General features: G+C 37.3%; 210 protein-coding genes, 6 tRNA genes, 1 pseudogene and 1 riboswitch (1 of these 218 cut by a window edge). Of the genes and pseudogenes, 115 read left to right on the top strand and 102 right to left on the bottom strand.

Annotated elements, in window-relative coordinates; all coding sequences use genetic code 11:
* The 6 genes from aroC to AOB46_RS07100 all read left to right on the top strand — a co-directional run.
* On the top strand, positions 1-846 hold the 3' portion of the coding sequence (gene aroC / locus AOB46_RS07125) for a chorismate synthase (RefSeq protein WP_062697730.1). It extends 225 nt beyond the left edge of the window; 846 of the gene's 1071 nt are visible here — the last part of the coding sequence; its start codon lies beyond the left edge, outside the window; it ends in the stop codon at positions 844-846.
* Between the two features lie 16 nt (positions 847-862).
* Complete coding sequence (locus tag AOB46_RS07120) at positions 863-1426, top strand: thioredoxin family protein (RefSeq protein ID WP_062697728.1); 564 nt, start codon at positions 863-865, stop codon at positions 1424-1426.
* 38 nt (positions 1427-1464) lie between these two features.
* Positions 1465-2004 (top strand): TlpA family protein disulfide reductase, encoded by a 540-nt coding sequence (locus AOB46_RS07115; protein WP_062697725.1) that lies wholly within the window; start codon positions 1465-1467, stop codon positions 2002-2004.
* An 83-nt stretch (positions 2005-2087) separates the two neighbouring features.
* Positions 2088-2429, top strand: a complete 342-nt coding sequence (locus AOB46_RS07110) for a YkvA family protein (RefSeq protein ID WP_062697924.1) — start codon at positions 2088-2090, stop codon at positions 2427-2429.
* Positions 2430-2554: 125 nt separating this feature from the next.
* Complete coding sequence (pyrF, locus tag AOB46_RS07105; protein WP_062697723.1) at positions 2555-3934, top strand: orotidine-5'-phosphate decarboxylase; 1380 nt, start codon at positions 2555-2557, stop codon at positions 3932-3934.
* Between the two features lie 54 nt (positions 3935-3988).
* Positions 3989-6811 carry an aminopeptidase gene (locus AOB46_RS07100; RefSeq protein WP_241489175.1) on the top strand — a complete coding sequence of 941 codons (2823 nt, stop codon included), beginning with the start codon at positions 3989-3991 and terminating at the stop codon, positions 6809-6811.
* Between the two features lie 176 nt (positions 6812-6987).
* Here AOB46_RS07100 and AOB46_RS07095 read toward each other — a convergent pair whose 3' ends face one another.
* Together AOB46_RS07095 and AOB46_RS07090 are read right to left on the bottom strand one after the other, a co-directional pair.
* Positions 6988-7938: a T9SS type A sorting domain-containing protein gene (locus tag AOB46_RS07095; RefSeq protein WP_062697719.1), complete on the bottom strand. Its 951-nt coding sequence runs from the start codon at positions 7936-7938 to the stop codon at positions 6988-6990.
* Between the two features lie 87 nt (positions 7939-8025).
* Positions 8026-8814, bottom strand: a complete 789-nt coding sequence (locus AOB46_RS07090) for a T9SS type A sorting domain-containing protein (protein WP_157845044.1) — start codon at positions 8812-8814, stop codon at positions 8026-8028.
* Between the two features lie 150 nt (positions 8815-8964).
* Here AOB46_RS07090 and AOB46_RS07085 point away from each other — a divergent pair, with 150 nt between their 5' ends.
* Entirely contained in the window at positions 8965-12192 is a 3228-nt protein-coding gene (locus AOB46_RS07085) for a hypothetical protein (RefSeq protein WP_185113848.1), read from the top strand.
* Between the two features lie 80 nt (positions 12193-12272).
* Here AOB46_RS07085 and AOB46_RS07080 read toward each other — a convergent pair whose 3' ends face one another.
* The gene (locus AOB46_RS07080; RefSeq protein ID WP_082377034.1) at positions 12273-14048 is read right to left on the bottom strand and encodes a T9SS type A sorting domain-containing protein; all 1776 of its coding nucleotides are present in this window, start codon (positions 14046-14048) and stop codon (positions 12273-12275) included.
* Between the two features lie 200 nt (positions 14049-14248).
* On the opposite strand from AOB46_RS07080, the gene dusB reads away from it, so the two are divergent.
* Entirely contained in the window at positions 14249-15244 is a 996-nt protein-coding gene (gene dusB, locus AOB46_RS07075; protein WP_062697712.1) for a tRNA dihydrouridine synthase DusB, read from the top strand.
* A 53-nt stretch (positions 15245-15297) separates the two neighbouring features.
* Here dusB and deoC read toward each other — a convergent pair whose 3' ends face one another.
* The 5 genes from deoC to AOB46_RS07050 all read right to left on the bottom strand — a co-directional run bounded on the left by deoC (position 15298) and on the right by AOB46_RS07050 (position 19782).
* Positions 15298-16041, bottom strand: a complete 744-nt coding sequence (deoC, locus tag AOB46_RS07070; protein WP_062697711.1) for a deoxyribose-phosphate aldolase — start codon at positions 16039-16041, stop codon at positions 15298-15300.
* A gap of 4 nt (positions 16042-16045) precedes the next feature.
* A complete protein-coding gene (locus AOB46_RS07065) occupies positions 16046-16516 on the bottom strand; it encodes an Lrp/AsnC ligand binding domain-containing protein (RefSeq protein WP_062697709.1) in 471 nt (156 codons plus the stop codon).
* 30 nt (positions 16517-16546) lie between these two features.
* The gene (locus tag AOB46_RS07060; RefSeq protein WP_062697707.1) at positions 16547-17476 is read right to left on the bottom strand and encodes an endonuclease/exonuclease/phosphatase family protein; all 930 of its coding nucleotides are present in this window, start codon (positions 17474-17476) and stop codon (positions 16547-16549) included.
* Positions 17477-17851: 375 nt separating this feature from the next.
* A complete protein-coding gene (gene trmD / locus AOB46_RS07055) occupies positions 17852-18523 on the bottom strand; it encodes a tRNA (guanosine(37)-N1)-methyltransferase TrmD (protein ID WP_062697706.1) in 672 nt (223 codons plus the stop codon).
* Complete coding sequence (locus tag AOB46_RS07050; protein WP_062697704.1) at positions 18520-19782, bottom strand: NAD(P)/FAD-dependent oxidoreductase; 1263 nt, start codon at positions 19780-19782, stop codon at positions 18520-18522. Before AOB46_RS07050 ends, trmD begins: the two co-directional genes overlap by 4 nt.
* A gap of 65 nt (positions 19783-19847) precedes the next feature.
* On the opposite strand from AOB46_RS07050, the gene AOB46_RS07045 reads away from it, so the two are divergent.
* A complete protein-coding gene (locus tag AOB46_RS07045; protein ID WP_062697702.1) occupies positions 19848-20711 on the top strand; it encodes a glycoside hydrolase family 25 protein in 864 nt (287 codons plus the stop codon).
* 129 nt (positions 20712-20840) lie between these two features.
* On the opposite strand, the gene AOB46_RS07040 is transcribed toward AOB46_RS07045, so the two are convergent.
* Positions 20841-22496: an alpha/beta fold hydrolase gene (locus AOB46_RS07040; RefSeq protein ID WP_062697700.1), complete on the bottom strand. Its 1656-nt coding sequence runs from the start codon at positions 22494-22496 to the stop codon at positions 20841-20843.
* A gap of 377 nt (positions 22497-22873) precedes the next feature.
* Between AOB46_RS07040 and AOB46_RS07035 the strand changes: the two genes are divergently transcribed.
* Positions 22874-24760, top strand: a complete 1887-nt coding sequence (locus AOB46_RS07035) for an ABC-F family ATP-binding cassette domain-containing protein (protein ID WP_062697698.1) — start codon at positions 22874-22876, stop codon at positions 24758-24760.
* 120 nt (positions 24761-24880) lie between these two features.
* On the opposite strand, the gene AOB46_RS07030 is transcribed toward AOB46_RS07035, so the two are convergent.
* Entirely contained in the window at positions 24881-25936 is a 1056-nt protein-coding gene (locus AOB46_RS07030) for a Gfo/Idh/MocA family oxidoreductase (RefSeq protein ID WP_062697696.1), read from the bottom strand.
* A gap of 173 nt (positions 25937-26109) precedes the next feature.
* Between AOB46_RS07030 and AOB46_RS07025 the strand changes: the two genes are divergently transcribed.
* The 3 genes from AOB46_RS07025 to AOB46_RS07015 all read left to right on the top strand — a co-directional run bounded on the left by AOB46_RS07025 (position 26110) and on the right by AOB46_RS07015 (position 29773).
* Positions 26110-28419, top strand: a complete 2310-nt coding sequence (locus tag AOB46_RS07025) for a TonB-dependent siderophore receptor (protein WP_062697695.1) — start codon at positions 26110-26112, stop codon at positions 28417-28419.
* A gap of 90 nt (positions 28420-28509) precedes the next feature.
* Positions 28510-29025, top strand: coding sequence for a hypothetical protein (locus AOB46_RS07020; RefSeq protein WP_062697693.1), 516 nt, complete (start codon positions 28510-28512; stop codon positions 29023-29025).
* A gap of 160 nt (positions 29026-29185) precedes the next feature.
* Entirely contained in the window at positions 29186-29773 is a 588-nt protein-coding gene (locus AOB46_RS07015) for a hypothetical protein (protein ID WP_062697691.1), read from the top strand.
* 98 nt (positions 29774-29871) lie between these two features.
* Here the strand turns inward: AOB46_RS07015 and AOB46_RS07010 are convergent, their stop codons facing one another.
* On the bottom strand, positions 29872-30507 hold the full coding sequence (locus AOB46_RS07010; protein WP_062697689.1) for a peroxiredoxin: 636 nt from the start codon (positions 30505-30507) through the stop codon (positions 29872-29874).
* Positions 30508-30605: 98 nt separating this feature from the next.
* Between AOB46_RS07010 and AOB46_RS07005 the strand changes: the two genes are divergently transcribed.
* The gene (locus tag AOB46_RS07005) at positions 30606-31490 is read left to right on the top strand and encodes a mechanosensitive ion channel family protein (protein WP_062697687.1); all 885 of its coding nucleotides are present in this window, start codon (positions 30606-30608) and stop codon (positions 31488-31490) included.
* A 95-nt stretch (positions 31491-31585) separates the two neighbouring features.
* On the opposite strand, the gene sucC is transcribed toward AOB46_RS07005, so the two are convergent.
* The 6 genes from sucC to AOB46_RS06980 form a co-directional block, all read right to left on the bottom strand.
* A complete protein-coding gene (sucC, locus tag AOB46_RS07000; RefSeq protein WP_062697685.1) occupies positions 31586-32776 on the bottom strand; it encodes an ADP-forming succinate--CoA ligase subunit beta in 1191 nt (396 codons plus the stop codon).
* Positions 32777-32906: 130 nt separating this feature from the next.
* On the bottom strand, positions 32907-34184 hold the full coding sequence (locus tag AOB46_RS06995; protein ID WP_062697683.1) for a chloride channel protein: 1278 nt from the start codon (positions 34182-34184) through the stop codon (positions 32907-32909).
* Between the two features lie 2 nt (positions 34185-34186).
* On the bottom strand, positions 34187-34573 hold the full coding sequence (locus AOB46_RS06990) for a DUF423 domain-containing protein (RefSeq protein ID WP_062697681.1): 387 nt from the start codon (positions 34571-34573) through the stop codon (positions 34187-34189).
* A 1-nt stretch (position 34574) separates the two neighbouring features.
* Complete coding sequence (locus AOB46_RS06985; protein WP_062697680.1) at positions 34575-35648, bottom strand: hypothetical protein; 1074 nt, start codon at positions 35646-35648, stop codon at positions 34575-34577.
* Positions 35648-35815 carry a hypothetical protein gene (locus tag AOB46_RS23330; RefSeq protein WP_157845043.1) on the bottom strand — a complete coding sequence of 56 codons (168 nt, stop codon included), beginning with the start codon at positions 35813-35815 and terminating at the stop codon, positions 35648-35650. Before AOB46_RS23330 ends, AOB46_RS06985 begins: the two co-directional genes overlap by 1 nt.
* A complete protein-coding gene (locus AOB46_RS06980; RefSeq protein WP_062697678.1) occupies positions 35815-37143 on the bottom strand; it encodes a hydroxymethylglutaryl-CoA reductase, degradative in 1329 nt (442 codons plus the stop codon). Before AOB46_RS06980 ends, AOB46_RS23330 begins: the two co-directional genes overlap by 1 nt.
* Positions 37144-37286: 143 nt before the next feature.
* On the opposite strand from AOB46_RS06980, the gene AOB46_RS06975 reads away from it, so the two are divergent.
* On the top strand, positions 37287-38546 hold the full coding sequence (locus AOB46_RS06975; RefSeq protein ID WP_062697676.1) for a putative DNA modification/repair radical SAM protein: 1260 nt from the start codon (positions 37287-37289) through the stop codon (positions 38544-38546).
* Positions 38547-38617: 71 nt separating this feature from the next.
* Positions 38618-39376, top strand: a complete 759-nt coding sequence (locus AOB46_RS06970; RefSeq protein WP_062697674.1) for a TIGR03915 family putative DNA repair protein — start codon at positions 38618-38620, stop codon at positions 39374-39376.
* A 422-nt stretch (positions 39377-39798) separates the two neighbouring features.
* On the opposite strand, the gene AOB46_RS06965 is transcribed toward AOB46_RS06970, so the two are convergent.
* Positions 39799-40608, bottom strand: a complete 810-nt coding sequence (locus AOB46_RS06965) for a DNA alkylation repair protein (protein ID WP_062697672.1) — start codon at positions 40606-40608, stop codon at positions 39799-39801.
* On the bottom strand, positions 40605-41243 hold the full coding sequence (locus AOB46_RS06960; protein WP_062697920.1) for a peroxiredoxin-like family protein: 639 nt from the start codon (positions 41241-41243) through the stop codon (positions 40605-40607). The genes AOB46_RS06965 and AOB46_RS06960 overlap by 4 nt, the downstream gene beginning before the upstream one ends.
* A 95-nt stretch (positions 41244-41338) precedes the next feature.
* Between AOB46_RS06960 and AOB46_RS06955 the strand changes: the two genes are divergently transcribed.
* Both AOB46_RS06955 and AOB46_RS06950 read left to right on the top strand, forming a co-directional pair.
* Positions 41339-41698 carry a winged helix-turn-helix transcriptional regulator gene (locus AOB46_RS06955; RefSeq protein ID WP_062697670.1) on the top strand — a complete coding sequence of 120 codons (360 nt, stop codon included), beginning with the start codon at positions 41339-41341 and terminating at the stop codon, positions 41696-41698.
* Positions 41699-41894: 196 nt separating this feature from the next.
* Positions 41895-42869: a deoxyhypusine synthase family protein gene (locus tag AOB46_RS06950; RefSeq protein ID WP_062697667.1), complete on the top strand. Its 975-nt coding sequence runs from the start codon at positions 41895-41897 to the stop codon at positions 42867-42869.
* A gap of 196 nt (positions 42870-43065) precedes the next feature.
* Here AOB46_RS06950 and AOB46_RS23620 read toward each other — a convergent pair whose 3' ends face one another.
* On the bottom strand, positions 43066-43212 hold the full coding sequence (locus AOB46_RS23620; protein ID WP_185113847.1) for a hypothetical protein: 147 nt from the start codon (positions 43210-43212) through the stop codon (positions 43066-43068).
* Positions 43213-43319: 107 nt separating this feature from the next.
* Here AOB46_RS23620 and AOB46_RS06945 point away from each other — a divergent pair, with 107 nt between their 5' ends.
* Complete coding sequence (locus tag AOB46_RS06945; RefSeq protein WP_062697666.1) at positions 43320-43616, top strand: MGMT family protein; 297 nt, start codon at positions 43320-43322, stop codon at positions 43614-43616.
* A gap of 123 nt (positions 43617-43739) precedes the next feature.
* Here AOB46_RS06945 and AOB46_RS06940 read toward each other — a convergent pair whose 3' ends face one another.
* Both AOB46_RS06940 and htpG read right to left on the bottom strand, forming a co-directional pair.
* Complete coding sequence (locus tag AOB46_RS06940) at positions 43740-44135, bottom strand: helix-turn-helix transcriptional regulator (RefSeq protein WP_062697918.1); 396 nt, start codon at positions 44133-44135, stop codon at positions 43740-43742.
* Between the two features lie 260 nt (positions 44136-44395).
* A complete protein-coding gene (gene htpG, locus AOB46_RS06935) occupies positions 44396-46288 on the bottom strand; it encodes a molecular chaperone HtpG (RefSeq protein WP_062697916.1) in 1893 nt (630 codons plus the stop codon).
* A 154-nt stretch (positions 46289-46442) separates the two neighbouring features.
* On the opposite strand from htpG, the gene AOB46_RS06930 reads away from it, so the two are divergent.
* Positions 46443-49337: a prolyl oligopeptidase family serine peptidase gene (locus tag AOB46_RS06930; protein ID WP_062697664.1), complete on the top strand. Its 2895-nt coding sequence runs from the start codon at positions 46443-46445 to the stop codon at positions 49335-49337.
* A gap of 60 nt (positions 49338-49397) precedes the next feature.
* Here AOB46_RS06930 and recA read toward each other — a convergent pair whose 3' ends face one another.
* The 4 genes from recA to AOB46_RS06910 form a co-directional block, all read right to left on the bottom strand.
* On the bottom strand, positions 49398-50402 hold the full coding sequence (recA, locus tag AOB46_RS06925; RefSeq protein WP_062697662.1) for a recombinase RecA: 1005 nt from the start codon (positions 50400-50402) through the stop codon (positions 49398-49400).
* 189 nt (positions 50403-50591) lie between these two features.
* Positions 50592-51788 (bottom strand): oxygenase MpaB family protein, encoded by a 1197-nt coding sequence (locus tag AOB46_RS06920; RefSeq protein WP_241489174.1) that lies wholly within the window; start codon positions 51786-51788, stop codon positions 50592-50594.
* Between the two features lie 79 nt (positions 51789-51867).
* A complete protein-coding gene (locus AOB46_RS24035; RefSeq protein ID WP_062697658.1) occupies positions 51868-52638 on the bottom strand; it encodes a LuxR C-terminal-related transcriptional regulator in 771 nt (256 codons plus the stop codon).
* 386 nt (positions 52639-53024) lie between these two features.
* Positions 53025-53819 (bottom strand): LuxR C-terminal-related transcriptional regulator, encoded by a 795-nt coding sequence (locus AOB46_RS06910; protein WP_062697914.1) that lies wholly within the window; start codon positions 53817-53819, stop codon positions 53025-53027.
* 260 nt (positions 53820-54079) lie between these two features.
* Between AOB46_RS06910 and AOB46_RS06905 the strand changes: the two genes are divergently transcribed.
* The 4 genes from AOB46_RS06905 (at position 54080) to AOB46_RS06890 (ending at position 58130) form a co-directional block, all read left to right on the top strand.
* Complete coding sequence (locus tag AOB46_RS06905; protein ID WP_062697656.1) at positions 54080-54619, top strand: hypothetical protein; 540 nt, start codon at positions 54080-54082, stop codon at positions 54617-54619.
* Between the two features lie 98 nt (positions 54620-54717).
* Positions 54718-55962: a tetratricopeptide repeat protein gene (locus tag AOB46_RS06900; protein ID WP_062697654.1), complete on the top strand. Its 1245-nt coding sequence runs from the start codon at positions 54718-54720 to the stop codon at positions 55960-55962.
* A 118-nt stretch (positions 55963-56080) separates the two neighbouring features.
* Complete coding sequence (locus AOB46_RS06895; protein WP_062697653.1) at positions 56081-57073, top strand: toxin-antitoxin system YwqK family antitoxin; 993 nt, start codon at positions 56081-56083, stop codon at positions 57071-57073.
* Positions 57074-57302: 229 nt separating this feature from the next.
* The gene (locus AOB46_RS06890) at positions 57303-58130 is read left to right on the top strand and encodes a hypothetical protein (RefSeq protein ID WP_131724331.1); all 828 of its coding nucleotides are present in this window, start codon (positions 57303-57305) and stop codon (positions 58128-58130) included.
* Positions 58131-58209: 79 nt separating this feature from the next.
* Here AOB46_RS06890 and gap read toward each other — a convergent pair whose 3' ends face one another.
* The 7 genes from gap to AOB46_RS06855 form a co-directional block, all read right to left on the bottom strand.
* On the bottom strand, positions 58210-59214 hold the full coding sequence (gene gap / locus AOB46_RS06885; RefSeq protein ID WP_062697648.1) for a type I glyceraldehyde-3-phosphate dehydrogenase: 1005 nt from the start codon (positions 59212-59214) through the stop codon (positions 58210-58212).
* A gap of 33 nt (positions 59215-59247) precedes the next feature.
* Positions 59248-60234 (bottom strand): 6-phosphofructokinase, encoded by a 987-nt coding sequence (pfkA, locus tag AOB46_RS06880; protein WP_062697646.1) that lies wholly within the window; start codon positions 60232-60234, stop codon positions 59248-59250.
* Positions 60235-60317: 83 nt separating this feature from the next.
* Positions 60318-61196 (bottom strand): DUF4846 domain-containing protein, encoded by an 879-nt coding sequence (locus AOB46_RS06875; protein ID WP_062697644.1) that lies wholly within the window; start codon positions 61194-61196, stop codon positions 60318-60320.
* A gap of 146 nt (positions 61197-61342) precedes the next feature.
* Positions 61343-61723, bottom strand: coding sequence for a GreA/GreB family elongation factor (locus tag AOB46_RS06870; protein ID WP_062697642.1), 381 nt, complete (start codon positions 61721-61723; stop codon positions 61343-61345).
* A gap of 302 nt (positions 61724-62025) precedes the next feature.
* Positions 62026-62670 carry a hypothetical protein gene (locus AOB46_RS06865; RefSeq protein WP_062697640.1) on the bottom strand — a complete coding sequence of 215 codons (645 nt, stop codon included), beginning with the start codon at positions 62668-62670 and terminating at the stop codon, positions 62026-62028.
* 46 nt (positions 62671-62716) lie between these two features.
* Entirely contained in the window at positions 62717-63109 is a 393-nt protein-coding gene (arfB, locus tag AOB46_RS06860) for an alternative ribosome rescue aminoacyl-tRNA hydrolase ArfB (RefSeq protein ID WP_062697638.1), read from the bottom strand.
* Positions 63110-63146: 37 nt separating this feature from the next.
* Positions 63147-64169 (bottom strand): AMP-binding protein, encoded by a 1023-nt coding sequence (locus AOB46_RS06855; RefSeq protein WP_062697636.1) that lies wholly within the window; start codon positions 64167-64169, stop codon positions 63147-63149.
* A 100-nt stretch (positions 64170-64269) separates the two neighbouring features.
* Between AOB46_RS06855 and AOB46_RS06850 the strand changes: the two genes are divergently transcribed.
* A tRNA-Gln gene (locus AOB46_RS06850) sits at positions 64270-64340 on the top strand.
* Between the two features lie 90 nt (positions 64341-64430).
* On the opposite strand, the gene AOB46_RS06845 is transcribed toward AOB46_RS06850, so the two are convergent.
* The 6 genes from AOB46_RS06845 to AOB46_RS06820 all read right to left on the bottom strand — a co-directional run bounded on the left by AOB46_RS06845 (position 64431) and on the right by AOB46_RS06820 (position 70018).
* A complete protein-coding gene (locus tag AOB46_RS06845; RefSeq protein WP_062697633.1) occupies positions 64431-65660 on the bottom strand; it encodes a MutS-related protein in 1230 nt (409 codons plus the stop codon).
* 19 nt (positions 65661-65679) lie between these two features.
* Entirely contained in the window at positions 65680-66123 is a 444-nt protein-coding gene (locus tag AOB46_RS06840) for a hypothetical protein (RefSeq protein WP_062697631.1), read from the bottom strand.
* A 176-nt stretch (positions 66124-66299) separates the two neighbouring features.
* Entirely contained in the window at positions 66300-66938 is a 639-nt protein-coding gene (locus tag AOB46_RS06835; RefSeq protein WP_062697912.1) for an HdeD family acid-resistance protein, read from the bottom strand.
* A gap of 241 nt (positions 66939-67179) precedes the next feature.
* On the bottom strand, positions 67180-67980 hold the full coding sequence (locus AOB46_RS06830) for a GLPGLI family protein (protein ID WP_131724330.1): 801 nt from the start codon (positions 67978-67980) through the stop codon (positions 67180-67182).
* Between the two features lie 201 nt (positions 67981-68181).
* Positions 68182-69606 carry an amino acid permease gene (locus AOB46_RS06825; protein WP_062697626.1) on the bottom strand — a complete coding sequence of 475 codons (1425 nt, stop codon included), beginning with the start codon at positions 69604-69606 and terminating at the stop codon, positions 68182-68184.
* A 118-nt stretch (positions 69607-69724) separates the two neighbouring features.
* The gene (locus AOB46_RS06820) at positions 69725-70018 is read right to left on the bottom strand and encodes a helix-turn-helix domain-containing protein (RefSeq protein WP_062697624.1); all 294 of its coding nucleotides are present in this window, start codon (positions 70016-70018) and stop codon (positions 69725-69727) included.
* A 186-nt stretch (positions 70019-70204) separates the two neighbouring features.
* Here AOB46_RS06820 and ccoN point away from each other — a divergent pair, with 186 nt between their 5' ends.
* From ccoN to AOB46_RS06795, 5 genes are all read left to right on the top strand, one after another.
* Entirely contained in the window at positions 70205-72484 is a 2280-nt protein-coding gene (ccoN, locus tag AOB46_RS06815; RefSeq protein WP_062697622.1) for a cytochrome-c oxidase, cbb3-type subunit I, read from the top strand.
* A gap of 18 nt (positions 72485-72502) precedes the next feature.
* Complete coding sequence (locus AOB46_RS06810; RefSeq protein ID WP_062697620.1) at positions 72503-73390, top strand: cbb3-type cytochrome c oxidase N-terminal domain-containing protein; 888 nt, start codon at positions 72503-72505, stop codon at positions 73388-73390.
* Positions 73391-73681: 291 nt separating this feature from the next.
* Positions 73682-78709, top strand: a complete 5028-nt coding sequence (locus AOB46_RS06805) for a translocation/assembly module TamB (RefSeq protein ID WP_082377032.1) — start codon at positions 73682-73684, stop codon at positions 78707-78709.
* On the top strand, positions 78709-81036 hold the full coding sequence (locus AOB46_RS06800) for a BamA/TamA family outer membrane protein (RefSeq protein WP_062697617.1): 2328 nt from the start codon (positions 78709-78711) through the stop codon (positions 81034-81036). The genes AOB46_RS06805 and AOB46_RS06800 overlap by 1 nt, the downstream gene beginning before the upstream one ends.
* Position 81037: 1 nt before the next feature.
* Positions 81038-81973, top strand: a complete 936-nt coding sequence (locus AOB46_RS06795) for a YihY/virulence factor BrkB family protein (protein WP_062697615.1) — start codon at positions 81038-81040, stop codon at positions 81971-81973.
* Positions 81974-82065: 92 nt separating this feature from the next.
* Here the strand turns inward: AOB46_RS06795 and argS are convergent, their stop codons facing one another.
* The 6 genes from argS to AOB46_RS06765 all read right to left on the bottom strand — a co-directional run bounded on the left by argS (position 82066) and on the right by AOB46_RS06765 (position 94435).
* Positions 82066-84180: an arginine--tRNA ligase gene (gene argS / locus AOB46_RS23805; RefSeq protein ID WP_062697613.1), complete on the bottom strand. Its 2115-nt coding sequence runs from the start codon at positions 84178-84180 to the stop codon at positions 82066-82068.
* Positions 84181-84423: 243 nt separating this feature from the next.
* Positions 84424-84879, bottom strand: a complete 456-nt coding sequence (locus AOB46_RS06785) for a lipocalin family protein (RefSeq protein WP_062697612.1) — start codon at positions 84877-84879, stop codon at positions 84424-84426.
* 74 nt (positions 84880-84953) lie between these two features.
* On the bottom strand, positions 84954-86414 hold the full coding sequence (locus AOB46_RS06780; RefSeq protein ID WP_062697610.1) for a SusD/RagB family nutrient-binding outer membrane lipoprotein: 1461 nt from the start codon (positions 86412-86414) through the stop codon (positions 84954-84956).
* A 3-nt stretch (positions 86415-86417) separates the two neighbouring features.
* Complete coding sequence (locus tag AOB46_RS06775) at positions 86418-89366, bottom strand: SusC/RagA family TonB-linked outer membrane protein (protein WP_062697608.1); 2949 nt, start codon at positions 89364-89366, stop codon at positions 86418-86420.
* Between the two features lie 416 nt (positions 89367-89782).
* Positions 89783-91414 (bottom strand): SusD/RagB family nutrient-binding outer membrane lipoprotein, encoded by a 1632-nt coding sequence (locus AOB46_RS06770; RefSeq protein WP_062697606.1) that lies wholly within the window; start codon positions 91412-91414, stop codon positions 89783-89785.
* Between the two features lie 12 nt (positions 91415-91426).
* A complete protein-coding gene (locus AOB46_RS06765) occupies positions 91427-94435 on the bottom strand; it encodes a SusC/RagA family TonB-linked outer membrane protein (protein ID WP_062697604.1) in 3009 nt (1002 codons plus the stop codon).
* Between the two features lie 301 nt (positions 94436-94736).
* On the opposite strand from AOB46_RS06765, the gene AOB46_RS06760 reads away from it, so the two are divergent.
* Entirely contained in the window at positions 94737-95321 is a 585-nt protein-coding gene (locus tag AOB46_RS06760; protein ID WP_062697602.1) for a ribonuclease HII, read from the top strand.
* Between the two features lie 83 nt (positions 95322-95404).
* On the opposite strand, the gene yidC is transcribed toward AOB46_RS06760, so the two are convergent.
* Together yidC and AOB46_RS06750 are read right to left on the bottom strand one after the other, a co-directional pair.
* Positions 95405-97204: a membrane protein insertase YidC gene (gene yidC, locus AOB46_RS06755; RefSeq protein WP_062697600.1), complete on the bottom strand. Its 1800-nt coding sequence runs from the start codon at positions 97202-97204 to the stop codon at positions 95405-95407.
* Positions 97205-97390: 186 nt separating this feature from the next.
* The gene (locus AOB46_RS06750; RefSeq protein WP_062697598.1) at positions 97391-98998 is read right to left on the bottom strand and encodes a CTP synthase; all 1608 of its coding nucleotides are present in this window, start codon (positions 98996-98998) and stop codon (positions 97391-97393) included.
* Between the two features lie 152 nt (positions 98999-99150).
* On the opposite strand from AOB46_RS06750, the gene AOB46_RS06745 reads away from it, so the two are divergent.
* The 6 genes from AOB46_RS06745 to AOB46_RS06720 all read left to right on the top strand — a co-directional run bounded on the left by AOB46_RS06745 (position 99151) and on the right by AOB46_RS06720 (position 105512).
* A complete protein-coding gene (locus AOB46_RS06745; RefSeq protein WP_062697596.1) occupies positions 99151-99753 on the top strand; it encodes a CDP-alcohol phosphatidyltransferase family protein in 603 nt (200 codons plus the stop codon).
* Complete coding sequence (locus tag AOB46_RS06740; RefSeq protein WP_062697594.1) at positions 99743-100546, top strand: phosphatidate cytidylyltransferase; 804 nt, start codon at positions 99743-99745, stop codon at positions 100544-100546. The genes AOB46_RS06745 and AOB46_RS06740 overlap by 11 nt, the downstream gene beginning before the upstream one ends.
* Before the next feature lie 3 nt (positions 100547-100549).
* Positions 100550-101587, top strand: coding sequence for a patatin-like phospholipase family protein (locus tag AOB46_RS06735; protein WP_062697592.1), 1038 nt, complete (start codon positions 100550-100552; stop codon positions 101585-101587).
* Between the two features lie 190 nt (positions 101588-101777).
* The gene (locus tag AOB46_RS06730) at positions 101778-102533 is read left to right on the top strand and encodes an SDR family NAD(P)-dependent oxidoreductase (protein WP_062697590.1); all 756 of its coding nucleotides are present in this window, start codon (positions 101778-101780) and stop codon (positions 102531-102533) included.
* Positions 102530-103837 carry a phosphatase PAP2 family protein gene (locus tag AOB46_RS06725; protein WP_157845042.1) on the top strand — a complete coding sequence of 436 codons (1308 nt, stop codon included), beginning with the start codon at positions 102530-102532 and terminating at the stop codon, positions 103835-103837. Before AOB46_RS06730 ends, AOB46_RS06725 begins: the two co-directional genes overlap by 4 nt.
* Positions 103818-105512 carry a bifunctional alpha/beta hydrolase/class I SAM-dependent methyltransferase gene (locus AOB46_RS06720; RefSeq protein ID WP_062697586.1) on the top strand — a complete coding sequence of 565 codons (1695 nt, stop codon included), beginning with the start codon at positions 103818-103820 and terminating at the stop codon, positions 105510-105512. Before AOB46_RS06725 ends, AOB46_RS06720 begins: the two co-directional genes overlap by 20 nt.
* A 154-nt stretch (positions 105513-105666) precedes the next feature.
* On the opposite strand, the gene AOB46_RS06715 is transcribed toward AOB46_RS06720, so the two are convergent.
* Positions 105667-106233, bottom strand: a complete 567-nt coding sequence (locus AOB46_RS06715) for a YceI family protein (RefSeq protein WP_062697584.1) — start codon at positions 106231-106233, stop codon at positions 105667-105669.
* 72 nt (positions 106234-106305) lie between these two features.
* Complete coding sequence (locus tag AOB46_RS06710) at positions 106306-106716, bottom strand: hypothetical protein (protein WP_062697582.1); 411 nt, start codon at positions 106714-106716, stop codon at positions 106306-106308.
* A gap of 56 nt (positions 106717-106772) precedes the next feature.
* On the opposite strand from AOB46_RS06710, the gene radA reads away from it, so the two are divergent.
* The 4 genes from radA (at position 106773) to AOB46_RS06690 (ending at position 110176) form a co-directional block, all read left to right on the top strand.
* A complete protein-coding gene (radA, locus tag AOB46_RS06705) occupies positions 106773-108122 on the top strand; it encodes a DNA repair protein RadA (RefSeq protein ID WP_062697580.1) in 1350 nt (449 codons plus the stop codon).
* Between the two features lie 88 nt (positions 108123-108210).
* Positions 108211-108879: a class I SAM-dependent methyltransferase gene (locus AOB46_RS06700; protein WP_241489173.1), complete on the top strand. Its 669-nt coding sequence runs from the start codon at positions 108211-108213 to the stop codon at positions 108877-108879.
* Complete coding sequence (locus AOB46_RS06695) at positions 108876-109583, top strand: VanW family protein (protein ID WP_062697578.1); 708 nt, start codon at positions 108876-108878, stop codon at positions 109581-109583. The genes AOB46_RS06700 and AOB46_RS06695 overlap by 4 nt, the downstream gene beginning before the upstream one ends.
* Positions 109580-110176: an ACP phosphodiesterase gene (locus tag AOB46_RS06690; RefSeq protein WP_062697576.1), complete on the top strand. Its 597-nt coding sequence runs from the start codon at positions 109580-109582 to the stop codon at positions 110174-110176. Before AOB46_RS06695 ends, AOB46_RS06690 begins: the two co-directional genes overlap by 4 nt.
* Positions 110177-110793: 617 nt before the next feature.
* Here the strand turns inward: AOB46_RS06690 and AOB46_RS06685 are convergent.
* Positions 110794-111294, bottom strand: coding sequence for a DUF6702 family protein (locus tag AOB46_RS06685; RefSeq protein ID WP_062697906.1), 501 nt, complete (start codon positions 111292-111294; stop codon positions 110794-110796).
* Between the two features lie 70 nt (positions 111295-111364).
* Here AOB46_RS06685 and AOB46_RS06680 point away from each other — a divergent pair, with 70 nt between their 5' ends.
* From AOB46_RS06680 to AOB46_RS06640, 10 genes are all read left to right on the top strand, one after another.
* A complete protein-coding gene (locus AOB46_RS06680; RefSeq protein WP_062697904.1) occupies positions 111365-111943 on the top strand; it encodes a HupE/UreJ family protein in 579 nt (192 codons plus the stop codon).
* A gap of 58 nt (positions 111944-112001) precedes the next feature.
* Positions 112002-114386, top strand: coding sequence for a M1 family metallopeptidase (locus tag AOB46_RS06675; RefSeq protein ID WP_062697574.1), 2385 nt, complete (start codon positions 112002-112004; stop codon positions 114384-114386).
* A gap of 20 nt (positions 114387-114406) precedes the next feature.
* Complete coding sequence (locus AOB46_RS06670; protein WP_062697572.1) at positions 114407-115294, top strand: hypothetical protein; 888 nt, start codon at positions 114407-114409, stop codon at positions 115292-115294.
* Between the two features lie 212 nt (positions 115295-115506).
* The gene (locus AOB46_RS06665; protein WP_062697570.1) at positions 115507-116226 is read left to right on the top strand and encodes a hypothetical protein; all 720 of its coding nucleotides are present in this window, start codon (positions 115507-115509) and stop codon (positions 116224-116226) included.
* A 165-nt stretch (positions 116227-116391) separates the two neighbouring features.
* Positions 116392-116523, top strand: coding sequence for a hypothetical protein (locus AOB46_RS23965; RefSeq protein WP_262486714.1), 132 nt, complete (start codon positions 116392-116394; stop codon positions 116521-116523).
* A 169-nt stretch (positions 116524-116692) separates the two neighbouring features.
* On the top strand, positions 116693-116971 hold the full coding sequence (gene groES / locus AOB46_RS06660) for a co-chaperone GroES (protein ID WP_062697568.1): 279 nt from the start codon (positions 116693-116695) through the stop codon (positions 116969-116971).
* 53 nt (positions 116972-117024) lie between these two features.
* Positions 117025-117381 carry a four helix bundle protein gene (locus AOB46_RS06655; protein WP_062697566.1) on the top strand — a complete coding sequence of 119 codons (357 nt, stop codon included), beginning with the start codon at positions 117025-117027 and terminating at the stop codon, positions 117379-117381.
* A 68-nt stretch (positions 117382-117449) separates the two neighbouring features.
* On the top strand, positions 117450-119075 hold the full coding sequence (groL, locus tag AOB46_RS06650; protein ID WP_062697564.1) for a chaperonin GroEL: 1626 nt from the start codon (positions 117450-117452) through the stop codon (positions 119073-119075).
* A gap of 152 nt (positions 119076-119227) precedes the next feature.
* The gene (locus AOB46_RS06645) at positions 119228-120559 is read left to right on the top strand and encodes a PdaC/SigV domain-containing protein (RefSeq protein WP_185113846.1); all 1332 of its coding nucleotides are present in this window, start codon (positions 119228-119230) and stop codon (positions 120557-120559) included.
* A gap of 319 nt (positions 120560-120878) precedes the next feature.
* Positions 120879-123347: a toll/interleukin-1 receptor domain-containing protein gene (locus AOB46_RS06640; RefSeq protein ID WP_062697560.1), complete on the top strand. Its 2469-nt coding sequence runs from the start codon at positions 120879-120881 to the stop codon at positions 123345-123347.
* A 109-nt stretch (positions 123348-123456) separates the two neighbouring features.
* Here AOB46_RS06640 and AOB46_RS06635 read toward each other — a convergent pair whose 3' ends face one another.
* On the bottom strand, positions 123457-123714 hold the full coding sequence (locus AOB46_RS06635) for a hypothetical protein (protein WP_062697558.1): 258 nt from the start codon (positions 123712-123714) through the stop codon (positions 123457-123459).
* 511 nt (positions 123715-124225) lie between these two features.
* On the opposite strand from AOB46_RS06635, the gene AOB46_RS06630 reads away from it, so the two are divergent.
* From AOB46_RS06630 to AOB46_RS06615, 4 genes are all read left to right on the top strand, one after another.
* Positions 124226-124759, top strand: a complete 534-nt coding sequence (locus AOB46_RS06630) for a hypothetical protein (protein ID WP_062697556.1) — start codon at positions 124226-124228, stop codon at positions 124757-124759.
* A 152-nt stretch (positions 124760-124911) separates the two neighbouring features.
* Positions 124912-126006 carry a hypothetical protein gene (locus AOB46_RS06625; RefSeq protein ID WP_062697554.1) on the top strand — a complete coding sequence of 365 codons (1095 nt, stop codon included), beginning with the start codon at positions 124912-124914 and terminating at the stop codon, positions 126004-126006.
* 149 nt (positions 126007-126155) lie between these two features.
* A complete protein-coding gene (locus tag AOB46_RS06620; protein WP_062697552.1) occupies positions 126156-126563 on the top strand; it encodes a hypothetical protein in 408 nt (135 codons plus the stop codon).
* Between the two features lie 49 nt (positions 126564-126612).
* Complete coding sequence (locus AOB46_RS06615) at positions 126613-127146, top strand: hypothetical protein (RefSeq protein WP_062697550.1); 534 nt, start codon at positions 126613-126615, stop codon at positions 127144-127146.
* 51 nt (positions 127147-127197) lie between these two features.
* On the opposite strand, the gene AOB46_RS23325 is transcribed toward AOB46_RS06615, so the two are convergent.
* On the bottom strand, positions 127198-127365 hold the full coding sequence (locus AOB46_RS23325) for a hypothetical protein (RefSeq protein WP_157845041.1): 168 nt from the start codon (positions 127363-127365) through the stop codon (positions 127198-127200).
* A gap of 80 nt (positions 127366-127445) precedes the next feature.
* Between AOB46_RS23325 and AOB46_RS06610 the strand changes: the two genes are divergently transcribed.
* The 49 genes from AOB46_RS06610 to AOB46_RS06370 all read left to right on the top strand — a co-directional run bounded on the left by AOB46_RS06610 (position 127446) and on the right by AOB46_RS06370 (position 164104).
* Positions 127446-128003, top strand: a complete 558-nt coding sequence (locus tag AOB46_RS06610; protein WP_062697548.1) for an SMI1/KNR4 family protein — start codon at positions 127446-127448, stop codon at positions 128001-128003.
* Between the two features lie 4 nt (positions 128004-128007).
* Positions 128008-128943 (top strand): Kelch repeat-containing protein, encoded by a 936-nt coding sequence (locus tag AOB46_RS06605; protein WP_062697546.1) that lies wholly within the window; start codon positions 128008-128010, stop codon positions 128941-128943.
* A 140-nt stretch (positions 128944-129083) separates the two neighbouring features.
* Positions 129084-130040 (top strand): HTH domain-containing protein, encoded by a 957-nt coding sequence (locus tag AOB46_RS06600; protein WP_062697544.1) that lies wholly within the window; start codon positions 129084-129086, stop codon positions 130038-130040.
* Positions 130041-130139: 99 nt separating this feature from the next.
* Positions 130140-130874, top strand: a complete 735-nt coding sequence (locus tag AOB46_RS06595) for a hypothetical protein (protein WP_131724329.1) — start codon at positions 130140-130142, stop codon at positions 130872-130874.
* Positions 130875-130891: 17 nt separating this feature from the next.
* Positions 130892-131368, top strand: coding sequence for a hypothetical protein (locus AOB46_RS06590; RefSeq protein ID WP_131724328.1), 477 nt, complete (start codon positions 130892-130894; stop codon positions 131366-131368).
* Positions 131369-131441: 73 nt separating this feature from the next.
* Positions 131442-132002, top strand: coding sequence for a hypothetical protein (locus tag AOB46_RS06585; RefSeq protein ID WP_062697538.1), 561 nt, complete (start codon positions 131442-131444; stop codon positions 132000-132002).
* Positions 132003-132221: 219 nt separating this feature from the next.
* The gene (locus tag AOB46_RS06580) at positions 132222-133154 is read left to right on the top strand and encodes an alkaline phosphatase D family protein (protein WP_062697536.1); all 933 of its coding nucleotides are present in this window, start codon (positions 132222-132224) and stop codon (positions 133152-133154) included.
* A gap of 187 nt (positions 133155-133341) precedes the next feature.
* Positions 133342-134130: a hypothetical protein gene (locus tag AOB46_RS06575; protein ID WP_062697534.1), complete on the top strand. Its 789-nt coding sequence runs from the start codon at positions 133342-133344 to the stop codon at positions 134128-134130.
* A gap of 113 nt (positions 134131-134243) precedes the next feature.
* Complete coding sequence (locus AOB46_RS06570; protein ID WP_062697532.1) at positions 134244-134849, top strand: hypothetical protein; 606 nt, start codon at positions 134244-134246, stop codon at positions 134847-134849.
* Positions 134850-135058: 209 nt separating this feature from the next.
* The gene (locus tag AOB46_RS06565; protein WP_062697531.1) at positions 135059-135856 is read left to right on the top strand and encodes a tetratricopeptide repeat protein; all 798 of its coding nucleotides are present in this window, start codon (positions 135059-135061) and stop codon (positions 135854-135856) included.
* A complete protein-coding gene (locus AOB46_RS06560) occupies positions 135837-136208 on the top strand; it encodes a hypothetical protein (RefSeq protein ID WP_062697529.1) in 372 nt (123 codons plus the stop codon). Before AOB46_RS06565 ends, AOB46_RS06560 begins: the two co-directional genes overlap by 20 nt.
* On the top strand, positions 136180-136896 hold the full coding sequence (locus AOB46_RS06555; protein ID WP_062697527.1) for a hypothetical protein: 717 nt from the start codon (positions 136180-136182) through the stop codon (positions 136894-136896). Before AOB46_RS06560 ends, AOB46_RS06555 begins: the two co-directional genes overlap by 29 nt.
* Positions 136897-137546: 650 nt before the next feature.
* Positions 137547-138113, top strand: a complete 567-nt coding sequence (locus AOB46_RS06545) for a hypothetical protein (RefSeq protein ID WP_062697523.1) — start codon at positions 137547-137549, stop codon at positions 138111-138113.
* 4 nt (positions 138114-138117) lie between these two features.
* The gene (locus AOB46_RS06540; protein ID WP_062697521.1) at positions 138118-138348 is read left to right on the top strand and encodes a hypothetical protein; all 231 of its coding nucleotides are present in this window, start codon (positions 138118-138120) and stop codon (positions 138346-138348) included.
* A 45-nt stretch (positions 138349-138393) separates the two neighbouring features.
* Entirely contained in the window at positions 138394-138903 is a 510-nt protein-coding gene (locus AOB46_RS06535; RefSeq protein WP_062697518.1) for a hypothetical protein, read from the top strand.
* Between the two features lie 30 nt (positions 138904-138933).
* Positions 138934-139704 carry a hypothetical protein gene (locus AOB46_RS06530; protein ID WP_062697516.1) on the top strand — a complete coding sequence of 257 codons (771 nt, stop codon included), beginning with the start codon at positions 138934-138936 and terminating at the stop codon, positions 139702-139704.
* Between the two features lie 11 nt (positions 139705-139715).
* Positions 139716-140630, top strand: a complete 915-nt coding sequence (locus AOB46_RS06525; RefSeq protein ID WP_062697514.1) for a DUF4274 domain-containing protein — start codon at positions 139716-139718, stop codon at positions 140628-140630.
* Positions 140631-140871: 241 nt separating this feature from the next.
* The gene (locus AOB46_RS23320; RefSeq protein WP_157845040.1) at positions 140872-141045 is read left to right on the top strand and encodes a hypothetical protein; all 174 of its coding nucleotides are present in this window, start codon (positions 140872-140874) and stop codon (positions 141043-141045) included.
* A gap of 17 nt (positions 141046-141062) precedes the next feature.
* A complete protein-coding gene (locus AOB46_RS06520) occupies positions 141063-141614 on the top strand; it encodes an HD domain-containing protein (protein ID WP_062697512.1) in 552 nt (183 codons plus the stop codon).
* A gap of 7 nt (positions 141615-141621) precedes the next feature.
* Positions 141622-142650, top strand: coding sequence for an RNA ligase family protein (locus AOB46_RS06515; RefSeq protein WP_241489172.1), 1029 nt, complete (start codon positions 141622-141624; stop codon positions 142648-142650).
* A gap of 256 nt (positions 142651-142906) precedes the next feature.
* Positions 142907-144250 carry a tetratricopeptide repeat protein gene (locus AOB46_RS06510; RefSeq protein WP_062697507.1) on the top strand — a complete coding sequence of 448 codons (1344 nt, stop codon included), beginning with the start codon at positions 142907-142909 and terminating at the stop codon, positions 144248-144250.
* Positions 144251-144317: 67 nt separating this feature from the next.
* Positions 144318-144839 carry a murein L,D-transpeptidase family protein gene (locus tag AOB46_RS06505; RefSeq protein WP_062697505.1) on the top strand — a complete coding sequence of 174 codons (522 nt, stop codon included), beginning with the start codon at positions 144318-144320 and terminating at the stop codon, positions 144837-144839.
* A gap of 61 nt (positions 144840-144900) precedes the next feature.
* Positions 144901-145488: a hypothetical protein gene (locus tag AOB46_RS06500; RefSeq protein ID WP_062697503.1), complete on the top strand. Its 588-nt coding sequence runs from the start codon at positions 144901-144903 to the stop codon at positions 145486-145488.
* A 27-nt stretch (positions 145489-145515) separates the two neighbouring features.
* Positions 145516-145941 carry a DUF1801 domain-containing protein gene (locus AOB46_RS06495; protein WP_062697501.1) on the top strand — a complete coding sequence of 142 codons (426 nt, stop codon included), beginning with the start codon at positions 145516-145518 and terminating at the stop codon, positions 145939-145941.
* Between the two features lie 172 nt (positions 145942-146113).
* Complete coding sequence (gene blaCHM / locus AOB46_RS06490) at positions 146114-146872, top strand: CHM family subclass B1 metallo-beta-lactamase (protein ID WP_062697499.1); 759 nt, start codon at positions 146114-146116, stop codon at positions 146870-146872.
* Between the two features lie 92 nt (positions 146873-146964).
* Positions 146965-147375: a hypothetical protein gene (locus tag AOB46_RS06485; RefSeq protein WP_062697497.1), complete on the top strand. Its 411-nt coding sequence runs from the start codon at positions 146965-146967 to the stop codon at positions 147373-147375.
* A gap of 114 nt (positions 147376-147489) precedes the next feature.
* Positions 147490-148002: a hypothetical protein gene (locus AOB46_RS06480; RefSeq protein WP_062697495.1), complete on the top strand. Its 513-nt coding sequence runs from the start codon at positions 147490-147492 to the stop codon at positions 148000-148002.
* Between the two features lie 13 nt (positions 148003-148015).
* On the top strand, positions 148016-148474 hold the full coding sequence (locus tag AOB46_RS06475; RefSeq protein ID WP_062697493.1) for a hypothetical protein: 459 nt from the start codon (positions 148016-148018) through the stop codon (positions 148472-148474).
* 130 nt (positions 148475-148604) lie between these two features.
* Positions 148605-149492, top strand: a complete 888-nt coding sequence (locus AOB46_RS06470) for a hypothetical protein (RefSeq protein WP_062697491.1) — start codon at positions 148605-148607, stop codon at positions 149490-149492.
* Positions 149489-149941, top strand: a complete 453-nt coding sequence (locus AOB46_RS06465; RefSeq protein WP_062697489.1) for a hypothetical protein — start codon at positions 149489-149491, stop codon at positions 149939-149941. The genes AOB46_RS06470 and AOB46_RS06465 overlap by 4 nt, the downstream gene beginning before the upstream one ends.
* Before the next feature lie 126 nt (positions 149942-150067).
* Complete coding sequence (locus AOB46_RS06460) at positions 150068-150760, top strand: XAC2610-related protein (RefSeq protein ID WP_062697487.1); 693 nt, start codon at positions 150068-150070, stop codon at positions 150758-150760.
* A 70-nt stretch (positions 150761-150830) separates the two neighbouring features.
* A complete protein-coding gene (locus tag AOB46_RS06455) occupies positions 150831-151154 on the top strand; it encodes a hypothetical protein (protein WP_062697484.1) in 324 nt (107 codons plus the stop codon).
* Between the two features lie 194 nt (positions 151155-151348).
* The gene (locus AOB46_RS06450; protein ID WP_062697483.1) at positions 151349-151990 is read left to right on the top strand and encodes a DUF4272 domain-containing protein; all 642 of its coding nucleotides are present in this window, start codon (positions 151349-151351) and stop codon (positions 151988-151990) included.
* A gap of 43 nt (positions 151991-152033) precedes the next feature.
* The gene (locus AOB46_RS06445) at positions 152034-152531 is read left to right on the top strand and encodes a hypothetical protein (protein ID WP_062697481.1); all 498 of its coding nucleotides are present in this window, start codon (positions 152034-152036) and stop codon (positions 152529-152531) included.
* Positions 152446-152805: a hypothetical protein gene (locus AOB46_RS06440; RefSeq protein WP_062697479.1), complete on the top strand. Its 360-nt coding sequence runs from the start codon at positions 152446-152448 to the stop codon at positions 152803-152805. The genes AOB46_RS06445 and AOB46_RS06440 overlap by 86 nt, the downstream gene beginning before the upstream one ends.
* A 33-nt stretch (positions 152806-152838) precedes the next feature.
* Positions 152839-153561 (top strand): phosphodiester glycosidase family protein, encoded by a 723-nt coding sequence (locus tag AOB46_RS06435; protein ID WP_062697477.1) that lies wholly within the window; start codon positions 152839-152841, stop codon positions 153559-153561.
* A 104-nt stretch (positions 153562-153665) separates the two neighbouring features.
* Positions 153666-154049, top strand: coding sequence for a 5-carboxymethyl-2-hydroxymuconate Delta-isomerase (locus AOB46_RS06430; protein ID WP_062697475.1), 384 nt, complete (start codon positions 153666-153668; stop codon positions 154047-154049).
* Positions 154050-154084: 35 nt separating this feature from the next.
* Positions 154085-154588, top strand: coding sequence for a DinB family protein (locus tag AOB46_RS06425; RefSeq protein ID WP_062697473.1), 504 nt, complete (start codon positions 154085-154087; stop codon positions 154586-154588).
* 13 nt (positions 154589-154601) lie between these two features.
* The gene (gene arr / locus AOB46_RS06420; protein WP_062697472.1) at positions 154602-155018 is read left to right on the top strand and encodes an NAD(+)--rifampin ADP-ribosyltransferase; all 417 of its coding nucleotides are present in this window, start codon (positions 154602-154604) and stop codon (positions 155016-155018) included.
* 24 nt (positions 155019-155042) lie between these two features.
* Positions 155043-155612, top strand: coding sequence for a CbrC family protein (locus AOB46_RS06415; protein WP_062697470.1), 570 nt, complete (start codon positions 155043-155045; stop codon positions 155610-155612).
* A gap of 79 nt (positions 155613-155691) precedes the next feature.
* On the top strand, positions 155692-156693 hold the full coding sequence (locus tag AOB46_RS06410; protein ID WP_062697468.1) for a DUF2268 domain-containing putative Zn-dependent protease: 1002 nt from the start codon (positions 155692-155694) through the stop codon (positions 156691-156693).
* Positions 156694-156859: 166 nt separating this feature from the next.
* Positions 156860-157591: a hypothetical protein gene (locus AOB46_RS06405; RefSeq protein ID WP_131724327.1), complete on the top strand. Its 732-nt coding sequence runs from the start codon at positions 156860-156862 to the stop codon at positions 157589-157591.
* 48 nt (positions 157592-157639) lie between these two features.
* Entirely contained in the window at positions 157640-158884 is a 1245-nt protein-coding gene (locus AOB46_RS06400; RefSeq protein ID WP_062697464.1) for a hypothetical protein, read from the top strand.
* 301 nt (positions 158885-159185) lie between these two features.
* Positions 159186-159965 carry an alpha/beta fold hydrolase gene (locus tag AOB46_RS06395; RefSeq protein WP_062697462.1) on the top strand — a complete coding sequence of 260 codons (780 nt, stop codon included), beginning with the start codon at positions 159186-159188 and terminating at the stop codon, positions 159963-159965.
* A gap of 12 nt (positions 159966-159977) precedes the next feature.
* Positions 159978-160331, top strand: coding sequence for a DUF2200 domain-containing protein (locus AOB46_RS06390; protein WP_062697460.1), 354 nt, complete (start codon positions 159978-159980; stop codon positions 160329-160331).
* A gap of 17 nt (positions 160332-160348) precedes the next feature.
* On the top strand, positions 160349-161107 hold the full coding sequence (locus tag AOB46_RS06385) for an ATP-grasp domain-containing protein (RefSeq protein ID WP_062697458.1): 759 nt from the start codon (positions 160349-160351) through the stop codon (positions 161105-161107).
* Between the two features lie 9 nt (positions 161108-161116).
* Positions 161117-161854 (top strand): phytanoyl-CoA dioxygenase family protein, encoded by a 738-nt coding sequence (locus tag AOB46_RS06380; protein ID WP_062697456.1) that lies wholly within the window; start codon positions 161117-161119, stop codon positions 161852-161854.
* Positions 161855-162117: 263 nt separating this feature from the next.
* Positions 162118-162243, top strand: a riboswitch (FMN riboswitch).
* A gap of 90 nt (positions 162244-162333) precedes the next feature.
* Positions 162334-162978: a 3,4-dihydroxy-2-butanone-4-phosphate synthase gene (gene ribB / locus AOB46_RS06375; protein ID WP_062697454.1), complete on the top strand. Its 645-nt coding sequence runs from the start codon at positions 162334-162336 to the stop codon at positions 162976-162978.
* Between the two features lie 145 nt (positions 162979-163123).
* Positions 163124-164104 carry a T9SS type A sorting domain-containing protein gene (locus AOB46_RS06370; protein WP_062697901.1) on the top strand — a complete coding sequence of 327 codons (981 nt, stop codon included), beginning with the start codon at positions 163124-163126 and terminating at the stop codon, positions 164102-164104.
* A gap of 271 nt (positions 164105-164375) precedes the next feature.
* Here the strand turns inward: AOB46_RS06370 and AOB46_RS06365 are convergent, their stop codons facing one another.
* On the bottom strand, positions 164376-166460 hold the full coding sequence (locus AOB46_RS06365) for a TonB-dependent receptor plug domain-containing protein (protein ID WP_062697452.1): 2085 nt from the start codon (positions 166458-166460) through the stop codon (positions 164376-164378).
* Positions 166461-166731: 271 nt separating this feature from the next.
* On the opposite strand from AOB46_RS06365, the gene AOB46_RS06360 reads away from it, so the two are divergent.
* Complete coding sequence (locus AOB46_RS06360; RefSeq protein WP_062697449.1) at positions 166732-167484, top strand: hypothetical protein; 753 nt, start codon at positions 166732-166734, stop codon at positions 167482-167484.
* Between the two features lie 417 nt (positions 167485-167901).
* Here AOB46_RS06360 and AOB46_RS06355 read toward each other — a convergent pair whose 3' ends face one another.
* A complete protein-coding gene (locus tag AOB46_RS06355; protein ID WP_062697447.1) occupies positions 167902-168117 on the bottom strand; it encodes a hypothetical protein in 216 nt (71 codons plus the stop codon).
* Positions 168118-168686: 569 nt separating this feature from the next.
* Between AOB46_RS06355 and AOB46_RS06345 the strand changes: the two genes are divergently transcribed.
* A complete protein-coding gene (locus AOB46_RS06345; protein ID WP_062697442.1) occupies positions 168687-170471 on the top strand; it encodes a GEVED domain-containing protein in 1785 nt (594 codons plus the stop codon).
* A gap of 68 nt (positions 170472-170539) precedes the next feature.
* On the opposite strand, the gene AOB46_RS06340 is transcribed toward AOB46_RS06345, so the two are convergent.
* The 3 genes from AOB46_RS06340 to truA all read right to left on the bottom strand — a co-directional run bounded on the left by AOB46_RS06340 (position 170540) and on the right by truA (position 173546).
* The gene (locus AOB46_RS06340) at positions 170540-172300 is read right to left on the bottom strand and encodes an ABC transporter ATP-binding protein (protein ID WP_062697440.1); all 1761 of its coding nucleotides are present in this window, start codon (positions 172298-172300) and stop codon (positions 170540-170542) included.
* 206 nt (positions 172301-172506) lie between these two features.
* On the bottom strand, positions 172507-172803 hold the full coding sequence (locus AOB46_RS06335; RefSeq protein ID WP_062697437.1) for a hypothetical protein: 297 nt from the start codon (positions 172801-172803) through the stop codon (positions 172507-172509).
* Positions 172804-172814: 11 nt separating this feature from the next.
* Positions 172815-173546, bottom strand: a complete 732-nt coding sequence (truA, locus tag AOB46_RS06330; protein WP_062697435.1) for a tRNA pseudouridine(38-40) synthase TruA — start codon at positions 173544-173546, stop codon at positions 172815-172817.
* A gap of 109 nt (positions 173547-173655) precedes the next feature.
* On the opposite strand from truA, the gene lpxK reads away from it, so the two are divergent.
* From lpxK to AOB46_RS06300, 6 genes are all read left to right on the top strand, one after another.
* The gene (lpxK, locus tag AOB46_RS06325; protein WP_062697433.1) at positions 173656-174681 is read left to right on the top strand and encodes a tetraacyldisaccharide 4'-kinase; all 1026 of its coding nucleotides are present in this window, start codon (positions 173656-173658) and stop codon (positions 174679-174681) included.
* Positions 174665-175480 carry a purine-nucleoside phosphorylase gene (locus AOB46_RS06320; RefSeq protein WP_062697431.1) on the top strand — a complete coding sequence of 272 codons (816 nt, stop codon included), beginning with the start codon at positions 174665-174667 and terminating at the stop codon, positions 175478-175480. Before lpxK ends, AOB46_RS06320 begins: the two co-directional genes overlap by 17 nt.
* Before the next feature lie 349 nt (positions 175481-175829).
* Entirely contained in the window at positions 175830-176345 is a 516-nt protein-coding gene (locus AOB46_RS06315) for a TlpA family protein disulfide reductase (protein ID WP_062697429.1), read from the top strand.
* Positions 176346-176362: 17 nt separating this feature from the next.
* Positions 176363-176818: a GNAT family N-acetyltransferase gene (locus tag AOB46_RS06310; protein WP_062697427.1), complete on the top strand. Its 456-nt coding sequence runs from the start codon at positions 176363-176365 to the stop codon at positions 176816-176818.
* 66 nt (positions 176819-176884) lie between these two features.
* Positions 176885-177976, top strand: coding sequence for a DNA polymerase IV (gene dinB / locus AOB46_RS06305; RefSeq protein WP_062697425.1), 1092 nt, complete (start codon positions 176885-176887; stop codon positions 177974-177976).
* 43 nt (positions 177977-178019) lie between these two features.
* A complete protein-coding gene (locus AOB46_RS06300; protein WP_062697423.1) occupies positions 178020-179492 on the top strand; it encodes an alpha-amylase in 1473 nt (490 codons plus the stop codon).
* Between the two features lie 83 nt (positions 179493-179575).
* Here the strand turns inward: AOB46_RS06300 and AOB46_RS23315 are convergent, their stop codons facing one another.
* The 3 genes from AOB46_RS23315 to AOB46_RS06290 all read right to left on the bottom strand — a co-directional run bounded on the left by AOB46_RS23315 (position 179576) and on the right by AOB46_RS06290 (position 182216).
* Positions 179576-179743, bottom strand: coding sequence for a hypothetical protein (locus tag AOB46_RS23315; protein ID WP_157845039.1), 168 nt, complete (start codon positions 179741-179743; stop codon positions 179576-179578).
* Positions 179744-179874: 131 nt separating this feature from the next.
* Positions 179875-181215, bottom strand: a complete 1341-nt coding sequence (locus tag AOB46_RS06295; protein ID WP_062697421.1) for a carboxylesterase family protein — start codon at positions 181213-181215, stop codon at positions 179875-179877.
* Between the two features lie 98 nt (positions 181216-181313).
* Positions 181314-182216, bottom strand: coding sequence for a helix-turn-helix domain-containing protein (locus AOB46_RS06290; protein WP_062697419.1), 903 nt, complete (start codon positions 182214-182216; stop codon positions 181314-181316).
* Positions 182217-182338: 122 nt separating this feature from the next.
* Between AOB46_RS06290 and AOB46_RS06285 the strand changes: the two genes are divergently transcribed.
* Together AOB46_RS06285 and AOB46_RS06280 are read left to right on the top strand one after the other, a co-directional pair.
* Positions 182339-182611, top strand: a complete 273-nt coding sequence (locus AOB46_RS06285; RefSeq protein WP_062697417.1) for a hypothetical protein — start codon at positions 182339-182341, stop codon at positions 182609-182611.
* Positions 182612-182642: 31 nt separating this feature from the next.
* On the top strand, positions 182643-183698 hold the full coding sequence (locus tag AOB46_RS06280; protein WP_062697415.1) for an NAD(P)-dependent alcohol dehydrogenase: 1056 nt from the start codon (positions 182643-182645) through the stop codon (positions 183696-183698).
* A 145-nt stretch (positions 183699-183843) separates the two neighbouring features.
* Here the strand turns inward: AOB46_RS06280 and AOB46_RS06275 are convergent, their stop codons facing one another.
* From AOB46_RS06275 to rpsU, 42 genes are all read right to left on the bottom strand, one after another.
* Positions 183844-185127, bottom strand: a complete 1284-nt coding sequence (locus AOB46_RS06275; protein WP_062697413.1) for an ectonucleotide pyrophosphatase/phosphodiesterase — start codon at positions 185125-185127, stop codon at positions 183844-183846.
* A gap of 80 nt (positions 185128-185207) precedes the next feature.
* A complete protein-coding gene (locus tag AOB46_RS06270; RefSeq protein WP_062697411.1) occupies positions 185208-186053 on the bottom strand; it encodes a GNAT family N-acetyltransferase in 846 nt (281 codons plus the stop codon).
* 154 nt (positions 186054-186207) lie between these two features.
* Positions 186208-186960, bottom strand: coding sequence for a T9SS type A sorting domain-containing protein (locus tag AOB46_RS06265; protein WP_062697408.1), 753 nt, complete (start codon positions 186958-186960; stop codon positions 186208-186210).
* Between the two features lies 1 nt (position 186961).
* Positions 186962-187468 carry an ankyrin repeat domain-containing protein gene (locus tag AOB46_RS06260; RefSeq protein WP_241489171.1) on the bottom strand — a complete coding sequence of 169 codons (507 nt, stop codon included), beginning with the start codon at positions 187466-187468 and terminating at the stop codon, positions 186962-186964.
* Between the two features lie 14 nt (positions 187469-187482).
* Positions 187483-188028 carry a YceI family protein gene (locus tag AOB46_RS06255; RefSeq protein WP_062697899.1) on the bottom strand — a complete coding sequence of 182 codons (546 nt, stop codon included), beginning with the start codon at positions 188026-188028 and terminating at the stop codon, positions 187483-187485.
* Positions 188029-188039: 11 nt separating this feature from the next.
* Positions 188040-188381 carry a hypothetical protein gene (locus AOB46_RS06250; protein WP_241489170.1) on the bottom strand — a complete coding sequence of 114 codons (342 nt, stop codon included), beginning with the start codon at positions 188379-188381 and terminating at the stop codon, positions 188040-188042.
* A gap of 1 nt (position 188382) precedes the next feature.
* Positions 188383-189225, bottom strand: a complete 843-nt coding sequence (locus AOB46_RS06245) for a DUF5777 family beta-barrel protein (protein WP_062697402.1) — start codon at positions 189223-189225, stop codon at positions 188383-188385.
* 129 nt (positions 189226-189354) lie between these two features.
* Positions 189355-190005, bottom strand: a complete 651-nt coding sequence (locus tag AOB46_RS06240; RefSeq protein WP_062697400.1) for a Crp/Fnr family transcriptional regulator — start codon at positions 190003-190005, stop codon at positions 189355-189357.
* A 249-nt stretch (positions 190006-190254) separates the two neighbouring features.
* Positions 190255-190560: a DUF3467 domain-containing protein gene (locus AOB46_RS06235; RefSeq protein WP_002976436.1), complete on the bottom strand. Its 306-nt coding sequence runs from the start codon at positions 190558-190560 to the stop codon at positions 190255-190257.
* A gap of 88 nt (positions 190561-190648) precedes the next feature.
* Positions 190649-194914 (bottom strand): DNA-directed RNA polymerase subunit beta', encoded by a 4266-nt coding sequence (rpoC, locus tag AOB46_RS06230; RefSeq protein ID WP_062697398.1) that lies wholly within the window; start codon positions 194912-194914, stop codon positions 190649-190651.
* A gap of 122 nt (positions 194915-195036) precedes the next feature.
* Entirely contained in the window at positions 195037-198858 is a 3822-nt protein-coding gene (rpoB, locus tag AOB46_RS06225; RefSeq protein WP_062697396.1) for a DNA-directed RNA polymerase subunit beta, read from the bottom strand.
* A gap of 555 nt (positions 198859-199413) precedes the next feature.
* Entirely contained in the window at positions 199414-202011 is a 2598-nt protein-coding gene (locus tag AOB46_RS06220; protein ID WP_062697393.1) for a T9SS type A sorting domain-containing protein, read from the bottom strand.
* A gap of 36 nt (positions 202012-202047) precedes the next feature.
* Complete coding sequence (locus AOB46_RS06215) at positions 202048-203211, bottom strand: hypothetical protein (protein ID WP_062697391.1); 1164 nt, start codon at positions 203209-203211, stop codon at positions 202048-202050.
* 131 nt (positions 203212-203342) lie between these two features.
* Positions 203343-203867 (bottom strand): hypothetical protein, encoded by a 525-nt coding sequence (locus tag AOB46_RS06210; RefSeq protein ID WP_062697389.1) that lies wholly within the window; start codon positions 203865-203867, stop codon positions 203343-203345.
* A 270-nt stretch (positions 203868-204137) separates the two neighbouring features.
* Positions 204138-204506 (bottom strand): 50S ribosomal protein L7/L12, encoded by a 369-nt coding sequence (gene rplL, locus AOB46_RS06205; RefSeq protein WP_062697387.1) that lies wholly within the window; start codon positions 204504-204506, stop codon positions 204138-204140.
* A 46-nt stretch (positions 204507-204552) separates the two neighbouring features.
* A complete protein-coding gene (rplJ, locus tag AOB46_RS06200; RefSeq protein ID WP_062697384.1) occupies positions 204553-205146 on the bottom strand; it encodes a 50S ribosomal protein L10 in 594 nt (197 codons plus the stop codon).
* Positions 205147-205162: 16 nt separating this feature from the next.
* Positions 205163-205855: a 50S ribosomal protein L1 gene (gene rplA, locus AOB46_RS06195; protein ID WP_062697382.1), complete on the bottom strand. Its 693-nt coding sequence runs from the start codon at positions 205853-205855 to the stop codon at positions 205163-205165.
* An 11-nt stretch (positions 205856-205866) separates the two neighbouring features.
* Positions 205867-206310: a 50S ribosomal protein L11 gene (gene rplK / locus AOB46_RS06190; protein ID WP_048511988.1), complete on the bottom strand. Its 444-nt coding sequence runs from the start codon at positions 206308-206310 to the stop codon at positions 205867-205869.
* A gap of 235 nt (positions 206311-206545) precedes the next feature.
* The gene (locus AOB46_RS06185) at positions 206546-208162 is read right to left on the bottom strand and encodes a zinc-dependent metalloprotease (RefSeq protein ID WP_062697380.1); all 1617 of its coding nucleotides are present in this window, start codon (positions 208160-208162) and stop codon (positions 206546-206548) included.
* Entirely contained in the window at positions 208159-208911 is a 753-nt protein-coding gene (locus AOB46_RS06180; RefSeq protein ID WP_131724326.1) for a hypothetical protein, read from the bottom strand. Before AOB46_RS06180 ends, AOB46_RS06185 begins: the two co-directional genes overlap by 4 nt.
* A 171-nt stretch (positions 208912-209082) precedes the next feature.
* Entirely contained in the window at positions 209083-210711 is a 1629-nt protein-coding gene (locus tag AOB46_RS06175; protein ID WP_062697375.1) for a T9SS type A sorting domain-containing protein, read from the bottom strand.
* Between the two features lie 143 nt (positions 210712-210854).
* The gene (locus AOB46_RS06170; protein WP_062697373.1) at positions 210855-212411 is read right to left on the bottom strand and encodes a tetratricopeptide repeat protein; all 1557 of its coding nucleotides are present in this window, start codon (positions 212409-212411) and stop codon (positions 210855-210857) included.
* A gap of 171 nt (positions 212412-212582) precedes the next feature.
* Positions 212583-213809 (bottom strand): hypothetical protein, encoded by a 1227-nt coding sequence (locus AOB46_RS06165; RefSeq protein WP_062697371.1) that lies wholly within the window; start codon positions 213807-213809, stop codon positions 212583-212585.
* 175 nt (positions 213810-213984) lie between these two features.
* Positions 213985-214653, bottom strand: a complete 669-nt coding sequence (locus AOB46_RS06160) for a hypothetical protein (protein ID WP_062697369.1) — start codon at positions 214651-214653, stop codon at positions 213985-213987.
* A 6-nt stretch (positions 214654-214659) separates the two neighbouring features.
* Positions 214660-215307, bottom strand: coding sequence for a hypothetical protein (locus AOB46_RS06155; RefSeq protein ID WP_062697366.1), 648 nt, complete (start codon positions 215305-215307; stop codon positions 214660-214662).
* Between the two features lie 9 nt (positions 215308-215316).
* Positions 215317-215931 (bottom strand): hypothetical protein, encoded by a 615-nt coding sequence (locus AOB46_RS06150; RefSeq protein ID WP_062697365.1) that lies wholly within the window; start codon positions 215929-215931, stop codon positions 215317-215319.
* A 551-nt stretch (positions 215932-216482) separates the two neighbouring features.
* Positions 216483-217025 (bottom strand): transcription termination/antitermination protein NusG, encoded by a 543-nt coding sequence (gene nusG, locus AOB46_RS06145; protein ID WP_002976412.1) that lies wholly within the window; start codon positions 217023-217025, stop codon positions 216483-216485.
* Positions 217026-217045: 20 nt separating this feature from the next.
* On the bottom strand, positions 217046-217252 hold the full coding sequence (gene secE, locus AOB46_RS06140) for a preprotein translocase subunit SecE (RefSeq protein ID WP_034702507.1): 207 nt from the start codon (positions 217250-217252) through the stop codon (positions 217046-217048).
* 16 nt (positions 217253-217268) lie between these two features.
* Positions 217269-217339: transfer RNA gene (locus tag AOB46_RS06135), tRNA-Trp, on the bottom strand.
* Positions 217340-217399: 60 nt separating this feature from the next.
* Entirely contained in the window at positions 217400-218587 is a 1188-nt protein-coding gene (gene tuf, locus AOB46_RS06130) for an elongation factor Tu (RefSeq protein ID WP_062697363.1), read from the bottom strand.
* Positions 218588-218844: 257 nt separating this feature from the next.
* Positions 218845-221943: an efflux RND transporter permease subunit gene (locus AOB46_RS06125; protein WP_062697361.1), complete on the bottom strand. Its 3099-nt coding sequence runs from the start codon at positions 221941-221943 to the stop codon at positions 218845-218847.
* A 62-nt stretch (positions 221944-222005) separates the two neighbouring features.
* Positions 222006-223088, bottom strand: coding sequence for an efflux RND transporter periplasmic adaptor subunit (locus tag AOB46_RS06120; RefSeq protein WP_062697358.1), 1083 nt, complete (start codon positions 223086-223088; stop codon positions 222006-222008).
* A 2-nt stretch (positions 223089-223090) separates the two neighbouring features.
* Entirely contained in the window at positions 223091-224335 is a 1245-nt protein-coding gene (locus tag AOB46_RS06115) for a TolC family protein (protein WP_082377031.1), read from the bottom strand.
* Positions 224336-224572: 237 nt separating this feature from the next.
* The gene (locus tag AOB46_RS06110) at positions 224573-225937 is read right to left on the bottom strand and encodes an ATP-binding protein (RefSeq protein WP_062697356.1); all 1365 of its coding nucleotides are present in this window, start codon (positions 225935-225937) and stop codon (positions 224573-224575) included.
* Positions 225938-225940: 3 nt separating this feature from the next.
* Entirely contained in the window at positions 225941-226621 is a 681-nt protein-coding gene (locus tag AOB46_RS06105; protein WP_062697354.1) for a response regulator transcription factor, read from the bottom strand.
* A gap of 324 nt (positions 226622-226945) precedes the next feature.
* Positions 226946-227017, bottom strand: a tRNA-Thr gene (locus AOB46_RS06100).
* A gap of 42 nt (positions 227018-227059) precedes the next feature.
* A tRNA-Gly gene (locus AOB46_RS06095) sits at positions 227060-227132 on the bottom strand.
* Between the two features lie 86 nt (positions 227133-227218).
* Positions 227219-227299 (bottom strand) — tRNA-Tyr (locus AOB46_RS06090).
* 18 nt (positions 227300-227317) lie between these two features.
* Positions 227318-227391: transfer RNA gene (locus AOB46_RS06085), tRNA-Thr, on the bottom strand.
* Positions 227392-227498: 107 nt separating this feature from the next.
* The gene (locus AOB46_RS06080; protein WP_062697352.1) at positions 227499-227789 is read right to left on the bottom strand and encodes an HPF/RaiA family ribosome-associated protein; all 291 of its coding nucleotides are present in this window, start codon (positions 227787-227789) and stop codon (positions 227499-227501) included.
* Positions 227786-228673, bottom strand: coding sequence for a tyrosine-type recombinase/integrase (locus tag AOB46_RS06075; protein ID WP_062697350.1), 888 nt, complete (start codon positions 228671-228673; stop codon positions 227786-227788). Before AOB46_RS06075 ends, AOB46_RS06080 begins: the two co-directional genes overlap by 4 nt.
* Before the next feature lie 83 nt (positions 228674-228756).
* Entirely contained in the window at positions 228757-228954 is a 198-nt protein-coding gene (rpsU, locus tag AOB46_RS06070) for a 30S ribosomal protein S21 (protein ID WP_062697349.1), read from the bottom strand.
* A 372-nt stretch (positions 228955-229326) separates the two neighbouring features.
* On the opposite strand from rpsU, the pseudogene AOB46_RS06065 reads away from it, so the two are divergent.
* Positions 229327-230686, top strand: a pseudogene (locus AOB46_RS06065) (hypothetical protein); the annotation flags it as partial.

Here is a 230686-nt window from a genome sequence, read left to right as displayed (position 1 = left end):
ACAGGAACTCCTATCGGCTTTATCATCGAAAACGAAAATCAGAAATCAAAGGATTATGATCATATCGCCAATGCATACCGTCCAAGTCATGCAGATTTCACGTATGATCAGAAATTCGGAATAAGAGATTATCGCGGAGGAGGAAAATCTTCAGCCAGGGAAACAATCAACTGGGTAGTTGCCGGAGCACTTGCCAAACAGCTTTTATCCGGCATTGAAATCAATGCTTATGTTTCTTCGGTAGGCGATATTTTCTGCGAAAAACCATATCAGGCTTTAGATTTTTCGAAAACGGAAAGCAATGAAGTACGCTGCCCGGATTCTGAAACGGCTGAAAAAATGATCGAAAAAATCAAAGAAATAAAAAAGGAAGGCAACACCATTGGCGGGACAATTACCTGTGTGATCAAAAATGTTCCTGTAGGAATTGGCGAACCTGTATTTTCCAAACTCCAGGCAGAGCTTGCCAAAGCCATGCTTAATATCAATGCCTGCAAAGGATTTGAATATGGAAGCGGTTTCTGTGGTGCTAAAATGACCGGAAAAGAGCATAATGATGCTTTCAATACAGATTTCACCACCAAATCTAATCTTTCAGGAGGAATCCAAGGAGGAATTTCCAATGGAATGGATATTTATTTCCGTGTTGCATTCAAGCCTGTAGCTACCATCTTAAGGCCTCAGGAAAGTGTGGATAAAGACGGAAATCCAGTCATTGTAGAAGGGAAAGGCCGTCATGATCCGTGTGTTCTTCCAAGAGCAGTTCCTGTTGTGGAAAGCTTGGCAGCATTTGTGCTGGCAGATCTGTTTCTGATCAACAAAACAAGAAATATCAATCATTTTTAATATAAAATACGGAGTAATGAAAAATTACTGGGATAACGGAATCTCTTTTGAAGAATATATCCGTATCGGAAAAGAAAGGCTGGAAAATCCTGCTAACAAACAGGAAGCTGAATATAAACAATATTATGAACTGGGACTTCAGAGAATGGATAGAACTTTAAAAAAGTATGTTCCGGATGAAGATCAGCTGAAAGAGCTTGCTTCCAAAAATTTTGATGGTAAGATTCTGATTATTTCCGAAGCCTGGTGCGGTGATGCCAGTGCCACGGTTCCCGCTCTTGTTAAATTCTTTGAAGGACATAATGAAGTGAGGATTTTCTTAAGAGACAGCGATAAAAGCCTGATCAGCCAGTTTCTGACCAACGGAACCGAATCTATTCCTAAAGTGATCATTCTGGACAAAGATTTTAATGTAAAGAATTCCTGGGGACCTCGCCCAAAATACGGACATGAGCTCCTGATGAAATATAAAGCTGATCCTGAAGGCTATCCAAAGGATAATTTCTATAATGACCTGCAGCTGTATTATGCTAAGAACAGAGGTAAAGATGCCGTTCAGGAAATTTTAGAATTATTGTAATTGTATTTATTCAAAAAGATAACGGTAAAAATCAGCCTATGAAAAAGAATATTATTTACCTTATACTCATCGTCATTATTGGTGTTATTGTTTTGATACCGGGAGTAAGAAACTACCTGAAGGACCAGTTTTTCCCGGTGGCTACCATTGAAAATGCAGTGCATGTAAGTGAAGAAGATTATGATGTTGAGCTGAAAGGAATCAATGTTCCGGATACCAACCTCAAAAATTTCAGAAACAAAGCTGTCTTTCTTAACTTTTGGGGAACATGGTGCCCGCCATGCAGAAAAGAATGGCCTTCTATTCAAAAACTGTACGATTCCCGAAAAGAAAATGTAGATTTTGTGCTCATCGCAATGAATGATAAAGAGGAAGCCGTAAAAAAATTCCTCGCAGAAAACAATTACAATGTTCCTGTATATATTGCACAAAGCCCGATCTCTGAAAAGATTCTTCCCAAAGCTTTCCCTACTACGTTCCTTTTGGATAAAACAGGAAGAATCATCATTAAAGAAGATGCCTACAGAGACTGGAATACGGAAACAGTGCATCAATTCATAGATAATATCATCAAGTAATTTTTAACTAAATTTTATAATTAGTTGGTATAAAATTTGTGAAATTTACAACGTTGAAAAATTTATTTAAAACTAAACACAAAATGAAATATTCAAAATTGAATCTTGCAAAAGAAGCCATCAGCCATAAAGGTTTCGTAAAAAAAATCCCTGATATTTTCAGAATGGTAAAAATGTGGAGAAAAGGAATCTATCCCATGAAATCCCTTGATATCATCCTGCCTTTACTGGGACTTTTATATGTAATCTCCCCTATTGATCTTCTTCCAGAGTTTGCCATTCCGGTACTGGGTGTTATGGACGATATTGCCGTTTTATCGCTCACCATTCCAAAACTGATCAAAGAAGTGGATAAATTCCTGCTTTGGGAAGCAGAACAAAGACTGAAAGGTACAAAAGTTATTGATGCAGAAATTGTAAAATAATATCATTAACAAAGAAAATATGAACCATTCCTGGAAACTCAGGAATGGTTTTTTGTTGACAAATTGGTGATAAATTTTTAAGCCTTATTTCAAATCCTTAAATTTGCACTATCTAATAAAAAAGAATGGAAAGTAAAAAAGAATTCTTCCTGGAGTGCTACAAGCTGGGCATCATTAAATTCGGGAGGTTTACCCTGAAAAGCGGCATAGAAAGTCCGTTTTATGTGGATCTCAGACCTTTGGCTTCAGACCCTAAAATTTTAAAAAATCTTGCTAATTATTTATTGGAAATGCTTCCTCTGGATAATTTTGACCTGATCTGCGGAGTTCCTTATGCTGCTCTTCCAATGGCTACTGCCATGTCACTGGAAAGCTATATTCCATTAATCATTAAAAGAAAAGAAGCCAAGAGCTACGGAACTAAAAAACTGATTGAAGGAATTTACCAGAAAGGACAGAACTGCCTTTTGGTGGAAGATGTGATCACTTCCGGAAAATCACTGGTAGAAACGATTGCCGAAGTGGAACAGGAAGATCTTAAGGTAGCTGATATTGTTGTAGTTCTAGACAGAGAGCAGGGAGGAAAACAACTACTGGAAAGCAAAGGTTACAGAGTACATACGCTTTTCAACATTTCAGAAGTATGCAGTATTCTTCAGGAAAATGGTGAGCTATCTGACGAAGAAGTGGCGAGGATCCAGGATTTTCTTCAGGGAAACCACATTCAGTTTGAAGAAAAAACCAGACCTTCTTATGAACAGAAATTACAGCTGACCCAACATTCAGTTTCGAAAAAGCTATTAGAAACTGCTTTGGCTAAACAATCAAACCTGATTGCTTCTGCAGATGTCACTACCACCCGAGAGCTTTTGGAACTGGCCGAAAAAGTGGGGCCGCATATCATTGCTTTAAAAACTCATATTGATATTATTTCGGATTTTGATTACGAAAAAACCATACTTCCTCTAAAAGAGCTTGCTTCAAAACATCAGTTCCTTCTGATGGAAGACCGCAAGTTTGCTGATATTGGAAATACTCAGGAACTTCAGTTTACAAGCGGAGTTTTTAAAATTACAGACTGGGCAGATTTTGTGACCTCCCAGGTAATCGGAGGTTTTGAATCCTTAGACTGTTTCAAAAATGTAGGAGTAGTAGCCATTGTAGGCATGTCTTCCAAAGGTACCCTGACTACTGCAGCATACCGTGAAGAGGCACTTAAAGTAGCATTATCGCACCCTAATGTCATTGGCGGGGTATCACAAAACCAGATTCCGGAAGACCTTTTATTGTTCACACCAGGGGTAAATCTGGCCGATTCAGGAGACGGAAAAGGTCAGCAGTACAATACACCTGAGCATGTTTTCAAAATGCTTCACAGTGATTTTATTATTGTAGGAAGAGGTATTTATAAGTCTGATGATCCGGAAGCAGCTGCAGTTACGTATAAAAACGAAGGCTGGAATGCTTATATCAATTCTTTACAAAAAAAAGAGGTTCAGGGCTAAAATCCTATAAAATATATTCAAAATAAGTTTATATTTGGGCTTTATCAAAGGATATTGAAAAAGATCAGCATTTGCCTTATTTTGTTTTGTGGAATTGTGCAGGTTTCTGCACAGAAAGACAGTATTTATATTGAGGCCAGACTTTCTGCCGACAGAAAAACACTGGAAGTAAACCAGGAAGTTGTTTATTATAATCATTCAGGAAAAGATCTTCATACAGTAAAACTTCTGAACTGGGTTTCTGCTTATAACAAAAGAAGATCTGCATTAGTCTACAGAAAACTGGAAGACCGGAACAGTGATCTTCATTTTGCTAAAAATGAAGAATTAGGCAGATTATTAGATCTCAATATCACAACTTCGGAAAAGCAGCCGTTTTCAGTAAACACCATTTCAGATGAAAGTATTTTTCTTCCTCTGAAAGAAGCATTAAAGGCCGGCGAAAGCATTACATTCCAGCTGCATTACCGGATTCAGCTTCCGGACAAGAAATTTACGGGATACGGCACAGACGGTAAAAATACAGCATTAAAATATTTCTTTATTGTTCCGGATCATTTTGATCCGGACAATATTTCCAAAAGGGGATACAACGATATTGAGGAATCTGTAAACTTCAATACTTTCTGGACCGTCAATTTTGATCTTCCACCGAATAGTTTCGTTGAAGGAAACCTACCCCAGCCTCAAATGAATTCCTTTAAAGGTTATCTGGAATCCGATCCGGAATTTATTGTTTCAGAGAATAGCCTTCCCTCGATGAGGATTAATGTAGATGGAGCAGATACCGAGATTAAATTCGGCTATCCTTTAAAGCCTGAAGAAAAACAGAATCTTGAATTTTACCTGCCGCTTCATTTAAAATTCATTAAAGAAAAAATAGGCATCCTGCCCCAAAATCTTTTTATTTCTGAAAAATTCAGATCTAAGGAAGATTTTTTCGGAAATAATGATATCACCTTCTGGAACTTCAGGTTTCAGCTGTTTACCGATGCTGAGAAAACAGATCTTGATTATTTCGGAATCATTGCAAAAAAAATACTTGATGAGAAAATCATCACCGATAAAGAAAAAGATCACTGGTTCAAGAGTGGTTTAAAATCGTATCTTGAGATTCAGTACCTGCAGAAATTTTATCAGGATACAAAACTTCTGGGGAATCTTCCGGAGACTAAAATTTTCGGAGTTAAACCTTTAAAACTTTTTCATGCATCCAATGTGAAGCTTTTGGATCGATATGGATTAGCCTATCAATACATCATGTCCCAGAATCTGGATCAGAAGATCGACGAAAGATTCTCGTCACTGAGTAATTTCAACGATATGGCAGTCAGCAGTTTTGAAACCGGAAGTCTATTCAGCTATACGGCAGACAAAATGGGTTATGATCAGTTCAATGCCCTATTAAGGGATTATATTTCACAAAATACCGGAAATAAAGCTGTTCCTGAAAGTTTTCTGAAAAAACTTGCTGAGAAAGATCAGTCAGCGGGCTACCTTACCGGATTTTTAAAACAGAAAAACAGAGTTGACTTCCGACTTAAAAATATAAAAAAAGAAGGTGATCTTTTCAATATCAGAATTGGAAAAAATACAGATCTTCCGATTCCCGTAAAACTGGAAACCCAGACAACCGAGGGAGAAAAGCAGGCCTACTGGATTGAGACAGACGAAAACGAAAGGATCAAAAATATAACGCTTCCTGCTTCGGATGACATTCATAAAGTGACACTGAACAGCGGTTATATCTTCCCGGAATCTAAATACCGGGATAATTTCCTGTATGCAAAAGGACTGTTTTCCAATACTAAAAAAATAAAGCTTAAACTTATCAAGGATATTCCGAATCCTGAGTACAATGAAATATATGTCAGTCCGAGGGTACGGTTCAACAATACTTATGATAAGTTTCTGTTTGGGATTAACCTGAAAAACCAGTCTTTTTTTGACCAGAAATTTTTATATTCATTCACACCGATGTACAGTTCGGGTACAGGAAAGCTTACAGGTTCAGGAGCAGTCTCCTACTCTTTCCTTCCGGCTGAAAGTATTATCAGAAGCCTGACTTTCGGAGTTTCCGGAGCTTATTTCCATTATGATTACGGACTGGCCTACAGAAAAGGGTCTTTATTTTCCAGCATCAGCTTCAGGAAAGACCCGAGAAGTACAGTAAGCAGAAGCATAGGAATTTCATACAATTATTTTGAAAGAGATCTAAGTCCCAAAATGATTGCTAATCAGGATTATGGCAAATATAACCTGTGGAGTTTCGGATATGGCTACAGCGACAGCCAGATGATTCATGAGAAAAGTTTAAGTGTAAGTGCTCAGGGCATGGAGGATTTCAACAAAATAACCGCTGAAGGCTTTTACAGATGGGAATTTGCTCCGAAGCAGAAACTCAGCCTACGATTGTTTGCCGGATATTTTTTAAGAAATGATACCCGTAATAATATGTTCAATTACGGTATTTCAAGAGTTTCCAATTATTCCTTTTCCTATAATCTTTTGGGTGAAAGTGCTAACAGCGGGATCCTCTCACAGCAGTTTATCCTGGCCGACGGAGGGTTTAAATCTTTCATTCCGGGATCGGTTAACCAATGGATCACGTCTTTCAATGTAGATTCCAGTGTTTGGAAAATATTCCATGTGTATGCAGATGCAGGAATGTATAAAAACAAAAACCGTCCTACACAGTTTATCTGGGACAGTGGCATCAAAGTACGGGTGATTCCTGATTTCCTGGAGGTTTATTTCCCGATCCAGTCTTCATTGGGATTTGAGCCTTCTTTTAAAGATTACGGAAAACGGATCAGATATACGCTGGTTCTAAATCTGGGGTCAATTATTAATGCAGCAAGAAGAGGCTGGTATTAATATAGGCTTGAAGTTGGGAGATAGAAGATGGAAGCTATAGAAGTCGTATAATAAAAATCGTTTCATATTTTCAACTTACTTTCTTAAAAAAATTCTGAATTGTAAATAGCGATAAAAAAATTCCGGCCGTTTCTTCGAAACGGCCGGAACTATATGGTCAAAAAAACTATTTTAAATTAGTCTTTTAAGATTTTTTGAGATACTGGTTCGTTGTTTACAGTTCCTGTTACAATGTAGTTTCCTTTTGCTAATTCAGCAACGTTTAACACTTCATTGTTTTTAACAGAAGCAGTTTTAACTACCTGCCCGAACATGTTGTAAACTTTTACGTCTTTTACGTCAGCTCCGAAAGTGATTTCGTCACTCTTAACGAAAGTGTTTTTTACAAAGTTTCCTGCTTTTACGTTTTTAACGTCTGAAACAGCTAAAGAAGAAGTGCTATAAACTCTTGCTGATAAATTAGAAATTGAAACAGCTCCTGTACCGGAAGAAGCATTTCCTGCCTGTCTGATTGCTATTCCGGCAATTGTTGAAGGTGCAGTACCAGTTCCTGCACTACTTGTAATCAACGGTTGAGAATTAATTTGCAGAGTTGCAATATTTGTTGCCGGACTTACAGAATTGTTAATCGTATATGTTAAGGTTATATTAGCAGGCGTTCCATAAGGAATTTCAGTACCATAAGATACTGTTGGACTACCAGCTGCGTTATTTAATACTCCTAAAGTATATCCTGTAGTCGAACCTTTAGCATAAACTCTTCCATTAAAAATAGTTCCAGGATTAGCACCAGCTGTTGTAGTAAGCATTAAAAAATAGTCCCCCCCAGTACTTAGACCTGTCTGGCTAGCAACATTAATTGTAGCTGAATAATCAACTTTACTAACTCCTGTAGCACTAACATTATACACAGAAGAGAAAGCTTTATTCACATCTTCTGAATTTCCAGCCACCAAAGTTACAGAACTTCCATTTGCTGTTAATTGTCCAGCTGTTCCACTGTGAGTAATCCATCCATTTGCATTAAGTGCTCCTGTATAACCAAAGTTTTCAGTCAATACCGTTGTCTGTGCATTTATAAAACCAATAGCACTTGCTAATCCTAAAATAGTAAAGATTTTTTTCATTATATAAAGTTTTAATATTTGATGTAAAAGTACAAAAAAACCATCACTTTATAAAAATGATGGTATATATTTAACATTTAATTAAAGTTACTTTTTAATAATTTTCTCAGAAACGGCTTTACCATTAATATTTCCTGTTACTAAATAAATCCCGCTCTGTAGATTATCTACATTTAAAGATCCATTTTCAGCAACAGAGGCAGTCTTAACTAATTGACCGTTTATGTTGAAAATTTTCACCTCTGCTTTTTCTCCGAAATAAATTTCCTGATCTACTGAAGTATTCTTCACAAATCTATTATTAGCTTTCTCAGCGTCTATTGTTGCTAAAGATCCACTTGTCCCTGTTAGCTTAACATCATCTATTCTCCATTCAGTACCGTTGGTTCCTGTAAATCTGATTCTCAAATTAGATGTTGCCGGGATTGTTCCTGTAGGATTAATGTATGCCCAATTGGCTGTATTATTTCCCGTAGCTCTGGTGTAAGAAAGAAGGGTCCAGCTGCTTCCGTCTGCGCTTACTTCTATTTTCAGTTCATTGTTCGCAGCCGTAGCACCTTTTCTCTGGCCCAGATAAAGCTGAATATTCTGATAACCTGAAGTATTAATTCCTGAAATCAAAAAGGTTTCATTATTGGCATTAATCATTACATTGGCGCCTCCTGATGCCTGTGCATAAGCACTTGTAGCGGAAGGATTAGTGGATCTTACATCTCCTGTGCCTTCATAAGTTACAGGACTTCCGTTCTGAAAAGTGGTTGCTGAAATATCAGATGTACCCGTACCCGATCCCATGTTTTCAGAATAAATCGTAGTTTGAGCAAATACAGTTGCTGATAATAATCCTGTAGCAACTAACGAATAAAATTTTTTCATGATTGTAAAATTTAACATTTAATAATTTACACTGTAAAATTAGACCCATTTTTATGGATACAGCAATAATTACATTAAATTTCTGTTAATAATACTAAACTCATTCCCGTTAACATTTTTTAATTATTTTTACGAATTATTTTGAAGGATTTGCGGAATTTTTTTCTTCTATTCGTTTTGTTTTTCCTGGGCATATTTTCGGGTAATGCACAGGTATTCTCATGGAAAAATCCCAACATTCCACAGGATTCTATAAAAAAAGACAGTATTCTTGCTGCCAGGTTTGAGCAGGACATTTTTGTGAAGGATACTTTAGATTTTATAAAGACCAATAACAAAATAATTGTAGACGAAGCAGTCCTTGCTAAAAACGACAAAAAAAGATTTTTAGGAGAGCTTAATTCTAAAGGTTCTATTATCAGGGGGATCACGTTTGGTAACAACCAGGGGCAGTCTGTACAGAGCTCCATGGACCTTCAGATTTCAGGAAGACTTTCAAAGGATGTTACTATTTTAGCCAGTATTTCAGATCATAACCTTCCCATCCAGGCTGACGGGTATACCCAGACTTTGGAAGAGTTCGACAAGATCTATATGCAGCTTAATATCAAGGAAAAATCCATCATGAGAGCCGGACACTTAGATCTTGTGGAAGCCAAAAATTATTTTGCAAAATACCAGAGGCGAAGTATGGGGCTTCAATTCCAGACCGAGATGGGAAAAGAAAATAAAACGCTTGTGGATGTTTCTATGGGAGTCGCACGAAGTGAATTTCACAGAGTTCGTTTTCAGGGGGTTGAAGGAAACCAGGGCCCGTACCGTCTTACCGGAAAAAACGGGGAGCAGTTCATCACCCTTATTTCTGGCTCTGAACAGGTTTTCATTGATGGTATCCTAATGAAACGTGGTGAAAACCAGGATTACATAATTAATTACAATACGGGAGAGGTAACGTTTACCAGTTTCAGACCTATTTTCCAGCAGAACTTCATTACGATTTCCTATAATTACACCAACAGGAACTACTCCAGATATTTATTCACCGGAAAGCTTGAACACCAGAGAGAAAAATTCAAAGTAGGCCTGAACTGGTTTATGGAAAATGATAATAAAAATGCACCGCTTTCTTTAAACCTGTCTAAAGAGGATGAACAGATTCTTGCTGATGCAGGAAATGATCCTAATTTAATGTATGCCCCTTCAGGAGTAGTTACAGAATATGATGTCAACAAAATACTATACCGGTTAAATCCTGCCGGAAACTTTTACGAATTTTCAACCAATCAGAACGAAACACTTTATCAGGTTTCTTTTACTTATTTCGGAGCTAATTTAGGGGACTATAAAATTACACAAACCACCAACAACGGCCGTGTATTTGAGTATGTGGGTCCCAATATGGGGGATTATAAAGCGGTAAGAAAGCTGCCTTCTCCTCAGAAGTCCCAGGTATTTTCACTTAACTCGGAATATCTTTTAAATGAAGGAAAAATAGGGGTTGACTTTTCACTCAGCAATTATGACGTCAACTTGTTTTCCTCTAAAGATTCTGATCAGAATATTGGATATGCGTACCGCGTCTTCGGAAATAAAAGCTTTACCAAAAACGGATGGAAAGGAACTCCAAGTTTCGAGTATCAGTATATTGACAAACAGTTCCATATTTTAGATCGAATCAATGATGTGGAATTCTCAAGAGATTTTAACCTTACGCAGGAATTCAGCCAGAGAACACAGAACAGATTCATCTTCAGCTTTTTAAATAAATGGAATAATAAGTCTACTTTAAATTACCGTATCAACTATCTGGATGAACAGGATTCTTATAAAGGGATTAAAAATGACCTGGATTTCGGATGGATCAAAAATAAGTTCTTCACCAAAGGAAATTTATCTTACCTTACTACTAATGCTACCCTTCAGGATACCAAATTTATAAGAGGAGGTGTTTCAACGGAATATACGGGCAAAAAAGGAAGCTGGACTGTTGGAGGAAGCATGGAACATAATGAGAAAAAGTATAATGATACCCAACTCATGGATGTTACCAGCTTTAGCTGGAAAGAACTTTTCGTGCAAAAGAAAATTGGCGACAGTACAAGAACAAAGCTCCTTGCTAAAGTGTATATGAGAGACAACGACTCTGTACGCAACAACAGGCTGGAAAACATGAACAATATTTTGGGAATTATGGCCGAAAGCCAGGTGATCAAAACAGAAAGAACAACATTAAATGTTTTGGTTCATTACCGAAAGTTTTTCTATCAGAATGACGAGGCCGATATGACGAGAAATAATGATTTCGTGGTGGGAAATATTCTTTACAATCAGCAGCTCTTCAGAAACGGGATGCGTCTTCAGGCTTTTTATGAACTTGGAAACGGACAGGAAGCCCAAAGAGAGTTTCAGTATCTGAAAGTAACAGACGGACAGGGAGTTTATAAATGGACCGATTATAACGGAGACGGTATTCAGCAGCTGGACGAATTTGAAATTGCAGAATATTCTGATCTTGCGCAATACATCAGGGTGTATACCAATTCTGTCCGGTACATTGCTTCGAATAAAAATAAAATTCAGCTGGCATTGTTTGTCAATCCGTCCATTGTCTTCAATTCTGAAAATGCTTTTTTAAAGCGATGGAACTTCAATATTTCGTTAAACTCCCAGAATTCATTCTACAAAAAAGATAAGGTACTGGTACTTAACCCGTTTGAAAAAAACAGTGATCAGATTCTTAAAAACCAGAATATTTTGACCTCGGTTCAGTTTAATCCTACTGAAAAATCCGGGTGGAATGGTAACTATCGCTTTATTACCAACGACAATCTTATCAATGCCAACTTCAGTAACGAAGAAAGGGAACAGACTTCACATTTCCTGAATATCGGTTATTGGTTTAATAAAGAATTCAGGGTAGACTGGGAGAACTCTGTTCATGATATCAGAAATTCTTCACAGCTTTTTTCAACAAGAGATTATCGACTGAACAATTTTGAAACAAAGCCTAAGGCGACCTATAAGTTTACAGATGCCATTCAGGCAGAGCTTTCATCTGCTTTCCGCCAGAAAAAAAGAGTGGATGGTGAAGAACTCCTGAAAGCTTTCGATATTACAGGAACCATTCAATGGGAACGTAAAAAAACGTCTATCAGAGGAAATTTTTCCTTTATCAATAATAATTTCAACGGAAATAATTTCAGTATTGTCGGGAACCAGATGCTGGATGGTCTTAAACCGGGTAAAAACCAGGTATGGAGTATATTTATCCAGCAGGCAATTAATTCCTTCCTTCAGCTTAATGTAAATTACGAAGGAAGAAATTCCGGAGACCGTACCATTCACATTGGAAGTATGCAGGTGAAAGCGAGTTTCTAATTTAAATATGCATCATTAAAAAATATCCCCCTGACTCTTGTGATTCAGGGGGATTATATTAAAGTTCAAAATAATAAAATTTATCTTTTAAGAATTTTGAGGGTTTGGGATTCTTTATCTGAATTCACTTTCAGGATATACATTCCCGGAGATAATTTTCTCATATCAACGGAACCTTTTTCTGCATTTACTGCTTCATTCATTATTCTTTGTCCCGTTGCATTGTAAATTTCAATATTCCTGATTTTAGCCTCATTCGTAATTGTTAAATAATCTATAACCGGATTTGGATAATAGCTGATTTTGCTGCCTTTTGCCGTCTCCTGAGTCGCCAGAATAACTGCTGTAAATTCATATCCTCCTAAATCTGGTGTTGAAACATTTCGTGCATTTCCATCGGCATCTAAAGTTACCCCAGCTACAGGAGTTCCTTTATTATCAAGCGCTGTATTTCCGGTTGTTGATAAATGCAGATCTGTAGCCGAAACAAATACAGGCAAAACATTAATAGAATTGGTATTACTTCCAAATCCTGTCTGGATATCTGCTAAAGCAGCTCTTGCAGAGCCTATATATCCAAGATTGGCTCCCGATGAATGGTAATCATTGTAATTAATATTGGAAAATACGGTATTGGCAGCTCCTGAGTAAATGGCATATTTTTCTCCAGCCTGAGTTTGCTTGTTGATAAATAAATTATTTCTCACATCTACGGCACCTGCGGCGGTTACCCCCGCTCCAACATTAAATGCTGACGGCCTTCCTGAAACATTTTGATTGGTATCCATTACCACAGTATTGTAATAGATTTTATAGCCAGCCCCCTGATTAATGAAAATACCATTCCCATTATCATTCACGCCTCCCCCTGAAGCATAACCATAACCGGCAACATCATTGATAACATTATTATATACCAGCATATTGGCTGCCGCATTGGAAGAATTCAAATAAATACCGACTGCTCCATATCCTGTAGTATTAGGATTCTTAACATCCGATATTCTATTATTAAAAATACTCCCGTTTGTTGATGCTGCACCAATTAAAATACCCTGAGCTGGGTTGGTAGAAGTTGCCGGTAACATAACTCCTTTGATTGTATTTCCGCTTACTTCAAAGTTTTTGGCATTCTGTACGGCAATTCCTCTGTACAGCATTTTATCTGCTGCTACTGTAGAGCCAATAACATTGTTTTTAATGATAAATCCTGTATCTGTATTGGTTGCATTTCCTATGGCAAAAATAGCATTCTGAGCTCTCACAAAAGTATTATTCACCGCAGAGAAATTATTATTAGGTACTTCAGCTGCTGCTAAGGTTGTTCCGGATACAATAATTGCACCTACCGTTCCTGTTGGACTGGATCCGGCAAAATTAATATTCTTTAAAGCAACATTTTCAGCTCCGTCTGTCGCTGTACACGATACCCAAAGGACCACTGGTGTAGTACCTGTAGTAGCAACATACGTATTGCTGATCGTTAAATCTCTTGAAGCTGTACCATTATTACTTCCATCAATCGTTACGTTATCGGCACCGTTTAACTTAATAGTTGCCACAGTATCTGCACTGGTAACAGTAGCCGTAACACCTGTTCCAGGCTTAATCAAAACGGATGTATAGCTTACGGCACCTCCACTGCCATTCAGTACAGCAGTTGCTGTTTCTGTAGTATTCCCGGTGATGCTGATCGTAATAGCTCCCTGATGTGTTCCTGCATTAATAGCATCGAAAGCACCTTTTAATGTGGTATAGCTTCCTGTTGTTGTACCTGCTGTTGCGGCAACGCTTACTTGTGCGTGAAGACCCGCAACGGCAAAACTCGTCATTAAACAAAATAGAATTTTTCTCATAAGTATATTATTTTATTCACATTAAATATATGTAAATTATTTAACGAAACTCCATTTGAAATGAAAACAAACCACAAAAAAGACATCAAAAACACCAAAACACTAATAAAATAAGACTTTTTAACTAAATTGATATATTCGAATAATATCCACTTATAAACTCTATCAGGACATACAATAGAATTTTGTAAATTTGCACCATGATAAAAATTGGCAATATAGAACTGCCGGAATTTCCGCTTTTACTTGCACCGATGGAGGATGTGAGCGATCCACCGTTTAGAAGATTATGTAAAATGCATGGTGCAGATTTGATGTATTCTGAATTTATCTCTTCGGAAGGGTTAATTCGTGATGCTATCAAGAGTAGAAAAAAGCTGGATATTTTTGATTACGAAAGACCTGTAGGGATCCAGATTTTCGGGGGAGACGAAGAAGCTATGGCCATGTCTGCAAGGATTGTGGAAACGGTTAATCCGGATCTGGTAGACATCAATTTCGGATGCCCTGTAAAAAAAGTGGTTTGCAAAGGAGCAGGAGCAGGAGTTCTGAAGGATATCGACCTTATGGTACGTCTTACAAAAGCTGTGGTAAGCTCTACCCACCTTCCTGTAACCGTAAAAACCCGTTTGGGATGGGACAGCACCAGCATCAATATTGATGAAGTGGCGGAACGTCTTCAGGAAACCGGTATCAAAGCTTTAACCATACATGCCAGAACCCGTGCGCAAATGTACAAAGGAGAGGCAGATTGGGAACATATTTCCAGAATCAAACAAAATCCTAATATTGAAATCCCTATCTTCGGTAACGGTGATATTGATTCTCCTGAAAAAGCCTTGGAATATAAACAAAAATATGCCTGTGACGGAATTATGATCGGAAGGGCGGCTATTGGATATCCATGGATATTTAATGAAATCAAGCATTTCTTTAAAACGGGTGAACATCTTCCTGAACCTTCTATTTCAGACAGACTTTTAGCCGTACGCCAGCATGCGGAATGGAGTGCAGAATGGAAAGGGGAAAGACTCGGACTTGTGGAAATGAGACAACATTACAGCAATTATTTCCGTGGAATTCCTCACTTCAAAGAGTTCAGAAAGAAATTCCTTGAAGTATTTACCCTGGAAGAGATGGATGCTTTAATTAAGGAAACCCAACAGTTCTACGAAGAATATCAGCCACAGATATAAAACAATAAACCATCAGGATTTCTGATGGTTTATTGTTTTTTCTAAAAATTCTTTTAATATCCTTCTGATGAAGTTTGATTTTTAATCAGTGCCAGAGCTGAAGAGGTTCCAATTCTTTTCACACCCATGCTGATCATTTTTTCAGCATCTTCGGGAGTTCTTACCCCTCCGGCCGCTTTCACGGGAAGTTTTCCGGCATTGTCAAGCATAATTCTGATACCTTCAAATGTGGCTCCGTTAGGTTTTCCGTCCGCTGTTTCATAAAATCCCGTAGAGGATTTTACAAAGATATGTACAAGGTCATTTTCCTGGAAATTTTCTTCCGCCCAATCAGCAATATGTTTAGTGAGATCAGCGATCTGCTCATCAGTTAAAGCTGCAATTTCTATAATCCATTTTGCAATTTTATCATGAGTCAGGCAAAGCTGAGTACATCTTACAAATTCATCTTTTACGAGATCCAAATCACCTTTCAGATATGCACTGTAATTGATTACAAAATCAAGTTCATCTGCTCCGTCAGCAATAGCTTTAGAAGCTTCAGCAAGTTTTTCGTCAACAGAATATGTTCCTTCATGAAAACCAATAACAGTTCCCACCACAACATTTGCATTCCTTTCCTGAATATACTTTTTAATTTCCGCTACATAATCCGGGCGGATCATGACGGCAAAAATCCCATTATCTATCGCTACTTGCGCAAGATCTTTATTGATAAGTAATGTTTCTTCATTTGATTTACCCGAGTGGGCGGGTGTTTTCAAATAGGTTGAATCCAAATATTGTGCAATGTTCATATCGTTATACTTTCAGTTGTCTGTAAATACCTTGCTCCAAAGATATGAAAGTTTCTGTTCTTGTCACTCCTTTTAGCTTCTGAAGTTTATTAAGTATCTGCATAAGGTGGTCATTATCTTTACAAAGAACTTTTAGGAAGATGGTATAGTTCCCTGTAGTGTAGTGGGCTTCCACTACTTCATTAACATCCTGAAGAGACTTCACGACTTCTGAATAATGACTCGGCTGATCCAGAAACACTCCAATATATGAAATGACCTTGTATCCTATTTTCTTAGGATTCAGAAACGAAATCGAATTTTCGATAACACCCGCGTGTTCAAGTTTTTTGATTCTCTGGTGGACCGCTGTTGTAGAAATTCCTACATTTTTTGAGATGTGTGCTAAAGAGGTCTTAGCATTATCCATCAGCATGTAGATAATTTCTTTGTCGATAGAATCTAAATGATAACTTGTGTTGCTTGAATTTTTCATTTTCTACTTTTTTATTATTTATGTTTTTGCTTAATTTTCAAATGTGACAAAAACCGGAAAGTGATCGCTGTATCCTCCCAAATACCGGGTACCGGCATAGGTTCGGAAAGGGCGTCCTTCAAAGTATCTGGTCCGGCTGCTTATTTTTTCAGAATTGAATACCTGAGCATTCTGAAAAGTCAGAACATTATTATCAAAAAAAGATTTTGATAAAATAATCTGATCGTACAACAGGCCTGATTTATAATGAAAAGTAGAATAATTTCTTGTAGAGAACAACTCCTGAAAAGGGTTTATCAAAACCTTCTCATGCTCGTTGTCATAGAGAATTTTTACTAAATTTTCATCATCCGGGTTTTCGTTAAAATCACCGCACAACACTACATGTTCCTTTTCTTCATGTACCAGTTTCATGATCCGCTGCCGGATCTCGTTCAATATAAAAGCTCTTTTGGGTTTATTAATATCTTTTTCTCTCTTAGAGGGAAGGTGAGAGATAAAAACATTAATAAAAGTTCCTTTATACTTTACTTTTGAAAAAAGTACGTCTCTGGTTGTATCGTAATTCTGTGTGTTTTTTTTTATTATTTCGAAGAAGAAAGTAATAGTTTCTGAATCTATTATTTCTACTTTCTTTTTATCATATAACATGGCTACATCTACCTTTCTTTCATCCATGGAATTGTAATGAACGATTCCATATTCAGAATTAAAGGGTTCCATTTCTACCAGATCTTCCAGAACTTTCCTTCCGGAAACTTCAGATAATCCTATGATAAAAGGCAGAACACCATTTTTCTCCTTCATCAATTGAAAAACGTGTGAAATTTTAAAAAGTTTATTTCTGTATCTTTTCTCATCCCAATTTCTTAATCCAGATCTGGTGGGATCTAGTTTATGAACAGGGGTGGGATCGGGCAAAAATAAATTTTCGACATTATAAAAAGAAAACACCTCCATCTGCACTAATTGCTATCTTTAAAATTGCCACTCACTTTTCAGACGTAAATTTATTATTTTTTTTCAAATTCTATTAATTTATTTATAATATTTTCATATTAATATTATGCTAAAAATATCATAATTAAATTTAAAAAATCAATTAAAATATGATAAACACTTTAATTTATTAATATTTTTCAATTAACATCCAATATTCAGAGAATAAAACAAGATACACAATTCAAAATAATAAGAATAAAATAACAAGTAATAACAAACTATATTAATATTTTTCTACGATTTTCAAATTACATTAATTCTCATTCCGTTCAAGATATAACTTATTAAAAATGTGAAAAAAAAGAACCTAAATGAAGAATTTAGCGGTCATTTTTAAAGCAAATCCGGACGTTTTTCCTGAGTAATTCTTATGGCTTCCTCATGACGCCATTCTTCAATCTGTGCAAAATTTCCGCTTAAAAGAACTTTAGGAACCTCCAGCCCTTTGTAAACTTCCGGTCTTGTATAAATTGGCGGTGACAGGAGATCATCCTGAAAACTGTCGGTTAGAGCACTCTGCTCATCATTTAAAACTCCGGGAAGAAGCCTGATTACGGAGTCTGCCAGCACACAGGCAGCCAACTCTCCTCCTGTCAGCACGTAATCACCGATTGAAATTTCTTTTGTGATATGAAGATCCCGTACTCTCTGGTCAATTCCTTTATAATGACCGCAGAGAAAAATCAGGTTATTTTTTATTGAAAGGGTATTGGCTATTTTCTGGTTCAGAGTTACTCCGTCCGGTGTAAGGTAAATTACCTCATCATAGGTTCTTTGAGATTTAAGTTCGGAAATACATTTATCCAATGGCTCTACCATCATTACCATTCCGGCACCTCCACCGTAAGGCTCATCATCAATCTGCCTGTGCTTATTGATTGCCCAGTCTCTCAGGTGGTGAAAGTGTACTTCTGCCAAACCTTTATCCATTGCCCTTCTTAAAATAGAAGTCTTAAACGGACTTTCCATTAATTCAGGAAGTACGCTTATTATATCAATTCTCATTGTAATGTTCCGTTTTTCTTAGTAGGTATAATAATTAATCTTAAAGAAGAATCTTTGTTGAAATAACTCCACATCCAGTTAAAGAATATGGCCAGTTTATTTCGGACGCTCAAAATTAGCATTAAATGGAGAAACATCCAGAAATACCATGCCAGAAAACCCTGAAATTTTATAAAAGGCAGATCAACAACCGCTCTGTGTTTTCCTATGGTAGCCAGAGATCCTTTGTCATCATACTCGTACTCTTTCCATTCTCCCGGATTTTTCTTTAAAATATTTTTCCCCAGATTTCTTGCCTGATTAATTGCTACGTTAGCAACCTGCGGGTGTCCTTGTGGATATTTAGGGGTTTCCATATAGGCAATATCCCCGATAGCATAAATATTATCGTACCCTTTTATTTTATTGTGCCGGTCTACAATGTACCTGTTACGGACCAGTTTTTCTTCCGGAAAACCCGCAACAACATTTCCTGTTACTCCTGCAGCCCAGATTACATTATTAGAAGGAATGGACTTCCCGCTTTTCAAATGGACTTTATCTCCGTCATAATCCGTTACAATTTCTCCGCTCATGAAGGTTACTCCGAGATCCTTAAGATATTTTTCAGATTTATCCTGGGCTTCGCTGCTCATTACGGCAAGCGGCTTTTCTGTGGAGCTTACCAGGATAATCTTCAGCTGGTCAAAGTTCATATAAGGATAATCTCTTGGAAGGATTTCTTTTTTCATTTCGGCAAAAGCACCGGCCAGTTCCACTCCTGTGGGTCCGCTGCCAACAATCACTATATTCCAGTTTCCGTCATCACTGCGGCTTTTTTCAAGAATTAGCTTTTCAAAGGTCATCAGCACATGGTTTCTGATTCCGATAGCTTCCTGGGTATTTTTCATTCCGAAGGCTTTTCCTTCGAGTTCTTTATTTCCGAAAAAATTGGTTTTACAGCCCGTTGCAATGATCAGCTTATCATAGGTGAATTCTGCTTCATCCGTGATTACTTTGTTGTGTACAGGATCAATTTCTTTCACCTCTGTCATACGGAACTGCGTATTTCTGGACCGCTGAAAAATCTTTCTGAACGGGAAAGAAATATTGGAGGGCTCTATCCTTCCGGAAGCAACCTGATAAAAAAGCGGTTGAAACATATGATGATTCACCCTGTCCAGAACCATTACTTTTTTATTCTTGTTATTCAATGTTTTTGCAAGCTGCAGCCCCGCAAATCCTCCTCCTATAATGATGATTTTTTCGCGTGTTTCCATAATACACAAATTTACTGATTTTATTTAGCATTTAGAGGTGAAAAAAGTTAGTTTTGCAAAACTTTATGACACCGAAGAAGTATACCAAAAAAACTGCCAAAAAGGTACACGGACACAGGCGGAAGAACTATTTTTTCCGCAGAAAAGTAATTTTGGCCATCTTAATCATCGCTTTAATAGGAACAGGGTTTTATCTGAAACAATCCATCAGCTATTATTACGCTTTATACTTTAATAAATTCAGTCATAAGAAGCTTCACAACAGTGAAAGGGAAACACTAAGAATTCAGAAAATTCTGACCGCCAATCTGGATAAAACGTATGGTTTCGATATTTCCCACTACCAGAACAGAGAGGATATAAAATGGGACAGCCTGAGTATCGGGAATAAAACAATTCCGCTGGAATTTGTGGTTATGCGCGCTACTATGGGGAATCGGAATGCTGATAAACATTTTGGAGATTTTTGGGAACAGGCTAAAAAACATAATCTGATCCGGGGTGCCTATCATTTTTACAGGGCGGATGAAGATCCAATCATTCAGGCCAATAATTTTCTTGATAATGTAAAGCTGGAAAGCGGAGACCTTCCTCCTATTTTAGATATAGAGAAGATCCCCAAACGCAAGACCAATAAAAAGCTTATTGAAGATCTTAAAGTATGGTGCAGGATTATAGAAGAAACATATGGCGAAAAGCCTATTATCTACACCTATTATCATTATTATAAAGATTTTCTGAAAGGTGAATTTGATGATTATCCGCTTTGGCTTGCCAATTACAATGATGTGCCGTCTCCTACTCCTGAAGGGAACTGGGATTTCTGGCAGTTCACTGAAAACGGAATCGTTCATGGGATTAACACTAAAGTAGACCTTGATATTTATAACGGAAGTTCATGGTCTTTAAAGATGCTGACGCTGGATTAAAAGGAAGCTACAGAAGTACCTATAACCAATAAAGCCTCTTTCATCAATAGATTAAGGCTATTAATGAAAGAGACTTTCTAAAATTTACAACCCCTTAAAGGTTTGCGGTTTCTATTTTCCTGTCATCATTTACTTCTTACCGAGGAAATTCAGAATATCCGCATTCAGTTCATCCGGTCTTTCATAGGGCACCATATGGGTTGTATCCTTATAAATTTTCATTTCAGCATTCGGAATCTGCTGGCTGATAAACGCTGTATGATCTGCCTTAATCACATCTCTGTCCCCTGCAATAACAAGAACCGGACTTTTTATCCTGTTTAAATCATTTTTTCTGATGTTGGGCTCTGTAAGCATAATTTTTAAAAGCCTGCGCTCATTGAATGTTTCAGCCGGGGCCAATTGATTCAGCTGTGTCATCTGACTGGTGAACCGTTCAATAAGTTTACTTTCAACGCCTTCCGGAAAAGCATTGGCTCCGATGGTTACCAGCTTATTAAGACGATCCGGATATTTCAAGGCAAACTCCAATCCTGTGTTTCCTCCGTCACTCCAGCCAACGATATTAATTTTATCGAGTTTCAGATCATCTGCTAATGCTTTTACATCATCTGCAAACAATTTATAGGTAAAATCTTTTTTGGAAGCATCTTTGCTTTTCCCCTGCCCTCTTGTATCCACTACAATTACTTTATATTGTTTGGACAGAACCGGGATCTGCTGGTAATAATCCTTTATACTCCCGGAGTTTCCATGAAGCAATACCAAAGGTTCACCTTCGCCGTATACCTCATAATAAAGATCTGTATCCTTTAATTTCAGGTATTTTCCTGCCGATTCATTCTTCCCGTATATGGACTGATCTGCTTCCTGTATATTTTTTGAATTATCAGCAAGCCACCCTTGTTCAATACCATCATCTGTATAGCTGCCGTCATCATCTTTTGTATCTTTTCCGCTTTTATCCATTTTTACATCAATATTAATAGCCGGAGCTGCAAGCGTCATTTTTGTCCAGTCGCCATAAAACTTTCTCATAAATCCTGTTCTGAACAAAGCTGCACTTATTTTAAGGCTTCCGTTAAATTCTTTTAAAAACTGAATTCCTATAAAAAACTTTCCCTGCACCCAAATATTATGCTCATTTACATCCACAGTAAAAGTTCCGTCCTTTATCATATCCTCAGTGAGCTGAACCGTAATTTCTTCATCCAGGATATTTTTATCCGGAAAACCGTTTTTCTCACTGTAAATATTATAGCGCATTACCACCGGTTCTGTAGAAATATAACGCGCAATATTCAGGTTAATATTTTTGATCTTTGATCTTTTCTTTGCATTAAATTCCAAAGCGGTCTCTCCAAGAAAATTATCTTTATTCCCTGCCGGATTCACGAAATATAAAACGCTTTTGGTTTTGGTATTGACGCCCCAGTTTTTATCTACCAGTTTTTTAGGTTTAATAACAACGTCTTTGATGGATTTGACTTTTTCGTTCAGAAGAATTTTTTTCGGATTCTGCTTTTTAAAATCCTGTACGGTTTCTATATAAGTTTCATAACCCGGAACTTCTATCCGTATTTTGTGCAGAGGATCCATTCCTGAAAGATCAATGGAAAAGCTACCTTTATTGTCTGATATAGTCCCTATAGTTTCTTTTTCTATCCCGATCTTTACGTATGGAACCGGCTGATTTTCATTTTTAGAAATTACACTGCCGGAAATTACCTGTGCATTGAGGCCATAAGCGGTTAAAAGAAGAAATAAAGCGTTTAATTTTTTCATGTTTAAAAGTTTGGTGCAAAATTCCTTATTTCCGGGATTTGTTAATCATAATACATTATTAAATTTCTTATGAGTTTAGTTAAATTTATTGTAAAAATCCCTTATTTACGGGTACTATTCTAAAAAACAGATAAAAATAAACTGAGTTCTGGTTAAAGAACCAAAGAAAGCGGGAAGCCGGAAGAAAGAAAGCTTGAAGCTATTTCCGGTATATCTATATGAAAACCGTCATAAAATCAAATGATAAAACAAGATTAAAATACAATGGAAGAGCCAAGACAAATACCGATTCACTTTCCCTTACTTAAAAGTTTTCTAGCTACATTTTCGTATTTTTGCGGCTGAATTTAAAATCAAAACCAAACCATTACATTCCAATGAATTACGTTTCTGCAGAAAACCTGACCAAATCTTACGGCATCAAAGTTTTGTTTGAAAACATCTCTTTCCACATCAATGAAGGAGATAAAATAGCTATTGTTGCCAAAAACGGAAGCGGAAAATCTACCCTTCTTAAAATACTGATGGGTAAGGAAATTGCAGACAGCGGAACTGTAGTCATTAATAAAGATATCCAGGTTGTCCTGTTTGATCAGGAAATTGAGTACAACCCTGATCTTACCATTGAGGAATTTATGATGACTTTGGATTCTGAACCTATTCTGGCCTTAAAGAATTATCACCAATCTTTACATTCTACAGACTCTGCTTTTATTGAAAAGGCATTAGCTGATATGGAGGTTCATAAGGCCTGGGATCTGGAAAATGAAATGAAACAGATTCTTTCCCAGCTGAAGATCACAGATCTGGAAGCTAAAATGGGAACTTTATCAGGAGGGCAGATTAAACGTGTTGCCCTGGCTAAGCTTTTAACAGAAACCAGAGCTGAGCACAGACACACCCTGCTGATTATGGATGAACCTACCAACCACCTTGACGTGGAAATGGTTGAATGGCTTGAAAATTATCTCAATAAAGCAAAAATCACCTTATTGCTGGTTACTCACGACCGTTATTTCTTAGACAGCGTCTGCGATATTATCTGGGAAATGGAAGATCAGAATCTTTATCTCCACAATGGCTCTTACGCGGTATATCTGGAAAATAAAATGATCCGTGAGGAAAATCTTAATGCAACCATTGACAAGGCCAACAATCTTTACCGGAAAGAACTGGAATGGATGCGCAGGCAGCCAAAAGCCAGGACTACCAAATCAAAAAGCAGAATTGATTCTTTTTATGAAACCGAAAAAATAGCCAAGACCGATACCAGAAAACAAGGTCTTGAACTGGATTTTGAAATGAAGCGTCTGGGCCAGAAAATTCTTGAGCTTAAGCATATTGATAAAAGTTTTGGTGATAAGCTTCTGCTGAAAGACTTCAGTTACCAGTTTCAACGCGGTGAAAAAATAGGTATCATCGGAAAAAACGGTGCCGGAAAATCTACCCTTCTGAATATTATCCAGGGATATGAAAAGGCCGACAAGGGTGAAGTAGAAACGGGAGAAACAATATCTTTCGGGTATTTTTCACAAAAAGGACTTACCTATAAAGAGGATGAACGGGTTATTGATTTTATTAAAGAAATTGCAGAATTTTACCCTCTGGCCAACGGAAAAAGCCTGTCTGCCTCACAGTTTTTAAGGTTGTTCCTGTTTGATGACCAGACGCAGTACTCTCCTATTTCCAAACTCTCCGGAGGAGAAAAAAGAAGACTGCACCTGATGTATATCCTTTATCAGAATCCTAATTTCCTGATTTTTGACGAACCTACAAATGATCTTGACCTTCCAACGCTTACGGTACTGGAGAACTTCCTGCAACAATTCCAGGGGTCACTGATCATTGTATCTCACGACCGTTATTTTATGGACAGAATTGTAGATCATGTTCTGGCTTTTGAAGGGAATGGAAAAATCAGGGATTTTGTAGGTAATTTTTCAGAATACAGAGAAGCCAGAAGCCGTGAAGAAGCTTTGGAAAAAAATGCAGCATCAAAGCCTGAACCGGTTAAAGAAACAACTCCTGTTGCAGACATTTCCAATCCGAAGAAGAGAAAACTTACTTTTAAGGAACAGAGAGAACTGGAAACGATTGAAAAAGAAATGCCTGAGCTGGAAGACCAGCGCTCTAAAATCCTGGATCTGCTGAATAATGAAACAGATTATGAAAAAGTAGCGAAGCTTTCTGCTGAACTGGAAACTGTTTCTGAAAAACTTGGAGATCATGAAATGAGATGGTTGGAACTTCAGGAGTTATTATAAATTCAGAACCTGTTCAAATCCTATGTAAAACCATAGAATTAACCTCATTTTTTTATTATACACTCTTAAACGTAGGAGGATTTTATAATTATAATCCTCCTGCGTTCAGGTTTTCCAGTTTTACAGCTCAACAATTTTACCTTCCTTTGTGCTTATCAGGGCAGCATCGATAATCTTCATGTTATCTATTACTTCTTTTCCCGGAGAAGGCAATGCATATCCAAATACAATATGCTCATAGATCTGCTGATAGTAATCCATGTAATTTCCGGGCTTACTCAGGGTTAATACTCTTTCAGTTTCGTTGTTTTCATTAAAAAAATTCAGGATACCGTCCTGCTCTTTTAATGCAACAGTCCATTCTTCCCCATATACAGGAATTGCCCCGGCTGCCAGTTCATTTTCCTGATTGTCGGTTCTTTCCTGAAGGAAACTTCCTTTTTCACCATGAATGGCATAAGCGTAGTGAGCCTCTTTAGTAAAAACTGATGATTTCAGCCTTACCCGAAGTTCGTTTTTATAGAACAATATTATTTCAAAATAATCATTGGCAAACTCGGGACCTTTCATGGAAAATACATCGGCAAAAAGTTTTTCCGGATACCCGAAATACAGTACAGCCTGATCTACAAGATGGGCACCCAGATCATGCAGTGAACCGGAACCGCTCTGTTGTGGATTTTCTTTGTGTTGCTTTCCGCTTGGAGTGGTGCGGAAGCGGTCGAAACGGATTTCAGCTTCTTTAATGACACCCAGCCTTCCACTGTTCAGGATGTCTTGTACCTGAAGAAAATCACGGTCGAATCTTCTGTTCTGATAGACGCTTACAAACAGTCCTTTTTCATCTGCCAGTTTCACCAGCTCTTCTGCTTCTGCAACGTTTACTGTAAATGGCTTTTCAACGATGATATTTTTTCCGGCCTCCAGCGCTTTTTTTGCATATTCATAATGGGTCTGAACAGGTGTATTGATAATGACCATTTCTATCTCGGCATTTTGAAGCATTTCTTCCACGGAACGATAGATCGTTGCCTGTGGATATTTTTCTCTAGAATCTTCTTTACTTCGTTCAACAATACCGGAAATAAAAAATCCGGGATGCTCTTTTAAAAAAGGGGCATGAAATACTTTACCGCTCATTCCGAAAGCACAGAGACCTGCTTTTACCAGTTGCATATTTATAATTTTCAGCAAAGATATTCAATATCCTTCAAATTACCAGTCTATCAAAGCAATAGGGTATTTCTCACATTCCCAATAGATGATAAAAATCATGAAATTATTTTTAACTATTCTAAACAAATACTTACATTTGCGCCTTATTTAAATCTGTTCTACATAAAAATAAAATGAAAAGACAACTACTTTCCTTAGGTCTGCTATTTACCGCCGTTTCATTGGGTGCACAGCTAAAAAATGCTGAAGCAGATACCATCAGAACACAGACTATTGAAGACATTAACCTTCATAAAACCGGGAATCCGAACCAGGCAAGGGCTTTATCTACAAAATCCAACCTGACGGTAATGGAGAATCCGCAGCCGATTGCTATTGTAACGCATGAAATTATTGAACAGCAGCAGGCCAAACAGTTAAGTGATGTTCTTCAGAATGTAAACGGAATGTATGTTACTTCTTCAAGAGGAAACTCTCAGGACAGTTTTGGAGGGAGAGGCTATATTCTGGGGAATGATAACATGTTTAAAAACGGTACAAGAATTAACAGTGGGGTCTTCCCTGAGGTAAGCGGTCTGGAAAGAGTGGAAGTTCTGAAGGGAGCAAATGCTATGCTTTACGGAAATACGGCAGCCGGAGGAATAATCAACATGATTACCAAGAAGCCTAAATTTAATTTCGGGGGAAATATTGGGATGAATGCAGGAAGCTGGAATTCTTATAAGCCAACTGTGGATATTTATGGCCCGTTGTCTAAAAATATTGCCTTCAGGATTAATGGTGCTTATGAACATGCTGAAAGCTTCAGAGATGTGGTAGAATCTGAAAAATACTATTTCAACCCATCTTTCTTATTTAACATCAGTCCCAAGTCACAATTAATTGTAGAGGCAGATTATTTAAAAAATAATTTCACTCCGGATTTTGGTCTGGGAACAATTACTAACAGAGACAAAAGCTATTCATTGATTACTCAGCTGCCAAGAAATGCATTCTTAGGAGCAGACTGGCAATATCAGAATGTAGAGCAGGTTTCTACCAATGTTACTTTTAATCATCAGTTCAATGAAAAATGGTCATTAAGCACGGTAGCTTCTTATCAGAATTATACCAAAGACTATTTCTCTACAGAAAGGGTACAGTGGGAGTATGCTTCTGGCAACAGACTGGCTTGGAAAAGACCTCTTAACAGAACTTATAACGAACAGAACTATACTTCATTACAGGCTAATATTAATGGTGAGTTCAACACCGGAAAGATCAGTCACAAGATTCTGATGGGAGCGGATGCCGACTATGGTACAGCAGATGCCTATACATATTATAACCCTTCCAACGGACTTACCTATGGTTCAAATTATATTTACGGGACTAACGGAAACAGTGGAGACCTTCTTTATCTGGACAATCCGGCTACGTGGGCAAGCGGAAGTATTCCGGCAGCTGAAAAATCGGATAAAACCCGTATCAATACAAGAAGGATCGGAGTTTATGTTCAGGATTTCATCAGCCTTACCAAACAATTTAAAGTGATTGCAGGTTTACGCTGGTCTTATATTGAGAATATGCCAACCCTCAATACCAAGTTCAGAACCAGTGTAAAAACTGAAACTCCTAATTCAGCGACTTCAGATCAGGCCATATCTCCAAAAATCGGCTTGGTGTATATGCCGGACGACAATTTATCTGTGTTTGCAACCTATACCAATTCATTTGCTGCCAATGCAGGATATATGTCCAATGAAATTGACAATCTTAATACTAGCGGAACCGCGAATGATGTAGCTAACAGAGTAAGGCTTCTTTCTAAACAAGCCATAAGACCTACTACTATTGATCAATATGAAATCGGAGCTAAGAAAAATTTCTGGAATAATGCCCTTGCTGTTAATTTAACGTTATATCAGATCAACAACAATAACACCTATCAAAACTATTTTTATCTTGATGCTGCCGGAAGCCCGCAGACACCGGACAACAATCTAAAAGAGTTCGCCGGAAAAACCAGAAGCCGCGGGGTTGAACTGGATATTACCGGAAATCCAAATGAGAACCTTTCCATCATCGGAGGTTTCTCATACAACAATACAGTTTATACCAGCACTCCGGAAAAAGGATATGTTGAAAACCAGAGACTCGTAAGAACTCCGGCTACAACAGCCAATGCATCTGTTTTCTATAAATTTACCAATTATGTGAAAGGGTTGAAAATAGGTGCCGGAATTTATTATATCGGAGACAGAATTGCAGGATGGAATGATTCAAAATCAACGAATATAAGCCGGAATAATGTTAGCAGAATGTTTGAACTGAAAGATTATATGACAGTAACTCTATCTGCAGGCTATGAATGGAAAAAATTCTCTATCCAGGGGAAAGTGGGTAACTTATTTGATGTGGTGAACTACAATGTTCATGAAAATTATTCTGTAAACCCCATCGCACCGAGAAACTTCTATTTCACATTGACTTACAAGCTATAGAAATTAAATAATTATAATAATTACCCCATCAAAGTGGAAATTGCATTTTTGCAGTTTCCGCTTTTTGAATTTAAAAACAAATAAGACGATATGGACAAGATCAAAGACACGAGAAGTTTCATGAGAATTACCCACCGGTATCTGGGATATTTCCTTGCCGGAATTATGGCAGTTTATGCGGTGAGTGGTGTACTGCTCGTTTACAGGGATACTGATTTTCTGAAAAAGGAGAAAAAGTATGATAAGACCGTGGCGGTTAACCTTTCAGAAAAGGAGTTGGGAAAAGAATTAAAGATTAAAGGACTGGAAGTGGAAAAAACGGAAGGTACTATCCTTCATTTCAAACAGGGAACGTATGACTCTGCTACCGGAAAGGCAAAATATGCTAAAAAAGAGCTTCCTTTTGTACTTGATAAAATGGTAAAACTTCATAAATCACAGTCTAAGGAACCTTTATCCCCATTGAATACCTTCTTCGGCATCTCTTTATTTTTCTTCGTTATTTCCAGCTTCTGGATGTTTAATCCTAAAACCAAAGCCTTCAAAAGAGGAATTAAATTTACTATTGCAGGACTGGTTATTTCGATTATTCTGCTGTACATATAAATTATAAAATCTTCAAAAATTTAACTAAATAATTCCTATTTTCATTCTCCAAAAATTAACACTTATTCTGACTTTTTATCTAAAATTAAGAATCTTGGCACATTTATTGTTTTTTCTTCAATCTACAAATGATAACATTTAATTATTAAAATAATAAATTATGAAAAAACTAATTTTTGCAGGGATATTAGCAGCAGGGTTAGCCACAACTGCTAACGCTCAGATTCAAAAAGGTAACTGGCTGGTAGGAAGCAGCCTTTTAACAAGTAATTTCGGATTAAATACCGGTGGTGGCTACAGCATCGCTCTTCAGCCAAAAGGTGCTTATTTTATAGAAGATAATGTTGCAGTTGGAGGATATGTTAATTTAGGAATAAGTAAAGTTACCAACGGTAGCCCAACAAGATTTGATTATGCAGTAGGAGGATTAGGACGTTATTATCTGTCTCCGGGTGAAAAAGGAGTAGACAATTTATTGAATCATGGACGTTGGTTCTTTGAAGGAAACGTAGGTATCGGAGGGTCATCTGTTGAAAACGGTAATTCCACAACAGGGCTTGATTTCGGTGTAGGTCCTGGCTATTCATACTTTATCACTCCGAATATCGGATTAGAAGGTCTTGTTAAATATCAGGGACAAACCGGATTTGGCAGCGAAGGTTTAAATTCAAATATTACTTTCAACGTAGGATTCAGTATTTATATCCCTACTTCAAAAGCTAAAGATATCGCAAGAGATGTAAAATAATCATTTTACATTACCGAATAAAAAATTGAAAGCGCCCCGGAAATATTCCCGGGGCGCTTTCGTACAAATTAAAACTAAACTATAAAAAATCAAATAAATCATGTATTCGGCTGGGGTGTATATCTCAGATACGGCTTGATTTCTGTCACACCTTTCGGAAATATTTTTCGAGCATCCTCTGTAGAAATTGCAGGTGGTACAATTACATCATCTCCATTTTTCCAGTTGACTGGAGTTGCTATTTTATGGGAATCAACCAGCTGCAGGGAGTCCAGCACTCTGATGATTTCGTTAAAGTTTCTGCCTGTAGAAGCAGGATAGGTAATAATCAGCCTTACTTTTTTATCCGGATCAATAATGAGCAGGGAGCGCACCGTAGCCGTAGCTGAAGCATTGGGATGAATAAAATCATAGAGTTCAGAAATCTTTCGGTCTTTATCAGCTATAATAGGAAACTGTACTTCCGTATTCTGCGTTTCATTAATGTCTTTGATCCAGTTCTGATGATCTTCTACCCCATCTACACTTAAGGCAATTACTTTTGTTCCTCTTTTCTCAAATTCAGATTGCAGTTTTGAAGTATACCCCAGTTCAGTAGTGCATACCGGCGTATAATCGGCTGGATGGGAAAATAGAATTCCCCAGGAATTTCCTAAGAATTCATGAAAATTAATATCTCCTGATGAGGTCTCTGCCTGAAAGTCCGGTGCTGTATCTCCTAGTTTAATTGACATAATATTCCGTTTTATTAGTCTACAAATTTAGTAGACTTTTAGAAACTGGCAAAATTTTTGTTGAAAATTTATCTATATTTATTAAAAAAAATTCATTCATGGAGAAAACAGGGCTCAGTTATGTAGAGATGGTTTACAAGGTATTGGAAAACTGGTATATAACATTCGCCGAACTTACCCCGAAACTGATTGTCGGAATTCTGGTATTTACTTTTTTTCTTATTACCAGTAAATATTTAAGCCAGATTGCCGTAAAATTATTTCATAAATTTTTTCCTAAAAGCCAAAAGGAAAGTTCCCTGGTAACACTTATCAGTGTATTCAGGTTTCTGATTATGCTGATGGGAACCTTTATTTCCCTTGAAATTATGGGCTTCAGCGGCTTCCTTTGGAAATTTATCGGAAGTTTAGGGGTAGCAGGGGTAATTGCAGGGGTAGCGTTGAAAGATCTTGTATCAAGTATCTTTTCAGGTGCGCTTATCGGTATTGACAAAGCTTTTAAAGTTGGAGATTATATTACTATCGGGGCTCATTCGGGAACGGTTCAGGAGATTGGCTTTTTAACAACAAAAATTCTTACGGATGATGGAAAGAAAGCTTATATTCCCAATCAGGTTGTATTTAATGCCCCATTCTATAATATTACCGCCTCGCCACAGCGCAGAATTATTTTAAATTTTGAGATTCCGGCTGATGAAGATATCAGCAAAGCCCAGAAGGGCCTTCTTGATGTGGTAAAAAATCTGGATAATGTTGATAAGCTGGATACCGCAGAAGTGATTTTTACAGATCTTAAGCAGGGCTCATTCAATCTTCAGGTTAAATTCTGGATAAAAGTAGGAGCCAATCTGGCACAGGTAAGAAGCAAAGCTTATCTGAATATCAAAGAACGTTTTGATGCGGATAAAATTCAGCTGGTAACACCTACAAGCATCAGCATTACCTCCGGAGAAAATAGTCTGCCGGAAAGTCAGGATAAATAATTTTTACTTCCTGAATGTCACACAGATGTTTTAGAACAAAAAAACCGTTCCACAAGTAAGTGAAACGGTTTTCTTATTTATTTAAAAATTTTAGATTATGCTAAAACTTCTTTTACTTTGTTTGCAGCTTCTTCTAAAGTAATTGCAGAGTGAACCGGAAGACCAGACTCATCAATTAGTTTTTTAGCTTCTACAGCATTAGTTCCCTGTAGTCTTACGATTAATGGAACCGGAAGGCTACCCATAGCTTTGTAAGCATCTACAACCCCCTGAGCTACTCTGTCACATCTTACAATACCTCCGAAGATGTTGATCAGAATTGCTTTTACGTTCGGATCTCTTAAGATGATTCCGAAAGCAGTCTGTACTCTCTGAGCATCAGCAGTACCACCTACGTCAAGGAAGTTAGCAGGATTACCTCCTGATAATTTGATGATATCCATGGTAGCCATTGCAAGACCGGCACCGTTTACCATACAGGCAACGTTACCATCCAGTTTTACGAAGTTAAGACCAGCTTCACCAGCTTCAACATCCATTGGATCTTCTTCTCTTGTATCTCTTAATTCAGCTAAATCTTTGTGACGGAATAATGAGTTGTCATCTAAAGTTACTTTAGCGTCTACAGCGATAATCTTGTTATCAGAAGTTTTTAATACAGGGTTGATCTCAAAAAGAGAAGCATCAATTCCGGTATAAGCATTGTAAAGAGAACCGATGAATTTTACAAATTCTTTGAAAGCATTTCCTTCAAGCCCAAGGTTGAAAGCAATTTTTCTAGCCTGGAATCCCTGAAGACCTAAAGCAGGATCAATGATTTCTTTGTGGATTAAGTGAGGCGTTACTTCAGCAACATGCTCAATATCCATTCCTCCTTCTGTAGAATATACGATTGTATTTTTTCCTTCAGCTCTGTCTAAAAGAATAGAAACATAAAATTCTTTAGTTTCTGTCTCACCTGGATAATATACATCCTCTGCAATCAAAACAGAATTTACTTTTTTACCTTCAGCAGAAGTCTGAGGAGTAATAAGCTGCATTCCGATGATGTTCTGAGCGTTTTCTTTCAACTTGTCCATGTTTGGAGAGAACTTTACACCACCACCTTTACCACGACCACCTGCGTGAATCTGTGCTTTTACAACCCAGCCCTGAGCTCCGGTTTCAGCAGTTAGTTTTTCTGCAGCAGCTACAGCTTCATCTACATTGTTTGCAACGAAACCACGTTGGATAGCTACTCCGTACTTTGATAAAATCTCTTTTGATTGATACTCGTGAAGATTCATATTATTTTTATTATTTTATTTTAAAATTTAAAGGTTGACAAATTTACTAAAAAGAGACGGAAGTTCAAGATTCTTCATTCAAAAATTAAAGTACATCCGACTTGATTTTTAACATATCCTCTAAAAAACATTATTCTTCCGATAGTTTTTCTGATTGTGATCCGATAAACGGAATTTTCGGAGCCAGGAAATATCCCGTAAGGCTTGCGAAAAGTATGGGTACAAAATAGGTAAATCCGGTCAGGGTTCCCAAAATAATGGTTGTACTCATGGGCGTTCTGGTTACGCATGCGTTAATCGCAGCCATACAGCTTACTATGGCTAAAGTGGTATCTACATTCGGAAACAGGTGGTGAATAATTAATCCTAATGTTGTTCCTACAAAGAACAGCGGAATAATAAAACCGCCTCTCCATCCTGATGTTACAGTAATGGCAATGGCAAGTATTTTAAAAACCAGAATAATGATCAGAAAATTCAGGGCAAAATTTCCGTTGATTAGCTGATTAATCTCATTATGTCCGAAATATCTTGTAAGAGGAAAACAGTAAGCAATAATTCCTAAAATGATTCCTCCTGCCAGGGTCTTAACATATATCGGAAATTTTCTGTATTCGAAAACCTTCTTGAAAAACTTAACCACGAAAATAAAGATCCATCCAAAGGCTGTGGCCACTATTCCAAATAAGGAAGCATACAGAAAATCATATACTCCGGTATAATGGTAAGCCTTCAGATTCCACGCTGCCCCGATTCCCAGATGAATGATGAGAGCAAACATCAGGTAGCTGAAACAGCTGGCTACCAATGCAGGAATAATGGCTTTGTAATATTCTACAGCGTGTTTATGGTGCAAAATTTCAAGGGAAAAAAGACTTCCGCCAAGCGGAGCACCAAACAGGGCTGTAAATCCTGAAGCCATCCCGGCAATACTCAATGAGCGCAGCTCCTCTCCTTTTAATCTGAAAATTTTCCCCAGCCACGTTCCCGTAGAACCGGTAACCTGTACCAAAGGGGCTTCCGGTCCGAGGCTTCCTCCTGATGCAACACAAAAGAGTGAGGAAAGGATCATGGATGGATTATTCTTTGGGTCTAATTTCCCTTTATTGAACCTTATGTTATTAACAATCAGGTGAATTTCTCCGGGATCTCCGATAAAATGAATGACCAGCCCGGCCAGAAGACCGCAGAGCGCCATTGTGGGAATAACAAGCCAGCCCTGGAACCCAGCTAAAAACTCGGTAAAGTGTTCTAAAACAATCCAGTAAAGTCCGGCAATAATACCACCTACCAACCCCGTAAAAGCCCACATAAAGAAAGTACGGCTGAATACAAAAGGATTAAATCTTATAGGCTGATCCAGAAGATTGAATGTTCGTATTAAACGTCTTCTTCTATTGATCTTCATTTTTAGATTTTATTTTTGGCGAAATAAAGAATCAGCATTCCCCAGCTTAAGATCATCAGCAGCCCTCCAAGTGGTGTAATGGGACCTAAAAACTTCAGATTTGCTCCTAAATAATCCTGTAAACTCAGGAAATAGATGCTTACTGAAAATAAAAATGTTCCGGCAATCATCAGAATGGAGGTCCATTTTTCGGAAGAAGTTTCAAATTTCAGGATATATCCGATAATCAGCAGAAAGAACGCGGCATACATCTGGTATCTTACTCCTGTTTCAAAACTTTCCAGTCTTTCCACAGATAATATTTTCTTTAAGGCGTGTGCTCCGAATGCTCCAAGGATCACTGAAAGCATTCCATAGACTGCTCCAAAAACTAAGGTAACTGTTTTCATTTTATAATTCTTCTAATTCTAGGGTTAAATATTTTTTTGTTTTATAATCCTGCCAGGTTCCTGAGATCTCATTTCCTTTTATGTCTGCTTCCACAAAACCTTTCAGCATCCATTGTCTTGTTTCCTCACTATAATAATCATTTTCAGTAAGTGAGATATGGTTGTCTTTCAGCTTTCCGTGCCATTCGATCAGTTTTTTATTTTTATCATACCAATATACTGCTGCAACGGAACTTTCGTTTTTATTACCATAAACCTCTTTAATCAAAACGGTTATTGGGTATTTCCCATCAATTTTTCCTTTATACAGCTTATTTTGCAGACTTGTTTTTTCCACAACGTCGGATCCGTTCAGTAAACTTTTAGCATAAGGGCTCAGATATTTATCCAGATCTTTGTAAGAAAATTCAATAACATGTTCAGCAAGCTCATCCAGTGCCCTCATCGCATGATTGGAGCATCTTTCTGTAATAAATTTTATCTTGTCTGTTTTGAAATAATACCCGATACCAGCCAATGTATAATCTGTATAACATCCTTCATACAGGCCTATCTGACTCAGAATTTCATCGGTCTGCTCAGGCTCGGCTTTTAAGCGGATAATAAAATCATTAATCTCTTTCCTTACTCTTTTCTGAATTAAGCTTTCTATTGTTTTAACAGCATCCGGTCTGAACAGGTCCCGGGCATTAATCAGATTCCCTGTTCGCAGATCAAAATTTTTCCAGAGATAAAAACTTTCCGGGTAGGCCCCTGAAGTCTCTCCTTCCATTGCGATACTCAGAATATTTTTCGGGGTATCCATTTTCTCCCAGTTGTAAAAAAGAACATAGTTCGCATTTTCCCCTCCAGAAACCAGAGCAAAAGGATTTCCTCCCACCCCGGGCACATATTCCAGCTGGTCAACCTGCAAAAGTGTATTGATCTTTTGGGCTACTGCCGGTTTATCCGTATAGGAAACCAAAGGGAAATATCGGTTTTCGGAAGCGGGCTGCAGATTGGATATTTTCACATTCTTCTGTTGTGAAAAACTTAAAACTGAGATCAGTACACATAACAATAAGGTTGCTTTCATTATTCTGCTTTTACGTAGTATAAAAAAATTCCTTTTACCAGGCTGGAAATTCCCAATATGATTAATACATTGGAAACCTTTTTGGGTTCAATCAGGCTTTCCCACGACATTTTTCTCAGAAAAGCTCCGAGTACAATCAACAATATGGGAATAATGAGCTGCCCCATTACTGTGCTCTCATCCGGTTAAACTCATTGATCACTTCGTGGTGGCTTACTGTTTTATCTTTAAAATATGTTACAAAATGTTGTTTTTCTTCTTCAGTAGCTCCCAACTGATTCAATATATTCAGAAGATGCATTTTCATATGTCCTTTCTGAATTCCGGTGGTTACTAATGAGCGAAGCGCTCCGAAATTCTGTGCCAGTCCGGAAACAGCCAGAATGCTCATTAATTCCTGAGCAGAAGGTTTTCCCAGAAGTGCTAAAGAGAATTTTACCAACGGGTGAAGGTTGGTCAATCCGCCCACAACGCCTACAGAAATCGGAAGATCAATCCAGAATCTGAAAATCCCGTTATCAGTTGTACAATGGGTGAGCGATCTGTACTGCCCGTCTCTTGCGGCATAAGCATGAGCACAGGCTTCCGTGGCCCTGAAGTCATTTCCTGTGGCAATCACTACCGCATCCACTCCGTTCATAACCCCTTTGTTATGGGTTGTTGCACGGAAGGGTTCTATTTCTGCAATGGTAACAGCCTGCTTGAATTTTGAAGCAAACTCTTCCGGTGAGATTCCACTGTCATCTTTTAAATCTTCAATTTTGCAGGAGACCTCAGCCCTTACCAGACAGTCCGGGGTGAAATTGGAAAGAATATTCATCACGATCTGAAGAGAGTCCTTTTCTTCTTTGGTGAAGTCTTCGCTTACTGCGACTTCCTGTCTCAGCGTTTTTCCAAATTGCTCCAGACAGGAGTTGATAAAGTTCGCTCCCATGGAATCTACCGTATCAAAACTTGCCTTAAGCTGATAATAATTAGGCATTTCTGCTGTTTTATCCACCAGTTTAATATCTAAAATACCGCCGCCACGTTTTCTCATGTTTGCCGTAATATCTTCCGTAGCTTCAAATAATTTTTTCTTTAAGCTGAAATTAAAAAAATGAAGCAGCTTATGAGGCTCTACATTGAATACAAAATGAGTGTGTCCTAATTTTTCGTTGTTGATAATGGTTGTTTTAAAACCGCCTTTATCAATCCAGAATTTTGCGGCTTTAGAAGCAGCAGCCACCACTGAACTTTCTTCCACAGCCATGGGCAGGGCAAGTAATTTACCATCGATCAAAAAGTTCGGAGCAATTCCATAAGGCATATAAAAATTGGAGATCGTATTTTCAGAAAACTCCTCGTGAAGTTTCTGAAGATCTGCATTATCGTTCCAGTATTGTTTCAGTATAGTTTGATATTCCTCGTTTCCTTCAAGATATTCATTAACGAGCCAGTCGATCTTCCCCTGCTTGCTCAGCTTGGAAAAACCTTCAATTGGTTGATGATTCATAATCTAATTTTAATGAAGCGTAAATATAGTGATTTTGAGACAGTGTTCTGTGGATAACTTCTATGAAAAAAGATTGACAATTATCAATTTTGGAACTAATTTTGAACAAAATTAAGATACAAATTGTAACAACTCTTCAAAATATGAACTTTGAACGCCTGAAAGAAAAACTTGAGATCCTCGCTGATGCAGCAAAATATGATGTTTCCTGCTCATCCAGCGGAGGAACAAGAAAAAATAAAAAGGGTGCTTTAGGCGATAGTTCCGCAAGCGGGATCTGTCATACCTATACCGAAGACGGACGATGTGTATCCCTGCTCAAAATTCTGCTGACAAATCATTGTATCTACGATTGTGCCTACTGTGTCTCCCGGAGTTCCAATGATATTAAAAGAGCTGCTTTCACTGTTGAAGAAGTAGTTGACCTTACGATCAACTTTTATCGCAGAAATTATATTGAAGGGCTGTTCCTGAGCTCCGGAATTTTCAAAAACGCAGATACTACTATGGAACGGCTGGTAAGAGTAGCCAAAAAACTGCGTCTGGAGGAAAACTTTAACGGATATATTCATCTGAAATCCATTCCGGGAGCAAGTGATGAGCTGATGGAGGAAGCCGCCCTGTATGCAGACCGCCTTTCCGTTAATCTTGAAATCCCCACAGAAAGCGGATTAAAATTGCTGGCTCCTGAAAAAAAACGCCAGGATATGATCAGTCCGATGCGTTATATTCAGAAAGGCATTGATCAGTACAAAGACGAAAGGAAAATTTTCAGAAAGGTTCCCAAGTTTGCTCCGGCCGGACAGTCTACCCAGATGATCGTAGGGGCCACCAACGAAAATGACCTGCAAATTATAAAAGTAGCGGACCATTTTTACAGGAACTTTAACCTGAAAAGAGTTTATTATTCCGGTTACGTTCCTGTTCTGGAAGATAAAAGATTACCGTCATTAACGACAGAAGTTCCCATGCTTCGTGAAAACAGATTATACCAGTCGGACTGGCTGATGAGATTCTATGGCTTCAAGGCAGAAGAAATTTTAGATCCCGGGATTCCTTTTCTGGATCTGGAAATAGATCCTAAATTAAGCTGGGCACTCCGGCATCTGGACCAGTTCCCGGTAAATCTTCAAACGGCCGATTATCAGATGATTTTAAGGATTCCGGGAATTGGGGTAAAAACTGCTCAGAAAATTGTAGGGGCAAGACGTTTTCAGGTTTTAACAATGGAACACCTGAAGAAGCTGGGAGCTGCCGTCAACCGGGCTAAATATTTCATTGATTTTAATTCCGGAAATGCTTATCTGAAATATCTTACAGATAAAAATTTCAGAAAGCTGCTTACAGGAGGAAGTTCTTCTAAATTCCACAATCAGTTTTCACAACAGCTGAGTTTGTTTTAAACCGATTATAAACCGGGATAAAAGATATTTTCCTCACAGCTGTTTCATTCCAACTTATATATTATCGTACTATGACTACCCTTCTCTACGACGGAAGTTTCGACGGACTTTTCACTGCTGTATTTGAAGTTTTTGAATACCGTTACAAGGATGCTGAAATCATCAGCAGGGAAAATTTCTGCAAGGAAAATATGTTTGCTGATATTCACGAAGTGATCACGCAAAATGAGAAAGCAGAACGAGTACTGAACAAACTGGAAAAACAAATCGGAAAGCAGGGCATCCGGGAACTGCTGAAAGTGTATCTTTCTGAAGATCCTGAACTGGAAAACCTTATCCTATCAGCTGTCAGGCAATCGGTGCAGCATCCGGAAGAAAATATTCTTCAGAATTATGCGGATCAGGATATGCTGAAAATCTCAAAAATCAGCAGATCTGTAGGAAGGGAAAGCCACAGAATGACTGCATTTGTCCGGTTTGAAAAAATGCAGGATGGTATTTTCTTTGCTAAGATAGATCCTGATTTTAATGTACTTCCACTGATCAGGAAGCATTTCACAGACCGTTATCAGGATCAGAAATGGATGATCTTCGATCTGCGGAGAAACTATGGTATTCTTTACAATCTTGAGGTTTCGGAGTTCTTTTACCCTGAGGGACAATTAAATTTAAATCAGTACCAGCAGCATTTCCATGATGATGAAAAAAATTATCAGGTTCTCTGGCAGCGGTATTTTACCAAAACCAACATTACAGAAAGGAAAAATTTAAAACTTCATATTCAGCATGTGCCGAAAAGGTATTGGAAATATCTGACGGAGAAGTGGTAATTTGAAGGCTTGAAAATGGAATAATTTGAAAATGAGAATCTACACTCAGAGCCCGTTCAAATTAAAAAATTTAGTTTGGGCTAATCCTGTATTTTATCCTGAATTATTTTAAACCATTAAGAAACGTAAGATTTTTATGCTAAAGCTGTTTAAACTTCTTTATTAAACCACAAAAGTGTTACTTTAAATACTTTTGTGATTTTTAAAGGCTCTTATGTGAACTTCTATATCTAAATATCTGTGCAAATAGCTTTTGTTCCTTTTGTGGTTAAGCTTAAAATACGTTTACCAGACTCATGGTTTAAACAAGTTTGCTTATAAAAAATCTTTGCTTTTTTCCTTAGTTCAACTTAAAACTTAATTTGATCTTAATGGTTCAAATAAAATTATCACAGGCTATGAGATATTTTTCATCTGAATCTTTAAATTTTCTTTTTCCCAATCGTCCTCAATGCTTTTTTCACAATATATGCTGTTTCTTTGGAAGGGCTTTCTCTTAGCCATTCATCACAGATTTCCACCACAAATTCCGGCTGGGACTTGCTGGCATCATTCAGCCAGTTTCCTACGCTGTCCTGTACATACCGGGAAGGATCTGCCTTCAGCGGTTCTAAAATCTGAAGCCCCGGAGTTGGGCTCTGTTTCAATGCTTCAATATGAGCACACCATACTCCGCGAGGCCTTGTGGATTCACTGGCAAAACGTCTGATATTCGGATCTTCATGGGTAGTCCAGCCTGCAAGTATAGATAAGCTTTCATCAAGCCCGGCAGCAATGGAAGGTCTTACAGCCATCCAGCAAATTTCCCGGACGCCGAAATGTCTGTCTGCCGCAAACTGCTGTATCCTGTCCAGCTTTTCTTTTAATGGTAAAGCTTCGTTCCTTCCTATCGTGTAGGTTGCCCAGCATCTTACGAGATCAGAGGTATGACCGGAAATAACAGCCAGAAATTCTTTATCATTATTTTTCAGGGTTTCAGTAAAAATCCCTGTTCCTATTGCTTCATTAATGGTATTCACCGTTTGCTTTTTCAAATTATCAATACCTTTCAGAATAGGGTTCAGGTACTCTGTACGCTGATTTTGCATCAATATATTTTTCAGCAATACTTTCTGATTTACCGCCAGCCATTCCGTAAGATTTACCGTTTCGATCTCTCCGCGGTTCAGCTGTTCCAGAATAACAGACGGAATATCTTTTATGGAACGGGCTCCTTTTCTTTTTTCAGTCATAATAGTTTGATAAGCTCTTCAATATTGATTCTGTTCATGTAATTTACATCTAAAAACCGAAAGATGACATATCCGTTTTCATCAATAACAAAAACCGCAGGAACCGGCAGGGTGTTGCTCTTATTTTTATTATAATGTTCCAGTTCAATTCCCAAAGCTTTATAATATGGCAGTACAAACTCCTGCAATTGAAAGGTTATTCCCAGTTTTTCAGCCAATGTATTATGGGTATCGGTAAGAAGTTCAAATTCCAGATCATTTTTTTCAATCATAGTCAGAGAGTGATCAGGGCTTTGGGGAGATATAGCCACCAGAGCTGCATTTTTATTTTTTATCTCTGAAAGATGATCCTGCAGCCCCTTCAGCTCCAGATTACAGTAAGGGCACCAGCTTCCTCTGTAAAAAGCCAGTATCATTTTTCCTTTTGTAAGAATTTCTCTGGAAGAAACCCATTTTCCATGAGCATTGGGAAGTATAAATTCAGGCATTTTATCTCCTGTCTTAAGACTTCTTTCTTCTATTTTTTCTGTTTTTAATTCTTCAATAGATTTTCCGAATGCTTTAAATATTTCTTCAGGAAGCTGAGAGGATAAGGTATGGTTTAATTCTTCAATTTGTTCTGCAAGATTATCCATCGTTTTAAATTTATTATTTTTACAAAGTTCCAAAAGCGGAATGATATCGGCAATACCGCACATTTTCCGCCCATAGGGATAAAAAAGTCAATATTATGAAAACAGAGGAGAGAACGGAGGAAAATAAAATCTGTCCATTGGAAGTTGCTGTCAATACAATCAGTGGGAAATGGAAAATTCCCATTGTCTGGCAGATTAATGAAGGAAAAAAACGGCCAAGTGAATTTCTGCGCGGCATTGCCAAAGTGGATCGGAGGGTTCTGAATCAACAGCTTAATGAAATGATTACTGACGGCATTTTAATAAAAGAATCCTTTAATGAACTTCCTCCCAGAGTGGAATATTCTCTTACAGAGCTGGGCAAAAGACTGGTTGAAATCCTCTGGCAGCTGAATGACTGGGGAAAACTGCTGATCCAGGAGGAAGAAATCGTTCCCCGCAGATCTCCCGGATAACACAGATCTTTACGGATTAGTAGTTACAATGCTGCCAACAATTTAAATCATATCTATTCTATTTTATCCGTGCACTATTGGCTGTATTAAAAACTGTTTTTTAACAAATGATAAAAAAAGGCTGTTCTATAAGACTTTCTTAAGGTGCTTAAGGCCCATTCCATTTTTAAGTTTTATCTTTGCAAAAAATTAAAAAATGAGCAAACCGATAACTGAATTCATAGAAAAGTATTACCTGCACTTCAATGCTGCAGCTTTGGTAGATGCTTCTAAAGGATATGTTGCCCATCTTAAGGATGGCGGAAAAATGATGATTACTTTGGCAGGAGCAATGTCTACTGCTGAATTAGGAAAAATTCTTGCTGAAATGATCCGTCAGGGTAAAGTAGATTTTATTTCTTGTACAGGGGCAAACCTTGAAGAAGATCTAATGAATCTTGTGGCTCACACTCACTACGAAAGAGTTCCTCATTACAGAGATCTGACTGCTCAGGATGAGTGGGATCTTTTGGAAAGAGGCCTGAACAGAGTTACAGATACCTGCATCCCTGAAGAAGAGGCTTTCAGAAGATTACAAAAGCATATCGTTGAAATCTGGAAGGATGCAGAAGCTAAAGGAGAAAGATACTTCCCGCACGAATTTATGTATAAAATGATCCTTTCCGGGGTATTGGAGCAGTACTATGAAATTCCAAGAGAAAATTCATGGATGATTGCAGCTGCAGAAGCAAACCTGCCTATCGTAGTACCAGGATGGGAAGATTCAACAATGGGTAACATCTTCGCTTCTTACTGCATCAAAGGAGAGCTTAAAGCAACTACCATGAAATCAGGGATAGAATACATGACGTATCTTGCAGACTGGTATACTAAAAACTCAGGGGGAAAAGGAGTTGGATTCTTCCAGATTGGCGGAGGTATCGCAGGAGATTTCCCTATCTGTGTAGTGCCTATGCTGTATCAGGATATGGAGATGCATGATATTCCTTTCTGGTCTTATTTCTGCCAGATTTCTGATTCTACAACATCTTACGGTTCTTATTCAGGGGCGGTTCCTAATGAGAAAATCACTTGGGGTAAACTTGATATCACGACACCAAAATTCATCGTTGAAAGTGATGCAACCATCTGTGCACCATTGATGTTCTCTTACATTCTTGAAAATTCTTAAGAAATAGGTTCTTAACGAAATCTACATAATAGCGCTTCAGTTTTGGAGCGCTTTTTTAATGTTTTTAGGTAGAAGCATCGCAGACTTTCAAGGATTAATAATAAATCTTGTGTTATTGTGCTTTTTCCAACAAATCAGCCGAATCTGCCAGCCAATATTTCAATACCGTGCGGCTCTAATCTGTAAAAAAATAAGATCAATCCAGAGAATTCACCAGCACAAAATAACGGTATGCCAGAATTCCTTTTTCTATTTTGGTCAGTTTTTCAGGATCCTTCTTACTCAGCTTCGGAAGAACCTTTTTATTGAAGGCATTCAACAGCCTGAAAAATGATTTTTTCATATCTTTATCTTTGTAATGATACATCATTGGATACAGAAGAGTTCAAAAATGATGCAAAAGCCGTGCAAGCCACAGAGATAATAGATTTCTAAACAGATAAGAACAATATGGACGAAATTTTTAAACAGCAGGTATATGAGGTTTCAAGACTTATTCCTAAAGGAAGAGTTTCCACCTATGGAGCCATCGCAAAAGCGGTAGGTTATCCTAATCATTCGCGCCATGTAGGAAAAGCAATGGGAGGTTGTCCGGAAGATGTGCCTGCCCACCGTGTTATTTCAAGCTCAGGCGTATTATCTGTTCCGGAATTTCAGCCCAAATTGGAAGCAGAAGGAATTACTGTAGAAAACCTTAGGATAAAAAATTTCAAAAAGCTTTTCTGGAATCCGATGGATGAATTATAATCTCATTGTAATTAAGAAGTCCACTAAGTTTTTAGATGAAATTCACGGAATATCAGACCTATAAAAATACCACCCTATACAATGGATAGAGTGGCACAAATATTTTCACAGTCAGCGACCGTATTATTTTTTAAGTCTTGAAGAACTTTGAGAACCCCTCAATTCCTCTTTGAGCCTTTCATTTTCTTCCTTCAGTAACGTGATATAACTTTGCAGGTTTTCAATAATAGCTCCCGGAATGTTATCATAATTATTCTGATTAGTAATTACCCCTGAGGATCTGTCATTAAATACCGGATGATCGTTATTAACAACTATTTTTGCATCTTCTTCTTCATAAATATCCTCTATGGGAACCTCTAAAAAACGGGCAATTTTATCCCATTCGTCAGGAACAATCCTTACATCACCACTTTCTTTCCTGCTGTAGTTGGATACATCCGTTGCAATAAAGTCGGCTACCTGCTGTTGCGTGTAACCTTTCTGCTTTCTGATGAGACGTAATTTTTCTTTTTGCATATCCGACATTTTATACAAAAATGGCAAAAAAGCATAATGTATACAATAGAAAGCGGAAAAAAATTGCTGATCAAAATTTATTATTAAGACAAGGTAAAATCACAAAAGTTAGAGAAGCTTCATCATTAAACGCTTTAGTTCACTTAAGTACATTCACATGGATATTGCATAAAAGCTTGCATCGGAAGAAAATCTTTACTTTTCCAGTTCCCATTCCCGTAATAAAAAAGACTGTCTCAAACGAAACAGTCTTTTGTGTATTATTTTTCAAGCTGCTTATAGCTTCTCTGTATAAAATCTGTCAGGTCTTTTCCTTTCAGTAGGTTTTGTGATAGTTTGGCAAGATCCAGAGCATACTTAATCAGGTTTTCCTTTTCTTCAGCATTTTCCGTCTTTAAGATCTGGCCGGAAAGTTCACTGTTGGAATTCACCACCAGATTGTACATTTCCGGGAATCCTCCCATTCCGAACATACCGCCTCCCCCGGTTGCCTGCATGTCTTTCATTCTTCTCATGAATTCCGGCTGGGTAATGGTAAACGGAGCATCAGTGCTGTCAAGGTCTTCTAGCTGAACCGTGAATTTGGCATCTTTTACAGCTTCTTCAATACTGGTTTTTAAAGTTTCCTTTTCAGTTTCGTTTAATTTTGAAATAACAGGCTCGTCTTTTTTGATCAGGTTATTGATGTGGTCTGCATCCACTCTGGCAAAAGAAATTTTCTCTTTTGAGGTTTCCAGTTTCTGAATCACGTGAGGAACAATTGGAGAATCCAGAAGAAGAACTTCATAGCCTTTATCTTTGGCAGACTGGATGTAGCTGTGCTGCTCGTCTGCATTGGTTGCATAAAGGATAACCAGCTTGTCATCTTTGTCAGTCTGTGAAGGTCTGATCTTTTCAACCAGCTCGTCCCACAGGAAGTATTTTCCGTCTGTAGTAGGGTATAATGTAAATTTATCTGCTTTTTCGGAGAATTTTTCCTCTGTAATGATACCGTACTCTATAACGATTTTGATGTCATTCCATTTTTTCTCATAATCTTCACGGTTTTCATTAATCAGAGAAGACATTTTATCCGCCACCTTTTTGGTGATGTAAGAAGAAATTTTCTTTACGGCACCGTCTGCCTGAAGGTAAGAACGGGAAACGTTCAGCGGAATATCCGGAGAATCAATTACTCCTCTCAGAAGCATTAAGAAATCCGGAACGATACCTTTCACCTCATCTGTTACAAATACCTGGTTCTGGTAAAGCTGAATTTTATCTTTTTCAATATTTAAATTGTTGCTGAGCTTCGGAAAAAACAGAACCCCAGTAAGGTTGAACGGATAGTCTACATTCAGGTGAATATGGAACAAAGGTTCTTCAAACTGCATTGGATACAGCTCATGGTAGAACTTCATATAATCCTCATTAGTTAACTCACTTGGAGCAATGGTCCATGCCGGGGTAGGATTGTTGATGATATTGTCTACTTCTTCTGTTTCTGCCACCGCATCTTCGGGAGCGTCCTCCGGTAATGGCAATGTATGTGTTTTTGTTCCGAATTTAATAGGAACAGGCATGAATTTATTATACTTTAATAACAGTTCACGAATTTTTCCTTCTTCCAGAAACTCTACAGAATCTTCTGCAATATGAAGAATGATCTCCGTTCCTCTGTCTGCCTTATCAGCCGTTTCTTCAAGAGTGAATTCAGGGCTTCCATCGCAAATCCATCTTACAGCAGGCTCATCTTTGTAAGATTTAGTGAGAATTTCCACTTTTTCAGCCACCATAAATGCAGAGTAGAAGCCTAGTCCGAAATGTCCAATGATACCTGAATCTTTCGCAGTATCTTTATATTTTTCCAAAAACTCTTCTGCTCCGGAAAAGGCTACCTGATTGATATATTTTTCAACCTCTTCGCCGGTCATTCCGATTCCCTGATCAATGATTCGTAATGTTTTCTGGTCTTTATCAATCTTTACTTCAATTTTCGGATTTCCGTATTCCACTTTGGCTTCGCCAATACCTGTCAGGTGCTTTAATTTCAGTGTGGCATCCGTTGCATTAGAGATCAGTTCTCTTAAGAATATTTCGTGGTCACTGTAAAGAAATTTTTTGATAAGCGGGAAAATATTTTCCACAGATACATTAATATTTCCTTTAGTCATCATATTTTTTGATTTTTATTTTCTACATCTTTCTCAAAAAAAATACCATGAAGAAGAATGTGACAGAATGACATTCCCGACTTATGCAGCCCCAGTAATGCCTGTAGATTTGTCAAAGAAATAACTTACTTTTACTTCTTAAATTTTTAAAAAAATGAAGTTGAAATGTACAGTTTTTATTCTGTTCATGATGACCTGCTGGGTATATGGACAGAAAAGACCTTTAGACCATTCTGTTTATGACAGCTGGCAGAATATAGGTGCAAGAAAAATCTCAAATGACGGAAAATGGATCGCCTATTCTGTGGATGTTCAGGAAGGAAATTCCAATCTTTTTTTATATTCGGTTAAAAATAAATCTTCAAAGCAGTTTGCAAGGGCATCCAAAGTAGATTTTACCAATGATTCCAGATTTGCTGTTTTTCAGATCCGTCCGTTATATAAAGACATAAAAGCAGTAAAAGATAAAAAGCTTAAAAAAAATAAATTAACAAAAGACAGCCTTGCAATAGTTGATCTTTTAAGTGCTAAAACAGAAAAAATCCCTAATGTAAAAACATTTAAAACTCCTGAAAAAGCAGGTTCTTATGTTGCATATCTTCTGGAAGATATAAATGATAAATCTAATGACGCTTCCGATAAAGAAGAGGAGGACGACAATAAAGAGGAGGATAAAAATGTAAAACCACTGCAACTGGTCGTACGAAATCTTTTGGACGGGAAAAGTACAACCTATGATAACGTCATCCGCTATGAATTCAGTAAAAATGGTAAGCAGCTCGTTTTTGTGACTAAAAAACCGGAAGAGAAAACCAGCACGGATAAAAAAGAGAAAAAGGATTCAGCAGATGAAAAATCCGATGATAAGAAAGATAATGATAAATCAAAGCCAAAAAAATATGAATTTCAAACCGTACAGGTAGTTGATCTTCAAAAAGGAACTGTAACTACAGTTTCAGAGATGGAGGGCGATTTTTCTCAATTGTCTTTTGATGAAGAAGGAAATCAGATGGCGTTTGTAGGAACATCTTCTGCACAGAATGATTTAGTAAAACTCTATCAGCTGTATTACTTCAATTTTAAAGGAAATAAAAAGGAAATGGTAACGAATGACAATGTACATATGAAAAAGAACTGGGTCATTTCTGAAAATCGCCTGCCTGTATTCAGTAAAAACGGGAAACAGCTGTATTTTGGTGTTGCTCCCAAACCTATTGCAAAAGATACTGCCATGATTGCGGACGACCATGCTGTTGTAGATATCTGGAATTACAGAGATGATTATCTGCAAACAGTACAGTTAAAGAAACTGAAAGACGACTTGAAAAAATCTTATGCCGCAGTAATGCAGACAGACAAACCGGCTTTCTTTAGAAATATCGATGGTGTGGACCTGGACACTTTACAATTGGTAAACGAAGGAAATGCCGAATTTACATTGGGAGTTACCAGCCTGAATAACCGTATTGCCTCACAGTGGGAAGGTTCAACAAGGAAGACCTATTTCGTGATCGATAATAAAACAGGAAAAAGAACGGAAATTGTCCGGAATCTGGATGGGGCAGTTGCTGTATCTCCACTTGGAAAGTTTATTGTGATTTTTGACAGTGAAAAAGGGAGCTGGTCCAGTTATAATGTGAAAACCAAACAAACCCTGCCACTCACCACCCAATTGCCGGTTTCTTTCGTGGATGAGGAGTTTGACATGCCGGATTTCCCCACTCCTTACGGAATAGCCTCCTGGATGGATAATGACGAATCTGTGATTATCAGAGACCGTTATGATCTTTGGGAGTTTTTCTTAAATGGTTCAAAAAAGCCAAGAAATATCACCAACGGGTTTGGACGGAAAAATAAAATAACTTTTGATACTTACTCTTTAGATAAAGATATTAAAAGTATAAACCGGAAATCTTCTGTTTATTTATCAGCATTTGATAATACCTCTAAAGCGAACGGGATTTTTAAAACATCTGTCGGGTCAAATGCTGATCCTGTAAAGATTCAAATGGAAGATGTATGGGGATATCGAAGTGTTCAAAAAGCGAAGAATGCAGAAGAATATATAGTAACCAAAGAATCATATACCCATTCTCCGGATATTTTCGCCACCTCGGATTTCTTAAAACAACAAAAACTGAGTACTACCAATCCGCAGCAAAGTCTCTATAATTGGGGAACGGACGAATTGGTACGCTGGACAACCCCAAAAGGAAATACATCCACAGGAATTTTATATAAACCTGAAGATTTCAATCCGGATAAAAAATATCCTATGATTGTCTATTTCTATGAAAAACTTTCGGATAACCTGAACCGCTATGTAGCGCCGGCACCAACACCTTCCCGATTAAATATCTCTTATTTCGTAAGCAACGGATACCTGGTTTTTACCCCTGATATTTCGTACACAAAAGGTTTTCCCGGAGAATCTGCGATGGAATACATTAATTCCGGAGTTGAAATGCTGAAGCAGAATTCGTGGGTGGATAGTACCAAAATCGGAATTCAGGGACAAAGCTGGGGTGGTTATCAGGTAGCCTATCTTATTGCCCATACGAATATGTATGCCGCTGCCTGGAGTGGAGCTCCTGTTGTAAACATGACTTCTGCATATGGAGGAATCCGGTGGACTTCAGGAATGAACAGACAATTTCAGTATGAAAAATCGCAAAGCAGACTAGGGAAAAGCCTATGGGAAGCCCCGGAACTTTATATTAAAAATTCACCGCTTTTTGCCATTGATAAGGTAAAAACTCCGGTAGTTATTATGAGTAACGATAAAGATGGGGCCGTTCCATGGTATCAGGGAATTGAAATGTTTACCGCATTACGCCGCCTCGGAAAACCAGTCTGGCTTCTGAATTATAACGGTGATGATCACAATCTGATGAAACGCCAGAACAGAAAAGATATCCAGATCCGCGAACAGCAGTTTTTTGATTATTATCTTAAAGGCACTAAAGCACCGGTGTGGATGACAAAAGGTATTCCGGCTACCCAGAAAGGAAAAGACTGGGGATTTGAATTAACGGATGATAAGCCTTAATACAAAAGAATCGGCGGAGCCCCAGGGGCTCCGCCGATTCTTTTGTAGTTTATAAAACAACTACTTTTTAGCAGTAATTTCTTCTTTAACTTTATTTTCCAGTTCTTCAGCAAGTTCAGGATTATCTCTTAAAACATCCTTCACCGCATCACGTCCCTGTCCTAATTTAGTTTCTTCATAGCTGAACCATGAACCGCTTTTCTTCACAATTCCCAAATCTACTGCAGTATCAAGAATTTCTCCTGCTTTGGAAACTCCTTCTCCGTACATGATATCAAATTCTGCCTGTTTGAAAGGAGGGGCAACTTTATTTTTTACAATCTTCACTTTCACACGGCTTCCGATAGCTTCATCTCCCTGTTTGATAGGTGCGCTTGCTTTTCTGATATCAATTCTTACAGAAGCATAGAATTTAAGGGCATTACCTCCGGTTGTTGTTTCAGGATTCCCGAACATAACACCGATTTTTTCTCTCAGCTGGTTGATGAAGATCACCGTACATTTTGTTCTTGAAATGGTAGCCGTTAGTTTTCTCAATGCCTGAGACATTAATCTTGCATGAAGACCCATTTTGGAATCTCCCATTTCGCCTTCAATTTCCGCTTTTGGAGTAAGGGCTGCTACAGAGTCAATTACAACGATGTCAATTGCTCCTGAACGGATCAGGTTATCTGCAATTTCTAAAGCCTGTTCTCCGTTGTCCGGCTGGGAAATGATCAGGTTTTCAAGATCAATACCCAGTTTAGCAGCGTATGTTCTGTCAAAGGCGTGCTCAGCATCAATGAATGCGGCAATACCTCCGGCTTTCTGAGCTTCAGCAATAGCGTGAAGGGTTAAAGTGGTTTTACCTGAAGATTCGGGACCGTAAATTTCAATAATTCTTCCTCTCGGATAACCGCCAACACCTAGAGCGATGTCCAGTCCTAAAGATCCCGAAGGAATTACTTCTATGGTGTTGTCTACGGAATCATCTCCAAGAGTCATTACTGTTCCTTTTCCGTATGTTTTATCTAGCTTGTCAAGCACTAACGCAAGTGCTTTTTTCTTATCATCAATGTTACTCATCGTCTTTAAAATAATTTCTCAAAAATACATAATTTAAATATCAAATGCTAATATTATTTAGGTTGAAAAATGGTTTTTAGAGTTAAAAAATAATAAAATTTATAGGTGAACATCATATACTACTAAACGACCGGAGAATATCTTACCGAAATTCAAAAACAAAAATATCCATCTGATTTACAACAGGTTTCAATGAAAATTCGAGTTCTTTGTAATGGCCAGATAATCTTCCAGAACTTTCATCTGGTCTTTATTTCCTTTCTTTATCCGGGTTTCCCGGCTTACTAACCTGTCATATATTTTATTGACTAATATCTTGGACCAGGGAAATAATTTCTTTCCCCAGACTTTGGGGATTTCCAGTCTTTTACAGACTTCATCATCCAGCAGGAACCATGTACAGCAGATATGGAGATATCTCAGATTTTTTCGCTCAAATTTATATTTTAATATAGGGTTTTCCAGCGATTCATTTAATAAAGAATGAGCCAAAAGAACAGAATCTTTATCTGAAGGAGGCTGTACAGAAGTCCAGAGGTAAAAATATTCCGTTGCCTGTTTTTTATCATCCGGGAGAAGGTGTTCCGGAATCCCCAGAAGGTATCCTGTATATTTCCAGAGGTGAAAAATGCCCTTCTCTTCCTGTGCGGAAAATGTATTTCCCAGTTTTTGAAGGCTGTGTAAAAAAACAAGACTGAAACCAATATAAGTTGCCATCATATCCCATGAATTAATAGGTTCACCCCAGTTTTCCGTATCCCAATCTTTATAATGCTTTTTTATGGAAAGCCTGGCATACGAATGAATGAGACGGGTTTTTATAGCAAACTCATAGCCTTTTGCATGAATTTCCAGAGCATTATAGCGTGTAACATTAACCCAAAAGTCCAGTGTTTCGGAGAGACGCTTTATGGCTCCCTTTTTCAGGGCCTCTGTAACGATCAGCGGTTTATTAAGGTATGCATAATCATACCCTCCGATGAGACAGTAATCTCTTAGAGAAATCAGGGAATCCAGGTTGCTTCTCATGCAAAGTTCTGCACCGGCTTTCAAAAGATCATAATCCAGCCATTCAGGAATATGTTGTGTCTGGGTGAACAGTTTTTTTACGCTTTCGGGAATATTGTCTGTTTCAGAAATCCCTTTCCGGATGTACTGTTCAATCTCCCTGGAAGCTTCATGGAATTTTTTGGTGAAATAGATCTCTTTTACGACATTATCCCCCACTTCATCAATATGATAAAAGCTGGGTGAGAATGCATCAAAATCTTTAAAGCTTACTTCAGCTCCGGAGAATTCAACAAGCTGTTTTCCGTTACCGCTTTCCCAGAAATGCTTGAAATGAGGAGCATCTTTAAAACGGGGTTGTATGATCATTTGTTCCATTACCGATTAAAAATACAAGTTTTACACCGAAATTTCCTGGTGAGATTTATCAGCCTAGAATCCTGAATTTCTGAAAAAATCAGATAAGCCCTCTTTCAAAAGCTTTTTTCACCAACTCCTTACAGTTTCTGGAGTCTGTTTTTCTTAAAATATTTTTACGGTGTGTACGTACCGTATGCTCAGACAGCACAAGCATTTTGGCAATCTCCGGTCCGGAGTAGCCTTTTGCAATCAGTGAAAGCACTTCAGTCTCTCTCCGGGTAAGATGTTCTTCAGAAGCAGAGGGCGAAGAATAATCCAGTTTGATCTGATGGAAATCAGTTCTTGCCCCTATACCGGAAATGAGAACAGTATAGGGGTTTTCTTTGGTAATGTGATGGATATTGGTATGAATATTTATAGATTGTACCGGTTGTCCGGATTCATCTTCCATTGTAATAACAGCCTGATGATGGAACAGTTCATAATTTCCTTCTGCTGTTTTCATGCGGAAGCAGTAGCTTGATTTCAGATAAAGCTGATGTTCAAAACCAATTTCTATTATTTTTTCAATAACGGTTTGTTCTGCTTTTAAAACAAAGCCAATATCATCAGGATGGGTAAGGTCAATAACTTCTTTTAAATTTTCCGGAAAAGAGCACAGTCCATGAAGTTTCAGAATATTTTTATGATGATGAGAAAGAGTACTGTTGGTTAAATTAAGAACATAGTAATAAAATTCACCAATGGCAAACATTTCACCTATAATTCGTTCAATTGGCGGTATATTCAGGATCTTTCGATTCCTCCTGACACCCGGATAGGTATTCCAGACCTCAACCAGAGGGTGATTTTTCTCTGAATTTTCCATGAAGCATTTGTTTTTAAGCTAATGTAACTAAAATATGAACAAAATACCACAAAAGGGGGATTTTTTTGTGCTGATAAAATTCCAAACTTTGTATCAGCTAATAATCAGGAAAACTCAAATTTACTCAGTTCGGTTTTTCACGGTTTTTCTTTTATTAGCCTTATCAATTCCATCATCGGATGAAACGCGAATGGCCTACGCCAATCTGCTATTCTTATGTAAGCTATTAATGAATATAAAAACAGTTTACTCTTTTCTTTTTTAGTTGTTTGAAAATGATAAACTAATGGCCTCTCGTTGCTGGGGAGGCCTGTTTTAATTCGTTATACATCAGAAATTTATCTGTATTCCCGATACATTTCATAAACCATGACAGCTCATGTTATTTAAAGATATCCCCATTCAAAGGATTTTTTAATAAGTTCTGAACTGTTTTTACAATCAGCTTTTTTTAAAATATTTTTACGGTGTGTACGTACAGTTTCTTCGGAAATGCACAGGATACCGGACGTTTTTGCTGCAGAGTATCCTTTTGCAATACAGGTAATGACTTCAAGCTCTCTTTTGGTAAATATGACAGAAGGTTCGGATATTTTATTATTTACCCATTGCATCTGATGAAAATCTTTCCGTCCGTTAATCCCTGAAAGTAATACTGTATAGGAATTCTGATGAGTAATATGCTCAATGTTGGTGTGGATATTAACCGTCTGCAGAAGCTTGCCGTTTTCATCTTTATAAGTGTGCAGCGCCTGATGATGGAACAATTCGTAATTGCCATTTGCCGTTCTCATCCGGAAACAGTAACTGGACTTTAATTCCTGCTGGTAATCAAATCCATTAATTTCCATCATTTTTTCTATGCACATTCTTTCCGCTTCCATTACAAACTCAAGATCATCGGGGTGGATAAGGTCTATGACTTCTTTAAGATGTACAGGGTATTTTTTGAGACCATGCATGTTCAGGATATTTTCATGATGGCTGCACAAAGTGCTGTCTGCAAAGTTGATCACGTAATAATAAAACTGGCCCGGAGCAAATACTTCTCCGATAATACGTTCAATAGAAGGAGCCGGCAATATGTTTACGTCACTGTTTTGAAAAAAATCAGGATAACTGTTCCAGACCTGTGCGAGGGGATGCTGCTTTTTGGGATGAGCCAGATGCTTTTTATCCATAGTTAATGTTTTCATAAAAATATAAAAAAAACGAGGTTAAAAAATCACCTTTTTGCGGTATTGTAAAAGAGGGGTCATTTGGGGAATTTTGTAGAAAAATTAAGCTGAAAAATGAAGGCTAAAGCTAAAACGAGAGTTGATATACTGTCTCGTGATAATGTTCAGGAAAATGGTTATTGAAACAGCCATAAAATAAACATTATTGAAGGAAGAAAAGATACATTCCTCCCCTTACTAAGCAAAACAATAAAACTAAGATTATGAAAAAATCACTCATCCTTTTCGCTATATTTCTGGGATTGGGAATTGCGGATGCACAGGCCAAAAAAGCAAAAGATCCGGATGCAGGGTTCGGTAAATGGCTTTTTGTAAAAAGTGACAAACCGGTACAGGTGCGCTATAAACAGATGAAAGTAGAGAATAATACTGGCTACTTTCAATTGCAGTTTCGTATCAATTTTGAAGACGAAGTACATTGTAATAAACCTCAGTGTTTGGGATACTTAATGAATTTCAGCTACCCGCAGGGAGACCTCAGTAAGCAAACTCATAAAAACTATAAACTGATGAACAGCTTTAAAGGAATTTATACCTTACCGGATCTGGTAAGCTTTCCCATGAGTTTTTCAGACGGATCGAAATTCATCTTTCAGGATGGCCAGCTGTTTGCGGTCAACAGCCCCGGAGGATCACCGCAACAGGCTTACGTGACAACAGCCTGCGTAGATAATATTTTATCTAATTATTCACACCATAATTGCCGTGATTTTGATGCAGCATCAGCCATTGAATTAAAATAAGGATCTCGAAATCTCAGATTCATTGTATGTTCTTTAATGAAATCTAAGTTATTTTATTCTGACGGCTGTTTTATACCATTAATTTAAAAGATCACTTTATGAAAACCCTGTTTTCAATTCTCACAATATTTTTCGGATTGGAAATCGTTCATGCACAATCCAATGCAAAAATCTTAAATGAGCCTGTCAATGTTCTTACAAAACCTGGTGGCTGGTATAATATTCATTTTCCAACACCCATTCATTTTGAAGAGCATAATCAGTTTAAGGAAGGAATGAAGATGCTGGGATTTGATAAAAATCTGTGTTATGCCTACAAGGCAATGACTGATAATCATGATGATGACGATGATACGACAAATTATGAATATGAAGCCATAATTTTTAAAGCGGCAGGTATTGTCAATGGAGATCCGGAAAAGGTAATAGGTGAAAAACTTCGCAGCTTTTGGGAAAAGAATGGGGATAAAATTGGCTGCCATGATGGTGTACATACAGTTTCTTTTTATAAATCAGGTTTGCGGAACTTCCGAAATCACTTCTTAGGAGAGGCATTGTATTTTAAACTTCCCCGGTTTAATGATGTCGGTTTTGAAGATGGAGGCCGTACATTACTAGATGCTGTAGCAGATGAATATCAGAAATATGATTATGATAAAGTCAATTTTTATCGAAAGGATTTAGCCTCTCTATATGACCGGTTACGGGCCCAGGGAGCAAAACATAGGTTCGAACTGGAAAAAGAAAAAATCATTCCTACTGATAAAGAATTATATAAACAATTTATTCCGGCATATTATGAAGCCGCTGAAAAAGGAGACGCCTGGGCAATGTTTTATATAGCCCATACTTATATCGTAGGAATGTATGTTCCAAAGGATTTGACTAAAGCAAGAAAATGGTTAGATAAAGCCACTAAAGAAGCTTTAGATAAAAAGGATTATTGGGCATTAGGCTTTTTTGGCGTAACCTATGACGAAAAATTAAATGACCCGAAAACAACTTTTTCTATCTATAAAAAAATGGCTGATGGGGGAGATAATAGCGGAAGAGTCCGGACAGCCAATTTCCTGTTTTCAGGTTATGGTACCGAACGAAATGTAGATGAAGCTTTTAAATATTATATGCTCGCCAAAAATGAATCAACTGCACAGGCCATGATAGGCAGAATATTGGTAGAAAGAGGACAGAAGGAAGAAGGAGCAAAATGGCTAAGATGGACTTCTCAAACAGGAGGTATGCAAATGCCCATTGGTGACGGATATACGGTGACCGAGTTTTGCAAAAAACATAATATCAAAGAAAGTGAACCTCGGATAGAGCCCAAAGATCTGGGATTGTAATTATTTTCATTCCGCTAATATTACAGTATTCAGAAGAGCATTACTTGAAACAGCTGCGAAATAAAATACCTAAGGAAAAAAATAGACAGACCTTATTAAGCAAACAACAGCTAAGATTATGAAAAAATTACTTATCCTTTTCGTTGTATTCCTGGGACTAGGAATTGCGAACGCACAAAATAAAGAATACAAAGAATATTACGATAACGGAAAGCTCAAAAAGGAAGGCTATAAAAATGCAGATGGCGGGAGAGAAGGAGAAAATAAAGAATATTATGATACCGGAGAACTAAAATATCTCATGAGTTATAAAAACGGCCAGCTTGACGGTGAATCCAAAATGTATTATAAATCCGGGAAGCTGATGGGAGTTGAAAATTATAAAAATGGTAAGCCGGCAGATGGTGGAATGAAAAAATATTATGAAAACGGGCAGCTGGCATCTTTTATTAACGTCGTGGATGGAAAACCAAAAGGAGAATATGCTCAGTATTTCGATAACGGACAGGTCGCTGTTAAGGGAAATTTCGTTAACGGGCAGGTTGAAAATGAAGTTAAATATTATTACGAAAGCGGTAAACCCAAAAAGACTGAAAACTATAAAAGCGGAAAACTAAACGGTTTATCAAAAGAGTTCTATGAAAATGGGAATACAGAATCCGAATTTAATTACATCAATGGAGAGAAAGACGGTGAAGGTAAATGGAATTATGAGTCAGGAAAGCCTCGCAAAATTATAAATTATAAGAATAAAGAGCTCAACGGAGAATATAAAGAATATCATGAGAACGGGCAATTAGCTGTAATTAAAAATTTGGTGAATGAAAAAGAGGAAGGTATGGTTAAAGAATATCATTCTAATGGAAAACCTAAAAGAACCTGCAATTATACAGGTGGAAATAGGGATGGTGAGTGTAAAGAATATTATGAAGACGGGCAGCTGAAAATGAAGGCAACTTATAAAAAAGGAAAACTTGAAGATGGATCAGAATACTTTAAGAAAGACGGCTCACCAGATCCGGAATTAAAAAGGCTTGGTGATTTTCTTGATCACAAAACGTATGAAGATAACAAAGCTTCTGAGCAAAGCAGACAAGCGGAAAAGAAATAATACAGTCTGGTAATATCAAATAATTAATACTTAATCTGACAGTGATTACCCAAGTAAATAACATTAAAAACAGACTTCCTTTTGAGCTGCCTGAAAACAATAATTCAATAGCCTCCTCTTACCGGGAGGCTTTTTTCTTTCTTTTATCTCCCATCTAAAATCACCCGAACGGGTACTTTACTCATATTCATGGAATGACAAACTTTGTGTAACACAAAAACCAATAACCATGAAAACTCATTTATTACTATTGTTTCTGCTTTTGATGGGAACAAGAGTATACGGACAGGAAGATATTAAAACCGGGGGTAACTATTATTTTAACTATCCCGTAGCAGAGGGCTTATTGGATTTTAAAAATGAAACAGTTATCAAAGAAGGAAGTTCTTTAGAATCTGTGAGAAATGAAATCGAGGGCTCTGTATTCAACATTCATGTTCAGAATATTAAAAAAGACCGGGTGTATTTCATTTTCGGAAATTTTTTGGGTAATGTATCAGGATTAGAAACGAAAATTAATAGAAACAACGCTGCTTCAGTACCTGATACAAAATCAGATTATAAAACAGTCTATTCTTTACCATTGGCCGATTTTAAGGATAATACCAGACCTTTATACAATATAGTAGACTGGCGGGTCGGAGTTTTTACAGTTCCCTTCAAACTGAGGCTCAGTGAATTTTCATTTGATGCAAACGTAAACCTGGGTGCTAATCTGGGTGCTAAATTCAGAATGAACAGGAAAATAAAAAATGGATTCAGCCTGGAGCCTATTGTCGGGTTCGGCTTAGCAAGTATTAAGCTTGATGAATCCAATAGCAAGGCTTCTGAAAGTACAAATACAAGTGCATTTACAATTAATACAGGCTTATTGATTCACGTTAATAATTCTATAAATGTAGGTTTTACCTATGGCTTTGATCATATCGGGAAAAATGATCAGAATAATTACGACTGGAAATACAACGGAAAAGGTTGGCTTGGCCTGGGTATTAACGTCGCATTTAGCAGTCAGAATGACAATACCGGAAGCTCTGTAAGCAATTCGGGGAAATGATATGCTCTTCGGAAATATTAAATTAAACAAAAAAACCTTCCTGATGGAAGGTTTTATTATATTCATTGCTTATCATCGATTACAAAGAAGCAGCGTGTACAAGCATATCCACTAACTTGTTAGAATACCCCATTTCGTTGTCATACCAGGAAACAAGTTTTACGAAGTTCGGAGAAAGCATGATACCGGCATCTTTATCGAAGATAGAAGTTCTCTTATCTCCTACGAAGTCCTGAGATACTACAGCATCTTCAGTGTATCCTAAGATACCTTTTAACTCACCTTCAGAAGCTTCTTTGATAGCTGCACAGATCTCATCGTAAGAAGTAGCTTTTTCTAGCCTTACGGTAAGGTCAACTACAGAAACGTCTACTGTTGGTACTCTGAAAGACATTCCTGTTAATTTCCCGTTAAGAGAAGGAATTACTTTTCCTACCGCTTTAGCAGCACCTGTAGAAGAAGGAATAATGTTGTTTAGAGCCGCTCTACCCCCTCTCCAGTCTTTCATTGAAGGACCGTCAACAGTTTTCTGAGTAGCTGTTGTAGCGTGTACCGTCGTCATTAAACCTTCAACAATTCCGAATTTATCGTGAATTACTTTAGCTAAAGGAGCTAAACAGTTGGTAGTACAAGAAGCGTTTGATAAGATTTTAATATCATCAGTCAGTTCTTTGTGGTTTACCCCCATTACAAACATTGGCGTATCATCTTTAGAAGGAGCAGAAAGGATTACTTTTTTTGCACCTGCATTGATGTGAGCCTGAGCTGAATCTTTAGATAAGAAAAGACCTGTAGACTCTACGATATAATCAGCACCGATTTCATTCCACTTCAGGTTGTTAGGATCTTTTTCTGCAGTTACTCTGATTTTCTTTCCGTTTACCACAAGATCATTTCCTTCTACAGAAACTTCTCCTGGGAAAATCCCGTGTACAGAGTCATATTTTAACATGTAAGCCATGTATTCTGCATTGATAAGGTCATTGATTCCTACCACTTCAATATTGTCTCTTTCAGTCATTGCTCTGAAAACAAGACGTCCAATTCTACCAAAACCGTTGATACCTACTTTAATTGTTGACATAATAGTTTGTTTTTATTAGATTATAAAAAATAATTAGATTGCTAAAATTTCTGAGATCAACATCAGATCTTTGTTGATTTCGTTATGTTTTTTAATGGCTTCTTCGATAGGAGTATACACCAGATCGTTGGAACGCATTCCGGCCATTACATTTGTTTTTCCGTCCATTAATCCAACTACAGCCCCGTATCCTAGCCTGCTGGCTAAAACTCGGTCTGCACAGCTTGGTGATCCCCCTCTCTGGATGTGTCCTAAAATGGTGACACGAATATCATAATCAGGAAACACCTCCTTGGTCTGGTTGGCAAGATCGTAAATGCTTCCCAGCTTTTCGCCTTCCGCTACCACAACAATACTCGATGCCTTTCCGGTTTTCTCTGCTTTTCTGAAATTGGCAAAAAGATCATCCATGCTGTCTTTTTTCTCAGGAATAAGAATATCCAGAGCCCCTGTCGCCAGCCCGCTGTTCAGTGCAATAAAACCTGCATCACGGCCCATTACCTCAACAAAGAAAACCCGGTTGTGAGAAGTTGCCGTATCACGGATTTTATCGATAGCTTCCATGGCTGTATTCAGAGCAGTATCATATCCGATGGTATTATCTGTTCCGAAAATATCATTGTCTATGGTTCCCGGTACCCCAATTACCCTTACGCCAAATTCTTCACTGAAGATCTTTGCTCCGGTAAAAGTTCCGTCTCCTCCAATGCATACCAGTCCGTCTATTCCAAGCTTTACACAATTGTCATAGGCTTTCTGACGGCCTTCTTTTGTTCTGAACTCTGCAGATCGGGCAGATTTCAGAATCGTTCCGCCCTGGTTGATGATATTTTTTACGGAACGGGGACCCATTTTCAGGAAATCATCATTGATGAGCCCGTTGTATCCCTCTCTTACTCCGTAGCATTCGATATTATAATAATTGGCGGTTCTTACTACCGCTCTTAATGCCGCATTCATACCCGGAGAGTCGCCTCCTGAAGTAAGAACTGCAATTTTTTTTACAGCACTCTCTTTCATCTAGTAAAAAATTTCGAACACAAATTTACAAAAACAAGTTCAGATAATGGCAGTAACTTCATAAGAGTTTTGAATATAAATAATTAAAAGCTCCTGAAATTTGTCGGTTTGAAAAAATACCTCGCTGTTCTCGTTTCCGGTGCATTGATGTTAAGCTCATACCACGGGGTTATATAGGGATTAAAAGGGTTGGAAAGAACATGAACTGATTGTGCCGGAGTAAACCCTTCACTTAGCAGAAATAATCTTTTTCCATCTTTATTTTCACAAACACCGGAAATAAAAACAATATGCCCCGGGCTGCCTGGGGTAATCAGAATATCCCCGGTCTTCAGATCAGAATTTTTCATGACCGGTCTCGTTTCTCTGTTTAATGAGATGGTTCCCGCGTAATTAAATATCAGATCCAGATAATTCCTGAAACTTTGGTAAGAATCATCAACAGCTGCCGTTTTCCGGAAACTGACTGAATTACCATTAACAAAAGCCCTGATGCCATTTTTATAATCATTCCAGGAAAGCAGATCTCCGCTTGTAAAATGAAACTGAATCTCATCAAATCTTTTTGCTTTATAAAGATACTCCGCTCTCATCCGGATAGCAGCATCAGCACACTGCTGAAGATCTTTATTTCCGGTATCCATGTCAAAAACAGCTTCATGAAGATGCTGGGTGGAAATCGGAACCCCGTCATAGCGTAAAATCTCAGTACCGTAAGGTTTCAGCCTGAAATGCTCAATGAAATATCCAAATGAGCCGGCTTTTTCTTCAATCCACTCGTACCCTTCGGGAGGAGAAAACCTTTCCCTGACTGTATTTTTATCTTTATCGATTTTTAAAGCATTTTTTGCAGCCAGCTGCTCATTCTTATCAGGTTCTTCCAGCAGACGGTCTGACAGCTTTTCTTTTGTACAGCCTGTGAGAAGTACAAAGACAATGATTCCTATATTAATTTTTTTCATGCGTTTTTCATTGAACACAAAGATCATTTTTTTTCACCTATCTACCAATAAAGGATCTGAAAATCTGCTCAATCTGCAAAATCAGCGGGAAATGAAAAGTACAGCTCAAAATGAGCTGCACTTTTATTATTGTTCCACTTAAAAAATTATCCGTTCCACGGTTCCACTTTAAGGATTTCTATTTTTCGTTCACCTTCTCTGAAAGGCCAGCTGATACAATCTCCTACTCTATATCCCACTACTGCAAGCGCAATATCCGAAAGTATGGAATGCTTGTTTTTCGCAGGCTTTGCCTTAGCTGAGGAAACAAAAATATATTCATGTTCAAAATCCAGGGTATGGTCTTTTAGAGTTACTTTTCTTTCTACGGTTACAATATCTTCCGGCAAATCTCTTCTGAGGACCTGCTTCGCTTTCCTGAGCTCTTCGGTCAGCCTCTTTTCTTCTTCCTTACTTACTTTTTTTCTTCTCAGGGTATCTTTGATAGCATCGTATATTCCGGTGGTGACTGTAATATGATCAGACATTTTTATTTTTTTAAAATTAAATGATGCGGCTATTCTTTATGATCCAATGCAGGAACACAGATCAAAAGATCTTTCCCGTAGAAAACCGCAAAAAACAATGAGTAATTAAAATGAATTCTGAACTATTTCCCTGTCCTGGATCCTGACAGGGCTTAATTGATAAAGTCCTTGGAACTTTTCAGAAAAGAATCTGTATGTAAATATAATAATGACAGCAGCAATCCTGATTGCCGGCGTATCGCAGATAAAAAGACCGTTGCTGTCATGATATAAGTTATTCTGATTTCTTACAAATATAAGATTTAAAAACGGAATGCCGCCACTGCACTTAAAGAAACTCTTGCCAGTCCTTCTTTCTGATCATTCCCGAAATTAACAGTCTGCCTGTTATAGCTCATTTTACCCAATGTCCCCGCTGTAGCACCAAACTTGGGGCCTATCATCAGGTTTTTGGTAACCGCATACTGATAGCCTGCTCCTACTTCTATTCCAAACGTAGAACCGGTACCTTTTACAGATCCTGTTTTTGTAGTGTAACTGATTACGCCCATTGAAACATCCGCTGCAAACTTGTGCTTTGTAGGCTTAATATGATTGGAAAACATAACAGAAGGACCAAAGAAAGTGATATTATCTTTTGTATTGACTGATACATAAACAGTCTGCCCGTTCATATTATTTCCGCGTAGCAAACCACTGCTTGAAGCGCTGTAATTGGAAAACTTAGCCCCAATCCCAATATGTTTTACATTATAATAAGCCGCCATTTCAAAATTAACGCCGCTTTTCAGACCTTTTATGTAATCCTTCTCTTCTCTTGAAAGCCCGGAAGCAGTTTCAGCAACTCTCCATCCGAATCCCACGGCAGGCATGATGGTTATTTTTTCCTGGGCAAATGAAATTAGAGAGCCTGAAACAGCCCCTAATAGAATGAGTTTTTTGATCATAATTAAAAGTTTTCAACAAAAATAATACTTTCCGGCAAAGAGATCACTACAATTTAAACCTCCTGTTCTCTTTTTTATCGGAAAGCTTTTTCTTATTATCCAGTCTTTTCTGCTTCTGGGCTTTGGAAGGCTTCGTTGCCGTTCTTTTCTTTGGAACAATAAGAGCTTTGTTAACAAGATTGGTTATTTTTTCAATGGCCTTATTTTTATTCATCAGCTGGGTTCTGCTTTCAGAAACCGTCAGAAATAAAAATCCGTCCGCGTTGATCCTGTTTTTCAGTTTTTGCTGAATCAGCTCTTTCTGATCATCATTAAAAAATTCTGTCTCTGCCACTTTCCACAAAACGGTGACAGCTGTCTCCACTTTGTTGACATTCTGGCCTCCTGCACCACTGCTACGGGAGGTTTTGAAACTGAGTTCTTTGGAAAAATCTTTCATTTTTTTGAGATGATGAATTGAAGAGTAAAGATAAAGACTATTGCCGGATCTCCACTATTTTTTGCAGTTCAATCCTGTTAACTTTACCATTCGGCGTCCTTGGAATCTCCGGAATAAAAATAACCTCCTTAGGCTTATGAAAGCTTTTCTCAAATGGCAGTTCTGAAATTTTTAAAACCAGATTTTCTGATTCTTCACCTTCTACAACCAATATCAGTTTCTGGCCGAGACTTTCGTCTCTCACTCCTAAAAAAACAGCTTCATTCGGAATTTCTTTTTTCACTAAGCCTTCCAATGTTTCCGGAAATATTTTTGCTCCCCCTGAATTGATGACATTATCAATCCTTCCTAAAAATTTAAATTGCTTTTTATTTTTAATGTCTACCAGATCATTCGTCTGCAGAACTTCAGAATTCAGCGCCGGAGCGGAAATCTTCAGACAGCCTCTTTCATCTTTTGAAACCGACACGTTTTCAAAGGCTGTAAAATACTCTTCAGAAACGGGAAAAATTGGTTTCAGAGCAATATGGGAAAGGGTTTCAGACATTCCATAGGTTTCAAATATTCTTCCTCCACGGGTATTTTCGCTGATTTTTTTCTTCAAAGATTCTGAAACTGCGGCACCTCCTATAATCAGGTTGTTAACCAGATGGAGTTTATCCAGAGAATTTTCCACCTGGAGCGGCGTCATGGCACAGAAATCTATTTCTTCCTCCAGATCCCTGACCGGGTGTAAGGATGGATCTGCTGTCAATAGTTTCAATTGTCTTTCCACAGAACGGACCAGCATCATTTTTCCTGAAATGTATTCTACAGGAAGGCAGAGCAATGCTGTATCTCCCTTTTTTAATCCCAGAAAATCACATGTCATCCTGGCAGAGCTCAGCATTCTCTTTTTCTCTATTCCGAAAATTTTGGGCTGTCCTGTAGAGCCGGAAGTCTGTACCTTTACGGTTGCTCCTTCCGAAAACCATTCTTCTAAAAATTTTTTAGTTTTTTGCTCAAATTCTGTTTCCGGAGATAAATTATTAATATTGAGATTATTGAAGTCTATCAGCATATTTTCCTTGAATAAATAGAACAGTAAATTTAAAAAAAAGTTTAAAAAGTTCTTGTATCTAAAGAAAAAAGCTGTAAATTTGCACCACTGAAATAAACAAAGACCCATGGTGTAGCGGTAACACTACTGATTTTGGTTCAGTCATCTGGGGTTCGAATCCCTGTGGGTCTACAAACCATCCTTTTTGAGGATGGTTTTTGTTTTTATTCTTTTACCATTGCAATTAATTAAAAATTCTTTCCATTTCAGTGTTTCAGAAGGTTAATTCCGCAGCAAAGCATTCAATCCATATTTATCAAACAGAATTCTTCCTATTTCAATTTTAGACCAGCCTTCTTTTAACCGATAAGTGAACAGCAATTGCTCATCTTTCACAAAAGATTCTAAATTCAATACCAGAATATTTTCATTTTCTGCCAGGTCTTTCTCAATAAGATTCAGATGAGTAGACAGGATAAACATTGAGTTTTTGTATCTGGACAATCCCTCAACAGTTCTTATCGTAATCTGTGCCGCATCATTAATATTGGTTCCTTTAAATATTTCATCAAATACCGCAAAACAGTTCTTTGATTTAAGTTCCAGAAGAACCTCTTTCAGGTTGATGATTTCCCGGGCAAAATAGCTGTAGCCTTTTTCAAGATCATCATTCACGGAGAAAAATAAAAATATACTGTCATAAAACGGAATATTGCAATACGTTGCAGGCACGGCCAGCCCCAGGTGAGCCAATAAAACAACAATGCTGATGGATTTCATCGCTGTAGACTTCCCGGACATATTAGCCCCTGTAAAAATAACGGTATTATTTCCGGTAATGTTCACCGAATTCTTCACGGAATCTGCAAGGTTCAGATGATAAAATCCGTTAATGGTAAAGGTATTTTCAGAATTGAAATGAGGAAATACCAAATCAAATTTCCTGATTCCTTTTGCTATAGCAGAATACATATCAAACCTGTAAAAGAAATCCCAGAAAGAAGTGAAATTTCCACTTTCCTTTTCAGATTCAATCTTTATTAAAATGGACTTTCTCTGTTTAAAATTTAATTCTTTACCATAATGTTCATTTACAGATAATGAATTAATGAACTGAATCGTTTTCCCAATCTCCCCGGCATATTCTGCATTGAAATTCTTAAGGTTTAAATTTCTAAGTAAAAGCCCAAGCCGGTAGAAGAACTCTATAAACAAAGAGATATTAAAATTAATTTCTTTGTAAAACTCACGGTAAGTAAGGCTTGTTAAATGGGTATAATGCCGGCTCTCGGTTTCATCCAGAAATTTATGAACAGAAGAAACCGTCTGATCATTAATTTTATAGTTCTGTATTATTGAAATATTTTCTAAAAACAGTTTTAATGTATCCTGAACTTCAAGTGCCTGTTCTAAACTATGGTTTTTCCGATTAAAAAAAGAGGTCAGATATTGTTTGGACCTTCTGGTCTGGGTATAATCAAAGTGAATTAATACTTCTGAAATATTTTTCATAGTTTATCTCTTCCAAAATCTATTGATTCTTATAATGAAACGGAAGTTTCACAAGGTCAATTACTTTTTCTCCTCGGTTATTTTTACCCGCCGTCCATACCACTTTATCAGTTGCTTTGGCGGCAGCGGCCTTTACTTCATTATTAAAAGTCTCGTTTTTCCCATAGGTAGATACATTCAATACTTTGCCATCATCATTCACCTTTATAATGATCTCTGTATTCAGGCTCTTTCCTAAAGGCTTTACCGCATCCTTATTCAGGAGCTGTTCTACTTTTTTTACAAAAGCTTTGTTGCCTCCGGGAAACTGGGCAGGAAAATTATTCACAGGCGGAGGTGGTACAGAAGGGTCCTGCGGCTGCCTTGATTCATACCGGGCAGCAATTTTAGTATCCCCTTTTGTTTTCTGTGCAAAAGCAACCGTAGATAAGCTCATCAGACCGGCAAGTATAATTTTTTTCATGGGTATTGTATTGAGGTTATATGTTTTATTTAACAGGATTGAAAAGTAAGCATAATTTACATGGATGCACAGAATAATTTGAAATTTAACAAATCATTGGCCATTCCAATACTAGAATAAAGCAATAAAAAAGACTTCCGGAGAAGCCTTTTCATATGGGTTGATAGAATTCTGATCTATTTTCGTTTTTTCAGTTCATCAATTTCTTCCTGAACAGATTTCATCTTATTTCTTAGCTCCTCACTTATCTTTTCAGGGAATTTTTTCAGCTTTCTAAGGTCTAAAGCTAGCATAATAGATGCAATTCCGATAAAAATAAAGGAAACCGCCGTAAGGGTAACCAAAGACATTCCTGTAAATACAGGATTGAATATCAGCAGTAAAGAAAAAATAATTCCTCCGGCACTTGCCAAGGCTACATTTCCCCAGCTCAGTATTTTCTGGCTTTTCAGATCAAAAGCAAATCCCAAAAGCTGAAATGAACGGAATAGCAGGGTAAATCCTACCACAAACGGAAGAACCGACATGGAAATCTGCGGATTAGCCACAAGGTATAAACCTATAGCCGTAGTAAGCAGTCCACTTACCAGAAACCATCCCCATCCCTGCAGGGATTTATTGTTCTGTATGGAAAAAAAGATTTCTGTAATTCCCGAAACCAGGAAAGATACACTGAAAATAACAGAAAGCGTTACATACGTTGCCAACGGCACACTGAAAACATAGAAACCACAGATAAGGAAAATAATTCCGAAGATCAACGGAATATACCAGTGTTTCACTGAATTGGTAAGGGTCTGAAAGAAGTTTGACATAAGCTGTATTTTAGGCTGCCTACTTTGTACCACGGTGTTCGGCTTGTCCGCAGGAATTTCAAACGGATTATATTTTCACATCCGTTTGAAATATAACCTATACTAATTTACGGAAAATCTTTCATTAACACCCGCTCACCTCTTTGCTTGTCGGATTGACTAAGACATTTCCAATAAAAAGTATTGCAGTTTACTGAAGCCAGCTGGTGCCCGATCTGCTATACTATTCTGAAGAAGTTTTTTATTTATATTTGATTTTGTGATTCAGCTCTAAAGGGTTATTTTCCTCAAGAATAGATTTTTGTGCTTCCCTGATCATTTCATTTATGTCTTTTTCATTTCCCTGAGGATCTGTAAATGTAACTTTTTTGGCAGTTTTGGAGTTCCAGGGGTCATTATAATAAGATTTCCCCAGAAGATCATATTTTGCCCAATCAATTGTAATGGTTTTTGTTCTTGCATCAAACCAATGGCTTCCATTTTTTATTTGTATCAGGTTGAAGGAATAATCACGTTCTGTATCTTCAATAGAAATGATTAAACCTGGCAGTCCATAGAAAATATAAGGTCCATCATTAAAAGGTAATTCTGTTGTAAACCACGCAATCCAATTTCTGCCGCCATAGCTAACTTCCGCTTTTTGTGATTTATATTTTCCGATTATTTTTTGTTCCGGTAAGATTTTCCAGTTTAACTGTTCATCAATAGGAAGAAGGTAATTGGTACGTAAATAAGTAATAATTTTCTCAACTTTATGATGAGTAATATCTTTTTTAACGTAAAATTGATTTTCAACTCCCATTCTATACCCTCCATTTTTATTAATGAATGTTAAGGAATCTGCCTTTTTAGCGGATGACTCCCGGAAAATAGAAATGTTATTCTCAAAATCCAAAACCATATTATCCGTAAAAATATCTTCAGGTTTTTCTTTAATAGATTTACATCTGGTTTCATAGATAAAACTAAACTTCTGTGAAAAACAATATGTTGACAGCAATGAAAAAAATAAAATACATTTCAACAGGTGTGTTATTCTCATAAATTCTATATTAATTTGGGGATTGGCGGTCCGGATGTGAAACTTTAGTTTAGAAATCAAATTAAGTAAAAAAAATTAAGTAATTATACATTTTATTGAGAAATACAAATGTCAGCCATACTTTTATTATGGTTAAATTAAGCAAAAAAGGACAGACAAAGTCCATCCTTTATTTAATGATATTATTTTCTTTGAAAATTTCTACCCGGCGGGTTTATAGATTTTATACATCACAAATAAAAATGCAATCCATATCGGAATCAGGATTACCTGAATTTCCATTCCTGTGAAGCACATCAGCGCCAAAATCAACAACAGGAATAAGATGCAGATATAATTAGACACCGGATAGAAGATCGACGGGAATTTCGACGGACTTCCTGAGCTGATAATACTCTTTTTGAATTTCAGATGAGTGTAACAGATCATCAGCCAGTTGATAATCAATGTGGAAACCACCAATGCCATTAAATACTGAAAGGCTTTTTCAGGAACCAGCTTATTAATAATGATACAGATTCCGGCAAAACAAGATGAAACAAGGATAGCGTTCACCGGAACTGAGTTTTTATTCAGTTTTTGAAGGAATTTCGGGGCATTTCCCTGTTGGGCCAGCCCGAAAAGCATACGGCTGTTACTGTACACACTGCTGTTGTACACCGATAAAGCGGCTGTAAGAACAATCAGGTTAAGAACATTAGCAATCAGTGAATTGAACTGTATTACTTTCCCAAACATACTGAATTCAAGACCGTTAAGATTCTGGAAAACCATCACAAAAGGACTCGTCCCTTCTGTAATTTCCCTCCATGGGCTTAATGAGAATAAAATAACCAGCGCTCCCACATAGAAGATCAAAATTCTGTAGATCACCTGATTGGTTGCCTGGGGAATTGTTTTTTCAGGATTTTTCGCTTCAGCAGCCGTAATTCCAATCAGCTCCAGTCCTCCGAAAGAGAACATGATCATGGCCATAGCTGCAAACAATCCGGAAAACCCGTCTGCTGTTTTATTAAACAGTCCTTTCGGGAAAAACCCGCCATCATTCCACAAGTTCTGGATACTGGCTTTATCTCCACCGGTACCGCTTACCAACAGGTAGATTCCGAAAATGATCATCGCCACAATAGCCACAACTTTTATAATGGAAAACCAGAACTCTGTTTCACCATATACTTTCACCGAGGCCAGATTGAGGGCATTAATAACAATAAAAAAGAATAAGCTGGAAACCCAGAGCGGTATTTCCGGCCACCAGAAATGAACATAATGGCCAATAGCCGTAAGTTCCGCCATACTTACAAGGATATAGAGAATCCAGTAATTCCATCCTGAAGCAAATCCGGGAAAGTTCCCCCAATATTTATAGGCAAAATAACTGAAACTACCTGAAACCGGCTCATGAACCACCATTTCGCCCAGCTGGCGCATGATAAAGAAGGCGATGATTCCTGCCAAGGCATACCCAAGAATAACGGAAGGACCGGCCAGTACAGCCGCAGGACCTATCCCGAGAAACAATCCGGTACCAATGGCACCTCCGAGGGCAATTAATTGAATGTGTCTGTTCGTTAAACCTCTTACCAGAGTACTGTCATTGGATCCGGTTTTATTTTCGCTGCTCATAGAATGAATTATGCCTTAAATATATAAAACTTTACAGAAATTCACGTTCCATGACGCTTACCGAACACACAAAACATTCAGTATTAAATAATTAAAAAGAAAAAAGAGCAGAAATTCTTTATAAAAACTCCTTCGGAACTGCGATATTATTCTTTTTCATATACTCCAAAAGCCCCTGATAGCGTTCTTCATACCCATCCGTTCCGCATTTATGCGAAATACTGCAGATATCAGAAGGCTTAATTTCTAAAATATCGGAGATCTTGGTAAGAATTTCCAGATTGATTTTCACTTTGGAATTCTCAATATCGGAATAAGCTTTCTGGGAAATTCCCATTTCAAAAGCCATATATTCCTGCGTAAAATCTTTACTCCGCCTTATTTTCCTGATGTTTTGCCCACATACTTTCATCCTTTTTGTTTTTAGTAGTTTTTGGTATAGTTTAGAAGATTATCTACTAGCCTCTAACAAAGTTAATAAATACCTTTGGCAAAACATTATACACGTTACATGATATTTATTTTTTCACATAAATTCATGCTGCTCAAGCCGGATTTCGGAGAATAAATATCACTTCAGTACAACACACTTGGAATTATGGAGACGCAAAAATTTAATTATGACAATAATATTGTCAGAGCATTCCTCTATGCTACAATCGTATTCGGGCTGGTAGGCTTCCTGCTGGGACTTACGGCCGCACTGATGCTTTTTTATCCTGAACTTCCTGAATTTTTATTCGGAACAGATGACACCACCATCCAGAGTTTGAGAAGCGGTAATATCCAGGGGCTGATTAATACACAAGGTGCCATGGGCTTCGGAAGAATCAGAATGCTTCATACGAGTGCCGTTATTTTTGCTTTCGTGTGTAACTCGTTTTTCTGCGGTGCTTATTACAGTATGCAGCGGCTTTTGAAAACAAGAATGTACAGTGATATATTATCATGGATTCACTTCTGGTCATGGCAGTTTATGATTGTTACCGTAGTGATTACTTTCTTAATGGGAATCAATACTTCCAAGGAATATGCCGAGCATGAATGGCCTATTGATATTCTGATTACTTTCTCATGGGTAATCTTCGGGATCAATATGTTCGGAACCATTGCCAAAAGAAGGGTAAGACACCTTTATGTAGCCATATGGTTTTATCTGGCCACCTGGCTTGCTGTGGCAATGCTTCATATCTTTAACAACCTTGAAGTGCCTTTATCTTTCACAAGCTGGAAATCCTATTCTGTATATGCGGGAGTAAAAGATGCCCTTGTGCAGTGGTGGTACGGCCACAATGCGGTAGCATTCGTATTGACCACTCCCGTACTAGGCCTGATGTATTATTTCATGCCGAAAGCGGCTCAGCGGCCGGTCTTTTCATACAAATTATCTATTATTCACTTCTGGTCGCTGATTTTTGTATACTTATGGGCAGGCCCTCACCACCTTCAGTATACAGCGCTTCCGGCATGGGCCCAGGCCGTGGGTACAGGATTCTCAATCATGCTTATCGCTCCGTCATGGGGTGGAATGCTGAACGGTCTTCTTACCTTAAGAGGAGCCTGGGATAAAGTGAGAGAAAATCCGATCCTTAAATTCTTCGTCGTAGCGGTTACCTGTTATGGAATGGCCACTTTTGAAGGACCTCTTTTAGCTACAAAATCTTTAAATAAAATCGGGCATTATACCGACTGGGTAATTGGCCACGTACACTTAGGAGCGCTTGGATGGAATGGTTTCATGGCATTCGGAGTAGTTTATTACCTGGTACCCATCATGTGGAGAACCCCGCTTTGGTCTAAAAAATTAGCCAACTGGCACTTCTGGCTGGGAACATTGGGAATTATATTCTATGCGGTTCCGATGTATATCTCAGGATTCACACAGGGATTAATGTGGAAACAGTTCAATCCGGACGGAACCTTATTATGGAAAAACTGGCTGGATACAGTAACAGCAATCATTCCTTACTTCAAAATGAGATTCTTAGGAGGTATTCTTTATCTTACCGGAGCGATCCTGATGGTGGTGAATGTAGTGAAAACTGTAAGAAAAGGATCATTCCAGAAAGAAGTTCCTGCAGAAGCTCCTGCACTGGCAGACATCGGCAGTGCAAGAAAACAGGGCGAGGGCATACACCTCTGGCTGGAAAGAACTCCTGCTCTGCTTTCTATCCTGGCTTTTATCACCGTAGCTATCGGAGGACTGGTGGAAATTGTTCCTACCTTGTCCCTTAAGCAAAGCGTTCCCACCATTACTGCGGTAAAACCTTATACTCCGCTGGAGCTGGAAGGAAGAGATCTTTATATCCGTGAAGGCTGTAACTCGTGCCACTCCCAGATGATCAGACCATTCCGTGACGAGGTGGTAAGGTTTGAAGGTAAAAACGGACAATATTCCAAAGCAGGAGAATTTGTGTACGACAGACCATTCTTATGGGGATCTAAGAGAACCGGGCCGGATCTTCACAGAGAAGGTGGCAGAAATCCGGATTCATGGCACTTCAAACACATGTATAATCCGAGAATTACCTCTGCAGGTTCCATTATGCCACGTTTCCCATGGCTGATCACCAACAAACTGGACCGTACGCAGATGGTGGATAAATTAAAACTGATGAAAAACTCTTTCGATGTACCGTATACCAAAGCAGAAATAGATTCTGCAGGAAAATGGGCAGATAACCAGTCTAAAGCAATCGTTAAAAGAATTTATGCAGAAGCAACAGACGTGAAAGACCAGATGGAAAAAGAAAGAGCAGCTAAAGGAGCGGGGTTTGTACCGCTTGAGCAGAGAGAGATTATTGCAATGATCGCCTACCTTCAGAGACTGGGTACCGATATTAAAACAACGCAGATCCAGACGGCTAGCGCTGAGTAATTATTAAAATGTAAAGCAATGAAAACGAGAACCCCTATTTCAGTATATATCGCGGCAACGATAGGCTTAACGATCATGGCATTTGAAATGTTCGCCGGAGATTCAGGTTACTTATCTTCTCCTTTTTTCTGGGCGCTGCTGCTAATTGCCGTTATCCTTCTGATGATCATGAACTCTATTGGAGATCTGGTTGAAAATGAAACCTTCAACAGGTTATCTGAGGAAGAGAAAAAGCAATATCTGGCAGAAAAAAATATTCCGTATTACCAGAAGCTATGGAACTCAGCCTTTAAGAAACAGTCCGCTACAGAAGAAAAAGATATTCTGATTGACCATGGTTTTGACGGGATTACAGAGCTCGATAACTCACTTCCGAAATGGTGGATAGGACTTTTCTGGTTCGGATGTATCTTCTGTGTGGTGTATATGACGGCTTTTGCTTTCACAGATTATGCCCACCCGGAAGCTGAATATGATAAAGAAGCGAAAACCATGCTGGCTTCCATTCAGGAGTATGAGAAAACCGCACCTCAAATCAATCTGGAAACCGCGAAATACAGTGCAGATAACATTGCAGAAGGCCAGGAACTGTTTAAAACCAACTGTGTAACCTGCCATGGAGATGGAGGAAAAGGCGGTATCGGTCCAAACCTTACCGACACTCACTGGATCAACATCAAAGAGAAAAGCTTATTTAAAAACGTCTTCTGGATGCTTGAAAACGGTTCTCCGAATAACCCTACCATGAGACCTTTCATCAAAGACGGAACCATTACCGGAAGAGATGCTGAAAAGATCGCCGCCTATGTTTACCATATCAATCAGGAAACGGCACCCATCACAGAAGGTCAGGGAGGAGCTGCTCCTCAGGGTGAAGAAGTGAAGTGGGAGAACGGAAACGAATAGAAAATTTATTACCTCAAATATATTAAACCATGCCAGCCCCCTTTGAAACTACACTAACATTTGAATTTCATTTTTGCTAACCTTTTCAACATTAAAAAATGATCAAAAGGGGGCTTTTAAAGAATAAAAATCCACGTCTTGGCTCGTTCTTATCAACTAATTCACTTGACGACTACTAAACTAAATTCCATAACAGGACAGCCAAGGCAGGATTTTTGTATATGCAAAAGGGTACCACAACAAAGAACGAATTAATTAGTATTACTATCTTTGTTACAAACCTCATCGCATTTGAAACTGAAAATCAACACAAGAAAAATCTTAAGGCGTATTGTAATAACCTTTATTTCAATATTGGTTTTACTTACCCTGCTGATACTCAGCCTCAGACTCCCTGCCGTTCAGAATTTCATTAAAGACAAACTGATTGTATATCTTGAAAAAAAGATCAAAACCAAAGTAAGCCTTGAAAAGGTATACATAGGGTTTCCCAACAGCCTTGTCATGCAGAACCTTTATCTGAAAGGTCAGGAAGTAGACACCCTTCTTGCTGTCAGGAAACTGGATGTAGGTTTAAACATGCTGAAGCTGATCAATTCCACAGCAGATATTACCTCTGTAGACCTGGAAGGAGCCCGTGCCAATGTAGTACGAAAACCGGACGGAAGCTTCAATTTTGATTATATCATCAATGCCTTTGCAACCAGCGACAAAGAGGAAAGCCCTTCCAAACCTTTTATTATTTCCCTGGATAAAATCAATTTAAAAGATATTGGCGTTACTTTCAACGACCAGCAGTCGAGAAATGACATCAAGCTTTACTTCAGATCTTTTGATACAAGGGTTAAGACTTTCGATCTCAATAAAAACACCTACGCTGTCAACGACATCAATCTTGACGGCCTGAAATTAAAATTAAAACAGGATCTTCTAGAGGAAGTTTCTAAAAAAGTAGAGAAAAAAGTAGATTCCCTGAACGATAAAAAACCAATGAGCATTGGTTTAAGAGGAATTAAACTTACCAATTTCGATATTGATTACGGCGATGACAATACCAAAACTTTTGCTAAAGTCTTATTCAAGGAACTAAGCACCAAAGTTAACAAGCTGGATCTGGAAAACAATGCCTACAATATTTCCAACGTCGTGCTTTCAGGTGCAGATATCAATGCGAACCTTTATCTTCCGGCACAGAATGCCAATCCGAAAAATACAAAGGAATCTGAAGTTTCAAAAGTTTCCGATAAGGATAAAGCCTTGAAACTCATTCTTGGAAAACTTGTTCTTAATGATGTAAAAGCTGTTTACAACAATACAGCCATCGCTCCAACCAGGTCCGGTATGGATTTCAACCACCTGAATTTTTCAAAAATGAATGTGGAGGTAAGAAGCTTCAAAATGGAGAACAATACTTTTGCAGGAACGGTTAATTCAGCGGAAATTCAGGAGTCTCGTGGACTGAACATTCAAAAGTTCAATACAGATTTTGTGTATGCTGAAAAAGAAGCATATCTGAAAGATCTTTACCTGCAGACTCCAAAGACGATTATCCGGGATGAAGTGGTTTTAAATTATGATTCTGTTGATCAGCTTACTTCCAATCCGGGCGCCGTAAAAATTGCAGCCAACATCAAAGACTCAAAAATAGGGTTCTCTGATATTCTGAATATTGTTCCTGCTTTACGAAGTACCGTTCCGTTCAATAAATATCCTAACGCGGTGCTGAATGTCAATGCCAATGTAAAAGGAAGCATAAATGACCTTCTGATCCAGAATTTAAAAGTTTCAGGACTGGATCAGCTAAGAGTAGCCGCATCCGGAAGAATCAGAAATGCAATGAATCCAGATCATCTTTATTACGATCTGAGAATCGGGGAATTTTCCGCAGAAGCTAAAACCGTGTTCAATCTGGTTCCGAAAAATACAATTCCGCCCACCATTTCCCTTCCGTCTCATTTCAGCATCAAAGGAAATGCAAAAGGAACCACCAAGGTAATCAAAACAGATCTTAACCTCTACTCTACCCTCGGCAATGCCGCAGTGGCTGCAGATGTTGATATGAGCAGAAAAAACCATGAGAGATATAATGTAAAAGCCAATCTTCAGGCTGTTCAGATCGGAAAAATCATTCAGAATAAAGATATAGGATCTGTTACGGCACAAATCTCAGCCAAAGGCGAAAGTTTTGATTTCAAAAATGCCAATGCTGATCTTAAAGGTCACGTCGTTTCGGCAGTGTACAAAGGTTATCGTTACCAGAATATGGATGTTACAGGTACCATAAAAAGAGGAGCGTACCATATTGTTCTTAACTCAAAAGACCCTAATGCTAATCTGGATTTAACAGCTTCGGGAATTTATGATGATAAAAACCCTACGGTAAAAGTCAATGGTGAGGTTATCAAACTGGATGTGAATAAGCTTGGCTTCTATGAAAAACCGATGATCATTGCAGGAAAGATTGATGGAGATTTCACCAATCTGGACCCCGACAACCTGAATGGCTCCCTTAATCTTAAAGATTTTGCCTTTTCAGACACCAAAGAAGTATATCCGGTGCAGGAAGTGAATGTAAAAGCTTCTTCCACACAGGATTCAACACAGATTATTTTCAATTCCCAGATCGCGGATGTTTCTTTAAAAGGAAAATATAGGCTTACCCAGATCTTCGGATCTTTAACCCAGACCATCAATCAGTATTACCAGTTTCAGAAGCCTGGAAAAACAGAGAAAGTAGATCCTGGACAGTTTTTCACCTTCAGCGCCAAAATCAAAAATGATGACCTGATCCGCAAGTTTGTACCGGAACTGAAAAGTTTTGAGACAATTAACCTGGTCGGAAACTATGATGCAGATTCTCAGAAAATAGAAATTGACGGAGCAATTCCACAGCTGCTGTATGGTGAAAATACGATTGAGAATGCTACCCTGAAAGTTACCAATGAAAATCAGGCTCTTCAATACGGCCTTAATGTAGCTGCTTTAAAAAGTTCAAGCTTTACCCTGAATAAAGTCAGTGTAAACGGTGATGTGGCAGACAATATTATCAACTATAATATTACAACCAAAGACGCCAAAGATGCCACACAGTTCCTTATTGCCGGAAATGCAAAATCACTGAATGACATTACTGAGATTTCGCTGAAACCGGACGGGTTAAAATTAAATTACGCAGACTGGAATGTGGCGGAAAACAATAAGATCCAGATCAGCAGCAAAGGAATTTTAGCAGACCATTTCATTCTTTCCAATGGCGGCAGTGAGATTGCACTTCAGTCGGAAAGTGAAAATCCTGCAAGCCCATTGAATGTTGCCCTGAAAGATTTTAAAATTGAAACAATAACAGAGCTGATCAAAAAAGATACGGTTCTGGCCCGTGGAACAATCAACGGAACAGCCCAGCTTCGTGATCTTACCAAAAATATGACCTTTACTTCGGATCTTAACGTATCTGATCTGATTGTTTACGGAAGTCCGGTAGGAAATCTCGCGGTAAAAGTAAACAATACTTCACCGAATATTTTAAATGCCGATATAGCCCTTTCCGGAAATAATAATGATGTAAAAATCCTGGGAGACTATAATACTTCTGCCAGTACATTTGATCTGAATATGGCAATCAACCAGATTCAGATGAAGAGCATCCAAGGATTCTCCATGAATGCAATCACGAATACAGAAGGATATCTTTCCGGGAATTTAAAGATCACCGGAACAGCCGATAAACCGAATATTTTAGGTAAGGTAAAATTCAATGATGCAGGTCTGGAAATTGCCAAAACGGGAAGTGATTTCAGAAAACTGAATGATGAAATTGACTTTACCAGCCGCGGTATTGAGTTCAACCGATTTAAAATTAATGATAAAGACGGCAATTCTCTGGTCGTTAACGGGCAGGTTCTCACGCAGACTTACAGGGATTTTGCCTTTAATCTTAATGTGAATGCCAAAGACTTTAAAGTGGTAAACTCTGAAAAATCCAATGATGCAATGATGTACGGTGTTCTAGCTATTGATGCAGGGCTTCGCATCCGCGGAAACCTTGATCTTCCGAAAGTGGACGGAAGGCTGAGCGTGGCAGACAATACAGATTTTACTTTTGTTCTTCCGCAATCCAGCCCTTCACTACAGGAAAGAGATGGAATCGTAGAGTTCATTGACCAGGATCAGGTTGTTCTCAATAAAACCATTAAAGCCGATTCTCTTAATGCACAGAGCCGCATCAAAGGAATGGACGTAAGCGTCAATATTGAGGTGAGCAAAGAGGCCAAGCTTTCACTGATCATCGATAAGGCAAACGGTGACTTTGTACAGCTCCAGGGTGAAGCAGAATTAACCGGAGGAATTGACCCTTCCGGAAAGACGACCCTCGTTGGGGTGTATGAAGTAGAAAAAGGAAGTTATGATCTTTCCGTAAGTTTCCTTAAACGTAAGTTTGATATCCAGAAAGGAAGCACAATTACCTGGACCGGAGAGCCTACAATGGCCCAGATGGACATCACTGCCGTGTATAAAACAGAGGCTCCTCCGATTGACCTTGTGGAACAGCAGATCAGTGGTGAAGCTGCCTCTACAATGAACCAGTATAAGCAGAGAATTCCGTTCAATACTTTATTAAAGATGAAAGGAGAACTTCTGAAACCACAGCTGAGTTTTGATATTACCACAGACGAGAAAAACAATGCCATTTCATCTAACGTAAAGGATGTTATCGATCAGAAGCTCATCCAGCTCAGAACCCAGGAATCCGAGTTGAATAAACAGGTTTTCGCGTTGCTTATTATGAACCGTTTTATCGGTGAAAATCCATTTGAAAGCGGTGCCGGAATGTCAGCCGAAACAATGGCCCGACAGAGTGTGAGCAAGATTCTGTCCCAACAGCTGAATAATTTTGCAGCCAGCCTGATCAAAGGAGTGGATCTTAATTTTAATCTGGATTCTTCGGAAGATTATTCTACCGGACAAAAGAATACGAGAACCGACCTGAATGTGGATATCAGTAAAAAGCTGTTGAATGACAGGCTGAAAGTAACGGTAGGAAGTAATTTCGGACTGGAAGGCCAGGCCCGTCAGAATGAAAACATGACGAATATTGCCGGAAATGTGTCTGTAGATTACAGCCTTTCCAAAGACGGCAGATATATGCTGCGTGCTTACCGTAAGGATGAATATCAGGTGGCTCTTCAGGGGCAGATCATAGAAACCGGAGTTGGATTTATCATTACCCTGGACTATGACAAATTCCGGGAGATTTTCCAGAAAACCAGAGAGAAGAAACCGAAGAAGAATCAGAATAATCAAGTTGTAGAATTTAAGTAATGAATCATACATTCCATACCTATTGTAAATACCTGTTGATTTCCGGATTGGCAGTAACTGCCATTTCCTGCAGCAATACCAGATTTCTGAAGGAAGGCCAGATGCTTTACACAGGCGCTGAGGTAAAGATTGAAAATGACACGATTTCGAAGAAAGAAAAGAAGGATCTTCAGACCGCTCTGGAAGCCAATCTTACCCCAAAACCCAATTCTACATTTTTGGGAATGCGCCCGAAGCTGTATTTTTATAATATCGCCAAAGAGCCTAAAAAGGATAAGGGCTTTAATTACTGGCTTAAATATAAAGTGGGTGAAAAGCCGGTATTATTAGGTGATGTAGACCGTGAATTCAATAAAGATATTATTGTTAATTATTCTGAAAACAAAGGATATTTCAATGCAAAAGCTACTTATGACACCGTTTCAAAAAATAAAAAAGCCCAGGTAATCTATAAGGTGAGGCCGGGTGCAAGATACATGGTAGAGGGAGTAAAGTTCCAGAAAGACTCTACTTTGGTTAATCAGGAAATTCAAAATATAGCTGATAAAACATTTCTTAAAAACGGAAAGCCTTTTGATCTGGACGTCATCAAAGCTGAACGTGAAAGAATTGACAATGGCTTAAAGGAAAGAGGCTTTTACTATTTCCATCCCGACAACATCATTGTACAGGCAGACAGTACTGTAAGCAAAAACCATAAGGTTGAACTTAATGTAAAACTTAAAGATAATACTCCGGATCTGGCCAGGCAGCAATTCAGCATTGATAAGGTGGTGGTATTTCCCAATTATAACATTCAGGACGTAAAAGACGGAAAATATTCTATCCCCATGGATAAAGACTCTCTTTCTAAATATGCTTTTGATGACATCTACGTCATTGATCCGCAGCATAAATTCAAACCGAAGATTTTCGACAGGGCTTTATACTTTAAAAAGGGAGATCTTTACAATCGTTCTAATCATAATCTTACTTTAAACAGGTTAATCAGTCTCGGTGTTTTCAAGTTTGTAAAGAATGAATTTATTGTTTCGGATTCTCTGAATCATAAATTTGATGCTTATTATTTGCTGACACCAAGACAGATTCAGTCACTTCGTCTTGAAGCACTCGGAAGAACCAATTCCGCCAACTATGCCGGTAGTGAGCTTAACCTGAACTGGACCCACCGAAATTTCTTCCGTGGTGCTGAACAGTTTAAGGCATCTATTTACGGAGCTTTTGACTTCCAGATGGGCGGTCCTGAAAATGCCAATAACATTTTCCGTGGAGGAACGAATGTACAGCTTTCTATTCCGAGAATTGTAGCGCCATTCCGTTTTCATTCTTCCAGCGAATTTGTGCCAAGAACGAATATTTCTTTGGGGTATGAATTCCAGAACAGGACAAAATATTATACGCTTAATAATTTTACCGGCTCATTCGGATATGTTTGGAAAGAAAATGCAAGAAAAGAACATGAGCTGAAAGTGATTGATATTACTTTGGTATCTCCGGCCAAAGTTACCGCTGAATATGATTTGATCTCGGAAAACAACCCTGCCATGCAGCGTATTGTACAAAAGCAGCTGATTTTTGGACCTACTTATTCCTATACCTATACGAATACGATGTATCCTAAAAAGAATACCGTTTATTATAAAGGAACCCTTGATCTTGCAGGAAACATCACGGGACTGGTAACGGGAGCTGATGTAAAAAAGGATAAGGAAAAAAAGATTTTTGGAATTCCTTTCAGTCAGTATGTAAAAATGGAAAACGACTTCAGGTTTTATCATAAATTCACTGAAAAATCATCTCTTGCAACCCGTTTCATCGGAGGAATTGCCTATCCGTATGGAAATTCAGAATTCATTCCATTCTCCAAACAGTTTTTCTCAGGAGGAAGCAACAGCATAAGGGCTTTCCGTGCCAGAACGCTGGGACCGGGAAGTTTTGATCCGAGAACGATAAAGGAAGGAGCTTATTTTGATCAGTCCGGAGATATTAAGCTGGAATTAAATGCCGAATACCGTGCGAATCTTTATAAATTTTTAAATGCAGCCGTATTTGTAGATGCCGGAAATATCTGGCTGATCAATAATGATGACAAAAGACCGGGAGCTAAATTTTCAAAAGAATTTCTGAGTGAAATTGCCGTGGGTGCCGGAGTGGGTCTGAGACTTGATTTTTCCATATTAATTTTAAGACTGGATCTGGCCATGCCTTTACGTGTTCCTTATTATGAAAAGGGAAACCGCTGGGCATTTGACAAAATCAACTTCGGAGATCCGGGCTGGAGAAAAGATAATCTTATTTTAAATATAGCCATCGGATATCCTTTTTAATATGATCAATACTATAAAATTTTTCTGGGAAGTCCTTAAGGAAACCTTTGCTGAATGGAACAGCTCTTCCGCATCAAAAGATTCGGCAAGTCTGGCTTATTATGCAATCTTTTCTATCCCGGGATTATTGATCATTATTATCTGGATTGCCGGAAATTTCTTTGGTGAAGAAGCCATCCGCGGAGAGATCAGCCATCAGATCAGCGGCATTATGGGAACAGATGTTGCCAAAAGCATTGAAAACATGATCGCCGGTGCACTGATCGATAAAGAGAATATTGTTATGAAAACGGTAGGTGTGGGATCACTTGTTTATGGTTCCACTACTCTGTTTTTCCAGCTTCAGCATTCCCTGAATAGCTTGTGGGATATACAATCCGCTCCTAAAAAAGCACTTATAAAATTCCTCCTGGACAGGGTCAATTCTTTAGGCATGATCCTTATATTAGGTTTTTTATTAATGATCACGATGATTCTTTCTTCTTTAATCAGTATTTTTAATAAATTAATTACCCAGTATTTCGGTTTTGAAACGTATATGCTTGTAGAAACTGTTAATTTTATCGTAGGGTTCGGATTTGTAATGCTCCTTTTTGCGCTGATGTTTAAGGTTCTTCCGGATGTAAAAGTAAGCTGGAAGCCTGTATGGAAAGGAGCTTTTCTTACCGCCATTCTGTTTACTTTAGGTAAATTCCTGCTAAGCCTTTACTTCGGAACCGCCAAACCTACTTCTGCTTTTGGAACGGCAGGAACCGTAATCTTAATTATGATGTGGATCAATTATTCCTGTATGCTGGTTTTCTTTGGAGCAGAGTTTACTAAAGTCTACGCTTATAAAAAGGGGTATACGATTGTTCCGTCAAAACACGCAAAATGGAGCGATGCGAAATTGTATGAGGATAGGATGAAAAAAGAAAATACGGAGAGTCTGGATTGATTGGGAATATTTAAATTTAGATGGGCTGAAGCCATTTTGATACCGTTTAATCAATAAAAAAACCTCCCGAAAATCTCAGGAGGTTTAACTATTTACATTCTGTTTACAGTTCCGATTCCGAGGAGAGCCAGCGATTTTTTGATTGTTTTCGCGGTAAGGTCTGATAAATTCAGACGGAATTTTTTCACCTCTTCGTCTTCAAGCTTCAGAATAATATTGCTTTGATAGAACGAGTTATAAGATTTAACCAGATCATAAACATAGTTAGCTACTAATGCAGGGCTTAAAGCCTCTGCTGCTTTTTCCACTACTGTTTTATAATTGGCAAGAAGCATGATCAGCTCTTTTTCATATTCATTTAAAGCTACTTCTGAAATTTCCGTGTAATCTCCTTCTGCTTTTGACAACAGGGATTGAATACGGGCGTAGGTATAAAGAATAAATGGTCCGGTATTTCCTGAAAACTCAACGCTTTCGTCAGGGTTAAACAGCATTTTCTTCTTTGGATCTACTTTCAGCATAAAATATTTAAGGGCTGCCAATCCAATGATCTCATAGGAAGCTTCTTTTTCTTCATCAGAAAGGCCTTCCAGTTTTCCTAATTCTATGGTAATTGACTTTGCGGTCTCATACATTTCCTGCATCAGGTCATCAGCATCTACTACGGTACCTTCACGGGACTTCATTTTTCCTTCAGGAAGTTCTACCATTCCGTAAGAAAGGTGATATAAATGATCTGCCCATTCATATCCTAATTTTTTCAGGATTTTAAATAAAACCTGGAAATGGTAATCCTGTTCGTTTCCTACGGTATAGATCAGCTTCTGAATATCATTATCTTTAAAACGTTCCACAGCTGTTCCCAAGTCCTGCGTCATGTACACTGAAGTACCATCGGAACGTAATAACAGTTTCTGATCAAGACCTTCATCGGTAAGATCGCACCATACCGAGCCGTCTTCTTTTTTGTAAAGAACTCCTTTGTCAAGCCCTTCCTGGATAAGATCTTTTCCAAGCAGATAAGTATTGCTCTCATACTGAACCTGGTCAAAGTCAACGCCTAATCTTTTATAGGTTTCATTGAATCCTTTGTATACCCAGGAATTCATTTCTTTCCAGAGATTTCTTACCGTCTGATCCCCATCTTCCCAATCTACAAGCATTTTTTGAGCTTCTTTCATGACCTCGGAAACAGGTTTGCAAATCTCTTTAAGGTTAGACTTTTCAGCTTCAAGTTTAGCCTCAGCTTCTAAAACATCTTTAAAAATAGCAAGGAAGGTATTCGTCTGTTTTTTAATTAATTTAATTTCTTCTTCATCTGCTGTTTTTCCTTCACCCTCTTTTTTACTTACTGCTTTTAATACTGAGTTAGGTATTTTGGATAGAAGCAGATCATTTTCCAAAGCGTCCTTTAAATGGATTTCAAACTGAGGATGCAGATTGGAAACTTCGCTATAATCCAGATTGTCCAGCAATTCTTTTTTCTTGGCCTCAAGAATATCTATTTTACCATTTAAATTGGCAACTTCTGCTTTCTTGTTGGTATCAAAAGTGTCAAAATTGTTTTTTCTGAAGTCTTTGTAAATAATATTAACCTGTCTTTTCAGTTCTTTATCAAACTCCACATAATAATTCCCGACAAATTTATCTCCTTTGGTATGGGTTGTTTCCGGGGTATCTCCATTTCCGAATTTTTCCCATGCCAGCATAGATTTACATATATGAATTCCTCTGTCGTTAATAATCTGGGTTTTGATCACATCATATCCGGCTTCTCTTAAAATCTGCGCCACAGAAAATCCTAACAGGTTGTTTCTGATGTGTCCCAGGTGAAGTGGTTTATTGGTATTCGGTGAAGAATATTCCACCATTACGGTAGAATTTTTCTTTTCTATGGTATCAATATCTCTGTTTACAGATCTGAAGTTATCCACAAATAACTGGTTATTCACTTTAACGTTAAGGAAACCTTTTACCACATTGAAACTTTCAAAAAGGTCGGTTTGCTCCGTTAAAGCCTCACCTAATTCTACCCCGATGCTTTCAGGGTTTTTCTTCAGCTGCTTTACCAACGGAAATGTTACAATGGTAAAATCACCTTCAAATTCTGTTTTATTTTCCTGAACTTCCAGATTGATGCCTTTTAACTGGTATACATTTAAAATGACTTCCGAAAGTTTTTCTTCTATATTATTTTTAATATTCATGTCTGTATTGATTTTTCCAAAGGCTTATATGGAATCACCTTATCTGATCTCAAAATTTCGAAATACAAATTTAGTGAAATAAAAAAGACTTCATTGACGAAGTCTTTAAATTTTTGAAAGGGTTAAGGTATCTTTCAAACTATCCGGAATTTCCAGGAACAGGATCAAAGATAGGCGGGCTCTTAAAAAATGAAAAAATTGATTTCATAAAAAAACCACCCGAAGGTGGTTCTATCTAATCTATTAAGGTTCTCTTTTAAAAACTAAGACAGCCTCATCATTACCAGGAACATTATCCAGATTTTTAGAACTATCAGTAATTCTGAGTTCAATATCGGAAAGCCCTTCTATATCTTTTTTTAAAGTTTTAGTTGCTCCTGCTTCTGTATACGATAATGTTAAACTATTGTAAAGTTTATCATAATTCCATTTACCGGAAAAAGAATCCGGATTTATACAATTACCGGAAACCTCATCTTTAGTATATCTTTCATAAACACCTGAAAAATCCGTGTTAATAAGTATCTGACCTTTCTTTTCGCAATCATCTACTGGGTAGTTCTTACCTTTATATTCATATTTTACAGGTTTCCAAACTCCATTAATGCTTGAAGTACTTTCTGTTGTATTGTTATCCCTTTCGTCATCGTTACATGAAGCTAAACACAATACAGCAATAAGGCTGATAAAAAATCTCATAATTAAATTTTTACTGATTTGAACAAAATATTCCTGTACTAAAATAACAGGAATATTTTATTCTATAAAATTTGTTAATTGATATCCCAGAATATTTTAGTTGTCACCTCGTCTCCTCCAATTTTCGCAGCAGCTTTAGTCACATTACTATTATTAAGTAAATACTCCTGATCTGAATAAGGCATCCTTACAGGAACATCTGCTACATCAGAGTTTGCTGGATTTTGGAAGACAGGATAATCTAATCTTCTTGTAAAGTTCCATGCCTGGAATCCTTTATTAAACATAGCAACCCAAGCCTGCTCTCCGATAGATTTTTTCCAATTGGCCGCATTATATGGATTTGCAGCAATAAAAGCACTTACAGCTGGGCCACTTACCCCATATTCTGTCATTGAGGCAGTAATCGCTTCACCATACAAAGTGGAAGCTGCTCCTCCAACACTGTAACCTCTAGCTGCTGCTTCTGTTCTTAAGAACATAATCTCTGTATAATCCAGTAAGAAACCTTGTGCATTTTCTCCTGAAATAGAACTTTTAAAATGTGAGTAATCATTAAAAACGTTCTGATCCCCATAAACTCCTCCAACATATGCACCACCAACAGTAGTGAACCATGCATCTCTTCTTGGGTCTGCTGTAGTATTCATAAAATCTACCAATACATCAGAAGGAACAAAATCATTTCTTCCCGATTGAATTACATCCTGATAAACAGGATTAGATAATAATCCGGAAGGGAACGTCTGTAATCCAAAGTTATCACTTTTATCTGCAAATAAACCTGCATTATAAGCTGCCTCAGCATAATTTTTAGCTAATGTAGGCTCTACATCTGCAAGGGTTACAGCCAATCTGAATTTTAAAGAATTCCCCATTTTCTTCCATTTAGTCATGTCCCCTTTATAGATAAGGTCTTTATCATAACCTGTTTCGGAAGTATTAATTAATGCAAGCGCTGCATCAATCCTCTTAATCAGATCTAAGTAGATTACTTTCGCATCATCATATGGAATTTCTGCATTTCCTGGATTTTCAGCTGTTGCTTTTAGAGCTCCAAAATAAGGGATATCCCCATAAGTATCTACTAAACCAGCCCATGCATATGCATTTACCAGTTCTATCATGGCAATCCTGTTATTCTTTTGTACAGCACTTCCTTCTTCTGCTTCAAGGAATTTTCTAGCATCTCTTAATGCCGAAAGTACTCCCGGAGAATTTATTGTGGCCGAGGAGGACGCCATTATACGATTATAATGGTTTCTTGGAATAGGCCTTGTTGACATATCATAGTTACTTTCGTCAACATAAGTTGTCTGTGACCATTGCTGAGTAAAAAATCTGCTTATATTTCGGTTGACATTCGGAGTAAGTGTCTGATCGAGCAATGCATGTTCCGCACTGGCAAAAAGTACTCCCGAAGGAACTACTGTAGGGTGTTTCGGATCTTCATTAAGAGAAGTAATATCTCTTTCACACGAAGTAAAAGTCAGTGCCAATGAAGCGAAACCTATGATTAAAAATATTTTTTTCATTTTTTAGAATTTTAAAGTTATATCTATCCCAATATCACGAGTAGTAGGTAAAACTCCGATGGAATTACCTCTGGCAGCTAAGCCGTTCCCGGTACCTGCTTCTGGATCTGCATAAGGTAAATTCTTATGAATAATCCAAAGGTTTCTTCCCACGATTGAAATTTTGGCATCGCGAATTGAAGTATTAGCTAAAATTGATTTTGGAAGGCTATAGCCAATACTGGCTTCTCTCAGTTTCACATAAGATGCATCATAAACAAATCTTTTATTCGGCATTCTTCTATATCCATCAACATTTCCAAAAGAGCCTGGATTAATTGTTGGGGTAGTATTTACATTACCATTCGGATTAACTCCTGGGTGTACTAAACCGGTTTCTCTATAATCTCCAGTTTCCGCGTATAATCCGGTAGCAAGACCATATCCCATATCTGTAGAATATACATCTCCACCATGCTTCACATCAATAAGGAAGCTAAATGAAAAGTCTTTATAACGGAAACTATTTCTTACTCCTCCAATCCAGTCCGGTGTAATATTTCCTATAACCTGATTATCTTTTCTCAGATACCTTCCTGTAGCCGGATCAATTACTTTATCTCCATTAGCATTGTATACATAATCTGATCCTACTAAAGCTCCGAAAGCCTCACCAACACGTGCATTCAATGAAACTCCACCCTGATAACTTGCAATTAAATAGTTTTTAGAATCACCATTTAACTCAACTACTTTACTTTCATTCTTTGACCAGTTAATATTTACATCCCAAGTAAAATTATTGGTTTTAAACGGAGTTCCGTTCAATTGTACTTCTATCCCTTTATTATCGATCTGTCCAGCATTTACAAGGAAAGTTCTATATCCTGTGGCAGAAGAAACAGGTAAATTAATGATTTGATCAAGAGTCCTTGTTTTGTACACAGCCACATCAAACCCTAATCTGTTTCTGAAGAATTGAGCCTCCATACCAAATTCTGTTTCCTTAGATCTCTGAGGTTTTAAATTTGGATTAGCCAGGAAAAATGGCTGATCAAATAAACCTTCGCCTCTTGCTTTAAAGGTATTTACCAATCTATAGTTATTTGTAGAAGAACCTACTTCAGCATAGTTTCCTCTTATCTTCCAGAAACTCAACCATGGTTGCTTTACAAATTCAGACAATATAACGGCTCCGGTTACAGAATAATAATCATAGCTGTTATTCTTTTTTGGTAAGTTAGAAGACTGGTCCATACGATAGGTACCATCTACGAACAAGAAATTTTTATAATTGAAAGATGCTGTAGCATAAATACTTGAAGTAAGCCATTTTGCATAGTTCTCATCAGGAGGCAGTATTGTTCTTACAGAATTGGAAATTGCAAATAAGCCAGGTTTTGACAACCCTCCTTCTGTACTCATAAATACGTTATCAGTCAAATTTCTTCTGACATTTCCTCCCACAATACCACTAATATTCAAATCAGGAGTTATATCAAACTTATAATTGGCAAATAAATCAAAGTTCATCTCGGTATTCTTCACATTATTTCTTGAATATCCGGAAGTTACATTTAAACCAGAAGCTCCAAATGCTTGTGGAAGTGAGCCATTCATCAACCTTTCTTCTATCACCATTTGTAAATCATCATAGGATAATTTACCTGTAATTCCAAAGTTTTTAGAAATATCATATTTTAACTGGGCATAACTAAAAATTCTGGTTCTGTCATCTGACTGGTAATTCTGATATCTCTGGAAATATGGATTGTTCCAATACTGAGGTGTTCCATCATTGGAAGCTGTACGGTTCCATGAGAAGTTTCCATTGTTTTCATAGGCACTTCTCAGTGCTAAAACATCAACATTGGTTTGCCACCATTGTCTGAAACCTGAAACAATATTATCTGAATATCCGGTTTCATTTCGCCCTTTGGTATCCTGAAGTGTCAGAGTTGTAAAAACCGATGCATGCAATTTATCTGTAAAATCATGATTAAATCTTGCAGATATTGTATTTTTCTTCAGATCGGAATTAGGCATCAGACCATTGGAAAGCATATTGGAATAGGATAGGGAAAGATTAGATGTCTTATTTCCTTTCTCTATGGTAATGGAATTAATATATGTGACTGGTGTTTCAAAAAATTTGATCGGTCCGTTTTTAGCCGCGACCCAAGGTGTTGCTTTTCCATAATTGGGTGAAGATGGATCATAGGAATCCCATTGATAAACCAAAAGATTAGGATTGAAAGCAGGTCCATAAGATGCGTCATCTACGAAGTTCGCATAATTATAGCCTCCAGGTCCTGGATCTTCATTCCAAGAATTTCCTCCATAACCTGCTCCGTATTTAGTCTGGTATTTTGGAAAAGTAGATTTATCAATAAAACCAGCTGTAATCCCGGAGTTTAAAGTTACTCCCCAGCTTCCGTCATCACTTCCTCTGCCGCTTTTTGTAACAATAAGAATAACCCCGTCACTTCCTCTTTCTCCATACAGAGCAGATGCGGCAGCTCCTTTCAGTACGTTGATGGATTCAATGTCTTCCTGGTTGATATCTGACAGGAAGTTACCATAGTCAAATATGGAACCTGTTACGGTGCTGTTATTTACCGGAGATCCGTCAATAACAATAAGTGGAGATCCTCCGGATAATGATTTGTACCCTCTGATAAGTAGATTGGCAGATCCGCCAAAGTTGTTGTTGGTATTTACCTGAAGCCCGGCTACCTTACCTGAAAGAAGGGATGCTACGTTCCCGGTATTCGTTGTCCCGCCGGTTAGTTCCGCCGCTTTTACTTCTTCTGAAGCATATCCTAAAGATTTCTTCTCTCTTTTAATCCCGAGTGCGGTTACTACCACACCCTCGATCTCCTTTGCTTTTATGGTATCCTTCTCCTGAGCGTGAACTACAGCTATTGAAGAGGATACTACCAAAGCAAGAAGGCTTGTTGTTAGTTTCTTCATATCAAATTTATTTGTGACTGTACAAATTTGTAAAACTTTATTAAAATCACAAAGTAAAATATGAAAAAAATATCAATTATTCAAAATTTATTATTTTTTACAACTTATAAATTATTAAATTAAGTTAAAATCAAAATATTTAACAAACACGAAACATTTTACCCGTACTTTTTTTCACAATACCACAATATGTTTTTTATTGATATTATCTATACCCGATATTCATCAATTAACTTAATAACCCATTGAAATTCATTACATTAATACATAAAAATAAATCAAACTCCCATTGATGTGAAAAATAAACAATGTTATGCATATTATTTTTCTCTAAAGAAAAACGACGGAAATCAGCCTTAACAGCACAAAAAAACCGCCCGAAGGCGGCAAAAAAATATGTAAAATTTGTTTAAAAATTAGTTCTTATTCCAAAACGGAGTAAACTGGTTTTTAACGAAAACATCAGCCCCCGACATAGCAGGAACATTGGCAGCATTAGCAGCATATTCCGAGAATGGATAAATCAGTCGATACGGCTTATTCGGCTGTTGGGCTGTAACAGCCATTGGCGTCCATGGATACCCTGTTCTGTTATACTCAATAAACATTTCAGTAGGATTAATATTGGTTAATGCAATCCATTTCTGCGTCATGATCGCCTCAATTTTCTGTTGGGTAGAACCTGTCCAGCCAAGTCCAGGTCTTGTGTTAGCAGTTGTTATATACGTATTCATATTAGTTGCATTGGCACCCAGCCAGGCAGCATGGGATCTAATAGCTGTTTCAAACTTACCCTGTGCACCAAAAGTAAAAATAGCAGGCCATCTCAATGCTGCTTCAGCTTGAAGAAAATCACTTTCCGCCTGAGACATCAAGACACCTCCTCTTGCGTTATTTTCGTTAATAATGCTACTCCAGGCTGTTAATGGCTTCTCTGTGAAATTCCCTACTCCCATTTTTGAAGTATTAACATTGCTGATAGGGGCTCCTGGCTGTCCGGGAACAGCTCCCTGCCTAACACCTTTTAATCCGACAAAGGTGTTTCCATTAGCGTCTATAGAGTTAACAGCTGTAAAAAGCCTTCCTCTTCTTGGGTCTTTAAGCCCGGTAAATTTTGAGTAGTTCGAATCATTCAAAATCACATTTCCTTCTAAAGCATTAGCTATATGCTCAGAAGCTACCACTAGCGAATAATTCTGAACAGATGTATTGGCAGAAGTTCTTGCCCAGGTCACAATATAAGGGTTCATCTGGTCATCATTAGCAGCAGTATACCCAGGGTTTACCTTAACTTCTTCCTCTATAAAGTTTACACCGGCCAGAGTTTGTAATTTTGCATCTCTGTATGCGGCAAGATCACCAGTAACTTTAGACATCCTAACCAACATTCTCAGCTTAATTGTATTTGAGAAAGCTTTCCATTTATCCATATCACCGTGGAAAACGATATCTATAGATTCCGGATCTTCTGCATTAGGATTCGCTGCAGCAATAATAGCGTTTGCTTCTTCCAGACTGGTAATCAATTTTTTATAAATATCCGAATCCAGATCATATTTAGGTGTCATATTATCCCTTCCTTTAAAAGCTTCTGAATAAGGAGCATTACCATAAAGGTCAACAATATACTGCATATAAAATGCTTTCATAATCTTTGCAATCGCAATATAATTATCCTGTTTATGATCGGCATTAGGATAGATTTCAATCTGCGCAAAGTTAGCTAACCTTGGATACAGTCCCCAGATTCCTGTATAAAACGTATTATCTACAGATCCTAAATTAAATTCTCTGGAAAATGGTCCTCCAAAGCTATAGGTATTACCGGCCCAGCTGTTCATCATCAGGTTACCAAACTGAACCATTGTTCCAGCCTGTGTTCTGTAAGCCGTACTGATGGCCCCGGGAAGCATAAGGTCAGGCGTAATCTGCTCTGCCTGCATTGCATTCGGGTTATCATTAATATCCAGATAGTCATTGGAACATGAAGGTATCGCTATACTTAATGCAGCAATTGACAGAACTGTTATAAATTTATTCTTTTTCATTTTATTCAATAATTAGAAAGTTACGTTTAAGTTGAAACCAAAGTTTCTGATCGTAGGATATTGCCCTGTAGAAGCTATACCAGCACCATTTCCATTGGTTGTGGCCGTCTCCGGATCTGCATAATTCCTGTTGCTTTTTGCATAAATCGCGAAAGGATTTCTGGCATAAACACCTACAGTTATCGTATTAACAAATGTGCTTTTTAACAATGATTTCGGAATATCATAGCTGAGCGCAATTTCCCTTACTTTAAATGCAGTACCATCAATTACATGCTCTTCACCCACTCTTCGGAAATTTCCTTCGGTGAAATATGAATTGGTTCCAAAATAAGACGGATCATTTCCTACAGGAGTTATATTAGGTACATACTGTCCGTTAACTAACTGAACGGAATTAGGAACAACATATCCCTGATTTCTATCAAATGTTGCAGTCTGCTCAAGATGTCCGGCATAAGCCAATATCTCCTTAGAAAGCGGAACAAAGCTGTTTCCTGTTCTGTAATCAGCAACGGCACTTAACGTGATTCCTTTAAATTTGAATGAAGTACTGAAACCTAAAATATAGTCAGGGTTCACTTTTCCTAATACTTCTAAAGTTGAAGTTGCGAGAGGATTCCCGTTTCGGTCAACAATAATATTTCCGTTTGGATCTCTTTGGTATTTGGTTCCTTTGATCATAGGGAAATCTTCTCCTACAATGGCATAAATTCCAACGGTAGGTCTTGAAAGAACACTCAATGGTGTTTCATCAGAGCCGTCTGCCAGAGAGAGAATTTTTGTTCTGTATGTTGAATATGATCCTCTTACTTTCCACTCAAAATCTTTTGTTTTAATAGGAGTAAACCCCAGATCCAATTCAAATCCCTGATTACGGCTATCCCCAATATTATTCAGAATACTGGTAATTCCTGAAGCAGAAGATGTTGTTACTGAAGTGATCAGATTATTGGTATCATTTCTGAATACCGACCCTTCAAAAGTAATCCGGTCGTTAAAGAAACCTAGCTGTAATCCTGCTTCCTTAGAATTATAAAACTCCGGCTTTACGTCTGGTGCATAAAAACTGGTGGTTGGCAGTGACGATGATAAGTTACCAAAAGGATATCCGGTTGGAAAAGCTCCAACCCGGTCTAAACCATAGACAGGAATGGTCTGTACATTCCCAACTCTACTGAAAGACAAGGTTACTTTAGCATAGTTCAGTACTTGGCCTCTTAAATTCTCAAATGCCTTTGTAGGAATGAAAGCTCCCCCTACAGAATAGTAAGCATATGCTTTATTACTGAAAGGTAAAGCATTCCCGTTAACATCTACCTGATTAACACTGGTAAGGGAACTTTTCTCGTATCTGAATGTAGAGTTTAAAAATAAATAATCTCTATATGCCAAATCTAAATTAGCAAACCAAGCATAAGACCTTGTGCGTGTTTTGGTATTATCAAGGCTATAAAAAGGATCAGGATTTAAAACATTGTTGATATGATACCATCCCGGAATCTTAAGATTAGTACCTCCTACCTGCGCAGTAGATCCGCCTGAATCCTGAATATTATGTCCGACATTAAGCTTCATGTTGATGTTATCCGTAAGCTCATAATCCAGGTTAGCCATTAAGTCTCCATAATATCTGAAGGAAGAGTTAACTGATTTATAATAGTTGGATACAATGGGCTCTCTTCCGAATACATTATCTCCAGGAGAATGCCCATCCAGATAGGTTCCTGTTCCTCCATACACTCTGTCATAGGCAAATGCATTCTGATGTCTTTCTGAAATAGCAGAACCGGAAGCAAAGGTACCTGCATAAGTGAATGATATGTTCTTATTTAAATTATATTCTAAATTAATCAACCCCGTAAACATCCGGCTTTTATTATTATACCTTTCATTATCAATAGTCCAGTAAGGGTTGGTAATATAAATGGAGTGTCCTGCATCTGGAAGAGAATGCCTGAACTGCCTGATATCTACATTGGTAGGGGTTTGCAGCAATTCACCATATAAGCCGGAAGAAGTTTCAGATGTACTTAAGTCCAGATAGTTAATGTTACCATCAATTCTGAAATTTCCGAGTCTTTTTCCTGCTTTAAAGATAATGTTATTCTTTTTTAAATTATCCCCTTCCACAACGAAATCATTCTGAGTTCTGTTGGCAGAAAAGAACGCATAAGAATCCGCTCCGCCTGCAGAAACAGAAACTCCGTTCTGGAAAAGAATGCCTGTTTTAAAGAAATTCCCAACATGATTTTTCTTCGGCGAAAATGTTGTCCTAAGAAACTGATTATCCGCCTGAGGAAGTCCAACAAACAAATCCTGGCCTCCCAGTTCAGAGTTATAAGCAGGGCCCCAGGCGGAATTCTCGTAAGGCGTCCATGTTGTTCCTCCATATTCTGTAGTATTAAACGCATCTCCCGGCCATCCTTGTCCGTAGAGTTTCTGGAAAATAGGCAGTTTATATACTGAGGAAAAATCTACAGAGTTGTTCAATGAAATCTGCAATTTTTCAGCTCTTGATCCTTTTTTAGTTGTTATAACCAAAACCCCGTTACTTCCTTTTTCGCCATACAGAGCAGCTCCCTGCATCCCTTTGATGACATTGATATTCTCAATAATTTCAGGAGGAAGATTCTGGAAAATTCCCATAGTGGAAATTACGCCGTCAATTACAACCAATGCCTGGTTATTCCCGGAAATAGATCTTGGACCTCTTAAAACAACTCTTGTTGTAGAATTAACAGAGTTATTGGTTGTGTTAATCTGCAAGCCCGAAACTTTTCCTGTAAGAGCCTGAACCGCATTTGGGTTATTCGCCTGAGTAATTTCAGCAGCATTTACTACCTGATTGGAAGATGTAACGGCATCCTGTCTTTTCTTGATACCCAATGCTCCTGTTACAACTACTTCCCGGATCTCGGTAGTTCTCAATGTATCACCTTGTTCAGTATTCTGCGCATTGGCCACTGCAAAAGATGAGGTCAGAACTATAACTAAAACACTTGTAGTTAATTTCTTCATAGTTAATTAATTATTTTTTATGATTCACAAACACAAAAAGTCTATTAAAAGGAAATTATTTCAGTTAAAAAATATTAATTTGACAAAAAAATGACACAAAACATTAAATCACACTCAAAAACAAACAGTAAAAACAAAATATTTATTAAAAAAAATAAAAACCAAAACTTTATCAATATTATAATTAATCCCTCCAAAATGAAGCATTATATCTATAAAACACCAATAAGAAAATATCAACCGCATTTTTTACAGAATTTATAATTTCATTACTTTTACATGTATTTTATAAATACTATTCATGGAATTATTACAAAAATGGACAGACCTCTATATCGAAGCAGGATGCGATGAAGTAGGAAGAGGATGCTTAAGCGGGCCTGTTGTTGCTGCTGCCGTTATTTTAGATGACAGCTTTAAGCAGGACCTCGTTAATGATTCGAAAAAGCTTACGTTTAAAACAAGAATGGATCTGGACAGCTATATTAAAGATAATGTGAAAAGCTATGCTATCGCTGAGCTTCCTCCTTCATTCATTGACGAACATAATATCCTTAACGCAAGCATCCATGCTATGCACCGTGCCTTAGATCAATTAACCATAATTCCTGAACTGATCCTTGTAGACGGAAATAAATTTCATCCGTACAACTACATCCCCCACCAGTGCATCATCAAAGGAGATTCAAAAGTATTATCTATTGCTGCTGCTTCTATTTTGGCAAAGAATTACAGGGATAATCTGATGATAGAACTTCATGAAGAATATCCTGAATACGGCTGGAATACCAATTTCGGTTATGCAACCAAAACTCATCAGCAGGCACTTATCAAGCACGGGCCCACAAAATACCACCGACAGTCTTTCAGGTTGAAATACGATTAAAACAAAACAACCTTCCGGTTAAACCGGAAGGTTGTTTATAAATAAAAAAGAGAAGCAGAATTTGCTTCTCTTTTTAGTATAATTTATTTCTTTTTATTTCTTTGATTTTCCTGCATTCTCTGCTGCTCCTGGGCTTTCTCCATCATCTCACGCATTCTCTTCTGGAATTTCCCTTCAGCTTTAGGCTTTTCTTTATTAGCCTGAATCTGAGCATGAATTTTCTTTTCATCAAGAATCCAGTATTTAATTACCAGAATGATCAGGATGTTAATGGCATTCGATACAAAGTAATACCAGGAAAGACCGGATGCTGAAGTATTTAAGAAGAACAGGAATGTAATCGGGAAGATATACATCAGTACTTTCATATTCGGCATTCCTTCCTGCTGAGGCTGCTGCATATTTCCGGAAGTCATTACAGTATAGATAAGGATTACAACGGTACACGCCAGCGCGAAAATACTTAAGTGATCACCAAGGAATGGAATTTTAAACGGAAGCCTTATCAGATCATCATAAGCAGTAAGGTCTTTCGCAAACCAGAACCCCTGCCCCCTCAGATCGATAAAGTTAGGGAAGAAACGGAACAGAGCATAGAAAATAGGAATCTGCACTAATGCCGGAAGACACCCCGCCATCTGATTAACGCCTGCTTTTCTGTAGATTTCCATCGTAGCCTGCTGCTTTTTCATTGGATCTGCGTCTTTCAGCTTTGCATTTACCTCATCAATTTCAGGACGGATCACTTTCATCATCGCACTCAGCTTATGCTGCTTATACATAATTGGAGAAAGGATTAATTTAACTAAGATTGTCAATAAGAAAATTGCCCAGCCTGCAGTTAATCCCCAAGATGCAATGAAATTATAAATAGGAATAAAGAATCCTCTGTTCATCCATCCGATGAAAGACCATCCTAATGGAAGAATCTCGTCGAAGTTTTTATCGTAAGATTTCAACAGCGGTAAATCCAATGGCATGAAGTACCAGGTAAAATCCTGATTCAGTTCGCTGCCTGTCATCTGAACAAATCCTTCAAAATTAAGTTTCTTCAGGTATTCCCCTTCTTCGATATTTTCCTGATTTCCTTTACTTTGTGTAAAACCATTTTTAGCTTCAATTACGGAAGAGAAGAACTGCTGCTTTACCCCAATCCAGTTAAGGGTTTCCTTTTCCTCTTCCATTGTTGTTCTTCCGTCATAATCATAATCTTTATAATTATTGAAAGCATAGGAGAATTCTGAGTGAGACTGCTCCTGAGCTCTACCCTTTTCTAAATTTCTCACATTGTAATCCCAGATAAAATCTGCTTTATTGTCTGCGGTAACATTAGCAAGACCTTGCGTTCTTACTTTAAAATCCAGGGTATATTTTGGAAGCAATGTATAGATGAACTGAATAACAGCACCGTTATAGTTAGCCGTCATTGTTACTGCATTACCATTTACCGCAGGCGAGAAAACTAAATCTTTAGTATTGATAATCTTTCCTGTTTTATCTTTAAACTGGAAACCGTAGTTGGAACTATTTTTATTGATCAGGTAAAGCGGAAGGTCTGCTTTATCCGTTTTATGATCATATGCTTTATATTCTGAAAGCTGTACTTTGGAAACCTGCCCTCCCAGACCTGAGAATTCAACATTCAATTCCTTATTAGACAGAGCAGCCGTCTGAATTGCATTGGGAGTGACATTTGGATTGATATTGCTGGCCTGAGTCTGTTTTACGGCATTTTTAACCTGTTCAGTTTTCTGCTGCTGGGCTTTCAACTGCTCTTCTTTAGACTGTTTGTTCTGGAAATAGAACATTGCACCGAAGAGAATCAGGCATAAAACCGCGAAACTAATCATTTGACTTTTATCGATTCCGTTGTTTTGTTGCATTTTATTTTTATTAAAAATTTTAAACTTTAATAAGCAATAGGAGTATTACTTTTTTGAGCTGACAAAAATACTGTTTTTTTATCAAAACTCTATGCTTTACTGCGTTACTATATAATAAACTCAAGCTGAGAATAATCAGCCTGAGTTTATATTAAGACGTTTATGATAAAAAATTACCTTATTTCTTTATTTTTTTTCACAAGCTTTAATGAAAGCTCTGAATAAAGGATGCGGTGTGGCTACCGTACTTTTATATTCCGGATGATACTGCACTCCCACATAGAACGGGTGATCAGGCAGCTCAAGTGCTTCTACCAATCCTGTTTCAGGATTAGTACCCGTTGCCAGGAAACCGTTCTTTTCAAATTCCTGAAGATAGTCACTGTTGAACTCATAACGGTGACGGTGTCTTTCGGAAATATTTTTGCTGCCATAAATTTCAGATAACTTGGAACCGTTTTTCAAAGCGCATTTCCAAGCTCCCAGACGCATTGTTCCTCCTTTATCAATTACATTCTTCTGCTCTTCCATTAATGAAATTACCGGATCAGGAGTTGAAGTATCAAATTCCACGGAATTGGCTTTGGTATGTCCAAGAACATTTCTGGCAAATTCAACGGTCATGATCTGCATTCCCAAACAGATTCCAAGCATCGGAATTTTATTTTCTCTGGCATATTTTGCAGTAAGTACCTTTCCTTCAATACCTCTGTCCCCGAATCCTGGAGCTACAAGGATTCCGTTTACACCTTTCAGCGTTTCTTTAATATTATCTTCTGTAATATCACCACTGTATACCCATCTTACTTTTACCTCGGTTTCAAGGTCTGCACCGGCATGTTTAAATGCTTCAGCAATAGAAATATAGGAATCCTGTAAGGAAACATATTTTCCTACCAGCGCAATTTCCACTGTTTTCTTAGGATTCTGGAATTTTTTAAGGAAATTTTTCCAGTCTTTAAGATCGGCGTCTTTATCGCTTTTCAGATCCAGCTCTTTCAGAACTACATCATCAAAATTCTGCTTCTGAAGATACATTGGCACCTCGTAGATGGTTTCCATATCCTTACATTCAATTACATTCTCCAACGGAACATTACAGAACTGCGCCAGTTTTGATCTCTGATCTTTTGGTATTTTATGTTCTGTTCTGCAAACCAGGACATCTGCCATAATTCCGCTTTCCATCAGTTGACGAACAGAATGCTGTGAAGGTTTTGTTTTCAGTTCACCGCTTGATGCCAGGTAAGGAAGCAGGGTAAGGTGGATCACCATAGAATTATTCTCTCCCAGTTCCCACTTCAGCTGACGAACTGTTTCAATATAAGGAAGCGATTCAATATCCCCTACAGTTCCTCCGATCTCTGTAATAATAATATCGTAGTTCTGTTTTGAAAGGATTTTGATTCTGCGCTTGATCTCGTTGGTGATATGAGGAATTACCTGAACTGTTTTTCCAAGAAAATCTCCTTTTCTTTCTTTTTCAATTACAGTCTGGTAAATTTTTCCTGTGGTAACGTTGTTGTTTTGGGAAGTAGGAGCATCAAGGTAACGCTCGTAGTGACCTAAATCCAGATCCGTCTCCGCACCATCTTCGGTTACATAGCATTCTCCGTGTTCATAAGGATTCAGTGTTCCTGGGTCGATATTGATATAAGGATCAAGTTTTTGGATCGTTACATTAAAACCGCGTGATTTTAGCAGAAGTCCCAGAGAAGCAGACACGATTCCTTTTCCCAAAGATGAAGTTACACCTCCTGTCACAAAGATGTATTTTGTATTCTTTTTACTCATTAGATTAGGTTTGTGCAAAGTTAGGGGAAAAAGAAATACAAAGCAATTTTTTAAATTTTGAAAATTGAAAATCCCCTTTCAATCATTATCAATACTCATTAAAAAATTTATCTATATTTGATCTCAGCAAATGACAAAAAGCCATAACAACCATGATTTCGGTATATAAACTCAAACCCAGATTTCAGCAGCTGCTCACGCCGGTTCTCTTATTTTTACATAAAAACAAAATTACAGCCAATCAGATTACCATCAGCTCCATCCTGTTATCTGTAATGATCGGAATTTTGTTTTGGAATGCTGATATTTCAAAATGGCTTTTCCTGAGCCTTCCTGTAGGACTTTTAATAAGGATGGCTCTGAATGCATTAGACGGAATGATGGCCCGGAAATTTAACCAGACCAGCAAATTGGGTGAAGTTCTGAATGAAGTGGGAGACATTATTTCCGATGTTATCATATTTTTACCACTGATTAAATTTCAGCCGGAAAGTTTATACCTGGCCGTTATTTTTATTGTTTTAAGTGTTATCAATGAATTTGCAGGGCTGATGGGAAAAGTAGTCGGGAAAGAACGCCGGTATGACGGGCCGATGGGAAAAAGCGACAGAGCCCTTATTTTAGGACTGTATGGACTTCTGATTTTCTTTGGCGCAGATATTTCAGGAGTATCTGTTTATATTTTCGGAATCATTATTCTTCTGCTGCTCATCAGTACTTATACCCGTTTAAAGAAATCACTGCATGAAGCCTGAAGAAAATAAATTCGCAGATGTTCCCCTGAGGGTAAAAACATGGATCTACATCATCTTTGTTTTTGCAATCGCCATATCACATCCCTTCGCTACCAATGTTTTCGTTTCATGGATTGGCTTTCAGTGCTTCTTTGAATTTCTGAGACTTTTTAAAATTGAATCACAGCGTTTGCCAACAGCAGTATTTCTGGGTATTTCTCAATTTATCCTGCTTTACTTTTTTAACATCAGCGATTATCTTTTGTACAGCTCCGCTTTGGCTTTTATTATTTTACTCTATTTTATTTTGCTAAAAAAGTCTGCTTTACAAATCTCAGGAGTATTTATAGCTCTTTTAATATGTCTTTTTGTTTTCCCGCATTTATTATTCATTAGAAAAATGAGTTCAGGTTTTAATTCTATTATTTTCTTAGTTGTTGTTACAGAATTGAATGATGTCTTTCAGTACCTGATGGGAAAATTCTTCGGAAAACATAAAATAACCCCTAAAATCAGTCCCAATAAAACACTGGAAGGATTTATCGGAGGGGTATTTCTTACGATTACATTAAGCAATATTCTCGGATTCTTTCTTCTGAAAACAGATTTTTTCATCAATACAATGTTAGGCCTGGTTCTTGGAATTTCCGGGTTCTTTGGTGATGTGCTGATGTCTTATCTGAAAAGAAAAGCAGCAGTAAAAGATACCGGGACGCTTCTTCCCGGACACGGCGGCCTTTTAGACAGGGTGGACAGCCTGATTTTCAATGCTCCTCTTTTCTTCTGGAGCCTTCTCATTCTTATAAAAAATTAAGCCATGGATAAAAAATTTGAAAGCGCTTTACTTTTCTCAGGAGGCGGAACAAGAATGATGATCTACCTCGGAATGTACGCAGCGCTGGAGGAGCTGGACATGAAGCCTGATGTTCTGATCGCTTCATGTGGCGGAGCTTTTGCAGCGGCAGTTATTAATGCTTTTCCCGATCATCTTTCCCGAAAGAACTACCTGAAATCAGAAGAATATTTCCGGTTTGTAACCAATATCGTTTTAACAAAGCATAAAAAACTTTCAAAAATCGGACTTTTCACCCTGAAAAAGATGCTTAACAAAAGAAATGCTCCTTATATTGAAGATGTTTTCAGGCAATTTCTGGTTGAAATGCCTCAGGATCTGTCCACAACTTTCCCCGATTTAAAAAATGTTCCATTTTCAAAAGAAATCCCGACCTTAATTATTGGTTCGGAAATGCTTTTCGCCCCCGAGGAAACCGGGCAGCTCCGGAATAACAGAAAGCTGTACCGGAAAATAATTTTCTCCGATCCGGCAACTGCCGATAAAATTATTCCTGAACAGATGATGATCAGTTCGCCTAACTTAAAAAACAGTGCAGTTACAGAGCTTCCTTCCGTAAAAACAGATGTTACTCTTCTTGAAAGTGTGAGAATTTCTGTCTCCGATATGTTTTATGTAGCCCCGGTTTTTCTTCACGGAAAATATTTTGCAGGAGGAGCTGTGGATCTGATTCCCATTGAACTGGCCAGACATCTCGCAAACGTGGTCATCACAGAAAAAAAACAGCCTTACACCCTGGCAGAAGAAGCATTAGTACGTTCCGTTCTTGGCTTTAGCGGGAATGAACGTCTCTCAGAAATCCAAAGTATGCATCCCGATTTTCAGATTGACACCCTTACCATCAAAGAAGACCTGAAAGGGCACTACCTGAAAAAAAACATTAATTGGAATAAATTTGAAATCGGATTTTCTTTCCCCCCAACATATCAACGGTTTAAGGAAGACATGGAAAAACAATGGCAGTATGGTTTTGATCAGGCGATGAAAAGCATGAGAAGGTAAATTGTATGGTATCATATTTTTTATCGCATGCAGATTGCATGGATTTCTTTGATAAAAACTGGCTTTTTTTCTCATTGAAAGTATAAAACAGACGAAAAATTTGAATCATGATACTTTCCAACATAGATTTAAATTCTTTGATTTGGCAGATACAATTTATTTTTACGTAATATTGAACATCACAAAGCTTATGAATATTTTTATTGCAGGCGGAACTTCCGGTATAGGTTATGCGCTGGCCAGCCACTATCTTTCAAAAGGCCACTATGTAGGGGTTTGCGGGAGAAATCTGTCTAAAATTCCTGAAAATAATGATAAAAACTTAAGATCATTTCAGGCTGATGTTTGTAATCTGAATTCAATCTTATCCACATTGGAGCTCTTTCTTGTGGATAATCGTGATCTTGATATTTTCATCAACTGCGCGGGAAGCTATGCTGAAGATGTTGCCGGAAAGATTTCCTATGAAGAAGCGGAAGAAATGCTGCAAACCAATATTCTGGGGACAGTCAATAGCTTTGAAGCAGCAAGAAAAACGATGAAAGGACAGAGTAAAGGAAGCATTGTGGTTATTGCCTCTGTTTCCGGAATACTAGACTATGAAAACTCAAGCCTTTATACCAAAACAAAACGCTCAGTGATTCAGATTGCTGATGCTTACCGAAGAGCCTTGAAACCTTTTGGAATTTCTGTAACAACTATTGCGCCCGGCTATGTAGATACTGAAAAATTAAGGCAGCTCAATCATCAGGATTTAAGCAAAAAACCTTTTCTTACAGATGTTGACACTGCCGTTTCCGAAATTACCAAAGCGATAGAGAAAAAAGAAAATTTCATTATTTTCCCTTCCAAAATGAAGTGGATGATGAAGTCTTTAGCTGTTCTCCCCTCTTCATTCCTTAATTTAATTATGTTCAGGAAAGCCCAATGGATGAAAAACGATTGAAAATACAGCAAAAATTTTCTGCTTTTATTCTTTGTGCTATTGTTTTCACAGTCGTGTACAATTATACAGCCTGGCTTATTTCAAGACAGAAAACTGTTCCTTCATTTGTTTTTGATTTTGAAAAATATATTCCGTTTCTACCCTGGACAATTATTCCTTATATGACCAGCGGGTTATTTTTCGTTCTGGTGTTTTTCCTCTGTAAAAACAGGGAACAACTTAAAGTTCTGACCAGCCGAGTGCTTTTTGTAACCATTACGGCAGGAATTTGTTTCCTGTTGTTTCCATTGAAATTTTCTTTGGTAAAACCTGAAACAGATCATTTTTTATTGGGTTACTCTTTCCGGTTTTTAGAAACCTTTGATTCTCCTTTTAACCAGGCACCGTCACTGCATATTGCCTATGCATTTATTTTCTGGCCTGTTCTCAGAAGTTTAAAAAGACTGCGGATTTTTTGTATGCTGTGGCTCATTCTGCTGGGACTTTCTACACTGACCACCTATCAGCATCATTGTATTGACATTCTATCAGGAGCTGTTCTTGCCCACCTCAGTTTTGTTCTGTTTCCTTATCGTAAAAATGATTTCAGGTACCGGAATTTTCAGGTGGCCAACTTTTATTTTCTATTCGGATGGATCACAGCCTCGGCAGCACTGCTACTCTACAAAAACTTTGGTTCCACTGGATTGTTGGTACTTTGGCCGTCTCTTATGTCAATCATAATCGGCTATCATTATCAAAAGAGTGCGGCTAATTTTTTAAAAGATAAAAATGGAAGTATTCCTTTCCTGAGAAAAGTCTTTTATGCCCCATATCTTCTGGTATATTGGATATTATGGAGATTTTTCCGAAAAAATAAAAGGCCTTTACTGATTGTTCCCGGTATTTATATTTCTTCAAGACCGGGTCATAACAATCTTCCCTGTTTTACAATCAGCAATCATACCATAATCTACGACCTGGCGGCAGAAATGGAAGAAATTTCCGAATGGAAAAAGCTACCGGATTATCATTCTGTTCCGTTTCTGGATATCGGAACTCCAGATATGAAACGGATCAGAACATTAGTTACTGAGATCACAGAACATTATACAAAGCTTCCTGAAGGCGGACAAATCATCATCCATTGTACGATGGGCTTTACCAGAAGTTCAATAGTAGGAATTCTGGTAATGAAAAATATTTTATCTTTACCTTTAGAGGAAGCAATAACCACCATGAAAACCCTGAATAAGAATGCAGTAATTCATTCTTATCTTCAGGAATTTATGAAAAAATTAAATTATGAACAGCGGACATTTTAAGAGTTTTGACAATAATCCTATTTTCTACCGTGAATGGAATTATCAGCCCGGCCAGAAAAGTATTATTATGATTCACCGGGGGCATGAGCATTCAGAAAGGCTGAATGATATTGCGCAGGCTCCACAATTTTCAAAATACAACATTTTCGCCTTCGATCTCCGCGGGCATGGCCATACGGAAACCAAAACCTCATCTGTTTTTATGGATTATGTGAGGGATCTGGATTCATTTTCCAGATTTATCATGTCAGAATACAGTGTTAACATCTCTGATATATTCGTTGCTGCCAACAGTATCGGAGGGGTAGTTGCTTCAGCCTGGGCCCATGACTTCGCTCCGGCTATTGCTGGAATGGCCCTTCTGGCACCTGCTTTCAGAATCAATCTTATTGTTCCTCTGGCGAATGAAATGATCACACTGGGAACTAAACTAAAAAAAGGGCTGATCATCAAAAGCTATGTAAAGTCTACAATGCTAACCCACGATCCCGTTCAGCAAAATGCCTACGATACAGATCCGCTGATCTCAAGATCTATAGATGCTGAACTTCTTATTGACCTTGCCAAAGCAGGAAAACGTTTGGTAGAAGATGCTGAAGCCATAGATACTCCGACCCTGATTTTAGCTGCAGGAAAAGACCATGTCGTTTTTAATAAAGATCAAAAAATCTTCCTTGACCGGCTGGATACGGACCTGAAACACTATGAAGTCCTGCCCGGATTTTTCCACGGTATTTTATTTGACACCGGAAAAGAAAAAGTCTATGATAAGATTGCTGATTTTGCGGAAAAGTGTTTCAGTAAAGCTCAGAAGCCCGCCTCCCTTTCTCCTGATCCGTTTTCATTAAAAGAATATAACGATCTTAAAAATAATGTAGGCAATACTCTGAACTTTAAGCTCCAGAAAATATCTCTTGGAAAAATCGGAAAAATAAGTAATGGCATGGCCATCGGTCTTACTTATGGGTTCGACTCAGGAGCCTCTCTGGATTACGTTTACCAGAATGAACCCAAGGGAAAGTTCGGTTTTGGCAAAATGATGGATAAAAATTATCTTAATGCCATTGGCTGGAGAGGAATCCGTATCAGGAAACAGCACCTGATCCAGCTTTTGGAAAAAAATATAAAGACCTTACAACAGGAAGGCAGAAAGATTAAAATTCTTGATATTGCCGGCGGAACCGGAAATTATTTATTCGATATCAAAGAAAAATATCCCGATGCTGAAATCGTGATCAATGAATTTGTAAAAAGCAATATTGAGATTGGTGAAAAGAAGATTCGTGAAAAAAACTATCAGAATATCCGTTTTACCAATTTTGACTGCTTTGATCCCGAAACGTATCATAAATTAGAGTTCGAACCGAATATCACTATTATTTCGGGAATACTGGAGCTTTTCGGGGACAATGAAGCGGCTTCCAGGGCAATCCGCGGAGCTGTTTCCATTTCTGAAAAGAATTCTTTCGTTGTTTACACGGGACAGCCATGGCATCCGCAGCTGAAAATGATCGCTTACGTTCTGAACAATCATCAGAATAAAGACTGGATCATGAGAAGACGCTCCCAGAAAGAACTTGACAGGGTTATGGTTTACAACGGGGTACGGAAAGAAAATATGCTGATTGATGATTTCGGAATCTTTACGGTTTCCTCTGGCACAGTTAATTTCTGAATCTTTGCTGAACACTTACAACTAAAAAAATTTAATTTTTGATATCCGTGGAATTCCATAATTCTGCCTGAATACCGTTACATCTGAATAAATTCCAAATAAAAAAAGGTTTTCCAGTAATCTGAAAAACCTTTTTCGTTGTAAGTTGTATGAATTACTGTTTTACCAGCTCAAAATATACGTTTACGTCTACATCTTTGGCAACACCCGCTCCCGTAGGATCATATTTAATGTCATAGTCAAGGCGGTTGATGGTAAATTTAGACTGGATTCCCATGACCTCCTTTCCTTTCTGGTTTTTGGTTATCCCTCCGAATGTTACCGGAACGCTGATATCTTTCACCACTTCTTTAATTTTCAGTTTTCCTTTTAAAATATACCCGTTCTTATCCTTGGTGACGGAAGAACTGAAGAATGTCATTTCCGGATACATTTCACCATCGAAAAAATCCTTGCTTTTAAGATGTTTATCTCTCATTTCCACACCGGTATTAATGGAATTCACCTCAACCGTAAAATTAAAAGAGGCATTATCCAGATTGGCTCCCTCAGTGGATATTTTTCCGCTAAATTTATCAAAACGCCCCTGCACAAAACTGATTCCCATATGTTTGATATTGAAATTAACAGAAGAGTGCATTGGATCCACCACCCATCCGGTCTGGGCAAAACCTACAATGCTTAACAACGTAAATACGAAGGATAAAAATACTTTTTTCATTGTAATTATAATTTTACATTAATATTATTGAGTAAAGATAAGATATAAAAGAAATTTACAGCTTGATCTATGTTAGTTTTTATTTTTTGCAGAAGTTATTTTAGAAAAAACAAAATCAAAAAGAAAGATGATAAGAAACACAACGATTGAATTTACATACAGCAACAGATCAATAAGACTGTCATCAGTACGTTGGGTAAAATAAACCAATGGATTTACCCGGGACCACAAAAGCATCACCAGATAAAGAATTTCAAACAGAACGGCCACTTTCCAGACTGCACCATAACTTCTTTTAAAAATCAGGATGGTTGCAAAGCTTATTCCACTGATGATAAGACCTCCTACAAATACGGCAAAACCGTGTAACGTATGGCTTGAAGGCGGCATTCCTATCAGCTTCACCGACTCACCAACGAGCCCTGCATTCAGAAAGGTCATGATTCCTAAAATAAGAATGCTTTTCAGTAAGACATTTTTCATTCCTGAAAATTAGTTAAAAATTCAAAATCAAAATTCATTTTCTTTACCTTCGCAGTATGGCAAAACTAAAAACAGCATATTTCTGTCAAAACTGCGGAACCCAATATTCCCAATGGATGGGGCAGTGTAAAAACTGCGGGCAGTGGAATACCCTGGTGGAAGAAGTCGTTGAAAAAACGTCGCCTAAAACTCCGCCTTTCTCAAAATCAAAGCAGCACGTCATCAACATTATTGAAGTTGAAACCAGTGAAGAACCCAGAATAAAAACACCTTCCGAAGAACTGAACCGTGTTTTGGGCGGCGGAATTGTTTTAGGTTCTGTGACCCTGATCGGCGGTGAGCCGGGAATCGGGAAATCTACGCTTCTTCTGCAGCTTGCTTTGAAAATGAAGAAGAAAATCTTCTATGTTTCCGGAGAGGAAAGTGCTTCCCAGATTAAAATGAGGGCAGACAGGCTAACAGATCTTCAGAACCCAAACTGCTTTCTTTTTACAGAAACATCCCTGGAAAAAATTCTCCATGAAGCCAAAAAGCTCGAACCGGATTTTATGATTATTGACTCTATACAAACTCTTCAGTCCCAGCTCATTGAAAGCTCCCCGGGTACTGTTTCCCAAATCCGGGAATGTTCCAATGAGATCATTAAGTTTGCCAAAGAAAACAATACTCCGGTTTTCCTGGTAGGTCATATCACGAAAGACGGCCAGATTGCCGGGCCAAAGGTACTGGAACACATGGTAGATGTTGTTCTGAATTTTGATGGTGACAGAAATCATCTCTTCCGACTGCTGAGGGCCAATAAAAACCGTTTTGGATCTACCGCTGAGATCGGAATCTATGAAATGATTTCACAGGGATTGAAGGAAATCAAAAATCCTTCGGAGATTCTTATTACCAAAAAATTTGAAGAGCTTTCCGGGAATTCCGTTGCGGTAACCCTGGAAGGAAACCGGCCGATGCTGCTGGAAATACAGGCTCTGGTAAGTACGGCTGTATATGGCACTCCACAAAGAAGTTCCACCGGATTTGATGCCAAAAGGCTGAATATGCTTCTAGCAGTCCTCGAAAAGCGTGCAGGATTTCAGTTGGGTGCAAAAGATGTATTTTTAAATATAACAGGAGGAATCAAGACAGATGATCCTGCATTAGATCTTGCTGTGGTGGCTTCTATACTTTCGTCCAATGAAGATATTGCCATTTCTGAACACTATTGTTTTGCAGGAGAGATCGGGCTGAGCGGAGAAATCCGTCCTATTGCTCAGGCTGAGCAAAGAATCTCGGAAGCTGAAAAGCTGGGCTATGAAAAAATTTTTGTATCCAACCTCAACAAAATCCCGAAAAGAAAATTCGGAATCAAAATAGAGGAAGTAAGTAAAATTGAAGATTTCCACGAAAGGCTTTTTTAATGTCTGATAAGTATGCTTTCCGAAAACATAGGAAATAAGGTTGATAAAATGCTCCGGATTAGTTATTTTCACAAAAGAAATTAGAATTATGAAAACCAATATCCGGGAATATTATAATAACCTTGCAGATACCTATGACGAAAACCGTTTCGGAAATTCTTACGGGAAGTATATCGACCAGCAGGAAAAGGTATTTTTAAGTTCGTTTTTCCGTCGTACAAAATATTCTAAAATATTGGATCTGGGATGCGGAACAGGCAGACTTCTCGGTTGGGCAACCCACGGCACTGATTTCAGTGAACAGATGCTCCAGATCGCCCGCGAAAAGCATCCCGATAAAATAATTTCTGCAGGAGAAATTTCAAAAATCCCGTTTGACACTTTATTTGATTGTATATTCTGCTTTCATGTGATTATGCACCAGACGAAAGATGAAACCCGGAAATTCCTTGATGAATGCAGCAGAAAGTTAAACAGCGGCGGGATTCTGATTTTTGATTATCCTACCAAAGCCAGAAGAAAAACAGTTTCACCTCAGGAAGACTGGCATGCGGGTAACAGCTTTACACCTTCGGAAATCTCACAGCTGTCAAAAGACGGATGGAGGGTCAAAAGCACTACGGGTATTTTACTTTTCCCTGTGCACAGGATTCCCGGGAGCATCAGAAAGTTTTTCCTTCCTGTTGATATTCTGCTCTGCCGGACTTTTCTGAAACGTTGGGCCTCCTATCATATTGCAGTACTTGAAAAAATATGAAACGGCTGCTAAAGAATATAATCCCTGATCCATGGAAGCTGCGGTTAAAATTATTGCAGCGTTATCTTCATGAAGAGAGGTCCGGACATCGGTATGGGAAAGAATACCGGCAGGAAGATATCGGACCGTACAGCAGGAATTTCCGCCAGAGCATTAAGAAAGGTGAATTCATTGAAAATAAAATTCACAATTTAAAAGTGGTCAGCGGAAAAATTAATAATCTTGTGATTAAACCCAATGAAGTATTGTCTTTCTGGAAACTGATTGGAAAGCCTACTCCGGAAAATAATTTCAAAGAAGGACGGAATCTTATCCGAAACCATATTTCGAGCGGAACGGGCGGCGGAATCTGCCAGTTTTCCTCTATTCTTTATTATGCAGCCCTTCAGTCGGGGTTAAAAATCGTGGAACGATATCCACATTCTATTGACATCTATAAGGAACATGAACGTTTTACACCGCTGGGGTCTGACTGTACTGTGGTTTACGGCTATAAAGACCTGCAGGTACAGAACATTTTTCCGTTTCCTGTTCAGTTTCGGAGCTTTGTTGATAATCAGGAGCTTCATCTTGTTTTAATCTCGCCGGAAAACATTCCTTTGAGCGAAATACAGTTTCAATATACTGAAACAGAAAAAGGTGTATGGGTAGAGACTTTTGCAGACAGTAGACTATTGTTTAAAAATTTTTATATTCGGTTATGAATTATTTAGCGCATTCTTTTCTCACCTTTTCAAACGGCCAGATTGTAGGACAGTTTCTGGAAGATTTCATCCGTAACAGGGATAGATTTTCTTTTCCGAAAGAAATTCAGGACGGCATTACCCTTCACCGGGCCATTGACACTTTCACAGATTCCCACCCTGCTATTCATGAGGCAAAGAAAGCATTTTCCCCTTTGGTAAGGCTTTATGCCGGAGCTTTTGTAGATGTTGCCATGGATTATTTTGTTGCCAATGATCTTACATTACATTCCCTGGAAGGCTGGAAAATGCATTCTCTGAACGTGTACAGAGTTCTCCATGAGCATGAGCAGTGGCTCCCTGAAAATTTCAAAAAAATGCTGGAAAAGATGGAAAAAGATGACTGGCTTTATAATTATCGCGAAGACTGGGGCATTCAGTTCAGCATCCGGAATGTTCTGAACAAAGCCCGATATCTGGAAAAGGATATTCCTGTTTTTGACGCTTTCCTTAAAAACAAATCTTTTCTTCAGCAATGTTATAATGATTTTTTTCCTGATCTGTTCACGCATATCAGGGAAATCAATGCACAACTTCAAATGAACCATGAATAAAAAAACACTTACCTCAAAGCAAGTGTTTTTAGATGATTGTGTTTATTAGAATCTTCGACCTTAAATTCAGTAAAACGGGAACTTTTTTACCTTATTTAAACCTACGAACTAATTTTTTCTTAATCTGTGGTTTTATTTTGTGTCTGATGTTTTTATTTTTATTTGGCCTGTATAAGGCTAAGTTTTACTCATAAGTTCTTATCCCTACTTAATCCAAACGGTATTTATTGTTCAGAATATCGCAGTAAAGAATTTCTTTTTTTACCAGAATTTCTCTGTCTTATTTATTCCGTTCAGGGCCATTTTTTTCTTTTTTCAGATTTTTATGAACTCTTGAAACAAGATTCAGAAATCATCAAATAGGCACAAACAAATATAGCTTTTTTTAAACAAAAAACAAATATTATATAAATTAATAAATTAAAAACAATTTATAACATATAATTAATCAACAAAACAGATTAAAAAATGAAAATAATTCAATAATTTATTTTTGAAAATACAATCCCTTTAAAATTATTAATCAATATTTAGTGATTTAATATTTCAGTAAGAGATTAAAAAGAAGCAGAAAATACCCAAACAGGAGAGTTGCAGATTTAAAAATTAACATCTGATTAAAACTGGCGGTAGAGATAACGGTTAGGATAGGTCAGTTTTTCACTCTCTCTCTTCCCTTGTATAATGATGTGTACAATATTAATCTGATCATCAAATAAATTATACAGGAAACTGACAGCAGCTTCTACTTTTTTAGGAACAGGAACGGTTTCTGATTCTAGGTAAACATTTACGGATTCACTGTCTTCTTCATAGCCCACATAATTGATCTTCAGGAATTTACCATCTCCTTTCAATTTGAAATATTCTGTACAGTATTTCCGGAGAGCATCATTGAGCTTTGTTTTATATTTTTCATCATTAAAATGGAAAGCACCTCCATATTTTTTGCTGAGCCCGTTTTCCAGATCATCAAGAAAGAATCGTCCGGTAATCTCAAAGGTTCTTGATTTTGTGTTGTAATTAATTTCAACTGAACCCACATGATAAGGATGTTTTCCTTTTGCAAAAGAAAACAGGAACACTACAGGGAGCAGGAACAGCCATAAAATCTTCATAAATCCGGACATTTAAAATTTGTTCCGAAATTAATCATTATTTTCGTACGCATTATATTTTTACGTTATGATGCAGGATTTTCTATTTTATTTAAACCTTGGATGGGAACATATTATTTCATTGGATGCTCTGGATCACCAGTTATTTGTTCTGGCTCTGATTGCAGTATATTCCTACAGTGACTGGAAAAAAATTCTGATCCTTGTGACTGCCTTCACAATCGGGCATTCCATAACCCTGGCATTAAGCATTCTGGATATCTTCAGATTTCCATCTGCGTGGGTAGAATTTCTGATCCCACTCACCATTGTCCTGACCTCGCTGGATAACATCATCATGAAAAATAAGAAACAGACCCTGATGCGGGCTAATTATTATCTGGCTCTGATCTTCGGTCTTGTTCACGGGATGGGATTTGCCAACACAGCAAGGGTAATGATTGCCAAAAGCCAGAGCATAGCGGTACCTTTATTAGGATTTAATATTGGTCTGGAACTGGGACAGATTGTTATTGTGGCTGTAATTCTGGTTGTTCTTTTTATTCTTCTTCATATTTTTAAGGTCAACAAAAAAGACTGGATCCTTTTTGTATCCTCCGGAGTATTTGCCCTTTCATTGAAGATGACTTTAGAAAGAATTCCTTTTTAAGCTTTCAATTTCTCATGTAAATATTATTATCTTTGATCATCCTTAAATCAATTCGGTTATGAAGCTAAAAGCAGCCGCCCTTTCATTTGCTGTATTCACATATACAGGTGTCACCGCACAGAATATCCAGAATAATCCGGGGAGCAACCATGGAAATAAATTTGAGCAGCTGGGAACAATTCTTCCTACGCCCAATATTTACAGAACCGCATCAGGAGCGCCAGGCCATGGATACTGGCAGAACAGGGCAGATTATAATATCACGGCTTATCTTGATGAGGATAAGAGAAACCTGAAAGGATCTGAAACCGTTACTTATTATAACAATTCACCGGACGATCTGGATTACCTCTGGCTTCAGCTTGATGAAAATGAGCAGTCTACGGTAAAAAATGCAGGTTACCAGACCTCGTCTACCCTTCCTTCATCTATTAATGATGACCAGCTTAAAGTAACCGAGCTTCCGGAAAAAGACAACGGCTATGGTGTTAATCTTGAAAAGGTAACAGATGCTTCCGGAAATCCGCTGAAGTTTACAGTCAACAAAACCATGATGCGGATTGATCTTCCGAAAGTTCTAAAGAAAGGCGAAAAAATCGTATTTAAGATAGACTGGAATTATAATATCCCGAACCGTATTCAGATGGGAGGCCGTGGAGGCTATGAAAATTTTAAGGAAGACGGTAACGATCTTTATACAATGACCCAGTGGTACCCAAGAATGTGTGTTTACAGTGATTTCCAGGGCTGGCAGAACCATCAGTTCACCGGAAGAGGCGAATTTGCTTTGGTATTCGGAAATTTTAAAGTTTCAATGAATGTTCCTGCTGATCATATTGTTGGCGGAACAGGGGAATGTAAAAATTATGAGCAGGTGCTGACTTCAGACCAGATGTCCAGATACCGTAAAGCTGAAAATGCGGCGGAACCGATTGAAATTGTAACGCTGGACGAAGCTAAAAAAGCAGAGAAAAATCATTCGAAACAGAGAAAAACCTGGGTATTTGAAGCCAATGACGTAAGAGATTTCGCATGGACTTCTTCAAGAAAATTTGTCTGGGACGGAATGAGAGTCACCATTCCTGAAAACAACAATAAAGTAATGGCCATGAGCTTTTACCCGAAAGAAGCTTATGGGCTGTACCGGAAATTCTCCACCAAAGCGGTAGCACACACTATTAAAACCTATTCAGAATTCACCATTCCTTACCCCTACCCTGTTGCCCAGTCTGTGGAAGCGGCCAACGGGATGGAGTATCCAATGATCTGCTTCAATTTCGGAAGAACGGAAAAAGACGGAACGTATTCTGAGGGAACTAAAAATGGGATGATTGGGGTAATTATCCACGAAGTCGGCCATAACTTTTTCCCGATGATCATCAATTCAGACGAAAGACAATGGAGCTGGATGGATGAAGGTCTGAATACTTTTACCGAGTATCTTACAGAGGAAAAATGGGACAATAAATTCCCGTCAAAAAGAGGACCGGCCTGGACAATTGTGGATTATATGAAGCTTCCGAAGAATCAGCTGGAGCCTATCATGAGTAATTCTGAAAACATTATTCAGTTTGGGCCGAATGCCTATTCAAAACCTGCTACCGGACTGAATATTCTCCGTGAAACAATCATGGGAAGAGAATTATTTGACAAAGCCTTTAAAACCTACGCCAAAAGATGGGCCTTCAAGCATCCTGAACCAGCGGATTTCTTCCGTACGATGGAAGATGCCAGCGGGGAAGACCTTGACTGGTTCTGGAGAGGATGGTTCTACGGAACAGATCCTGTGGATATTGCCATTGATAAGGTAACGATGGCCACTCCTGACCTGAACACTCCTCCAAAAGAAGCTAAAGAAACAAAATACAAGGTAGATAAGCCTCTGCAGAATGAGTTTGAAGATATTTCAAAGATCAGAAACAGGGAAGATAAAAATATTTCGTTCTACGTAGATAAAGATAAGGAAACACAGGACTTCTATTACCGATATGACAGAGGCCAGGAAAAAGTAAATCAGGATAAGGAATATACGGCCAAAACAGAAGCAACCCAGGCTCTGGATGTCAAGGATAAAGAGAAATTTAAAAATATGACCGGCTACCAGGTTGATTTCGTTAATAAAGGCGGACTGGTAATGCCAATCATCCTTGAATTTACGTTTGAAGATGGTTCTAAAGCCTATGACAAATCATCTGCCCAGATCTGGAGACATAATGAACAGAAGGTTTCAAAGACCTATTACTTTGACAAAAAAGTAAAGTCGATTCAGCTGGATCCTATGAGAGAAACCGCTGATATTGATACGTCCAATAATTTCTGGAGCAGCAACGGTACAGACAGCCAGGTTTCAAAATTCCAGTTATTCAAACAGAAGCAGGATGGCCCTGTAAGAGGCGGATCAAACGGCAAAACCAATCCTATGCAGGCCGCCGGAAAAAGCTAAAACAATCATTAACAATAAGCATGAAAAAATTTATTACCCTGTTTCTGTCTCTGATGACAGTATCTGTTCTATATGCCCAATCTTTACAGTTTTATACAGGCAAAAGAGACTTCCTCCCAATTGAAATCCTGATGGAAGACGGAAGTACAAAAAAAGGATTTGCCCAGGATTTTAGCCTTCCAGACGTAGCGACATTCCAGTTTATGGGTACAAAAGGTAAAAATGCCCATCTGGACAGAAAAGAAGTTAAATTCAAATCATCACAAGCTGATAATGAGATACAGCTTATTCCTGTTTCGGATATTAAAAGCCTGATTTATACCAACGAAGATACCCAGGAAACATTTCAAATGGACAAACGTATTGTAAAAGATATAAATAATGATCTGGAAATGGAATCGGAGGGAAAGGTACTGATGCTTCCTCTAATGGAAAAAGGTCCTATTAACCTTTACGGCTATCGAAGTATGACGTGCAAAGCCAATCATGGGAATAGCTTTTCAACGTCATTTGACGGAAATGAAGACAACTGCGAATTAATGTATGTTATGATTTATCTGAGCAAACCCGATGAAAATATTGCAGTAGCTCCGGTAGATTACAGTTCTCTAAGTCCTTTGGCGATATTCAATATGAAAACCCTTTATAAAAAATTTTATAAGGCTTACGAAATTGTAGGAGCCGACTGCCCTGAATTTCTAAAAAAAGTAGATGAAGCAAGGCAGAATGAATATTTTTCCAACAAAACATTTAAGGAAAGCAGAAAGAAGTATAATGCAGAAGCAAAAGCATTAATAAAAGGAAAAAAAGGAGCAGAAGCAGCAAGAATCAATATGCATTACAAAACGGAGATGTTTACCCAGATGTACAGAAAACTGATTGATGATTATAAACAAGCCTGTAAATAAATTCAACTTTAAAGTTCACCGTATTGGTGAACTTTTCTTTTTCATAAAAATATTTTAGAGCTGCTTAAATTTTATTTGAACCATTAAGAGCAAATTAAGTTTTAAGTTGAGTTAAGAAAAAAAGCCAGTCCAACTCAGACTACCGGAAAAAAGCTAACAGCCAGCACTTTGTAACTTTTACAATATACGGCACTACTTATTATTAAAAAACTATGAAAAATTTTCTTTTCCTTTTAATAATAAGCAGTGCCAATTTATTTTCTCAAAGTCTGCTCACCCCTAAACAAAACAAAATTGATCCTAAACTGATCAAAGATGAAACCTCAGAATTTTCATGGTATGCTGAAAATGCCGGAAACAAAATGGAGATCGGAAGTATCATTAATGAGTTAAAAAAAATAAACAAAACAGATCTTCTCATTAAAACGACTGTTAAAATGAAACAGATGGAAGGAAGCTGGGTAGATTCCACCATCGTAAAAACAACGGATTTTCAACCGGTTTATCATTCCTCTTATAATCCGATGAGGGATATGGTGCTCAAATCCGGGAAAAACAAAATCACCGGATATTACCTCGACAAAAAAACACAACAGAAAGAAACTATAGATCTTCCGGGAGAAAATTATTTCGACAGCAGCAGTTATCCTGCTCTTCTCCGGTACCTGCCGCTTAAAGAAAACTACACCGCAGAACTTTCTGTTTTTGATTATAACCCAAGAGCTAAAAAAGGAATTATAAAAGCCTATATCCTGGACACACAAAAAGCTGATCTCAACGGCAAGAAAGTATGGGCCGTAAAAACAACGGATGACATTAGTGATAAGACATCAACCACTACTTATTACATCGATCCTGAAACGAGAAAAGTTCTGAAGCAGGAAATAAATATGGGTGGAAGAAACATGATCATGGAACCTGTTCAGCAATAATGATTTCCAGAAATTAACCAGCTACCAATCACCGGAACGGGTCTACATATTGTACATGATACAAGGAGCAAAAAGCTATACCTTTGGGATACTTCATAACACCAAATATCAAAGCTCCTGATTGACTTTAAATGTTCAGGAATGCAGAATAATAAAATATATGGTATGAAAAATCTGAAATCATTAAGTAAAGAAGCTCAAAAAGCTATTCTTGGCGGCGGAAGAATCGTCTGCTGCGAGTACAACAACCAGGGAAAATGTATCTTATGGATCGGACCGGGACAGTACTGTCCTTAATCTAGCCATTCATTCAATGTAAAACATCAGCCGGGAATTTTCCGGCTTTTTTATTTTTCTGCCAAATTTTCACACTGAAGAATAAAATTCTGCCATTTCATCCACCCCCTGTCTGTGGCATACATTTAGAGAATTACTAGACAGAAATAATTAAAAAATATAACATATTATGTCAGTAAACTTTAAACCATTAGCAGACAGAGTTCTTATCGAGTCGATTGCGGCAGAAACTAAAACAGCTTCAGGTATTATTATTCCGGACACTGCGAAAGAAAAACCGCAGGAAGGTACTGTAGTGGCAGTAGGTCCAGGTAAAAAAGATGAGCCTACAACTGTTCAGGTAGGTGACAAAGTTCTTTATGGAAAATATTCAGGTTCTGAATTAAAGTTAGACGGGAAAGATTATTTAATCGTAAGAGAGGCTGACTTATTGGGAATCATCGGATAAGCTTCTGGCAATTGGCTTCTGGCTAATAGCTTTTTCTACATAGAAAATAATTCATGAGAGATTTAAAAAAAATTGAAGTTTGGCAATTAAGTCACCAATTGACTTTAAAGATTTATACTTCAACCAAAAGCTTTCCGAAAGAAGAAATTTTTGGACTTACCTCTCAAATCAGAAGATCATTTGCATCCATAGGATATAATATTTCAGAAGGAAGTGGCAGAAATTCGGATAAAGAATTTGCCAATTTCATCAATATTGCCCTAGGATCGTCCAATGAAGCCGAAAACCAATTAATTCTTGCGAAAGATTTGGGATACATTCATGAAATTGATTATCAATATCTTTTGGAAGAATTAACCATACTAAAAAAGAAGCTTGTAACTCTGTGGAGCAGGCTCAACGGAAATTAAAAAAATAACATTAAACAGCGAATTGCTAAAGCCAAAAGCCGAAAGCAAGTCGCCAAAAGCTAAACAACATGGCAAAAGAAATAAAATTCGATATTGAATCAAGAGACGCTTTAAAAAGAGGTGTAGATGCATTGGCTAATGCAGTAAAAGTAACTTTAGGTCCTAAGGGAAGAAACGTAGTGATTGAAAAATCTTTCGGTGCTCCGCACGTAACGAAGGATGGTGTTTCTGTAGCAAAAGAAATCGAACTTGAAGATAAAGTAGAAAACATGGGAGCTCAGATGGTAAAAGAAGTAGCTTCCAAAACCAATGATATTGCGGGTGACGGTACTACTACTGCTACAGTTCTTGCTCAGGCTATCGTAAGAGAAGGTCTTAAGAACGTAGCTGCAGGAGCTAACCCAATGGATCTTAAAAGAGGTATTGACAAAGCGGTAACAGCTGTTGTTGAAAACCTTAAATCCCAGTCTCAGGCTGTGGGGGATTCTACAGATAAAATCAAGCAGGTTGCTTCTGTTTCTGCTAACAATGATGAAACCATCGGTTCTCTAATCGCTGAAGCTTTCGGAAAAGTAGGTAAAGAAGGAGTAATCACTGTAGAAGAAGCTAAAGGTATCGATACAACGGTAGATGTTGTAGAAGGTATGCAGTTTGACAGAGGGTACCAGTCTCCATACTTCGTGACTAACCCTGAGAAAATGTTAGCTGAGCTTGAAAACCCATATATCCTTTTGGTTGAGAAGAAAATCTCTTCTATGAAGGAATTGCTTCCTGTTCTTGAGCCCATCGCACAAGGCGGTAAGTCTTTATTAATCATTTCTGAAGAAGTTGAAGGGGAAGCTTTAGCTACATTGGTAGTAAACAAATTAAGAGGATCTCTTAAAATTGCTGCCGTAAAAGCTCCGGGATTCGGAGACAGAAGAAAAGCAATGCTTGAAGATATCGCAATCCTTACAGGTGGGCAGGTAATCTCTGAAGAGCAAGGGTTCACTATGGAGAACATTACTCTGGATATGCTGGGTACTGCTGAGAAAGTAACGATTGACAAAGACAACACAACGGTTGTAAACGGTGGTGGTGACGAAGCTAAAATCAAAGGAAGAGTAGCTCAGATCAAAGCTCAGATGGAAACTACAACTTCTGACTACGACAGAGAGAAACTTCAGGAAAGATTAGCGAAGTTAGCTGGTGGTGTTGCCGTACTTTACGTAGGTGCTGCTTCTGAAGTAGAAATGAAAGAGAAAAAAGACAGAGTAGATGATGCCCTTCACGCTACAAGAGCAGCAGTTGAAGAAGGTATTGTTGCCGGAGGTGGTGTTGCTTTGGTAAGAGCGATCCAGTCTCTGGAAAACCTTTCAGGTACTAATGCAGACGAAACAACAGGGATCAAAATCGTTAAGAGAGCGATCGAGGAGCCATTAAGACAAATCGTTGCTAACGCTGGTGGTGAAGGTTCCGTAATTGTTGCTAAAGTAGCTGAAGGAAACGGAGACTTCGGATACAACGCAAAAACTGACGAATACGTTAACATGCTTGAAGCAGGTATCATTGACCCTACCAAAGTAACAAGAGTTGCCCTTGAAAACGCAGCTTCTGTATCTGGTATGCTTCTTACCACTGAATGTGTAATCACTGAAGTGAAAAAAGACGAGCCAGCTATGCCAATGGGTGGTGGAATGCCGGGAATGATGTAACAAGGTCTCGCTGAGACAATTTAATATACTAACCGTTCTACTTTGTAGGGCGGTTTTTTTATTAGAAAAAGTATATGATTCTTTTTATATTTAAATATTATTATGAAATAAAAAGTCCGATATTTTTGTTTCCATTTCTTTATACTAATAAAATGAGAAAGATTATAGCCATTGCAATTGATAAATATGAGGATAAAACAATAACTAATTTAGCCAATTGCGTAAAAGACACAAATAAACTTATTGATGTACTCTTTAGAAGGTATCAATTTAACTTTTATGATCTATATGCCCAAAAAGAACAAACTACATTATCATTTCTATATAATCAACTATATTCTGAATTAATTAACTCATTAGAAAAAGATGAAATCTTAATTATTTTCGCTGGTCATGGTGAATATATCCCAGCTTTAGAATCAAATTACTGGTTATGTTCTGATTCTAAAAAAAATGACATTACTACTTGGTTTAATATTGGAGACTTAATAAAATTTTTCAGAGCTTCACCTGCCAGAAATATTGCTTTGATTTCTGACAGCTGTTTTTCTGGGGCAATTTTCCAACTTACTCGTGGAGGAGGTTTAAAAGCCTTACAAAATAAATATTCTCGACAAGCAATTACTTCTGGTGGTATAGAAACTGTAAGTGATGGAAAAGTAGGAGAAAATAGCCCTTTTTGTAATGCTGTTTTTTCTGTTTTAGAATCTAATGAACAAAAGCATTTATCATTTAATCACTTTTCAGAACAAGTCATATTGCAATTTAGTGAGGATAGAATACAAACGCCATCGTATGGTTCGCTACTTGATTCAGGAGATAAAGGAGGTACATTTTTTTTCGAGTTAAAAAATCAAAATGAAACATCTATAGTAAAAACTATACAATTACCATTGGAAATCAATACAGATATTAAGATAGAGAATACCTTCGAAATCCCTTTCTTTATTGAAAACAAAAAGTTCAACAATGATTTTGTTAATGCCTTTGTGCAACAACTTGGATATTCAATAATAAATAATATTAGAGTTTTTGTAAATGAAAACGAAAAGTATTCGATTTCGAGCAGTAATGAAAATGAATTTTATTTAGATGTCAATTACACTATTGAAACATTAAATGATGACTTCCTAAGCATTGTAATCACCGAAAGTGATTATTTTGGCTCTGCACATCCAAATTATTACATCTACAGTATCAACTTTGCATTTCAACCAGAAAGAAAAATCTCACTATTTGAAATTATCGACCATAGTGACTATGAAAATATTGAATTCTTTATTATTGATATGATAAATCAATATTCTGATACAGAATGTACTTCAATACTGTTAGAATATTGTAAATACAAATATTTATATGATCTTGGTTTTTCTTTTAATTCTGAAATATTTACTATTTATTTTATAAACTTACTTCCTCATGTCGCAAAAGGTTGTGGAATTTTAAATATTCCAATAGATAAAATAAAATTGAAAGTTTAAACCACCTATGCCAATGGGTAATGGAATGCTAGGAATGATATAATATCCCATTACTAAAATAACTTAATCTAAAATTTACTATCCTGTTTTTTGTGAGTGCTTTTTTCTTTTATGGTTTCCCATAATGGAATTATATCCTTATAATTTAACTTAGCAACAAAATATACTTATAGAAGTATATATAATTGTTATTGAAGTAAAAAAGGTATAAATCTTTACTTAAAATATTATAAAAATAAGTCTCAATTTTATTTATTTTTGCTTTGGTCACATTCTATTTTTAATTGTATATTGGACTACATCAAAAATTAAATAATCAATGAAAGTATTTTTATCACATAGTTCAAAACAAAAAAACTTTGTTGAAATAATAGCAAATAAATTAGGTAAAAATAAAATTATATATGACAAGTATTCATTTGAAGCTGGCTCTATAACATTAGATGAAATATATAAAGGAATTGAATTATCTGGCATATTTGTTTTTTTTATATCAAAAGAATCTTTAAATAGTGAATGGGTACAAAAAGAAATTTTACGTGCAGAAGAATATATAAAAAATGGAAAATTAAAAAAGTTTTTGCCCATTATTATTGACTCAGAAATTACACATGATAACCAACAAATTCCAGATTGGATTAAAGATAGTTATAATTTAAAGTATTTTTCAAAACCAACAAAGGTTTATGACTTAATCAGACAAACTTTAGTTTTAGTTAATTGGGAATTATATCCAAATAAAAAAGAATTAAATCAATTGTTTATAGGTCGTACTCTACAAATTAAAGATTTTGAACAGAGAATATATGATTTTAATTTAGCTTCACCATCAACAATTATTATAAGTGGGTTACATAATATAGGAAGAAGAAAATTTCTAAAACACGCACTAACAAATTCAAATAATATTGTCCAAAACTATGAAGCCCCTAATATTTTCTTAGACAACAGAAATTCAATTGAAGATTTTATAATAAAGCTTTTTGGACTAGGCTATTCCGAATTACCCATTGAAGAAATCACTAATTTATCTATAAAAGATATTGATACAAAAGTTAATATAGCTTTTCAACTATTATTAGAATTAGAAAAAAATAATGATATTTTATTAATTATTGATAACTTTAGTATAATTTCATCAAATGGCCAAATTGTAGATTGGTACTTAGATTTACTTGAAAAACTTAAAGCTATAGATAAAATTTTAGTTTGTATCATCAGTAATTCAAAACTAAGAGCTTTAAAATATACAAGTTATTCAAATTTATTTTCAATTAATATACCAGAATTAGAGCCGTATGAAAGAGCAAGTCTGTTTCAAGCTCTTTTGAAATTAGATAATGTAACCATTAATAAAGATAGTTTTACTAAAATTTCAAATCTGTTTAGCGGATATCCAGAACAAATAACATTCACAACAGAATTATTGAAACAAGAAGGTCAGCACTATTTATTAGAACATTTAAATGAGATTATTGATTATAATTCTGAAAAAGTTAGTAGAGTTTTAAGAAACTTTTCAGATAATAAATTAGCCATACAAATCTTAAAAATTCTTTCAGATTCCGAATGTATTAGTATCTTATTTTTACAAGAAATACTAGGCAGTGATTTTTCAGAGGCAGAAAAAATATTATCTGATTTTAGCAATTCCTTTATAATTGAATTTCTTGGATCAAGTAAAGAATTCATTCGCCTTAATGATTCTATTAAAGATTATGTTCAAAGGATTAACTATACATTAGATTCTAAATACAACCAAAATATCACAAACCATATAAAAAACAATTTTCAGCAGTATGAAGAAGCTCTTGAAAGTGATACCTCCGCATATATATTAACATTAAAAGAATCTTTAAAACGAAACTTAAGTATTCCAAAGGAATTATTAATCCCATCCCATTATTTGAACGCAATGCGTGAATTATATAATAATGAAAGAAGACATAATGACGTAATAATTTTAGCTGATAGAATTTTATTAAATGAAAGCTATTTAGATAAAAAAATTGTAAAAGAAATTAGATATTGGCTTTGTTTAGCGTTGAGTAGAAAGCGAGATGAAAGATTATTGAAAGAAGTTCAATTTATAGATGGTGCCGATCATAACTTTTTGCTGGGATTTTATTATAGAATGAAAAATAGAAATGATGATGCTATTGAAAGATTCAATGAAGTTTTAAAAGTAAATCCTAAATTTTATCGAGCGAAAAGAGAACTCGTACAAGTATATATCAATGTAGAGAGATATAGTGATGCTCTATACCTAGCTAAGGATAGTTATTTAGTAGATAAAAATAATCCGTTTAATCTTCAAAGTTATTTTAGATGTTTAATAAAAACTGATGGTTATACAAATAAACATGAGTTAAAACAATTACTTATTGAATTAGAGAAGAATCCACACGAGAAGGCACGAGAAATGTTTTTGACATGCCGAGCACAATATGAGTGTTTTATTGAAGGTAATCACTTTAGCTCCCTTAATTATGTTAATGATGCAATAGCAATATTCACAAATAATATTTATCCATATCTTACAAAACTAGATATTTTAAAAAAATTTGAATTGTATGAAGATTTGGAAACTTTTGTTAAACAAATAAATGATAAATTTGATACTGACACTGATATTTTCAGTAAACTAATGTATATCAAAGCTTTAATTTATATACAGCTTTATAAAGGTGATAAAGAAGCTGCGATGAAAATTTATTATGATAAAATTTCAGGTAGATATAATCAATCAGTTTATGATGCAATATTATTTGAAATAAATAAAATTTAAAAAAGCTATAATTTTTAAACCTTTGCTAAACAAAGTTTCCTGATTTTGAGCAAATAAAATAAATCTATTTAAAAAGAAACTCAGAAGTATAAAGACTTCTGAGTTTCTTTTATTTATCTAATTCAGAATAGTATTCTTCAAAATCAAAAACAATATCAAATAATTCCTTTGGGTGTATTCTTAATCCAGTTGCAATTTCAATGAAAGTACTGAGTTGACAATCAATCTTGTTATTAGCAACATCACTAATTCTAGCAGCCGTAACATTACATCTTTCAGAAATCTTAGAATAAGGAGTTTCACCTTTTATTTCCTTTATTTTTTCTGAGACCATTCTTTTGATTTCATCAGTCTTAAACTCGTTCATAATCGCACTGTTTAGTGCAAATTGTAATTATTAGCATAAATTATCATTACCGAATTCGGTAATGTAAAGATATTTTTATTATATTTGGAAAAGATTACTCATTAGAGTAATTTTGCGATACTTCAAAGAAATATAGAAGCTATTGTTTAGAATCTCGCCATTGGAAACTGGTAATTTTTAGGAACGAGACGATAAGCTAGAAGCTCACGACTTAGGCGTGGGCTCTCTTATCTGTTCCCAGGTATACCAGTACCTCAATGGCAGATATTGTAGAGTCTCATGCCGTTTTTATTTTCATGCTGTTCTGCTTTTCTACAATCATTTTTTCTAAGCCTGCTTTACAACATCAAGTATCATGATACGGTACAATGGAGTGTACAATCCATTGCGGCTTTAGGGCTTTTAGAAAAACACAAATTCTATCCTATTCATTAGGCTTGTATGGGCAGGAAGTTCAGGTAGACTTTCTCCTTTACGGCCGGTAAAATCGTACACTAAAAAATACAGACTCATGAAAAAAAACAGAACAGACTTACCATCCCTGCTTGGGAAAGGCCGGAAGAAGCATTCCGGCTTACAGCAAATGGAGACGTTTTTTCAGCTCAATGACCTTACAGCATCCAAAGAGTTGCTAAACAACATTATGAGTTATGCTGTTAAAAGAAACAGCTGGATAAAAGAAGATCCGTCCGTCATCTTTCATTTTCACCAGGCGATGCGGTCATTCATCCGTGCAGGCTACTTCATCATGCTGAAGGAAAAGAAATGGGTTCTCAATACACAGTTGGAAGAAGTCTCTCCGTTGGTTCTGGGTTTGCTTTCTGAGAAAGAATACCAAAATCCTCTGTTGGTCTTTAAAAAAGCTTTCAAAGAATACAGCATCAAGGAATTTGATTATTTTATTTCCGGAATGGTCTATTTCTCACTGGGCATCTATGACCATCTTCCGGAAAGGAATATGATAAGCCCTTACATTCATCTGACCAAAATGCTGGATGCAGCATATCTTCTTCTGGAAAGGAGAGAATTCAAAAGTTTGATCTAAAAAAGATAGCATTTGACACTCTTCATAAATTCTTCAGAAGATTGCGAAAACTTAATGCTATTTTTAAATATTTTCAGAACATTAGAGAATGATTTATCTTTGACTGCTTATTCATAAAACTTTAAACTAATAATCACGTCCTGAAAACTAAAATGGAAGAGATCTTTAAAAGCTACGAAAAAGAAATATCCAAAAAACACAGCTTTGGTTTTACCCCTGCCTATAAAGAAGAATTCAGAACACCAGTCAGCGAAACTCTTTTTATTGCCATCGCAGAAAAAACATTTGAAAGACTGGGTTGGGATCTTGTATATAAAGATGATTACAATATAGAAGCAAAATATAAATGTACAGGTTGGATGAATGAGCGTTGGACTGAAATTATTACCGCTACTTATAAGAACGGTGCAGTTTCAGTAAAAAGCGAATCTTTAGGAAGCGAAATCTGGGATAACGGAAAAAATTCTAAAAGAGTTAAGCTGTTTATTTATGCTTATCAGGAAACTTTAAAAACGTTCAACCTGCAAGCCCTTAAGGATCTTGAAAAGGAAATAGAAAGGAAAAACAATTGGGATGATTATATAATTCCTGAAACTTTACCACAACCTACACCAACAAAAACACCCAATATAACATTACCCATTATGGGTGGAATATTCATTTCGTTACTAACCAGTTTTCTGGTAGCATTGCTTTCGGTAAAAGGACTTTACTTCATTGGATTATTTGAATTCCTTGTGGCAACAGCCCTTGTCTTTGCAATGAAGTATGTCATTAGATTTTCAAACTATACTGATGTAAATAAGTTGCAATACCTTTTTGGTGCGATGATCCTTTTAACCTATATCTCAAACGAATATTTTCAATATGAAATAATTCTGAATGCAAATAATCTTGAGAGAATTGGATTTTTAAATTTTTTACAAATAAGATTCTCACATGGCTTTATAGTAAACAAAATAAATACTGGATGGATTGGCTGGATCGTTATTTGGGTGATACAACTTGGGTTAACTGGTCTTTTTGTTTACCTTAAATTAGTTAGGGTACTTACAAAATATGTTATTGAAAGAGTTCCGCCGGAAGTTGTTGATTTTACATTTTATCATCTGCTAAAAGATAAGTCAGAGGAAGAAGTAAGAGCAGAACTTGCTAAAAAAGGATGGTCAGACATACAACATCAGAATGAAGCTTTTGAAGCAATTGGAGGTTTTCAAAGTGTAATAACATTGAATAGACTTAAATAATGTTCAATCCTTTATTCTCCTCCCTCACGCAAAGCATAAATTTTTAAGTTTTAATATACCCACTACCGCAGCGGAGGCTTTAAGCCAATAAAATAAAACCAATCTCCCAAATCTGAAGACTTCGGAGAAAAATTAATACCTGTATTCAAGTGATTAAAATTGAACTACATACTCTTTCAGGGCAACTTGATATTGAAATCACAAGAAGCGGAAGCTGTTATTTTCTTTTAGTTATTTTATCTGCCTCCCAGTATTTTAAAGAAAACGGCAAAGTCTGGAACGGCAAAATAATGAGAACAGAAAAGCTTTTCGAAATAATAAGCCTTATAAAAGAATGTTACAGAAAGCCATCTGTACCTGAAAAAACAACTATTCTTGATGGAACATTAAGAAAAATTAATTTAAATGATGAGGGATCACAAATTGCATTGCACCTGGTAGATATTGATGAAAATACAAACGAATCTGAACTGCTGCAAAGCATTAAAGAGCTCGTAAACGAAGTAACAGACAATGATACTACTCTACAATATTATTTAGATGATTTTATGGCCTAATCTTCCGGGTGCTGCCTTTTAAAATAATTACATTACCTAATACCCAAATATGACATACAACAAATTTTATTATAGTATTAATCTTAGGCACCTTCCGGAAAACAGGGATCTGGAAACCTATCTCTCAGCTTTATTAAAACTGGTGGAACAGGAAAGAAAGCAAACCTTAACTTCTGATCTATTATTAAAACTCTTACATGACGCATGTAATTCTGAACCCAAAAAATTTGATCATGAATGGCTTAAAATTGTAGAAGCACCTGATGAGGAAGCTGTATATAAAAAAATTAACAATAAGACCAATAATTCCTTAGAAGATATTGGAGTTTATTATACGATTGCCGTTCTACAATTTCAAATCGCCGAATTACATAAAATGAAAGGGAAACAACTAAATGATGAAGGCCGGTCTTTTGGAATTGATTCTGAAACAGGAAACAGATGGTATAATTTCGATCCCTACTCTATTTTAGAGGCTGGCATGCGATGTTATTTAGACTATTGTAAAGATGATGAACAGGAGTTTGAGGTAAGCTGGCAAACTTTGGGTGATTTACTGGAAATGGGCAGAATATATGAGTAAAATTAAAAAGTAGCTTTACAAAAATTATATATATCGGTTGGTCATAATGCATTAATTTGAAAAAAGAAGATATGGGAAAGCAAAAGAGTTTCCCACCGCTGCATCCTGAAATTTTGTAACTCCTAACTCCGTCAGTGCTCCATTTATAAAATTTCCATTTCGTCCAACTCTAAAACGACTGCCCTGCCTATATAAAATATAATCTGCCTGCTCTTTCATTTTTTATCCCTCCAACTTTCTCCTATATTTGTCACTATAATGATGGAATCAACGTTGATGACATAAACCAAACAAAAAATATGACAACAAAAGAAGAATTCTGGGACAGGAAAAAGAAATTAAATGATGATTTTTTCGTAATGGGCTCAGTGGCCAATCCTGCCACCGAAGAACAGATTACAAAGTATGAAGAAAATACAGGTTTTACATTCAGTGAAGATGTTAAGGATTTTTTGACAACATTTGGCTCCCTGATTTTTGAAGTTAAAGAAGAAATATGGAAACGGCCCGAAGAATTTGATGTTCTGCCAAGCTGGAAATTCGGATACGGATTTTTTGTGTACGGCCTTTCTCAGGATAAAGAAATGCCTTCATGGATGGGCTTTGAAGAAAAACATGCCGAAGCTCTTGAATATAAAGAAAAGCCACATGGACAATTATTTTTCAAACGCAGCGGCAACCTCTACCGCGCCTATACCAACAATGGAGTAATCAAAATTGAATATGACAAATATGACGAGGAAGATTACGAAATTTTTGAAGGAAATATTTATGATTTTTTAATCCAAGAAATTGATAAATTAGAAGAAGATTACAAAGAATATATCAGCGAAGGAAAAACAAATCCTAAATCTTAAACCCTTGAAAACAAAATTATTATTCCTTTCATTTTTGGGTTCATTATTTACCCATGCACAAACGCTTCAATTTAAAAATCTTGCCAGTATGTCTGCAGGCAGAGGCGGCACAACCAGTGTGATTGTGAATGACAATATATACGTGAGCAATGGGTATCAGGAAAACAGCGGTAATGCCAATTATATTGAAAAATATAATATTACTGATAATAAATGGAGTGTTCTCCATTCTACTCTGCTTACCAAAAAATTTGCTAATTCGGAGACTTACGATAATAAAATTTATATTTTTAACGGGTGGGGAAACAGCCATCTTGAAATTGTAGACCTGGTAACCAATACAATAACGAAGGGTGCTACCAATCGCTCCTATACAGGAAATGCTGGTTCTGCAATCTATAATGGCAAAATATATGTGTTTGGCGGCAGCGGATTAAACGGAGCTGCCACCACTGTATTTTCTAATAAATTCCAGTATTATGACATTGCTTCCAATACATGGAATCCCTTACCCAATATGCCCACAGCCCGAGAAACAAGGGGCAAAATCGTAAATGATAAACTTTATGTAATTGGTGGTTTTAATGGTACCCCATCCCGCCTGATCAATGTTTACGATCTCAAAACTAATCTTTGGGTTAATCAATATACCATGCCTGTCGGGATAGCCGGACACTCATTAGCGGTATCCGGTAATAAAATTTTTATTGTAGGGGGTTTTAATAATCAAAGTTTTCTCGCGTATTTTGACACTACAACTAATAAACTACATCAGCTAACCTCCAATATGATTCCCAGAAGATACCCTACCGCAGAAGTATACAACAATAAATTATACATCATCGGTGGAAGTACAACGTCTCTGCTCAAATCATCAATAAAAAGTACCCAGGTAGCTGATATTAATGAAAGTGTGCTTTCTTCGGCTGTAAACAGGTAAGACTACTATAATCAAACGAAGAGATTCGTTCGGCAGCAATGGAAGTATACAGAACGAGTTGAACATATAACATTTCCCAGCATTCTATTTAACATAGGGAAAACTTGTGTATATTTGAGGGTATAACAATACAAAAACCAATGACCATTAAAGAAGCTATAATAAAAGTACTTGAAGATAATATCGGTGCATTTACATATATTGAAGTCCATGATTTAATTAACGCTAAAAATTATGTTGATTGGTCAAATGCAAAAACACCAACCGATACAATTGGAGCACAATTAGGACATTTTATTAGAAAAAATGATACTCGTGTAAAAAGATTTAAGTCTAAAAATGGTTTTCTGTATTATTCTTCAAAAAACGAAAATCAAATTAATTTAGACCTTCCAATTGAAAAAATTAAAGAATCTATTGTTAGAAAAGATAAAAAATCATTTCACGAAAGACACCTTCATAAATTATTAGTAAGTTACTTAAAAAGCAGAGGTATTTATGCTAAAACAATTTTTCATGAAAAGTCATTGAACACAAAAGATGACCATCAAAAATGGGTTCATCCTGATATGGTTGCGATTGACTTTGTTAATCTGAAAAATAAAAATTCAAATGCTTTAATGAAACTGGTAAATAAAGCTGATGCTTTTAATATTACCTCGTATGAAATCAAAAAAGAAATAAACACAGATTATGAATTAAAAAAATATTTCTTTCAAGCGGTTTCAAATTCAAGCTGGGCAAATTATGGATATCTGGTTGCTTTTGAAATTAGTAAAAATTTGCTGGGAGAAATGGAAAGATTATCTCAATCTTTCGGAATCGGAATTATTGAGTTGAAATCTAATCCCTATGAGAGTGAAATTCATTTTGTATCAAAATATCGTGATCTAGAATACAAGACAATTGACAAACTTTGTGAATTGAATCCTGATTTTGAAAAATTTATTTCGCAAACAGAAGCATTATTAAGTGCTTCAGATAAGTTTTTAGGAGGCACATTAGAAATTTTCAATAAATATTGCGATGAATATTTTAAAACCGACTCAGAAATAGAAGAATATTGTAAAACAAACGGAATACCTTACGAAGATTAACCTACAACGTGAAAATTTCGTGCATTCACACGCACAAAGTATCAAAAAGTTTTGCGCACATAAATAAAACAATATAATCATCACAAAACAACAATACAAATGGGATATTGGCGCACACTGCACTTGTTTGATGACAGAAAATTTTATAAAGAAGTTGTTCCGGCATTAAAAGGAGAGACAGGCGACTTAACTGCCGATTGCCAGGAATTCTTAAAGTCTCATGTTATCGGAAGCACTTTACATCTGTCTAAACAGGAACTCGAAAAGCTTGTCAATCAAACTATTGAAAATATTGTTTCAATATCAAATTCATTAGATGAAACATTCAAAATAAACAGCGAATATCAGAAAGCAGAAGACACGAACACTGAGATAGCATTTTTTAATAATTTAGAAGGATATTATGAGTTTTCTAAGTTTTTTGAATATCATACCTTTAAAACCTGCGCTGATTTTTTTCCTCATCTAGGCCTTGGAAAAAGCGGAGTGTCCCGTAATTTTGAACTATCTGAAAAAACACTTTCCTATTCAATCATTGAAGACCTTGATGATTGGAATAATTTTTTGTGTTTCGACAGAATGGGAATTACCAACTGGATGTCTCATGAAGATGTCCAATACCTTTATCTTAACAAAGAGAATCTGAAACATGACGAGAATGAACCAGCAAAAGCCTTTCTTACCCTTCTTGAAATAGCACACGCTAACCAACTTGGATTTATTATGGGGGTTGATATGAGAGAAGAGATATTACAATCGCTGCCCGGCAATAAGACCGTAAAACCTGAAACCTGGACATTGCAGAATTTATCCGGGCTGATATGGGGAATATAAACGATATACCTATCACCATGAAATACATAAAAAACAGAATCAACGTCATTTTAACTTTACAGATTTCTGAGCCGGATTTAAACACTTCTGAATTCGCAGGTTTTAAAATTGTAAATTGTTATGAACTGCTTGAAAAGTATAATTATTGTTCGTCACAAGATTCTCACCTCAAAAAACTTGAATACATTTCTGAAGAGATCATTAATTCAGAAGATCCTATTTTAATTTGTAATACCGGATTAAGTACTATGGACTTTGATATCATCTCCGGGATTTTGAGGCCCCACCAATTAATCATCAACAAAATCTTAATTCCCACCCTATCCAAAAGAAACAGGAAACTTGCTGAAGGACAGGAAGCGTATAGAAATCATAGCCGCTGGCTTCATTTTTATCCCGGAGAAATTGAAGATATCTATAACAATTTTGAAGAGGAAATTAAAGACTTAAAAACAAGATATGAAAATACCGGAACTGAAATACAGGAAATATAAACCCCAACTTGCAGAATATTGGTGTAAAACGTAGATTTGAGAGTTCACAACATGTAATAAAAACTAATAACTAATGGCAAACAGATCTTATCTATACAGCGCAGATAAAGAATTAAAGAAGCTGCGTGATGTATCGGAATGGAACTATGAAATTCCTTTATTCCATAAAATAGTTTTGGGTTCTGAAACCCAGATGTCTAATTCTAAAATATGGAACTTTGAACATCCCATCGCCATAAAAGGTGATTTTAAAAACGGCTTAAAAAAATTTTATGATCTTTTAGATTACCTCGAGACACAGGCAGATATCGACACACAGGTAATAACCGGAATCAGGCAGGACACGAAAGATTTCTTCGAAAAATATCCTGAAAGAGCGCTGGATCTGTTTTTTCTGGAAGCAGGAGAAGTTTTTGACATGACAGGAGATATTACTCCCATTGAGCAGCAGAACGAATTGTTTTACCATGAAATTATCTCAATATCCAAAGACATTGACGATATTTTAGAGAAAAAACCGGATAATGTATTTGATTTTAAAGACTCTCTGTGGTTGCAGGAATTGAAAAAAGATATCAATGCCTTATCTGTCTACTGGACTTATGTAACCTATTTTTCATTCAACAAATCGTAAAATTCTTCCGATTTTGAACCAGTAAATAATCATCCGAAGTCAGAATATTCTCCGGATAGCGAGTAGTTTTAACGGCTCCATATCAATCAAAACCGTTCTATTCTATAGAGCGGTTTTTTTTGATAAATACCACAAAAAGGTGATTGACAGGCCTAGTCTGCTTACGTAACTTTAATAGACAGACCATGAATAACTGTAATAACCAAACATGAAATCACCATGAAAATAATTTTCACTTCCTGTACCCGATATGAAGCTTTTAAAAAACAACCTGAATGGAAACTCATTTCCGATCAGGATCCAGACTATCTGTTTCTCTTAGGAGATAATATTTATATGGATTACGGATGGCCCTTTTTCAGCCATGAGCCCAATGGTAGTCCTAAAGATTATCCGACAGAAAAATTTAAAAGGATTATGAAAAATAAGTACGAGAACCAGTTTACATTAGTTCCTGAATTTAAAGATCTGGTAGAAAAAATGAGACGTAAGAATGGTTTTTTTGCGATTTGGGATGATCACGATTTTGCCTGGAACAATGCTAAAGGAATCTCTGTTCCACAGGAAAAGAAAGACATATCCCGGGAACTTTTTCATCAATATTTAAATTGCTCTACCAACCTCCCTCATACTTATTATCATGTAGATACCCCGCTTGCAAGGGTAATATTTATTGACAACAGAACAGACTGTGAAAAAGAAGGTCCTACAAATAAATTATTAAGTAACGAACAATTTGAGTTTATTGAAGACAAATTGCAGCATCCTCTTAAATACACCATTTTATGTGGCGGATTAACATTAACCGAAGGAAGTGAAAATTGGTATAAATATCCCAGCCAATTAAAAAGGCTTTGTGAAATGGTTTCAAAAACTGAGAATGTTATTTTCCTGTGCGGAGATGTTCATAAAAATAAATTCTTAATGCCTAAAAGAATTAATGAGTTGAATATTGTCACCCCTATTCAAATTATTTCATCCGGTATGCAGGTTAATTATGCCGGCTTCAGAATTCCCTTTGATGATCTGCATAATTGGTGTATGCTGGAGTTTGAAGAAACCAATGTTAAATTGAGTTTTTATAACAAATTCGGGCGTCAAAAAAACAGGTCTGAAACAGCTACCAGGTTTTTAAATTCTTATTTTAAATAGGTAGAGTCTTCTAACTTTACCCTCATAAAAGCACTCCTTTAAAACATACGCCTTCACATTTCCATTTTTTTCTTAGTTTAGTTCTGAAAAAACAGGTTATATTTTATTTAATCAAAGCTAAAATTTCAGTTCAGTTTAACCTGCGCTTTGTCAATTTTTCCATTATGCAATATTTTATCTATACCTCATGAAAAAGATTCTAACATTATTTTTCTTCATTTTTTCCGTGTCAGTTTTTAGCCAGGAATACCTGAATAAAACTGAGGAATTCGATTTGAAATTGTTTAAATACTTAGACAGCTTAACTGTAGAAAATAAAATTTCAGTCGATGATTATTTAAAATTTTCAAAACCATTTTCAAAGTGGGATATGAGACCGATTAAATATGAAAAAATCTGGACTTTAGATTCCATCAGAACTTCTAGTGAAATTCCCAATTTCTTTTGGGGTGGCTTTTCTCAACGATATAAATTTACCGAAAAAGAAACAAGCGAGAAACCCAATCAATTTTTAAAACAGGGACAGATTGATGAAAATCCCAATGTATTTTTTTTGAACCAGAATATCAATCAGTTCAAAACCTTAGCTTCTTTAGTTAGCAATAGTAAAAATCTTATATTTCTAAACCAAATTTCACTGCAACGGGTTGATAATATTTTCAAGGAAAATAATATATATTGGTCATATTTAATACCAGCAAAATCACCTTTTCCGATTTCAACTCAGATTAAAATTGAAAAAAGTTATAAATTCAATCCCCTCCAAAAACAAATTTTGGAAAAAATGAAAGAAATAAATATTTATTCAATTATAAAAACTGAAAAAGGAATTTTCTTTTTATTAGATGGGTTTACAGACAATTCCTATGGTTATTATTTTTCTTCCACAAAAACTATGGAAAATGATAATCATCTTTTTGAAATAATGATTTCTAAAAATATTAATAACGATTTTTTCTATTATATTGCAAATTAAGGTGTCCACTCAAAGCCTCCCGACTTTATACCCCTGCACATAAGAAAAAAGAGGATCACCAAATTTCTCATCTGCCTAATCCATTCAACATTTTAAACTTAGATAACCCAACCATGATTGACACACAAATAGTACAGGAAATTATTGAAAGAGAAATAAACTCTGATTTCGAAATGTCAAATTATTATGATACCGATAAGTACATCATTATTTTCTGGAAGCATAAAAATTATTACGCAGACGACGAACGAGGTCAAATTGTTGGCCCCGGTCCTATAATTTTTGATAAACAAACTAAAGAATACAGATTATTGGGCTCTGCTGAATGGTTTTATGGAGATTATGCCGACGCCCTCCCACAGACTGAGGAAAATGAACAATATCGAAAAGATTATAATTACATCATGGGCCTTCTGGATAGTGAGGAAAACGATATTGCATATACAGAATTATTAATTGAAAATATAAAAGAAAAAATTGTAATGCGGGAATTCGCTAACTACGAAGACATTGATTTTCTATCTATTTTAACCGGAGCAAGGAGGTATGTAACTCCATTTGATCCACAAAGTTATGGTGAAAATTATCATGATGCTGTCATTCTGACTTTCGACAATACGGAAGCTCAGAAAAAACTGGCTGAAATATGGGAAAGCATTAATTTTAAGCATGAAATCATTTCCAGCACAGAATTATTGTTATGGAAAATAAAAAAATGATCCTGATAGGCTTCCCTGCTGTGCAAAGTCTCCCGAATTTGCACTTATTAAAATAAAAACATCCTCCTCAGCTTTCACATTTTTTTCTTAGTTTAGTCTGGAAAAAAATATAACAATGACTGGTCGAAAACTGAAATAAGATTTAACTTTAGTCCATATTTTCGTCAAGGCCTTTTCCCTCGTATGATAATGTATAAAAAACTAAATCCATGAAACAAGTAGTATTGATTATATTAGTTCTGTCAGGGCTAATCAATATTCACGCCCAGCAAAATCAGACCGATTATTTCCTGGGAAACAGAACCTATTGTAAAAAACCGGATAACGAAAGAGTAAATAAAATATATCCTCTCGGCATAAAATCTGTTCAGCAAAACTTATATCTTGGCGCCGCTTTCAAAATCTTTTCAGAAGTCATAGAAACGGATAACTCTTTTTGTGATGCCTATTTCTGGGCCGGATATACTTTAAGGTTAAGCAACCTTGAACAGGAAGCTGTAATTTTCTATCACGCAGCAGACAGCCTTGCCCAAAACAAATCCATAGAATTTAAGCAGAATCTAGCCACTCTGGCTATGAAGGTTGGAAGGATGAGTTTTTCAAGAAAAAAATTCCAGGAAATGACAGAATATTTTCCCGAAAGTCCCGAAGGATATTATGGAATTGCACTAACCTCACTATTTATAGAAGATCACAAAAACGGACTTGAAAATATAGATATTGCTGAAAAAAAATACAACTCCCCTAACAAAGACTGTCAATCCTTAAAAGCCATATTATTAACATTTAACGAAAAATATGAAGAAGCCATTCCGTATTTTGAAAAGGTGGAATCAAATTTTAAAAAGGAAGATACTTTTAATGGATGTTATGCATTATGCCTGAAGCAGATCGGAATAAAAACTTCTGACGAGAAGCTGATGAAAAAGTCTAAAAAATATTATGAAAAGGTGAAAGATAAGGCCGGGTTGCCTGAAGTCATAAAAAATGCGTTCAAAGAAGCTTAATAAACAAGGTATTGATAACATGCTGAAAACAACCCACGAGCTACTTGAATATTTAAAACTTCCCTCTTCTGAAAGAGAATCCGCTATTATATGTTCATTGGTGAATTCTATTGTAAAATGTGGTGACAAAAGTGATGCTGATGAAATTTTAAATCACTATGTAACCCATCCTTTTGATTTTGATTACACTTATTTACTGCCGGTTTTTAAAGCATTGGGAGATCATTCTGCTGCGGAACAGATTTTCAATATATCTCTCCACCAAAATAAACTGGTTGAAAATACAGACCCGGAAATTTTAGAAGTTTTAGCCCACTTAAAATATGAAACCGGTAAAACCCATCTTAGCTGACTATCTTTTTGGAAACAGAGAAGAAACCGATTATTATATTTCAAGATCCGCAGCTCTGGGACTATTAAATTTTGACTGTACTGAATATCAAAAAGAAATTGAAGCAGAAATTGAAAAATGTTACGGGAAAAATGTATTCCCTGAATTTGTTCCGGCATTGGTGGGCAAACTGGAAGCCCCTCATGCAATTCTTGATAAACTCTTTGAGTTAGGAAATCAATTCGCATCCACAGATTGTAATGCTGGAATCGTACTTGGTTTTTCGCTTTGCGGAGAACAGGGAAGAACATATTTCAGGAAAATTCTTTTTGACAGAAACTGGGAAGTTGATTCTACTGCAACAGGAACCATTCATTTCGCTTATCAGGGATTGAAAAATTTAGGAATCACCTTTAAAGACCTTTACCTTGAAATAAAAATGATTTCCGGTGAAGAAAATCCTGAATATGCTTTAGATGTTTTTTTCGCCTTACTTGAAAGGAAATTTGATGATGTTGCCCCTGCCCCGGAAGAATCATTTGCAGACATTTACACCACCCTATTCTCATGGAAAAATGAAAATGAAGGCAGCAATATTATTGATCTGGCTGGATCTGTCAGCAAGACGGAAAAAGTATATGAAATAAAAAAACTCACCGAAATGAAAATGAATGAGGAAGTCATCCTCAGAAACTACAGTGAATCATAGTTCTAGTATAGAAAAAGTCCCTGATCTTAGAGCACAACAAAAGAAACAAATGATTTTTCATATACCGCAAGAGGAATATATGACCAAGATTATTCTGAAGACGGAATTCCCTGGAACAGATATATTGAATGGTCTAAACCTGACTTCGACAACGCTGATGACTGGATTATATCCACGTAGTTGAACCCTATCAAACCGGCTTTTCACTACCCTTGATTTTGTATGAAACGCATAAATAAAAAATAAAAATAACCCTTGAAATCAGGAGACTTCAGAAAGCTTAGTCTTTTTTAGCTTGCAAGGTTCTCTATCTGAAAAATGAGCCTCTTTTTTATCTTCTGAAATAATATTCAACGGTAAGCAGCACTTTTAAGAATATCAAGCTTTTTTCATTTTTTCTTTGATTGTTTTCTGTATATTTGTCTTCCGGCTTATCAATTACACAAAGAGATAAAACCCGGAACCTGGGAACTGATACAGTAAAACTAATAACACGAAAATTGTAAATCATGAGCAACAACTAATTTCAGCTGCACAAAGTCTCCCGGCTTTAATCTTATACAATAAAAGTAAATCCGTTAAAATTCATTCTGAAGTCTTAGATTTCTGAAACCGGGATTTATAAATTCTCAATATTTAAAACAGTAAAAATGTCTCATTTATGTGAAGTCATCATTATTGCTGTCCCTCCTTCAGACATGAAAGATGTATTTGACAGTATGCACAATAGTTTTACAAAGAATCATTTTGAATTTGAAGAAGGAGATTTTGATGTAATTTATCTTTGTGATATTGATACTGATGATGGTGAAGATTATATATTTGAGTCTGAAAGAATCATCCCTCAGTCAAAGGAAGAAAAAGACAATGCTATTGAAAGGCTTAGAAATCACCGGACCGGAGGATTGCTTAATTACAGAGGAATTGAAGGGAAATTTGAAGGGTTGCCCCCTTATGATATTGGCGTTGAGTTTCGGTCATTAGATAATATGACCATTGAATATATTGCCATCACGATAAGAGATTATATATTCGACCCTCATGAAACTGCTTTTGAAAATCTGATCACAACCGTTTTAAATACAATGAATGTGATTGGTATTGCTAAAGGTTTAGACTACCCGTACGAATGGGATGAAGAAGAAATTACTGAGCTAATCAAGGAAGGAAAACTTGAAACCGTCCACCCCCGGCTAGTCTATAAGAAAAAGTATTAAAAAAATGAAGAAACCTGATAAAATCATTAATTTAAATTTCAACAATACAGAATACAACGTTGAAGTGATCGTAAATCTTGACAAAATAGAAGGGTTTATATATTACACGTTTAAATTTGACGAAGATCATTCTGTTACCATTTCACAATTTGATGGCGAAAAATGGGAAATAGCCAGTATGACAAAGAGTAATATCGCGGATAAATTAGGAAAGATCATTGAAGCAATATATTAAAACGATCCTGAAAACAAGATCATCTGAACACATTAGATAAAAGAAATGGAAAGAATTTCAAACAGTATGGAAGCCCTTATGAATGCGGCAGAAACTGAAATAGAAAGCTTCGATTTAAAGCCCGGAGAAAAAATAATTGCTTATTTTTCTCGAATCCCATCACTTGCTGGATTTCCCTATAAAATAATTTTAACTGAAAATTCAGAGGGAACAATCCGTTCGGCATTCAGGCAGTGGGATACAGCGTACAACTTAACCCAATGGAATCTTGGAATTTACAACCTGGACAGACTGAGGATCATCACGGATGAAAAAAGGCTTCCTGATACAGATGCCGCAATACTGAAAGAGGAACTGTTAAGGTTAGAGCAAATAAGTCTCCCTGAAAGCATCCGGAATGAAAAAGCCATCGTTCTGGATGGTTCTGAATGGAAATTCGGGGTCAGTCTCGCCAGTAAAAAGGTTGATTACACCTGGAGAGCCTCAACACAAGATATCGATCTCTTTGTTCCCATCATTGAACTGATGAGAAAACAGTATTCGGATCAACTTTAGCAAAAATTACAGATAACCAAGTATAAAAACATGAATAACAACGACTTATTAAGCCAGATAGAATACCTAAAAAACTGTAAAGGACTACCAGGCAGCAGATTGGAAAATTTAGGACAGCGTATTTACGACAAAATAAAAAGCATCATCCAGAACCCTAATCTATTCATCACACATTTATATATTCCTCAGGGATCGGCAGAAAATGCTCAAATGTTAGAAAGTCAATTCAAACATTTGTTTAATAAAGAAATTGATGCCGAATTAATATCATTCTATCACTGCTTTGACGGGTTTGAATTTCGGTATATCAATCCGGCGGAGGTTTGGGATGAATTTGATAAATACGAAATCACCGACTGGGACGAATTGGATATAGATCCGGATACTTTGAGTTATGCCGATATGATCAAAAATGAAGCCTATGAAGAAGAGGTAAAAGATGAATTTCATTCTTTAATTGGGTTGTACTTTGATGAACCAGCTTTCAATAACCGGCTGTCAGATCCGGATAAATTGAAAGATTTTTTATTCTATAATGAATCTATCGAGCTGAACGATTTAGGAATGAAGACCCTTATTCCGCCGGCTCTGCATTTATTTTCAGAAGGGAACAAGGTTCCACATCATCCTGATCACACCCATGTTTTTTACTTTGATTATTTTGAGTTCTGGAATCAGACTGTCTTTGGTAAAAAAGATCATAATATTGCTATGTATGCAGGAACAGATTATTCTGCTTCAATAGAAAACTGGGAATTTAAAGAAGTTTTCCCGTTCATGCAGAAAAGATTAATCAAATAAAAGAATTTGGAATGGATTCACACAATTTTACCCGCGCAGAAAAACTTTTTGTAAGGACTGAGCTTTATAACTGGGACAACGGAAATGAACGGCTATATCAGACCCTGAACAGCGAACATTGCGACAAAGCAACTGCATTGATGATTTACTGGAGGGCTGATCCTGCATTTTATTACAGCAGATATAATTCTGAAACTGATGTTCCTGAAGGATGGCAGCTTGACGGCTACAGGCTGATGAAAGAAGCAGAAAAACTGCTGCTTGAAAATAATTACCCCGAAACGATTGGCTATACGCCGGACGAAGACCGTATTCCAAAAGATGATTCTGTTTTAAAAAAAATTCCGACAGAATTATTACAGCCTACCAAAGGAGTAGAAAGCAATCTGATTGTGAAAAATTATATAGAAGCAGAATATCTCATCAATGCCTGTGGTCCCAAAGGAAGTTTAGAAGAAGTGAAAGAAAGACTGGAAAGAAAACCCGATCTTCTGAACCTGTGCATCGGTGATCAAAATCCGCTGATTAAAGCAGTGAGTCATTGGAACAACAAAAACATTATTCCTCTTGTTACTTTTTTATTAGAAAAAGGAGCCGATATCAACGTACAGCCTCAGAGATCTCCTTCCGTACCTATTCTTTTCAAATGCGCGCTCTGTAAAAATGCAGAATTAATTAAATTGTTGGTACAATACGGTGCAGACATCAATGCCGTAAACTATGAAGGAGATACTATACTTCATAAACAGTTCAGAATTAGCCCTGAATTTTGGAAGAAATATTCTGGTCCAAAATATACAAAAGCATTACTGGTGATGGGAGCCGACCCCAACAAAAAAAATGCAGACGGAAAAACCCCGGTAGATTTAGCAAAAGAAAGTAACAACGAAGCAGCTTTGAAAGTAATAGAACAATTCCTTAAATAAACATGGGATTGGTCAGACCTAATTAATTTTAAAAATAAAATATGTCAGCACTTTGGAATGTCCAGTTATTATCATTGGAAGATAAAAAAAGTACTTTAAAAATCAAAAATGTGCATAGTAATGACGGGAACATACTGAAGATTTTGCCCGCTGGAAATATAATTTTGAAGAATATATACTGGACAGTTATGCATCTTCCCCAAAGCTCATAGCTGATTTTTATATTGAAGAAACCCATGACATGGTAGCACGGCATAATGAAATGATTGAAAACGGAGATGATCCCAAAGAATTGTATTACGAGATAGAAGATTATGAAGATTTACTCAGTAAAATTTCTAATTATAAAAGCCACATTTCAACGGAGGAATTTAAAAAACTTGAAAGCTGGCTGAAAGCCCAGATTAATGAATAATATTAAATAAAACAAAAATGAACGATACTTTTACGATAGATGATGTACAGGATATATGGCAGAAAGTAAGCATTCTCCATAGCGGACAAACCTATGGAGGGCAGCATAAAAACGAAAAAATTGAATACATCAACCATATCGGCAGCGTTGTATTTGAAATTATGAACGCTTCCAGAAACACCCCTGATTTTAACACAGAACTTGCTATAAAATGTGCATTTCTACACGATACCATAGAAGATACAAACTTTAGCACAGAAGATCTGGAAAAGGAATATGGCACACAGGTGAAAGAAGGGGTTCTTGCTTTAACGAAAAACACGCAGCTTGAAAAGGAGCATCAGATGGCAGACAGCTTAAACCGGATCAAAGCACAGCCAAAAGAAGTTTGGGCGGTGAAAATGGCCGACAGGATCTGTAATCTATATGCCCCACCCTACTTCTGGAAACAGGCGAAGAAAGAAAAATATCTGGAAGAAGCCAAAGTGATCTATGAGCATTTAAAAGAAGGCAATGACTATCTGGCCCAAAGATTATCAGAAAAAATAGAAGCATATAAAGATAAATAAACTAAATATGAGTGAATTTTCAGGGTATGAAAAAATGCCCAACAGTTTAAAAAAATTAGGCCTTAACGAGAATGATTTTTCCCAGATGGAAAAATTAAAATGGGTGGTGACCGAAAAAGTTCATGGGGCCAACTTCAGCTTCATCTATGAAAACGGTCATTTAAAATTCGCCAAAAGAAAAGAATACCTTAACTGGACAGACGACTTTTTCGGTTTCCAGCTGGTTGTCAATAAACTGGAAGATAACATCCTACGTCTTTTTGAACATATAAGCAGCAAAATAACCGCAGAGAAATATATTGTTTATGGTGAACTGTTTGGCGGGAAATATCTCCATCCGGAAGTCAGCCCTGTAAAAGATGTGCATGCCATCCAGACTGGTGTATATTATACTCCTTCCATTGAGTTCTGTGCCTTCGATATTGCCGTTGAAACCGATGGTTCAGCCTCCAAATATTATCTGGATTATGAAACCTCTGTAGCTTATTTTAAGCAGTTCGGGATATTTCACGCGCAGCCGCTATTCATTGGAAAATTCAATGAGGCCATGAATTTCAACATCAGAATGAACTCAACCGTTCCTAAAGAATTTAATCTTCCTGAACTGCAGGACAATTTAATTGAAGGGGTTGTGATCAAACCTTTTAATCAAACCGATAACAGCCTTTTTTCAAGGCCTGTCGTTAAATTAAAAAATCCGGAATTTGACGAAGAGGATAAATTTCATGAAGCAGAAAAATGGTCATTCATTCCCGATGTTTCCTCTAAAGCAGAAGAATTATCTTTTATCATAGAGGAACTGAGAAACTACGTCACTCACAACAGATTAAAAAGTGCTGTTTCCAAAATAGGTGAGCTGGATTTGAGCAATCAACTCCGGGTTTCTGAAATTAAAACAGAATTTCTGGAAGATGTAATCACAGACTTTAATGAAAACAACGCGAACCTTTTAAATGATTTATCTCCCGATGACAAAGAATGGATTATCACAAGAGTAAACTCTGAGATTAATAAAATAATCACTACACATTCTTAAGAATTTTAATTTATAACAGGTACAATCGGGCTTCAGGCTGACATTCATAAAATATAAGCCGCACTTGCTGCCCAAAGTCAGTAAACTTTGCGCAATAGAAATACCATGCCCCTCCATCAGGCAGTCTCGGAAAACACAGCATTCTCCATTAGACTGCGGCTTTATTCAAAAGCTAAACAGCATTACATTTCAAATATTTGCACAACACAAGCTTTACACGTAGATTTGGGGCACCGGAAAATAAAAAACTAAAACTATGGGACTATTTGATTTTTTCAAAAGTAAGAAACAGGGAATTGAAAACACGAAATTCAATTCTGTGCAATTTCAGAATGAAGTATGTGCACTGGCATTATGGAAATTGAAAGACCATAATCTACAACCGGACGTTGCCATCTCCGAATTGAAAAAAGTAGGCTTAAATGATGAACAGGTAAATTTTATTCTTGAAAAAGTAAAAAAAATTATACCTCATGAGGTAAATGCAGACCATCCCCACTCCACCAATCCGGGGATAGATGATATTAAGTTCAGGAGTGCTGAGTACCAGAACGAAATAATCGCCTATGCCCAAAATGTATACTTTCAAAACCATCACCGGTACGAAATGGTAAAAGACATTCTTCTGAAAGATGGCCTGAATACCAGCCAGGCAGATGAAATCGTTAATAAACTTCAGGAAAGGAATGCACAGATGGTGAATGAATTTCAGGATAAGCTTGATTCCGGGGAAATTACTGAGATCAAAATTACGCCTAACCCTGATCACACCAAAGAAAATACAGGTCAGGACCAGGTAGACAGATATATTGCCTATGGGGCCTATCAGATGGACCGTGGAGATCTGGACAATGCTTTGGAACTTTTCGAAAAAGCCATTGAGTTAGATGAAAATGCAACCTTAGCCTATGCCAATCTGGGGAAATTATATTCCTTAAAAAATAATAACTTAAAAGCTTTGGAATTCGTTAATAAAGCCCTGGATATTGAACCTCATCATCCGCAGATACTGGACAATAAAGTTGATACAGTGTATGAATTGCTGGTGGAACATCAGATCAATGAATCTGAATTCATAGCAAATATTAAAGACGTTTTACAGAAAGACCCGGAAAATCCCAATGCTTTAATTTATATCATCCAGTTCTATTTAAAGAATAATCAGACAGATCATGCCGTGGAATCTGTAGAAAAATTATTTTCAAAGTATTATTCTGAAGATATTACCATTCAGCTAATGATTGACACATTCAACAGATTACCCATTGAACAGGCCTTAAAACAATTTGATATCCTTGAAAATAAAGTAAGTGATGAAGCGAAATATCAGTTACATTACAACAAAGGCTTATACCTTAAAGGAGTCGGGAGATATGATGATGCGATCAAGGTTTATGACAATTTAAATAAAATCCAGGAATTTTCATGGAACTTTTACCAGATGGGAATCATGAAAAACCTTCAGGGAAAAACGGATGAATCTTTGGAACTGCTGAAAAAAACCTTCCATCTGGAGCCCGGACTTAAAGATGATGCTAAAAATTTCCCTCAGCTGCAAAACCTTTGGAATCATCCTGAGTTTATTGAAATAGCAAAGTAAGGCCTCATGATTTCGGAAAGTATAGATTTCTGGCCTCTTTCTATTTCTGAATAAAAAAACAGATACCATGATAAAAAGAAAAACAATAGGGCTGGTAACCTTCCTCCTATTTTTAGGGCTGATAGTCTACTATTTTTATCCTGAAAATAAACTTCCGCCCAACATACAAATTGATAAACTTGTGGTTTACAAAGCTAAAAGAAAGCTATTGGCTTACTCTAACGGCCAGCTTGTAAAAACTTATACAATTTCATTGGGAGGGCAGCCTGCAGGCCATAAAGAATTCGAAGGAGATAAAAAAACACCTGAAGGACAATACTTCATCAATGCGAAAAATGCCAATAGCGGATATCACAAAAACCTGGGGATTTCTTATCCTAATAAAGATGATATTCAAAAGGCAAAACAGCTGGGTAAGCCGGCAGGCGGTGATGTTAAAATACATGCACTGAAGAACGGAAGAGGTTTTATAGGGAAATTTCACCGCTGGTCCGACTGGACATTAGGCTGCATTGCAGTAACAAACAATGAAATAGACGAATTGTACCGGGCCGTAAAAATAGGAACCCCCATTGAGATTAAGCCCTAGCAGGCATTGCTTTCTTTACCCTTGTTTTCCTATTTTTACCATCACAAAAAAGTAATCAAGTATGACCATAGAAGCCAAAATTGATGAAGCCTTCAGAAATACATTCCTTCTGCCAAGAGAAAAGGCCGTCACGGATTTTTTTACAGATGTTTTGCATTCAAAATATAAATTCAGGGAAGATGACACAAAAATTGAAGTGGTAGGCTTATATTACTATGCTGCAAGTCCGTTAAGCTTTTTATTTGCCATGCCTCACTATGAATATTATTCCCAGGATAAAACAATTCATATTGCAGAACTTCATCTGGGAGAGCATTCATTTGAAGATTATACGTATACTGATGTTGAGGAATTAGGCCGAAAAATACTGGATGAAAACAGAATCAATTATTCAGCCTATCTTGATGAAGATGATAAACTGGAACTCGCCAACTACTGGGAAAATCAAACCGATCTTGAAAAAAACTTCATAATGCACTGCTGGAAAAGCGCAAAGGAAAAAACAGGAGCTAAAACTTTAGGATTCCTGGAATCTTCAGACGGCTCCGGTGGAACTTACGATGCAGACAACCACTATGAACTTCCTTTTGAAATTGGCATTGACGAATACCTACAGTCCCATGGTTTTCATTTAAAAAAAGAAATTTAAAAACCCCAATAAATACTGCCAGACATAATGACCGTCCAGGAACATATCAAAGAATATATTGCCAGCCAGCCTGAGCCCAAACGTGCCGATATGCAGGAGCTGCACCGTACTATTATGGAACTCATGCCGGAATGTAGAATATGGTTTCTGGATGGCAAAAACAGTGAAAATAAAACGGTAGCTAATCCCAATATCGGATATGGACTTTACACCATACACTATGCCGATGGAAAAAGCAGAGACTTCTACCAGATTGGCATGAGTGCTAACAAAACAGGAATCTCTGTCTATATTTTAGGCATCAGCAGCAAAACGTATCTGGCTGAAATGTATGGAGAAAAAATAGGTAAAGCAAATATAACAGGATACTGTATTAAGTTTAAAACCCTGAAAGATATCAACCTTGAAATACTTAAAGCCGCAATTCTGGACAGAACAGGACAAAACACATAACCCGCATTAGTAAAAGTACTGTTGATCATAAACCGGATAAAGCTTCAGAACCTACATACACTATCATTCGCACTACACAAAACAGTTTTAATTTCACGCTAACATTATAATATGATGTAAATTAGAAAATTATAATGTAATTTAGAAAAATTGAATTTTCAAAAGAATCCCTATGAGAATCAATAGTAAAAATATCGGCTTCCTGTTACTTTTTTTTATCATTCTAAGCTGTAGCCCTAAAAAGGCTGATTATTTTAAAGCGAAAGAAGTGTATAATTCTTCTGAACTGATCATCACTCAGATTTCTGAAAATGCATTTGTTCATACCTCTTTTAAACAGACTAATGATTTTGGCAATGTTCCCTGTAACGGATTGGTGGTAAAAAGCAATAACGAAGCGCTTGTTTTTGATACGCCTGTCAATGACAAAACTTCAGAAGAACTTATTAAATGGATCAACGGGACACTTCATTCTAAAATTAATGCCGTTGTCCCCACTCATTTTCATGATGACAGTATGGGCGGATTACAGGCTTTTCATAACCATCATATTCCCTCTTATGCTTATTCCAAAACCATTGAACTGGCTAAAGAAAACAACTTTACAGTTCCCGAAAACAATTTTAAGGATTCGGTCGTTTTAAAAGCAGGTCATAAAAAAGCTATTGCAAAATTTTTCGGGGAAGGCCATACAAAAGATAATGTAGTCGGTTATTTATCGGAAGAACATATCCTTTTCGGAGGCTGCCTGCTCAAAGAACTTGAAGCCGGTAAAGGATATCTTGGAGATGCCAACGTTTCCGCCTGGTCCAATACCGTTGAAAAAGTAAAAAAAGAATATCCCGATGTAAAGATTGTCATTCCGGGACATGGAGAATATGGAGATCAAAAACTATTGGATTATACGATTAATCTGTTCAAAACCCAATAAAAAAAGAAAGATATTGTATAACCCGTTGTTTCAAATGAGTAAATGGGAACCCGGAAACTCATATCATCGAAAAACACAAATCTATTTAAACAATGAGCATAGGCTGTCATACGGCTCCGGCCAATAAAAAAGAATACATAACCGATATTGGAAAAATTCTTGTTCACGAATATGGTAAAAAAAAGTATTACCCACCGGAACAGATAAAAACAGCCCATAAAAAAAGCAAATGGTATGAAGGTTTTGATTTTTCCTGCTGGGCTATGAGTGTATATTCTTCCCACTCCGATTTCACACGCTACCATCAACAAATAGGGGAAACCTGTGACTATACTGACATGAAAACAGAAATGCTTCAGGGATTATCAGTACATGGCGAATCTGAAATTCCGGATCTTCCCGATGCTGATATTGATTCCTCATGGCTGGATTTTGGAGAAGTATTCGGAAATATATTTGAAGGAATCGGAGATTTTATAGGCGGAATTTTTGACGGACTTTAAGAACCTGTTCAAATTTTTAAAACATTAAGATCCTTTTAAGTATTAAGATTAATTAAGGAAAAAATCAAAGATTTTTTCATAAGTATTCCATCTTAAAACGAAGCCTGAATCACAATGAAACAACTCATCAATTTTATCCTGATCATCCTTATTTCCACTCTATCCGCAGGAGTTTACGGAATACTGCATGATCAGATCACCTACACCATTTCACCCGAATATTATACGCTTCTTAAATTCCAACAATTCGGATTTGAAGACCTCAATCTGAAGGTAAGGATAAAAGTAGGGATCATCGGGTTTCTGGCAGCCTGGTGGGTAGGATTATTTTTAGGAATAGCTTATGCTTTCATCTCGTTATTTCTTGATCCGGAAAAAGTTTTGAAAGTAACCGTAACATCAATCCTGATCAATATCTGCATCACTCTTATTTCAGGGATTTTGGGCTATGGGTTTGCCGTTTTATTTTTATCACAGGAAAATATTAACTGGTATATTCCAGCCGGAACTAGGGACATCCGGAGTTTTATCAATGTAGGTTCCGTCCATAATTTCGGATATATAGGAGGTGTTACCGGACTGGCTGCAGGATTATTGTATCAGATAAAAAAGGCTAAGAATTCATAAATAGAATGCTTTCATGGAACGTCACCATAGAAAATTTAACGAAATTAAAGAGCTCCTTCAACAGCAATTGGGGGATAAAATTACAGTTTCTGAAGAACACGGAAATGAAACTCTGGAATTAACAGGTTCATCATTTTGGCTGATGGCAGATCATTCCGAACTGACAGTTGGTTACGGGCTTAACCATACGCATTTCAGTGACCAATACAACAATCTGGAAGACGGAATAGCTCAGGTCTTCGATCTATTGACCCATCCCATCAGAACCACCGAATATATAAAAGGAAATACCGTTTTTAAAACAACTGTTGAAATAGTATTTCCAAATTCACAAGGTGTGAATATCGGCACAACTTCCCTTTTGTTTTACCCGTTCTGGAAAAAAACGAAAATTCAAATTTCTATCTCGGAAAAAGTAATGGAAAAGAAGGAAATTGAAGAAGAAGTCAACCGCATTTTAAATAAAAAATAGTAAAAACAAAGGATAATATTCAAAAAATCTGCTCAAAATCAATAATTTAATTCTATTCCGCAACACATCAATTGATTTTTGAATTCATTTTTTACTTAACTTAGTTTTCTAATAACCAGGTCTCAATATCATGAAAATAGTAAATCTTCTGTTCATTCTTGTTTTTTCTGTTTGTTTCTCACAGGAAAACAACATCTTTGAAAGACTGAGTGCCTTAAAAAACAACGGAAAAATATGGTACAATATTGACGGATACAGTGTAACCAGCGAAGCCTTTTCTAACACATTTGATGAAAAAGGCCTAAAAAAAGTATTCCGGAAACATCAGATCTCGGATTCTGATGCAAAAGTGAAAGACAGCAACATTAGCTTCAACAACTTTTTGGTAACAAAACAACAAAAGATTTCCGCAGATTTTTCCCAGACCAACCATTATTATTTTGTAGAAAATCCGGACAAAACGATCACTGTGGTCTGGTTTATCAAAATCGGAACAACAGATAAAGAAACGGAAGAAAAACTTGTGAATGCTATTATGAAAAAGAAAATTCCTGAAGACAATTTTTCTCCCATGAGCATCAGTTCCATCAATTTCGCCGGAAGAAAAATTGAATTGGGAGGCGGATGTTACTGGACTTCCATCAATATCGTTCAATGTCCGTATGCAGGGGAAATGAACTGGAGCGTTCACAGAACCCTGGATGATGCAAAAGAAGCTGTGGAGAATCAGTTCAACATCACCAAATCGAAAAAAATAGGTAAAGTAACATCTGAAGAAATGGTGGATATTGAATTTGAAGGGGTTCCTGTAAAAGCTAAAAAAATACTTTATGATTTTACCGGAGTTACCGGAGCCTTAGCAGGAATGTCAGGCGGAAAAAATCTGACGGTTTATTATGTAGCGGCAACCGTAAGAGATAAAAATGTAAGCTGCGTAATGAGCTACTGGAACAATGATGAGATTAATCCCGAAACCAGGCTTCCTGCACTGTTGGGGAAATTAATGACTGTGAAATGAAAAACACCTTAAAAATATTTTTAATCCTTATTATTGCCCTGGCTTTTATCTTTACTGCATTTTTCTTTCTAAAATTTAATAAAGTTGAATACCGGAGCTCCATAGCCAATACCCCTGAAATAAAAAAACTCAATAAAAAAGTATTTGACCCTGGACTTTTAAATACCGGTTCTTCAGCAATAAGTACCGATTTCAGTTTTAACCATAAAGTAAAAAACGACACTGTAGGCTTTAATTTTCATCCTTCAATACATGAAAACGGACTTACCTTACATTTCAACAGCGGTGACGGATATTCCGGGTTAAATATAGAGATCCTGAAAATAGGCAGCTGGTTTTCTTCCTCCACTGAAACCTACACAGACAACGTGAAACCTTTTGATTTTCTGGACCGGGACAGATATTCTGTCAAAAAGCAAAAACTCATCCTGAATTACACCGGAATATAAAAAAGGAGACAGTATCTTTGGAAAAATAGAGCTTGAGATACACTCCCATATTCAGGACTCCATCTATCAGGCTGACGGATATTTCAGAGGAAAAATTGAATAATACACAGCTTAAACGACACCCTTATGGAACAAACCATCGTAGAACTCATTCCTGTTATTGAAATCTCAATATCCAATGAGGAAACAGTAAACAGAGAAAATAATCCGGAATTAAAAACATTGCATACATACGGGCTTATGGAGAAGCTCAGGATTAATATTTCATGGAAAGCACCTTTCTTTATAGTGATATTGTTTTCCCTGTTTCTAAGGGCGCAAAATAATCAGCAGATCAAAACAGACAGCATCTACCCAAAAGAAAACATCGTGGTGTCTTTAACCGCTGCAAAAAGCTTTGATGATAAAACACCGTACTACAGCCTAACCGTATATAAAAACAAAAAAACAATCTTAAAAGACCAGGTTTACAGCAAAGTGGGCGAAATCCAATTTGAAGATTTCAACGGTGACGGAATAAAAGACCTTCTTGTTCAGAATATTTCTGACGTAAGGAGCAACTGGACCTATTATCTTTATCTATTCGACCATAAAAACAAAACGTTTAAGAAAGTCATGAATTTTGAATCCGTTAAAAATCCTGTTTACAATCCGAAATACAAATGGGTTGAAAGCTATGTAGTGTCAGGGACAAATTATCTGAACTTATATAAAATTACCGGTGACAAGGTCAAAGATTTAAAGTACACCATTGAGGATCGTGAATCGGTGAATTTTGAACAGGAATATAAAAAGGCTGTTAAAAAACTGATAAGATAAAAGAAGGTATATCTTTTTCTGTAATTTTCTACACCGAAAAGCACGATCATCATGCTCGAAAACAAAAATCATGACAAACTTTTTCAGAGAACCGGCAGAACCTTTTACCTTTTTCAGCTATTCTGATTTTCTGCTTCTTATTTCATTCAATTTAATTCTATATGTCCTGCACAGGAAAAAAGGTTTCAAATTGAATAAAGTAATTACCGGAATCCTGCTGTTCATCATTATTCCTTTGATTTCCTGCAAAATTGAACTGGCTAATGTACATAACAAGTTTGAAATAGTTGACGGATTTAATGTTCTCTATGTCTTCCTTAAATTTCCTGTCTGGTGGCTCATCGGAATTTTAAATTTATATTTGATTAACGCTTATCAAAGAAGAAAAATATAAAAAGACAATGATAATCATCTTAGTAGCTTTAGCTCTCATTATAATAACAGGATTAGTAATACTTAAATTATACATTCAAAAAATGATAATAGACATACCAATCATTCAAGTAATGCTTGTTCCTAAAAAAATTTAAGTATAAAAATTGTGGCTTATCTTTATAGCAGAAAAGCTTTAATTAAAAACAATCACCAATGACCGAAGAACAAAAAATTAAAACGAGAGAACGCAACAACCAGCTGATCGAAAGCAGGCAATACCGATTCAATTCCTGGCTGCCTATTCTGGAAGATCCCAATACCAGAACCATAGAAGAGATAAAAGGTAGAATGGGCGTAATGAATGCTCTCATTAATATTTCATTTGAAGCGCCTGTCACCATCATCAGAAAATGGATCGATCAGAACGGTCTGACTCAACATCTTTCCAACTGGGAACATGAAATCCTTCTGAAAGACAATGACGAATTAACAGAGTATGAGATCAATTCCCTGAGATGGTATCTTGAAGGCCTTTGGGCTTTAATGTGGGCAACCGGCCTGATATCCCATCTTGATGAAACCCAATGGTGCAGTGATGAAATGGCCTCTATGCTTCCTAACCTCGAAAAAAACGATGATAATGAAAAAATAACCCAATTATCAACCTTAAAAACCGATGATGAAATGTACGAAATGCTGGATTTATATTACCGATTGCACTGGTACTGTGTAGATGAAAGAATTAAAGGACAGCAGGCAAAGATCAATGAAGGTCTGGTATACGAAAGGAGAAAAGCTCTGGAATGGCTTATTAATAAAAACTCCGATTGGGATAATATTGAAATGAGCACCTGAAATATCTCCTTCTATTATTCAATTTGAACGTAAAAAATAACCTATGAAAAACTTATTATTCTTTTTCTTCATGATTTCACTCTCCTGCTTTTCCCAGAAAAAGAAAGATACCCTTTCCTATTATAACAGCTACGTACCCACAAAAGCTGAGCTGAGAAAATGTGAGAAAATACAGAAAAAAAATAAAGCACTATTCCATCAGCTATCTGAAGAAGCAAAAAATATGGACTTCACAAAGTTAACGCCTGTCATTATTAATGATTTAAAAAATTCTGATTTCAAAGGAGAAGTTATATTATTTTACGTTACCTACAGCAACACAGTATGTGGTAATATGGATGAAGACAAATTCATCTGTAAAAAAGAATACAATACAATCAACCCGTTTTACAGTGGCCGGAACTGGACATATGATGATCTTATTTCCCTGTCGAAAGTTCTCAACGAAAAAATTATTGTTCCCGGTAAAAAAAAATTTCGGATTCAGTATTTCCAACAGATTATTCGGAGCGGACTGGGAAAAAGAGTTCAGTTCATATAAAGAATTCAAAACCGGCCTGGTGAAGGATCTGGAAGTAAATAAAGGAAATGAAAAATTCTTTTATCTCGCTGAAAAAAAACAGGATAAAGACCTGGTATTACAAACTAATTTTATCTACAATAAGGTATTAAATTATTCCTACGATACGCTTTATTTCAAATTTAGAAACCTGCCCGGCTATAAAGTACAGGTAACAATAATGATCAATTCGAGTTCTATTTCAAAAACCTATGAATATGATAACGGAGAATGGATTTTAACTGACACGGAATAAATCAGTAATTTTTATTAATCCTCCGATATTTCTATGAAACTCAATACCATTTTTTATGTATCAATCCTGTTCTTCTTGCTGTTTTCCTGTAAAGAAAAGATCCGGAATGAAGAAAATTTTGTGATCTATCAGGTAGATCCTCAAAAACAAAATACCCGGTTATATTGGAAGAATCATAAAAATGAAATCATCAGAAGCCTCGGTAATCTGAAACATTACACTGTCTCACAGAATGAAAAGCTAATATTCGCCATGAACGGAGGTATGTTTGAGCCTGATAATTCTCCTAAAGGCCTTTATATTGAGAATTTTAAAACCCTCCACCCTATAGACACCTCAACAGGAAACGGAAATTTTTATCTTCCGCCCAACGGGATCTTTTACATTACCCAAAACAATAAGCCGGAAATTACCGAAACTAAAAAATTCATTCCATCACCGGACGTGAAATATGCAACCCAATCCGGACCGATGCTTCTTATCAAAGGAAAAATTAATCCGGCTTTTCAGCAGCATTCTGAAAATCTGAACATCAGGAACGGTGTAGGAATTCTGGAAAACGGGGAAATCATTTTTGCAATGTCTAAAAAAGAAATCAATTTTTACAACTTTGCCTCACTTTTTAAAGACATGGGCTGCCACTCTGCCTTATATCTTGACGGATTTGTTTCAAGAACCTTTCTTCCTGAAAAGAATTGGGTCCAGAAAGACGGAGATTTCGGAATTATGATTGGAGTAACAGAACCTATGCATTAAAAATATTTTTCTGACATTATATTTTTCATACCATCTTTTTTACTAATTTCGACAAAGCTTATTAACCATAATGCTGCGACATCCAACCCGTTAACCTCATCACCATGCCTCACTTTGTTATAGACTGCTCACAGGATATTATCCGGCTGAAAACGCCTGATGAAATTATGGATGTCGTATACAAAACTGCTGAATCCACCGGATTATTTGCCGTGAATGACATCAAAGTACGCCTGTGCCCCTATCAGTATTACCGGCTCGGAGAAGATAAAAAGAATTTCATCCATATTTTCGGATACATCATGGAAGGGCGGAATACGGAACAGAAAGCAGTCCTTTCCAGAAAGATCATCACCGGCCTCACAGAATTATTTCCGGACATCTCATTTTTATCCATCAGCATTAACGATTTTGAAACAGCAACCTATTGCAATAAATCACTGGTAAATCCGGAAAATCACGATCAAAACCGGCATTTTGAGCTGTAAATAATGAACAAAACCAACCACAAAATACAATACTTATGAACCTTAAAACATTAATCACCCACACCGTTCAGTACAACAATTGGGTAGTTGGGAAATACATCGACTGGCTGGCCACAAAATCTGATGAACAGCTCAATCAGGAAACTCCTTCAAGCTTCCCGACCATCTTAAAAACCCTGCATCATATCTGGCAGACCCAGGAGTACTGGTGGAGTCACATCTCCGAAGGCAATGATTTTGATTTTGAAGCCACCGCAGCAGCAGTGACAAAAGATGAAATTTTCAACGGCATCAAAGACAATTCCCGGAAATTAATGGAATATGTTGAAGGGCTTTCCGAAGAAGATCTTGCTCAAAATGTAAAGATAGAATCCCAATGGTTCCAGTGCGATTTTTCCAAATATGAATACATTCAGCATGCCATCATCCATGGAACCTATCACAGAGGACAGATTGTAACCATGGGAAGAAACATTGGTATAACAGATGCTCCTATGACAGATTATAACTTCTGGAATATTTATAAAGATCAGAAATAAAAACAGTAAAGCAATGAATTCAGATACCATCCAGGATCCGGTGATCTATTATCACGGAACCAAGGCAGATCTGAAAACCGGTGATCTTATTGAACCCGGTTTCAGCTCCAACTACGGAAGCAACAGAAAAGCAAAATATATTTATCTTACTGCCACGCTGGAAGCCGCAACATGGGGCGCAGAACTCGCTCAGGGAGAAGGAAAGGAAAGAATTTACATTGTTGAACCTACGGGGCCCATTGAGGATGACCCTAACCTTACCGATAAAAAATTTCCGGGCAACCCTACCAGATCTTACCGTTCACTGCATCCGTTCAGAGTAATGGGAGAAGTTATGGAATGGCAGGGGCATTCCGCAGAACAGCTTAAAACTATGAAAGATCACCTTGAAGAACTGAAAAAACAGGGTATTGAAGCCATTGAAGATTGATATTCCCGATAACTAACCAACAAAATGGGGCAGCTTTTTGAACTCATATCGAACCAGGCCGTTAAAAATCTTGATGATGGCTACACAGAATGTCACGTCTGTCAAAAAACAGGAGTTGATCTGTACCCATACCAGGGAAAGGTTACCCTGGAGGACGGAACAGTGGATGATGGTATTTATGCAGTGTGCTATGAATGTCTGAAAACTAAGCCTTTAGTTCACACATGCGATTTTCTTTATATGGAAACCATTGAAAAACATCTTGATTCACAATCTCTGACTAAAGTACAAAAAGCTGAACACAAAGAAATATTAGCAAAAAAATACAACCAGTCTCCTGATATTCCCCTATTTTTGCAACGTCCGGACCAGCCCCTGTGCTGTAAAGATATTACCGAATTCACAGGCTACCCTGGGAATGATGAAGAATTATATAAGATCAGTGAGAACAATATCTATTGGGAAGAAGGAATCAAAGAGAAAAGTAAATATTATGACTTCAGAAAATACGGAAGTCCTGAAAGCTTACATGAAATTGCTTCTTTTGAATGCAGACACTGCGGCAAAAAATATTTTACATTTCAGTTTACCTGAGCAATAAAACATGAATATAATTAACAATTAAAACCGATTATCCCAACAAAAAAACTAAAAAGCTAACCATAAAAACTCAATGAAAAACATTATTCCGGTCCTATCCCTGTTGGCCATTTTTTCCTGCGCAACCCGCACTCATGACCATAATTTCAATTATAATAAGCTTGAGGAGGTAGAAGACAGTGTAAAAGTGGGAAATATTGTCATCCTTAATTCATTTAAGCACCAGATGCTTGCCCATAAAAACGGTCAGTACGATTCGGCAAGAATCATCAACAATGTTTATAAACCTCATCAGAAACTTTGGGACAGCTGTTATGCCGTAATATTCGGGGATGAAAATGCCCATCAATTCAATACGGCCAGGGGTATGGCTGAATGGAATAACAGCCTCTATCAGAAAAACAGACAGATATTTGAAGAGAAGGCCGGCATTCTTTTAAATATTAATCTGAAAAAAACATTTAAGAAAACTCTTGTCAGGTTCAGCAAGCTGGTTCCTTATCAGCCTAAAGCCAGAATAAGCTTAATTTTCACCCCCATTACGGGAATCGCTTTCGGGGGATGCTCCAACGACCAGTTTGCTTTGGAACTCAATAATAAAGGAATAGAAATTCCTGCCGTTTTAAAAAAAGATCTTCCGCATGAATTAAACCATATGGTTTATGAAAAATTCAGAAACGCTGATCCGGATCATGTCTCTGCCCTGAACCAAACCATTGATGAAGGATTTGCCTGCTATTTTACCTATGCATTCTTTGAGGGAAAACTTCAAAAACATGAAACCGTACACCTTTCTAAAAAAGAATGGGATTGGTTCATACAGCATGAAAAAGGACTTTTCAACCAATTAAAAAAATATTTCGCTGACACTTCAGGAAAAAATCCACTGCTGCAGAATGATAAGATTAAGCTCTTTCCGGACGCGCCGAAAAATATCAATTACTGGATGGGATTCAGAATTATCGAAAAATATGTGGAAAAGAACGGCCAGAACTCCTGGAAAGACGTTTACCATTTAACAGCCAGAGACCTGCTGCAAAAAAGCGGCTATGAAAAATATATAGAAAGCTTATAAATTTCACAAAAAATAAATTCAGGACTGAAAGAATGATCCCACAAAATATTATAAAAGCTGTTCCTGACCCTAACTTACGTTATCAAAGCGGAACTGATGATTGAGAATCAGTCAGAAAAATTCCTTTTGAGCTGAAAATATTCCGGTTAATTCAAAATAACCTATTATGAAGCATTTAAATCTTTTGAGTATGTTGATGACTCTCTTCATCTCCTGCTCCGGGCCTGTTCCTGCATCAAAAATCACGGATATTTCTGATATAAAAGCAGAAATTGATATCTACCAGAGCTTAACAGACCAGGCAGACAATATAATATCAGTAGCTTTATATGATAAAAAAGATAAAAAAATCGGTAGTGATTCAATTACCGTATCAGTAAATCAGAAAAAAGCAGAATATAAAATCATAGAACAGCTCTACTATACCAAAAGCTATCAATACAGGCTTGAAAATATTCCTCCTGAAAATGGGCTGTACCAGGTTGAAATCCAGCTGGCCAACGGTAAAAAATTCGTTTTGGGAAGTATTAATGCCCTGAAAATAAGCGATCCTTCCCATATCACTACCTCTGAAAGTACAACCAGCCAGAATTTCTCAATACGCTGGTCTGGTCTTTATGATGTAAATAAACTCTATATCTCAAAAACTTTTGATAAAAAAGACAAAGAAAATCCTAATATAACCATTGCCACTCCGGGAAAAACCGACACTTTGAATATCGGAAAAGACGGAAGCTATTCAATTCCCAAAGAAAAGCTTTTTAAACCGGATGAAAAGCTGAGTATCATAAGCCTTGAGTTCACCGCCCGGAAAACCGGAACCATCAACCCGCTTCTGCTGATTGGAAGTTATATAAAGATCAACGGCAGCCACGATAACCCGGTATATTTCAAATAAAATAATTATCTTACCATAATCCCTGAACAGGATAAAAAATAAGAATTCATGCAAAACACTACAATCCAAAAAGAATGGTTCTCAGAAGGAGAACACTATGCAACAGCAATCAATGAAATGGTTGAATTCGGTGAAAAGAACGGTTGGGAAAACTGGAAAGGTGAAGAACCACAGGATAAAAGAGACCATTTGGGAACCGAAGTTTTCGAACTGCTGAAAACAGCCAATCTGAATGATGACACAGAACGTTTCAGAGAACAGTTTCCTCCCGCCCATGCTCCCATGATTCCGTTAATGAAAGAGAAATCCCAGAGTATCGAGCAGATGCATTATATTGAAGATGAAAAAATAGTTTTCGTAACCGGAGCTCATTACGAAAAGAGACAGGCCTACCTTCTTGATCATGACCAGATCATCCCGCTCGATGAAAACATCCATGCCATAGGAAAGTCTAAACAGGGAAATATCTTCGCCATAGCCCGTGAAGAGACTATTTCACTATATAAAAACTGGAACGGCGAACTGATTCAGGAATTCTCATTTGACAAAACAATAGATTCGGGCATTACAGAAATGATCCCGTTCAATGACGGAAGCAAGGTTCTGATCGTTTCTTCAAACGGTATTTATCTCGCTTCAAAAGACAGTGAGAAACTAATTCATCCCATCAATGAAGACAATGAAGAAGACTGGTCTCCGGATATCGATATGGAAAATGCCACCCTTTCCCATGATAATACCTATATTGTTGTGGGAGACCAGAACTATGATCACAGGATACTGGATTCAGAAGGCAATAACATAGGATCTGTAGGCCCCCAGTCCTCCTATCCCCATTTCTGCCTATTTTCTAAAGACGACAGCCAGCTGATTACCAATTCCTGCCATTTCTACAACGGAATCACGATTGCCATTAATTCAGATCAGTATGAAGGTGCAGCTATTGAAGCCTATACACACAGCGACGACTTTATCTACATAAATGAGGAAATGAGAGTATATACCGGAGTTTCCACAAAAGATTTTTATATTCTTGGGGACGCGTACGGCTATATCAAAGCTTTTGATAAAAAAGGAAACCAGCTCTGGAGACATTTTTTAGGTTCAACCATCAGCGGAATGACACTTTCAGAAGATGAAAAAACCCTTTGGGTAGGTTCCTGTTCAGGAATGCTGCACAAACTGAAATTAGGAAAAGGGCACCGGGATACCCACACTATCGGCAACGGGAATCATTATGAAGATTTCAGGTTATTGATCTGGAATAATGAACCGCAAATCTGGAAATGGTAATTCCCTGAAATACACCAGGCATAATGCTGATCTATGGTAAAATTTCATGATCGCAGGCCGGCAGATAACGCAGATTATTTTAATTACGGTATATTAAACATTTCAAAAACGTTATAGGTTTCAGAAACCTATAACGTTTACCTATAGCGACATTCATTTCAACCTTCCGCGCATCCTCTCCACTGATCTCACAAACTTCTGCAGCCATTTTATATTTTTATATTCCAGATGGCTATACAGGCTGATTTTTTGTAATTTAGTTTTTTAAAGAAATACAGCAACCCCGGACAAAATAATTTCCATGGAAAAATATGCAGTATCCTCAGACGGACAGAAAATTTATTATCACGAATCAGGAAGCGGAAATCCTTCCATCATCTTTATTCACGGATGGTTAGGCAACAGTGAATGGTGGAAAGACCAACTGGACTATTTTAAAGATCAGTATCACATGGTAATCATGGATCTTGCCGGACATGGAAAATCAGATACTTCGAGACAGGACTGGACCAGCACCCGCTATGCTGATGATATCAAAGCTGTGGCTGACAGCATCAGTTCCTCCGAAATCATACTTGTCGGGCATTCTATGTCCGGAGCATATGTTCTTGAAGCAGCTTTAAAAATACCAAAAGTAAAATCCCTGATTCTGGTAGATACCCTAAAAGACCTGGACGAATATTTTTCAGAAGAACAGGCAGAACAGTTTTTATTTACCCACTACAGGAGCGATTTTAAAAATGCGGTAGAAAATATTCTTCCTCAATACCTGTTTGCGGAAAAAACACCTGTGGCAGTAAAAGAAAGACTCCAAAGCGAATTTTTACAGAACGAACCGGAAACGGCAATCAGCCTTCTTTTACCTTTGTACAAAACGGATTTCAGAGACATTGCGAAGCAGGTTAAGATTCCGGTAAGAGCCATCAATTCTGATAACTCCCCTACCCACCTTGAAAATAACCGGAAGTATTTAAAAAATTATGATTGTATAGACATTACTGGAACCGGTCATTATCTGATGCTGGAGAAACCGGAAGAATTCAACCGTATACTGGACAAAGTCATTAAAGAATTACAATAAACCATAGAAAACATGCAGAATACAAAAGTTTTTGCGATGGCTTTTTCCGGTGTATATCCACACTATATTCAAAAAGCAGAGAAAAAAGGCCGTACAAAAGATGAAGTTCATGAAATCATATTCTGGCTGACCGGATATGATGAAAAGAGCCTGCAGGAAATTTTAGATAACAAAACCGATTTTAAAACATTTTTTGAACAGGCACCTCAAATCAATCCAAATGCTTCCCTCATCAAAGGTGTTATCTGCGGATACCGTGTAGAAGATATTGAAGATGAATTGATGAGAAATATCCGGTACCTGGATAAACTTATTGACGAGCTGGCCAAAGGAAAGAAGATGGAAAAAATATTAAGAACACCCTGATACGGTATTAAAAAACAATGATAGAAAAAGCTTATATCCATGAATACGGCAATAAAAAACTGGAACCTGAACATCAGGACGTGATTGATGTATTGGAAAAAAGAAATATCGGATACGAACTTTTCACGGATAAAAAGATTTTCAGAAATCAATTGAATATCGACCATACCACGTTTGTTGCCGGAAATCATTTTGTTTTTTCCTCAATTTTCAAAAAATATAAAATTAATCCTCCATCTGACTGCTACCCTAAATGCCTTCATCCATATCTGCAGCGAAATATCTGGACAACCACCATACGTGATTTTTTGAAAAATATGGACGGAGACCTGCAGCCTGTTTTTGTCAAACCAAAATCTGACACAAAGCTTTTCACCGGATTCAGAATAGAATCAGTTTCTGATTTTTATCTTTTATCCGAATTCTCAAAAAACACGGAACTTTACTGTTCAGAATCAGTAGACTGGAAAGCAGAATACAGGATTTTTGTCAATAACTCAAAGATTGTCGGAATGCGTTTATATGATGGTGATGAGCAATACCAGCCCAATATGGAAGTCATCCGGAATGCTGTAAATGATCTTGAAAATTCGGAGGAAAAAACCAAAGGATACGGCATTGACTTTGGCGTTTTATCCAACGGCAATACGGCTTTGGTAGAATGGAACGATGGCTATGCCCTGGGATCTTACGGTCTTGATAAAGAAATATACACTGATTTACTGCTTGAAAGATGGTATGAAATTGCACACGCAATATTTCAAAAACAACGATAAAAAGTCATTATGAGTATAAATCAACATTATAATCGGCAGGGATACGTTTACTTAAAGCAGTTTTTCTCTGAAGAAGAGTTGCAGCCTCTGGAAAAGATTCTTCATACCTTTCATCAGACATGGCTGAAATATAATGACTCAGATTATAAAGCCGGAGCTATTAACAGCCACAGCATTACCTCAGCTCAACAGATTACCAGGCAGGAAAGGCTGGATCTCCTCAGGTTTATTTCTCAGGAAAAAATTTCACAACTTGTTCACACTCTTTTCCCTGGAAAAGCCGTTTTCCTCAATACCCAACTATTTTTTGATCCATTGAACAACAGCCAGACTAATTACTGGCACCGTGACATACAGTATACCGGAATGACCATTGAAGAACAGAAGAAAAATATTATAACTCAAAATGTTCTTCATTTCAGAATTCCCTTAAAAGCAGAATCCGGCATTGAATTGATTCCCGGAACTCACAGAGAATGGGATCTGGAAGAAGAACAGGAAACCAGGCTTTCAATGAATGGCAGAAAGCCGGGGGATGATCTGGAAAGAGGAAAGAAAATACCGTTAAACAGAGGTGACCTGCTTATCTTCTCAGCCAACATGATCCACAGAGGGCTTTATGGAAATAACCGTTTTACTTTCGATATTATTTTCTGTGATGACCTCCCTGAATTCAGGGATTTTATTGATTTTAAGAACCATCCTGCAAAAGAAGAATTACCTTTGTTAGATACAGATTTATTTTAGCCTTCATTTCTCTATTCAGAAATTTAATATTTAGATTTGAATTGTTCAATGATAGAAGTTCATTCAAATCCTAAAAAACAGATTATCCACTCAAGTTCATATAAAAAACACACAGAGAGAAGACATTCAATATCCCGTTGAGCAGATTAACCGTTAAAATACTTCTCCATTTCAAAAAACTTCCCGAAATTAGCGGTCTGTACGTTAAATAGAAAATAGTGAAACAAAAAAATTAAAGTAAACATACAGCAAAACTTAGAATAAGTTTTCTTCGGGGCAGGGTGAAATTCCCTACCGGCGGTTACAGTCCGCGACTCCTTTCTTTTGAAGGGACTGATCTGGTGAAATTCCGGAACCGACAGTTAAAGTCTGGATGGGAGAAGAAAATGAAACGGTCAGTAAGATTCCTTACGGGCTTATTGTGCCGTATTTCATTTCCATGTACCGAAGACTGTTTTACCTTCTAAAAGTAAAATAACATGGAAAAATTATTAGAAAAATTTGGAGCAACCTCCACAGAACGTGTAGAAAACGCACTTCTTAAACTACAACAGGGAAAAGGAATTCTTTTAGTAGATGATGAAAACCGTGAAAACGAAGGTGATATCATCTTTCCCGCATCCACCATTACAGAACAGGACATGGCACTGCTGATCCGCGAATGCAGCGGTATTGTCTGCCTATGCATTTCTGAAGAAAAAAGCAGGCACCTGAACCTCCGTCCGATGGTGGAAAATAACAACTCTAAAAATCAGACCGCTTTTACCATATCTATTGAAGCCAGAGAAGGTGTAGAATCCGGAGTTTCGGCTAAAGACCGCGTAACAACCATCAGAACCGCAATCGCAGCAGATGCGCAGGCTGACCATATCGCAAGCCCGGGACACGTTTTTCCTTTAATTGCTAAAAAAGACGGTGTTTTCGAAAGACGCGGACATACTGAAGGCAGTGTTGATCTTGTAAAGCTTGCCCATCTGGGTGATGATGCCGTACTCTGCGAACTGACCAATGAAGACGGCTCAATGGCCAGGCTTCCGGAAATCGTTGATTTTGCCATCCAAAGAGAAATGAGCGTTGTAACCATTGAGGATATCCACGCTTACCGTACAATGATCAGTAACTAGTATAGATTAACAAAACCCTATATTTAACGTACAGAATAGCCATCCGGTAAAACGAATGGCTATTTTTATTGAAAATTTCTAATTAAAAATAGATTATGTTAAAATCAAATCTTGTTTTTGTTTAACTTTAGCAAAAAATATGGCCATGAAAAAAACTCTACTTTTGGCACTCACTGCTTTCGGGCTTTGTTCTGCACAAACTACGATTACCAAAGCATTTAACGACCCTATTGTTGGCGAAACGGTAAATAATATAATCATTAACGGAACAGTAGATAATTCTGCAACCGGCAACAATGTGGTATTCAACAATGCTTCTTTAACACAAGGCGCTGCATCTCCAACGGTATACTCGTCTCCTGATGCAACAGAAACCACAACCTATCCCGGTTCTACTATTAAAATGACAGGTGGAGGTAACACTATCCTATTTAAACAAACCGCTTCAAAGCTGGAAATTACCGGACTTATTACTCCTGATGCCACTTTAAATTTTGCGGCAAACAACGGAACTTATATATCGTATCCCGCTGCCTTTGGCTATACGGAGACTGATACAGCACAGGGAACCTTCACTTCAACAGCGGCTTCCGGAAATTTCAGCGGCAATATTAATATCTCTGCGGATGCTGCCGGAACTCTGATTATCGGACCTAATACCTACACCAATGTTTTAAGGATCAAATCAGTTCAGACTTTTAATCTGACGGTAGGCCCTTTCCCGGCCGGAACCATTACCAATACCTCTTACCTGTATTACAGCAGTACCTACAAAGCACCTTTACTGTCTTATACCAGCGCCAACATCAATGTTCCTGCTCTTAACATGAACCAGACAACCACTGCGGCACAGGCATTGAACGTTACCTTCCTTGGCACCGGAGAAGCTGTAAAAAAACAAAGCTTCAGGGCGTATCCGAATCCTGCACAGGATTTTATCGGGTTTACAGGGGAAAACGCAAATTATTCTACTGCTAAGATCTACAGCTTAGACGGAAAACTCATCAAAACATCGGATATTCAATCCGGAAAAGTACAGGTTTCTGAGCTTCCGGCAGCTTCTTATTTCATAGAAGTTTCAGGAAAAGATTCTAAGAAGGAAACGACGAAATTCATTAAAAAATAAAACTTTTTTTCAACAAACTTTTTTACACTTAACCACAAAAGTCACAAAAGCTATTTTAAAGATGTTATGATATCATAAAAGCTCTCAAAAAATAAAAGATTTTTAAAGGCTTACGTGTTCTCTCTTTCCATAGTAATGATCAACTTTAAATAAAGTATCTCAATCTTTTGTGGCTTTTGTGGTTTAATAAAAAAGGGTAAACCGCTTTAAATAAAAAATCCGTTCAGAACATTTCTAAACGGATTTTTTATGAATCAGTTTCTGACAGACATCAGAATGTAGCAGCAGGAGCCGTATCATTATTCAGCTTTCTCTGGATTTCAGTTTTCTTTCCTTTGGAGAAATCGAAGCTTACCCCTAAAACAAACATGGATTTGTTATTCATAATCTTCGTATCACTATTGTAGCTCACTAAACTTTGCGGAAGGCTTTTCGTTTTGTACTCTGAAGGCATTCCTATCCAGTACATTCCTGCGGTAAATGTCCAGCTTTTCAGTTTATAGTTGGCAAAAACGTGATTTTTGTTCTCATTGGTATTAAGGAAAGCCCCGTTTAAAGTATACACCGGAATATTGAACATATATTGCAGAGTGAAAGATTTATATTCTGAAGACGCTACTACATAATTGGAGAAATAATTATTTCTGATCAGCTCTCCGGATGCTGTCCTGATCATTTCTGATACCGGAGATATCATCGCTTTCACTACCAGCAGGCTATTTCCGAAAGGCTTATAGGATCCGGTAAGCTGCAGTCCGTATTTTTGCCCGTTCTTAGCATTTTCATAAGTCAGTGCATAGCCTCCGAAAGTATCATCCTGAACATAATACTGATTGATGACTCTATCTGTATACACGTAAAACAGGGAAGCATTGAAATCAAAGTACTGATTGTTCAGGGAATAAATTAAATTATTGGAAAGTACCTGCTGCGACTTTAAAAAAGGATTACCCCGTCTTACAATATTAGGTGCCTGTTGTACAACATTGCTGCTGAGTGCATTACTTCCGGGGCTTACCGGAGTATAACTTCCCGTAAATCTAAAGCTCTGATTATTTTTCAGCTGGTATCCTAAAATAAGTCTTGGAGTAAAAGACCATTCGTTAAAAACATTTTCAGCACTTTTATTATGAATATTAGTAAGTCCTGCACCAAGCCTGTAACTGAATTTATCTTTTTTTCCTGAAAACTCGGTATAAAAATACTGTTCCCTATAATTAACTTTATACTGTGAATATCCTGCAAGGTTATTCAGATCATTAGAAATGGAAGAACTCGAAATACGGTAGCCAGATGATAACTTTCCTGCTTTAAAGTCATGATTATGGGCTAATTCAACCACAAAATTAGTCTGTTCTGTTTTCAGGATCATATCATTGTCATACACAGAACTTCCTGATGAGACTACCCATTCCTTAGCAAATTCTGTGATATCCGTATTGTAATGAGAACCTACCGCATTAATGCTTAGTTCATCTTTACTGCCTATCTTTTTTGAATAATACAGATCCAGCTTAGGGTTGATATAATCTGATCCGTAATTTTTAAACACCCCGTGCATTTCCTTCACATTGTCCTTTGTAAATAAGCTCTCCCCTTCTGTTTTTGAAAAACGGCTTACCAGATCCATGTTCAGTTTAGCCTGAAAAGTATATTTATCAGGAACCATACGGGTGTAACGCAATGCAATATTCTGTGTGGTATATCCGAAATGATCTGTTCTTTTTTCTTCCGAACGGTAATGCTGCCCGTTCAGATAATAATCATAAATACTCTCCACCTTCCTGTTGTCATAATCTCTCAGATTAAGTGAGTATTCAAGTCCGAAATCATTTTTCCCTTTTGTGTAGTTAGCATATGCTGAAGCATCTACAAATCCGGTATTCAGTGCAGAAGTAAAATCGGCTCCCAAAAGATAGCCTGTTTCCGTAGATTTCGTCAGAATATTTACTACAATATCAGCTCTTGTTGCCCAGCGTGAAGGCGGAATGTCATAATATTCCACTTTCACCACTTCACCAGGAGCCACACTGCGGATCTGAAGGTCTGTAGCTTCAACTCCGTTAATAAGAAACAGCGTCGTTCCTCCCTTTGTACTCGTGATGGAGTTAGAAACAGGATCCAGCTGCAGTTCCGGAAGGGTTCGGAGAAGATCTTTCGCATACCGCGCCTTTTCCAGCGCTTCCTTATCAAAAGTATAGACCGCTTTATCTGCAAACTGCTTTTTCCGCTGGGATTTCAGAATGACTTCCTGGATCTCTTTTGTTTCTGAAGTATCTGCCGAATCATTTTTTATTTCCTGCGAAAACATAAGAATACTGCTGAGAAAACAAAGAATATATATCGTTTTTTTCATATCAGAATTAGTTTTATACTTGTAGAACAACTGACCTCCGGTATTTGCTACATCAGATTTTGTTTAGGTGAATAAATGGAGGAAAGATTTAAACGACAGGAACTTAACAGCATCGTTTTAAGTTCCTTATTTCATCTCATATCCGATACGACAACATCATTTTCAGTATCCATAACATCATTTCAAAGTTAAAAATGAAGTCATAGTAAAATATATTTAGTCTTCTGCCCGTTTTTTGCTGGTATTTTTTCACACCACAAAATATATTGTTATGAAAAAGCTTCTTATTCTGATCCCGTGCCTTATATTCCTGAAAACCAGCGCACAGGAATCCGAAACCATTCAGGCAGACAAGATGAATATCATCAAGACCAACATCACTGCTTATGTATTCAGAAATATTAACCTTTCCTATGAAAGGGCTATCAATCAATGGTTTTCTCTCAATATAGGGTTCGGAACCATGCCGGAGGGAAAAGTTCCTTTTATTAATGTATTTTTAAAGGATGAAGATGAAAAGCGATTTCAGAATTTAAGGGCAAAAGCTGTTAATTTCACCATAGAACCCAGATTTTATATAGGAAAAGGTTATGGCAGGGGTTTTTATTTCGCACCTTATTACCGTTTCTCTGATGTTTCTTCCAATACTTTTGATTTTTATTATGATTATAATGCTCCGGGCGGCATCAGCTATCAAATCCCGATCAAAGGTAAAGGAAGCACCAGTGGAAACAGTGGCGGACTAATGGTTGGTGTACAGTTTTTCCTCACCAAAAGCCAGAATCTGGTGCTGGATTTCTGGATTGCAGGAGCTCATTACGGTAGCGGAACGGGTGATTTCACGATGACGTCAGATTATGTTCTTACTCCCGATATGCAGGCACAGCTTAAAAAAGAAATCGAAAATCTGGATCTCCCATTTGTAGATTATATCGTAGAAACGAATCAAAATGGAGCAAAAATAAAAGTAGACGGACCATGGGCAGGTTTCAGAAGCGGCCTTTCTCTGGGGTATAGGTTTTAAAATAACGGGTCAGAATGTGATTAGAGCTGTTCTTTTTCAATACTGCTCTGCTATGGTGAAATTTGTATATTGGCGCTCAATATACCAGGAAAATGATAAAATTAATACAGCAGAATAAACTTGAAGAATTTAAATTAAGCTCCGGCATAATACCTGAAGCAAGCATGTGGATGATCGTCCTGAGGCAGAGATTGAAATTTTCAACAAGGCTAAAATTAATTTTGAAAGGCTGACCGGACAAAAAGTACAGGAACCTAACAGAGTTCATATTACAGAAAAAAATAACTTTACTTCAGTTAAAATAAATCTGTACTATCTGCAATATCTTCAAGCGTAAAAAATGGATCTCACGACAGACAGATCTCCTGTAATAAAAAACTGATCGCCACAGAAAATCTGAGGCGATCGGTATATTTTTTAATGGTAGGCTTGTTTAAATTTTTCAATCATACTATCCAGAGTATGTCGCTGGACATATACGCTCTTTACCTCTTCATACCTCGGCGATTTGTAGAAAACTTCATGGAAATCCATACTTCCGTTTCCTACTTTTACTACTTTTTGTACTTCGATATTCAATTTTCTCAATTCATCTTTAAAGACTTTAAATTCGTCTTGGATACTGGTGCTCATTTATATTGTTGGATTTAAGTTAAAAAAAATACTATTTATGCTTGTACCCCTTTCCAAGCCAGGGGGCTCTTTCTTAAATTTTAAATAAAGTTAATAAATTTATCGATACAACGCAGTACTTTCGCAAAATTTTATTGCTTTTTTTGCTAACAGATGGTATTTTTATTCTATCTGATGCAGATTTCGTATTTTCAAGTCTGTTAAGCATACCGGCAAAATCAGCAGAAACCATGATTATCAAAGCTTTTTCTTTCTGTTTTCAATTTTCGTTCTGCCAATATGGTACGACAGCTCCATATGAAATATCTATTCATAAAAGCCTGTTACAGGGTTCTATGATGGGAATTTAAAGGTGGAAAAAATATTTTTTCAAAAAATTAAAAAAAGCTTCACTGGCTATACTTTATATAAGACCTCAAACCGTAAAAGACAACAGGAAAAACTGAACGGGCTGATCAATAGGTTTGAGGAGATCAACAATCAGTTTAAAGAATTATAAATCAGATATTCTCATTATATGGTATTTTTTATTTATTTTTAAAATTGAAAAACTTAAATAAAAGAATACTATGAAAAAACTATTATTTCTTATTATTTCCGGGGGTTTGTGCACGAATTTTTATTCACAGAAGTTAGAATTTCAGGAATGCGGAACCGAGGAGCTGATGAAAAAACACTATGAAAGATTCCCTGAAGACAAGGCCCGTGATGACGCTTTCAACCTGGAACTCTCCCGATTGATTAAAAGTGGGAAAATGGCTTCTAAATTCAATAAAAATCAGGTTTATGAAATTCCGGTTGTGGTACATGTCGTTGGAGACGGCAGTGCCATAGGAACTCCTAATAATAAATCTGATGCAGATATTATAGCATGGATTAATTATACCAACGGTGTTTTTGCCGGAAGCTCGTCCAGCGGAATGGCAGGAAACAGTGCTGTACTTCCCGTAAAGTTTGTATTTGCCCAAATCGATCCAAGCTGTAATGCAACTAACGGAATCAACAGAATTAATGCTTCCCATCTTCCGAAATACGTAAGCGGGGGTGTTAATAATGATAATACGACCAATGCCGTAACCGCTTCTGACATTACAGCACTCGGCATGTGGGATACCAGCAAATACTATAATATATATGTTGTAAAAAGACTGGCCTCTAACTCCGGATTACTGAATGGCTTTGCATATTACCCGGGAGGAACCAACGATTATTCTTTCATGTCTACCAGTGCTTCAGCGGTAAACGCCCAGACTTTGGCCCATGAATTCGGGCATGCTCTGGGGCTGCGCCACACCCATGAAGGATACAATGCCTCTACCGGAGACTGCCCTACGAATACCGACTGTACTCTTCAGGGAGATCTCGTATGTGATACTGAACCTATGAAAAGTCTTTATCACTCTTCAGTTCCCAACACATGCCAGACCGGGCAGATCAATCCATGTACCAACCAGACCTATGCCGGTGGTGAAAAAAATGTTATGGCTTACACGTTCTGTTTCCGGAACCTGTTTACACCGGGACAGGCAGACCGCGCTACAGCGCAGCTTCTGCAATACAGACAATCGCTGATCAATTCTCCGGTTGCCTCATCAACAATTCCTGCTAACAGCTCTTCCTTAACAACGGCTTGTGTTCCTACTTCCATTACCACGCCGGGAAACTTCAATATTGGAATAATTGGTGTAAAATTCGGGAGCATTGATAATTACTCTTCTAACTATAAGCAGGCTGCCAATAATTTTTATGAAAACTTTACCGGAACGTATTGTTTAGGAACATCTAAAACCATTATTCCGTCAGAAACTCCTACGACACTTACTGTGTTGCCGGGCTTAAGTAATCCGCATATTATTAAAGCTTATATTGACTATAATAATGACGGACAATTTAATGAAACAACTGAACTGGTTCTTAACCAAAGCAATATCAGCAACGGCTCTTCGGCTACAGCTTCTGTAACCCCTCCTGCCACAGCAGTACTTAACACTCCCCTGAGAATGAGAGTAATCGGCGATTTCAACGGTACGGCAGTTACCGCCTGCTATACTCCAAGATACGGACAGGTAGAGGATTATTCTGTGATTATCAGCCAGAACAACTCATTAGCTGTACGGGATACAGCCAGAAAAAATACAGCTGATATTTTTAAAGACGAAGATTTTGTATATGTAAGAAGTGATATAAAAATAAATTCTCTGCACATTTATGATGCTTCAGGAAGACTTCTTTCGAATCAAAATGATGTTAAAGCAACAGAATACAGATTCCCGGTCAGCCAAAAGAATACTATTGTGATTGTGAAAGCCGTTCTGGAAGGCGGAAAAGTAATCACCAGAAAATTACAATTCTAAACATCTTTGATATAAAAAATGAGTTCTGTAGTGCACAGAACTCATTTTTTTATACTTAAACTTTAATATTAAACTTCTTTTTTCTCTCCTTCCATTTCTACCTCGTGTCTAAGCTGTGCTTTATACAATGTGGCATAATACCCGTTCTTATCCAGAAGTTCAAGGTGCTTTCCTTCTTCAACAATTTTCCCATGCTCCATAACGATGATCTTGTCTGCTTTTTCAATGGTTGAAAGCCTGTGTGCAATGATAATGGAAGTTCTGTTTTTTGTAATTTTTTCGGTAGCCCGCTGGATCAGTTTCTCGCTTTCATGATCAATAGATGATGTGGCTTCATCCAGAATTAAAATTTTCGGATCAGACAGATAGGCTCTAAGGAAAGACAAAAGCTGTCTCTGCCCTAAAGAAATGGAAGATCCTCTTTCACTCACTACATATTCATATCCGCCCGGAAGCTGTTCAATAAACTGATCCACTTCAATTTCTTTTGCCCCTGCCTTCATTTTATCCAGCGTAATACTATCATCTCCAAAGGCAAGGTTTTCAAAAATACTTCCGTGGAACAGGAAAACATCCTGAAGTACAACCCCGATATGGCTTCTCAGATTATACAGTTCATAATCTTTCAGGTCTACATTATCAATCAGGATCTTTCCGGAATTGATATCATAAAGCCTTGTAATCAGGCTGATAATGGTAGATTTACCTGCTCCTGTAGCTCCTACAATCGCAACTGTTTCCCCCGGATTTACTTTAAAGTCAATTCCTTTAAGAACTTCCTGTTTTTCATCATAAGAAAAATGTACATTCCGGAATTCTATTTTTCCGTCAAAATGGTCTTTTTTCACGGTTCCTGTGTTCGGCATTGAATTTTCTTCATCCATAAGCCCCAGCACTCTTTCCGCACCTACAATACCTCGCTGGATATTGTTAAAACGGTCTGCAATCTGCCTTAAAGGACGGATCAGCATAGAAATATACTGGATAAAAGCAATTACCACCCCGGCACTGATTGTAATATATCCTCCATAAAACAGAATAAACCCGATGAAAAGGGAGGAAATAAGCTCTACTACCGGAAAGAATAACGAGAAAATAAAAACAGTTCTTAAAAGAGCTCCTTTCAGGGTAATATTGATATTATCAAACTTTTTAAATTCTGAATCCTGTCTGTTGAAAACCTGAATAATAGACATTCCTGCAAGCCTTTCCTGAACAAAAGAGTTCTGATTCGCGGTCCAGTTCCTCTCATCACCGAAAGCCTTTTTAAGCTTTTTCTGGAAAAATCGGGTAATCACTACCATTAAAGGGAGAATTCCCAGCGTGATATAGCTCAGGTGTACATTGGTACTGAACATCATGACCAATACAAAAATAATTCTCAGGATATCTCCAAAAACCATCAGGAATCCGTCTGTATATACTGTAGCAATAGTTTCCACATCTCCTACAGCACGTGTTACCAGCTGTCCAATCGGGGTTTTATCAAAAAATGAAGTCTTGAAATAGATCAGCTTGGCATATAATCTCTGTCGTATATCACGGATGACATTCTGGGAAATATAGTTGGAAAAATAGACCAGGAAAAAGTTCAGAACAGTTTCTGCAAATACCAGCCCTACCAATATATAGATATGCTTCATCATCAAAGCCTTATCCTTAAGTTTTGTGATGTCATTATCCACCACTTCCATGGTAAGATAAGGTCTGTAGGTAGAAACGACGGATAGTATAACGGAAATTATTAATGTAAGGATGAACCAGGAACGGAATTTCATTCCGATAAAGAACAGCCTCCTTATAATCCCCCAGGTATCTTGTTTTTTCATTGTTCGAATTGAAGAAAAGAATTAAAAATTCTATGCAAAAATAAGACTTTATAATTTGTCCGCCTTTACAACTTCATCAAATCCTCATAGAAAATTTCAGATACTTATTATTTACAGTATGAATAGTTTGGGCTTTTTGTATTCTGCCTCTCAGATTGATCCACGTCTCAAAATCTGTTCTATCAGTCTACAATATCCTTAACGGATCAACGGTTCTTTTTCCAGTTCCTGTTAAGATACCAACCGCCCAGTAGAGCTACAATAACAGAAAAAATCCAGCTCAGGATATTCACCAGAGTGAATGAATGGAAATCAATATCCTGCGAATAGTGATTAGGATCCAGTATGATACCTGCCATTCCGTACATAAGGCCAAATATGAACTGTAACCCGAAACACAGGACAACTCCAGCAAAACCATAGAGCCATTTTTTCTTCCCGAAACGGGCTGCCAGCTTTTCATAATAAAAAAATATGGCTACAGCAATCAGTACAGAAATCATAAATATTCAGTTTAAAATTCATATCCTACATCCACAAGATAGAGACCGTGTCCCGGAGCAGAGGTTCCTGCAGCATTACGATTTTTGTCTTCAATAACTTTACGCAAATCTTCCGGCTTTATTTTCCCGGTACCGATTTCTACCATGGTTCCCACGATAGCACGGACCATATTTCTGAGGAAACGATTCGCGGAAACCGTAAATTTCAGTTCTGTTCCGTTCTGCTCCCATTCTGCCTTGTAAATCTTGCAGATATTGGTTTTATTATCGGTTTTCAGCTTGGCAAAACTTGTAAAGTCCTCGTATTCAAAAAGGATTTTACAGGCTTCATTCATTTTATCAATATCAAGGGACCTCTTCCAGTGCTGCCATGCGGATTCCTGGGTAAAAGGATTTTTAGCAAGGGAAATATAATACTCGTAGGTTCTGTAAGTGGCATCAAAACGGGCATGAAAATCATCCTTTACGGGAAAAATTCTTTTCACCGCAATATCCGGAGGCAGGAAGCTGTTCAGCCTGCGGCAAAGGTTTTCATCCAGAGTTTTTTCCGTATCAAAATGGGCAAATATTTTTTTAGCATGAACTCCGGTATCTGTTCTTCCGGCTCCTGTGGTTCTAATTTCTTCCCTCAAAATAGTGGAAAGTGCTTTTTCCAGCTCTTCCTGTACAGAAACAGCGTCCGGCTGTATCTGGTAGCCGAAATAATTTTTTCCGTTGTAAGAAAATTCTATAAAGTATCTCAATGTATTACAATAACTCCACAAAAATACTTTAATTTAACGAAATAATTGTTGAAAAGTCTTTGAGAATCTTGCATCAAATCCCTGTGAAAATTCCTATTTTTGCAATCGTATGAAAAGATGGTACCTTTATCCTTTTTCCCTTGGTTATCATTTGGTAACGGGTATCCGAAACACAATGTATGATCTGGGAATTTTTAAGTCAACAAAATTCAAAACGCCGATAATTAATGTCGGGAACCTTTCTGTAGGTGGAAGCGGAAAATCGCCTATGGTGATGTATCTTGCCCAATATCTTTCCAAACATTACAGAACCGGTGTTCTTTCGCGCGGTTATGGAAGGTTAACCAAAGGCTATGAAGTAACGAATTACGACAGTAATTATAAAATGGTGGGCGATGAAGCCATGCAGCTTTTTGAGCGTTTTAAAAACCGTTTTGTAATCGCTGTTTCAGAAAAAAGAGTTCCGGGAGCCAAAAAAGTAATTGAAGATATGGATCTGGACGTTCTGGTTCTGGATGATGCTTTCCAGCACAGAGCCATTAAAGCCGGCTTCAATATCCTGATGACAGATTTTAACGATCCGTTTTTTAAAGACCATCTTCTTCCTGCCGGAGATCTGAGAGAATCCCGGGCAGGCTCCAAAAGAGCTGACATCATTATGGTCAGTAAATGTCCTGATGAACTCACTGAGGAAACAAAAAGGTATTATATTTCCAGGATCAGGCCTTCTCATAATCAAAAAGTATTTTTTTCATCCATTGGTTATGACGAAAATGTATACGGAAAAGATAAAATGCTTCCGGACAATAACCTGAATTATTATGATATCCTGCTCATTACAGGAATTGCCAATCCAAAGCCTCTTCTTGAACATCTGGCAAAATTCTCGCAAAGAGTTAAACACCTGAAGTTCAGGGATCACCATAATTTTACAGATGATGATATTAAAAAGATCAACGCTGAATACAAAAAACTGGGAGAATATAAACTGATCCTGACAACGGAGAAAGATTATGTACGTTTGAAAACTTTTGACTATCTTAGAGAAATTGTTTACTACTGGCCTATCAATGTCATTATTGATAAAAAGGAAGAATTCAATCAAATCATCTTAGATTATGTTAGAAAAAATTAAGCAGACCTCAGATTTCATTAAAAGTATTATTAAGGAAACCCCTGATTTTGCAATTGTATTAGGTTCAGGGCTTGGAAAATTACAGGATGAAGTACAAGCCATTCATACGCTGGAATATCCTGAAATCCCCAATTTTCCGCAGACAACAGTTGCCGGACATGGAGGAAAATTAATCTACGGAATCTTAGAAGGGAAAAAAGTTCTGATGATGAGCGGCCGTTTTCATTACTATGAAGGCCATTCTATGGAAACCGTAACTTTCCCGATTCGTGTTTTTCACCTGCTGGGTATTAAAAACCTTATCCTTTCCAATGCTTCGGGCGGAGTAAATCCTAACTACAGCGTTGCCGATATTGTGATTTTGAAAGATCACATCAATATGATGCCTGAACACCCGCTCCGTGGCAAAAATATTGATTCATTCGGGCCACGTTTTGTGGATATGAGTGAGCCTTATAACAAAAAAATGATTGAAACTGCTGAAAAAGCTGCCGAAGAAAATAATATTAAAATTCATCAGGGGGTATATGTAGGCCTGCAGGGTCCTACCTTTGAAACTCCGGCAGAATATGGCATGATTAAAGCCATTGGCGGAGATATGGTAGGAATGAGCACCGTTCCCGAAGTAATCATTGCCAGACATATGAGCATGGACGTTTTCTGTATTTCTATCATTACTGATCTTGGCGGCCCGGATATTGCCTATTCTGTTTCCCACGAAGAAGTCCTGAATGCAGCCAATAAAGCAATGCCGAATGTGATTACTGTTGTGAAAGGTCTGATCAGAAATTATCCGTAACTTAAATTCTCTATAAAGGCTTACCTGGAGTTTTTTACTCTCACTGATGTTGCAGAAGATGCAGATTTTTTATTGATAAACATCGTAGATTTTAAAAACTTAAGTGCACTAAACTTTTGTGGTTTAAAATTATTCGCCACAGATTCCGAATAAAACCATTAGAGTATTCGTGGCTTAAAAAGCAATTTACAGCTTTACGTCTTCAACAAAAATTTAAAAAAAATAAATATTTTTTACAGTTACTCAATATCCATAGAAAATTTCAATCTCATAAATTTTTCTTAATTCCTCAAAAATCAATTTCCGGTTGCCATTCATTGTTTAGATTTGTATCGTGAAATTGTAAGAGATGAGAAAGTTGTTATTAATTTTTATGATTAGTGTTTTTGGAATAGGCTATTCCCAGAAAATTCCTACAGTTCTTAAGAAAGGTTTTTCTAAAGAGGCTTTACAGCAAAAACTGGAAAATGAAGAAGGGAAAATCATAACCATTCAACAGATTCTGAATGAGCATAAAGGAAAAGTACTGGTTATTGATTTCTGGGCCGGATGGTGCAGAGACTGTTTACAGGCGCTGCCAAAAGCTGAAGAACTGGAAAAAAACAACCCCAATGTAGATTTTGTATTCCTTTCTCTGGAAAGAACAAAAGAAAGCTTTGATAAGAGCCTTGTAAGATTTAATATGAAAGATAAAGATAATTACTGGTTTGCTTCCGGATGGAAAAATAATTTCAATAATTATATTGATCTTAACTGGATTCCCAGATACATGATCATCGACCAAAAGTCTGGTATTGCCAAATATTACGCTATTTCTCCGGAAGATCCTGAGATTCAGCAGACCATTGATAATCTTTTAAAATAATCCGACATTATAAAGTTATGATCATCAGAGAAGCGACAGAACAGGATTTAGAAATACTTTTAACATTTGAGCAGGGTATTGTTTCTGCAGAAAGGCCTTTCAACAGTACACTTATTGATGGAGAAATTCATTACTATGATCTGAGTCATTTTATCAGATCTCCTGATGCTGTTTTAATTGTAGCTGAAGAAAATAATGAAATTGTTGCCTCGGGATATGGTCTTATTAAAAATACAGATAAGGATTATTATGATTTTAAAACGTATGCCTATCTGGGTTTCATGTATGTAAAACCGGAATACAGGGGTAAAGGGATCAACAAACAGATTACCGATGCACTGATCAGCTGGTCGAAATCAAGGAATATTTCAGAGATCAGGCTGGATGTATATGCTCAGAATGAACCTGCTGTAAAAGCATATGAAAAGGCAGGCTTTGAACCGCTTCTTCTTACGATGAGACTTAAAAGCTAAAAAGCCGTAAAATGGGCTTTATGGTCTTCCATCATCTCCTTCTCTCTAAAATCCTATCTTTGTAATATGGACCTGCCGCTTCGTAAGATTATTCATGTAGATATGGATGCATTTTATGCTTCTGTAGAACAGCATGACAATCCGGAGCTTAAAGGCAAGCCCATTGCTGTAGGCGGCCAGCACCGCGGAGTAGTTGCAGCTGCAAGTTATGAAGCCAGAAAATACGGGGTTCGTTCTGCAATGCCCAGTAAAACTGCCAGGGAAAGATGCCCGCATCTTATTTTTGTTCCGCCTCGTTTTGCCCGGTATAAAGAAATTTCAAGAAAGATCAGAGACATTTTTTATGAATATACAGATTTAGTGGAACCGTTATCTTTGGATGAAGCCTATCTGGATGTTACTGAAAATAAAAAAGGCATGGAATCTGCCAACCTGATTGCCCGTGAAATCCGCCAGAAAATATTTGACCAGACCGGATTAACAGCTTCTGCAGGGATTTCTGTCAATAAATTTTTAGCAAAAGTAGCTTCCGACATCAATAAGCCCAACGGCCAGAAAACAATTCATCCGGATAAAGTGGAAAGTTTTCTGGAAGAACTTCCTGTTGAAAAATTTTATGGTGTAGGAAAGGTTACGGCTAACAAAATGTTTAGTTTAGGAATCTATAAAGGAAAAGATTTGAAGAAAAGATCGTTGGAAGAGCTGGACCGTCTTTTCGGAAAATCCGGCAGGCATTATTACAATGTGGTTCGCGGTATTCATACTTCGGAAGTAAAACCTCATCGGATCCAGAAAAGTGTTGCTGTTGAAAGGACTTTTTTCGAGGATCTTTTTGATGAACAGCAAATTGATGAAAAGCTTGAAAACTTAGGGCAGGAACTTCATCAGCGGCTACAGAAAAATAATATTCTGGGAAGAACCCTCACTTTAAAAATAAAATACAAAGATTTCTCTATGTTCACCAGAAGTATTACTCAGGAAGACTACTTTTCTTCCCCGGCACAGTATTTCAATACCGGAAAAAAACTCTGGGAACTGCGTCCTTATAATAAGCCTGTACGATTATTGGGATTATCTCTTTCTCATCTTAATACGGAAGAAAAAAAGCAGATTTCCATTCAACTAAAAATCCCGTTTGAAGAATTTGAAAACCAGTAGGTGAAAAATTTTCACTACCTTGTATTGGCCAAATTCACCATTTATGAACCCAACAATGATTCAATTTTTCCACTGGTATTCCGAAGGAGAAAGTAAATTATGGAAAGAAGCTGAAAAACAAGCTGCACATCTCTCCAGACTGGGAATTACTTCCGTATGGTTTCCTCCCGCTTACAAAGGAGCAAACGGTGGCTATTCTACCGGATATGACGCTTATGATCTTTACGATCTCGGGGAATTCGACCAGAAAGGAACTCTTCCTACCAAATACGGTACAAAAAAAGATTATATTAAAGCCATTAAAGCCTTAAAGAAGCACCATATAGAAATTATTGTAGATATTGTACTGGGACATAAAGCAGGAGGTGATTCACTGGAAAAGTTCAAAGCGGTGAAGGTAGATGAAAACAACAGGGAAAAGGTTATTTCCGATGTGATTGAGATTGAATCCTATACTCATTTTACTTTTCCCGGCCGGAACAGAAAATATTCTGATTTTGAGTGGAATTTCACCTGTTTCAGTGGTGTAGATTATGCTGAAGGCATGGAATCCCATATTTTCAAAATACAGTCTGAATATGGAGACGACTGGGAAGAAATGATTGATGATGAAAAAGGGAATTACGATTACCTGATGTATAATGACATTGAGCACCGCAATCCTTTTGTACGTGAAGAACTGAATAAATGGGCCCAGTGGTATTTTGACCAAACTGATTTCGACGGGGTGAGGCTGGATGCTTTAAAACATATTTCTTTTGATTTCTATAAAGAGTGGCTGACTATGCTCCGCTCCAATTCCGGGAAGAATATTTTTGCGGTGGGTGAATACTGGGCTCCCGGCCGCCTTCATCTCCTTCAGAAATACATTGAAGTAACGGAAGGCTGCATGAGCCTCTTTGACAGCTCGCTTCAAAACAATTTTCATAATGCCTCAAAAGAAGGAGCCTCTTATGATCTCCGGAGAATTTTTGAAGGATCTCTCACTGAAGCTGACCCAATGCACTCGGTAAGCCTTGTTGATAATCATGACACACAACCTTTACAGGATCTTGAAGCTCCTGTTGAATCCTGGTTTAAACCTATTGCCTATGCTCTGATTCTGTTACGGAAAGACGGTTACCCCTGTATTTTTTATCCAGACCTGTATGGCGCTCATTATATTGATAAAGACAAAGCGGGAAATGATCAGGAAATATTTTTGCCTAAAGTAGACGGAATTGAAGAGCTTCTGCTAGCCAGAAAGAATCATGCTTACGGAGAGCAGCGGGATTACTTTGAAGATGCCAATTGTCTTGGATGGATACGTGAAGGAGATGATGAACATACAGGATGTGCTGTGGTGCTGAGCAACAAAGATGCTTATAATAAGCCTATGGAAATGGGAAAATCCTATGCCGGAAAAAAGTGTAAGGATCTGTTGAAGAGATTCAAAGATAAGGTTATTATTGATGAAAACGGGTGGGGAAATTTCCCGGTTCCCGCAGGAAATGTAAGTGTCTGGATTCCTGAATAAAAGCCAAAATAACAAAAATAGAGGCATACATGAAAACTACGTATGCCTCAGCTGATTCTTTAAACACTATATTTTTACTGATTCTAGCACTGAATTCCGCGGCAGTTCATAAAATCACTGGCCCATTCACAACAAAAGTTATCCTCGTTATAGGTACAGCATACCCGGTTACCCCATCGGTCTCCTGCTTTCAGGCTTTTAAGCTTTTCTCTTTCAATTTTTCGTACATGTAAAAGATTTTTTGTTTTCATAATGATTTATTTTATGGTTTGATTAATTAAATATACATAAAATATCACTAATTAATGAATAAAATTCAACCAACTACACTCCTTCATCTATATGTTTCACAAAAGCCCAATTCAGTATATAGCAGATTTTTTTATTCAACCTTCCTGAGGCTAAGTATTTCAGGCTTTTCTGATGCATCGGATATATGTCCGGTTCTTGCAAATTCTGCCCAGAGTGCACGGATTTTTTTCCCGTTTTCATGGATATATTCCCAGGAAACATCTTTCAATAATTCTGCTGGTTTCCAGGCTGATGCATTTCCGAAAATAAGAGGAAGATCAATACAGTGCGCAGCTCCTATCTGGTTATCCCGTAATCCTGAATGAATTCTGAAGAGATATACATTTCCGCCTGCCCGGGCAAAATCTTCTGCGAATTGTCCGGCTGGCTTTCCGTAAATAAATTCTGTAGTTTTCTGAACCGTTTTATCCATAATTTTCAGACCAAAACCTTTTCCGAAATATTTGTTTAAAGCTTCGGACGTTTTAAGGTAAAATGCTGTTTCATCATTATTCAGACCAATCAGAACATCATATTTTCCGGCAACCGATTTCCATTTTTCCACGGCTTCATTTTCATTGCATAAAGGGGGGAAGCCGTATTGTGTTCCGAAAGGCATTGCTGCTTTCAGGCCGTATTTTATCACAGACGGTACATATTTTCCATATTCGTCCATCATTTTATAGATATCGGGGTCATTTTTCAGGCTTTCTGTTTTTCTCAGAAATTCGGCAGACATTTTCTGTCGTTTGTGACGCAATCCTAAGGGAGCACTTTGAATAATAACTCTTTGAAAAAGGTTTTCCACTCCATCAGAAATCATCAGATGTGCTATGGCATCGCCTCCTGAAGACTGTCCAAGGAGTGTAATATTTTCAGCATCACCTCCAAAGTCAGAAATGTAATTTCTGATCCATTTCAGTGCTTCTATGATATCAAAAAGTCCCAGATTGGGAGGTCTTGTTTCATCACCTCCTAAAAAGCCGAACAGTCCGAGCCTGTAAGATACATTGACAACTATGATGTTCTGTTCCTTCACCCACTCTCCTGCATCAGCGGTGGGAAGGTCTCCGCAGCCGATTTCATGAGAGCCGCCATGAATCCAAACCACAACCGGAAGTTTCTCATTTTCTCTGAAATTTTCAGGGCGGATCACCGAAAGGTATTGTGTTGATTCATCCGGGTTAAAGTCCTCAATCTGTGTAGGACCTATCATCTTTTCCACAAGCGGGCTGATCTTCTGAGGACATACCGGAGTTTTATCAGGAAACACAATATCCAGCCCCAAAGGTTCTACAGGGACCGGTTTCTGAAATCTTTCGGAATAAGCATACCGGATGCTTTTAGTCTTAATAATACCATTCTCTTTTAAAGCGGTAATTCTTGCAAAACGGGTTTCAAAAACATGGGTGCCTTTCTCTTGCGATTTCATGATAAAACTGAAAAATTTTCTTATTTTAAAGGTAATAAATAAAAAAATTACAGAATATTAGTATCCGCAAAAATCATATACGGAATAGAGACTTGCCTTTAATTAAGGCTTTTGTACTCACTTGGAGAAATTCCCACTTTGGTTTTGAACAGTCTTGTAAAGTGCTGCGGATATTTAAAGCCGAGATCATAGGAAATTTCACTGATGGATTTGGCTGGATTCATGATGAGCTGTTTAGCCATTTCTATGAGCTTATTATGAATAAACTCCTGTGCGGAAATTCCCAATTCTTTTTTAATCAGGTCTCCGAAATAATTAGCAGAAAGGTTAAGCTGTTCTGCAAAATAATGAACCATCGGAAAGCCTATCGTTTTAGGATTATCCGATGTAAAGTAATCATCCACCAGCTTTTCAAATTTTCCGATCACTCCCTGATTGATATGGTCTCTGGTAATAAACTGCCGGTCATAAAAACGCATACAGTAGTTCAGAAATAATTCTATATTATTTACAATCAGTGATTTGCTATATTTATCAATGGATTGTTCTAATTCGAGCCTAATATTCTTAAAACATTCCAGAACGATTTCTCTTTCTTTTTCAGAGAGATGGAGTGCTTCATGTACATCATAGGAAAAAAAGGTATATTCATTAATGTTTTTACCAAGGTTGGTTCCTTTGATCAGATCCGGGTGAAAAAGCAGCGCATATCCTCCGGGCTGAACAGACCTGCCGTCATTGGTGACACCACTTATCTGCCCCGGAGCAATGAAAACCAATGTCCCCTCCTGATAGTCATAACTGTGTTTCCCGTAATGCATATCCCCGCAGATAACATCTTTCAGAAAAACGGTATAAAAGGAATAGGTTCTCCTGTACTGACATATCGGATCCGATTTTGAAAAATCGACTACACTTACCAACGGATGAAGTGTTTCATGATTCGTCATTTTATTGTACTCCGAAATACTGCTGATCTTTTCAACGGCCTGATTTTCCATAAAATATGCTTTAAATCGTATTCAAAATTACTACTTTCCTCTGTAGCATGGAATAAGGACTGTAAAATTGGTAAGTATTCCGGTAATCTGTATAAGCTCTGTTTTTCTAAAAGTTTCGACTTTTGCATTGTTATGGAACTATTGAATCATTATTTTTCCTGAAGAAAAAACAGATTTTAATTGTAACTTCAGGAAACGGTTTTTACCAGCAAAAAGATAAGCGCGTACAGGCTCTTTGTCCAGGAGATACGGTGAATATTCTCCGGGGGATCATTCACTATCATGGTGCAGATCCGACAGGTGGATTTACACACATTGCCATTAATACGAATATCCCAAACAGCGTTATCAAATGGCTGGAGCCCTTAAGCAATGATGAGTATAATCATTTATAAATCATAATCTATTAACTTAAATACAACTATAATGAGCACAATTACAGTAAAAGCCTACGGAGCAGAATCCAGGACAGCTGACCTGAAAGAAATGAATATTGAAAGAAGAACGGTAACTTCCAAGGATGTAGAAATTGAAATTCTATATTGCGGGGTATGTCATTCTGACCTTCATACAGCCAGAAATGACTGGGGCGGATCTTTGTATCCTGTGGTTCCCGGACATGAAATTGTAGGAAGAATTACGAATGTGGGAAGCGAAGTATCTAAATTTAAAGTTGGAGACCTTGCCGCTGTGGGCTGCATGGTAGATTCCTGCGGACACTGCGACAGCTGTCAGCATGATCTTGAACAGTACTGTTTAAACGGATTTACAGGAACTTATAATGGTAAGGACCAACACCTGGGAGGCCATACTTTTGGAGGATATTCCCAAAAAGTAGTGGTTGACGAACATTTTGTTTTAAGTGTTCCTGAAAATTTAGATCCGGCTGCCGTTGCTCCTCTCCTGTGTGCAGGAATTACAACCTGGTCGCCTTTGAGACACTGGAATGCCGGCCCTGGCTCTAAAGTAGCTGTTGTGGGACTTGGAGGATTAGGACATATGGCTATCAAACTAGCCAAAGGGTTAGGTGCAGAAGTCACATTATTCACCAGAACAGCGGAGAAAACCGAAGACGCCAGACAGCTTGGAGCTGATCACGTTGTTATTTCTACTTATGGTTCTCAAATGGATGCTGTAAAAGGAAAATTTGACCTGATTATTGATACTGTTCCTTATGAACATGATATCACCCCTTATATGCAAACCCTCAGACTGAATGGGACGATTGTACTTGTAGGTTTTGTGGGGGAATTCGAAAATGATACTGTCAGCACAAGGCCAATGATCTTTCAGCGTCGTTCTGTTGCGGGATCACTTATTGGAGGGATTGCCGAAACACAGGAATTGCTGGATTTCTGCGGGAAAAATAATATTGTTTCTGAAATTGAACTGATCAAAATACAGGATATTAATCATGCCTATGAAAGAATGCTTAAGAGCGATGTAAAATACCGTTTTGTGATTGATATGAAGTCTTTATAGTTCTTCATCATTGTATAAAAAAGACTCTTTCTGCCGGAAGGGTCTTTTATATTTTTCAGGTCTGGCTAAAGCTGCAGGAATGGTTTTATTTTATGTCCTGTAAGAGTTTCGGCGCACCTTTGGTGCGCCGAAACTGTCTTATATTCTACTTTTTTTCTTTTAATATTTTCCTCAGAACTTTCAGTTTTCCGTCGACCGGCTGATCCGTTTTTAATCCCAAAACCTCGGCAACCAAGGGGTAAACATTTACATTTTCAAACTCATTAATTACCTGATTGTTTTTAAATTCCGGACCCCAGGCATAGAATGTTGCTTTCATTTCCGGAACTATTCCAGGATTATAACCATGTTTTCCAACTGAAGTTTTTTTGCCTTTTTCCAGAAATATTTTCGGGGCCTTCGGAATGAGAAGAATTTGCCCAATTCTGCCGTAGACGTCATCTTTTGTCGCAAAATGAAGGTATTTAGGAAGTTTTCTATCCAGATACACCTCATAGTCATTTGTCTGATGAGCTTTTAATTCTTTATATGCTGCTTTTATTTCAGCAGGATTCTTTACATATACTCTCAGCAGGGTCTGGGAGTTATAGAAATCAAATCTGTTTTTATCAAAAAGCATAGCCGGAATTTCTAACGGTGCGCCCCCATCTACTTTAATCATTCCATGATCTGAAACAAAAATAAAGTTGACATTCTTTAGGCCTAAATCATTTACTTTCTGAACCAGGTCACCTACAGCCTGATCAATTAACTGAACCGCATTTTCAGTTTCCCGTGTATCCGGGCCGTAGTGGTGGCCGCTTCCGTCAACTTCCGGAAAGTATAATGAGATGAAATGAGGTCTTTTATCTTCAGGCAGCTTCAGCCAGTTCAATACTTTATGTACTTTTTCAGAGGGAGTAAACTTTTCATGATAGGGATAGTAATAAGAAGGCCTCATTCCTCCGGCATCACTTGCAGAGCCTACCCACATTAAAGATGCGGATACCATTCCCTGTTTTTCAGCCAGCGCCCAAAGCGGAGTTCCGCCGTACCAGCTTCCGTCTTCAGCATTCTTTTTATTACTCATTGCATAAGCTTCCTGCCTTTTATAATCGTAGAAGAAGTTGTCAATCAGGCCATGATGAGAAGGATACAGCCCTGTGATCAGACTCCAATGGTTAGGAAAAGTAATACTCGGGTAGCTTGGAATCATTGCCTTGGCCTGTACTCCATTTTTGGAGAGCTGTAAAAGGTTTTCAGCCTTATATTTTTGGGCGTAATCATAACGAAATCCATCTGTTGAAATCAGGATCACATAAGGTTTTGTCTGGGTTTCTATGCTATTGGTACGACCGGGGATGATAATCTGTGCAGTATCTGTAATGGCTTGCCTGGCGAAAACGGTCAAAGAAAAAAACAGCAGTAAAATTTGTATTCCTCGCTTCATTGTTAAAATTTTGACAAAGTTACGTCCTGTACATCTTTCGGAAAAACGAATGAGGTTAAAAGTATATTAAAACTGAACTTCTAGAGATTTTTTTTCATCTCCAGCTGCGTTATCCAGTTTTTCATACCCACAGTATTGTCCAGAAATGAAAGAGCTTCTTTTGACACATGATCTACATTATTTACTGATACAGCTGAACCTTCGGCCATGTGCGCTATTGCTTTAAAAAGCATTGATGCAACTCCTTGTTTCCTGTAATTTTTATCGACTGCCAGCTGATATATCTTTTTTGCCAAAGGATGATATACAATATATCCTACAAGCTTAGTATTCTTATAGGCTCCAAGAACCATACATTCACCGGGGATATCATTAAGAACGAAAACAGAAGCCTGCCATGAAGGCTCAACATCCCAAAAAGACCGAAAAGCCTCCCATTCAAAGCCTCCCATTTCTCTTATGGTAATATCAGGATTTTCTTTTGACATCATAATATTTCCTCTGAAGCAAAGCAATTTCCGTACTACTTTGAAACCTAAATTTTCATAAGCCCGGATGGCGGCCTCATTTCCTTCAATAACTTCAAGCAGTAATTTATCTGCTTTTTTTTCCTTTAATATGGGAAGAATAAAATCATACATTTTTCTTACCAGCCCCTTTCCTCTGGCTTCCGGAATTACTCCGGTTCCTGCATTATAGATTATTCTTCCGCCTTCGCCTTCCTTTTCTGCCTGCAGAATAAAACCTTTTAGCTGCCCGGATTCAAATGCCCCTACTGAGATATTTAAATTTATTTTTTCCGTATTTATTTTTGAAATAAGCTGTTCTTCTGACAGATGAAAAGGAACGATATAATCTGAAAAAGAGAGATTAAATACACCTAAAAGTTCTTTAATATCAGTTCCTGCCAAGTTTTTAAATTCCATTGTTTTCTTATCATTATTTTTCTACGAAGAATGATAATTCTCATATCATACAGATAGGTACAAAGGTATTAAACAATAGCCAAATCTTTGATATTTACATAAAAAAAATCCCTCTACAGCAAGCTATAGAGGGACTTCCATCTTTACATTTTACTTACTCTTTGATAAGCTTTTCATAAGATTTACTTCCATCTTTTGAAATAATTTCAAAATAATAAATTCCGGATTTTAAATCAGAAATATTAATATTTTCTCCATCTAGATTTGCTGTTTTTACCTTCCTTCCTGTTGATTCGTAGATATCAACAGATTTTATTCTGTCTGCATTTTTAAGACTTACAGTTTCCTTAGCCGGGTTCGGATAAAGATTAACTGTTTTGCTGTCGGCAGCAACTTCACTGGTTCCTAATGTAGCAGCGGTCATTGTTAACGTTGCAAAATCCCGCTCAACATTTCCATGATACCCTATAGCCTGGTTACCCAATCTGCGTGCATAAAAAATATTGATTGTTCCTGCGGCATTGGGAATTGCAAAATCCCCTGCTCCACCGGAAAGAGATCTTGTAGCCACTATGGTTCTTGTACTTCCTGATACAGTATTGGATGTTTGTGTCCAATCCTGAGAAGCATCTGCCGAAGGGGCATTAGGAATTCCACTGAAAGAATAGTCTCTGTTTGCAGACGAATTATAAATGAAACCATCTGCACCGGAACCCATCCCTGAAGTACCAAAACCTATAGCCAACATGGAGTTACTGTCTCCTGTTAGGGTAATAGTTACTCCTGTAGGAGTAGTTGCTAATTTCACCGTCATGGATGCTGTTGGTAAATTTACCGTTCCTGACGAAAACTGAGCCCAGGCTAAACTTGTAAAGGCTAAACTAAGTGTTAGTAAAATTTTTTTCATATCAATTTTTTAAAAGTTTAATAATTTCGTTGTTATTGGTTTGTAAGGCATATTCAAATGGGGTCATTCCCATTAAATCTTTTTTTGTTTTATCTGCTTTATATTTCAGCAGTAGCTCTACCAGTTCTTTGTTCCCTGATTTTACGGCCCAGAACAAAGGGGTATATCCTGTAGCATCGGCAATATTCGGATCTGCATTTTTCTTTAGCAGCCGCTCTACCAGGTCTCTGTTGTATTTTATGGCAAGACCTGCCAATGCTGTTCCTTCACCGCTTTTATAATTAACATCTTTTACATGGTCTATCAGAAACTGAGCAACCTCAATATTCCCTCTGTAACAAGCCAAAATGAGTGGTGAAAAACCACTTTCACTGATCTGGTTAATGATATCCGGATTCTTTTTCATCAGGTCCTTTACTTCGGTAAGCGTTCCGCTTCTGGCAACATCAAATATTGACTTTGCCTTATCCTGAGCAGATAACAGTGAACTCAGAACTATTCCTAACATCAAGATCAGATTTCTCATTGTTTCATCATTACGTAGTTATATTCAATATTTACATTCTCTGCTACTTTTTTGGTAACCATCTTCGGAATTGTTACTTTATAGTCTGCCGGCTTTGCTACAAAACCACCCTGCATATAAATTTTCCCATCTTTTGCGTAGATTGTTGCTGTGGAAGAAACGGCCTTGTCTACTCCGTGAAAATTCAAAGTTCCCTGAACCGTATACTTTTGCGGACTGGCAGTCAGCTTTGTTTTATCAAAATTGACAATTTTTCCTTTGAAAGTGGTTTTCGGATATTTTGCAGTTTCAGCATAGCTTTCATTGAAATGTTCTTCCATTAACTTTGTTTTAAAATGAAAGTTCTTCACAGATGAAACTGATGCCATATCTCCGGTATCTGCATTTAAAACAACAACATTATTGTCATCCTTTGCATAAATATCTTCAAATAAAGGCACGGATGCCTCAAAACTTACTTTTCCTGTTTTAGAGCTGTATTTCTGTGCTGAAGCATAACCAGCCGAAAGTAGTAATACACTCAATAATGCTAATTTTTTCATTGTTGATTTTTTTAATTTTCCATAAGCCCGTCGGCCTTCCATTTGATAAAAACATTGATCTGTGCCTGAGATAAAGATCCTCCCTGAGGCATTTTTCCGGGATCACCGTTGGGTCTCTGAATTCTGTTGAGAATACCTTCTATATTATTTTTCACATCATTATAGGATGCCAGAGGTTTAAAGCTTCCCGCCGAATGGCAGCCTATGCAGCTATTATCCATAATTGGCTTTATATCCTTATTATATCTTACCAGCTCAACAATTGGCGTATTCTCAGATACTTCTTCGTAGGTTCTGCTGTCACAGGCAATTAATAAAACTGCTGAAAACATGATGTATATACTCTTTTTCATTTTAAAATACTCTGTAAAGGTTAAACCCAAAGAAAATCTGTCCTTTTCCCCATTTTCCCACTGCATTGGTGAGGTAGCCTATATCTGAATTGATCTGGGAATTGGTGAATAGCAGCTGAAAAACATGTCCCCCGGTTTCTATATCTACTCCTAAGGAAAGGGAGTTTTTATAGAAACTGTGATTATCAAAATTCACAAAATATTCTGCGTTTACAGAAACTCTTTTTGAGATTTTATAGCGTCCTCCCACCCCGGCCAAAAACTGATTCTTGTCTTCTATTGCTGGCTCATAAAGGTTTTTATGAACATAGGAAGGAGTTAACTGTAATGATAGCTTATCATTAAATCGTCTTGAGATCAGAGCCTGGGTAAGGTAAGAAAGTCTGTCGCTGAATTTGAGGTGGGGATAGGTATCTGTACTAAGATCTGTATTTACCGCCATTACATTATAACCAACAATATCCACCGGAAAGCTTTCACTTTGTTTTGTCAGCTTGTATTTAACTGCGCCTTCAAAGGTTTTCATATTGGTTTCTCTTGAAAGACTAACAGAAACAGCATCGGAAACACCATAGATAACACCTAATTTAGTGGATGCATTATCCAGCCCAAAAAAATCTTTAAATCCTGTGCTTATGTCACCAAATCTATGGGCAACAATGATATACCATTCTTTTTTGGCTGCAAGTTTTGTAGACTGTCCCGTAACAATCTGAAGGGCTTTAAAAGCGGGCTGTGAAGTTTCTGTATCGGTTTTAATAGTGTCAATATCTTTCAGCAGGTCTTCCTGCCCAAAGGCAAAGACTGATGAAAGTACTGACAAAAGTAAAAGGGTCTTTGTCATATACTACAATTTGAATTAAATAATGATATGACAAACTTATAGAGTTATCGATTTAAAAATATGTGATAAAAGTCACCATATAAATAGTTTTTATCAATGATTAGACTAAAACATTTAAAACAACATAAATTAGACTATTCTAACATTTTCATTTACAGCTACTTTTATTCCGTCCTTGGTTTGAATAATTTCTCCATCACTTTCAATTTTTTTTAAAACCCTGCTTACAACTTCCCGGGAAGTTCCCAGGCTGCTGGCTATTTCACGATGGGTAATCTTAATAGGATTGTTTCCGGTTAAGGCTATCTGTTGTTTAACATAGTTCAGGACTCGTCTGTCAAGTCTGTGGAAAACAGCTTCATTTACCATACTCATAACTTCTGAGAAGCGCCTGTCATATTCCCGGTAAAATAATTTATTGATTTCCGGAAACTGAATCAGCCAGTCATGCATCACTGAAACAGGAATCAGCAAAGCTTCAGAATCTTCTTCTGCTATTGCATATACTCTGCTCACATAGTCTGTAAAAATAGAGGAAAAGGTCATAAGGCAGCTGTCGTTGGGCCTGATGTAATAATAAATAAGTTCACGGCCGTCATTAAGGCTAAAAACTTTAATGGAACCCTTTATCAGAAAAGGGACGTATTTATTTTTTTGTCCTTCTCTTATAATTTCCGTCTTCGATTTTATGCTGGTCATCACTGCATGCTTTTCAAGTTCAGCGAGAAAATCATTGCCTAAAAACCCAAATTTCTGGAGAATAAACTGGTTGCTTATCATATCTTTTTTTGTGAAATATTTTTAAGCAAATATATAAAATCAGGAACTAATATATGATATTACTAAAATTCTTTCACTATAACAGAAAAAATATTAACATTTAATTCAATTTAATACATATTTTAAATCATAAATTAAAATAAAATGAATTTTACAAGCAAAAATCAAAGAACGTATTGAAAATTTATTTGTACCCAATAAAAATACCCCGGAAAAACCGGGGCATTTTATTGTATTGTAAGAAAAATCTTAAGCTTGTACGTTGTTTCCTCCTAATACGAAAGGCTCAACTTCTTTGATTTCTCCGAACTGCTGCTCATAATTAGCGATGTTCTGTTGAAGAGCATTTAAAACTCTTTTAGCGTGAAGTGGAGCAAGAATAACTCTTGATCTTACTTTAGCTTGCTGTACCCCCGGCATTAATTGGATGAAATCTACTACGAACTCAGATGGAGAGTGGTTTACCAATGCTAAGTTAGCATAGATACCAGCAGCTACCATTTCGTTTAATTCGATGTTGATGTTTCCGTCTTGTGGATTTTGATTGTTGTCCATTGTTATAAATTATGTTTTTAAAATTCGAAATTTGAGATTGTGAAAATATAAAAATAATTCCAAACCCCAAATTTCAAATCATTTAATTTTAATTAAGGTCTTCGAATTCCTTCTTAGAACCTACGATCACATTCTGGTATTCTTTAAGACCTGTACCTGCAGGAATTCTGTGTCCTACAATTACATTTTCTTTAAGACCACCCAGAGAGTCTACTTTACCGGCAACTGCTGCCTCGTTAAGAACTTTAGTGGTTTCCTGGAACGATGCTGCAGACATGAATGACTTAGTCTGAAGTGCTGCTCTGGTAATTCCCTGAAGTACAGGTGTTGCTGTAGCAGGAAGAGCTTCTCTTACTTCTACTAAAGCCTGATCTTCACGTCTCAGTTTAGAGTTTTCATCTCTTAATTCTCTTGCAGTAATCATCTGACCTGGTCTGAATTCTTTAGAATCACCGGCATCAACTACTACTTTAAGACCGAATACTCTGTTGTTTTCTTCCAGGAAGTCATATTTGTGTTCAAGAGCTCCTTCAAGGAATTGAGTATCACCTCCATCCACAATAGATACTTTAGTCATCATCTGTCTTACGATGATTTCGAAGTGTTTATCATCAATTTTTACCCCCTGAAGACGGTAAACTTCCTGAATCTCATTTACTAAGTATTCCTGAACCGCTGTTGGGCCTTTAATTCTTAGGATGTCGTCCGGAGTGATAGAACCGTCAGAAAGTGGTGAACCAGCTCTTACGAAGTCATTCTCCTGTACTAAGATCTGGTTGGATAATTTAACTAAATAAATTTTTCTTTCTCCAGTTTTAGCCTCAACGATCAATTCACGGTTACCTCTCTTAATTTTTCCGTAAGAAACTACCCCGTCGATTTCAGTAACCACCGCCGGGTTTGAAGGGTTTCTTGCTTCAAATAGTTCGGTAACTCTCGGAAGACCTCCGGTGATATCCCCTGCTTTTGCAGATTTTCTCGGGATTTTGATAAGGACTTTACCAGCCTTAATTTTCTCACCATCGTTTACCATTAAGTGGGCTCCTACCGGTAAGTTGTAAGCTTTCTGCTCAACTCCTTTAGAGTCTACCACTTTCAGGGTAGGTACGGCTTTCTTATTTCTGGATTCAGAGATTACTTTCTCTTCAAATCCTGTCTGTTCGTCAATTTCAAGCTGGAATGAAATACCCTGGATGATATCCTCGTATTCTACTTTACCTGAAGTTTCAGCAATAATTACCGCGTTATACGGATCCCATCTACAGATAGTATCTCCTTTCTTCACTTTATCACCCGGTTTCACAGATAATATAGATCCGTAAGGTACGTTAGCTACCATTAATGGAGTTCTGGACTCATTATCAGCAACTAATCTGAATTCTGTTGAACGGGAAACGACAACCTCAGCTGTATTACCGTTTTCATCTTCTGAAGTAATGGTTCTTACTTCATCCATTTCAACGATACCGTCTCTTCTTGCAACGATAGATGGGTTTTCTGATACGTTTCCTGCAGTACCCCCCTGGTGGAAGGTTCTCAACGTAAGCTGAGTACCCGGTTCCCCAATTGACTGTGCTGCAATAACACCTACCGCTTCACCCATGTGAATCATTTTACCTGTTGCTAAGTTTCTACCATAACATTTCGCACAGATACCTTTCTTAGCTTCACAAGTTAATGGAGAACGTACTTCAACTGCTTCTAATCCGGCTTCTTCAATTCTCTTAGCTAGTGGTTCAGTGATTACCTGATCTGCTTCAGCAATTAATTCATCTGTTTCAGGATCATAGATGTTATGAAGAGATACTCTACCCAGGATTCTTTCAGAGATTTTTTCAACGATCTCGTCATTTTTCTTAAGGGCAGTAACTTCTGTACCTCTTAGTGTTCCACAATCGTCTTCTGTAACGATAACGTCCTGTGCAACGTCTACCAATCTTCTCGTTAAGTAACCGGCATCGGCTGTCTTAAGAGCGGTATCCGCAAGACCTTTACGGGCACCGTGGGTAGAGATAAAGTACTCCAGAATCGAAAGACCTTCCTTAAAGTTTGCAAGAATCGGGTTTTCGATGATCTCCGCTCCGGTAGAACCGGCTTTTTGCGGTTTTGCCATCAAACCTCTCATCCCTGATAACTGACGGATCTGTTCTTTAGAACCCCTCGCTCCAGAGTCAAGCATCATATATACAGAGTTGAAACCACCTTGGTCAGTTTTCATTCTGCTCATGATCATTTCAGTTAATCCGGCGTTGGTGTTTGTCCAAACGTCAATTACCTGATTATAACGTTCTGTATCGGTAATCAGACCCATGTTATAGTTAGCTCTGATTTCGTCTACAGTTTCAATTGATTGTGCAATCATCTGCTTTTTCTCAACAGGAACAACGATATCTCCCAGTGAGAATGACAGACCTCCTTTGAATGCGTTTGAATACCCCAGGTCTTTCATTGCATCCAGGAACTTCACAGTTGTAGGGAAATCTGTATCAGCAAGGATCTTACCGATAACGTTTCTCAATGATTTCTTAGTAAGAAGTTCATTGATATATCCTACCTGCTTAGGTACAATCTGGTTGAATAAGATTCTACCTACAGAAGTTTCGATCAATCTTGTTACGATTTGTCCGTCTTCTTTAATTGGCAGTCTACATCTTACTTTAGCATTTAATGAAACTCTACCTTCTGCATAAGCGATTTCCGCTTCTTCAGGAGAATAGAATGCAAGACCTTCTCCTTTTACCTTCATGGTCTCAGTAGAGCTTAATTCTTTAGTCATGAAATAAAGCCCAAGAACCATGTCCTGAGATGGTACTGTAATTGGAGAACCGTTTGCAGGGTTCAAAATGTTTTGAGAACCTAACATCAGTAGCTGAGCTTCAAGGATTGCCTCTGGTCCTAACGGTAAGTGTACCGCCATCTGGTCACCATCGAAATCGGCGTTGAATGCTGTTGTTACTAACGGGTGCAGCTGGATAGCCTTACCTTCGATCATCTTAGGCTGGAAAGCCTGAATACCGAGTCTGTGAAGCGTAGGTGCTCTGTTCAATAGAACAGGATGACCTTTCATCACGTTTTCAAGGATATCATAAACTACCGGTTCTTTTCTGTCGATAATTCTCTTCGCAGACTTTACTGTTTTTACAATACCTCTCTCGATTAGTTTTCTGATGATGAACGGTTTGTAAAGTTCAGCAGCCATATCTTTAGGAATACCACACTCGTGAAGCTGTAAGTTCGGACCTACAACAATTACCGAACGTGCTGAGTAGTCAACCCTTTTCCCAAGTAGGTTCTGACGGAAACGCCCCTGCTTACCTTTCAATGAATCTGAAAGTGATTTCAATGGTCTGTTTGATTCAGATTTTACTGCAGAAGATTTTCTTGTGTTATCGAATAATGAATCTACTGATTCCTGAAGCATACGCTTCTCGTTTCTAAGGATTACTTCAGGAGCTTTGATTTCCAATAATCTCTTCAAACGGTTATTTCTGATGATTACTCTTCTGTAAAGGTCATTCAAGTCAGAAGTAGCAAAACGTCCTCCATCCAATGGAACCAATGGTCTTAGTTCCGGCGGGATAACAGGAAGTACACGCATAATCATCCACTCCGGTTTGTTGATCATTCTTGTATTAGCACCTCTCAATGCTTCTACAACGTTCAATCTTTTAAGAGCTTCAGTTCTTCTCTGCTTAGATCCTTCGTTGTGAGCTTTATGTCTCAAATCGAAAGACAATGCATCAAGATCGATTCTTTTTAACAGATCTTCCACTGCTTCAGCACCCATTCTGGCGATGAATTTGTTTGGATCGGAATCATCAAGATACTGGTTTTCCACAGGAAGAGTTTCCATGATATCAAGGTACTCTTCTTCTGTAAGGAATTCCATATTTTCAAAATCAGAACCGTCTAATTTCTTAGCAATACCCTGCTGAATCACTACATATCTTTCGTAGTAGATGATCATATCTAATTTCTTAGAAGGGATTCCTAAAAGGTAACCGATTTTGTTTGGTAAGGAACGGAAATACCAGATGTGAGCAATTGGAACAACAAGGTTGATGTGCCCGATTCTCTCTCTTCTTACTTTTTTCTCAGTAACTTCTACCCCACAACGGTCACAAACGATTCCTTTATAACGGATTCTTTTGTATTTACCACAAGCACATTCGTAATCCTTTACAGGACCGAAGATCTTTTCACAGAATAACCCGTCTCTTTCAGGTTTGTGCGTTCTGTAGTTAATAGTTTCCGGTTTCAGAACTTCTCCTCTGGATTCCTGAAGAATGGATTCCGGTGAAGCTAAACCGATGGTTATTTTATTAAATCTACTTGATTTATTTTTATTTGACATAATTTTTTTTAGATTTTAGATTTCAGATTTCAGATTTCAGACGAAATCATCATTCCAAATTCAAGGATTATAAAATTCTTAGAGTGCCATAGTCTGACATCTTGTGTCTGACATCTGATATCTTACTCCTCCAATCTTACGTCTAATCCAAGACCTTGTAACTCGTGAAGCAATACGTTGAATGATTCCGGAATACCTGGTTCAGGCATAGATTCACCTTTTGCAATTGCTTCGTAAGTTTTCGCTCTACCAATCACGTCATCCGATTTCACGGTAAGGATTTCTCTAAGGATGTTGGATGCTCCGAATGCTTCAAGAGCCCAAACCTCCATCTCTCCGAATCTCTGCCCTCCGAACTGAGCTTTACCTCCTAACGGCTGCTGCGTGATTAATGAGTAAGGTCCAATAGAACGTGCGTGCATCTTATCGTCAACCATGTGCCCCAGTTTCAGCATGTAGATAATACCTACTGTAGCTGCCTGAGTAAATCTTTCTCCGGTACCCCCATCATAAAGGTGAGTGTGACCGAATTTAGGAAGACCTGCTTTATCTGTATACTCTGTAATCTGCTCAAGACTTGCTCCGTCAAAGATTGGGGTAGCAAACTTCAATCCTAATTTCTGACCAGCCCATCCAAGAACTGTCTCATAAATCTGACCAATGTTCATACGTGAAGGTACCCCTAGCGGGTTCAATACGATATCTACCGGTGTTCCATCTTCAAGGAACGGCATATCTTCTTCACGAACGATTCTTGAAACGATACCTTTGTTACCGTGACGTCCCGCCATTTTATCTCCTACATTCAGTTTACGTTTCTTAGCAATGTAAACTTTAGCCAGCTTCATGATACCTGCAGGAAGTTCATCACCGATTGAAATAGCAAATTTCTCACGGTTTTTAACTCCTTGAATATCGTTGTATTTGATTTTGTAGTTGTGAATCAATTGCTTGATCAATTCATTCTTATCAGCATCAACTGTCCAGTCTGAACCGCTAACGTTTACATAATCTTCAACTGAAGTTAAGAGTTTGTGAGTAAACTTCACTCCTTTACCGATAATTTCCTCATCAAGGTCGTTTTTCACTCCCTGAGAAGTTTTACCGCTTACCAGCGTGTTTAGTTTTTCAATTAAAGTGTTTCTCAGCTCGTCAAACTTAGCCTTGTAAGTGTTTTCAATTTCTTCAAGTTTAAGTTTTTCTTCGGTTCTTTTCTTTTTGTCTTTAATGTTTCTTGAGAACAGTTTCTTATTGATCACCACACCTCTTAATGAAGAGTCAGCTTTCAATGAAGCATCTTTCACATCTCCAGCTTTATCACCGAAGATTGCTCTAAGAAGTTTTTCTTCAGGTGTTGGGTCAGATTCACCTTTTGGAGTGATTTTACCAATCATGATATCTCCAGGCTTCACTTCTGCACCGATTCTGATCATACCGTTCTCGTCAAGATCTTTGGTAGCTTCTTCAGATACGTTTGGAATATCTGCTGTAAGCTCTTCCATACCTAATTTGGTATCACGAACTTCAAGAGAGTATTCGTCTACGTGGATTGAAGTAAACCAGTCTTCACGTACAACTTTTTCGTTGATTACGATTGCATCCTCAAAGTTGTATCCTTTCCAAGGCATGAACGCAACTACCAGGTTTCTACCAAGAGCCAATTCTCCGTTTTCAGTAGCGTAACCGTCGCAAAGAACCTGTCCTTTTTCCACTACATCACCTACTCTTACGTTTGGTCTTAGCGTAATAGTTGTACTCTGGTTGGTTTTTCTGAACTTGGTAAGGTTATATGTTTTAGTAGCAGACTCGAATTGTACTAAATCTTCGTCCTCGCTTCTTTCATATTTAATAGTGATCTTATCAGCATCTACATATTCTACAGTACCTGTACCCTCAGCATTGATCAGAATTCTTGAATCTTTGGCAACCTGTTGTTCCAGACCTGTACCTACGATTGGAGCCTGTGGCTTCAACAAAGGAACGGCCTGACGCATCATGTTGGATCCCATCAATGCACGGTTCGCATCATCATGCTCCAGGAATGGAATTAATGAAGCGGAAATACCGGAGATCTGGTTTGGTGCAACATCGATAAGGTTAACCTGAGAAGGCTCCACTACAGGGTAATCACCATCCAGTCTTGCAATAATTCTGTCTGTTAAGAAGTCTCCGTTATCACTCAATTCAACGTTTGCCTGAGCAATTACTTTATCTTCTTCGTCTTCTGCATTAAGATAAATAGGGTCTGCATTAAGATCAATCTTGCTGTCTTCTACTTTTCTGTATGGAGTTTCAATGAAACCAAGTCTGTTGATTTTTGCATAGATTCCTAAAGAGGAAATCAAACCGATGTTTGGTCCTTCCGGAGTTTCAATCGGACAGATTCTTCCGTAGTGGGTATGGTGAACGTCACGAACCTCGAAACCTGCTCTTTCTCTTGATAAACCACCAGGCCCTAGGGCAGACAATCTTCTCTTGTGAGTGATCTCTGACAGCGGGTTGGTCTGGTCCATGAACTGAGACAGCTGGTTGGTACCGAAGAACGAGTTGATTACGGATGTTAATGTCTTCGCATTTACAAGATCAAGCGGAGTAAAGATTTCGTTATCTCTAACGTTCATTCTTTCCTTGATTGTTCTTGCAATTCTTGAAAGACCTACTCCGAACTGCCCTGCCAGCTGCTCTCCAACAGTTTTGATTCTTCTGTTAGAAAGGTGGTCAATATCATCAACCTCTGCTTTAGAGTTAACAAGTTCGATTAAGTGTCTTACGATTGCAATGATATCTTCTTTGGTAAGAACTTCAGTTGTAGTAGGGATGTTAAGCCCAAGCTTTTTGTTCAGTCTGTAACGTCCTACTTCACCTAAAGAGTATCTCTGCTCGGAGAAGAATAATTTTTCAATGATTCCTCTTGCCGTTTCCTCATCTGGCGGATCTGCATTTCTTAACTGACGATAGATGTACTCTACCGCTTCTTTTTCAGAGTTGGTAGGGTCTTTTTGTAATGTATTCTGGATGATGGAGAATTCATTGCTGTTTTCTTTGTGAATCAGGATTGATTTCACGCCAGCATCAAGAATAAGATCTAAATGTTCTTTTTCAAGAATTGTTTCTCTATCCAGGATGATTTCGTTTCTTTCGATAGAAACTACCTCACCTGTATCTTCGTCTACGAAGTCCTCAAACCATGTGTTCAGTACTCTCGCAGCCAATGTTCTTCCTTCTACTTTTTTAAGTGCTGCTTTAGAAACTTTCACTTCTTCAGCAAGGTCGAAAATCTGAAGGATATCCTTATCAGACTCATAACCGATAGCTCTTAATAAAGTTGTTAATGGTAACTTTTTCTTACGATCGATATACGCATACATTACGCTGTTGATATCGGTTGTAAATTCCATCCAAGATCCTTTGAAAGGGATAATTCTTGAATAGTAAAGCTTGGTTCCGTTAGCGTGGTAAGTCTGTCCGAAGAATACACCAGGTGAACGGTGTAACTGCGTAACGATAACTCTCTCTGCACCGTTGATGATGAAAGATCCGCTAGGCGTCATGTAAGGAACCGGGCCTAGGTACACATCCTGAACCACAGTCTGGAAATCCTCGTGTTCAGGGTCTGTACAATACAATTTAAGTCTTGCTTTAAGAGGCACTGAATACGTTAATCCTCTTTCCACACACTCATCAATTGAATAACGTGGAGAATCTACCAGATAATCCAAAAATTCCAATACGAACTGGTTTCTGGAATCAGTAATCGGGAAATTTTCCTGGAAAGTCTTGTACAAACCTTCGTCTGTTCTGTCTTCCGGAAGAGTATCAAGCTGGAAAAATTCTCTAAAAGACTCGATCTGGATATCCAGGAAGTCAGGAGTGATAATTTTTCCTTTCGCTGAAGAGAAGTTAATTCTCTGATTCCCCCTAGTTGTTGCTGTTGTTTTACTCATAAAACTTTTAAGAAAGGGTTAAAAAATATTTTGATTAATTACAAAAATATCAGAAGAAAGTAAAGAAAAAGAGGCTGGAGAAAAGAAAAAGCAAGAAAATTTTGGCGCAATTATCAGGTCTTTATTCTTTATTCTCAATTCTTTAAGTCTTTATCCGACTTCTAACTGCAACGCTGGTATATCTTTTCACAGCGTAATGCAAAATATTTTTATTACTTTTGAGGCAGAGATCGCCGCAATATCTATATACACAAAAGCCCTTTCATTTTCATGAAAGAGGTGATATTCAATATTTTATAGATATACAAACAATTATTCGCGCCAAAAGAGGGACAAAGGTACAAAATATTTTCCACATGAACAAATAAAACCACTTCAAAATGAAGCGGTTAATATTTTAAAGCTTTGACTTTATGACTTCCGAAAAACCTGGACTTCTCCATTGAAAAATACCTTAATTTTATAGTAGAGATATCAGCCTTGAAGGAGGACACACAACCAAAGAAACCACCCAAAAGAGTGGTTTCTTTTATATACAGATTATTATATTTTTTGTTATTTTACAATTACCTTATAAGATTTTACAGTCGACTTAGCCTCTATCTTAATGATATAAACCCCTGCAGGTAATGAAGAAGTACTGATTTCTGTATTTCCGCTAAACTGACCGGTCTTAATCAACTGGCCCTGGCCGGAGAACATGGTATATACTCCTCCTTCTTCTGATCTCAGATTAAGATTTTCACCAGATTTTACCGGGTTAGGGTAAATTTTAGTATCTGCAGCAGCTTCTGTAATTTCAGTACCTATTGCTTTAGCTGTTTTCATCTGTGCATTTTTCAGCAGTGTTGCATAGGGGGAAAGCGGGGAATCCGGAGCTCCTCTTTTTACAAGATCTGTATCTACCACAGCCTGAATGCCATCTTTGTCCATATCGTTGATTCTGGAAATAAATCCACCACCAAGATCATCCAGATTATCTTTACCGATTGCATACAGGTCAAATTCTGAACCATTGGAAGTAAGATCAAGAAAATCCGGTTTATCATCACCATCCGTATTTTTAATCTGATATTTCATCACTCCGGAATCCGGATAAGTTTCCAGAATATCGGCAATACCATTTTGCCCTACCGCTACATTACTATCAATAATACCGTTATGATCAGCATCAATCTGGTTAATCACTGAAACAGGAATACCCGATTCAAACAGATCCAGTATACCGTCATTATCCGAATCCAGATCACGGTAGTTAGGAACTGAATCGCCAAGAACCGGAATAACCAGTAGATTTCCTTCGGCATCATCATTTTCAAATTTCCCGTCATTATCAGCATCTTCTATTTCATCCGGAATACCGTCATTATCAGCATCAAGATCACACGCATCTACGATTCCGTCACCATCTGTATCTATTGCAGGCGATTTATCGTTAACAACCGTACAGCCTTCCGCACAATCCGGAATACCGTTACCATTATTATCAATACTGTCATTGCCGTTCGGACATTGATCAAAGCAGTTAGGAACTCCATCATTATCATCATCTCTGCTGGCAAAAGCATTATAGATATTATAGCTTTGAGGAAGACGTACGGCTGTACCGCTATAAAAAGTTACTTTAATCCTGTTAAAAGGTTTGGTCGCTTTTCCTCCAACATAAAACTTATTGGAATTTGTGGTAAAAAAGTTTCCGCTGATCAGGCTTCCCGTACTTGTAAATGTGTCTGTAAGGGTATTCCCGTTATACAATGTCACGGTAATATTCTCCAGGATACTTACTCCGATCAGATTGGCCGCTTTTTCCAGAGTAAATCCGGCATAGGTATTAGCTGGCATCATAGTGTTGGTACCAACTGTTGCATATGCTGAGAAAATACTGAAAACAGAAGCTGCCGGAATAGTGGCTGTTGCATAATTAGATGGATTGTTGTCTACAATAGCTTCGGGATTTGTCATTTTTGCAAGGATAAGCCCTAAGAATCCCGGCCCGGACGTCCAGCTTGTTCCTGTTACCAGATTTCCCGGGATTGCGGAACCGTTTGTCTGGATTTTATCATCACAGTCACAGGCAACAGGTTCTTCGAACGCATAATATACTTTTAAAGAACCCAAATTCACTCCTACAGTCTGCGTTATTTTCAGGCGCACTTCATTAAATGGCTTGGTAGTGGTAACGGTTACTTTCTGTTTTCCTGATCCAAATCCAAGAACTTTAATATTGATAAGACCTCCGCCATCAGATAATGTTCTTGAATCCTGAAGCTGACCGTATAAATAGGTTTCAACGGTAATATTTTTCAGAAATTCCGCACTTAAAAGTTTTCCTTCATCATCAGGAGAAATCACAAATCCGGTTCTGTTTCCGGCAGGATATACCTGGTTTTTATCCAGTACTCCTACAGAATAAGATCCCAAAAGCCCGGCAGGAAGTACAATTGAACCATATGAGTTTTTATCTCCGTCCCCGATTCTTTCTCTGTTCTGAACAAAAGAAAGCGGGGCAATGAAGCTGCTGCTTCCGGAAACATTCCCGTCTACACCGCTTCCGGCAATGATATCATCACAAATTCCATTGGTATCAACAGGTACTTTAGCCGGATCAAATGCAAACGCATAATACACATTCATTGCACTGAATACCGAAAGTACATTGGTCTGATACAATCTTACTTCATTAAATTCTTTTGTTGTCTTAAAATGCAGGAAGATTCTGTTTTTATTTCCTCCGAATGCCGGAACTGAAAGAAGTGTACTGCTGGTAGTACTCTCCTGAAGCACTCCATTTTTATAAGTACTGATCCTTAATGAACTTAAAAGGTCTACGGTAATAAAGCTGGTTCCCAGATCCACATTAAAACCTGTAATATATCCGGCAGGATACGTCGTATTTGTATTTTTTACAGATATTCCGTTCCCGCTCACCAGAGAGGCAAAGTTGCCCATGCTTACCTTGTTGTTCAGATCCGCATCTACCACAGGATTCATGCTCCCGTTATAACATGCAAGGCAAATTCCTGAATTATTAACAGGTTTTGCTTCTACTCCCATCCCACGGATAGGCTCATACCCCTGCTGTGCAAAAATCATTGCTGACATTATCAATGTCATCAACACCGCAGCAAGTTTTCCAAATAATTTTCTTGTCATTTTGTTTGTTTTTATTTAAAGTTGTGTGTTTTTTAATTAAAGGTTCTGCCACGCATAAGTGGAAGCTCCGGTTTGCCTGCATCCCACGAAATTTCCAACTGATGATGACACTTCATAAATAATGGTTCCGGCATTGGAAGCATCGCATACAGGCCTAGTATTTGCCTTAATCAGGATTGCCTTGCTTATTTCAAGGTCTGCAAAATTATTCCCATTGGGAGCCATATTAATTCCTACATCCGTAGCAGCAGTACCTACCGCACCCTGCCCGGAAAAAACATGCATTATATTGCCATACACCGACTGGTTTGAGGTTGCCTGTGCAGAAAATCCTACAGCTAAAGCATAACCGCTTCCTGAAGCTGTAGAATTGGCTCCGAAAGCCATATTACTTATACTGGCTGTATTTCCGGTACCTATAACAAGCCCACCGTCATTTCTATTGTTGTTTCCAATGGTAATGCCTGATGCATTGATAAGGTCATTTCCATTTCCAAACACCAAAGTAGTGGCACCGGTCCCGGTATTATTGCTTCCAATAATTTTAGCACCACTGGCAGCTGTATTTTTCATTCCTATAGCGATTCCCGGAAAGTTTGCGCCCTGTGCTGAGACGGTGTTATCTCTTCCTAAAGCAACATTGGACGAACTTGTATTTCCCAGAGAATTATTGGACCCCCATGTAAAAGAAGCGTATGGTCCTGAGGCGTTCATATTTCCTCCCTGTAAGGTTCCATTGGTATCCAGGATTCCTTTAACATTCTTACCGGTAGCCAGTACGAGATTCTGTCCATCTGCTGTTCCCAGATAATTGCCTGTAGTGATATTTGTACCAAGAGTTGCTGCGGCGGCAACTGTTCCTATATTTCCGGCTGTATGCCAGTCTGCTCCGAACTGCTCCCATTTTGTCCCATCGAAATAATAATATCCGGGTGATAATACTGCTACGGTCTGCCCACCAGGATTAGTATCTGCTGCTGTTACATAAACCATTGCTCCTGTCTGGGCACTGGTATATGTTTTCAGTCTCAGCTGATCCCCGGTGAGTCTTGGGGCAATAACTCCATCCAGTTTAGCGGCTATGGCTGGAAAGCCTGTGACGTCAAGGCTCGCTTTCGGATCATTTGTATTGATTCCTACTTGTGCGCATGCCCAAAAACTTAAAGACAATGCTGCGATCGTAAATAATTTGTTTTTCATTTTTCTAGTGATATTTGTTGTTTTTTATGTGTGTTTTTTTAATTAATGTGGCATAGAAAACCTTTCCCTACTTGGGAATTCAGTAAAGTAAAGAGGAATGTATAAAGAGCAGTAAAAACTGCTTTAGCAGATTAAGTAAAAGGTTTATCCGGAATTTTAACGATAGATGCAAAGCCTTTTGACCTCCTGAAGTCTTCTGCAGATAACAATGCATCTGTATTTAAATGCTGTACAGTTTCAATTATGCTTAATTCTGTACCATATAACGGAATGCCGGAAAAAAAATCTTTTGAACATTCAGTAATACGGTGATAAATAAGTTTTGAAAAAATATTTTTACTTAAGGAAAATATAAAATTATAGGTATAAGCTAAAAAAGACGATTGTTTAGGACTCTGGAGAGAAACCAGTCTGTTATTATTTTGATCCTCATTTTCCAACTGATCAGATTCATAAGACAAACTATTGTTTATACCATCTCCATGACTATCCCCAGCTGGAATAGTATAAGATACGCCGGAATAAGAGAATAATGATGCGGACCATTCTGAATATGGCTGACACTCTTTATTTTGGCTTCCTATAATCAACGTTGCCAATATTCCTATTGAGCAAAATGCAATATGATTACAGAAAAGAAGATAATTTCTTTTCAAATGTGCATGTGTTTTTTTTCACTACAAATATAGTAAATTTTTAATAAAAACAATATTTTAATAATATTTTATAATTCAAAAGCTAATTTTTGAATAAAATAATTAATTAATTATGTTAAATATTGAAAATTAAATAAAAATAATCAAATACGACTTATTATTTTCCATAGATATTTAAATACAATTGCCTATAAACTACTAAAACCAATATAAAGAGCACAAAAAAAGCCTGAGTAAGTACTCAGGCTTGTTATTTTATAGTAAAATGAATTATTTCAATTCTACTTCAGCACCAGCTTCTTCAAGTTGCTTCTTAAGAGCTTCTGCTTCGTCTTTAGAGATACCAGTTTTGATTGGAGCAGGAGCACCATCTACGATATCTTTAGCTTCTTTAAGACCAGCACCAGTTAAATCTTTTACTAATTTAACGATAGCTAATTTAGAAGCACCTGCAGACTTAAGAATTACATCGAATTCAGTCTTTTCTTCAGCAGCATCACCTGCACCACCTGCAGCAACTACTACAGCAGCAGCAGCTGGCTCAATTCCGTACTCATCCTTAAGGATAGCAGCTAATTCATTTACGTCTTTTACTGTTAGGTTTACTAGCGTTTCAGCTAAATTTTTTAAATCTGACATTGTTGTAATGTTTTTGTTGATTATTTATTTAATTTTTTGAGTGTAATTATTCAGCAGCTGGCGTTTCGTCAGTGCTTTCTGCAGCAGGAGCTTCCGGAGCTTCAGCAGCAGGAGTTTCTTCTACTGCAGGAGCTGCTTCTTCAGCTTTAGCTTCTACAGTTTCAGGTTTGTTTTGAAGAGCAGAAACAACTCTCTGGATTGGAGACTGAAGTAATCCGATGATTTCACCGATCATTTCTTCTCTAGACTTGATGTTAGCCAACATGTCCAGGTTGTTGTCACCAACATAGAAAGTTTCCTGAACAAAAGCAGACTTAAGCGCCGGCTTCTCTTCTTTCTTTCTGAATCCCTGAATTAATTTTGCAGGAGCGTTTGCCGTCTCAGAAATCATCAATGCTGAGTTTCCTTTGAAAGACTGGAACATTTCAGAGTAATCTACTCCTTCAATTTGCTCCATTGCTTTTTGTAAAAGTGTATTTTTAACTACTTTTACTTTGATATTCTGCTTGAAAGCCTGTCTTCTGAAGTCAGAAGATTTAGCAGCGTTCAAACCTTCTAAATCTGCTACGTATACTACTTTTGCATCCTGAAGCAAATCTTTGATCTCTTGTATTGCTACAACTTTTTGGTCTTTTGTCATTGTCTTAGGATAAATATTAGTTAACAGATTTAGTATCGATTGCAATACCCGGGCTCATTGTAGAAGACAGGTAGATGCTCTTTACATAAGTTCCTTTAGCAGCAGTTGGCTTCATTTTGATCAATGTCTGGATAAGTTCCTGAGCATTTTCTTTGATCTTAGCAGCATCGAAAGATACTTTTCCGATACCTGCATGGATGATACCATACTTATCTACTTTGAAATCGATTTTACCAGCTTTTACTTCAGTTACCGCTTTACCGATTTCCATCGTAACAGTTCCTGATTTAGGGTTTGGCATTAAACCTCTTGGTCCTAATACTCTACCTAATGGTCCTAATTTACCCATAACAGCAGGCATAGTAACGATAACGTCAACATCTGTCCAACCGTCTTTGATTTTCTGAAGGTATTCATCAAGACCAACATAGTCAGCACCAGCTTCTTTAGCTTCTGCTTCTTTATCTGGAGTTACTAAAGCTAATACTTTAACATCTTTACCAGTTCCGTGAGGAAGAGATACTACACCTCTTACCATTTGGTTTGCTTTTCTTGGATCTACTCCTAATCTTACAGCGATATCTACAGAAGCATCAAACTTTGCAGTGTTCACTTCTTTTACAAGAGCTGAACCTTCTTCAAGGTTATAGATTCTTCCTTTTTCTACTTTGCTTAAAGCTTCCTTTTGCTTTTTAGTTAATTTTGCCATTTCTTTAAGTTTTAAGCGTTAGTTGGTTTAGTTCCTGTTACTCTCAATCCCATAGATCTAGCAGTACCTGCAACCATAGAAAGAGCTGAATCCAATGTAAAGCAGTTAAGGTCTGCCATTTTATCTTCAGCGATTTTCTTAACCTGATCCCAAGATACAGAACCTACTTTGTTTCTGTTTGGTTCACCGGAACCTCCTTTGATCTTAGCCGCATCCATTAACTGGATTGCTGCAGGTGGAGTTTTGATAACGAATTCAAAAGATTTGTCTTCGTATACTGTAATTACTACAGGTAAAACTTGCCCTGGCTTGTCTTGGGTTCTTCCGTTAAATTGCTTACAAAACTCCATGATGTTCACACCTGCAGAACCCAAAGCCGGACCTACTGGTGGAGAAGGGTTAGCTGCGCCACCTTTCACCTGAAGCTTTACCATTTTAAAGACTTTCTTAGCCATTTTAATTTTTTTTAGTTTGAATAATTAATGAGTTTGGAAGCATTTATTATTCAGCAGGTTAATGCACTCACATAACAATAAACCTACTTTTCGGACTGCAAAAGTATAAAATATTTTTGAAATAGCAAACAATAATTATCTAATTACATGAATAAAAGTTAAATATGCAGTCAAAAAAAATACTGCTCATTGCTGAACAGTAATTAGTTTATTGTTAATAATTAATTTTGCTTGCTTATTTTTTAATGAATTTTTCGGTGATGGTTTTATTTTTCGTTTTAATTTCCAACAGATACATTCCGGACGGAACAGACTGTACATCTATTCTATTAGTCTGTCCTGCATGATTTATGATTCTTTTTCCGGAAGCATTGTAGATGGCAACGGATACAATTTCATCATCCGTCCGGATATTAATAAAATCGCCTGTAGGGTTTGGATAAATTTTAAATGAATCGGATGAATCGGATGCATCCGGCCTTCCTTCCGCTTTCACTCTTGCCTCTGGTCTGATGACCTGAGTATCGACCGCATTTTTAGTGACCGGCAGAGGTGTATTATCTGCATACACATAGAAATATCCGTTATCTATTTTTGTATCCGGTAAAATTAAGCAGTAGCCGGTTCCTTCTACTTTTATTCCATTCCAGGAAGAATCGTTGGCTGATCTCACATCAGCACCTTCTATAATGAAATTACTGCCGCTTTTAACGACCACTCTGCTTTGGGGAGCCATAATCAGTTTACAGGTTACTTTTAAGCTTGAATTATTATCAATTTTCACATTTGAATAATTCCTGAAATTGATATCCCACAGCTCATCAGAGTTTACGTTTAAATAGGTATTTTTAAATGAATTTTCTGTAAAATACTGCCTTACACTGGTTACTGAAGCTGTCTGAAACATCATCGAAACATCCTCAATACTCAGATAATTATGATTTCCCGCCGAATAACTCATCAGGTTTGCACCGCAGTCGTGATGGTATAATCCCAGATTATGTCCTAATTCATGCACCATTGCTCTTGCTCCCATATCAGAATAATACCACTGCTTTACAGTTTCCCAGGTAGGACTTCCAAAAACAGGGTTTCCTACAGCAAACTGCTTCCTGTGAAGAAAACCGTTATAAATATCCGGCCACAGCTGTCTGGATTTAGCATCAAACTGGTTGGTAAACGGGAACTCAGAGGCCGCCCAGCCCAGAGGTGTCTGGCTGAAGTTCCCATTCTGATATTCAGTATAGATCTGCCCGTTATTGGGAAATGTAATATTAATTCCAGGAGGAATACTGGGATCAGTATCGTAGTAAGAATAGTAATATGTATTTCCCGGCATTAAAACATTATTGTTATCATAAGGATTATTATTGGCGGGGTTAAAACCTGTTACGAGAAAATCCCATGCCGGATCTACTTTCCAGATTTTATTAACGATTACTCTTATCTTCGTATCAGAGATCTGCTGGGAAGTATTTTCACATCCGCTATCCGGGCTTCCGAGATTAGCAAGCCGATAATTGATCATATCTACAAAACTGTTAAGAAATGCAGTGTGTTCAGGATTATTCTGTTCAAAATTACCTGTTCCGTCCGGCTTGGTAGGGAAAATAAAGTTCAGCTTCACATAGATAACATCATCGGTTACCTGGGGAATATACCTGGGATTATCATGATAATGATAGGCATATAATGAAGTATTACCACAATTTGTGCTGTTTTTCTGTAATTCTGCGGTAAGGTTTTTACCGCTTACATCTATCACACAAGCTCTTGACTGTGCATTGGTCTGCTGGGACCTGAAGGTAATAAATACATTACATACAATTAGGAAAAAGATAATTTTTTTCATAATTTATTTTTTTCTAATTGCTGTATTTTCTGGTCCTGCTTTTCAAGCTTTTCATTCAGATCAATCAGGTGCAGTGTAAGCTCCTCTACTTTTTTCAATAAAAGGACATTCATTTCTTTTAGCTCAACACCGTTTTTTACCACTTCATCTGCTGAAGGAACTTCAGGCAGGTGTTTGTTTAATGTGATAAATTTCTTCACTTCATGTAAAGGCAGCAGTTTATAGCTGTCACTGAATACATAATCTGCCCAGCCATTAGCATTGGCAATTTCAACTTTCACTTTTTCAGTTTTGATACCATCTTTTACAAACAGTCTGTAATTATTACAGTCTGTGCATGAAGACAGGCCAGCATTGTACGCATTCACTCCCATCAGGATTTTCCCGTTTTCTCTTGCAGAAAATATAGGATACTGCCAGTTGGCGGTAGATATGGTTAACAATCCGATATCATTAGGCTGGCTGTAGGTGCTTTTAATCCACACCACATCTGTTCCGCTGTTTTTATTTTGGGTATTATCAATGATATCAATACCATCTCCGTCAATTGTATTGATATTGAAAAACATCCTGCCATCAGCAATTCTGAACCGTTCAGCATTATTGGTCTTAAAGACGATGTCTTTATTATCTGTTGTACCGATAAAGTTAGTTGCGGGATCCGTTCCGGAATTCCCCGTTAATGACCAACTTTGAGCTTTGTTAAAAGCCATACACGACAAGAACGTCAAAAGAAAAATTTTCTTCATGTTATTAATTTTTAATTTTAGGTTTAGTTTTTATGTTATAAATTTAAATAATATTTCCCGAACCTAAGATATAATTTAAGAAAATTTAATCTGTTTTGATCATACAAAAAAAGAGCACTTTCAGTACTCTTTCTCTCATTTTTATTTTGCTTCTGCATTCATTCTCTCATTTTATTTTTTGATGAATTTCAAACCTTCTTTCTTTTCTTTAATTTTAAGAATATAATTTCCTTTTAAAAGATTTTTTACTTCTATTTTTCCCTGATTTATCATTCCGGATTTTACCAGTTGACCAGCAGTGTTATAGATTGTAAATTCTTGATCTTTCAGACCTTCTATATGAATTACATCTACCGTCGGATTAGGATATATTCTTAGAGAGGAAGCTTTACCGGAAGTTTCATTAACCGCCAAATTTAAGCCTGGAAGCTTAAGATTCTGTGCATAGATCGCAGCTGTATTGTCTGTAGTCTTTTTTTCCTGAAATACAATAACCGCCTGATCGTTTATAGGCTTTAATATACTGGCATAAGCTTTAGAGGCTGGAAAAGTGGCAAAAGGGAGATACTGTTCAGGCCAGGCAAAATTACCGCTACCATCCAACTGCACAGCATTCAGTGAAAAACCAAGAGGTGAGGAATCCGCTTTTTTTCGTACGACAAAATAAGGCTTGTCATTTATCAGAAACAAATCACCATAATGATACATCGAAAGATCGTCAATGGCAAATACCTGCTTGCCATGATCCGTAAAAAGTCTTACTCCCGTATTTTTATCAAATTTTTGTACAAATTCTCCGTTCTGTGCCTGTGAAGAAGTGCTGTAATTTGCAATTGCCCAGATATAAGGAGATCCAGGCGTGAAGGCCATTTTCATATCTTTTTCAAAATAAGTCTGATTGGTATCAAAATCCACCCCTGCTGTTCCCCATGGAAGGCTTCCGTCTGTATTGATCTTCTGTAAATATCCATCAAATCTTGAAGATTCACCGGTGCTGTATCCATAATACACAACGCCCCCATCAGCTGCTCCGCTGTATTTTGCATTATAAGCCACAGATTTGGTAGAGATTTGTTTTGGAGTATTCCAGATTACGGCTCCATCCTGGCTTAGCTTTTGTGCAAACAGGTAACTTGTTGTTCCAAAAGACATCTGCTTGTGGAAAATAATTTCAAACTGATTGTCTGAGAGCTCAAAAAGATCAGCAGGAATGGTATTTTTAGCAGCATCATCAGAAATAATCTGAACCGGATTTTCCCATACCGGCTGGCCGGAAGTATTAAACCTCTGAACTTTTGTATATTTTTGACTTGGCGGAAAATACCCAACAATTATATCTCCGTTAGACAGCGGCAGAATGGTGGGAAGATAGGCTTCTCCCAAATTAATTCCGTTAGGCCATACTGATGTGCCATCAGGTGTAATTTTAAAAACATATCCTTTGGTTCCTGTACCTGTTCCTGTAACACCGATATAAAAATTATCAGAAGCATCTACTGCTGTTCTTTCGAAAATAGTATAGGTACTCATCGGGATCTGATTACTAAGCATAACGCCACCATCGGGAAGTATTTTATTTCCGTTCACATCCAGGATCTGCAGCCATAGTTCATAATTTACAGGAGCAGGAACACTTTTCCAATATCCGATATAAGTCTTCCCGTCACTTGTTGTTGCAGCAAAAGAAGATCCGGATCCGGGATTGGTTACCAAAAGGTTTTGATCCAATATGGAATTCCATTGTGCTTTTCCCAAAAAGCCAATTGATGTAATCATCAAAAGAATAAGTAGTTTTTTCATTGCGGTATTATTTTAAGTATGAAACAAAGGAAGACAATCTTCCTAAAAATCATTTAAAATCACCCCCATACTTACCACTTCACGTCCTAAAACTACCACCCATTTTCCACACACACTAAAACACAATACTGATAAACAAGCACTTACATTTCATTTAAATATTGAGCAAGGTCTTCTTTAGTATTGGTAAGATTTAATTTTTTACGCAGCCTGGTCCGGGAATTTTCAATTGTTTTTGGAGTAACATTCAGAAGACTTGATATTTCTTTGGTTGATAATTTAAGTTTCAGCATTGCTGCCAGTCTTTTGTCATAGTTGGTGAGGCCAGGATGTCTTTTATCCAGATTTTTGTAGAATGATTCATGAACATTTAAAAAATGATATTCAAAATCTCCCCATGAATCCTGTTTGGTGCTTAATTTAATTTCATTAATAATTCCTGAAATCTCATTGATCTCCTGATCTCCGAATTTTGATTTAAGCACATTGATCTGTTCCAGAATAGATTTGAAGATGCCTTCAATCTTAGACTGTTCCATAGATTTATACACCAACATTTTTTCTTTCATCTGATTGTCTATCTCCAATTCACGCTCTCTGTTTTCAATCAGTTTCTTTTCTAAGCTGAGTTTTTCCGTCTTGTTTCTGTAATTAATAAGCAGTAATATACAGATCACCAATATCAGCAAAAGAATAATCCCTGTTACCATATACAGGATATTCTTTTTGTCCTGTTCTATTGTATCCAGTCTTTTCTGCATTTCATAATCATGCTTAACTTTCAGTCTTTCTACATTTACTGCTTTCTCTTCTACATTCAATAGCTCTCTGATGGAATCATATCTTTTAAATGTTTCTGCCGCCGATTTATAATCTTTATTCAGCAGGTAAGCTTTGTAAAGTGTTCTCAGATAGTTTGTCTGGTCAAAACTTACTGTATTGGAAGCAATATCTTTTTCGATTTGTTTTGCATACGATAAAGCATTTTCAGGATTTTGTGTCTGAATATAGAAATTGGCCAGATTATAATGTACCTGATAATTTGATTTGCTATCTTTAATATGATCTTCTGCTAAAATATGATCTGCTTCCAACAGGTAATTTTCAGCTTTGTTAATATTTCCTTCTAAAAAATTAAGCTTTCCAAAGTTTGAAAACACAAAAGCTTTTAAAACCGGATCATTATGTACTTCGAAAGCCATTAGCGCCTGTTCAAAATAATATCTTGACGAATCCAGCTTGGATAATACCAAATAGGCATTCCCTAAATTATTGAGTGATTTTATGGTTTCGGTCTCTTTTTTTTGTTTTCTGTAAAAATTCAGCAGTTTTTTATAATACGTAACTGCACGTCTGGTATCGTTAAGCTGGGAATAGATGTAAGCAAAAACGCCATCTACTTTCGCTGTTTTTTCTCCGTCTTTATCCAGAAAGATATGATAGGCCTTTGCAGCATAATCCAGTGCCATATCAAAATAGTTCACGTCACTGTAAATCTTAGCCGTTTCCAGATAAAAATCTCCTAAATCATTCTCCGAAACTATTTTCCGGGCACTTTGTATATTGAGTTCAGCTTTTGGCCAGTCTTTAAATTTCAATTCATTGGCAGTCTTCATATACTGCTCATAGCTTTTCCTGTTCTGTCCGGAACAAAAGGCGGCTGAAAATAACAACAGTATTAAAAGCAATGTTTTTTTCATAGATGTATAATTCCGTATAAAATTATAAAATCATTTAAAAAAATGACATTCATTACGAATTAGTTTAGCAGATTATTAAACCAATTCAAAATATAATAGAAAAACGATTAAATAAAAAAGACCATTTTCAGCAAAATGATCTTTTTAATTCATACAGGTACATTCCTTAACTTAAATTTCCTGTTCTTTATCAGAAGTTCTTTTTATATTCAGATATTTAAAAAATATAAACAGGGAAATCACTGATGTCTCTATCCATTCAAAATCTAATTTAAAACGGATATTCGCAGCATGCCCTATCAGATAAGGAAATGTAAATCCTGCAAAGATTATCCCTAAAAGCAGGAATAGAGTTTTGCTTCTTCTGAAGAAATAGACAAGACTTACTACAAACAGCAAATTGATCCCTATTACATACAATTTTCTTCCAATAAGAACAGACCAGCCATTGTTATCAAAATACCTTTTGGGAACAAACCATAAACTTATGAAATTATTAAATCCTTTTTTCAGAGGAGCCATTTTATCTGCTTCAACAATTTTTGATACGGCCTCTTCAAAAATATATTCATCCTCAAATTCATTATGAACTGCAATTTTTTCAGCGACAGCTTTTTCCTCTTCGTCCGTCATAAATTTATTACCCGGCAAAATCTGATATTCCGATTCATATCCCAGATATACATTCTGCCACACCGGAGATTTACTCACAATAAGTTTATCAAAAGTAAGATAGTTCCTGATTACCCAGGGAGAATAAAGAAGTACGGCTATACAACTAACCGTTACGATCTGTTTTATTGATAATTTTTTGTAAAAAAGCATTACCAGAATCAGCACCGCCATTATCGGAACTGCTACAACCTGTGTAAGCGCTACAAGAGCCGTCATTACTGAGAAGGCAATCAATTTTTTATAAGTAACCAATTGACTCCATATTATGGAATAGGAATAGATCCAACCTGCAAAAATTAATATAAACAGATTGGTTGCTTCAAGGACATTAGAATAGTAAAAGTAAGCAGGAGAGAAAATAAAGAAATAAGCCGCCAGAAATCCAGCTGTTTTAAGTTTAAAATTTCCGAATATTTTGACCAGTATTACCGGAATCATAAAATAAAATACATGCTGAATAACCACAATGCATTTCACCGCATTTACGGTACCGAACATTTTTATAAAAAAGCTTAAAAATAATGGGTAAGCAGGAAGCTTATAAGCAGAGCTTCCAAACCTAGATTGCATAGAATATACACCGTCACGGGCCAAATTTTCAGCAATGGACCAGTCTTCAAAAAACTCAGCATTAAATTTTGTATATACTGAGAAGAGAATTTTAACCGTAAGAATGAAAAGATTAAGAATAAGGAACGTTTTCCAGTTCAGGAAAAAATCCATCAATCGTATTTTTGAACTGCTTGGCATATATAGATTTCTAAAAAGCAAAAGTAAAGAAAGATGAAAGAAAAACAGAAGATTTCACGGCCATTTTTACGGTTGATGCATTTAGCCAATAAAAAAAGTCATAACATAATGTATGACTTTTTAATGCAACCCGAAATTTATATTTAAACTAAAATCCTGAAGGTTTATCAATTGTTTGAGCAGAACCATCTGTCCCTCCCAGGTCTGCATTTATGTTGCTTATATTTTGTTTTGTGATTAATCTCTTATACGCCATTAAATAAAGGTCTACTGTAAAATTATTATAGGTTCTGGATGGAGGATTGCTGTTGGTGGCAATAATCCTGCTGTCTGTAAATTTTGCTTTGATATGCCATGTTCCATTGCTTTTGAAAGCGGTTACATCCGGAGATCCCTGTCTGTTATCATTAATTCCGTTATCCCCGTAATCCAGCATTACATTGGTAGAATTATCATTCAGTTTAAATGAGTAATTGTGCAGGACGACTAAGAAATTATTGGCGTCTATCTTAGTGTCATAATCTGTGATTCCATTTCCGGAAACTCCTGTAAGGGTAAGTTTGATATAATTAAACAGCCCGCTGCTTTCCAGGGTTGGGTCATACAATTGAAGACCGTTTTCAGAAGTTGCTAAAAAGCTTCCTCCTGTCATGGTAGGCTCTCCCGGATTTCTCAGATACAAAGCATCTGTATAACTTTTTCCGTTCACATCCAGGGTCTCTGTAGGTTTATCTGTTTTGATTCCTACTTTACCTGTCTGGGCATTCAGAAATAAACCCAGAGTCATTATTATTGTGATATAAATTTTTTTTCTCATATTTTTTTATTGAAGCCCCAGAGGGGTATTAGCAGAAACTCCTGAATAGATTGGTGAAGCGGAAGCAGAAACAGAACCGTTGAATGTTCCCCAGTCCTTAACTAATGATTTCTCAAAAACATTAAGAGTGAATGTCCATGTTCCGTTTTGTGAAGAAACAGTACCTGCTCCTTTAAAACTTAAATTAACAGCATGGTAGTTTACTCCACCTTTTGAAATTTTGGTTACTTCTGTAGAATAAGCCCCGTATGATTTAGGGTTGGTACTTGTATTGGCAGCTGATACCGCATCGGTAAAAACGGCTCCTGTAATGGCAAGAACATATTTATCTGCATCCAATCCTGTATTCAGGCTAACCACTTCATCCTGCTTTACATTTTTCAAAATAACGGTATACATATTCACCGGTGCTACATTACGAAGCGAAATATCAAGCATCTTTACTTTTCCAACAGGAGAACTGTCTTTGGAGCGGGTAAGAAGCAGATAATTTCCTCTTGCCGGAGCATTTTCCGTATCTATTAAATATGATTCTACCAAAGTTTCTCCTTCTACATCAAGCGTTCCTTTTGGGTTGGCTGTATTGATTCCGATCTGGGCCTTTACTCCAAATGAAGCGAAAGCCATACATAATAATAAACTAATTTTTTTCATAAATGTGTTTTATTGAATTAAAGGAGCTGCCGCAGCTCCCGTAGAAGAGGCCTTAAGATCTTGTGTAGAACTTACATCCTTTGCATAGGATCTGTCAAAAACTAATAAATTAAGCGTCCATTCACCGGTAGGTAATGATGAGGCCGGAGAGAAGCCCTGATAATCTGCTTTCAGCTTCCATGTTCCCCCTAAGGGATAAGCATAGATCTGAGGAACAGGGGTTACCCAATCTGTAGAAGATCTCACAGGCTGAGTAAAACCAAAAGAAGAGATCACTACAAAAAACTTCTGAGCATTAATTTTAGTATCAAACTGGTTTACCCAATCTTTATCTGAAGGATCACAGGTTATTTTAAACTGAATAAGATTAATGGGTGCAGGTGAATTAGGTACAAAGGAATCATTGTAAGCTGTAATTTTATTTTCCGGTGCGGGAGATTTAATAATAAAAGTATAATTTTCATTGGCACCAAGCTTTTCCATGGGCTTCTTGAAAACCATTCCTGAGGTTTTCATTGTCCCGTTTACGGTTAACTCTTTTTCGGGTGTGGCAGTGTTTATACCAACCTGAGCGTTCATAAGCACAGCACCTGCTACAAGCGCCATCGAAATAATTTTCGTCATTGAAATGTGTGTTTATTGATTACTTAACTTTAGCTTTATATGCGGAACTCCGGATTAACTAACAGACACGGCAAAGCCTTTACTTTCTGCCAGGCATAGTATTAATGGAAAGCATATAAAATTTATGGATTTAGTCAGACAGTAACTTACAAGAAGCATGCCATATGAATAATAATCAAAAAATAATTATTTATTGTAAATAAAATAAGCAGTTTAATACAAAAATATTAAATACAAACCTAAAAACAACACAATAAATTAAAATATTAACAATAACAAAAAGAATATTTTTGCAGATTGATAAAGAATCAGTCGTAATATTGGAAAGCACTTAATTAAATAATGCGGAAACTGAGATTAAATGTATTAAATAGAAAAACTGGTGTTTTCTGTTAATCATAAAGACAGAAATGAATAATATGAGATCAGCTCAGAACCTGCCTGGAATAGAATATAGTTAATAAAAATTACATGCAAACTCCGAGTATGCTTTTTAATGAAATAAAAAAGACTGCTTATTCAGCAGTCTTTCTATTTTATAGTAAGTTGTATTATACTTTTTCAACTTGCATATAGCTAAGTTCCATTGGGGTTTTTCTACCGAAGATTAATACAGAAACTTCAATTTTCTTTTTATCTTCAAGAATTTTTTCAACTGTACCGTTGAATCCGTTGAAAGGTCCGTCAATCACTTTAACGTTCTCTCCTACTACATATGGAATTTCAACATCGCTTGCGAATTCTGAAAGTTCATCCATTCTTCCAAGCATTCTGTTCACTTCAGATTTTCTCATCGGAACAGGATCACCTCCTTTTGTTAAACTTAGGAAAGAAATTACACCAGGAATATTTTTAATAACGTGAGGAATTTCTCCCATCAGATCAGCCTCGATCATCAGGTACCCAGGATAGTAAGGTCTTTCTTTAGGAACTTTTTTACCGTTTCTGATTTGAATTACCTTTTCCATAGGAATAACCACTTGAGTAACGTACTGCTCAAACCCTAAACGTTTGATTTCTGTCTCAATATAGTTTTTCACTTTATTTTCCTGTCCGCTGATTGCTTTCAGCACATACCATTTCAATTCGCTCATTATGGGAAAATACTTTTGTTTTAGTTGAACACGTTAATTAGCATTCCAATTATGTTGCTGATTGCTTTAGAAAACAATTCATCAACTCCAAAGGTAAATAATGCCAAGATTACTGTTGCTATAGTCACTACAATTGTAGAAGACTGAAGATCAGCCCACTTTGGCCATTCAACTTTATGTCTGAATTCGTTATAAGAACCTTTTAAAAAATCGACAAATGAACTCATACGATATTTATATTTGCACGGGCACAAGGATTCGAACCCTGATCAACGGTTTTGGAGACCGGTATCCTACCATTGGACGATGCCCGTAGTTTAAAAAAGCTTCCGTAAAGAAATCCCTTACGGAAGCCTTTTATATTTTTAAGATAATTACTCGATGATTTCAGTAACCTGACCTGCACCAACTGTTCTACCTCCTTCTCTGATCGCGAATCTAAGACCCTCGTTAAGAGCGATTGGCTGAAGCAATTCTACAGTGATTGTTAAGTTATCACCAGGCATTACCATTTCTACACCTTCTGGTAAGAAGATCTCACCTGTAACGTCAGTAGTTCTTACGTAGAACTGAGGACGGTATTTGTTGTGGAATGGAGTGTGACGTCCACCTTCTTCTTTAGAAAGGATATAAACCTCAGCTTTGAATTTTTTGTGTGGCTTAACAGAATCTTTCTTAGCGATAACCATACCTCTCTTGATGTCAGTTTTTTCAATACCTCTCAACAATAGACCTACGTTATCACCAGCTTCACCTCTGTCTAGGATTTTTCTGAACATCTCAACCCCTGTAATTGTAGAAGTTAATTTTTCATCACCCATACCAACGATATCAACTGGATCACCAGTGTTGATAACACCAGCCTCGATTCTACCAGTTGCTACAGTACCTCTACCTGTAATAGAGAATACGTCTTCAATTGGCATCAAGAATGGCTTATCCTGATCTCTTACAGGCTGCTCAATCCAAGTATCAACTGCATCCATTAATTCTTCAACAGTCTTAACCCACTTCTCATCTCCGTTAAGAGCACCAAGAGCAGATCCCTGGATTACTGGAGAGTTATCTCCGTCATATTCGTAAGTAGATAATAAATCTCTAAGTTCAAGTTCAACAAGCTCTAAAAGCTCAGCATCATCCACCATATCCACTTTGTTCATGAAAACAACGATTCTTGGTACGTTTACCTGACGGCAAAGAAGGATGTGCTCTCTAGTTTGAGGCATTGGTCCATCAGTTGCAGCACATACTAAGATAGCTCCATCCATCTGAGCAGCACCAGTTACCATGTTCTTTACATAGTCGGCGTGACCTGGACAGTCAACGTGCGCATAGTGTCTGTTTTCAGTTTCGTACTCGATGTGAGCTGTATTAATAGTGATACCTCTTTCTTTTTCTTCTGGAGCAGAGTCAATAGAAGAGAAATCTTTTTTCTCAGCAAGACCCTTGTTAGCTAATACACTACTGATAGCTGCAGTAAGTGTAGTTTTACCATGGTCAACGTGACCAATAGTACCAATGTTCAAGTGTGGTTTGTTACGATTAAACGTTTCCTTTGCCATGATTTAAAATTATTTATTTATTGTTTTTCAAATTTTCGGTGTGCAAATATAATGAATTTTTAAATACCAAAACCTTTTTAATGAAAAAAAGTTTCAATATTCAAATCCAATGAAGTACAAACCTTATATTTCAATGTATTGAGACTGCAAATTTACATAATTTTCCGGATTGAAAAAAACTTTGTGAAAGCTTTTATGAAAAAGCCTGAAATACAGAATATTCCAGGCCCAGTTAATATAATATAAATGAAAGAAAACTAAATCTGCCGGGACTTTTTGGTCCTGTTAAAGATCCAGAAAATAATCGGGAAAATAAGCAGGGTAAGAACAGTGGCTGTAATCAGCCCTCCAATGATTACAATAGCCAGAGGTTTCTGCGATTCAGACCCGATACCGGTAGACAAAGCTGCCGGCATTAGTCCGATGGACGCCATAAGAGCCGTCATGATCACGGGTCTTGTTCTGGATTTAACACCGCTTAAGATAGCATCATCTATAGTAAGCCCGTTTTTCACATTCTGATGGAATTCCGTAATCAGGATCACCCCGTTCTGTATACAGATTCCTAAAAGAGCAATCATTCCTACTCCAGCAGAAATTCCAAAATTAATTCCTGTAATATGGAGCGCAATGATTCCTCCAATCAGTGCAAAAGGCACATTAGCCAGTACCAGAAGTGAATCTTTCATATTCCCGAACAGGATAAATAATAAAAAGAAGATCATCAGAATGCTCACCGGTACCACCTGAGCAAGCCTGTGAGAAGCCCTCTGCTGGTTTTCAAACTGTCCGGTCCACCCGATAGAATAGCCCTCCGGAAGTTCAATATTCGCTACTTTTTTCTGGGCATCCGCAATGGTACTTCCCAAGTCACGGTCACGGATAGAGAATTTCACGCCGATATATCTTTTAATATCATCTCTGTAGATAAATGCGGCGCCGTTATCTTTTACGATGCGGCTGATTTCCTTTAAAGGAATTTTGGCTCCGTCCTGTGTAGGCACCATTAATGAGGCAATATCATTTTCATCTTTCCTGTATTCCTGAGAATAACGGAGACGGATGGGAAATTTCCGCTCACCGTCAAACATTTCCGAAGCGGTTTTTCCTCCGAAAGCCATTTCCAGAACAGCCTGTGCATCTGCAGGCATCACTCCGTAAGCCGCCATTTTATCCCTGTCCAGAACCACACTTACTTCCGGCTGCCCTATATTTTTAATAATTCCCGGATCTTTTACCCCGTCTACATTTTTAATCTGCGCCAGCACTTCTTCTGCCAGCTTATCCAGAGTTTCCAGATTATCGCCATAAATCTTGATTCCGTTTTCTGCTTTAAATCCGGCTACTGCTTCAGCCACATTATCAGAGATCGGCTGTGAATAGTTAAATGTAATTCCCTGGTAACTTCTGAGTTTTTTATCAATCTCGTCAATCAGTTCTTCATAGCTGATTTTACGTTTCCATTCATCTTTAGGCTTAAGGTTTACGGCAAACTGTACAAACCCGAATCCGTTAGGGTCTGTCCCGTCGTTGCTTCGGCCTGTCTGTGCCAGAACATCTGTCACTTCCGGTACACTCATGATGTCTTTCTTAAGAAGATCGGCTGTTTTCAGTGATTCTTTTAATGATGAACTCATCGGCATTTCGGCGGTAATCCATAAGGACCCTTCGTTAAGCTGAGGCAGGAATTCGGTTCCCAGAAACTTTCCGGAAAATAATGTTACTCCTAAAAATACAATGGCCACAATAAGGCTCATTTTTTTATGTTTAAAAGTATAGTTGAAGCCTTTTAAAACAATTCTGTCCCAAAAATTAACAAACGGATTGTTCTTTTCTTTTACATTCTTATTTAATAAAATATGGGAAAGAACCGGAACCAGCGTTAGCGTGAATATCAGCGCACCCATCAGGGCAAAGCCCAGGGTAAAGGCAAGAGGCGAGAACATCTTTCCTTCTACTTTCTGAAATGAGAAAATAGGAATCAGGGAGGTAATAATGATCAGTTTAGAGAAGAAAATTGCTTTTCCCAGGCCGGTTCCTGTCTGCTTGATCCATCCTCCTTTTGACAACTTGTTGAATTTTTCCGAGCCATATTTATGAGCTTTATGATCAAGCATTACGAAGAGACCTTCCACCATGACGACGGCTCCGTCTATAATGATCCCGAAGTCCACAGCTCCCAGGGAAAGAAGGTTCGCACTCATTCCCGCCAGCTTTAAACACAGGAATGCAAAAAGCAGGGATAAAGGAATGATGATGGAAACAATGAGTGTTGTTCTCCAGTCTGCCATAAAGATCAGAACGATTACAGTTACCAGCACAATCCCTTCAATCAGGTTATGCATTACGGTATGTGTGGTAAAATCCATCAGGTTATCCCTGTCGTAGAAGGTAACCATCTTTACATCTTTCGGAAGGATTTTATCGTTGAGCTCTTTAATTTTTGCTTTTACTCCTACCAGAACCTCTCTTGGGTTTTCTCCTTTTCTCATCACCACAATTCCTTCTACGGTATCGCCATGATTATTCAGGGCTGCCTGTCCTACTCTCGGCATAGAGCTTTCATGAACATCTGCAACATTTTTTACCAGCACCGGGTTTCCGCTGTCGTTCTGTATGGTGATATTTCCGATATCGGATATGGATTTCACAAGTCCTATACCTCTTACCACGTAAGCCTGGCCGTTCTTTTCAATAACATCCCCTCCTACATTCAGGTTGCTTTTGGTAACTGCATCGTATACCTGAAGCGGGGTCAGGTTATATTTATCCAACGCTCTCGGATCTATGCTTAATTCAAAAACTTTGTCCTGCCCTCCGAAAACATTGATATCTGCTACTCCGGGAACACCTCTTAAAGCACGGTCGATAACCCAGTTCTGAAGGGTCAGCAGTTCTCTGGAGTCTTTGGTTTTACTTTCCAGTGTATATCTGAAAATCTCACCGGTTGGCCCGTAGGGTGGCTGAACTTCGGGATCTACCTCATCAGGAAGGCTAATGGTTCTTAACTGGTTATTGACCTGATTCCTGGCAAAAGTATCATCCACCCCGTCATCAAACAGAATTTTAACGATGGAAAGTCCAAACATGGTGGTACTTCTTACGCTTGTTTTCTTTTGAACCGGGCTCATAGCCAATTCGATGGGGGTAGTAACAAAACGTTCTACTTCTTCAGCGCTACGCCCATTCCATTGAGTAATGATGACAATCTGGGTATTGGTAACGTCAGGAAAAGCTTCAATAGGCATATTTTTGAAACTGATGAAACCTGATATTGCTAAAATGGCTACCCAGATAAAAGTAAAAGCTTTATTTTTTAAGGAAAAAGCAATTATATTTTTAATAAATTTATTCATGATTGATTACATTGATGACCTAAAAAAGCCGTTGAAAGAATTTTAAAGCGGTGTTTAAAAAATTAGCTGTTCAGGGAACAGTAAATCAGCAGCTGGTTGTTGGTGATTACTTCTTCTCCTTCAGACAGGCCTCCTCCCACATAGGTAACTTCTCCTACCTGCTTCAGTACTTTTATTTCTTTCACTTTAATATCGGTTCTGGATTTAAAAACCACAACAAAGCTTCTGTTATCATCAAAAATCACGGCTTTTGAAGGGACGGTAAGTGCTGTATTGCTTTCAGAGCTTGAAACCTTTATGGTTGCTTTACTTTCCGGAATGAGAAGCCCGTTTGTATTATCCAGAACAACTCTTGCCTGCATGGCATTGGTTTCGGGATCAATGATCTTAAATATTTTATCAATTTTTCCGTCAAAAATTTTATCCGGGTAAGACAGAGTTGAAACCTGAGCTTTCATTCCAAGGCTGATTTTGTCTATATCGGATTCATTCACATTCATGATAGCCCATACATTGGTGGTATTGGCTACATCAAATATATTTTCACTCCGGTCACTTCTCAGCTGCATATCTTTATTGATATTTTTCTGGACAATGTATCCGCTGATGGGGGCTACAACATTGTAAATATTTCCTTTTCTCACATTGTATACCGTACTTACCGCAGTAGCTCTCTGCAGTTGGTCCTGCGCTTTCTGTAAAACACTTTTAGCTTCCAGAACCTCTCTTTCTGTGGTTAGTTTCCCTTCAAACATTTCTTTAGCCACCCGAAGGTTATTCTGGGCAACCACCAGGTCAGTTTTGGCGTCACTTACATCTTTCTGCACTTCTGCGAGCTCTGTGCTTCTGATTGTAGCCAGAACCTGACCTTTTTTCACATAATCTCCCAACTCTGCATTCACACTTAAAACATTTCCTCCAACTAAAGGGTAAACATCAATATAACTGTTTTTATCCGCAGAAATTTTTCCATAGAAATTATATTCATCTTCTATATATTTTTTTTCAACTTTTGCGAGGGAAATGGAGCTCAACATGGTATTGCTCAGCTCAAAGCCTTTTTTAGCCTGTGGTTTCACCTCTTCTTTTTTCCCGCAGGATAGTAAAGTAAGGGCAATCAGTACAGGGGTAATATATTTTTTCATGATTAATAGAAGATTTTCGTTTGTATTAATTGATTAAGTTGTTCTGCCGACTGGATGATTTCATTTTTCATGTCATAAATCTGAAGAGCAGTCTCTCTGTAGCTGTCCATGAAATCTGTAAATTCAATAAGGTTTACATTGCCTTTTCTGAAGTTTTTCATCATCCCGTCATACACTAAATCCATATTATTAAGGTCAGTTGTTTTAATTTCTGCCAGCTGATCGTATTGGGTTTTCCATGTTTTATAGGCCGCCTGTACTTTTGTTTCGAGGTTTAATTTCTGATAGTCTGCATTTTTCTGATTCTGCTGAATAGCATAATTTGCTTTTTCAACATTTCCCTGATTGGCTCTCCATAAAGGTAATGGAATGGCTACCATAAGATTCACCTCATTTTTAAACGTTCCTCCGTTCTGGTCCCATCCGGCTCCTACATTCAGGTCCGGAACATTCATAGATTTCTGCCACTGAGCGTATAATCTGCTGTTATCGATTAATTTTAAATAATACTGATAGTCTGCATTGTTTTCCAGGGCTTTCTTTTTAAGCTCTTCATCGTCACCGAAAGGTTGTGCTGCCAGAATATCTTTTGCTTCTGCGTCGGAAAGCCGGGGTTCAATATCTTCGGTAATGCCTGTCAGCAGTTTCAGATTCTGTTCAAATTCAAGAATATTTTTATTAATACCAAGCTTATCATTGTTCAGCTGGATCACAAGGCTCTGTAATCTTACTTCGTCTTTAAGGGAAACGTTTCCTTTTGCCGACTGTACGCGGTAGGCACTCAAAAGATCATTCATATACCCTAATTGCTTATTGGTATTGTCAAGTTTAAGCTTTTCGTAATAGAGATTGAAATAAGCAGTACGTAACTGGGTCCTTAGATCTACGAGCAGTTGAGAAAACTGAAGCTGTGCCAGTTCTTTATTTGATTTTGCAAAAGCAATTTCATTTTTCTTTTTTCCGCCCATATAAATCAATTGGGTAACCTGGGCCCCTTTTGCCTGGCCTGCATCAAATATTTTTTTCCCTTCAGGGTTGTATGCGTTAATCTGGCCGCTGAGCTGAGGGAGTTCCCAGATTTTTGCCTGCAGAATATCTGCATCAGCCATATTGATGTTGTATTGTTCTGCGAGAAGCTGAAGGTTGTTCTTCTGAAATGCTTCTTCACATTCCCAAAGAGACAGCTCCCGTTGCTGCCCCGCCATGAATGAGGAAATGGCAATGAGCAGTCCGGCAATCTTGTTCATTCTTTTTCTTTTTAGAGTACAAAATTGCTTTGATGCGATTAAAACGAACTTAAAGAAGCCTTAAAAAAAAATTAAATTTCCTTTGGATATTACTGTTGCAGAGAACTCCTTTTTATCCCTGCACGTTGAATTTATATGAAATTAATTCATGGTTTAACAAAGGTATTCATCAATATGATGATTAAAGTAGGTATTGAAACCTCAAAAAATCAGATACGCTGAAATTTGTTTAGCTGCTTATTTGTTAAAAATGACACTGAATTTATTAAGCCTTTCAGCGGGGGAAGAATATATAATTTGTGCACCGTGATATTCAAGAATTCTCTTAACAATGCGAAGGCCCAGACCTGAGCCTGAAATATTCTGAGAATTGTTTCCTCTCATAAAGGCTTCAAAAAGCCTGGACTGCTCCTCCTCCGGAATGGTATTACCATGAGAAATAACATCTACCCTAAGCTCTTCATGGGTTTCCGTAATGAGAACATCCATTTCAGCATCATCAGAATATACTGCAGCATTCTTAAACAGGTTGATAAATACAATAACCAGCAACGACTGGATTCCATTGATGATAAGAAGACCGTTCTCAGACGTATCTTCGGAGATCAGAAAATCCATTTTAAGCGTAGGATAACTTTTTTCTACTGCTTCAAAAGCTTCAAAGATTACTTCATCAATTCTTACTTCTTCATAAATACTCTGAATATTTTCTTTATCAAATTTTGTGAGCAACAGCAAAGAATTCGTGAGATCTGACAGCTGATAAATGTCGCGTTGAATTTGCTTTAAGGAAGATAAGGTTTTGGGGGAATGTTCTTCAAACTTAATTAGATTCTCCAGCTGAAAGGCCATTCTTGTAATGGGCGTTCTGATCTCATGCGATGCACTGGCTGTAAAGTCTTTCTGCGACTGAAAGACATCATCCAGCCTGCCAATCATGGTATTGAATGATTTTGCCAGCACATTAATCTCATCATCCGACTGCCGAACGGGGATCTTTGTAGTGAGCTTATGGGCCGTAACTTCTGAGATCTCCTGATTAAGATCTTCCAGAGGGCGTAAAAATTTCCCCATGAAATAATAGCTCAGAAAGCCGATAAAAAGTGTACTCATTACATAAGCCGCAATCAAAAGGTATTTCAGGAACGCCAGCTTCGATTTACCGTTGGTATCAAAGGCACTGGTGAGAATATAATAGTTTTCACCGTTGATATTCCGTAATGCTGCATAAATCTCGGGAACTGTTTTTTCTGTGTAAATGATTTTCTTTTCATCCAGCTCTTTCAGCAGCGCGTTATCCCAGGTAACATTCCGGTCTTTAATGGTGCTGTAGATCAGTTCTTTTTCGCTGTTAAAAATTAAAATTGTTTCATTCAGGAGAATATTATCCGAGTTTTCATTAAAAAAAACAGGGGCTTCTTCCTCAAAATCCTTGGATTTTGAAATGAAATGACTGGTAAATTCCAGACGCTGCCTGAATCTTTCTTTAAATTCGTCTCTCCGGAAATCATTAAAGGACAGGTAAATTACCGCCATCACCATTGCAAAAAGCAGGGAAAAGGCGATGCTGAGTGTTAATGCTATCCTTCTTTTTAATGACATTGATTACAACGGGCTTAAATAATATCCAAATCCTGAACGGGTATGAATGAGTTTAATTTTAAAATCTTTATCAATCTTTTTCCGTAAAAAGTTAATGTAAACCTCTACGGTGTTGGTATTCGTATTAAAGTTATGTTCCCATACATGTTCAGTGATCTGCTGTTTGGAAACGGTTCTTCCCTGTGCCTCGGCAAGATAAACCAGCAGCTGAAATTCTTTCAGGGTAAGGGCAATTTCATTTCCTGCACGGTAAACCTTCTGTTCAGTTTTATTAATGATCAGATCATCTACCCTGATAATATCCTGATCTGTAGCATCTGATGGTGCTTTTCTCCTCAATAGTGAATTCATTCTCAACAAAAGCTCTTCAAACTGGAAAGGTTTTACGAGATAATCATCTGCGAGACGGGTAAAGGCATCTTTTTTATCAGAGATATCGCCATAGGCCGAAATAATAATGATCGGGGTATTCTTATCAAAGGAACGGATCGTCTGGCAGACATCAAGTCCGTTTATTTTAGGGACATTAATATCGAGCAGATACAGATCATAGGTATTATTTTTAATCTGGCGGAGAAAAGTTTCTCCGTCATAGATTTTATCACACGTAAAATGATTAGATTCTAAAAATCTGCAAAGCTCTGCGGAAAGAATAAGATCGTCTTCCAGTAAAAGAATATTCATCAAAATTTATTTTACACGAATTTAACTATTTTTTTTATGACGTACAGCAAACCATTACAATCAGCCTACTATTATTGTTCCTTTATGATTATTATATGGAGAGATATTAATTTTTTTGACAGAAGTACAGCAAACGCTTCCGTCGAATCTTTCAAGCAAGAACTTCAGAAGGCAGCACACAGGAGTGAAAGGCAGAGCTTTTCTCTATTCAGATTAGCTCAAATTTTTGCATAGTCCCTAACTTTTGAACCTGATCCAATACTTAGCCATATTTATTCCTGGCTTCGGGGCAAAAAAAATCCCGGAAAATCCGGGATAATATTGAGCCAACTACGGGACTTGAACCCGTGACCTCTTCCTTACCAAGGAAGCACTCTACCGCTGAGCTAAGTCGGCACTGAACTAAAAAAATCACACTAATGAGCGTGATTTTCTTTGAGCGGAAGACGGGGGTCGAACCCGCGACATTCAGCTTGGAAGGCTGACGCTCTACCAACTGAGCTACTTCCGCAATTTTGTTTCCAAAACTATTGGTAAACGCTGTGCAAAACTAAGAAAACTTATTTAATTCTGCAAGTTTTTTTTCAATATAAAATGTGGGGAGAGCAGGATTCGAACCTACGAAGCCGAAGCAACTGAGTTACAGTCAGTCCCATTTAGCCACTCTGGAATCTCCCCAGATATTTTATATTAATGAGCCTCCAGAGGGATTCGAACCCACGACCCCGAGATTACAAATCACGTGCTCTGGCCAACTGAGCTATGGAGGCAAATAAAAAAGAATTCAAAAGATCGCTGTTCCCTTTTTGCGAGTGCAAATATAGAACGGATTTTTTGAATTCTCAAATTTTTCTATAACTTTTTTTAAACTTTTTTACTACGCCATTTCTTTTTTCTTGATTAGTAGCTTTTTAGCAGTATCAACACAAAGGTCTAGACTTTCTTCAAAACTGGCAGATGTCTTTTTTACTACAATATCGTCTCCCGGAACCGCTAAAATAATCTCAGCTGTTTTATTAGCTTTATCGGAGTTATTTTCAACTTTCAAAAAAACCTTACACTCATGAATTTTATCATAGAAGGTATCTAATTTGCTTACTTTTTTGTCAATGTGTGATTCTAGTGGTTCGTGTGGAGTTAAACCAATTGATTGTACTGTGATCTTCATAATTCTTCTTTTTTAGACGCTCGAGGATGAGCCTGATTAAACACTTTTTTCAATTGTTCAATATTAGCATTCGTATAGACTTGAGTACTGGCAAGACTGGAATGCCCTAATATTTTCTTTACTTTGGAGATCTCCGCCCCATTATCCAGAACATGTGTAGCAAAGCTATGCCGCAGGATATGAGGACTTCTTTTTTCTTTTGTTGTTACAAGACTAAGGTACTTATTAACTACCACATAAACAAATTTTTCATTGAGTTTTTTACCCTTTTTATTGACAAAAAAATATGATTGATGTCCGTCCGTAGGTTTCCTTATTTCCAGATAACTTTTAAGCAGCTCCGAAAGACCTCCGGAAATAGGAATAAATCTTTCCTTATTCCCTTTTCCAATTATTTTCAGTTCGTTTCCGCTTATATTAACATACTCAAACATCAGGCCACAAAGCTCAGCTTTCCGGATTCCGGTCTGATATAACACTTCCATAATACATCTTTCGAGAATATCATGTACTTCCGTAAATACTTTATCATTGAGCTCCTGCATTTCCTGCTGCGACATAGGAATCTGTTTTTCAGCATAAAACTTCAGAGAAGACAGGCCTTCTGCCGGAGAAACTTTAATTTCACCTATTTTTAAAAGGAAAAGATAAAAACTTCGAAGTGATGATAATTTTCTGTTGATGCTTCTTTTTGAAATGCCATTTTCGCTTAGCTCAATGATAAAATTACGGATGACTTTTTTATCTGCCCCGGAAAGATCATCTGAAGATTCTGTTCTGAGGAAGAAATAAGAAAAGTCTTCAAGGTCTTTTTTATAGCTTGTAATAGTATGAGGAGAGTACCTCTTTTCGAACTGTAAATATTCTAAAAATTTATGTAACATTTACCGGTATATAAAAACAAAAATTCACTTCTCAAATATACGTATTTAAGAAGTGAACTAATGTATGTGGGTTAAGAAAATTCTTAAGCCTGCTCTTCTTTGCTAAGATTTCTCTGCTTGTGAGCAGCTTTAAGTCTAGCTTGTCTTAAAGTTACAGAAGGCTTAATAAACTGTTGTCTAGCTCTTAATTGACGAACTGTACCTGTTTTATCAAATTTTCTTTTATATTTTTTTAAAGCTCTGTCGATGGATTCACCATCTTTTACTGGAATTATTAACATATTTTACATCTCATTTTGGATTGCAAAAGTAATACATTTTCACTAAATAACAAAATTATATTCATTAAAAAGAAACAATCAATTTTAATTTCAAGAAAACACATTATAAAAACAACAAATCAAAACCAAAACAAGTGAAACACATTTAATATTTTAAGCTAAATAATGAATTTAAATAACCTAAAATAATAAAATATTAATATAATCATATTTTTATTAAATTTGGATTTTTAAAATAATAAACCGGATGCCATGAAAAACAATTATCCTTTGTTGATGACCCTCTCCATTTTCAATTCAGCTTTTTTACTTACCTAAGTAACAGAAAACCATATCCATAAAAAGTCATTTAAACAAAAACATTTTCCAGATATGCTAAAAAAAATACTTTTTACTTTATTAGCACTCTTCTATCTATCTCTTTCCGCACAGGAAGACTGTATTTCAGCGATTACGGTATGTGGAAACTCCAATATCAACTACACCCCTTCAGGAATAGGAAATAATAATGAAAATTTAGGAGGATGTCTTTCATATGAAAATCATTCAGTCTGGTATAAATTTACTATTGCAACCAGTGGCACTCTTACCTTTGACATCGCCCCAACGGGACCTGTCGATTACGACTGGGCAGTTTATGGCCCGAATGTAACCTGCTCCAACAGAGGAACCCCTATCCGCTGTAATGCCTCCGGGGAAAACGGAGCCACAGGACTGAATATGAGCAGCACACAGACTTCCGTACCCGGAGGATTCGGCCAGCCAAGGTATTGCAAATATATGGATGTACTCGCCGGGCAGACCTATTATTTATATATAGATAATTGGTCGACCACTGTCTATACATTTAATTTAACATGGGGAGGCACAGCTACTTTTGTTTCACCTTTCAATAATTCTTCCTCAGCACCCAATCCGTTTATACCACCGGGAGCTCCGGGTCCGAATGCCAATTCACCACGGGAAATCCCAATCTGCGGCACTACAGCTCTATTCGATTTCAGCAGCTTATCTGCAGGAATATTAAACGGAAATCCCAATTTCACCGTTACTTATTTCAATAATGCCAATAATGCTGCCACCGGAACGAATCCTATTACAGCTCCAACTACCGTAAATACAACCAATACTTATTATTATAGTATTAATTACCATGATCCGAATAGCCCTACAAGCACGATCAATGCATGCAGACAAACCAATGCTATTGTCTTCAGAAACAAAAGTATTACTGCTGCAATAACACCTTCGGCTACTGTTTTATGCCCGGGAGGAAGCATTACCTTAACGTCAAACAATCCTACAGGAAATACATGGTCTACAGGAGCCACTACCCCTTCTATTACAGTAACTGTTCCGGGAACTTATACTTTAACAACCACGAACGGAACCTGTACAAGCGCTCCCGTTTCTACGACTATTAACCAAGATACAGATCCTAATGTAACGGTTACAGGAAACTTAACCCTCTGCGAATCCAGCAGCACACAACTTACCGCTTCGTCTACCGGGACGGGAAATACCTACACCTGGTCTACAGGAGCCACAACACCGGCGATTACCGTATCAGCACCGGGAACTTATACTGTTACCGTGAAGACACCCGCCAACTGCCAGTACACGAAATCTGTCACAGTAACACAAGGCATTGTTCCTGCTGTTCAGAATTCAAGTTTGAGCCAATGCTCCAATACAGCAACAGCCATTTTTGACCTTACTTCAGCACAACCTA

The organism is Chryseobacterium indologenes (genome assembly GCF_001295265.1).
In the GTDB taxonomy this organism is placed as follows: domain Bacteria; phylum Bacteroidota; class Bacteroidia; order Flavobacteriales; family Weeksellaceae; genus Chryseobacterium; species Chryseobacterium indologenes_A.
Note: the sequence above shows the minus strand (reverse complement) of the source record. Positions and strands in the feature narration are given on the sequence as shown.

What these genes read in the sequence shown, in the direction of transcription:
- AOB46_RS06415 (WP_062697470.1), top strand. Translation starts at nt 155,043, where the DNA reads ATGGGGCAGCTTTTTGAACTCATATCGAACCAGGCCGTTAAAAATCTT.
- AOB46_RS06630 (WP_062697556.1), top strand. Translation starts at nt 124,226, where the DNA reads ATGAAAAAAAACAGAACAGACTTACCATCCCTGCTTGGGAAAGGCCGG.
- AOB46_RS06500 (WP_062697503.1), top strand. Translation starts at nt 144,901, where the DNA reads ATGACCATAGAAGCCAAAATTGATGAAGCCTTCAGAAATACATTCCTT.
- AOB46_RS06640 (WP_062697560.1), top strand. Translation starts at nt 120,879, where the DNA reads ATGAAAGTATTTTTATCACATAGTTCAAAACAAAAAAACTTTGTTGAA.
- AOB46_RS06715 (WP_062697584.1), bottom strand. Translation starts at nt 106,233, where the DNA reads ATGAAAAAAGTATTTTTATCCTTCGTATTTACGTTGTTAAGCATTGTA.
- AOB46_RS06655 (WP_062697566.1), top strand. Translation starts at nt 117,025, where the DNA reads ATGAGAGATTTAAAAAAAATTGAAGTTTGGCAATTAAGTCACCAATTG.
- AOB46_RS06735 (WP_062697592.1), top strand. Translation starts at nt 100,550, where the DNA reads ATGGATAAAAAATTTGAAAGCGCTTTACTTTTCTCAGGAGGCGGAACA.
- lpxK (WP_062697433.1), top strand. Translation starts at nt 173,656, where the DNA reads ATGAAAAGATGGTACCTTTATCCTTTTTCCCTTGGTTATCATTTGGTA.
- AOB46_RS06800 (WP_062697617.1), top strand. Translation starts at nt 78,709, where the DNA reads ATGAATCATACATTCCATACCTATTGTAAATACCTGTTGATTTCCGGA.
- AOB46_RS07090 (WP_157845044.1), bottom strand. Translation starts at nt 8,814, where the DNA reads ATGAAAAAATTTTATTCGTTAGTTGCTACAGGATTATTATCAGCAACT.
- AOB46_RS06480 (WP_062697495.1), top strand. Translation starts at nt 147,490, where the DNA reads ATGAAACAACTCATCAATTTTATCCTGATCATCCTTATTTCCACTCTA.
- AOB46_RS06565 (WP_062697531.1), top strand. Translation starts at nt 135,059, where the DNA reads ATGAAACAAGTAGTATTGATTATATTAGTTCTGTCAGGGCTAATCAAT.
- AOB46_RS06250 (WP_241489170.1), bottom strand. Translation starts at nt 188,381, where the DNA reads ATGAAAAAGAGTATATACATCATGTTTTCAGCAGTTTTATTAATTGCC.
- AOB46_RS07080 (WP_082377034.1), bottom strand. Translation starts at nt 14,048, where the DNA reads ATGAGAAAAATTCTATTTTGTTTAATGACGAGTTTTGCCGTTGCGGGT.
- dinB (WP_062697425.1), top strand. Translation starts at nt 176,885, where the DNA reads ATGGACCTGCCGCTTCGTAAGATTATTCATGTAGATATGGATGCATTT.
- AOB46_RS06080 (WP_062697352.1), bottom strand. Translation starts at nt 227,789, where the DNA reads ATGAAGATCACAGTACAATCAATTGGTTTAACTCCACACGAACCACTA.
- AOB46_RS06555 (WP_062697527.1), top strand. Translation starts at nt 136,180, where the DNA reads ATGAAACCGGTAAAACCCATCTTAGCTGACTATCTTTTTGGAAACAGA.
- AOB46_RS06120 (WP_062697358.1), bottom strand. Translation starts at nt 223,088, where the DNA reads ATGAAAAAATATATTACCCCTGTACTGATTGCCCTTACTTTACTATCC.
- AOB46_RS06690 (WP_062697576.1), top strand. Translation starts at nt 109,580, where the DNA reads ATGAATTATTTAGCGCATTCTTTTCTCACCTTTTCAAACGGCCAGATT.
- AOB46_RS06340 (WP_062697440.1), bottom strand. Translation starts at nt 172,300, where the DNA reads ATGAAAAAACAAGATACCTGGGGGATTATAAGGAGGCTGTTCTTTATC.
- arr (WP_062697472.1), top strand. Translation starts at nt 154,602, where the DNA reads ATGAATTCAGATACCATCCAGGATCCGGTGATCTATTATCACGGAACC.
- AOB46_RS06115 (WP_082377031.1), bottom strand. Translation starts at nt 224,335, where the DNA reads ATGAACAAGATTGCCGGACTGCTCATTGCCATTTCCTCATTCATGGCG.
- secE (WP_034702507.1), bottom strand. Translation starts at nt 217,252, where the DNA reads ATGAGTTCATTTGTCGATTTTTTAAAAGGTTCTTATAACGAATTCAGA.
- AOB46_RS06665 (WP_062697570.1), top strand. Translation starts at nt 115,507, where the DNA reads ATGAAAAATTTTCTTTTCCTTTTAATAATAAGCAGTGCCAATTTATTT.
- nusG (WP_002976412.1), bottom strand. Translation starts at nt 217,025, where the DNA reads ATGAGCGAATTGAAATGGTATGTGCTGAAAGCAATCAGCGGACAGGAA.
- AOB46_RS07005 (WP_062697687.1), top strand. Translation starts at nt 30,606, where the DNA reads ATGGAGAAAACAGGGCTCAGTTATGTAGAGATGGTTTACAAGGTATTG.
- AOB46_RS06525 (WP_062697514.1), top strand. Translation starts at nt 139,716, where the DNA reads ATGGATTCACACAATTTTACCCGCGCAGAAAAACTTTTTGTAAGGACT.
- AOB46_RS06780 (WP_062697610.1), bottom strand. Translation starts at nt 86,414, where the DNA reads ATGAAAAAAATATTTTTAATCATAGGTTTCGCTTCATTGGCACTGACT.
- AOB46_RS06645 (WP_185113846.1), top strand. Translation starts at nt 119,228, where the DNA reads ATGAGAAAGATTATAGCCATTGCAATTGATAAATATGAGGATAAAACA.
- AOB46_RS06265 (WP_062697408.1), bottom strand. Translation starts at nt 186,960, where the DNA reads ATGAAAAAAATTTTACTAACACTTAGTTTAGCCTTTACAAGTTTAGCC.
- AOB46_RS06795 (WP_062697615.1), top strand. Translation starts at nt 81,038, where the DNA reads ATGATCAATACTATAAAATTTTTCTGGGAAGTCCTTAAGGAAACCTTT.
- AOB46_RS06110 (WP_062697356.1), bottom strand. Translation starts at nt 225,937, where the DNA reads ATGTCATTAAAAAGAAGGATAGCATTAACACTCAGCATCGCCTTTTCC.
- AOB46_RS07120 (WP_062697728.1), top strand. Translation starts at nt 863, where the DNA reads ATGAAAAATTACTGGGATAACGGAATCTCTTTTGAAGAATATATCCGT.
- AOB46_RS06075 (WP_062697350.1), bottom strand. Translation starts at nt 228,673, where the DNA reads ATGTTACATAAATTTTTAGAATATTTACAGTTCGAAAAGAGGTACTCT.
- AOB46_RS07010 (WP_062697689.1), bottom strand. Translation starts at nt 30,507, where the DNA reads ATGTCAATTAAACTAGGAGATACAGCACCGGACTTTCAGGCAGAGACC.
- htpG (WP_062697916.1), bottom strand. Translation starts at nt 46,288, where the DNA reads ATGACTAAAGGAAATATTAATGTATCTGTGGAAAATATTTTCCCGCTT.
- AOB46_RS06105 (WP_062697354.1), bottom strand. Translation starts at nt 226,621, where the DNA reads ATGAATATTCTTTTACTGGAAGACGATCTTATTCTTTCCGCAGAGCTT.
- AOB46_RS06385 (WP_062697458.1), top strand. Translation starts at nt 160,349, where the DNA reads ATGATAGAAAAAGCTTATATCCATGAATACGGCAATAAAAAACTGGAA.
- AOB46_RS06745 (WP_062697596.1), top strand. Translation starts at nt 99,151, where the DNA reads ATGATTTCGGTATATAAACTCAAACCCAGATTTCAGCAGCTGCTCACG.
- AOB46_RS06395 (WP_062697462.1), top strand. Translation starts at nt 159,186, where the DNA reads ATGGAAAAATATGCAGTATCCTCAGACGGACAGAAAATTTATTATCAC.
- AOB46_RS06730 (WP_062697590.1), top strand. Translation starts at nt 101,778, where the DNA reads ATGAATATTTTTATTGCAGGCGGAACTTCCGGTATAGGTTATGCGCTG.
- AOB46_RS06905 (WP_062697656.1), top strand. Translation starts at nt 54,080, where the DNA reads ATGAAAAAATCACTCATCCTTTTCGCTATATTTCTGGGATTGGGAATT.
- AOB46_RS06870 (WP_062697642.1), bottom strand. Translation starts at nt 61,723, where the DNA reads ATGTCTGATCATATTACAGTCACCACCGGAATATACGATGCTATCAAA.
- AOB46_RS06580 (WP_062697536.1), top strand. Translation starts at nt 132,222, where the DNA reads ATGAAAATAATTTTCACTTCCTGTACCCGATATGAAGCTTTTAAAAAA.
- ccoN (WP_062697622.1), top strand. Translation starts at nt 70,205, where the DNA reads ATGGAGACGCAAAAATTTAATTATGACAATAATATTGTCAGAGCATTC.
- AOB46_RS06520 (WP_062697512.1), top strand. Translation starts at nt 141,063, where the DNA reads ATGAACGATACTTTTACGATAGATGATGTACAGGATATATGGCAGAAA.
- AOB46_RS06345 (WP_062697442.1), top strand. Translation starts at nt 168,687, where the DNA reads ATGAAAAAACTATTATTTCTTATTATTTCCGGGGGTTTGTGCACGAAT.
- tuf (WP_062697363.1), bottom strand. Translation starts at nt 218,587, where the DNA reads ATGGCAAAGGAAACGTTTAATCGTAACAAACCACACTTGAACATTGGT.
- AOB46_RS06975 (WP_062697676.1), top strand. Translation starts at nt 37,287, where the DNA reads ATGAACTTTGAACGCCTGAAAGAAAAACTTGAGATCCTCGCTGATGCA.
- AOB46_RS06235 (WP_002976436.1), bottom strand. Translation starts at nt 190,560, where the DNA reads ATGGACAACAATCAAAATCCACAAGACGGAAACATCAACATCGAATTA.
- AOB46_RS06710 (WP_062697582.1), bottom strand. Translation starts at nt 106,716, where the DNA reads ATGAAAAATGTCTTACTGAAAAGCATTCTTATTTTAGGAATCATGACC.
- AOB46_RS06245 (WP_062697402.1), bottom strand. Translation starts at nt 189,225, where the DNA reads ATGACAAAGACCCTTTTACTTTTGTCAGTACTTTCATCAGTCTTTGCC.
- AOB46_RS06940 (WP_062697918.1), bottom strand. Translation starts at nt 44,135, where the DNA reads ATGCAAAAAGAAAAATTACGTCTCATCAGAAAGCAGAAAGGTTACACG.
- AOB46_RS06615 (WP_062697550.1), top strand. Translation starts at nt 126,613, where the DNA reads ATGACATACAACAAATTTTATTATAGTATTAATCTTAGGCACCTTCCG.
- AOB46_RS06185 (WP_062697380.1), bottom strand. Translation starts at nt 208,162, where the DNA reads ATGAAAAAAATTATCTTTTTCCTAATTGTATGTAATGTATTTATTACC.
- AOB46_RS23320 (WP_157845040.1), top strand. Translation starts at nt 140,872, where the DNA reads ATGGTAGCACGGCATAATGAAATGATTGAAAACGGAGATGATCCCAAA.
- AOB46_RS07110 (WP_062697924.1), top strand. Translation starts at nt 2,088, where the DNA reads ATGAAATATTCAAAATTGAATCTTGCAAAAGAAGCCATCAGCCATAAA.
- AOB46_RS06740 (WP_062697594.1), top strand. Translation starts at nt 99,743, where the DNA reads ATGAAGCCTGAAGAAAATAAATTCGCAGATGTTCCCCTGAGGGTAAAA.
- AOB46_RS06320 (WP_062697431.1), top strand. Translation starts at nt 174,665, where the DNA reads ATGTTAGAAAAAATTAAGCAGACCTCAGATTTCATTAAAAGTATTATT.
- AOB46_RS06280 (WP_062697415.1), top strand. Translation starts at nt 182,643, where the DNA reads ATGAGCACAATTACAGTAAAAGCCTACGGAGCAGAATCCAGGACAGCT.
- AOB46_RS06820 (WP_062697624.1), bottom strand. Translation starts at nt 70,018, where the DNA reads ATGAAAGTATGTGGGCAAAACATCAGGAAAATAAGGCGGAGTAAAGAT.
- AOB46_RS06825 (WP_062697626.1), bottom strand. Translation starts at nt 69,606, where the DNA reads ATGAGCAGCGAAAATAAAACCGGATCCAATGACAGTACTCTGGTAAGA.
- AOB46_RS06700 (WP_241489173.1), top strand. Translation starts at nt 108,211, where the DNA reads ATGAAAACCAATATCCGGGAATATTATAATAACCTTGCAGATACCTAT.
- deoC (WP_062697711.1), bottom strand. Translation starts at nt 16,041, where the DNA reads ATGAACATTGCACAATATTTGGATTCAACCTATTTGAAAACACCCGCC.
- AOB46_RS07020 (WP_062697693.1), top strand. Translation starts at nt 28,510, where the DNA reads ATGGACAAGATCAAAGACACGAGAAGTTTCATGAGAATTACCCACCGG.
- AOB46_RS07025 (WP_062697695.1), top strand. Translation starts at nt 26,110, where the DNA reads ATGAAAAGACAACTACTTTCCTTAGGTCTGCTATTTACCGCCGTTTCA.
- AOB46_RS06560 (WP_062697529.1), top strand. Translation starts at nt 135,837, where the DNA reads ATGCGTTCAAAGAAGCTTAATAAACAAGGTATTGATAACATGCTGAAA.
- blaCHM (WP_062697499.1), top strand. Translation starts at nt 146,114, where the DNA reads ATGAGAATCAATAGTAAAAATATCGGCTTCCTGTTACTTTTTTTTATC.
- AOB46_RS06680 (WP_062697904.1), top strand. Translation starts at nt 111,365, where the DNA reads ATGCAGGATTTTCTATTTTATTTAAACCTTGGATGGGAACATATTATT.
- AOB46_RS06365 (WP_062697452.1), bottom strand. Translation starts at nt 166,460, where the DNA reads ATGAAAAAAACGATATATATTCTTTGTTTTCTCAGCAGTATTCTTATG.
- AOB46_RS06675 (WP_062697574.1), top strand. Translation starts at nt 112,002, where the DNA reads ATGAAGCTAAAAGCAGCCGCCCTTTCATTTGCTGTATTCACATATACA.
- AOB46_RS06840 (WP_062697631.1), bottom strand. Translation starts at nt 66,123, where the DNA reads ATGAAAAAAATTATACTTGCCGGTCTGATGAGCTTATCTACGGTTGCT.
- AOB46_RS06460 (WP_062697487.1), top strand. Translation starts at nt 150,068, where the DNA reads ATGGAACAAACCATCGTAGAACTCATTCCTGTTATTGAAATCTCAATA.
- AOB46_RS07060 (WP_062697707.1), bottom strand. Translation starts at nt 17,476, where the DNA reads ATGGAGGTGTTTTCTTTTTATAATGTCGAAAATTTATTTTTGCCCGAT.
- AOB46_RS06875 (WP_062697644.1), bottom strand. Translation starts at nt 61,196, where the DNA reads ATGAAAAAAATTAATATAGGAATCATTGTCTTTGTACTTCTCACAGGC.
- AOB46_RS06900 (WP_062697654.1), top strand. Translation starts at nt 54,718, where the DNA reads ATGAAAACCCTGTTTTCAATTCTCACAATATTTTTCGGATTGGAAATC.
- ribB (WP_062697454.1), top strand. Translation starts at nt 162,334, where the DNA reads ATGGAAAAATTATTAGAAAAATTTGGAGCAACCTCCACAGAACGTGTA.
- AOB46_RS06160 (WP_062697369.1), bottom strand. Translation starts at nt 214,653, where the DNA reads ATGAGAAAAAAAATTTATATCACAATAATAATGACTCTGGGTTTATTT.
- AOB46_RS06240 (WP_062697400.1), bottom strand. Translation starts at nt 190,005, where the DNA reads ATGATAAGCAACCAGTTTATTCTCCAGAAATTTGGGTTTTTAGGCAAT.
- AOB46_RS06765 (WP_062697604.1), bottom strand. Translation starts at nt 94,435, where the DNA reads ATGAAGAAATTAACTACAAGTGTTTTAGTTATAGTTCTGACCTCATCT.
- AOB46_RS06400 (WP_062697464.1), top strand. Translation starts at nt 157,640, where the DNA reads ATGCAAAACACTACAATCCAAAAAGAATGGTTCTCAGAAGGAGAACAC.
- AOB46_RS23315 (WP_157845039.1), bottom strand. Translation starts at nt 179,743, where the DNA reads ATGAAAACAAAAAATCTTTTACATGTACGAAAAATTGAAAGAGAAAAG.
- AOB46_RS06600 (WP_062697544.1), top strand. Translation starts at nt 129,084, where the DNA reads ATGACCATTAAAGAAGCTATAATAAAAGTACTTGAAGATAATATCGGT.
- AOB46_RS06275 (WP_062697413.1), bottom strand. Translation starts at nt 185,127, where the DNA reads ATGAAGCGAGGAATACAAATTTTACTGCTGTTTTTTTCTTTGACCGTT.
- AOB46_RS06590 (WP_131724328.1), top strand. Translation starts at nt 130,892, where the DNA reads ATGAAATACATAAAAAACAGAATCAACGTCATTTTAACTTTACAGATT.
- AOB46_RS07045 (WP_062697702.1), top strand. Translation starts at nt 19,848, where the DNA reads ATGACACCGAAGAAGTATACCAAAAAAACTGCCAAAAAGGTACACGGA.
- arfB (WP_062697638.1), bottom strand. Translation starts at nt 63,109, where the DNA reads ATGAAAGATTTTTCCAAAGAACTCAGTTTCAAAACCTCCCGTAGCAGT.
- rplA (WP_062697382.1), bottom strand. Translation starts at nt 205,855, where the DNA reads ATGGCAAAATTAACTAAAAAGCAAAAGGAAGCTTTAAGCAAAGTAGAA.
- AOB46_RS06945 (WP_062697666.1), top strand. Translation starts at nt 43,320, where the DNA reads ATGGACGAAATTTTTAAACAGCAGGTATATGAGGTTTCAAGACTTATT.
- argS (WP_062697613.1), bottom strand. Translation starts at nt 84,180, where the DNA reads ATGAATATTAAAAATAATATAGAAGAAAAACTTTCGGAAGTCATTTTA.
- AOB46_RS06895 (WP_062697653.1), top strand. Translation starts at nt 56,081, where the DNA reads ATGAAAAAATTACTTATCCTTTTCGTTGTATTCCTGGGACTAGGAATT.
- AOB46_RS06960 (WP_062697920.1), bottom strand. Translation starts at nt 41,243, where the DNA reads ATGGATAATCTTGCAGAACAAATTGAAGAATTAAACCATACCTTATCC.
- groL (WP_062697564.1), top strand. Translation starts at nt 117,450, where the DNA reads ATGGCAAAAGAAATAAAATTCGATATTGAATCAAGAGACGCTTTAAAA.
- AOB46_RS06810 (WP_062697620.1), top strand. Translation starts at nt 72,503, where the DNA reads ATGAAAACGAGAACCCCTATTTCAGTATATATCGCGGCAACGATAGGC.
- AOB46_RS06720 (WP_062697586.1), top strand. Translation starts at nt 103,818, where the DNA reads ATGAACAGCGGACATTTTAAGAGTTTTGACAATAATCCTATTTTCTAC.
- AOB46_RS06410 (WP_062697468.1), top strand. Translation starts at nt 155,692, where the DNA reads ATGAAAAACATTATTCCGGTCCTATCCCTGTTGGCCATTTTTTCCTGC.
- trmD (WP_062697706.1), bottom strand. Translation starts at nt 18,523, where the DNA reads ATGAGAATTGATATAATAAGCGTACTTCCTGAATTAATGGAAAGTCCG.
- AOB46_RS06425 (WP_062697473.1), top strand. Translation starts at nt 154,085, where the DNA reads ATGAACCTTAAAACATTAATCACCCACACCGTTCAGTACAACAATTGG.
- sucC (WP_062697685.1), bottom strand. Translation starts at nt 32,776, where the DNA reads ATGAATCTTCACGAGTATCAATCAAAAGAGATTTTATCAAAGTACGGA.
- AOB46_RS06155 (WP_062697366.1), bottom strand. Translation starts at nt 215,307, where the DNA reads ATGAAAAAAATTAGTTTATTATTATGTATGGCTTTCGCTTCATTTGGA.
- AOB46_RS06270 (WP_062697411.1), bottom strand. Translation starts at nt 186,053, where the DNA reads ATGGAATTTAAAAACTTGGCAGGAACTGATATTAAAGAACTTTTAGGT.
- AOB46_RS06775 (WP_062697608.1), bottom strand. Translation starts at nt 89,366, where the DNA reads ATGAAGAAACTAACAACAAGCCTTCTTGCTTTGGTAGTATCCTCTTCA.
- AOB46_RS06215 (WP_062697391.1), bottom strand. Translation starts at nt 203,211, where the DNA reads ATGAAAAACAAATTATTTACGATCGCAGCATTGTCTTTAAGTTTTTGG.
- rplK (WP_048511988.1), bottom strand. Translation starts at nt 206,310, where the DNA reads ATGGCTAAGAAAGTCTTTAAAATGGTAAAGCTTCAGGTGAAAGGTGGC.
- AOB46_RS06405 (WP_131724327.1), top strand. Translation starts at nt 156,860, where the DNA reads ATGAAGCATTTAAATCTTTTGAGTATGTTGATGACTCTCTTCATCTCC.
- AOB46_RS06685 (WP_062697906.1), bottom strand. Translation starts at nt 111,294, where the DNA reads ATGAAGATTTTATGGCTGTTCCTGCTCCCTGTAGTGTTCCTGTTTTCT.
- AOB46_RS07095 (WP_062697719.1), bottom strand. Translation starts at nt 7,938, where the DNA reads ATGAAAAAAATCTTTACTATTTTAGGATTAGCAAGTGCTATTGGTTTT.
- rpoC (WP_062697398.1), bottom strand. Translation starts at nt 194,914, where the DNA reads ATGTCAAATAAAAATAAATCAAGTAGATTTAATAAAATAACCATCGGT.
- AOB46_RS06125 (WP_062697361.1), bottom strand. Translation starts at nt 221,943, where the DNA reads ATGAATAAATTTATTAAAAATATAATTGCTTTTTCCTTAAAAAATAAA.
- AOB46_RS06335 (WP_062697437.1), bottom strand. Translation starts at nt 172,803, where the DNA reads ATGATTTCTGTACTGATTGCTGTAGCCATATTTTTTTATTATGAAAAG.
- AOB46_RS06575 (WP_062697534.1), top strand. Translation starts at nt 133,342, where the DNA reads ATGAAAAAGATTCTAACATTATTTTTCTTCATTTTTTCCGTGTCAGTT.
- AOB46_RS06750 (WP_062697598.1), bottom strand. Translation starts at nt 98,998, where the DNA reads ATGAGTAAAAAGAATACAAAATACATCTTTGTGACAGGAGGTGTAACT.
- AOB46_RS07035 (WP_062697698.1), top strand. Translation starts at nt 22,874, where the DNA reads ATGAATTACGTTTCTGCAGAAAACCTGACCAAATCTTACGGCATCAAA.
- AOB46_RS07030 (WP_062697696.1), bottom strand. Translation starts at nt 25,936, where the DNA reads ATGCAACTGGTAAAAGCAGGTCTCTGTGCTTTCGGAATGAGCGGTAAA.
- AOB46_RS23965 (WP_262486714.1), top strand. Translation starts at nt 116,392, where the DNA reads ATGAAAAATCTGAAATCATTAAGTAAAGAAGCTCAAAAAGCTATTCTT.
- AOB46_RS07040 (WP_062697700.1), bottom strand. Translation starts at nt 22,496, where the DNA reads ATGAAAAAATTAAACGCTTTATTTCTTCTTTTAACCGCTTATGGCCTC.
- AOB46_RS06180 (WP_131724326.1), bottom strand. Translation starts at nt 208,911, where the DNA reads ATGAAGAAAATTTTTCTTTTGACGTTCTTGTCGTGTATGGCTTTTAAC.
- AOB46_RS06370 (WP_062697901.1), top strand. Translation starts at nt 163,124, where the DNA reads ATGAAAAAAACTCTACTTTTGGCACTCACTGCTTTCGGGCTTTGTTCT.
- AOB46_RS06255 (WP_062697899.1), bottom strand. Translation starts at nt 188,028, where the DNA reads ATGAAAAAATTAGCATTATTGAGTGTATTACTACTTTCGGCTGGTTAT.
- AOB46_RS06595 (WP_131724329.1), top strand. Translation starts at nt 130,140, where the DNA reads ATGGGATATTGGCGCACACTGCACTTGTTTGATGACAGAAAATTTTAT.
- AOB46_RS06455 (WP_062697484.1), top strand. Translation starts at nt 150,831, where the DNA reads ATGACAAACTTTTTCAGAGAACCGGCAGAACCTTTTACCTTTTTCAGC.
- radA (WP_062697580.1), top strand. Translation starts at nt 106,773, where the DNA reads ATGGCAAAACTAAAAACAGCATATTTCTGTCAAAACTGCGGAACCCAA.
- AOB46_RS06985 (WP_062697680.1), bottom strand. Translation starts at nt 35,648, where the DNA reads ATGAAAGCAACCTTATTGTTATGTGTACTGATCTCAGTTTTAAGTTTT.
- dusB (WP_062697712.1), top strand. Translation starts at nt 14,249, where the DNA reads ATGATAAAAATTGGCAATATAGAACTGCCGGAATTTCCGCTTTTACTT.
- AOB46_RS06670 (WP_062697572.1), top strand. Translation starts at nt 114,407, where the DNA reads ATGAAAAAATTTATTACCCTGTTTCTGTCTCTGATGACAGTATCTGTT.
- AOB46_RS07015 (WP_062697691.1), top strand. Translation starts at nt 29,186, where the DNA reads ATGAAAAAACTAATTTTTGCAGGGATATTAGCAGCAGGGTTAGCCACA.
- AOB46_RS06635 (WP_062697558.1), bottom strand. Translation starts at nt 123,714, where the DNA reads ATGAACGAGTTTAAGACTGATGAAATCAAAAGAATGGTCTCAGAAAAA.
- yidC (WP_062697600.1), bottom strand. Translation starts at nt 97,204, where the DNA reads ATGCAACAAAACAACGGAATCGATAAAAGTCAAATGATTAGTTTCGCG.
- AOB46_RS06220 (WP_062697393.1), bottom strand. Translation starts at nt 202,011, where the DNA reads ATGACAAGAAAATTATTTGGAAAACTTGCTGCGGTGTTGATGACATTG.
- AOB46_RS07050 (WP_062697704.1), bottom strand. Translation starts at nt 19,782, where the DNA reads ATGGAAACACGCGAAAAAATCATCATTATAGGAGGAGGATTTGCGGGG.
- AOB46_RS23330 (WP_157845043.1), bottom strand. Translation starts at nt 35,815, where the DNA reads ATGGGGCAGCTCATTATTCCCATATTGTTGATTGTACTCGGAGCTTTT.
- AOB46_RS06505 (WP_062697505.1), top strand. Translation starts at nt 144,318, where the DNA reads ATGATAAAAAGAAAAACAATAGGGCTGGTAACCTTCCTCCTATTTTTA.
- AOB46_RS06535 (WP_062697518.1), top strand. Translation starts at nt 138,394, where the DNA reads ATGGAAAGAATTTCAAACAGTATGGAAGCCCTTATGAATGCGGCAGAA.
- AOB46_RS06950 (WP_062697667.1), top strand. Translation starts at nt 41,895, where the DNA reads ATGAGCAAACCGATAACTGAATTCATAGAAAAGTATTACCTGCACTTC.
- recA (WP_062697662.1), bottom strand. Translation starts at nt 50,402, where the DNA reads ATGAGTAACATTGATGATAAGAAAAAAGCACTTGCGTTAGTGCTTGAC.
- AOB46_RS06830 (WP_131724330.1), bottom strand. Translation starts at nt 67,980, where the DNA reads ATGAGAATAACACACCTGTTGAAATGTATTTTATTTTTTTCATTGCTG.
- AOB46_RS06585 (WP_062697538.1), top strand. Translation starts at nt 131,442, where the DNA reads ATGGCAAACAGATCTTATCTATACAGCGCAGATAAAGAATTAAAGAAG.
- AOB46_RS24035 (WP_062697658.1), bottom strand. Translation starts at nt 52,638, where the DNA reads ATGGAAAATTCAGAGAAAAATCACCCTCTGGTTGAGGTCTGGAATACC.
- rplL (WP_062697387.1), bottom strand. Translation starts at nt 204,506, where the DNA reads ATGTCAGATTTAAAAAATTTAGCTGAAACGCTAGTAAACCTAACAGTA.
- AOB46_RS06475 (WP_062697493.1), top strand. Translation starts at nt 148,016, where the DNA reads ATGGAACGTCACCATAGAAAATTTAACGAAATTAAAGAGCTCCTTCAA.
- AOB46_RS07115 (WP_062697725.1), top strand. Translation starts at nt 1,465, where the DNA reads ATGAAAAAGAATATTATTTACCTTATACTCATCGTCATTATTGGTGTT.
- rplJ (WP_062697384.1), bottom strand. Translation starts at nt 205,146, where the DNA reads ATGACAAAAGACCAAAAAGTTGTAGCAATACAAGAGATCAAAGATTTG.
- AOB46_RS06300 (WP_062697423.1), top strand. Translation starts at nt 178,020, where the DNA reads ATGAACCCAACAATGATTCAATTTTTCCACTGGTATTCCGAAGGAGAA.
- AOB46_RS06470 (WP_062697491.1), top strand. Translation starts at nt 148,605, where the DNA reads ATGAAAATAGTAAATCTTCTGTTCATTCTTGTTTTTTCTGTTTGTTTC.
- AOB46_RS06930 (WP_062697664.1), top strand. Translation starts at nt 46,443, where the DNA reads ATGAAGTTGAAATGTACAGTTTTTATTCTGTTCATGATGACCTGCTGG.
- pyrF (WP_062697723.1), top strand. Translation starts at nt 2,555, where the DNA reads ATGGAAAGTAAAAAAGAATTCTTCCTGGAGTGCTACAAGCTGGGCATC.
- AOB46_RS06465 (WP_062697489.1), top strand. Translation starts at nt 149,489, where the DNA reads ATGAAAAACACCTTAAAAATATTTTTAATCCTTATTATTGCCCTGGCT.
- AOB46_RS06890 (WP_131724331.1), top strand. Translation starts at nt 57,303, where the DNA reads ATGAAAACTCATTTATTACTATTGTTTCTGCTTTTGATGGGAACAAGA.
- AOB46_RS06310 (WP_062697427.1), top strand. Translation starts at nt 176,363, where the DNA reads ATGATCATCAGAGAAGCGACAGAACAGGATTTAGAAATACTTTTAACA.
- AOB46_RS06390 (WP_062697460.1), top strand. Translation starts at nt 159,978, where the DNA reads ATGCAGAATACAAAAGTTTTTGCGATGGCTTTTTCCGGTGTATATCCA.
- AOB46_RS06920 (WP_241489174.1), bottom strand. Translation starts at nt 51,788, where the DNA reads ATGGAACAAATGATCATACAACCCCGTTTTAAAGATGCTCCTCATTTC.
- AOB46_RS06290 (WP_062697419.1), bottom strand. Translation starts at nt 182,216, where the DNA reads ATGGAAAATCAGGCCGTTGAAAAGATCAGCAGTATTTCGGAGTACAAT.
- AOB46_RS06865 (WP_062697640.1), bottom strand. Translation starts at nt 62,670, where the DNA reads ATGATCAAAAAACTCATTCTATTAGGGGCTGTTTCAGGCTCTCTAATT.
- AOB46_RS06835 (WP_062697912.1), bottom strand. Translation starts at nt 66,938, where the DNA reads ATGTCAAACTTCTTTCAGACCCTTACCAATTCAGTGAAACACTGGTAT.
- AOB46_RS06855 (WP_062697636.1), bottom strand. Translation starts at nt 64,169, where the DNA reads ATGCTGATAGACTTCAATAATCTCAATATTAATAATTTATCTCCGGAA.
- AOB46_RS06510 (WP_062697507.1), top strand. Translation starts at nt 142,907, where the DNA reads ATGGGACTATTTGATTTTTTCAAAAGTAAGAAACAGGGAATTGAAAAC.
- AOB46_RS06545 (WP_062697523.1), top strand. Translation starts at nt 137,547, where the DNA reads ATGTCTCATTTATGTGAAGTCATCATTATTGCTGTCCCTCCTTCAGAC.
- groES (WP_062697568.1), top strand. Translation starts at nt 116,693, where the DNA reads ATGTCAGTAAACTTTAAACCATTAGCAGACAGAGTTCTTATCGAGTCG.
- AOB46_RS06570 (WP_062697532.1), top strand. Translation starts at nt 134,244, where the DNA reads ATGATTGACACACAAATAGTACAGGAAATTATTGAAAGAGAAATAAAC.
- AOB46_RS06360 (WP_062697449.1), top strand. Translation starts at nt 166,732, where the DNA reads ATGAAAAAGCTTCTTATTCTGATCCCGTGCCTTATATTCCTGAAAACC.
- AOB46_RS06315 (WP_062697429.1), top strand. Translation starts at nt 175,830, where the DNA reads ATGAGAAAGTTGTTATTAATTTTTATGATTAGTGTTTTTGGAATAGGC.
- AOB46_RS06625 (WP_062697554.1), top strand. Translation starts at nt 124,912, where the DNA reads ATGGAAGAGATCTTTAAAAGCTACGAAAAAGAAATATCCAAAAAACAC.
- AOB46_RS06965 (WP_062697672.1), bottom strand. Translation starts at nt 40,608, where the DNA reads ATGACTGAAAAAAGAAAAGGAGCCCGTTCCATAAAAGATATTCCGTCT.
- AOB46_RS06175 (WP_062697375.1), bottom strand. Translation starts at nt 210,711, where the DNA reads ATGAAAAAACTACTTATTCTTTTGATGATTACATCAATTGGCTTTTTG.
- pfkA (WP_062697646.1), bottom strand. Translation starts at nt 60,234, where the DNA reads ATGAAAGAGAGTGCTGTAAAAAAAATTGCAGTTCTTACTTCAGGAGGC.
- AOB46_RS06355 (WP_062697447.1), bottom strand. Translation starts at nt 168,117, where the DNA reads ATGAGCACCAGTATCCAAGACGAATTTAAAGTCTTTAAAGATGAATTG.
- AOB46_RS23325 (WP_157845041.1), bottom strand. Translation starts at nt 127,365, where the DNA reads ATGAAAGAGCAGGCAGATTATATTTTATATAGGCAGGGCAGTCGTTTT.
- AOB46_RS06760 (WP_062697602.1), top strand. Translation starts at nt 94,737, where the DNA reads ATGGAATTATTACAAAAATGGACAGACCTCTATATCGAAGCAGGATGC.
- AOB46_RS06150 (WP_062697365.1), bottom strand. Translation starts at nt 215,931, where the DNA reads ATGACGAAAATTATTTCGATGGCGCTTGTAGCAGGTGCTGTGCTTATG.
- AOB46_RS06530 (WP_062697516.1), top strand. Translation starts at nt 138,934, where the DNA reads ATGAATAACAACGACTTATTAAGCCAGATAGAATACCTAAAAAACTGT.
- AOB46_RS06430 (WP_062697475.1), top strand. Translation starts at nt 153,666, where the DNA reads ATGCCTCACTTTGTTATAGACTGCTCACAGGATATTATCCGGCTGAAA.
- AOB46_RS06295 (WP_062697421.1), bottom strand. Translation starts at nt 181,215, where the DNA reads ATGAAATCGCAAGAGAAAGGCACCCATGTTTTTGAAACCCGTTTTGCA.
- AOB46_RS23620 (WP_185113847.1), bottom strand. Translation starts at nt 43,212, where the DNA reads ATGAAAAAATCATTTTTCAGGCTGTTGAATGCCTTCAATAAAAAGGTT.
- AOB46_RS06515 (WP_241489172.1), top strand. Translation starts at nt 141,622, where the DNA reads ATGAGTGAATTTTCAGGGTATGAAAAAATGCCCAACAGTTTAAAAAAA.
- AOB46_RS06540 (WP_062697521.1), top strand. Translation starts at nt 138,118, where the DNA reads ATGAAGAAACCTGATAAAATCATTAATTTAAATTTCAACAATACAGAA.
- AOB46_RS06450 (WP_062697483.1), top strand. Translation starts at nt 151,349, where the DNA reads ATGACCGAAGAACAAAAAATTAAAACGAGAGAACGCAACAACCAGCTG.
- rpsU (WP_062697349.1), bottom strand. Translation starts at nt 228,954, where the DNA reads ATGTTAATAATTCCAGTAAAAGATGGTGAATCCATCGACAGAGCTTTA.
- AOB46_RS06170 (WP_062697373.1), bottom strand. Translation starts at nt 212,411, where the DNA reads ATGAAAAAAACATTGCTTTTAATACTGTTGTTATTTTCAGCCGCCTTT.
- AOB46_RS06445 (WP_062697481.1), top strand. Translation starts at nt 152,034, where the DNA reads ATGAAAAACTTATTATTCTTTTTCTTCATGATTTCACTCTCCTGCTTT.
- AOB46_RS06610 (WP_062697548.1), top strand. Translation starts at nt 127,446, where the DNA reads ATGACAACAAAAGAAGAATTCTGGGACAGGAAAAAGAAATTAAATGAT.
- AOB46_RS06495 (WP_062697501.1), top strand. Translation starts at nt 145,516, where the DNA reads ATGACCGTCCAGGAACATATCAAAGAATATATTGCCAGCCAGCCTGAG.
- AOB46_RS06695 (WP_062697578.1), top strand. Translation starts at nt 108,876, where the DNA reads ATGAAACGGCTGCTAAAGAATATAATCCCTGATCCATGGAAGCTGCGG.
- AOB46_RS06910 (WP_062697914.1), bottom strand. Translation starts at nt 53,819, where the DNA reads ATGGATAAAAAGCATCTGGCTCATCCCAAAAAGCAGCATCCCCTCGCA.
- AOB46_RS06485 (WP_062697497.1), top strand. Translation starts at nt 146,965, where the DNA reads ATGAGCATAGGCTGTCATACGGCTCCGGCCAATAAAAAAGAATACATA.
- AOB46_RS06260 (WP_241489171.1), bottom strand. Translation starts at nt 187,468, where the DNA reads ATGTTAGGAATAGTTCTGAGTTCACTGTTATCTGCTCAGGATAAGGCA.
- AOB46_RS06380 (WP_062697456.1), top strand. Translation starts at nt 161,117, where the DNA reads ATGAGTATAAATCAACATTATAATCGGCAGGGATACGTTTACTTAAAG.
- rpoB (WP_062697396.1), bottom strand. Translation starts at nt 198,858, where the DNA reads ATGAGTAAAACAACAGCAACAACTAGGGGGAATCAGAGAATTAACTTC.
- AOB46_RS06980 (WP_062697678.1), bottom strand. Translation starts at nt 37,143, where the DNA reads ATGAATCATCAACCAATTGAAGGTTTTTCCAAGCTGAGCAAGCAGGGG.
- AOB46_RS06770 (WP_062697606.1), bottom strand. Translation starts at nt 91,414, where the DNA reads ATGAAAAAGAATAAATTTATAACAGTTCTGTCAATTGCTGCATTAAGT.
- AOB46_RS06955 (WP_062697670.1), top strand. Translation starts at nt 41,339, where the DNA reads ATGAAAACAGAGGAGAGAACGGAGGAAAATAAAATCTGTCCATTGGAA.
- AOB46_RS06165 (WP_062697371.1), bottom strand. Translation starts at nt 213,809, where the DNA reads ATGGATTTTTTCCTGAACTGGAAAACGTTCCTTATTCTTAATCTTTTC.
- AOB46_RS06970 (WP_062697674.1), top strand. Translation starts at nt 38,618, where the DNA reads ATGACTACCCTTCTCTACGACGGAAGTTTCGACGGACTTTTCACTGCT.
- AOB46_RS06785 (WP_062697612.1), bottom strand. Translation starts at nt 84,879, where the DNA reads ATGAGATTTTTTATCAGCCTTATTGCTGTATTGTGTTTAGCTTCATGT.
- AOB46_RS06435 (WP_062697477.1), top strand. Translation starts at nt 152,839, where the DNA reads ATGAAACTCAATACCATTTTTTATGTATCAATCCTGTTCTTCTTGCTG.
- AOB46_RS06995 (WP_062697683.1), bottom strand. Translation starts at nt 34,184, where the DNA reads ATGAAGATCAATAGAAGAAGACGTTTAATACGAACATTCAATCTTCTG.
- AOB46_RS06845 (WP_062697633.1), bottom strand. Translation starts at nt 65,660, where the DNA reads ATGAAAAATATTTCAGAAGTATTAATTCACTTTGATTATACCCAGACC.
- AOB46_RS06990 (WP_062697681.1), bottom strand. Translation starts at nt 34,573, where the DNA reads ATGAAAACAGTTACCTTAGTTTTTGGAGCAGTCTATGGAATGCTTTCA.
- AOB46_RS07065 (WP_062697709.1), bottom strand. Translation starts at nt 16,516, where the DNA reads ATGAAAAATTCAAGCAACACAAGTTATCATTTAGATTCTATCGACAAA.
- gap (WP_062697648.1), bottom strand. Translation starts at nt 59,214, where the DNA reads ATGTCAACAATTAAAGTAGGTATCAACGGTTTTGGTAGAATTGGACGT.